A 229,252-nucleotide genomic window follows, 5' to 3' on the forward strand; every position below is an offset into this window, starting at 1 on the left:
CGGGACGTCCCCCTGGGGTGTGTGACGCCACTAGGGGATGAAACGGGATTTGCATGAGTAGCAAGCCGGAAACAGTGGAGCGTGAGCTTCGCGAATTGCGCCGACAATTTCGTGAGCTTGAGCGCGAGCACCAGGTCTTGTCGGAAAAGTACGAACGGACTCGGGCAAGGGAAAAGGCCAAGGAACGTCTTGGTGATATTTCCACCCAGGCCGTGGTTTCGTTTACGTCTTCCGGGAATGTGGCGCGGTGCAACATGGCCTTTGCGACCTTGCTGGGAGCTGTTCCCGAAGCACTGACCGGCAGTGATCTGCGATCCGAGCTTTCCTCTGCGGCCTTGCAGCGTCTGCATACGTTGCTGGACACGATTCAACGGCAGGGCGAGTCCCGAGGGAATCCCTGGAGTGTTGAGCCGCGGGATGGACCTTCTGTTTGGTTATTGCTGGACGGCGTGTTTCTGGGCGGCGATCCCGAACAGGGGACCGTGTATTGCGCGCTTCGCCCGGCGCCAGGGGATGACGCCACGCAGTCCCTACTGGAAGATACCTCGCATTTCCGCACCATGTTTTATGAAGATCCCGCCATCCGGCTGCTTATTGATCCGGAACGGCAAGAGATCGTGGACGCCAACAATGCGGCGGTTGAATTCTACGGGTACAACCGCCAGGAGTTTCAGGGACTTCCGCTCAGTTCCGTCAACCCGCTGATGAAGCGAGGGCTGGATCGCGCCCTGGAGCGGACGCGGGAAAGCAGTCGCAAGCATTTTCGGTTCAAGCACATCCTGAAAAACGGAGAAATCCGGGAAGTTGACGTGTTCAGCGGTCCACTGGAGATGCAGGGACGAAAATTCGTGTATTCCGTGGTGCATGATGCAACGGAGTGGCGGCGCGCAGAACGCCGTTTGCGGGAGTACTCGGCCCTGCTTTCGGGCATCATGCAGAATTCCGCGCCCATGATCTACGCCAAGGATCGGGCCGGTCGTTTTATTTATTGCAACGTGAGCATGTGCAACTACCTGGAGCGGCCGCAGGAAGAGATTCTCGGCCGGACCGACAGGGAGCTTTTTCCCGAGGACCGCGCCAGGGAGCACCGGCGCTGGGACTGGATGACCATGGAAACGGGCGAGGCATCCACTCATGAGGTGTTGGTCTGGCACGAGGATCGCGAATACTATTGGATGGTCACCAAGTTTCCCATGCGGGATGAACGGCAGCGGATTTTTGGAGTTTGCGGCATTTCCACGGACATTACCGAACGCCGGGTTGCCGAGCGCGAAGTGGAGGCCATGAACCAGCAGTTGGCTGCGGTGAATGAGCAGTTGCTCGCCTCTAATGAGGAAATGCAGGGCGAGGTGGAGCGACGGCGGCTCATGGAACAGGAACTGCGCGAACGCGAGGCCCAGGTGCGGGGGATTCTTCGGGCCGCTCCCGTGGGCATCGGCATGCAGCGCAACGGTGTTGTGCGGTGGAGCAATGAACAGCTTGCGCACATGCTGGGACATACCCGCGAGGAACTGGACGGCATGTCTGCGGCAAAGCTGTATCCGTCCGATGCGGAGCACGCCAGGATACAGCGGTTCAAAGAGGAGCAGCTTGGGTCGCATGGCAGCAGCTCCGTGGAAACCAGGCTTCGGCATCGGGATGGATTCGAGCTGGACGTGTTGCTCAGCTTTTCCAGTCTCCGGTCCGGGGAACCGGACGAGGGGGTGATTTTTTCCGCCCTGGACGTGACCGAGCGCAATCGATTCGTCCGGGAATTGGAGCGCACGCGCGATGCCGCCGAGGTTGCCTCGCGTGCCAAGGGGGAATTCGTGGCCAATATGAGTCACGAAATTCGGACCCCGCTCAACGGGATCATGGGCATGCTCCAGCTCATGGGCATCACAGCGCTCACCGAAGAACAGAAAGAGTACGTGGACACGGCACTGGATTCGGCCCGGGGACTGATGAGCGTGCTCAACGACATTCTGGATTTTTCCCTCATCGAGTCGGGCAAGCTGGTTTTGCGGCGGGAGCCGTTTCATCTGCGGGAATACCTCCAGCCCGTGGTGGTCATGTTCCGGGAGCAGGCCGCATCCAAGGGGCTGGATTTCGTGTTGGACATTCATCCGGATGTGCCGGAGGGGCTTTCCGGCGACCCCGGCAGATTGCGCCAGGTGCTGTTCAATATTCTCGGAAACGCCATCAAGTTCACGCATGAAGGAGAGGTGCGCCTCTCCATTTATCCAATGGAACGTCCCTCGGCAATGCGCCGCGCCGGATTGCTCATGGCGGTGGAAGACACGGGCATCGGTGTGCCGGAAGATAAGCTGGAGCGCGTGTTCGACACCTTTACCCAGGCGGACGGATCCCACACCAGGGACTACCAGGGTACGGGATTGGGATTGGCCATTGTGCGGCGGCTGTTGCAAATCATGGGCGGAGAGGTGACCATGACCAGCCGTCTGGGCAAGGGTACCACGGTGTGGTTCTGCGTGCCTTTGGATATTCGTCGGTCCGGTTCGGTTCAGGAACGGGATGCACATCATCTGGAATCGGCGCCCTGGCGGGTGCTCGTGGTGGAGGATAACCGGGTCAACCGTGTCATGCTTCAACGGTTTTTGAAGAAGCTCGGCGCCACGGTCACGGCCGTGGAAAACGGCAAACACGCTTTGGATTCTTTGGCTCTGGACACGTTTGACGTGGTGCTCATGGACGTGCAAATGCCGGTCATGGACGGCATTGCCGCTACCCGGGCCATCCGGGCGGGCAAGGCCGGGCCGCGGAACAGGGACGTTCCCATTGCCGCGCTCACGGCGCACGCCATGAGCGGTGATCGCGATCGGTTCCTGGACTCGGGCATGGACGACTATTTGGCCAAGCCCGTCAGTCTGGAGTCGCTGGCCCGCCTGATCCAGCGTTTGACAGGCAAGGCTTCCGGCCAGGGTGCGCCGAACTGACGCGCTCGATACCGGACCGATATCCTATGATTTCTTTTCATGCGGCAGAGGTGTTCTTGACAAAATGATGGATGGCGGGGAAAGGTTGGATTTCGCCTACCCGCAGCCCCTTGGAGCAAGCATGTCGCGTCGCAGTATCCTGCTGGAGTCCGGTACTAACGAGCTTGAAATCGTTGAGTTTTATATGACCGAGGAACCACGCGTGGAAGGCGGGGCTTCGGTCAGCACCTACTATGGCATCAATGTGGCCAAGGTGCTGGAGATTCTTCGTGTGCCGGAACTGACGGACCTGCCCGAAATTTCCCATCCAGCCGTCCTTGGAGCCTTTACCCTGCGGGATCGGATCATCCCACTGGTGGATCTGGGAAAATGGCTCCGCAAAAAGCTGGTTCCTTCCGAGGCAGCCAAGGTGATTGTCACGGAATTCAATAAGACCAGCACGGCCTTTCTGGTATCCGGGGTAACGCGTATTCACCGGCTCAGTTGGGAGGATGTGGAGTCACCCAACCTGTATGTTTCGAGTCTGGCATCCAATTCCATCACCGGTGTGGTCAAGATCGAGGGCCGGATCATTTATTTGTTGGATATGGAAAAGATCGTGGCGGACCTTTGCCCGGAACGGTGTGATCCGGTTCAGGAGGCCGAGGACGTACGCGAGGCGTTGTCCCGGCGTGGGGCGCGGGTGTTGGTGGTGGATGATTCCCTGCTGGCCCGCGGCATGATGCGTGATCACCTGACCCAGGCCGGGGTGCGCGTCACCCAGGCCAAAAATGGGCGAGAGGCGTTGGAACGATTGCTTTCCTGGGCCAAGGAAGCCGCAAAGCGGGGTGAGCCTTTGTCCCACTATGTGCATGCCGTGGTTTCGGACGTGGAAATGCCGGTCATGGACGGGCATAGCCTGACAAAACAGATCAAAGAGCGTTCGGAGTTGCGGGAACTGCCCGTGCTGCTCTGTTCGTCCATCGTGTCTGAAAACCTGGAGCATAAGGGGCAGGCCGTGGGGGCCGATGCCCAGCTTTCCAAGGCGGACATGGCGCAGCTGCCCGAAGTGCTGCTGGAACTTCTTTCCTGAGGGGCTGCTGATCCAGCCACGATCTTGGTCTTTTTATGCAGTGAAACGACCCCTGCTGGTATGCGGGGGCCGTTTCTTTTGTTTTGCGTTGGTCGGCCACGGATCAGGACGTGACGAAGCTGGAAGGGTAGTAGATGCGGACCCGTTCCAAGGCATGCCTTGCCTGGGTTTTGCTGCCTGCGCGGACGCGGACCAGATGCAACGTTCCTCGGCTGGTGCGTCTGGCTGCGACATGGGCCTGGGAAAAGCCTTTACTGCGCAGATGGCGCAGCACCTTGTCCGCATTGCTTCTGTCCCGAAAGGCGCCCACCTGGATTGCGTACTGTGTTTCCCGGACCTGCGCGGTGGGTTGGGGCGGGGGAGCCGGGTTGCCCCGTTGCGGCACAGTGGCGGTGGGAATGGTGCCGCGCGCTGTGGCCGTACCCACGGCCTGCACGCGAACCCTTGCCAGGCCTTTGCGGTCGCTGCCCAGCGCCTGGGCCGCAGCATAGGACAGGTCGATGATCCGGGTACCCACGAATGGACCCCGATCGTTCACCAGCAGGTTGACCCGCTGTCCGTTTTCCAGATTGGTCACGCGGACCACGGTTCCTAGCGGCAGGGTCTTGTGCGCGGCGGTCATCTTGTGCATATCATAGATGTCACCACTGGCCGTGGGCTTTCCGTGAAAGTCCCGTCCGTACCAGGAGGCTATGCCCACTTCGTCATACCCCGCGGCTGTTCGGAGCGGGTAGTAGCGTTTGCCCATGACGGTGTACGGTTTGGTCTTTGGTGCGTACTGCCGACCTGGTGTAACGTCCGGGGAGCGTGTTGCTGTCCCGTGACGCGAGGGAGCGGGTCGGCTGAGTACCCGGTCCACGGTGGCACAGCCGGAAAGCCCGAGCACCAGCGTAAGAACGAGTAGAACAGCGGATCGTTGCATGCGGTCCTCCAACAAAATCAGTGTTTCCGCCAGGTCCCTCCCTGGCGGTGGGCGGCAAAAACAGCCGTCAGCGTGTCAATTTGCAACAGTCGTGCCTAAACCCTTGCGGGGCGGACGTGGTTCACGTATAGCGCGCAAGGCCGGGCATGTTCCGGCGGAGGAGAACATATATGACGACTAGTGTACGAAATGAAAAATTGCGCAATATTGCGATCATTGCGCACGTCGACCACGGCAAGACCACCCTGGTGGACGCCATGTTCCGGCAGTCCGGCCTGTTTCGCGCGAACCAGGAAGTGCAGGACCGTCTCATGGACAGTATGGATCTGGAGCGGGAGCGCGGCATCACCATTGCCGCCAAAAACTGTTCCGTCCAGTTGGGCGACGTAAAGATCAACATCATCGACACCCCCGGCCACGCCGATTTTGGCGGCGAGGTGGAGCGCTCCCTTTCCATGGCGGATGGAGCCGTGCTGTTGGTGGATGCTTCGGAAGGCCCGTTGCCCCAGACTCGGTTCGTGCTGCAAAAGGCGTTGGGCCGCGGTCTGCCCATCATTGTGGTGATCAATAAGATCGACCGCCCCGACGCCCGGGCCGACGAGGTGCTGGACGAAATTTACGACCTGCTCATCGACCTCGGTGCCAATGAAGAGCAGCTGGAGTTTCCGCTGCTGTATGCCATCGGCCGTGAGGGGGTGGCCATGGCCGATCCCGCGGTCAAGGGAACGGACCTGCGCCCCCTGTTCGATCTGATCATGACCGAAATTCCCGGCCCGGCCCACGATGAGGACGCGCCGTTCCAGATGTTGGTTTCGGATTTGAGCTATTCGGACTACCTCGGCCGTCTGGCCGTGGGCAAGGTCTTCAACGGTAAGGCCCACGCCAACGACACCTTGGTGTGCCTGAAAGAGGACGGCACTGCCGCCCCGTTGCGCGTCACCCGCCTGCAAAGCTACGTGGGTCCGCGTCTGGATCCGGCGGAAAGCGTGGAACCCGGCGACATCATCGTGCTTTCCGGCATTGAGGACGTGAAGATCGGGGACACCATCTGCACCAAGGAAGCGCCCAAGGCATTGCCGCGCATCAGCGTGGACGAGCCTACGGTATCCATGCGGTTTTCCATCAATACGTCTCCGCTGGCCGGACGCGAGGGCAAGCTCGTGCAGGCCAATAAGATTCGGGAACGCCTGGAAAAAGAAGCCCTCATGAACGTGGCCATTCGCGTGGAAGACGGTCCGGACCGCGACAGCTTCATCGTCAAGGGTCGGGGTGAATTCCAAATGGCGATCTTGGTGGAAACCATGCGCCGCGAAGGATTCGAGCTGACCGTGGGGCGTCCTGAGGTCATCCTCCGCAAAGAGGACGGCAAGACCCTGGAACCCATCGAGCGGTTGTTCGTGGACTGCGGCGAGGAATTCACGGGCGTGGTCACGGAAAAACTTTCCGCACGCAAAGGCCGCATGGTGAATATGACCAACAACGGCCTGGGCCGGGTGCGTATGGAGTTTTCCATTCCTTCCCGTTCCCTGATCGGCTACCGGGACGAATTCCTGACCGATACCAAGGGAACCGGCCTGCTGAACTCCTACCTGGAGGGCTACGGCGAACATCGCGGGGATTTCCCGTCCCGCCGTACCGGGTCCATTGTTTGCGACCGGGCAGGCTCTGCCGTGACCTATGCGTTGTTCCACCTGGAACCGCGCGGCCAGTTGTTCGTGCGACCCAACGACGCCGTGTATGACGGCATGATCGTGGGCGAGCGGAACAAGTCCGGCGACATCGAGGTGAACCCCTGCAAGGAAAAAAAGCTCACCAACATGCGCGCCTCTGGTAAGGACGAGTCCCTGATCCTCACCCCGGTGAAGCCCATGAGCCTGGAACGGGCCATCCACTTCATCGGTGAGGACGAGTGCGTGGAAGTCACACCCGAGTCCATCCGTCTGCGCAAGCTGGCGCTCACGGCCCAGGAACGCCGCCGCAACGAAAAGATCAAGAAAGGCGTTGCCTGATCCTGTTGCGGACCGCGTTGTGGTGGTCCCGGTGAAAAGGGCGGTTCCGATGGAGCCGCCTTTTTTGTTGCTGGTGGGGTCGGGCAACACCCCTTGTCCCGTGGTTGCGGGATTTTCCGGCTTTGCTACACTGCGGGACCAACAAGGAGATGCGCGTTCATGCGGATATTGCGGCGATTCATGCGGCCTTCCACACGGGCTTTTTTCGATGCGGCGGACGAGGCAGGAAAAAATTGGTACGAAAAGATCCACGGGTATTGCTATGCCCGCTGGCCTTACCTCTATATCGGCGTGGCCACGGGGTCTCGGAAGCTGGCCGCGCTCCTGACGCTGCCGCTTTCCCTCTGGGTGTGTCGACGCAACCCGCCATTTCCCGGGAAAGGGGACGAGCGTCCTTCGTTCGCGGATTCCTACCACGGCAAACCCATGCCCCTGGAGGACGCCACCCGGCTTGTAACACTGAATCGGTCCGTACACATGCCCGACCTGGAGCACGTGGTCCCCTATGCGCAGGCCCGGGAGATCATTCTGCGTAATCCGGAACGTATCGTTCTCTTGGACTGCCCCTGCCGTGTGGTGCGGAAAAATCCGTGTCTTCCGCTGGACGTCTGTCTGATCATCGGTGACCCGGTGGCTTCGTTCATTCTGGATCATCAACCCGAGCGCGCCCGGGAGATTACGCCAGAGGAAGCCGTGCGTGTGCTCAAGGAAACGGATGAGCGTGGCAACGTCCACCACGCTTTTTTCAAGGAAGCCATGCTCGGACGGTTTTATGCCATTTGCAACTGCTGCTCCTGTTGCTGCGGGGCAATGCAGGCCCAGCGCAATGGGATTCCCATGCTCTGCTCCTCGGGGTATGCGGCGCAGGTGGATGCCGAGCGGTGCGTGGGCTGCGGCAATTGCACCAAGTATTGCCAGTTCGATGCGTTGCGTCTGGAAGACGGACTGGTCCATGTGACCGGGGACTGCATGGGCTGCGGGGTGTGCGTGTCCAAATGCCCCAAGGACGCCCTGTCGTTGGTGCGTGCGCCCGAGCGCGGCACGCCATTGCAGGTGGAGCGCCTGGAAGATCTGGAGAATTCCTCGAAATAACGAGTGGTTGCTTCGGCATTGAAGGGCCGGACCGCAGCAGTGAACGCGTTGTTCTCTCTCCTGGCGGCAGGGTGCTGGCGGTTGCGCTGTGGCCCGGTTCAGTCTCCTTGTTGATGCAACCCGTTTGAACCGGATGTCAGGTGGTCAGCCCCTTCATGCTCAGGCTGATGCGTTTGCGGGAGGCGTCCACCTCCAACACACGGACATGCACCTGTTGTCCGGCTCGTACCACCTCTGCGGGGTCGCGCACAAAGCGGTCCGCCAGCTGGCTGACATGCACCAGTCCGTCCTGGTGCACTCCCACATCCACAAACGCGCCAAAGGCCGTGACGTTTGTCACAATGCCGGGAAGCTGCATGCCCGGTTCCAGGTCGCTCAGTTCATGTACGTCCGCAAAGGAAAACACCTCGAACCTGGCGCGTGGGTCGCGGCCCGGTTTTTCCAGTTCGGCCAGAATGTCGCGCAGGGTGGGCAGACCCACGTCACCGTCCAGGAACTGGTCCAGGTCCAGTTTTTTACGCTGTTCAGCATTGTTCATTAACTGTTCAACAGAAAGGCCCAGGCTTTGGGCCATGCCGCGCACCAATGCGTATCGTTCCGGGTGAACCGCGCTGGCGTCCAGGGGGTCGGTGCCGCCGTGCACGCGCAGGAATCCCGCGCATTGTTCAAAGGCCTTGGGACCGAGTCCCTTGACCTTGAGAAGTTCTCGCCGGGTGGTGAACGGCCCTTGGTGCTGACGGCGTTCCACAATGGCTTCGGCCACTTTGGGACCGATGCCGGGTACGGCCTGGAGCAGCTCCGGACTGGCCGTGTTCAGATCCACGCCCACGGCGCTGACGCAGCTTTGCACCACTTCGTCCAGGGCGCGGCGCAGGGCGGACTGGTCCACGTCGTGTTGGTATTGGCCCACGCCAATGGACTTGGGGTCGATCTTGACCAGCTCGGCCAGCGGATCCATGAGCCGCCGACCAATGGAAACCGCGCCGCGCACGGTGAGATCCAGATCCGGGAATTCTCGGCGTGCGGTGGCTGAAGCAGAATACACCGACGCACCCGCCTCGTTGACCATGATCACATCCACGGGGCGTGGCGTGGCGGCCTGGGCCGCAGGTCGGGCCTGGAGCGCGAGGTCGCGCACAAAGGTTTCGGTCTCGCGGGAGGCTGTGCCGTTCCCGATGGCCACGGCACGGATCGGAAAGCTTTCGGCAAGTGTGCGCAAGGTTTCCGCAGCCCGCTGTGCATCCGCCTTGCCCTTGGTCGGGTAAATGGTGGTGTGTTCCAGCAGTGCGCCCTGGGCATCAAGGACCGCGACTTTGGCCCCGGTACGAAAGCCCGGATCCAACGCCAGCACGGGGTGCGGTCCGAGAGGGGCTGCCAGGAGCAGCTCCCGCAGGTTGGCCGCGAACACGGCAATGGCCTGCTGGTCCGCGCGTTCCTTGAGCTGCTTACGCAATTCGTTTTCCAGGGAGGGGGCAAGCAGCCGCTTCCAGGCGTCGGCCAGCGCGGTTTCCAGTTCGCGGGCCGCGGCGTTACGTTTTTTGACCATGCCCCGCGTGAGCAGGGCCACAGCTTCCTGGTCATCCGGCCGCAGGCTCAGGTTGAGGATGCCTTCGGCCTCGCCGCGCAGGGCGGCCAGGGCGCGGTGGGAAGGAATGCGGGCAAAGGGTTCGTTGTATTCAAAATAGTCTCGGAATTTGGCGTTGTCCGGATCGGCTTCCTTTTTGCCGCGGGCCAGCCCGGTGTGCAAGCGGGCGCGGCGTTCAAACAGCGTTCGCAGGGCTTTGCGTACCCGGGCGTCCTCGCTGACCCATTCAGCCACAATGTCCCGTGCGCCGGCCAGGGCCGCGTCCACGTCCGGGACGCAATGATCTTTGTCTTCGTCCGGGCGAAGATACGCTTCGGCCGTGCGGCGCGGATCAAATTCCTCTTGCAGGTAAATGCGCCGGGCCAAGGGTTCCAATCCCCGTTCCCGGGCCATGGTGGCGCGGGTGCGGCGTTTGGGCCGATGCGGAAGGTACACGTCCTCAAGCGCGGCCAGATCCGGTGCAGCGTTTACGGCTTTGTGCAGTTCGTCCGTGAGCAGGTCGCGTTCTTCCAATGATTTCAGAATGGCGCTTCGCCGTTTGTCTAGCTCCTGATACCGTTCGGCCAGGTCGCGGATGGCCGTAACAGCCACCTCGTCCAGTGAACCGGTGGCCTCCTTTCGATACCGGGCGATAAAGGGAATGGTGGCGCCCTGCTCCAGCAGTTCAAGGACGGAGCGGACGCCGTTGCGGGGCAGGGAAAGTTCCTGGGCCAGACGTTGGGTGTGGTCGGTGCTCATTGTTTTGTTTCAAGGGTTGGGGGTGCGGTGCCGATGGCCTGGGGGCCGGGACGATCTTCAGCCGTGTTGGAGCCGTTGGTCCATGTGTTCGAAAAAGGCGCGTGCGCACGCGGTTTCCGTTTCCTGCAGGAGTTGAAACGGGTGCGCGAAGTCCGTGTCTCCGACCGCGAACACGCCGTGTCCGTGTACAACCGCCACCCCGTATTTGGTCAGAGCGTGGGGCAGGGTTTGGCAAAGGCCCGTGGGACCGGTGCCCACTTCGCCGGGTATGATGGGTACGGCGCAGGGACCGGGGATGTCCAGAAAACGTTCTTTGGGACATCGCAAATGGCATTCCCCGGCGCGGCCCACATCGCAGGTCGGGGCATCCGGTTCGTTGCAGCGCATGGAGAGGATGACGGAAAAGGGGGGATGGCCGTGCAGAATCGTTCGAATTCGCGGGTCCAGAGCGTAGGTGCGTTCATGCGCCAGGCATTCGCTGGACGCGGTCATGCCTTCTGTGGAGGATCCGTCCAGGGGGCAGGCGTCCACACAGTCCTCAAGCTGGTCCAGAAAGCTGCCTGTCTGGGAAATGAGCATGGTTTGTCCGCTGGATTCCGAACAAAGGCAGGACACGTTGCCGAACGATGAGTCCACCAGTCCGTGTTCCACCACGGCACGGCCCGCTTCCGTCATGGCCGCAAGCGCGGCGGCGCGGTCGGCAAATGGTCCGTGTTCCGGCGTGGGGTGGGGCTTGGCCGGTTCGGTATCCGGGTGGGCATGCTTGCGAAGGCGTTGGTACAAGGCCAGGCGCTTCTGGGAGATGTCTGCGGGATCGGATTGCAGCAATTGGGAGGCAAAGAGCACAAACAGCGCAAAGCAGGTGGAACTGATCGAAACCAGCGCCTGTTCCGGCACCATGCTGCCCAAAGCCAGAACGCCCAGGCCCGGAATGACGCAGCTCTTGCGGTCGGCCAAAGCGGTTTTCGCCAGGTTGGGATGAAGCGTCGCGCACACGGGGATGTCATGCAGAAAGGTCCGGGTTTCGCAATCCCTGGGCGTGATCCGGGCGGGATCGGAACCCTGATCGGCCAGAGCTTCCCGTCCGAGCAGGTCCAAAAGGGGGGCATAGGGAAACGCGGGCCGTACCAGGGTCAGGGCCGAGGCGCCGGACGCGGTGAGGATGCTCTCCAGTATTGCGCGTTGTCCGGCTTCGTGCGGTTCCGTTCGATTCCACACCAGCGTGTTGTCCAGCGCGGCCAGCAGGGGCGGTTGTCCGGCATGGACCAGTCCGGTGCGAACAAGCCGGGTTTCGCACCGCATCAGCGCGTCCTGCAATGGTCCGGCGTCCGGGCATGCGGATTGTGGCAATGGGGCATGGGGCGGTGGGGAATGGCGACCATCAAGGGGACGGCCCTGTCGGTCCAATCCACGGATTTGGTAATAGCGTTCCCGGGCCGCGAGAAATGCACGGCGGGAAAGAGGATCCGGGGCGGACGTCTGTCCAGCTGTTTGCTTTCCCTTGTGTTTCGGGGTGAAGAAACGGGACGGCAAATCGTCGTGAACAGCGGTAAACCCGTTGGCCGCGTTGATGCGGCGTTCCTCAAGGACCACCTGTTCCCCGCAGCGGGCCAGAGCCAGGGCCGATGCCTGCTCGGTGTCCAGGCCCGTGACCGCACGCATGGCGCGGGCGTATTCTTCCAGCCCCGGCCCGAAAAACAAGCGGCGGCACACGCCCAGACTTTCCAGGGCCGCAATGTGGTCCTCGGCCAGCTTGACCATGCGCGCCTTGCCCGCAAAGCTGTGGCGGTCCGTGGGGGCTGGTTTGCGCAGTATTTCATGGCTCAAGGGAAGGGCGCCCTCCGCGCATCCCCCGCGGGTGGAAACGGCGCAGGCCAGGGCAAAGCCGTAGGAGCCGCGTGGGTCCAGGCCGGGCAATTCCAGTCCTTTTACCGTCATGGCGATTTCGGGCCGTCCCGCGTGCCGTGCCAATGCTTCGGCGCCGTGACAGAGCGGCGTGGTTCCGAGGGCCATGGCCTGAAGCAGCTCCAGGAGTTCGTCCGGGGCGATGTCCTGGCCGCGCAACTCGGCAAGGCAAGCCAGGGTTGCGCCCGCGGAAACAGGATCCATGCCCCATTCCATGCATTGCCGATGGGCGTGAACCGCTGCGTCCAGGTCGGCATTGCCCAACAGCGCCGTGAAATGGTTCAGGGCGTGGAATCCTGGGAGGGAAAAGCCGGATTGGTCTTCGAGGGCCGGAACCACCCGTGTGCAGCCCACCGGGCAGGAGGCGCAGTCATGCTTATGGGAACGGTACGATCGTCCCAGGGCCGGACCATTGCAGCCGGACCGGCCGGAAAAGCATGTTGCCCGAAAATGTTGCACCGCTGCGGCATGTCGGGCATGCACGGGATCAAACAGGGCGGCCTCGCCGTATCGGTGCAGCCCGTAACGGCCCATGAGCGCGGGAGAGGCCATGATCAGCCTGGTAATGTCCCTCTTCGCCCGTTCCAGGCCTTCGGGGTCGGCGCACGGCACGGCTTGGGTGCCGCGAATTGCGATGTATTGCAGGCGTTTCACGGCAAGGGGGCGGCCCAATCCGGTTCGTTGGGCGGCGTGGTGCCGGTCCACCAGGATCGAGGCAAAGGCGCAGCCGTTGACGGCCGCCTGGCCGATGCAGGCCGTGGAGCCGAATTCCTCCAGCGCTGTGAAGATGTGTGAGGCAGGGGACCGGGCCAGCGTATGAGCCGGAACCAGCCGGGCCTCTTGATCGCGGATTTCCAGGCCGCAGGGATGCGGGCTGTGGCCGGTGATGACCACGGCATCCCATCCGGCCTGCTTCAGCTCCTGCCCGAACCGTCCGCCCGCCGCGGCATGCCCCACGGCTCCCGTGAGCGGGGAACGAGTGGTGATGTGAACGGAGCCAGTGCCGGGGACCGTGGTTCCTGTGAGCGGTCCGGCGCAAAAGCTTATGGGCATGTCGGGATGGTCCCAGGCCAGGGACGCGCAGGGGGAGAGGAAGAACGCGCCCAGCCCTCGCCCGCCCAGCCAGTGGAGCCTTGCGTCCATGGGGAGCGGATATTCGCGGCATTTCTGGCGGTTCAGGTCCACATGGAGGTAACGGCCTGTCCAGCCGCCGAAAGAGGCAAGGGGGCGCATGGCTGTTGGCATCCTTTGGTTCCATAGGCTTCCCCGACCGCACGTATCTCCGGGGAGTGCTTTGTTTCGCGGGGTTATTGACGCACCCGCAGGCTTTTGTCTACATCTTGCCGCACCACCGTCGCATGGAGCATGTCGGATCTCCATGGACTTGGACGTGTTCAATGGTTTCTCAACGGGCCGCACCGGCCCCGGTTTCAGCGGTTCTCCGGGAGGGGATATGGCCAAGAGCAAGGATAGCGAATCCAAAAAAAAGGTGGATTTGTCCCGCCGTAATTTTTTGATGGGCTTTCGTCGCCTGAAAAAGCAAGAACCCGAGGAGGAGGCGGCTCCCCAAGCCTCTTTGGACGAAACCTACGCTCTGCTGCGCGACGCCAACCTCGCCTTTCGGGACGAAGAATACGAAAAGGCCAGGGATCTGTACAAGGAATTCCTCATGGAGGAACCCCGCAATGCGGATGCGCGTCTGCGTCTGGGCCGTTGCCTGTACAAACTGGGCAAGTTCATCCAGGCCAAGGTGGAGTTTGAGCGCGTGCTGCGGGAGCGGCGCGACGACAAGCAGGCCATGTTGCATCTCGGCCTGGCCCTGGCCCGCATGAACAAGCCGGGCAAGGCCGCGGTGATCTGGCAGATGTACTTTGATCCCGAAGCCATTCCTGTGCAGCGGGAAATCAACGTGCAACTGGCCTTTTTGGAGTCGGACGACATGGAAGCCCCGGACGGTGGTACCATGGCCGACGCCGTGGAAGCGGCCATGGAGGAGTGGACCCGGCAGCAGTCCTGACGCGGCCGAAACGAATGATTTTTGCCGCAGGCGAAGAACGTCCGCTCAGCAGGTTTTATTCTTTTTATAGGCTTCGGCCTTGGCCTGGCGTTCCTTGTGCAGGTCTTGGGCAATGCTGTTCATGCGTTCACGGATGAACTGTTCCGACAAGGCACCGGCAGCCTTCTTTTCGTCGTTCTCTCCGGTTCCCTGCTGTCCCGCTCCGGTCAGGCCGTGGGCGGCAAGGTCTTCGGCCACCTGTTTTTCCATGCGTTCGGATTCCAAAAACATGAGATAGGCCAGGGATGCGGCCGCATTGTTTTCCTCACTGCCGTCAGCGATGAGTTCGATTTGTTCCAAAGGCACGGTCTCGAAGAGTCGGTCCAGGAACATGTTCACCCATTTGGCGTAGAGGTCGGGCAGAACCGGCGGCACCAGCTCGGCCACCTGTTCCGCTGCGCCGTCCGCAGCCATGCCCGTAACCAGCAGGTATTCGGTCAGGGCTTCCTTGCGGCGGTCCGCATCGCGGTCCACGCGTTCCATGATCACTCCGAAGAGATGTTCGCGTATGGTCTGGACATCGGGCATAAATGGCTCCCGTGATGGATTGCTGGATGATTTCGTAGGCGGCAGGGTAGCGGAACGAACGCCCGGGTGCAAGGGCTGGCGCACGGGGGGGCGAGGCGTCTGGTTTGGGTCGGGTGGTCCATATTTTCCCCATCCCTTCCCTGCCCGTTGCTGTTCGTTTTCCGCTTTGCCACAGCCGCGTTTGTCCAGGCAGTCGGTGGAACGCCGATGCGTTGTGGAAAATTACCTTCCCGGAATGTAATGCTTTTCATCCGCGGTCTTTTGGCGTACCGCAAAACCATGAACTGGCTGCCACCCTCCTGGATTCCATTGTGCAATGTCGTGCTGTCCTTTGTGATCATGCTCGTTCTGGTTCGCTTTCGTTTCCCTTTGGGCGGAGCGATTTTGGCGGGCAGTCTGGCCCTGGGGCTGCTTTTCGGCATGTCCCTGCCGGATTGGGGCATGGCCGTGTTGTCGGCTCCGTTTGAAGAAAAACCGTTATTTTTGACGGCCATTATCGGATTGATCATGGCCCTGAGCCATCTTTTGGAGAAGAGCGGTCAGACCGGGCGGATCATGCATTCTGTCTCCGGGCTGATTCGCAATCCCCGTTTGCGCATGGCTTTTTTCGCGTCCCTGATCGGGCTGCTGCCCATGCCGGGCGGCGCGATTTTTTCCGCTCCGCTGGTACGCGGGGCCGCGCAGGATCTGGATGTTTCCCCGGACCGGCTGGCTTTGATCAACTATTGGTTCCGCCATGTCTGGGAGCTGGCCTGGCCCTTGTACCCCGGTGTGATTTTGGCCGCGGCCCTGGCCGGATTGCCCATCTCCTCCCTGCTGTCCCTGACCTTTCCCGGCCTGTTGCTGAGCCTGCTGTTGGGATGTTGGTTTTTTCTCCGTCCGGGCGTCTTACCCCTGGAACGGCGCGCCGACGCTCCAGAGGCCACCCCTCCCGGTCCGGTGTCCTGGTCCGCCATTGCCCGAGAGGGTTTGCCGCTGTTGGTGGCCATATTCGGCGCCGTGGGCCTGGAGGTGGTTATCGGCGTGTTGCAATTGCCGATTCCCTTTGAATTGGGCATGTGTGCGGCCTTGGCCCTGGCCATTGCCGTGGGAGTGGTCCAGAATACCGGAGGCGGGCGACTGTTGTTTCAGGCACTTACAGGACGGCCGTTTTTGTCCATGCTGTTCGTTATCGTGGGCATATTCGGCTACCAGGAGGTGCTGCGGGCCGCCGGAGCCGTGGAACGCATCGCCGAGCTGACGGGCGGGGGCGCGGCCCTGGCGTTCACCGCCGGGCTACTGCCGCTGCTCGTGGGAACGGTGACCGGCATTACCCTGGCCTATGTCGGCTCCACCTTTCCGCTGATTTTGGGCATGGCCGCCAATACGGGAACCGATCCCCTGGCCTGCGTGGTGTTGGGCATGTTTGCCGGATATGCGGGAATCATGGCCTCGCCTTTGCACATTTGTCTGGTGTTGACCTGTCAGTATTTCGGTACGGACATCACCCGTGTCTGGCGGCGGCTTCTTCTGCCTTCGGTCCTGTTGCTGGTGGCGGGGTACGTCTACTTCTTCCTGTTGTTGTAGGTGGGTGTTCAAAACCACAGGCTCGTTGTTTTTCCAAAAGAAAACGGCCCGTTCGTCAGGAACAGGCCGTTTTTTTTTTGGGAGTCGGGCCGCATGCGGGGCGACCGTGTTCCTCAATAGATCTTGCGACGGGAAAAGCTCGCACCCAGTACGTTGAAGGTATTTTCCACAATGAACAGGGATTGGTCGTCATGCGTGAAGACCAGTTCTTCCAGTCGCTTGAGCTGGATGTTGTTGATCACGGTCATGAGCAGGTCGCGGTCCGTGCCGGTGTACGCGCCCCGGCCGTGCAGGAAGGTCGCCCCGATGTGCATTTCTTCCAAAATGGTTGCAGCCAGTTTTTGCGGATCCCGGCTGATGATGAATACAATTTTGCGCTGCGAAAACATGGACAGGATGTATTCGGTGCAGACCGAGGAGATGAAAACCAGGATCAGCGAGGCCACAACCGCGTCCGGGGACATGCGGGTGACCATGAGCGCGAAGAGCATGGCGTTGAAGATCAGGTAGGTTTTGCCCACGCCCAGGTTGTATTTTCGGTTCAGCATGACGGCCAGCACGTCCAGGCCGCCTGCCGAGCCGAGGGACCGCAGCATTACGCCGCCCCCGGCGCCGCAAATCACGCCACCGGCCACGGCCGCATAGAGCTGGCTTTGAATGCCGAAGTCCAATTGGATCAGATCGAACGCCAGAATGGTCACCACGGTGGCATACAGCGAGTACCAGAAAAAGCGGTGGCTGACGAAAAACCAGCTGAGCACGAACAAAGGCACACTGAGTAGCGCGAACCAGAGGCTCGTGCTCATCACGCCCGAAAGGTAGTGCATGAACAGGGCGAGACCGAACAGGCCGCCCGTGATGAATTCATGGTGTACGACCGCGCCCTGGGCGCCTATCGCGAAAATGATGCTGCCCAGCGTGAGCAGCAGCAGGTTCCACCACACCGAGTATGTGTATTCCGTATTGGGCATTGTAAGGCCTTTTCAGGTTGCTGAACAAAGGGAAACAGTGCTTTTTTGAAAATACCGAACCGTTGCCGGATTGGGGCGCGGTGCGGGTTTTTCATCGCCGTTCCGGTTTGGGGCAACCTGTGGTTTCGATGGGGTTGCGGGCTGTTCGTTGTCGTAGAGAAAAACGGCTCGGGTCGATGCACGTTGGTACTCCGGCCCTGTACCTATGCCGACCGTGTTTGACAACCCCCGGACCGGGCCAAGACGCAAAAAAAGAATGGCGCCGCGTCTATACCTGCCATGCTGAAACTGCTATGCAAGGAAACGGAAAAAAGCGCCCATGACCGTACAGGCCGGAATATATCGTTTATCCGGCTTCGGTGGAAGTGCTCAGGGTGCATATTGTTTTTTTGCGGGAGGGGACGGCTCGTGAAACAGTGGTATCGGTTTTGTATCGTATTGTTGGCCGCAGTGGCCCTGTTCGGCTTTGCAAACTATGCGGCGTATGCAAAATCGCCCCCGTATGAGGATAATTACGGCGGCATCTGGCGTACGGATTGGGAGGACGTCATGTTCAGCATGGACTATGACGGACTGGTCACCGGAGCGTTCGATGCTGGAAAGGGCGGTCGGCTCGGCGGCGTGGTGCGGGTGGAGACTTTGCACGGGGTCTGGGCTGCGGACCAGGGGCAGACGCCATGCTCTGAAGAGCGCTGGGGAAGCCGCTATTGGGGCGACGTGGTCATGGTGTTCGATTACGGCGGAAATGGTCTTTCCGGCAAATGGGGCGCCTGCGGGGAGCCTCCGTCAACGCCTTTTACCGGCCGACGGCTCAAAATGCTGGAGATGAACGCCACGATCCCTATTCCGAGCGGCAAGCCCGTGCCTTCGCTGGATCCTGATTCCGTGGCGGTGCCCGCCGCACCCGGGTCGGATTATGTAGATGCGACACCCGGCATCGGCGGACCCGAGGGAACAGTGCCGGCAGATCCGGATCAGGCCGTTGCCGCGGATGTGGGACCAGCAGAACCGCCCGCGGATTTTCCCACATTGCCCGACTTTGCGCCCGTGCGGAGCGCCTTGACCGATCCGGCGGAGCTTTTGCCGCCCGATACCGCCTTGGATACGGTGCTGAATGGCGAGGTTTGGGAGATTGACGCGTTGGTGGACAAAGAGCCGGAGCGTTATTTGTCCGTGGGCTGGCCCTACCGCATGGCCTATGCCTCCTACCTGCCGCTGGGCAAGGAGCAGCCCATGCTGGACGTGCGGGTCTACACGGGTAATGACGCTGCCCTGAAGATCATTGAAGGCACTGGCCGGGAGTCCCTGCGGGATGCCAGGGATTGCGGCATCGTTGAAGGTGCCTTCAAGGGGACGGAATACGGCCGGTTCGTGCTTTGGTTCCGCCATAACGGGGCGGCTCTGCGCCTTTCCGGGCCTGACGAACCGTTGGTGCAAAAGCTGGCCCGTATTCTTCTGGATCGTTCGTAGGGGGGGACATGCGCAAGAGCATACTTGTTTGTTGTGTTGTCGCGGTATTGGCGCTGTGCGCTGGTGCTGTTGGGGCTGCCACGGAAAATCCCGCGGATCAGATCGTGGCGGAGCGGCTGCGCAAGGCTTCGGATCAACTCCGCACCGCGCATGACCAGTTGCAGGATATGCGCGAGGAAGTGGAGCGGGTACGCCGCGTGGCCACCGTGAATTTTCAAAACAACGCCTACAAGGTTTTCATGAAAGGCGTGCTGGACGTGTACGGCCGGGTGACCGCTCCGGGAGGTTGGGTGGATGCGGTGAACATGGCCGTGGAAACCGTGCAGAATCTCTGGAGCGATCCGACCTTGTTCGGTTCCATGGTACGCAAACCCGGATCCGAACAGCGTGCCTTGCTTTCGGCGGGCGCTGAGAACGCCTTGCGGTCAAGGGGCCGGGTCCGGCGATATCTGCACGATCTGGCCGTGATCATGCAATCCCCGTTGGCGCGGTTTGATGATGACCAGCCCCCGCTTCGTTCGGCCAAGGGCTGGTGGCGGTATCCCGGGGACGGGGTCACGGACGACGAGATCGAGCTGGTAACCCGGAAGTTGCAGGTGGTCCGCAATTTGAGCGAAAAGCTTGTGTCGGTTATGGACCGGGAATTGGCTTCACTGCGCGAACAGCGAAAGAACATGCTGGCGGTAATTGCCGAACTGGAAGCGGCCAAACCCGCGTCCAAGCAAAGCGGAACAGCGGACCGGGCCTACCTTGAAAGTCTTATGCCTCTGCCTGGGGACATCCCCATGCCGCCGTCCACCGCACCGGACAAGGAGCCGACAAAAGAATGGGGAATTTCGGACGGCAACGCCTTCCCAAATTACGATCCCAAGGACAAATATACCGGATTTGAGGAATTGACCTGGCGGTATTCCACATCGTTGCAATACCCAGCGGACCCGGATGAGCAGTATGATTATGATGTGTACGTCCTGCTCATGCGCGGCGATCCGGCCGCCATTGCCAAGGCGTATGACGAAGGCGTGGCCTTTATCGCGTCTATGGGTGACATGGACAAGGGATACAAGCCTATTCAGGAACTGGACATAGGAGAACGCGGGCATATTCGTGAAGCCACCAGGGACGGTGGATGGAACCATTCCATCATGTTCCGCAAAAAAGGCATCTTGGTGGAGGTTCGGTCTTCTCCCTGGGCAGGCGGGCTGGACGTAGGTAAGCAGGCGGCCCGGGCCGTTGCCGCTCGCATCCGATGAATGTCCGGCCGCTTATGCGGCAGGCGGCCATGAAGTTAAACCGTTGGTGAGCCGGAGGCTCGGCGGGAAAGCCTCGTCACACGCGTCGCCGTAGTATGAAAAAGGGTCGCCCAAAGGCGACCCTTTTTATATGTCGCCCAAGGGCGACTTCCGGCAGAAGCCGAAGGAGGTTTATTTCAGCCAGCCTTCCACCTGCTCGGGGTTCTCGTTGATGAAGCGCACCGCGTTTTCATACGGGGTGCCGCCGTCCTGGTTCCAGGCCATGATGGACTGGAGTTGGTTGGTGTCGGTGTAGGAGAAGTTGTTCAGGAAGTTGTACACCTCGGGCATGTCGTCCTTCAGACCGGTACGCACGATGGTGTGGATGCTTTCCTCGCCGCCCAGGACGCCCTTGGGGTCTTCCAGGTATTTGAGGTCCCACTTGCCGAACATCCAGTGCGGGGACCAACCGGTCACCGCGACCCATTCGTTGTTCTTGATGGCGGACTGCAGCGCGGCGGTCATGGTGGCGCCGGAGCCTTCCATCAGGGTGTAGTCCAGGCCGTACTGTTCGATCACGTCTTCGGAAAGACGCATGATGCCAGCGCCCGGGTCGATGCCGATGATGCGCCCCTGGAACTTGTCCTTAACGCTGTTCAGCTCCTCGATGGAATCGATGGTCACGTAGGTCGGCACGGCCCAGCCGAGGCGAGCGCCGCCGGTGATGGGACCGAGGTCTTCCACCTTGCCTTCCATTTTGGCGAGGTAGTCGGCGTGGGTCACGGGCAGCCAAGCCGTCACGAAGCCGTCCACGTCACCGCTGGCAGTGGCCTGCCACATGGCCGCCGCGGCCACGGGAAGGATTTCCACGTCGTAGCCCATCTTTTCCTGGAGCACGGCGCGAACCACGTTGGTGCTGGCAACGGCGCAGTCCCACTCAACGTAGGCGATGCGTACTTTGCCTTTACCCGCAAAAGCGGGAACCACCAGGGACGCGCACAGGGCCATAGCGGCCAAAAGCGTCAGAATCCGTTTCATACCTTGTCCTCCTCTAGATTATTTACCGTTGTTTCTGGAGCCGACCTTCTGCAGGACACGGTCCAGAATCATGGCTACGATGACGATGCCGATTCCCGCCTCGAAGCCATTACCCATTTCAAGCCGCTGGATGGCCTTCCAAACTTCGCCGCCGAGTCCCTTTGCGCCGATCATAGCCGCGATAACGACCATGGAGAGAGCCAGCATGACGGTCTGGTTCACGCCCGCCATGATGGTGGGAGTGGCCAGAGGCAGCTCAAGCTTGAACAAGCGCTGCCAGCGGTTAGAGCCGAATGCCTCGGCGCATTCCACCAGCTCGCGGGGCACCTGCTTGATGCCCAGGCTGGTCAGCCGGATGGCCGGGGGAACGGCGAAGACCACTGTCGAGAAAATGGCCGCCACCTTGCCCAGACCGAAGAACGGAATGGCCGGAATGAGGTAGACAAAGGCGGGCATGGTCTGCATCACGTCCAGGATGGGCGTGACCACCTTGTCTACGGGTTTATACATTGCCGCCAGGATGCCCACGGGGACGCCGATGAGGATGGCGACCAGCGTGGAGATGATCACCAGCGCGATGGTGCTGGTGGTGGCGGCCCAGAGTTCCATGTTCCAGACCAGGGCCAGCCCCAGCAGGGTGAGCAGGGTCACGCCGCGTTTGCGGGTGAGCCACCAGGTCAGTCCTGCGGCGATGAGGATGAAAAGCCAGGGCGGCATGAACTGGAGAGCGGACTGCAAAGCCGTGAGTCCGGTCTCCATGACTTTGGAGAAGGCTTTTGTGGCAAAGGCGAAGTGGTCCACCAGCCATTCGATGAACATTTCAATGCCTTCGCCGAGAGGAATGCGTGGGATATTGATCATGTTAGTTGACCCCCCTTTCAGCGATGGCGCCCAACAGAGCGCCGCGGTTGATGACGCCCTTGATGCGGTTCATGTCGTCCACCACGGCGAGCGGGTAGGGCAGGTCGTGCAACAGGTTGATGATGTCCATGGCGGGCGTATCGGCCTGGACGGTCTTGAGGTCGGTCTTGAGGATGGACTTGATGTCGCGTTCCCCTCGGGACGCTGCTTCGGAGCAGTCCTCCGCATAGACGATGCCTTGCAGGGTGTGTCCCTTGTCGATGACGAAGAGGCTGGAGATGCCGCCGCTCTTCATCTTGCGCAGGGAGGCGCGGGGTCCGTCCGAATTGATATAGCCCAGTGCCTTGGCCTTTTTCATGACGCTGTCCGCGGTAAGCACCTTGGTGATGTCCACGTTTTCGACGAAGCGTTCCACGTAGTCGTTGGCCGGGTGGGTGAGGATGTCCTCGGCAGTGCCGACCTGCACGATGGCGCCGTCCTTCATGAGCACGATGCGGTCGCCCAGCTTAATGGCTTCGTCCAGATCGTGACTGATGAACAGGATGGTCTTGTGCATCTTTTCCTGCAGGTTGATCAGCTCGTCCTGCATGTCGGAACGGATCAACGGATCAAGCGCCGAGAAGGCTTCGTCCATGAGCAGGATGTCCGCATCCAGGGCCAGGGCGCGGGCCAGGCCCACGCGCTGCTGCATGCCGCCGGAAAGCTGTCCGGGCATGGAGTCTTCCCAGCCGTTCAGCCCCACCAGATCCAGCGCTTCCATGGCCTTTTGGCGACGGGTGGCCGGATCCACGCCTTTGATTTCAAGGCCGTAGGCGGTGTTGTCGGCCACGGTGCGATGCGGGAACAGGGCGAAGTTCTGAAACACCATGGCGAGCTTGGAGAGCCGCAGGTCGCGCAATCCCTTGTCGTCAAGCTTGGTGACTTCTTGTCCGTCGATACGCACGGTGCCGGCGGTGGGTTCGATGAGTCGGTTGATGCAGCGGACCAGAGTGGATTTTCCTGATCCGGAAAGGCCCATGACCACGACGATTTCCCCTTCCTCGACCTGGAAGGAGGCGTCGTTCACGCCGACGCCGTGTTTGAGCTTGTCCATAACTTCGGCCTTGGTGGCGCCTTTTTTGACGGCCTCCATGGCACGCTTCGGGTGCGGCCCGAAGATCTTGTAGAGGTTTTCTACCTCGATTTTCGCCATACTTCCTCCGGGATGTTCCGGTCATTTGGATTATGTTGTTGTATATATTCCCAAAAGACGGTCCTGGTGGGTATTAGGTGTATTCTATCCTATATCCAGTGGACCATGTCCAGCCTGATTTGGGATGGAGGCTGATGAGCGGGGGTCAGAGCAGAATGGGGATGGGGTATCGATCACGCAGCCCACAGGGGCGCATGTGACGATAAATAAACGATATTGTTTGACTATCTCGTAAAGAGAGGGAGGAAAAGCCGGAAGAACTGTAGTAATCTGTAGCGTTGTCTTCTTTCATAGGTGTAATTATGCTGTATTCTACTGTAAGGTGGAAGCTTGCTGGGTATTGCTTTGGCTACTATACAAACTTCATGATTGCTGTGTGTCTTCTTACAGTACAGCTCGGTCGATTCTCCATGGGGTGATTTTGGCTCGTTGCTGGAATGATTATTCTTTTATTGTCCTACATAAACCATTGGGGTTTGTCAACTAGAGTATTCCAGTGGTGTTACAAGATATTGAGATCGTTTTGAGATGTTTTGCGCTGAATATTCCATATTAGGTTGAGTATACTCGTTCAAACGCGTTTTTTTGGCGAAATGCTTAGTATTGATGCGGCAGAGGACCGGGAGGACGGAGATGAGCTGGTTGGTAAATCTAACAGATCAAAAAGAAAGGATAATTTTGTCTGACACGGCTGGGGTCCGGGCATGGAACGGTGTGTGGGAGGCTTTGGAACCATTGGGTTGAGCGTTGCGGGCAATCTGCTCATCGAAAGAGGGCGTCCCTACTCGATGCAGCTTCAACTGTGGGGCCAGCGCCTACGCGAAAGAGCGATGTTTTCTTTGCGTGCGGTCTCCTGTCGTACGCTTACGCCCCACCCAGGGGGACATTATGCTGGGGAGCCATGTCCGTAGGTGCAGCAGGGGGCGGCTATGTCGTGCAGGAGAAGAGGAGAAGCAAGGGGAAAAAGGAGAAAAGGGGAACACGCTAAAAGTGAAGCTGTCAGGAACCAACGATCAACGAGTGAAAACCCGATTCCGGCCTTGCTCCTTGGCTTGGTAGAGAGCCTGATCCGCTTTTTTCAAGGTGGATTCCACGGATTGATCCGAAGCGGTTGCTTGCGCCACCCCCAGACTGACGGTGAATCGAAGTTCTCCTTCGTCCACGGGGATGCGCAGAGCGTCGATGGAACGTCGGATGCGCTCCGCCAGATCCACGGCTCCGTCCAGATCGGTTTCCGGAGCCAGCACGACGAATTCTTCACCACCAAAGCGGGCCAGCAGGTCCGATCGGCGCAATTGTTTTTCCGCCGTGCGGGTCAGTTGGCGCAGAACTTCGTCCCCCACGTCGTGGCCGTAGGTATCGTTCACATTTTTAAAATGATCCGCGTCGATCATGATCACAGACAGGTCCGTACTGTGCCGGTTGGCCCGTTCGAATTCTTCTTCGGCCCGCTGCAGCAGGTGTCGTCTGTTGTAGGCCCGCGTCAGTTCGTCGCGAATGGCCATATCACGCAGTCGGCCCAGGGTTTCCAGCATGTCCAGGTTCAGAGAAACGCGGCTGTAGAGTTCTTCGGGGGTGAATTCCTGGCTGATGGACCCTCCGGCTCCGAACTTAATCAGCCGGGCAACGTTGTGTCCATCTTCGGGACCGGCAAAGACCATGACGGCCAGTTCTTCCTGGGAGTGGACCTGTCGAATTTTGTTGAGCATTCTCGTGGTGGCGTCGTGTTCCAGGGTCGCATCCAAAAGAAGCAGGCGGATGTTGTCGTGCTCCTGCAACTGTTGGAATACTTGGTTTTGATCGCAGGCTTCCAGCACCTGATAGTTCTGGCGTTCCAGAAGGCCGCGGACCCGTTGCCGCAGCAGTTGGCGCTTGTGTGCCACAAGGATGTTGACTTCGGGGTTGTGGTGCAGGCGCCGCACCAGGCTGGTGACGTGTTCAAAGCTCTCCATGCTTTCTTTGGCCACATAGTCCACAATACCCCGGGACCACATGGCTTCCTGGGTGGCGGCGTCCACCCGGGAGGTGAAGATCACTGTGGGGATGTGCTGGACGGCTTGTTCCACAATCGTGTCGGCCGTGGCGTCCGCGAGTACTGTTCCGAAGATGCCGACCAGAAACGGACCTTCCTCCTGAATGGCGAGAAGGGCGTCATTCAGGCTGAGAGAACACACGACCTTGGCACCCAGTCGGTTTTCCAGCATGCCGGAAAGAATCTTCAATACACTTCGTGAATTGTCTGCGATGAGTACGGGGAGCATCCGGCATAATACGGCGGTAGGGTTTTTATGGCAACAGGGAATTAGATCGGTGGGATATGTGGTGGGGGATACGTTTTCGCGGATAATAATTCGTTTGTTTGGGCGTTGCGGGTATGCGAATAATAGGGATTGCTTGGTTGTTTAAAAAGGGGGCTGCATGACGTGGGAAGCGGATGTATTCCGCGATAACGAGGAATGGCTCATGGGCCGGATCCTCAAGTATGCCGAGCGTCAAGGGTACACACGCTATACCTCCACCTTGCAGGAGGCCTGGCGCGTGTCCGTGTCCGGGCTGACGACCGCCCTGGTCGCTGCGTTGGAGCAATGGGGCGGAGAGCTGTTCGAATTCGGTCCGCATGGCCGTCCTCCGGAGTCCGTTGTTTCGTTCGCTGTGACCGAATCCCGGCGGCACCGGGAGCGCGGTGTCAATCTGCTCATGTTCCTGGGACTGCTGAAGTATTATCGGCGTACCTATCTTGATCTTGTGGATGAATTCGTGCCCGACGAGCAGGATCGTCAACACCTGCATCGTTTTGTGGTCGGTTTTTTCGACTGCCTGGAAATGACCATCAGTGTTGATTGGGCAGACTCGGACGAACAGGGGCGGATGGAGGAACTCCAGTCCGCCAACCGGAGTCTGACAAATGAAAAAAATAAATATCTGACATTGTTTGAAAGCTTTACCCAGCCCGTGTTGCTGCTGGATACCCTGGGCGATATCCTGAACATGAATTTCGCCGCTGCCCGTCTTTTGGGGATGGACCGCGCTCCCGGGGGCGTTCACTACAACGCGGCACGCCGGGACGACCCGTTTTCTTCGCAAGATATGAAGCTGATACTGCGTGAAAATCCATGGTTTTTGGACGTACTGCAGTCTTTATTTGCCGCAGAAGGGGAAAATGGAAAGCACTTGAAACTGCGGGTGGCGACCCCGGCCGACAAAGGCGAACGTTGGTTCGATGTGCAGGGAACGCCCATGCCGGACGTCTCCGGGAAATTCGTGGGTACGGTGTTGGTGTTCACCGATGTGACGCGGCGTATCCGTGCTGAATTGGATCTGGAGGAGTCGCGGTGGGATCAGGAGCGGCGGGTGCAGCAACGCACCGTGGAGCTGGAGCGGACACGCCGCCGTTTGCGACAGGGCGAGGAGGAATACCGCTTTCTGGTAGATAACCTGCAAGAGGGCGTTTGGCTGCTGGGGGCCAAAGGGGAGACCCTGTTCGTGAATCCGCGTATGGAACAGCTGGTGGCCAGTCCGCCCGGCGGCATGTATGCCCGGCGGTTTTCCGAGTATTGCGTGCATCCGGAAGATGTGGCTCTGTGCGCTTCAGCTCGTGACTGTCGTGACCACCGCAATGTGGAGTGTGAGTTGAACCGGGAGGATGGGCGGACCATTTATGTGAATATGGCATTGAGTCCGGTGTTGGACGACAACGGAGACTCTCTGGGAACGCTTGCCGCGGTCATGGACATCACGGCCAGGAAACGGACCGAGGAACAGCTTCGTCGGAGCGAGTCCAACCTTGCCGAAGCCCAGCGTATCGCCCAATTGGGCAGTTGGGAGTGGAATGTGGAGGACGGTAGTCTGTCCTGGTCCGACCAGACGTTCCGCATCTTTAAGCTGGCGCCCGAAGAGGGACCGTTGAGTTATCGTGGCTTCTTGGAAATGGTGCATCCGGATGACCGGGGATTGGTTCTGGCGGCTGTGCGCCGTGGGCTACAGACCGGCCATTATACTGTGGAGCACCGGGTGACCTTGGCGGATGGCCGGGAACGCCATGTGGCCGAGCGGGCCGGGCTGGTGCGCACGCGTGACGGCGGTCGGCGGATGGTCGGCACCGTGATGGACATCACCAGCCGAAAAAAGGCTGAGCAGGAATTGCTCGCAGCCAAGGAAGAGGCCGAATCCGCCAATATGGCGAAATCCAAATTTCTTGCCAATATGAGCCATGAATTGCGTACCCCGCTGAACGGCATCATGGGCATGAACCAGTTATTGCTGGAAAATTGCGAGGAAGGCGAGAACCGGGAATTACTGGAACTGTCGCTGGACTGCGCACGGCGTTTGACGCGGCTGATCAGCGACCTGCTGGATCTTTCCGTGATCGAGGCGGGATTGATCGGATTGGAGCGCCGCCCCTTCTTCCTGCGCCGGACCGTGGAAGGCCTGATGCGGGTCATGAGTATGCAGGCCGAAGACAAGGGGCTGAAGCTGCATTGGGAAGTGGATGAATCGGTGCCGGATGAACTGAAGGGAGATGAGGGCCGGTTGCGACAGGTGCTCGTGAATCTGCTGGGCAATGCCTTGAAATTTACGGAAAAGGGTGAAGTAGAGCTGCAAATCACCCGTGTAGACGGAAACGGTGGCAAGGTTTGGCTGGCGTTTCGCATCCGGGACACCGGGGTCGGCATTGGGGAGGAATATCTTTCCACGATTTTCGATAGTTTTTCTCTTGGGGAAGATTATCTGACCAAACGTTATGGCGGGTCCGGACTTGGACTGTCCATTTCCAAGCAGATTGCGGAAAAGATGGGCGGCAATATCAGCGTGGAAAGCGAAAAGGGCGAAGGAAGCGTGTTCAGCCTGGTGCTGCCCATGGATCGGCCCGCGTTGGATTTGCAGGAGGCCCGGCAGGAACGTGACCGACAGTTCATCGACAAGTATTTGGGATTGCGTGTGCTCGTTGTGGAAGATGAGGCTGTGAATTGCCTTATGGCCGTGCGGATGTTGCAACGCCGGGGCGTGGATACGCTTACCGCGTCCAATGGGGAAGAAGCGCTTGGCATACTCGCGCAGGAAGATGTGGACATGGTGCTTATGGATTTGCAAATGCCGAAACTCAATGGCTTGGAAACCATGAAGCGCATTCGATCCGGGCATAATAACGTGCGCGATCCGAACGTGCCGGTGGTGGCTTGCACCGCGTTTGCGCGGAAGAAAGATCAAAAGGCCTGTGAAGAGGCAGGTATGAATGCTTTTTTAAGCAAACCCTTCAACGCAAAGGAACTTTTTACGACTATTCGGGAACATGCCTTGACCCGGAGCAAACCCACCGAACGCCGAGGAGGGGATGCAAAGAAAGAGGAAAAAAACTGAGAGGGATCCGTTTTTTTTTTCGGCGTCCTCTCACTCCATGCCCCGGGCCGCGCACGAGCGGGAGACCAGCAAACGGGAGCCAAAGGGACGCGCGTTTCCGGGGTGTCCAAGGCATGGCTTGGGGCCGGTTTACCGCAAGGAATTGATGTCCACGGGTTGCCCGCAGCAGGGACACCGATGCACGGTGTGGATGCCTGCCTGATTTGCCGCGACGATGTGGGCGCGCAGCAGTCCGGGACCGCCTGGGAGATATGCCACCAAAAAAGCCGCGCCGCATTGACAATACCGCTGTTGCATCGTGCTGCCTCCTGGTTTGGTATTCCGAGCCATCGGAATGGGGTCGGTGTGTAACATGTTGTTATCGTTAGTTGACTTTAGTTGTTCTTTGGTAAACATGTTGATCAAAAAAAAGCCCTGGGTAACGGCCCGGGGGCTTTGTTAAAGTTTAGTGATATTCCCGGGAGATCCAGAGAACTTTACCGATGATGCGGACGTTGAGCAGCTCGTCCCCGGAAAGACGGATGGGGCTGTAGTCGGTGTTGTCGCTATGCAGCACGAGCTGTCCGGGAAGTTTTTCTATGCGTTTGACGAGCACGGTGTCCTCCACGCCGACGGCATAAATGCCTCCTGCGTAGACATCGGTTTTGGACTGGTCGATGAGCACCATGTCGCCGTCCTGTAGCTCCGGTTCCATGCTGTTTCCCACCACTTGCATGAGCACCATGGCCCGGGGATCGCCTTTGCGGCGTACCCAGTCCGCGCGGAAGGCGTAATATCCCTCGACGCGGCCTTCCGTCTCAAAGGATCCGCCCCCGGCGCAGAGCCGGGCACGCACTTTGGGGATTCGGGCAAAGTCGTCCACCATGGGTTCGGGTTCGTGTGTGGTGGTGTGCGGTGTGGGCTTGGCCTGGCCCCGTCCGGTTTCGAGCCACCCCGGATCCACGTTGTATCTCCCGGCGATCTCCAGAATCCACCGTGCCGGAATGGATTCCTTTTTTTTAGCCAGGGATACAGCGGCCCGTCCCACACCCAGTTCCCGAGCAAGATCGGACTGATTGCGCAATTCGGTGACGTGTTGCACGCGTTTGAAAAATTCTGCAAAGGATCGCCCAGTCACATGGCACCTCGACTTTGATGTTTTGATTTTGTATATCTAAGCAATACGAAGTTGTCAACCGATGGGATAAGGTTTCTGTTGCCTCCTTGACCTCGGCAGGCTCCCGGTCCTATGGAGGGGCATGACCAGAAACAATATCCTCCTTGAATCCGGCACCAACGAGCTGGAGCTTGTAGAATTTTATATTGATGAGCGGTTGCCGGAGCACGAAGAGCCGTATCGCGGCTACTACGGTGTAAACGTTGCCAAGGTGCTGGAAATTATCCGGCTTCCCGAGGTTACCCCGCTGCCGGATCGCCCGCATCCAAGTGTGTTGGGGGCTTTTGATCTGCGGGGGCGCATCGTGCCGTTGGTGGATTTGGCGTTGCTCATGGGCATGCAGCGGGTGGAGCACGTTGAACCCAAAGTCATTGTTTCGGAATTCAATTCCATCCAAACCGCGCTCCTGGTTTCTGGGGTGACCCGCATTCACCGGATATCGTGGAAAAATATTGAGCCGCCCGATGAGCAGGTGGCCAGCTTCTGTTCGCGCAACATCACGGGCGTGGTGCGGCTTGCCGAACGTGTGCTGCTCATTTTGGACATGGAGAAGATCATCGGTGACATCAGTCCGTCATCGGCCATGACCTCGGATGAGCAGGAGCTGCAAACCGTGGCTGAGCACAATCCACAATACAAGGCGCTGGTGGCCGATGACTCCGACGCCATTCGCAAGCTGATGATTTCCGTGTTGACCAGGGCCGGGTTTGAGGTCACGGGAGCGTCCAACGGCCGTGAGGCATGGGAGATTCTCCAGGACGCAAAACAGAGCAGCCGTGACGAGGATCGGCCTATTCAGGAATGGTTCGATGCGGTGGTGACGGATATTGAGATGCCGTCCATGGACGGGCATACGCTCTGCCGCCGCATCAAGGAGGATCGGCACCTGCGGGCATTGCCCGTGGTGCTGTTTTCCTCCCTGATTACGGATAGCCTGCGCCACAAGGGGGAAAGCGTGGGGGCTGACGATCAGATCGCCAAGCCCGATATCGGGCGGCTTGCCGAAGTGGTTTTGGAGTTGCTCAGCGGGACAGGGAACGAACCAGCGTAAGATCCGCTTCCAGCTGGTCCAGGCGTACTTCCTCCAGGATAACTTCCACCTCCTGCCCCAGGCGGAACATGCGTCCCGTGCGTTCCCCCACGAGAATTTCCCTGTCGCGCCAATAGGCGTAGTAGTCATCGTTCAGCGAGGAGAGCCGGACGGTTCCCTCGGCCAGACCGCCGAGCAGTTCCACGCGGAATCCATAATCCGTGACCGATGAGATCACACCCCGGAGATGATCGCCTTCGTGCTGGCGTAAAAAGAGCGCGGCCGCACGGCGATGGATTTCCCGCTCCGCATCCGTGGCACGTCGTTCACGGCTGTTGACCTGATCCGCGGCGTTACGCAGCCGTTTGCGGTTGGGGACGGGCTGGCTTCCGTCGCCCAGGGCGGATTTGAGCAGCCGGTGGACCACCAGGTCGGCATAGCGGCGAATCGGCGAGGTGAAGTGGCAGTAGCTTTCCGAAGCGAGGCCATAATGCCCTTCGTTTTCCGGCGAGTATTGGGCCTGCATCATGGAGCGCAGCAGCAGCCGGTTGACCAGGAAGGTCCATTCCGTGGATTCGGCCTTGTGCAGGAGCTTTTGCAGATCCTGGATGTCCGGCCGTTCCGGGAGTGCGAGTTCCGGTGAGGTACGGCGCAGCACCTTGGCCAACCGTTCCAGCTTTTCCGCGTCGGCCTGGGGGTGGATGCGGAACAGACAGCCCGGACCGGCGCTTTCGAGAAAACGGGCCACGGCCTCGTTGGCCGCCACCATGCATTCCTCGATGAGCTGGTGTCCAAAGTGCCGCTCAAGGGGGCGCAGCTCCGCAATGCGGTTGTTTTCGTCCGTGCGGATGTCGGCCTCGGGCAGATCGAAATCCAGACTTCCCCGTTCCGAACGCCGTTGTTTGATCTTGCGGGTCAATTCTTCGGCCAGCTCCAGCATGGGGAGCACCGGGCCGAGTTGTTGGCGTTCCGATTCCTGTTTTTCCAGCAGGGCGCGCTTGATCTGCCCGTAGGTGAGCCGGGCCTTGCTTTGAATCACGGCCGGAAAATATTCGGCCTCCGCAGGCTCGCCCCGATCGGAAAAATCAATGCTCACGGCCATGACCAGCCGCGGCGTGTTCGGATTCAGGGAGCACAGCCCGTTGGAGAGTCTTTCAGGAAACATGGGTTCCACGGACAACGGGAAATAATAGGAGTTGCCCCGTTCATAGGCCTCCTGATCCAGGTCCGAGCCGGGACGCACATAATGGCTCACGTCCGCAATGGCCACCCAGAGGCGGTAGCCCTTTTTGCCCCGACGTTCCACGAAGATGGCGTCATCGAAATCCTTGGCCGTGGCCCCGTCGATGGTCACGAAGTCCATTGTGCGCAGGTCGCGCCGATCCCGAAAGTCGTTTTCATCCGGTTGCGTGGGCAGTGTGGCGGCTTCATCCAGAACGGTCTGGGGAAATTTGGTCGGCACCTGGTGCGTGGCCTTGACCAAGGCTTCCTGTACGGCCAGGTCTTCCTCGTTGCCGAGCAGTTCCTGAAATGCCGCCTCCCAAAGGTGCGGCTCCAGGCGTTCGCCGGGCGTGACCACCACGATTTGTCCAGGCCGCAATTTGCGTTCGATTTCCACCACCATGCCGAAGCCCAGTAGCGGATCCGTGGGACGGGTCAGGTAGGCGCCGCCACCCACGCGGCGAACCACACGCGCCGTGAGGGTCTGGCGACCGCGTTCCAGGATGCGTACGATTCGCCCTTCATTGTTTTTTTTGCGGTGTTCACGCAATACGGCCGCAACAACACGGTCTCCATGCCAGGCCTCGCCCAAGTCCTTTTCGGAAATGAACAGGTCTTTGCGTCGGGAATCCTCGGGAATCACAAACCCCACGCCGGAGCGTTTCACTTCCAGCCGTCCGGTGACGAGGCGCATTTTGTCCACCAGGCCGTAGGCACCCCGGGTGCGGATGAGTTTTCCCTTGTCCACAAGGGTTTTGAGGATTTCACGCAGGGCGGGCCGATCCCGTTTCTTGAGTTGCAAGGCCCGGCCGATGTCTGCCCGTGTGAGCGGACGTGCGCCCTGTCGAAAGGCGGCCAGTACGCCGGCTTCGTTGAGCAGCCCGTTTCCCCGGTGGTTTTTTTTTGTTTTTTTTCGTTTGCCTGCCACGTTATCGACTCTCTTTCGCCCTGTCGGACGTTTTGGGTTTGGTTTCCGGCTTGTTGCGGGGGGAGGGCGTCGCCTTCGGCATCCCGGCTCGAATGGCGTCGAACCGGGCATCGAACCAGGCGTCGAATCGCGCCCCCTCTTGGCCGTTTCCGCGCCAGGCCGGACCGAAATCCACGTCCAGGTCAAAGGTCCAGAAGTTTTCCCGCGCCAGGGGGCCGAGTTTAACCGCGTCCTTGGGTGTGCATACCACATGCGCGCATTGTTGTTTTACCGCGAATTGTTCGATGGCGCGCACATCCTTGCGGGTGAACGGATGATGGTCTGGAAAGATGAGTTGTTCACGGGGAGGCTGGCCCATGGACAGGGCCGCTGTACGCGCCACTTGTTTCGGTTCCCCCACCCCAGTGACCAGCAGGTACGGGCGGGTCAGGGGACCGGGGCGACGTTCACCGTCAATGACCCGGACCAAGCCCTGCACCTTGATTTGGAAATTGAAGACCGGAACGCCGAACTCCGTGAGTCGTTGTTCAAAAAGCGGAAACATGGACTGAAACGCCCGTGTCGGGCATTTGATCAAAAAGGCGCCGGCGCAGCGCAGGGCGGAAGCGCCTTCGCGCCAACTCCCCGAGGGCTGCACCCGGTTCCAGCCGGTATCCAGGTCCGAAGGGCGCAAGAGCACAAGGTCCAGATCGCGCTGCACCGCCAGATGCTGCATGCCGTCGTCCAGAATGATCACTCCCGGGCGTTCGCGTTGTTCCAGCCAGCGTCCGCCGCGCATGCGTACGGGATCCACCACGATGCGGGCCTCGGGATGCCGACGGCAGAGCATGAGCGGTTCGTCCCCGGCTTCCTCGGCCAGATTGCCGGGCTGCACCAGGTGCGGCAGGGTCTGGGGCCGGGCGCGATACCCCCGGGTCAGTACGGCCGAGCGCAGGCCGCGTTGGGCCGCCCAATCCAAAAGCCAGTCCGTAAGCGGTGTTTTCCCGGTGCCGCCCCATCCGATGTTGCCCACGCTCACCGTGGGTGCTGCGGATCGCCACGAACGGAGCACCCGGGACGCATAAAGCCGTCGCCGAAGCCGCATGCCCCCGGCATAGGCCGCACCCAGGGGAGCCAGCAGGGGACGCAGGAGGTGTTGGTACTGTTCTATTTGCATGATCTGGGTCGGTTGTAGCCCGTTGCGGCCATGGGGGGAACCCCTGCAATGTGATTTCCGGCGGTATTTGGGGAAAAAAGAGCGTCGATTCGGAGAGGTGGTTATTACGTTAGAAATGTTGAGGACTTCCGGTTGAGGTGCAAGGTCTTGTGTGGGTATGTAACAGCTCGGAACAGTTCGCTTCCGTGACTCCCCCGTTTTTGGTGTAGACCCCGGCTTCTCAAGTTAGATGACGGCTTACAACCCGTACCCGGTTATGTGTACCCACCAACCAAAAAGGGGTCAGGCATTTGCCTAACCCCTTAAAATTTCTGGTGGAGACGAGGAGACTTGAACTCCCGACTTCTGCCTTGCGAAGGCAGCGCTCTCCCAACTGAGCTACGTCCCCGTGTTCAAGGAGGGAATCACTACCCCTTTTCATAATGAAGCTCAAGTGTTTTTTCAGATGTCCAGAACATTGAGCACACGGCGGACCCGTTGCGTGTAGGTGTGCTCGGCGAGGATCAGCTCGGACCAGGCTTTGCCCAGGGTTGCGCGGGTGGTGTCCGGGCTTATGCGCTCGAAAAGTTCTTGGATTTCCTCAGGGCGGGAAAAAGTGATCTCCCGGACCAATTCGGGGGGGAAGATGTCCAGGCCGGGCGTGGTGTCCGTGAGCAGCAGGCCGCCGACGGCCCAGACGTCGAAATGCCGTTGGGTCATGCCGCGGGGCAGCAGCGGACTGGTCATGTTCAGGCAGGCCCGCGCCCGGGCATACACCGATCCCAACGCGCCGTAATAATCCACAGGCGGGCGCACGTCCACGCCCCGGTCCAGCAGGGTGCGCCAGTTGTCGTCGCCGAACACGGTCAGCCGTTCTCCGGCGTGGCGCAGGCATTCGGCCCGCCAATGCGCCCCGGTTTCCTCCGCCATGAAGCCGGCTTGTCGTATGGCATTGTTCGGCCAAAACGGATCCACTTCCAGGCGTTGTGTCCACCAGGCAAAGTCCGGGCGTTCGCCGCGTCCCAGCATGGCCAGGGCGTCGGGCCAATCGTTTGCAGCAGATTCCACACCCGCGAAAAATTCACGTTTATGCGGGAATTCCGACCGGCCCACAAAAACCAGCCGGTCATCCAAATCGGATGCCACGGGAGCCTGGCGGTCCTTGAACAGTGCCGGTGCCGCGGCCAGGGGCAGATGGTGTACGCTTTGCGCGCCCAACTGTTTGAGCGGTTCAATGAACCAGTCGTCGGTCACGAACAGGTCCGCCTGGGTCCAGTAGCGGGATTTGACGCCCGTGAGCAGGTGAAAGGGGTTGTCCACGCACCAGATGGCCACGCGGGTTCCGGCCCGCCGCAGCAGGTGGAACAGTTCGCCGAAGCGGTCCAGACCCTTGAAGTTGACGGAAAAAAAGACGCGGGGGCGTTCCTTGGTCAAGCGCCACGGGATTTCCATATCCGTGGGCTGCTCCCCGGCCTGGGGACGCAACACGGAGAACCCCTCGGCCCGGAAGGCCAGGTTCAGTTCCTGATCCAGGAGGTCGGATTCATCCCCGGGGAGCCAGAGCACCGGGGCGCTGTCGGTATTCGGTGGTGGGACGTTTTCCAGGTGGGGCAGGGCGCAGGTGGCCCAGAGCGGTCCCCAGAAGGAGGGGAAAAAACGGATGTTGCGCAGGTAGCGGCGCACTGTGCAGGAACGGGCCAGCGCGGGCGTTACGTCCTCAGGGGCGATCCGTTTGAAGTCTGCGGGAATGGAGGCGTGCCACTCCTCGGGCATCTGCCGCTCGAATTCCGGGCATTCCACATAGAGGGTATCCTTGACGGACGGGAAATATTCGGCCAATTTCCCTGGTTCCGGTCCCAGTCCAAGAAACAGTTTTTTTCGACCCCGGCCCAGGCGGTCGAAATTTTGCGGACCCGCGGGCAGGCTTTGGGTCTGCCCGATTTCCGTGACCACCTGGACACGGCGCGGCCGGATTTGCATGGTTCCTCCATGTGCAGTAAAAAGGCGCGAACGCCGTAACAACGAACAAGACGTACCGTTTTCCACGTTTTATGAAAAAATATCAAGACCACTACTTCAAGCGCGCCAAGCAGGAAAACTATCCTGCACGCAGCGTATACAAACTTCAGGAAATCGAGAAGCGTTTCAACATTTTTCGCAGCGGTCAGCGCGTGCTGGACCTGGGCGCGGCCCCGGGATCATGGAGCCTGTTTGCAGCACGCAAGGTGGGCGGCAAGGGCCATGTCCTCGGCGTGGACCTGCAGACCACGGAAACCGAATTTCCCGACAACGTGGAATTCTTTCATGGTGATGCTTTTGAACAGGACGGTCCCTTTGCTGATCGCCGCGCCGAACTCGCGCCCTTTGATCTGGTCATCTCGGACATGGCGCCCAAGACCACGGGCGTGAAGTTCGCGGACCAGGCCCGCAGTCTGGAGCTGTGCGAACTGGCGCGTGATGTGCTGCCCGGCGTGCTTGTGACGGGCGGTCATTTCGTGGCCAAGATTTTTGAGGGACCGGATGTGAAGGCCTATACGGATTCGCTCCGTCCATTGTTTGAAAAGGTTAAGACGTTTAAACCCAAAAGCTCCCGTGCCGAGTCCAAGGAGATGTTTGTCGTGGGGCTTGGCTTTCGGGGGGACGCGTTGTAAAGACGCTTCGCATTCCCGCATTTGACACTTTCGCCATATTCGGAGGTTTTATGGCCGGACACAGTAAATGGGCCAACATTCAACACCGCAAGGGTCGGCAGGACGCCAAAAAAGCAAAGTTTTTCACCAAGGCCGCTAAAGACATCATCCTTGCGGCCAAAGCCGGGGGCGGCAATCCCGAAGACAACTCCGCGCTGCGCCTGGCCATCCAAAAGGCCAAACAGGTCAACCTGCCCAAGGATAAGATTGACAACGCCATCAAAAAAGGCACGGGCGAACTCGCCGGCGGCGACATCTACGAATTTCAGTACGAAGGCTACGCACCCGGCGGCGTGGCTCTGCTCATTGAAGTCGCTACGGACAACAAAAACCGCACCGTGGCCGAAGTCCGCCATGTGCTGACCAAGCAGGGCGGCAACATGGGTGAGGCCGGTTCCGTGGCCTGGATGTTCGACAAAAAAGGCGTGCTCGTGTTCGACGGTGAGCAATACACCGAAGACCAGATCATGGAAATCGGCCTGGAGGCCGGTGCCGAGGACGTGCTTGATGAGGACGGCTCCCTCACGGTGCACACTGAACCGGGCGAGTTTATGGCCGTGCAGAAGGCCTTTGAGGACGCGGGGCTGGTGGCCCAGAGCGCCGAAGTGACCATGGTGCCGCAGAACCTCGTGGAGGTGGACGCGGACACGGCCCGTAAGGTGCTCAAGCTCATGGACGCCCTGGAAGACAACGAGGACGTGCAGAACCTCTACGTCAACGCTGATTTCCCGGACGAAGTCCTGGAAGAGATGGAATAGCATGGTCGTGGTTCTCGGCCTCGATCCCGGTTCCCGTGTCACCGGGTACGGCATCGTGGCCGAGACCTCGGGCTGCCTTTCCCTGGTGGAGGCGGGGACCATCCGCCCACCGGCCAAGCGGGATTTGCCCTACCGCTTGGGAAAAATTTATTCTGGCCTTGCCGAGATTATCTCGCGGCATGCCCCCCAGGAAAGCGCGTTGGAAAACGTGTTCGTGTATAAAAACGTGCAGAGCGCGCTTAAGCTGGGTCAGGCCCGGGGCGCGGCCCTGGCCGCTTGTACGGTGGCAGGACTGCCCGTGGCCGAATACGAACCCACCAAAGTGAAGAAAAGCATTGTCGGCGTGGGCAATGCGCCCAAGGACCAGGTGGCCTTCATGGTGGCGCGGCTTTTGGGCGTCGCCAATCCGGATTGGGCCGAGGACGCCTCGGACGCCCTGGCTGTGGCTATTTGCCATCTCAATCAGCGACGTCTCAATCATCTTGCCGGACTGTAGCGGTCCAATCTTGCCTTGCGGCCTCGCCTGCGGCTACACTGGACACATCCGGCGCGAACCGTGGATGCGCGTGCCGGACGTTTCACGCCCCGGGTGAAGCACTTCCCCTCACTCCAACAGCCAGCCGAGGACATTGTATGATCGCCTATCTTAAAGGCATTTTGGCGGATAAGGACGATACCGGCCTGACCCTGCTCACCCCCGGCGGCGTGGGGTACCGCGTGGCCGCGCCCACGTCCGTGCTTTCGGCCCTGCCCGCGCCCGGTGGCGAGGCCGAGGTGTTCGTGCACACCAATGTCTCGGAAAAAGCCATTGATCTCTATGGGTTTTTGGAAGAAGAGGAGCGGCGGTTGTTCCGCACTCTGATTTCCATCGACAAACTCGGTCCGAAAAAAGCCCTGGCAATTTTATCGCATTTCGATCCCGAACGATTGCGGGAAATTTCCTTTCGCGAGGACGACAAGGCACTGGCCACGGTGCCGGGCATCGGTCCCAAGTCCGCCAAGCAGATTCTCTGGTTCCTCAAAGATAAAATGGCGGGCATGGCGGAATTCAAGGCCCGGATCGCGGTCCCGGACGGCGTTACGGGCTCGGAATTTCTGGACGCGCTTGCGGGGCTTGCCAACCTGGGATACTCCGAAGAGGAATCCCGTCCTTTATTGAAGGAAATTTTTGAGGCCGAACCCGACCTGGACGCGGCGGGTGCCATTCGCCAAACCCTGCGGCGCATTGCCTCGGCCCGCTGATGAGACGCCATGACCCGTTGTTCTGTTGATGAAAATGTCCGCCCCCGCCGTCTGTCGGAGTTTATCGGCCAGGTTGAGCTGCGTGCCAACCTGGAGGTGTTTCTGCGTGCGGCCCGGGAGCGCGAACGCGCCGCCGACCATACGCTGTTTTACGGCAATCCTGGCCTGGGCAAGACCACTCTGGCCAAAATCATCGCCTCGGAGATGGGGGTAAACCTGGTTTCCACATCGGGTCCGGTCATGGAGCGGTCCGGGGATCTGGCGGCGATTCTGACCAATCTACAAGCCCAGGACATATTGTTTATTGACGAAATTCACCGCATGCCCGCCAGCGTGGAGGAAGTGCTTTACCCGGCCATGGAGGATTTCAAACTGGATCTGGTCATCGGCCAGGGACCAGGCGCACGCACGGTGAAAATCGACCTGGAACCCTTCACCCTGGTGGGTGCGACAACACGTCTGGGGCTGCTGACGTCTCCCTTGCGCGACCGTTTCGGTTGCATCTTTCGCATAGATTTTTACAGTCCCGAGGAATTGGCCCGCATCGTTCATCGAGCTTCGGGGATTCTAGGCATGGAGGTTTCGGACGAAGGCGCGTTGGCCATCGGCCGCCGGTCCCGGGGAACCCCACGCATCGCCAACAGGCTGCTGCGCCGGGTGCGCGACTACATGGTGGTGGCGGGGAAGGACTGCGTGGACCAGGAACTTGCGGAAATGGCCCTGCAACGCCTTGACGTGGACCCGCACGGCCTGGACTACATGGACCGCAAGATTCTGGATGTGGTGGTCCACCAGTTCGGGGGCGGGCCGGTCGGAGTCAAAACCCTGGCTGTGGCCTGTGCCGAGGAGGTCCGAACCATTGAGGATATTTATGAGCCGTATTTGATCCAATGCGGCTTTTTGCAACGCACGCCCCGGGGCCGCGTGGCCACGGCCAAGGCTTACCGCCACCTTAAGGCCGATCCCGAGCCGGGCCTGCTGTGATACTTGGCGCGGGCTTCCGCCCCACGCACTTTTCCACCAGTCTGCCAAAGGGGTTTTCCATGTTTCGCCGGACCTCGTGTTGTCTTGCGCTGTTGTTGCTGGCCGGACCCTTTTCCGCCCGTGCCTGAGCCGTGTATACGGGCTGGCCCGAACAACCCGCCCCGGGCGTGACCGAGGTCATCGGCCTGGCCGGAAAAGACGGGACCGAGGCTATCTACATGTCCGAATTCCATGGCTCAAGCGTTGTGGGCATCTCTATCGCCACGTATTCGAAGCGTTTTGAACAGCACTACGCGGACAATTCCACAACGGCATGCCCCGGTTTTTGACTTCCTATGCGCTGTACCGAGCAAATCCCCTGGAGGATGCCTCGGCCCAGGTTCAGGACAATGGCCGTTGGATCGCTTTTTCTTCCATTGGCCCGGAAATAGACCGGGTCGCATATATTGAAAAATTGACGCAGAAACAGGTTTGTTTTCGCACAGAGGGGACGTTGGACTGTTATAGGCGACAATAGTTGAATAAAAAGTCCCTTTGGGACGTTGTTATTATCCTGCGTTTTCAACGGATGGGGGCATGCGTTCAACCCGACTCCGGTAGCGCAGGTGTTTTTTTTGAGCGGGTATCCCACAATATCTTGTATTGTTATCACAAATTGCGAGATAAAAAAGGGCGTTCGTCTGTTCCCCTTGTTTTGTGGTCGGGACGGCAAAACCGTACGAAAAGGCCCATGATTCCTTGGTTGGCGATCCGAGAATTGTTGACAGGATTGGCCAATCCCGTTATTTGGGAGAAAGGCTACAAAAGTTCTAGAATTTGTCGTAAAAGTGCGTCGAGAGAAGCTGATTTTCCAGTATTTTTTTTGGAGGCGCAGGCGCGATTCGCGATTGCCATGACATGTAGCCAGGGGCAAAGTCTTGGTTTTTCGGCCTTGAGGCGGAAGAAGCATGGGTCTGCAGCCGCGTCGCAAGGAGAAGTCTTGTGGGCAAAAGGAACAGAGCGGATTCCACGGAAGCCCTGCTTGACGTCATTCGTGATGACGGTGAGCAGCGGTTGAATTTTCCGCAGTCGGCTTCCAAGGCGCCACGTTCCTCCCGACGGCAGAAGAAAAAAAACAAGCCTTCCAAAACCTCTTCCACTTCTTTGCGCACAGCGCGTCCTTCTTTGTTTTCCCGCAGCCGTAGCGCTGTTCTCGGCGTGGACATCGCCCAGGACACCATTACAGTCGTGAAGATGACCCGGGGTGATTCTCCGAAACTGCTGGATATTCAATCCGTGGCGTTGGAATCCGGGCTGGGTGTGGAGGAGCCGGGTCTTTCCGAGAAATTGCAATCCGTGCTGGGGCGCGTCGGATCTCGCGGGTGTGATATTTGGGTGCTGCACCGTGCGCCGGATGTGGAAATCGGTGTTTCGCGGATTCCCCGCGTCAAGAGAGGGGAGCTGGCCAACACGGTGTACTGGCAGCTGCAAAAGGAGCGGCGGTTCAACAGTGCGGAGTTTGTGTTGGACTTTCGCGTCCAGGACGCCGCGGTCAAGGAAGGGGAGGTACCCAAGATCGAGGTGCTCACCAGCCTTGCTGGTCGTGCGGATGTGGAGCGGCTTCGGCATCGATTTCGGGATGCCGGGTATTCCATTGCCGGGGTCACGGCTATTCCTGCTGCTTTTCAGAACATTTACCGCACCGGTTGGGCGGCTTCACGGTCGGGGCTGACAGCCAACCTGCATGTCGGAGCCACATTTTCCAGCATCACGATCTACGAGGGCGCCGGCATTCGTTTCAGCCGGAGCATCAAATTCGGGCTGGACTCCATGGCCGAGGAATTGCTGGATAGCTACAACCGGGGTGAGCTGACCAAGGGGATGCCCGGGCATGAGCTGGACCAGCACGGGGCGCGGCTGCTGATTCTTGAGAAGCTCCTTGACGGGCCGCGAGCCAAAGGTGGTCCCGGCGGGGAGCTGAATAAGGCCCAGGTTCTCGAGTCCGTGCGGGATTCGTTGGAACGTGTGGCCCGGCAGGCAGAGCGTACGCTGGATTACTATGCACAGAATTTTCATCAGCGTTGCGAAACCCTGCACCTGAGCGGCCGCATTTTCGGCAGCCCGGAGGTGGCGGAGTATGTGTCCGGCCAGTTGGCCTTGGACATGGAGATTTTCGATCCGCTCGGGGATCTGGATCTTTCCAGGCTTTCCGGACGGACCAGCCTGAGCGGACGCATGGCCATGAACGAGGCCGTGGCCGTGGCGCTTTCGGATCAGGGCAAGACCCTGAATTTTAGCCACAACTATCAGGCCCGGCGTCGCGACCGGACACGGGCCATGGTGGGCAATGCGGTATCCGTGTTCGTCATGGTCATGGCCTTGCTGCTGGGCGGATTGTACGTCTGGAGCGGGGAGACCATCGCGGACCTGACCCAGAAGGCCCGGGAGATGGAAGAGCGGATTATGCCGGAGATGGCCCTGGACGAGGCGTCACTGGCCCGGCTTTCCGCCGAAGTCGGAGCCTATCGCGCCCGTATGCGCAACGTGGCCGAACGCTATGAGGCGTTGGCCGTGCTCACGGAATTGCAGCGGATAACTCCGGAGCGGGTGCGGCTTTTGAATATGAATATGGAGCTGCGTGTCGCGCCCGGCAAGGGGACGGCACAGCCCGCCGCCGGGGAGTCGCCCGTGCGCCTGCTGGTGCTGGATATGGTCATTCTCGGCGGCGAGGAAAATTTTGAAACGGATCTGACGCGGTACCTCATCGCGCTCAAGGCGTCGCCGTTGTTCGGCGATGTGGTGGTCCAGCAAGGCGAAGTGCGTGATTTCATCCCGGAAGGGGATGTTTTTCACGTGGTTTTGCATGTGCAAATGGCATAGGGGCGAACATGTCCACTTGGCAGGAAGAATACAAGACCGTGGTGGTCAAGGCGGTGGGGGCGGTGGTCTGCTCCCTGGTGGTCGCCTGGATCTTCCTGGTGCCGCAGTTTCAGGAGTTGGTGTCGTTGCGTGAGCGGATTCACGACGCTGAAGAACGTCTGGAGCGTCAGGCCTTGTTTTTGCCCGAGTACGCACGCCTGCACCGGCAGATGGAGCCGCAGTCCGAGGGCGCGTATGACGTGCCGCCCACCGAACCCGTGGATGTAAATACCATTGAGCGGTTGCCGTCGGAGATGATCCGCCTGGCCGGGGATGCGGGCTTGCAGGTGCTGGATGTGGTGGTCAGCCCCGGGTCGCTGCGCACCGGGCAGGGCCGCATGATGATGCAGTGTGTGGTGCAGGGCGGGCTGGACGGGTTCAAGCAGATGTATCGAGCCTTGGCTGCGTTGCCCTATCTGGACAGGGTGGACCGGGTGGAGATGCGTGCGGCCCCTGGGGGCGCGGAATTTTTCCTGGAGCTGTGGGTTCTTTTGGAGGACCAGCGGACCGCCGGGGGGCAGGGATGAAAAAGAGCGAAAAGATTTTGCTTGGCGTCCTGGCCGTGGTGTTGCTCTGGGCCGGATATATTTTGCTTTTGGATCCGAAGTCGGAATCCTCAATCCCGGAAGGCGGCGCAGGCGCGTATAAGACCCAACTGGAGACCATGCGTCAGGATCTGGAGAAAAGCGCACTCACAGAAAAGGAACGTCGCATTGTGGCGCTCCTGGGCGAACACGCGCAAAACCGGCTGTTTTACGCCGCGGACCGGCAATTTTATTTTACGGACGGCGAGGCGTTCGACACAGGCGACGAGGAAGCCATCGTGTACAGCGGATATTTGCAGGCCGGAAACGCGGCCTTTGCCATCATCAACGGCATTGAATACTCGGTGGGCGACCAGTTGGCGGTTTCCGGCTACCGGGTCAAGCGCATTGCCCCCGGGTTCGTCACCGTGGAGCACCTCGACCCGAATACGGGGCGGGCCTTTGAGCGGCGCATTCCCCTGGCCGAGGATGGTGTGGACGACGTAAGCCTGAAGGCGGTCTACTGACGATGAAGCCCTTTGTCCGATTTTTCATGGCCCTTTTCCTCTTCATCGGGGTGCTGGCCGGTTGTGCCTCCACATCCGAGCCGGATGCGATGGATCCGGAGATGGAAAAGTGGCGCATCATGGCCGAGCAGTCCCAGGGGCATTCCCCGTCGGCGCGCACCGAGGAACTGGACCGTTTCGAGGAAGTGGAAACCAGGGCCGAAACCCTGGAACCCGAGGAAAAGAAGCAACCCAAAAAGCTTCCTGATTTCCGAATCACCCTGCGTATGCACAACGCCGATCTCGTGGCCGTACTTCAGGCGCTCTCCCGCGCCGCCAAGCAGAGCATCGTGGTCAGCCCCAGCGTGCAGGGCATGGTCAACATCAACATTGTCAAGACGCCCTGGGCCGAAGTGTTCAAGGGGGTGCTCAGTGCCAACCGGCTGAGTTACGCCTGGGAGGGCGACATCATCCGGGTGATGACCGCTGAGGACATGAAATACGAGCTGGAGATGGATCAGTTGCGGACGCAGCGGCAGGCCGAGCGGCTGGCCCAGCAACGCGCCGAACCCTTGGTCACCAGCATTATGAAAGTGAAGTTTTCCGACGCCGCGGCGCTGAAGGAAAATCTGGCTCCATTCCTGGCTAAGGACGGGGAGGGCGAACCGATCGGTTCCATCGAGGTGGACGAGCATACCAACGCCCTGATCGTCAGCAGCATCCGTTCCGATGTGGACCGGCTCATGCGCATCGTGACCCGGCTGGACGCGCCGCGTTCCCAGATCAAACTCAAGGCCCATATCGTGGAAACCACACGGGATACGGCCCGCGCTCTAGGCGTGCAATGGGGCGGCTCCTACCAGGGCAACCTTTATGATGGGTCCAATCTGTACGTCAATCCGGGCGGAACGACCGGCAGCACCACCTCCCAGTCCACCGGGGAGAGCCGCATGGGAACCTACGATCCCACACTGGGGACCGGTCCGTCCGGCAAGGGCGTGGGGATCAATTTGACGCCAAGCGGATTCGACGAAGGCGGGACCGGCCTTTCCCTGGGCATGATGTTCGGCAACGTGGGGGAAAACCTCCTGGAAGTGCAGCTCAAGGCGCTGGAGCAGGATAACAAGCTCCGGATCATCTCTTCGCCGTCCATCACCACCATGGATAACCAAAAGGCCTACACCGAATCCGGTGAACGGGTGCCGTACGCTACCACCGAGACCAGCGGCGGCGTGGTCACCACCACCGTGAAGTTCGAGGAGGTGGTGCTCCGCCTGGAGATTACGCCCCACATCATCGATGATCAGTACATCAAGCTCAACGTGCTGATTCAAAAAGACGAAGTGGACGAATCCCGCGAGGTGGACGGAAACTATTTCATCCTCAAGAAAAAGACCGAAACCACGCTTATTGCCCGCGACGGCGAGACCGTGGTCATTTCCGGTCTGAGCAAGCAGCGTTCCTACCGCAACGAGGACGGTGTGCCTTATCTCAAGGATCTGCCCGGCGGCAATCGGTTGTTCGGCAGCGAGAGCAAGCAGGACACCATGGATGAATTCATGATCTTCATCACTCCCACGGTTTTGGCCAAGTGGGTGGCTGGTGAGCGGCAGAAAACGTTGCAGGAGATTGAGGAAGAGTTGGAAATCAAACGGCTTGAAGAACTTGAGGCTAGGCGTAAGGACGCGCGGGGCAAGGCCGGAGAGGGTTCGGAGCAAGCCGGGGGAGCCGGGCAATGAAATACCATGAGCGATTGGGGCTGGAGCGGGAACCGTTTTCCAGTTCCCCGGATCCGGAGTTCCTGTACTACTCCAAGCAGCACATCGCCTGCTTGCAGGAACTGGAGATCGCGGTGCGCCTTAAACGTGGACTCAATCTGGTCATCGGCGATATCGGCACGGGCAAGACCACGCTGTGCCGTCGATTCGTGCGCAATATGAGCCAAAATCGCAATATGGCCGTGAATTTGCTTCTGGACCCGGGCTTTGCCTCGCCCCGGGCGTTTTTGCGCGTGCTTTGCGCGCAGTTTTGCGGCGAACTGCCGGACAGCCGGCTCAGCGTCTGGTCCCTCAAAGAGATGATCAAAAAGGCCTTGCTGCGGCAGGGCATGCGCGAAGAGCGAACCGTGGTGCTGATCATCGACGAGGGGCAAAAAATGCCTCCGGAGTGCCTGGAAATATTGCGGGAATTGCTCAACTACGAGACCAACGATGCCAAGTTGTTGCAGATCATCATTTTTGCCCAGCGCGAACTGGAGCCTGTGGTGGAGTCCATGCCCAACCTGCTGGACCGGGTGAATTTTTATCATCGCCTCAAGCCGCTGGGATTTCAGGAAATGCGCGAGATGGTCCGTTATCGGGTTGCCCAAGCCGCGGCCAGGGACAGCTTTGCTCCCGAACTGTTTACCTGGGGCGCATTTTTGGCCATTCATCGCGCAACGGGCGGGTATCCTCGAAAGGTGGTGCGCCTTTGCCACAAATGCCTGCTGCAGATGCTCATCGCAGGCAAAACCCGTGTGACCCGTGGCATTGTACGCGGCTGCCTTCGCGAGGAGCGCCAGTTGCGTCCGCGTCGTCTTGCGTGGTTTGCGGGGGTGGCGGTCTCCTTGCTGCTGGTGGGCAGTCTTGCCGCCATTCGTTGGGTGCCGGAAGTGCGTTCCTTTGTTCCGGCCTTGGAATCGGCCCTGGCTTCTGTGCCGGGCATGGGGGACTCTTTCGCTTCATCCTCCCCGGAAGGCGGTGCTTGGGACGAAGCGCCCGGACAGGATGTTCCCGACCCGACCGACGCTCAAGGCGGAGGAGCATTGGAGCCGTTCGTACCTAGCGCGGAATTGCCCGAGGTCTTCGGCGCGTTGCATCTGGCCCGGGGAGAGAGTCTTTCCGAGGCGGTGCGTTCCGTGTACGGCACGTTTGACCGCGGTTTGCTGGATGAGGTGCTGCGGTTGAACCCGCATGTGTCGGAACCGGACAGGGTGCCTGCGGCCGCCATGCTGCGTTTTCCCCTGGTATCGCCCCGGGACGGGATGTTGCCCCGCCAGCTGTATTGGGTGCGCCTGGACTCGGCCGCCAGCCTGGAAAAAGCGCATGCACGGCTGCGGCAATACACGTTTTTTGATCTGCGGCTTCGGCTGTTGCCCGAGTACACCCAGGTGGGCGGACTGCGCTTCCAGGTCGTGTTGGAGCGGCCCAGCCTGGAAGAGGACCGCGCTCGGCAGCTGTTTGAAACGTTGCCTCTGGCTTTGCAAAAGGATGCGGATATTTATCGACCAGCCCGGGAAACTGTTTCCCTGGGACAGGTCGATTCCGTGGTGCTCGAAACCCTGGCCCAGTCTCGGGACGGGGAAGGTTAACCGGCTGGGGAGGCGGCGTCCGTGGCAAAACGGCAGCGCAAACGACTGGGAGACCTGCTCATTGAGGCAGGACTCATCACCCAGGAGCAGCTGAAGGAAGCTCTGCAGGGGCAGAAGCAGACCAAGCTTAAGCTGGGCCAGTACATGATTCAGACGGGCATGATCAAGGAAGGGGTCATGCTCTCCACCCTGTCCACGCAACTGCGCATCCCGCAATATCAGCCCGACAAATACCCTTTTGAGGAAGGGGTCGCGGAGCTGGTTTCCGAACAGATCGCCCAGAAGAACCGCGTGGTTCCGCTGCAACGCAAAGGCCCGTTGCTCATTGTGGCCATGCCCGATCCTATGGACATCACGGCCCTTGATACCGTGGAAATCGCCTCCAATATGGAGGTGGAGCCGGTCATTTGTTCGGAAAATGACTATGAGATGCTCTTTTCCACCATCTATGGCCGTGGTTCGTTGCAGGACGACACCTATGAAGGGCTGGTGGATGAGGCTGTCGGGGCCGAGGATCCGGGCGAGGCTGCGGCCGAGAATGAGCTGAATGTCGACGCGCTCACGGACATGGCGGAACAGGCGCCTGTCATCCGCATGGTCAACTCCATCCTCAACCAGGCCGTGCGCGAAAACGCCAGCGATATCCACATCAGTCCGGAGCGGGATTATGTGACGGTACGCTACCGTGTGGATGGCAAGCTGCGGTCCGTGCCTGCGCCGCCCAAATCCATTTTTCTTCCTTTGGTTTCGCGCATGAAAATCATGGCGAATATGGATATCGCCATCAGCAAGATTCCCCAGGACGGCCGCTTTTCCTTTCATACGCAAAATCGTGAATTCAACGTGCGTGTTTCCTCACTGCCCACCATCTATGGCGAAAACCTGGTGCTGCGACTTCTGGACCGCAACGCCCACGGTCTGACCTTGGATGAGCTGGGCTTTTCCCGGTTCGACCGAACCAAGGTGGAGCAGGCCATCCGCCAGCCCTACGGTATGATCCTTGCCGCCGGACCCACGGGCAGCGGCAAGACAACCACGCTGTATTCCTTTTTGCGGGCCATCAAAAATGATGAAATCAATATCATTACCCTGGAGGATCCGGTGGAATACCGGATCGACAAAATTCGTCAGGTGCAGCTCAACACCAAGGCGGGCATGACCTTTGCCTCGGGATTGCGGTCCATCTTGCGGCAGGATCCGGATGTGGTGCTGGTGGGAGAGGTTCGCGACCACGAAACAGCGGAAATTGCCACGCAATCGGCCCTGACCGGACACCGGGTGCTCTCCACGCTGCACACCAACGAGGCTGCGGGGGCGATCACGCGATTGGTGGAAATGGGGCTGGAACCGTTTCTTGTGGCCTCGGTCTTGCTTCTGTCCGTAAGCCAGCGGCTGGTACGGAAGATTTGTCCGTATTGTCAGGAACCATACGATCCGCAGGATTACCTGATCAAGTCGTTCGGGTTATGGAATGTGCGCGACCGGGTCACGTTTATGCGGGGCAAGGGGTGTCCCCAATGCGGGCAGTCCGGATTTCGGGGGCGTTTGGCATTGTTTGAAATTTTGCAGGTGGATGAAATGGTGCAGGATATGATTCTGCATCGGGCTTCGTCGCAGGAGATCACCCGTGCGGCGGTGCGGGGCAAGACCATGCAGACGCTGAAGATGGATGCGGCGCGCAAGGTGGCGGCCGGTCTGATCACCCTGGAGGAAGCGGCTTCCGCCATTATGCTCTAGCCGTGTTCCGAGCCGGCGTTGTCCTGCCCCTTGCGCAGGGTGCGACCGAGCGGTAACGGAATGAAGCGCGCCGCGACGGTTTGTTCGGCGATAATGGAAAACCGTGCGGTTCATCGGCTGGGAAGACGCCTTTGCGGTAGCGTAAACCGCCTGCGGGCGGAGAGAGCATTTTTTGTTGGAGGGATCGGTGCCGGTTTTTACATACAAGGCCATGGGGAACGACGGGGCCAAGGCCTCGGGCACCCTGGAGGCGGAGTCCCTGGAGCAGGCGTATGAAAAGCTCCTGGGCCAGGGATACATTCCGTCCATGGTCAAACCCGGCGGACGGCTCAAGACCCGGACAGAAACCGAAGCGGGCGGTTTTGCCACGCGGTTCACCAAGGTCAAGGCCCGCGATGTGATCCTGTTCACCAAGCAGTTGCGCACCATGCTCAATGCGGGAATCCCCGTGCTCCAGTCCCTTCAGACGTTGCTGGGCCAGATGGAGAACCCCAAGCTCAAGGCCGCCGTGGAACAGATTGCCAAGGACATCGCGGGCGGTGCGTCCATGTATCGGGCCTTTGGCCGCCAGAAGCATATTTTCAGCAATCTGTACAGCAACATGATCCGTGCCGGAGAAATTTCCGGAACACTCATTCAGGTGCTGGACCGGCTGATCTACATTGTGGAACATGAGAACAAGGTCCGCAAAGACATTCAGAGCGCCCTGACCTATCCCATCATCGTGGTGGTGGCCCTGGTGGTGGCCTTTGTGGTGTTGGTTACCTTCGTGCTTCCCAACTTCATCACCATGTTTGAAAGTCAGGGCGTGGAATTGCCCTGGCCCACCCGCGTGTGCATGGGTATTCACGCCTTTTTCGTGGGGTATTGGCAAATCGCGGTGACCGGTTTGATCGCGGGGGCGTTCGGCATCTGGTACTGGGCCAAGACGGATAAGGGGCGGCTGTTTTTCGATACGCTGCTTTTGAGCTTGCCCATTCTTGGTCCCGTGTTCGTTAAGGCGGCCATGTCCCGGTTTGGAAGCATTTTCGCTATTTTGCAGTCCAGCGGCATCACGGTGTTGGAAAGCGTGCAGATTATTTCCGGCACCATTGGCAACGCGGCCGTGGCCAAGCAGTTCGACAACGTGCGCGAGATGTTGGAGCAGGGGCGGGGACTGGCTGCACCGCTCAAGCAGGCAAAATATTTCACCCCAATGTTGGTGACCATGGTGGCCATCGGCGAGGAATCGGGCCAGCTTGAGGAGATGCTCAAGGATGTGGCCCAGCATTACGACTACGAGGTGGAGTATTCGGTGGGGCGCATGAGCGAATTGCTCGGGCCGGTGCTGGTGGCGTGCCTGGCCGGGGTGGTGGGGTTTTTTGCCCTGGCGGTCATGTTGCCCATGATCGATATGATGACGTCGGCTATGGCCGGTATGTGACCGGATTTTGTAGCGAATGCGTGTCGCGGATATATTTTCGCTTGGGCTGGCCCCGGGCGTGTGCTATGTGAAAAGGCAAAGGAAGAGAATGGATACACCCATCAACCAGCAACCATGCGGGACATCGGCCCTGTCGCCGATCCGCAGGGAGGGACGTATGGAACGGACGAAACAACGTCGTAGGCAGGGCGGTTTCACGCTCATCGAACTCATCACCGTGATCATCATCCTCGGCGTACTCGCCGCCGTGGTGACTCCCCGGTATTTCGACATGGTCAGCGAGGCTGAGACCGCCGCTGCGGAAGGTGCCGCTGCCGAAGGTGTGGGACGCTTCAATCTGGCGTATGCCAAGTATGTTATGGACAACAACCAAGCTCCAGCCAACCTCGCGGCGCTCCAGGGCGATACCTACCTGGGTACCGATGCTTCGGATGTTGTCGTGGCTGGTGATTTCCAGTTCACCTACAGCGTTGCCAACGACGTGGTGACCGTGGCCGTGGCCACCGACCCGGACGGGGACGGCACCTACACGGATACGGGCGTCAGCAAGACGTTTGACTGGCCCGACTAAACCGGCGGTCTGAAAACGGCGTCACAGGGTCCGGAGGAGTGCGCTTCTCCGGACCTTTTTGCAAGGAGGACTCCTGATGCCCGGGGGACGCAGACGGGACGGACAAAGCGGATTCACCCTGATTGAGGTCATTGTGGTCCTGGTGATTCTCGGTGTGCTGTCCGGGGTGATTGCTCCAAACTATTTCAGCATGGTACAAGAGTCCGATACCGCCATGGCCCGGGGAGCCGCTTCCGAAGGGCTGGGACGCCTCTATTCCGCTGTGGGGCTGTATTATGTCCATGAAAAATCCCGTCCCACGGGGCTTTCCCAATTACGCGGCGATGCCTACCTGGGGACTGATGAATCCGACCAGCTTGATCTGGGGGAGTATCGGCTCAGCTTTAGCCAAACCAATGGCGGGGAAAGCGTGCGCATTGCAGTGGAAGCGCTGACCGATCAGGGCGGGTACCGGGATACGGGCGTGGTCCTCATCCAAGAGTGGCCCATGGAATAACGGATTCACCTTTTCGCCACTCGGCTTGACGGCGGGCGACCCGACAGGAAGCAACATGGCCAAGATCAACGCGTTTTTCAAAATGCTCCACGAGCACGGCGGCTCGGACCTGCACCTCAGCGCGGGAGCACCGCCCATGTTGCGTCTGCGGGGCGATCTGCAACGGATCAAGTACAAGCCGTTCAGCGACGAGGATCTCAAGAAACTGCTCTTTGAGATAACCCCGCAAGCCAAAATCAAAGAGTTTGAAGAAACCGGGGATGTGGATTTCGCTTATGAAGCCCCGGGACTGGCCCGGTACAGGGTCAATTTTTTTCGTCAGCACCGGGGCGTGGGCGCGGTATTTCGTGAGATTCCCCAGCACGTCCTGACCACCGAACAACTTGGCCTGCCCCCGCAACTGGCGGAAATGGCCATGCTGGAAAAAGGCATCGTGCTGGTCACCGGTCCCACGGGCAGCGGAAAATCCACCACGTTGGCCGCCATGCTTGATCACGCCAACAAGAAGCGGCGGGACCACATCCTGACCATCGAAGATCCCATCGAGTTCGTGCATCCATCCCAGGGATGCCTGATCAACCAGCGCGAGGTGGGGCGGCATACCGGGAGTTTCAAGGCGGCCTTGCGCGGCGCGCTACGGGAGGATCCGGACATCATCCTCGTGGGCGAGATGCGCGACTATGAAACCATTGCCCTGGCATTGGAGGCTGCGGAAACCGGGCATCTGGTGCTCTCCACTCTGCATACCGTGTCCGCGGTCAAAACCATTGACCGGATTATCGAGGTGTTCCCCGAGGACATGCAATCCCAGGTGCGCTCCAGTTTTGCGGATTCATTTAAAGCCGTCATCTCTCAGACCCTGATGAAGCGGGCCGACGGGTCCGGGCGTGTGGCTGCCGTGGAAATCTTGCGCGGCACGCCGGCCGTGCGTAACCTGATCCGCAAGGGCGAGAACCATCAGATCCCTTCGGTCATGCAGACCAACAAGCATCTGGGCATGCAACCCCTGGACGACCACATTCGGGAGTTGCTCGAACAGGGCGCCATTGACCGTGCCACGGCCCGGCATCATGCCCTGGACCGCAGCAAATTTGAAGATCCTCAGGAACCGTGATGCGGGTTTCCGTTTCGGAAACCAAGGAGCCGCTCATGCAACCCGCCCGATTTCGCGCCATGGTCGCGGCCATCCTGCAACGCTGGTCCCAGGCCTCGGACATCCTCTTCACCGTGGGAACCAGCGTCCAGGCCGAGGTAGACGGTCAATTGCGGGCTGTGCGTCTGAAGGACATGCCCGAACTCACGCCCGAGGCCACACGAAGCATCGCGGAGTGTCTGCTGGGCGACCGGCTGGCGTTGCGCCGCAATCTTTCGGAACATGGCTCCTGCGATCTTTCCTGGGCCTTGGGCGGGACGGCTCGGTTCCGGGTCAACGTGTTTCGTCAGCGGGGCCGCTATGCCGTGGTCATGCGCCGTTTGCCTGAGCGTGTGCCGGAAATGGAGGAATTGCAGCTCCCGCCGGTGTTTGCGGAAATGGCGCAGGAGCGGCAGGGGCTGGTGCTGGTCACGGGCGGCACGGGCGCGGGCAAGAGCAATTCTTTGGCTTCGCTCATCCAGACCATCAACCGGACGCGGCCGGTCCACATCGTCACGCTTGAAGATCCCATTGAATTTGTGCATGAGCACGCCAAAGGCGTTGTAAACCAGCGGGAATTGCATACGGATTTTGATTCCTTTGCCTCGGGGTTGCGTGCGGCCCTGCGCCAGGCGCCCAAGGTGATCATGGTCGGGGAAATCCGGGATCGGGCAACCATGGAAATCGTATTGCAGGCGGCCGCTACCGGCCATCTGGTCCTGGCCACGCTGCACACGTCGGATGCCGCAGGAACCGTGCAGCGGGTGCTCGGATTGTTTGAACCGCATGAGGAACGACTGGCGCGTATGCAGCTGGCCGCGCATTTGCGTTGCGTGGTGTCTCAGCAATTGCTGCCTCGCGTGGACGGACCCGGTCGGGTGCCGGTCTTCGAGATTCTTCGCAATACGTTGAGCGTCCGGGAGCTGGTGCTTCAGGGCGAACGCAGCGACAGAACGCTGTATTCCGTTCTGGAGCAGGGTACGGCCCAGGGCATGCAGACCTTTGATCAGCATTTGTTCCAGTTGTACGAACAGGGCGTGATCAGCGAGGAGAATGCATTGTTGGCCGCCGGGGATCGGGCCTTGCTGCTTCAGCGTATTGACTTGTTCAAGTCCGGCCGTGGGGAAGGCACGGACGAACTGCGCCTCGGTGGGTTGGAACCGGATCTGGACGCGGATTTACGCTAGCGGTGTTGCGCAACAGCGTGGTCCGGTCCATGAGGTTTTGATCACACCATAAACGGATGGTGGCCGGGATTCCCCTCCCTGAACCGACATTTTTTGCGTGTGATTGTTTTGGGGACTGGTTTCGTTCGTGTGGAACGCAGAAAAATGCCCCTGGGAACATGGATTCCCGGGGGCATTTTGTTGTTATGAATGCGCCTGAGGGCTACATGTCGATGATTTTGTGCGCGATTTCATCACCGATGCTGGTGATGAACGGAATGCCGGTTTCACGCTCGGTTTCACGGTTGCCCGAGGCAATGTCGCCACGGCTGATGGCGGAAAGCTCGAACTTGCGCACACCGGCCAGGAGCTGCTGCAGAGCGGCGGAGAGCTTGTCCACCAGACACCAGACGCCCACGGCGCCGTAGGGGATGTCCTTCATGGCGTCCTTGCCGACCTTGGCTTCCACATCGTGCCAGCAGGCGAAGATTTCTTCGGCGGAATGGCCGTATTTGGCCACGGAAGCCGGGAGCTTGTCCCAGTTTCCGTTCACGGCTTCGCGGCGATCCGGGCGCAGCACGCCTTCGATGTTGGATCCCACAAAACCGGGAACCATCATGGCGCGGCCCATGCAGATCAGTTTGGAGAAGGGAGCGCCCATGGCCAGTGCTTTGAAGATGTTGCTGCCCTTGGCGAATCCTCCGGCAAAGGAAAGGTCCACCACGTTTTCGCCCTTGGCGGCCAGACGAGTGGCATACTCGTGGGCCTTGGCGTGCAGCAGCACCGAGGGAACGCCCCAGGATTCCATCATGTTCCAGGGGGACATGCCCGTGCCGCCGCCGGAACCGTCGATGGTCAGCAGGTCCAGTTTGGCTTCAGAGGCGAACTTGATGGCCATGGCCAGCGCTTCCATGCCGTAGGAACCGGTCTTGAGGGAAATGCGCTTGAATCCGAGCTTGCGCAGGTATTCAACCGTGCTCATGAAGTCGTCGTGGACCTGGTCAAAGCTGCTCAGGTCCGTGTAGCCCAGGCGGCTGTGGCGGGCAAAGGTGTGGATCGCACCGTTTTTAAAGGCTTCCTGTACGGAGGGCTTTTCAGGATCGGGGTCCACGAGGTAGCCGCGCTGCTTCAGGAACAGGGCGTAATCCAGGCTGGTGACTTCGATTTCGCCGCCGATATTCTTGGCACCCTGGCCCCATTTCAGCTCGATGATGACGTCGTCGCCATACTTTTCAGCCACGTATTCGGCCACGCCGTTGCGGGTGTCCTCCACGTTGAGCTGGACGATAATGGCACCGTACCCATCGTAATATTTACGGTAAATATCAATACGGCGGTCCAGTTCCGGGGCCGAAGATATGCGGCCCTTCTCGATTTTGGAATCGCGGTCCACGCCCACGACGTTTTCACCGATCACGATGGGGGCGCCCACAAGAGCGCAGCCCACGGCAAAAGCGTCCCAGTATTTTGCGGCGATGAAGGTGGAACCGAGGGCGCCGGTCATGAACGGAACGCGGCATTTTGTTTTTTCATCCGCGCCAAAAGAGGTCTCCAGGTTCACGTCGGTGAACAGGAAATCGCCATTTTCACCGGGGGTTCCGAATGCACCGTAGTTGTTGCCCTGGATGCGAACAGAGTTGTAGCTGACGCCTACATGTGTCGTATTGCCGCTGCCAGCGGTGACGAGACCGAAGTCACGCGGGTACAACATTTCTCTTCCGCGAAGGGAAGAGAGCCATGTTTCACATTTGCCCTGACAGTCAGCCCTGCAAAGCGTGCACAGTCCGGATTCAATAGCGTTACCACGGTTCACGGATCCAAGAACATCATTCGATTTAGGCCAGTTATTCATATGTGTCTCCTTCATTCAGAAAGTTGCTCAACCTACGGAAAAAAACGGCGCGCCGTCAAGGAAAACCCGCAAGTTTTGTCATTTTTGGGAACAAAAAAAGGAAAGCAGGGTTCTGAGTGGGAAAATTTGGCAGTGTTTAGTTGCATAATTGTAAAAAGATGGATTGTGAACACTGTTCGAACAGCAACAAAATTGCAGTTGAATTGCAGACAAAGCAGGTCAAGAATAATGGTGGAAAAATAGCCCGCACCGGTGAATATTTATGAGGGTACAGGCCGGATATTTTTGTAAAAAAATAAAGCTGTCGAGTGGGTGTTCCGTGGAGTCTTAAACCGCGTTTTGGTGAGAAAATACGTCAAAAATATCAAATTACGCATGCTCAAGAGGCGCAACGACGCGCAAAAATGGGGGAGCAAGGTCTGCTGCATGGGAAAAAACGTTTTATGTCCCTTGTGCTGCACGTCGGAACCGTGGCTTGTAGCTCGGCGTCCGTCGTTTGGGGGGGGGAGGATGGAACCTGGAGCGGCATCATGCGACCATTCGCAGAGGCCCAGGGGCGCAGGGCCACCAAAAATGGCAGGTACCCGGGAGCGGAATTGTCCCTGGCCGATCCGCTCGTGGGGGAATGGGGACAATGGGGGACCGTTGGCCCGAAGAAACATGGAGTCTCGGGTTGGTGGCGCGGCAGGGAGGCCCGGCGCAAGTGAACGATTGGAGAAAGGCTGTCCCGTTGCAGGCGGTCAGGAGGACTCGGGCGGGCAGGGCTGACCTTCGGCATTGATGATTTGGTCGCGGCCCGCTTTTTTTGCCTTGTAAAGAGCTTTGTCGCTGGCGGCCACCAAGGGAGAAGATTCGGCCCCGGGGAGCGGAACCGTGGCGGCAACACCGATGCTCACCGTAACATGATCGCTGATGGAGGAATCCGGGTGGGGCATGGCCAGGGTTGCAAGCTGATTCTGGATGGCACGGGCCAGGCGGCATCCTCCCTCCATATCGGTATCCGGCAGCAGGGCGATGAACTCCTCACCGCCGAAGCGGGCCAGAAAGTCGGCAGGACGGCGAAATGCGTTTTGGATCGCATGAGCCACGGCTTTCAGACACTTGTCACCTTCCAGGTGTCCCAACGCGTCATTGTAGCGCTTGAAAAAATCAATGTCGATCATGAGCAGGCTGAGGGGAGCCTGATCCCGCGCACACCGCTGCCATTCCTGGGCCAAAGTGGAGTCGAAATGCCGCCGGTTGGCTACGCCGGTAAGCCCGTCCAGACTGGACAGAGCCTCCAGTTCCCGGGTCATGCGTTCGAGTTCCAGTTCGCGGATTTTGCGTTGGTCCATCTCCTGCTTGAGGCGCTGGGCGGAGCCGACCCGGGCGCACAGTTCCACCCGGTGCACCGGTTTGGTGATGTAGTCGTTGGCTCCGGCGGCGAAGGCGCCTTCCAGGTCTTCCAGGCGGTCGCTGGCGGTAACCATGATTACGGGAATATCTGTATATCTGGGTTTGGATTTGAGTTGCCGGGTGGCATCAATGCCGTTGGCATCCGGCATTTCAAGGTCCATCAGTATCACGTCTGGAAGCTCCTGCTCCGGGGTGCGATCAAGCAGGGCCAGGGCTGCGGCAAAGCCCTCGGCGTCCTCGGCCCCGCCGAATCCCTCGGCATGCAGCACCGTTTTCAGCAGCAGCCGGGATGTTTCGGAATCATCAATAATAAGCAGGCGCATGGTTACGGCTCGTCGTGAATGATAATATCGCCGTAGCGAATGGTTGTTTCGGCGGGGGATTCCGCGTTGCGTTCCTGCCGGGGGGATGCCGGTTTTTCCGAGTGCTGGAGGGAGTGCTGCTGTTCTTCCCGTTGCTTTTGTTCTTCGGCAAGGCGCTCCTGGATGATTTTTTGTTGTTGGAGTGCTTCTTCCTCGGTCTTGGGGCGGTCGGGCAGGGACGGGTCGGGCGGGCCGAACCCCAAAGCAGGAGTCCCGACCAGACCGGCCAGCAGGAGCAGCACGGCGGTGGCAGCGAACGGTTTCATATGGCGTCGTATCCTTGCAGGGTGCGGTTGCGGTCAGGGATGCTCCAGTCCGTCATGATACAGTCCCTGGACTTCCTCTTCGGACAGCATTCTATCATAGATGTAGACGCCATCAATGACCCCGTCAATGGGGTATCCGCCATTAATGATCTGGGAGCCGATGTGCAGACCCACATTTCGGCTTCGCGACCCGTCGCATGTGGCCCGGGTGTCGCTGAGTTGCCCGTTGATGTATAACCGCATGTCGTCCCCGGGGGCCGCGGTATCCCAGGTGGCCACAATGTGGTACCAGCGTTGCAGTTCCATCTCGTCATCCGCGAAGAGGCAGTTGCCGTAGGGGGTTCCCCAGGCATCGTCCTGGAAGGTGCAGAACATGGGCTTGCGTTCGCCGCGCCGAATCCGTTCGCCGTCGAACCGTATGTTGTTCTGGGTGAATTGGAGCGTATAGGTTTCGTCCGCCAGAATGCCGTCCGAGGTGACGGTGACCCTGGAATCGCCGTGGTGCACGATGCCGCCCCAGTTTTGGTAGCTGTTGAGGTAGACCCAGGCGGAAACCGCGCCGCGATTGGTAAGGTCCAGGAGTTGCGAATTGGGTGTTGTTTTGAGGATATGGGCCTGGCCTTGGTTGCGGTTGTCCACGAGCAGGCCGGAGCAGGAGGGGCAGCCTGTCCCCGCCACCCAGTAGGCGTTGGAGATGGAGCCGTCCAGATCGTTGTCGCTTATGTCGTGCAGGACGTCGCCGCTGCCTTCGTACATGGGCCAATAGGCCAGGTAGTCGGTGGGGGCTTGTTTCGTGGCGCAATATTCGGGATCCACCTTGAAGTTCAGCGCAAAGTCCGAGAGGGTCAGCAGCATGGTGGTGGCGCCGGTGGCCGTGGTCCAGCCGAAGCGGACATGCTCCATTTGGTCGTGGCGATTTTGGTTGAGCACGACCGAGTTGGTGATCTGCGGCAGCGTGGCCGGATTGTCGGGATCCGCATAATCCTGGGTCAAATCGTCAAACCCGTCGGGCATTGTTTCATCGTCTCGAACGATCCAGCCCTTGAGCGCATAGCAATAAAAGCCTTCGGCATTGGCCTCCAGGGAGCGGTCCAATTCCACGCGCACACGGAATTTTTTGTGTTGGTCGGGCCAGTTGTTGTTATAGTTGCGGATCCAGCTGTTGCTGTTTTCATAATAATAGCCGTCAAAGCCCGCGCCGGAGTTGCTCCAGTCGCTGGGATTGCGCGGTTCTTCATCCGTGAGCAGCCCTGCGCCGTGCTGGTTGTCGTCAAAGCATCCGTCGCAGGAGGGACCGTAATCGTCCTCCCGTCCCCAGTACACCACGGCCACATGGTCATGGCGGACATCGTTGCGGGAGAAAAGCTGGCAGGGCCAGTCCTGTCCGCTGTTGCGGAACAGGTCGAACTCCAGGGCCAGCTTGGGGGGCAAAATGCCCTGGCCTGAGATGCCCGGCCCGGCGTATCCGAGGAGTTCGCCTGGGAATCCGTAGGGACTTGATTGGCCGCCGCAGGCCGTGGCCGGATTTTCTGAGGCGCTCATGACCGTAAAGGTGAAGCCGTCGCCCCGGCTTCCCGGAGCCAATTCGAAATCAAAATAGGCGCGAAAACCGCTGCCGAGAAGGCAATCACCGTCCGTACAGGTTTGCAGGTCGCCCCCGTACCAGATGCAGCCGAACACGCCGCGCTCGCCGCCGCCCAAAATAATGGTTTTGGTCTCCGGATCCACCTGTACGGCATCGTCGGCGCGACCCTGATCCGGGAAAAAGGGCTGGGTGCCTTCGCCGATCTCCTCAAAGCTCTCGAAGTCGTCTTCGAATCCAAGTTGCCCGGGATCGGTAACGGACAGGGAATAGGTGGCGGTCAGGCTGGTCTGCGCCTGGGAGGAGCCGGAACAGGCGGTTCCCTGGCAGGTGACGTTGACGTAATATGCTCCGGTGCCGCCGACCTGGTAGGGGGAGGAAATGGTGGTGAAGGTAAAGGAGTTGCCGTCGGAAAGGGTGTTGGTCCGCTGGGAGCCGGTAAGCGCGGCAATGCGTTGGTTCACGTTGAGCAGGCCCGTGAGTTGGCGGAGTTCCGAGGCCGCGTAGCGCAGGCCGGATTCAGCCATGAACCGGGCCTGGGCCTGACAGTTGGGCCGGGCCGTGGTCATGCGCGAACTGCTGAACAGCGCCACGGACGCGGCGGCCAGAGAACCGAAAATGACCAGCGCCACAATGAGATAGACGATGGTGCTCCCGCGTTGCCGGGCGTTGCCGTTGTCAATGGAGTGGAGTCCGGTGGTTGAGCGCATCGTGACCTCGTTGGTTTCCGCGCCGGGGCGCGGCAGGGTGCCGGCGGAGCATTGCGGCAAGGCGTTCTGTTGTGCTGCCGCGCAACAAGCACGTTCCTGCGTGCTGCCGCTGTGCGTCGGTTTGCTGCTATGTTCCTGCCACATCTCGCATTTGCTGAACGGCCTGGGCTGGATCGTGGGCAGCGGCCAGCTAGAGCCGGATGAATTCGCGCGGCGTGACCCGCAGTTCAAACACAGGGCCGGTGCCGTTGATGCGGAACGTGACGTTGATGGCGGATATTTCCTGATTTGAAGCGTCGCCATCCGTGTTGGCTTGATCCACCCGCAACGTGAAGTCCGTGACATTGTCCAGCAGCAGGTGGCTATCCGTTCCCTTGTCCAGATATAAATCCGTACCCGCGAGTCGGATTTGCCGCACGCCGGACAGCAGAGGCTCCGTGGTTTCATATTGCAGCGACACATCCGGGGTGAGCGTGACGGTGGAGCCGCCGCCCAGGCCCGTGATGAGCCGGAACTCCGAGGAGAGCCGGTTCAGCGTGTTGTGCGCGGCCTGCGCGCTGCGAGACGATTCACTGGTGATCAGATAGCTGTTCATGGCCAGGGAAACGAACATGGCCCCGGCAATGGCGATGATGGAAAAGATCAACACCGAGATGATGAGTTCCACGAGGGTGACGCCGCGTTGCGTCGGGTCCGTGTCGCGGCTTCGGCGCATCAGAAATTCACCGTATCGTTGTTTTGGCCGCTGATGCGGCTGCGGGTCAGCAGGGTGGAGAGCCGGTAATGGGCGTTGCCCTGATCATCCGGCAGGGACACCGTGACCTTGAGAGTGTCCGTTACCCCGCCTCCGGCCTGTTCGGTTCCCGCAGTGCTGAACGTGATGTAGGCCACGTCGGTTTCCACGCCGTCCTGGTCGTAGTTGCCCGCGGCCTCGTTCTGTACGATCACGGCCAGGGCATTGTCAGGCGTAACCCCGTTTATTTGTTCCAGATAGTCGGCCTGGATGGTCTCCAGGGTGCGTTCCACCAGGGCTTCGTTGCGCACCAGCCCCACCACCTCCGGAGTGATGCCCAGGCGCGGACCCACCAGGGAGACGAGAAAGGCGCCCAGCACTCCCACCAAAATGACGGCAAGGATGGTTTCCACAAGGCTGAACCCGTGCAGCGCGGCGGAGGTACGGCGAGTGCTCATTGTACGTATCCTGTTTCCTGGTGCAGGGTGAGGGTGACGGTGGAAGTGAGATCGGCGCGTGACTGCACCGTGATGGGTTGGTCTGCGAAATAGGGGAACACGGCCGAGGCATAGGGTATGCCGAATTGGTTGAAAATGGCGGTAAAGGCGGTGACGTTCACGCCCCGGGCCGTCATGTCCAGCCGCGAGCCTTCTTCCCCGGGCAGAGGACGTTCCGAAGATGCGTCGTCCGGGGAGGTGCCTTCAAAGAGCCAGCAGTCCCCGCCCTGGCATTTCATGCCCCAGGACTGGCCGGAACTCAGCGCCCGGGCCTGGGCGTATTGCAGATGGGAACGCAGCACGGCCGCCTGGGTCTGGGCGCGGGTATCCAGGCCGCCGACCTGTGTGGCCACGATGGCGGAAACGATTCCGAGAATGATGATCACAACGGCCAGTTCCAGCATGGTGAATCCATGCCGGACTTCCCGGTGCGTTATCGGTGCATTCCGCATGTTTTTGGAAAGAAGCATTGTTCCTGAAACATAGCAAATCGGCTCCCTAGCGTAAAGCGCACGTGCGTCATCCAATCGCCGGAAAACCTTGACGCAGTTGCAACATAACGACATCGGCCCGTCACCTGGAAAGCGTACTTCCTTGGGCATCGAAACAACCTGATTTCGTCACCCAGCAAAGGAGAATGGACTTATGCGCAACCGTGCCCGAGCGTTGCCTTGTTTTTTTCTGGCGGCGTTGTTTTTGACCCTGACACTTTGTGCCTGCCAGGAGCAGGAGACGCAGACCCGGACCGAGCAACAGGCCGCGGCCACGCCTGCTGCGGAGACGCCTGCACATGCCAAATACGTTTTTTTCTTCATTGGTGACGGCATGGGGCTGCCCCAGCGCGCTGCCACCGAGCAGTTCCTCGGCCGCAAGCTCGTCATGGACGGGTTCCCGGCCCAGGGCATCACCACGACCACGGCGGCTGACCGTTTCATCACGGGATCCGCGGCCTCGGCCACGGCTTTGTGCACCGGTGCCAAGACCAACATCGGCTACGTGGGGGTGACTCCCGAACTGAAGCCGCTCAAGACTCTGGCGGAGATGGCCAAGGAAAACGGTATGAAGGTGGGCATCGTGTCCAGCGTGTCCATTGACCATGCCACCCCTGCCGCGTTCTATGCCCATGTGAAGAGCCGGAGTATGTATCATGAGATCGACCATGCCCTGGTCGAATCCGGGTTTGATTTTTTTGGCGGCGGGGGATTGAAGGATCCGCGCGGCGAACGCAAACGGCGCAAGGATCCCGAGGCTCAAACCCTGGGTGATGCCCTGAGCAAGGCCCGGGAAAACGGCTACACCTATGTCAACGACAAGGCCGCGTTCCAGGCGCTGACCCCGGCGGACGGCAAGGTCATTGCCGTGAACGAGTGGTTGCAGGACAGCGGAGCCATGCCCTACGTGCTGGACATGACCGAAAAAGACATCACGCTGCCCGAGTTCACGTCCAAGGCCATTGAAATGCTTGATAACGACGACGGATTCTTCCTCATGGTGGAAGGCGGCAAGATCGACTGGGCCTGCCACGCCAATGATGCGGGTGCGGCCGTGACGAACAACGCCTCCTTCGACGACGCCGTTGCCGTTGCCGTGGAATTCGCCAAGGCGCATCCCCGGGAAACGCTGATCGTGGTCACTGGCGACCATGAGTGCGGTGGACTGACCCTGGGATTCGCGGGAACCAAATACGAAAGCTACTTTGATGTGCTCGGCGAGCAGAAAATGTCGTTCCAGAAGTTCACGGATGAAACGCTCCCCGCGTTCGTGAACCGCAATGCGCCCTTTGTGGAGCTGCAGCCCGTCATTGCCGAGAAGTTCGGTCTGCGCTTCCAGGGCAACGCCGATGAGGACCATCTGGTGCTCCAGCCCCATGAAGTGACCATGCTGGAGCAGGCCTATGCGCGTTCCCTGGCCGGGGAAACCGAGGGCGGCGGAGCCGAGGAATATTTGCTCTATGGCGAATACGATCCGTTGGCCGTGACCCTGACCCATCTTTTGAACCGGAAGGCTGGTCTGGCCTGGACGTCCTACAAACACACCGGTGTTCCTGTAAGCACTTCGGCCATGGGTGTCTCCGCCGAATTGTTCAACGGTGCCTACGACAACACGGACGTGGCTCTGAAGATCATGCAGGCCATGGGCATGGAGTCGAACGTTCACTTCCTGGCCCAATCCAACTAAAAGCATCACCTCCACTCCCATCCCTCCGAGGGGGGCGGCTCCCGGGTCGTCCCCCTCCCATTGCAAGGACGTGTCCATGCCGAAGTTCTTTTCCGGTGCTGTTTGCATGTGTTGCGGCCGCTGGGGCGCGGACGCACTGCTAACCGTTGTGTTTTTACTGCTTTGTCTGGGGCTTTGGCTGATTCCCACGGGGTTTGAGCAGCGTTTGGACACGGATGCGGTCAGCTGCCGTGGCCGTGTCGTGGAGACCGATGATTCCGAGGTGCAGCGGTTGGGCATGATCCTGGCCGGAGAACAGGACGTGACCCTGCGCCTTTTGGACGGTCCGTTTCAGGGACGGGTGGTTCGCGGACTCAACCCCCTGCTCGGTCAGATGGACCGGGACAAGATTTTTCGGCCCGGGGACACGGCGTTGGTGGTGCTCACGCTGGACGCAAAAGGGGAAATCCGTACTGTGAATCCTCAAGATCACCACCGGTTGGGTGCGGAGTTGTTGTTGCTCGGCATGTTCGCACTGCTGCTTGTGGTGTTTGGAGGATGGACCGGAGCCAAAGCGTTGCTGTCCTTTGTGTTTGCCGCATTGATGATCTGGAAGGCGTTGGTTCCGCTGCTCCTCAAGGGGGTGCCGCCGTTGCCGCTTTGTCTGGGCGTGACCTCGCTGCTTTGCGGCGCTATTATCTTTCTCGTGGCCGGGGTGGGGCGCAAAGGTGTCACTGCATTTTTGGGTGCGTTGCTCGGGGTGCTGGTCAGTGGAACGCTGGCGCATCTGTTCACCAACACGTTGCATCTTCATGGCGCGATTCTCCCGTTTGCCGAAACGCTGCTTTATTCCGGGTATGCGCATCTGGATCTGACGGAAATTTTTGTGGCCGCCGTATTTCTTGCTTCAAGCGGCGCGGTCATGGATCTGGCCATGGACGTGGCCGCCAGCATGGACGAGGTGGTGAGCAAGAATCCCGGCATGGGACGGGGCGAGGCGTTTTTTTCGGGGCTTCGCGTGGGGCGGGCCGTGGTGGGCACTATGACCACCACGTTGTTGCTCGCCTATTCCGGCGGCTACATCACCTTACTGATGGCGTTTATGGCTCAGGGGGTTCCTCTGACCAATACCTTCAACCTGGTTTATGTGGCCGGAGAGGTGCTCAAAACCCTGGTGGGAAGCTTCGGCCTGGTCTTGGTGGCCCCGTTTACGGCCGGGGCCGGAGCCATGATTCTGGTTCGCGGCGCCACACAGCGCAACCAATCCGGGTAGACGTTTGCCGGAAACGAGCGCGCTTTGGGGCGGGCCTTGGAGCTATTGTTGTTCGGCATTTTCCCAGTTGGGATGGGTGATGTCCTCAAAGGCGGTGATGGCGGCTACGGAGCCTTCTCCTATGGCCGTGACGATTTGCTGGACGCCGCCCGTAATGTCGCCGCAGGCGTACACCATTTTTCGGTTTGTGCGCATCTGCTTGTCCACCTTGATGAATCCGGCGCTGTCCAACTCCAGGTTCAGGGACTGGGCCAGTTCGTTGTGGGGTGTGTAGCCGACGGCGATGAAGACCCCGTCCAGGTCCAGGCTTCGGGTTTCCCCGGTTGTGGTATCGCGTAGGGTCACACTATGGGCGCGTCCGTTGCTGCCGTGGATTTCCTCCACCACGGTATTCCAGAGCACGGGGATGTGTTCGCGCTGTAGGGAGTCCTGAAGATGCTTCTGGGCGCGGAAGCTGTCCCGGCGGTGGATCACGGTCACGTCGATGCCCAGGTTTTTGAGGTGCAGGGCGTCGGTAAGGGCGGTGTTGCCGCCGCCCACCACGGCTACTCTCTTGCTTTTATAGAGATATCCGTCGCAGGAGGCGCAATAGTTGACGCCCGAACCGAGATACTCTTCCTCCCCGGGAATGCCGAGTTTACGATAGGTGGCGCCCGTGGCCAGAATCAGTGCCTTGGTCGAATATTCTCCCCTGGGGGTGCGGCAGAGCAGACGGCCGTCCTGTGACGTCACATCACTCACGCCTTCCCCTTCCTGCACGGTGGCGTATTTTCTGGCGTGGTCGGTCATGATCTCCATGAGTGTCTTGCCCGGCACCGAGGTGAAGCCCGGGTAATTTTCCACCATGGGGGTCAGGGCGACCTGTCCGCCGATGACGCCCTGCTCAAGGACCACGGTATTCAGCCCGCTGCGCACAGCGTAGATGGCCGCGGTAAGACCGGCAGGGCCGGCCCCCGCAATGACCACGTCGTATTCCCCGGGTTCGGCCTCGGGCAGATCCATCTCCGTCCGGGCGTCCAGTTCTTCCGCGTTTTTCAGCCCGAGCAGCTCCAGGGCAAAGCGTTCCTCAGGCAAAAGCCCGAGTTGTTCGTATTCGCCGTCGTTAAACACGGTGTGCGGAACGGAACCTACATTGTATTTGGAAGAAAGTTCGGGATGTTCATCCGCTTCCACGCATTCTGCGGAGACCAGTTCGGGGCGTTCAATGGCGCAGCGAAAGGCGTTGAGCACCTGACCTGGGCAGTATGGACAGGTGGGCGTGACAAAGACCTGGGCTTTGCGCGGCTGGTCCAGGTGGCCAAGAATGGCCCGGGATGTTTCGGAAAGCCCGCTGTCCCCGCGTGAGGCCAGCAGCAGGGCCGTGAGGAACGAGCGGCCTTCTTCTCCCACGGGGGCGCCGGTGAATCGAATGTCGTACCGGTCCGGTGCGATGCGTAGTACCGGGGAGCTGGTGATGTTGTTGTTCTGCGCTTCCTCACTCTCCAGGCCGTGGAATTCGGGCCGGATGCGCTGGTTAATGCGCTGGAGGTCGTGCAGCAGCTTTTCCACGTATTCATTATAGGCATCATTGAGTCCCGGAGCCGTGAAGACCTGTACCAAGACCTCCCGCTCCAGCCCCTTGAATAATTCCTGCAGGCGGTCGCGGGCCTCCTTGGGCAGAAACCAATCCTGGTCGTTGCCTGTTTGGTCTTGGGTGTGGTGATCATGATCGGTCATGGCGTGCTCCCGGGCAGGATGTCTGGACATTTCTGGAGGCGCTTCAGCAATTGACGCGCCGCAAGGCGTTACAATTGGGAGTAGGATACCTTTTTTGTCTGGAAAGGCAACCGGGGGTCGGGGCAGCCATGGGTCGAGCTGTCTGGAATCAGGAGGAAAATAACATCTCCGAGCGGATTCGGAGGCTTTGGATTGATTAGATAAATATAGTTAACAATGTAAACTTGCTCAATATACTGTGTAGCAAGGGTTTACAGGTGAATCATGGCTTGTTAGGAGTAATCTTTACTGACTTTTAAAAATCGTAACAAACGAGAATCATGAAGTTTTCATCCGCATTCCTGTTGGTCGGAGCCTTGATTGCCCTGGGTATGCTTTCCCATCAATGGGGCTTTCGCCTGGGAGGTATGGGGGACTCGCTGGCCAAGGTGTCCATCAAATGGCGTCTGCCCGCAGCCGGACCCGACGGCCGGGGCTTGGACGACAAGGACATGACCCGCACCAGAGCCGCACTGGATAGCCAGGCCCGGCACCTGCGCAGCGCCGAGGTGATGGTGGACCGTAATCCCCTGCGGTCCAGGGACACCATGGACGGCTCCCTGCGCAAGGCGGCCAGGTATCGCATGCGGCTGGAGTTGGCCAACGGCATTTTGCTGGAATCGCGTGAACGGTTGGTGGATTGGGATCATTTGGATGCGTCCATGGCCCGGACCGTGAAGGAGACGTTCGTGGCCTATCGCAAAATGCGCGAGCAGCATGACTTGGACGGGTCGGTGCGGGAGATCAAAAATTTTTAGTCCCGTGTCATGGGGGCGCCTCCTGGCATGTCGGAAGGGAAGTCCCCTCAGTGCGGGTCACGCGGTTCCGGGACGGCTGAACCGTTTGAGTTCCTTTCGTAGCTCCTCCATCTCCACGGGCTTGGCCAGATAGCTGTTCATTCCCGCCTTGAGGAACGTTTCCCGGTCCCCTTCCATGGCATGCGCCGTGAGCGCGAGGATGGGGATTTTTTTGGGATTCACTCCGCTCTTGCCACTACGAATTTGTTTTGTGGCTTCCAGTCCGTCCATGTCGGGCATCTGTACGTCCATGAGAATGCAGTCAAAGCGTTCATCCTTGAGCTTTCGCAGGGCTTCCCGCCCTGTGGACACACTTTGTGTCACATACCCCAGGCGTTGCAGCAGACGCTCCACAGTGATGCGGTTGACCCTGTCGTCCTCGGCCAGCAGTACACGTCCGCAGTGACGGGCATCCGTGTGGCAGAGGGATTGGTCCTCACTTTTTTTCACCTCGCCCCGGGGCGTTTTGGTGGCAATGGAGAACCGCACGGTGGTGCCTTGATCCAGGGCGCTGTGGATGGAAACATCGCCGCCCATGAGCCGAACCAGACGCCGTACAATGGAAAGTCCCAGGCCCGCTCCCTGGTGGAGTCGGGTATGGGAACCGTCCACCTGGGTGAAGCTCTCAAAGATACGGTCGAGCTGGTCTTCGGGAATGCCGATGCCTGTGTCCGTCACAGCAATATGCAAAAAATTGACGCCGTCCTCCCGCGACATGGAGCAATGCAGGGTGATGCCTCCCTGGTCCGTGAATTTGATGGCGTTGCCGAGCAGGTTGAAGAGCACCTGGCGCAGGCGGCCGGGGTCGGTTCGGATCGGCTCTGCTTCCGGCGTTTCAAACCGGCTTTCCAGGCGAAGGCCTTTGGCGTTGGCCTGGGGGCGGAGGGATTCCACCACGAGGTTGACCACTTCCCGCAGGTCGAAGTCTTCTTCATGCAGGCGAAGGTTGCCGGATTCCACCTGGGAGAGGCTGAGGATGTCGTTCAGCAGCGTGAGCAGGCTGCGCCCGGAATTGAGCGCCACGGTGACCATCTCGCTCAGGTCGTCGGGCAGTTCGGCGAGCTGGATGAGTTGCAGCATGCCCAGCACGCCGTTGAGCGGGGTACGGATTTCATGGCTCATGTTGGCCAGAAATTCGGTTTTGGCAAGGTTGGCGGACTCGGCCCGTTCCTTGGCGCGTTCCAGCCGTTGATACATGTCCCGGCGTTCCGTCACATCCGTGATGAATCCTTCGAACACGATTTCGCCGTCGTCCTGCCGGGTGGCGCGCAGGGATTCGCTGACCCAGATGATCTGGCCATCCTTGCGGCGCATCCGCACTTCCTGCTCCGCCATGCCCGAGCGGTTGGCCAGCTCCTGAAATCGTTCCCGTTGCCCCGGATCCACATAGAGCTGGCGGGCTATATCCTGAATGTTTTTGATCAGATTCTTAGGGGAGGAATAGCCCAGGATGCGGGCCAGCGCAGGATTGGCATTCAGGAACCTTCCGTCCGCGGTGCTGCGGAATACGCCCATGACCGCGGCCTCGAATAGTCGCAGATAGCGTTGTTCGGCCTGGACCAGGGCTTGTTGCGTACGCCGAATTTCCGTCACATCCGTGGCCACCTGGATTTTGGCCAGCCGTCCGTCAATCCAGCGAATCAGTGTGTCTTGATTTAAAAAACGTCTTTGATCCAAAGGGTTGTCGTCTTCCCAGGTCCGTTGCGCGGGGATGCCTTTGCGCAACATTTGGGGCAGTGGACATGTGGGGCATGGCTCGGTTTGTTCTCGAAATGCCTGCCAACAGGGTCGTCCTTCCATGTTGCCGCCGAAGCGTTGGCGCATGCGTTTGTTCATGAACAGAATTTCATAGGTCTGCGCGTCGGCGACAAAGACGTCCGCCGGGATGCTGTCCATGACCCTGGCCAGAATTTCATTGGAACGACGCAGGGTTTGTTCCATATCGTGCCGATGGGTCACGTCGCTGAAGAGCACGGCCATACTGCGGGGACCGGTTGGAAAAGCGGCCACGGAATAGACCCCGTGGAGTTTGGGGGAATGATATTCCAGCCGGGGGTATTGCCAGGATCTGCCTTCGCGAAGTACTTCACGAAATTCTTGGGAAACTTGTTCCAGACCGGGGAATGCCTGGTCAAAGGTGCGGCCCAGGAGAGAATTCGTTGGAATGCCGGTAATTTGTTCCGCAGCAGGGTTGCCCGCCGTGAGCACGAGTTCGTTGCCTTGCAGCTCATAAAAGTAAATACCGCTGGGGCTTTGCTCGAAGAAAGAGCGGTAGTTGCGTTCGCTTTCACGCAGGCGTTTTTCCGCGGCCTTGCGTTGGGTGATGTCATGCAGGATGCAGTGGGTCTGCTGGAATCGGCCTTGTTTGTCGTGTCCTACGCGACCTTCAAAGGAGACCAGAACAGGGCTGCCGTCCTTGCGGCGCATGAGAAATTCCACCTCGTGGATTTCACCCTGTTCCTTGAAGCATGGGAAATGTTGTTCAAAATGTTGCAGGAAGTCGGGATCAAGGAACTGACCGAACCACTTGCCGACCACTTCATCCCGTTCGTACCCCAGAGTATCCAGCCAGGCCTGGTTTACATCCAGGATCCGGCCTTCGTCGTCCAGGGACTGGTAGCCCAGGGGAGCGCGTTCAAACAGCAGCCGGAAATAGCCGCGAGACTCTTCTACTTGCGCCCGGAGATGCCGATTTTCCTCCTCAAGTCGGCGCATCCGTTCGGCCGTGTCCATGGAGGACGAAGGCCGGTGGGTGCCGTTTCTCATGCATGCCCCCCTGATCTGCGATGGTTTTCCCAGATAGGAATACCACAGTCGCGGGGTTCTGCAAATCGAAACCCGTTGCAGGCAGGGGCGGGTGGGGGTTTTAGAGCAGGCCGCGCACTAAGTTCCAGGCGTCACGCAGGAGGAACAGGCCGAATAGGCCGAGCAGCAGGGCCAGAATTTTGAGCAGCAGGGCATAGGCCCGGCCGCGGAGAAAAGCGCGGGAACGCGCCGTAAGCAGGGCCACCGTCACCTTGGCTCCCACGATGCAGCAATAAAAAGACGAGAGAAAAAGAATCGGGGCGAGAACGCCGTGCTCTTGGTAATCGCGCAGCAGCATGGGCGCACCCACGCCGAACCAGAACAGGTAGGGATGGGGATTAAGCAGGTTGGTGATCATGCCCTTGCGCAGGGACAGGGAGCGCCGTTCCACTCCGGGGGGCAGGTTCATGGGCGCGGTCCAGGTTTGTCTGGCCATGTGCAGTACCACCACACCGCCCATGGCCGAGAGAATGCCCAATGCCCAGGAGAACCGGGCCAGTTCGGCCAGCAGCAGAACGCTGAGCAGAATGATGGGCGGGTCCGTGAGCAGGGGGGCCATGGCCACACGAATCCCGCCGCGTATTCCCTGTGTCAGGGTCTCGGTGAGTACCAGGGTCAGAAGCGGTCCGGGAGCGGCTCCGGCGGAAAGACCGAGAACGGCTCCGGCCAACAGGCTGGAAAGATACGGATCCGGCATCCCCGGGGTATGCCTCGGAATGGGCCGCAAGGCAACCCCGGCGGAGCGGGCGTTTTATTGTTTGGGGATGGCCTTGAACAGCGCGTAGCAGAGCGCGTCCATGTCCACGGGCTTGGCCAGATAGTCGTCCATGCCCGCGTCCAGAAAGGCCTCCCGGTCCTCCTGCATGACGTGGGCCGTGAGTGCGATGATGTGGGTGTCCCGGTTGTTTTCCCCGGCTTCCCCGTCACGGATCATGCGAGTCAGTTCCAGGCCGTTGAGCAGGGGCATCTGAATGTCCATGAGCACGGCGTCGAACCGTTCGCTCCGAAGCATTTCCAGGGCTTCACGGCCGTTTTCGGCCGTACTGGGCGAATGCCCCAGCCGATGCAAAAACCGGCGCGTGGCCAGGACGCTGACCCTGTCATCCTCGGCCAGGAGAATGCGCAGCGGCTGCTCTTTGATGATTTGGCAGATGTCTGCACCGATTTCACACTCCTGCTGCTCCAGGGCAAAGGGGAGGGAAAGATGGATGCTGGTGCCTGTTCCGGGTTCCGATTCCACGGCGATGGTCCCGTGCATCATCCGCACGATGCGGCTCACGATGCCCAGTCCCAGGCCGGCCCCGCCGTATCGCCGCGTGAAGGAGCCGTCCATTTGGGTGAATTCCTCAAACAGCAGGTCCACTTTTTCAGGGGGAATGCCGATGCCGGTGTCGCGGACCGTGAGCAGCACATTCAGCCCCCCGGGTTGGGTGGAATAGGGCAATGCCGTTGCCGAGACCTCCACCTCGCCCTTGGGGGTGAATTTGATGGCATTACCCACGAGGTTGAAGAGCATTTGGCGCACTCGGGCATCGTCCCCCACCAGGGTGGGCGGCACGCTGCGGTGTACGACGGAATCCAGCCGCAGGTTTTTGTTTTGCGCCTGGACGGAAAAATTGCCCAGCACGGTGCGCAGACAGTCGCGCAGGGCGAACGGTCCGGGATGCAGGCGCATTTTGCCCGCTTCCAGACGGGAAAGGTCCAGCAGGTCGTCCAAAATGGCTTTGAGGTTGCGGGCCGTGGACATGGCCGTTGTCACGTATTCGTCCAGTTCCGGGTCCAGTTCCGCGGTCTGTGCCAGTTGGAGCATGCCGAAGATGCCGTTCAGCGGGGTGCGGATTTCGTGACTCATATTGGAAAGGAATTCATCCTTGGCACGACTTGCGGCCTCCGCGCGTTCCTTGGCGGCCAGGATCTGCTGCTCCTGTTCCTTGCGTTCGGAAATATCCTGTATGTTGGCAACCCGGTAGAGAATATCCCCATCCTGGGCGAGGATGTTGGTCACATCGATCTGGGCCGGGAACTGGCTGCCGTCCTTGCGCTGTCGGGGCATCTCGAACGTATAGCGTTCCCGTTGCTCCAGCAGTTTGATGTGTTCGGTCAGACTGCTGTGATAGCCTTCGGGGAACAGCTCCTGTGCCTGTTTGCCCACTAGTTCTTCGGGGGAGTAGCCGTGCATTCGGGCGTATGCCGGGTTGACCATGGCCAGCTCGTATTGCTGGTCCGTGACGGAAACGCCCATGCCCGTATGTTTGAAGATCTGGCCCCAGCGTTCCAATTCGTTTTCGGACTGCTTGCGCTCCGTGATGTCCGTGGAAAGAGTGATCTGCACTTTACGGCCATCGTCCCAATCCACTTGGCGGGTTTGGTTGTGAAACCAACGTTGGGATTCTTCTGCTTTGGATTCCCAGACCAGAGGCTTGTCCGGTTGCTCGTTGCCCTTTTGTTCCCCCAGGGGACAGTTCGGGCAGGGGGAAGACCGACCCGCCAAGGAGTCCCAGCATTTGCGGCCCACGATGTCCGGTCCCAAGTCGCGCATGGCGCAGTCGTTGGCAAAGAGCACTTCGTTGGTTTCCGCGTCCGTGACATAGAGGTGGCTTTCAATGGCGTTCAGGGTTTCACGCAACCGTTCGTGAGCGAGTACCAAGCCGTTTTCACGGTGTTGCAGGGAGAGGTTGGCGGCTGTTTTGCATGCGGAAAGCTGCATGGCCTGGGCCTCGCGTTCCAGCAGCACCGCAAGCAGATCCACACTGTGGCGCACCAGGGTCAGTTCGTCCTCGGCCACGGCATCATCCAGGGGACCGTCCACCACGACCACGCCGTATTCGTCGGTCACGGTTTGCAATGGAAAGGCCGATTCCTGGGTGGAATCGGATTCCGGCGGCAGATAGCGGAATTCCAGTTCCGGGAAGATTTCCCCCATGGTGGCGCAATATGTGGACACGATGCGTTTTTGATCGTTTAAGCCGGAAAGGGCGGACATGAGAGTGAACAAATCCTGGGAGAGGCCGGCGCTCATTGCCGATTTCCTCCTTTGTCGGCGTCATTCCGTCGCTGTATCACCGGAGGGACCGGATTTGACGGGGATACAATCTGCGTCGAGTGGATACCATACATTCGTATTTATCCTATTTCAGTTTTGCCTTGGGCTGTCAATGCGGGGTCGGATGGGCGGGGTTTGCTTGACAACCTGCCGTGGAGGTCGCATTTTCCCTCAGTCCGTCCCGGGGGGCGGCAAAACAGGATCTGTGGGTGTGACAATGGAAAATGATTTTTTTGTTGCCGGAGTGGACACGGGCGGCACCTTTACTGACGCGGTGGTGCTCGGTCCGGGAGGCAAGGTCTTGGGGCGTGCCAAGCGCCCTACCCGGCACCATGATCTGGGGACCGGAACCCTGGAGGCCTTGGGTGAGGCGCTGCGCCAGGCCGGTGGCGATGCAGACCGTCTGCGTCGGGTGGGCGTTTCCACCACTTTGGCCACCAATAGTGTGGTGGAGGGGCGCGGCGCCCGGGTCGGGCTGTTCCAGATCGGTGTCCGCAAGCCTGTGCGGCTTCCGGTGGTTTCGGTGGAGTTTGTCCAAGGCGGTCACATGGTGGGCGGCCGGGAGGAGGCTCCTCTGGACGTGCAGGCGTTGGTGAACGGCGTGCGCCGGTTTCAGGGGCATGTGGATGCCTACGCCGTGGCCGCGTCGGGCAGTTGCTTTAATCCCAACCACGAGCTGGTGGCGGCCAAGGCCATCTCCATGGTGGATCCCCTGCCGGTTTCCTGTGCCCATGAGGTCAGCGACCTGCCGTCCCATGAAGAGCGTCTGGCAACCGTGGCGCTCAATGCCGGGCTGTTGCCCGTGATGGAACATTTCTTGGAGCGACTGCGTTCCGGGCTGGACGCTCTGGGGGTGCATGCCCCGGTGAGCGTGGTTTGCGGTGATGGAGAAAGCCTGACCCCGGAGCAGGCTTTGCACCGCCCCTTGTCCACGTTTGCGGCCGGGCCGGCGGCTTCGGCGCTGTATGGAGCGCATGCGGCCCTGGAACGCGGGCATGCGGACGCCCTGGTGGTGGATGTGGGCGGCACCACCACGGATCTGGTCACCGTGCGCGGCGGCGAGGTGCCGGTGCGAGACGGCGGCTCCATTATTGGTCCGTGGGAAACGCATGTGCGGGCTGTGGAGTTGCGTACCGTGGGCATCGGTGGAGACAGCCATGTCCGGGTGGAGCATGGCGCGATCCGCGTTGGTCCCCGGCGTATGCGGCCTTTGGCCCTGTTGGACGACGCCGGTTCCGTGTTGGATCGCCTGGCCCAGGCCGAAGTGGACCGCGTGGTGCTGGTTCCCGAAGAGTGCCGGGACCGGGCCGAAAGCTTGGCGGGAAAAAGCCCGCTGTTGCGATATTTATTGGATCATGGTCCCAGCACGGCTTCGGAGTTGACCCGTGTGTTGGGACGCAATCTGGTTGAACTGGAACAGCGTCTTGAGGAGCTGGCCCGGGACCGTGTGCTGGTGGAAACCGGATTTACCCCCTCGGATGCGCTGCACGTGAGCGGGCAGGCCGCGTTCGGCGATTTCGATTCAGCGTCCCGTGGGGCGGCCATCTGGGCGGAGCGGCTGGGCCTTGATCCCAAGGCCTTTGCCGGGCAGGTGGTGGACGTTGCCTCCTGCGGGATCGAGGATGCCCTGGTGGAGCACATGCTGCGTGCCGAATTGGGACACGATCTGGCCGGGCTGGTGCGTCGCCGTCGGGAACTGCGGACCATTGCCCTGGAACTGCGTCCCCGGGTGCCGGTGGTGGCGCTCGGGGCGGCCGGGCGTCCGTTGTTGGAGGAAATGGGCCGTCGGTTGGGTGCGGAATGTATTTTTCCCCGGGAGCATGAAGTGGGCAACGCCGTGGGCGCGGCCCTGGTGGCGGAGCGGATCGCCCGCATGGAGCCGCCGACTCCCGGGCAGTCTGTTCAGGAGGAAAAGCAATGAGCCATCATCAGGATTCCGGACCGCCTTCCAATGGAGAGCATGGACCGGACTGCGGTTGCGGCTGTCATGACCATGACCACGGACATGACCATCATTCACATGACCATGACGGACAGGACGAGGGACACAAGCATTACCGGTCCCAGAGTTTTGAGGCCGTGCTCGAGGTGGTCAGCGAAAATGAAACCGCCGAGGCCGTTCACGGCTGGTTGAACAATGGGGACGAATGGTTTGTGCATGGCTGGGCCGAGGCCGAGGGCTTTGTGTTCGATCTGACCGAATCCCGCCGTCCCATCGAGCGTGCAACGTACTACGAGGCCAACCAGGTCTCGGAAGACCGCGTTCGTCGGTATTCCCGGGTGGAGTTTTTTACGCTTATGGCGGAGCGGGGCGATGTCGGCCCGTTTGACAAGGCCTTTTTTTATACCACAGTGACCCGCACCGATCCTCTCGAAAAATAGACCACGGTTTATGGCTTTCGCGGGGCCGGGCCGCTACGGAAGGCGCACGTCCGCAAAGTGGCGGATGTGCGCTCCGGCTTCCAGGGTGGGGTCGGCGTAGGCCCAGAACGGAACGTTCGCATTGCGTGCGGTACGCTGGTCAACGGCGGAGTCACCGATGTAGACAGCCTGTTCCGGCCGGATGCGGAAATGGCGCAGGATGGTTTCCACGCCGTCCGGCCAGGGCTTGCCCCGCGCCACATCCTCGGTGGTGATCAGCAGGTCGAAAAAGCCGAGCAGTCCATGACGTTCCAGAATGGTGTGCTGCTCCGCGCCTCCGTTGGTGCAGACCGCCAGACCTTTTCCCGCATTTTGCAGTCGTTCCAAGAGGTCCGCTACCCCTTCATGCGGACGGATCAAATCCAGGATTTCATTCAGATCAAAGGACTTCCATGCCTGGTCCGCCTGCTCGCGCCTGTCGGGTGGGATGATCATGTCCAGGCTTTCGGGAATCGTGCGGACAAAGCACGCCGCCTCCTCCTCGGGGGAAAGCGGCCCAAGCCCCACGGCTTGGCGCATGCTGTTGAAAAAAAATTTCCCGGCGTTCCAGGAATCCACGAGCACGCCGTCACAATCGAAGATCACGGCTTGGGTTGATGCGGGGAGGGTGAGGGTGGACATGGGTTGGGTTTCGCTTGATTGAGCGTTGCTGTCAATCAATGGGAAAATTTAGCATCGGCAAGGGAATATTCCATAATGGCGCGGATATAAGCGGGGCGGAATGTTTTGGTGTCAAACCGTGCAAAAGATGAAAAGGGTGTCATACCGTGGGGAATGGGACAAAGTGTCTCCACCGACAGGGAGCGCATCGTTTTTGAATTCCTCCTAGTATGTGGTGCGGCGGTGCATTGGCGAGGGCCGGGGAACCCCGGGGAGGCGTCCAATGCTGCCGCCGCAGTCCACGAAATGGAACGAGAAAATACTGTTTTTTCGTGTTGAATCGCTATGTTGAAACATATACATAGTGTTCATATTTTCACATAATGCTTGCGTTGGAGCGGTTAAGTAAGTAAGCCGCAGGGGTTCCAAAACCTTTGCGCGGGGAAGTCGAACTTCCTTTTTCCGGGCCTGATATGACGCTCCGGTCCCTGGCGGACTCGGCGTTCCCTGACATATTGGTGGAGGAATACGACGACGGCTGAGGTTTGTGCGTTTCGTGTCGGCTGCGGTCTGCCGAAATCGGAACGTACCCTGGCATTCATTCTGAAGCGAGGTGTCCATGTCCAACCTGCTTTTGATCCTCATTCTCCTGCCCGTGCTGTCGGCACTGGCCTGTTTCATCGTGCGTTCCGGCTCGGTGCGGCGGCTGGTGGTCACGGTCACGGGCGGCGTGCTTTCCGCGGCCTCGGTGGCGCTGCTTATGCAGGGCTCCTTTGAGGCGTGGTCTCCGGGCACGCTGTTCGGCCTGAGTTGGGACTTGATCATCGCTGTGCTCGACTTCGCACTGCTCGGTGTCATTCTCTTTTATGGTCTCAAACTCAAAAATCTGCTCATTCAGCTTTTCACGCTGGCGCAGATCGTTCTTCTGGTGATCTTTGAATTCGTCATGGTGGAACACGCCGCGGTTCCCGCATTCCGTGCGGACAACCTTTCCCTGATCATGGTGCTGGTCATTTCCATCATCGGTTCCCTGATCTGCATCTTCGGCTTGCCCTACATGAAGAAGCACGAGGAACACCTGCACCTGAACAAGTCCAAACAGCCCCAGTTTTTCTTTTATCTGGTGCTGTTCCTGGGTGCCATGAACGGGCTGGTGCTGGCCAACAACATCCTTTGGCTCTACTTCTTCTTTGAAGTGACCACGTTCTGTTCCTTTATGCTCATCGGTCATGACGGCACCAAGGTCGCCGTGGCCAACGCCACCCGCGCCTTGTGGATGAACAGTCTGGGCGGTCTGGGTTTCGTGGTGGGCATCATGCTGGCTTACATGGCCTACGGAACGTTGTCCCTGGCGGCGATTTTGGCGGCCGGTCCGCAGGGAGCCTTGGCGCTCACGGGCGTTGCCCTGCTGTGTTTTGCCGGATTCACCAAGGCGGCCCAGGTGCCGTTCCAAAGCTGGCTGCTGGGTGCCATGGTCGCTCCCACGCCGGTTTCGGCCCTGCTGCACTCGTCCACCATGGTCAAGGCCGGTGTGTACGTCGTGCTGCGCATGGCTCCGGCTTACCAGGGAACCTTACTTTCCGAGCTGATCGCCGTCTGCGGCGCGTTTACTTTTGTGGCGTGCGCGGCCCTGGCCATCGGTCAGAGCAACGGCAAGAAGATTCTGGCTTACTCCACCATCTCCAACCTCGGGTTGATCATCGCTTGTGCGGGGCTGAACACGCCGCTGGCCATCACCGCCGCTATCCTGCTGATCATCTTCCATGCCATTTCCAAGTCCCTGTTGTTCCTTTGCGTGGGAACCATTGAACAGGAAATCGGCAGCCGGGACATCGAGGACATGCGCGGTCTGTACGAACGCATGCCCCGGACCAGCTTCATCGCCGTGACCGGCGTGCTGACCATGCTCCTGCCGCCGTTTGGCGTGCTTCTGGGCAAGTGGATGGCCATTGAGGCGGCGGCCGGTTCCATCTGGGTCATCATCATGCTGGCTCTGGGTTCGGCTCTGACCGTGGTCTACTGGGCCAGATGGGGCGGTGGCATGATGGGTTCCCGCAAGCCCGGGCAGCCCTCGGAAACCTTGCCCACGCTCATCAACCTGCCGTTGATGCTGCTTTGCGTCGGCGCGGTGGTGCTTTCCGCACTCACGCCCGTGATCTATGCCGAACTGATTCAGCCCATGCTGGCCTCTGCTGCTCTTGCCGTGGATACGGCTACGGGCAGCCTGGGCGCATTCACGGTGTACGGCCTGTATGCGGCCCTGGGCCTGGGATTGATCGTGGCCTTCCGTGCGGGTCGCCGGGCGCCTTCGCTGCGTCAGGTGGATCCCTACATGGGCGGCGCCAACCTTGGGCAGGACGGCTCCTTCAAGGGTCCGATGAACCAGCCCGTGGAATTCGGCGCGGGCAACCTCTACCTGTCCGAGCTGTTCGGCGAGCAGAAGCTGACCATGTGGGTCAACATCGCGGGCGCGGCGCTCATCGTGCTTATGATCGGAGGGGGGCTGTAAAATGAAAGAACTGATTCTCATCATACTCGGCCTGGTGGTGGCTCCGCTGGTAGGCGGGCTGCTCGCGGGCATCGACCGCCGCATCACGGCCCGGCTCCAGTCCCGGCAGGGACCGCCCATCATGCAGGCCTTCTACGACGTGCTCAAACTGTTCGGCAAGGAAGCCCTGGCCCTGAACAAGTGGCAGATCATCTGCGCCTGGGTCTATGTGATTGCCGCGGCTGTGGCCTGCACGCTGTTCTTCCTGCAATCCGACCTGCTGCTGGTTTTCTTTGTCCAGGCCGTGGGCGCGGTGTTTCTGGTCATGGGCGCCATGGCCGGACGTTCGCCTTACAGTCAGGTGGGGGCGCAACGCGAACTCATCCAGGTGCTCACCTATGAGCCGCTGTTGGTGTTGGTGTTCGTGTGCATCTATCTGGCGACGGGCAGCTTCGACATCAGCGCTGCCTGGGCCGTGGAAAAGCCGCTCATTGCGCAGCTTCCTCTGGCCTATATTGTGCTGACCTATACGCTGACCATCAAATTGCGGAAGTCGCCTTTTGACTTCTCCACCTCGCACCACGGACACCAGGAACTGGTCAAGGGCGTACTCACGGAGTATTCCGGGCCGTATCTGGCGCTCACCGAGGTGGCCCACTGGTACGAAACCGTGCTGCTGCTGGGCGTGTGCGCCTTGTTCTGGACCACCAGCTGGTACTGGATGGCGCTGTTGCTCATCGGCACCTACTTCCTGGAAATTCTCATCGACAACACCATGGCCCGCATGACGTGGCGCTGGATGCTCAAGTACGTCTGGAGCGTTGGACTGGCCATGTCCGTCGTGAACCTCATCTGGCTGTACGCGGGGTAGGGATATGTTCAAATCGATTATCAAGAATTCTCGCGCCAAGTCCCCGTGGATCATGCACTTCGACTGCGGGAGCTGCAACGGCTGCGATATCGAGGTGCTGGCCTGCCTTACACCACTGTACGATGTGGAGCGGTTCGGCGTGGTCAACGTGGGTAACCCCAAGCACGCCGACGTGTTGCTGGTCACCGGAACGGTGAACCACCGCAACAAAAAGGTGCTCAAGAACATCTACGACCAGATGCCCGAACCCAAGGCCGTCATCGCCATTGGCGCGTGCGGCGCCACGGGCGGCGTATTCCGCGACGCCTACAACGTCGTGGGCGGCGTGGACAAGGTCATCCCCGTGGACGTATACGTCCCGGGCTGCCCGGCCAAACCCGAGGCCATCATTGACGGCGTCGTGGAAGGGCTGAAGAAATTCCAGCAAAAGGTGGAGCAGGCCGGGTAAGGCCGCTCCGCAAGGGGAAATCGACGTGAAAGGGAATGAAATCAGCGTGACCCGCGACAATCTCGTCAGCGAGGTCATGAATATGAAGAACGAAGGGTGCCGCTTCGTGACCATTTCCACGGCTCTTACGGCCGAGGACGCGGTAGACGTGCTGTACCACTTTGAAAAGGACTTTGAAGTGACGCACCTGCGGCTTTCGGACCATCCGTTGGCCGAGGCCATGCCCAGCATCTCCGGCGTGTACTTCGGCGCTCTGCTGGCAGAGAACGAGTTGCAGGATCTCTTCGGTATGAAATTCTCGGGCCTGGTGCTCGACTTTAATCGCACCCTGTACTTGGAAGAGGAGGTCACCGTGGTGCCCCTCGTGAACAATTGCAAGGTCGCGGGAACCAACTAAAGGGGGACGAACATGGCACGTACCGTTATTCCCTTCGGCCCCCAGCATCCGGTGTTGCCGGAGCCGATCCACCTCAAGCTGGTGGTCGAGGATGAAATCGTCAAGGAAGCCATTCCGGCTTTGGGATATGTTCACCGTGGTCTGGAAATGCTGGTGGCCAAGCGCGACTACCACCAGATGATCCAGGTTTGTGAACGCGTTTGCGGCATCTGCTCCATGATCCACGCGGTTTGCTACTCGCAGACCATTGAAGAGATGATGGGCATCGAAGTCCCCAAACGTGCGGAAATTCTTCGTGTGATCTGGTCCGAACTGCACCGCATGCACTCCCACCTGCTCTGGCTCGGCCTTTTTGCCGATGCTTTCGGGTTTGAGGCGCTGTTCATGCAGATTTGGAAAATCCGCGAACGCATCATGGACATCAACGAGGCCACCGCGGGCAACCGCGTCATCGTGTCCGTAAACGTCATCGGCGGCGTGCGCGCGGACCTGAGTCAGGAACAGCGCGACTGGATCGAAAGCGAGCTGCGGATCATCGAGAAGGAGCTGAAGGAAATCCAGTCCACCATGCTCAACGACTATACGGTCAAGTCCCGTACTGTGGGCAAGGGCGTATTGACCTACGAGCAGGCCTGGGAACTGGGCGCGGCCGGCCCGACCCTGCGCGGCTCCGGCGTCAAGTCGGACATGCGTATGCTCAAGTACGGCGGGTACAGGCATCTGGATTTCGAACCCGTGGTGGAGACCTCGGGCGACTCCTGGGCGCGTGGGGCCGTGCGGTTCCGCGAGGTGCTCCAGTCCATCGACCTGGTACGCCAGGCCATTGCCAAGGTGCCTCGCGGGGATCGCGATCTGGCCGCCAAGGTCAAGGGCAACCCCGAGGGCGAGGGTTTCATGCGTGTGGAACAACCGCGCGGTGAATGCGTGTACTACATCAAGGCCAGCGGCAAAAAGAACCTGGACCGCATGCGCATCCGCACGCCCACGTTCGCCAACGTGCCGCCGTTGCTGGCCATGGTGCCCAATTGCGAGCTGGCCGACGTGCCGGTCATCGTGTTGTCCATCGACCCGTGCATCTCCTGCACGGAAAGGTAGGGGGACCACCATGCTGTTTCTGACGCCCAGCGTATTGAAGAATGCGGCGAAAAAACCCGCCACCAGGAAATATCCCTTTGTGGTCCGCGAGCCGTTTGACCGCTATCGCGGGGAATTGGTCATCAATGCCGAGGACTGCATTCTTTGCGGTTCCTGCATGCGGAAATGCCCGTCCCTGTGCATCACGGTGGACAAAAAAACCGAGACCTGGGAATGTGACCCCTACGCCTGCATTTATTGCGGCCATTGCGTCACGGTTTGCCCGACCCACGCCCTGAGCATGAAGAGCGTCCACCGTGGCCCGGCACCGCAAAAGGTGACCATGAGCGAAAAAGGGCACCTGCCCAAGAAAAAGAAGAAAAAGGCCGAGGAAGCGGAATAGCGTTTCCGGGCTGAATAGGATGAATCGGCGGGGTCGCGCTCAGGCGTGGCCCCGCTTTTTATCTCTTGCAGACACATGGAGCATGCCGTGGGAAAACAAGCCGTGGACCAAAAAGGGAACGCATTGCATATTCAGGCCGATCCCGAGCTGGAATATCAGTATTACGACATTTTTAATGTCTATGTAGGAGCCGAGGAAGTGGTGCTGGAATTGGGAAATCGTCACCGTTCCGACCCCGCGACCGGGGTGGTGCACCAACGTGTGGTGCTTTCGCCCGGCACGGCGCGACGGTTGGTCCGGACCCTGGGACAAGGGCTGGAGACCATGGAGAAAAAGATCCGCTCCGCCTTGGATGAGGCTGGGAAATACCCGACCAACTGATCCAGCGGGAACGCGGGCAGCGGTCACTCCTGGCCGCGCCCCCCCCCTGGTCAGGTTTCCATACTCCAACCGCGGAGGCGGTAGTAGTCCGCCACCATGCGGTCCATGGCCTCGCGGCTGAGGTGTTTGCCGTCGGGCAGGGCTTCACGGGTCAGACGGGAGGGGAGTCGGTCCATGTCCGTGGTCAGACCTTCGCGCAGATTGAACTCTCGACTGAGCTGCACGGCCCTGGCTCCCAGGCGTTGCAGTGATTTTTTATCTCCGGGCAGGCCCGTGAGCCGTTCCATGAGTCGGCCCAGTTCTTCCCAGGTATACATGTCCCGGTAGAATCGGCAGAGGATCAGGTTGTCGAACAGGGCGAGACGGTCCTCAAAGTCGATGAGCAGTTCGGCCTTGCCCTCCACCTGATCGGGCGGAATCATGCCCGCCAGCTCCGGCTTGTAAAAGGTGGTGCGCAAGTGACACGCACCCCGCGCCGTGGTCGCATAGGTCAGGCCCATGCCCTGGAGGGCACGGGGGTCATAACCCGGCGGTTCCATGCCTTTGACGTGTACGGCCATGTCTTCCATGGCCCATTCCCGGGCCGCGTGGCGGATGCCCTGGGCCAGAATCTCTCCGATTCCCTGGCGGGCGGCCATGTTCCGCAGCAGTTCGGCGCAGCCTTCGGGATCGTTGTATCCCGGTGCCTGGTCGATGCGTCCGCGAAGGCCCGCCTCAATGGTCAGGCCGCAGAGGTTGCCTGCGGTGATGGTATCCAGACCGAGCCGGTCGCAGAGGTCGTTGAGGTGCACGATCTCGGCCATGTCGTCGATCATGCACAGGCCGCCGAAGGCATAGATGGTTTCGTATTCCGGTCCCTCCAGTCGCAGGCCGTTGTGCCGTCCGCCGCGCACCGTGGTCATGCGGCCGCAGGCCATGAAGCATTTGCGGCAGGCGTGGGGCCGGACATCGTGTTCCGCGTGAAAGGTCTCGCCGGAGAGCTGTTCCCAATGGTCGCAGCTGCCTTGGCTCCAATACTTGGCTGGGAACGCGCCCGCGGTATTCATCAAGGCGACCATGGCCGTGGTGCCGAATTTTTTGTATCCCTTGGCTCCGGGCGTATCCTTCCCCGCCGCGAGAAATTGCTTGGCATAGTCGGAAGCGCCTTCCGGATCGGCCAGGGGGCGTTTTCGGTTTCCGGCAAAGACCACGGCCTTGAGTTGTTTGGACCCCATGACCGCTCCGGCGCCGCCCCGTCCGGCACTGCGCCAGTAATCATTTTCCAGCAGGGCAAAGCAGACCTGTTTTTCCCCGGCCGGACCGATGACCACGGCTCCCGGTCGGGAATAGCCCACGGGGGCGAAGCGTTGCACCGCGGCATCCTCGGCCTGGTAGGTCTCCATACCCCAGAGGTCGCGGGCCAAATGAAAGTCGCATCCATTGGGGTGGATTGCCAGGACTGTGGGCCGGTCGGCGCGGCCGGTGATGACCACGGCATCGAAACCCGCCGCGTCCATGGATTCCGGGAGTTTCCCTCCGGCGTAGGACTCCAGATACAGCCCCGTGAGCGGGGATTTGGTATACACGCCGTAGCGGCTGCCTCCCCAGCTGGGACCGTTGCAGGCCGGACCCGTGGTGAAGATGAGGCGGTTGTCCGGGCCGAGGGGTTCGGTGCCGGGCGGGTTCTCGTCCAGCAACAGCCGGGTACCCAGAACCTTGCCTCCGGGGTGTCGGGTCAAAAATTCCTCGGAAAGGGGCACGATGTCATACCAGCGCCGGGTCAGGTCAATGCGCAACATGCGCCCGTAAGCTCCGAACATGTCTCTCCTTTCAGTTGTATGCGCCCCGCGTCCTTAACTGCTGACGGCGCGCAGGCCGTTCTTCAACCGCTGACGGCGTGCAGGCCGTCCTTGAGGATGGACAGGCCGCGGTCCAGTTCCTGATCCGTGATCACCAGCGGCATGAGGGTGCGGATGACGTTGCCGAAATTGCCGCAGGCCAGGATGATCAGCCCCTGCGCCCGGCAGTGGGCCACAAGAGCCTTGGCCTTGTCCGCGGCTGGCGTTTTGGTCTGGCGGTCTTGTACCAGTTCCAGCGCCAGCATGGGACCAAGGCCACGAACATCTCCCACGATTTCAAATTCCTGCTGAAAGCCGTCAAAGACTTTGCGCACGTGCCGGCCCAGTTCTTGGGCGCGATGCAGCAGCCCGTCCTCCAGGAGTATGTCCAGCACGGCCAAGGCCGCGGCGCAGGCTGTGGGACTGCCGCCGTAGGTGCCGCCCAGGCCGCCCACGTGGGGAGCGTCCATGATTTCGGCCCGGCCCACCACGCCGGAAAGCGGCATGCCACCGGCAAGGGATTTGGCCACGGTGATCATATCCGGGGCCACGCCCCAGTGTTCGATGGCGAACAGCGTCCCTGTGCGGCCGAATCCGCTTTGCACTTCATCCACGATGAGCCGGATGCCGTATTTGTCGCAAATACTTCGCAGCCGGGGAAAGTATTCAGGTGGCGGCGTGGCGAATCCGCCCTCGCCCTGGATCGGTTCCACCACCAGGGCCGCGGTGCGTTCGGCAGCCACGTGGGATACGAAAAATTCTTCCAAATAGTCGGCGCAGGCCGCTCCGCAGGCTGGATGCGTCAGCCCCAGCGGGCAGCGGTAGCAGTAGGCGTAGGGGGCGCGGTAAACCTCCGGAGCGAACGGTCCAAACCGATATTTGTACGGCTTGACCTTGCTGGTCAGGCTCATGGTCAACAGACTACGGCCGTGGAATCCGTTTTGAAAGGCAATAACCGCAGGGCGGCCGGTTTCGTAGCGTGCGATCTTCACCGCGTTTTCCACGGCTTCGGCACCGGAATTGAGAAAGAACGATTTCTTGGCAAAGTCTCCAGGAGCCAGGGCGTTGAGACGTTCGGCCAGCTCCACGTATCCTTCATACATAACGACGTGGAAGCAGGTGTGCAGGAATTTTTCCGCCTGTTCCTGCACGGCCCGCACCACCTTGGGGTGGCAGTGGCCCGTGTTGACCACGCCGATGCCTCCGGCAAAGTCGATATACTCCCGCCCTTCCACGTCCGTGATGGTGGCTCCCCGGGCCTGGGCTGCAAATGCGGGCAACATGTTGGCCGGTCCCTGGGGTATGGCCTCTTGGCGGCGCCGGAGTAAATCGTTGTTGCTGACCATAAATATTCCTCCAATGTCGAGGTGTTGTCAATGGTTGTATGACAAGTGCTTCAGATGCGTTCGATGATGGTTGCCACGCCCTGGCCCCCGCCGATGCAGGAGGCGGCGCAGCCGAACCTGCCTTGTTCAGCTTCCAGAATGCGGGCCAGCGTACCCACGAGCCGCACTCCCGTGGCTCCCATGGCATGACCCAGGGCCAGACCTCCGCCTTTGACGTTGATCCGTCCCGCAGGGAGACCGAGTTGCCGCATGGCGTGGAGTACCACGATGGCAAAGGCTTCGTTGATTTCCCAATAGTCCATGTCATCCACGGCGTATCCGGCTTTTTCCAGGGCCATGCGCACGGCAGGCACGGGAGCCGTACCCATGACCGTGGGGTCCACGCCTGCAAACCCAATGGACCGGATTGCACCCAGGGGCTGGATGCCCAGCTCGGCGGCGCGTTCGCGGGTCATGAGCAGCATGGCTGCGGCGCCGGAATTTAGAGGAGAGGCGTTCCCTGCGGTGATGCCGCCGTTTTCCTTGTCGAAAATTGGGGTCAGTCCGGCCATGCCGTCCAGATCCGCATTGTCCCGCACGGCCTGGTCCCGGTCGACGCGCAGGGTGGTTCCATCAGCTTGGGGGGCGTCCAGGGGCAGGATTTCCCCGTCAAAGAAGCCTTGTTCTCTGGCCTTGACCGCCAATTGATGGGAGCGCACGCCGAAGGCATCCATGTCCCGACGTGAAAAGGTACTTTGCTTCCAAAGCTTTTCTGCGGTTCGGCCCATGACCATGGTGGTATTCATGTCCCAATGGTCGTAGCGGTCGTCCGTGAACAGCGCTGGATTCATGCTGATGGTGCCGTTTTCAAACAGGGTTGGTCCCATGGGAACGCGGGTCATGTGCTCCATGCCGCAGGCCAGGACCGTGTCGGCGTACCCGGAAGCGATTTCCAGGTATCCCATGTGGATGGCGGCCATGCCCGAGCCGCATTGCTGGTCGAGAAAACGGGCCGGTACGGTTTCCGGCAGATTGGCCTGGAAAATGGGGGTGCGGCCGCCGAAAGTCCAGTTTTCCGCCACGCCCAGGGCGCAGCCCACGAGAAAGTCGTCCAGGTCCGCGCCGCGCATTCCGGTGCGTTCCAGCAGTTCGGGGAGCAGAGCGCAGAGCAGGTCGTCGGCGCGCAGGGCGTGGAACCAATCCCGCTCCGGATCCTTGGGCCGGGCGCGGGATTGAGCGGTTCGTAAATATCCGGCAATGACCACTTCTCGCATGGACATGGTGGCTCCTTTGGTTGTGTTATTCCACGAGTCCGCACCAGCGGGCCGCGAACAGGGCGTAGGCCCGGGCCGTATGCAGCACGCTTTCCAGGTTCACGCGTTCGTCCGGGCCGTGGATGCGTTCGGCCACCGGCCCATAGCAGCAGCCCCGGGCCGTACCGTGGGAGTAAAAGGCACGCAGGTCCGTGGTGCAGGTGGATATGTATTCCTGCGCATGCTGCCCGGTGAGGTCGCGATGGCACTCATTCAGGGTGGCCAGGGGTGGAGCCTGGCGGGATTCGATATGCCCGTCGGACCGGAATCCGTAAAAATCCACTTCCGGCGGGTTGGCCTCCAGCCAGGGATCCTGTTTGGCGGCCCGGGCCACGGTTTGTACCACACGGGCGCGAATGTCCTCGAAGCCTTGGCCGGGTGGATAAGCCATGCGGCAGTGGAATTCGGCTGAGGCCGGCACTGTGGACGGCCAGTCCCCGCTTTTCAGAACGCCCACGTTGAGATGCAGAGGGTGATCCATGTCGTCGTATGGTGGCGGAAGGGGAGCGTTGTTGCACTCCTGTTCCAGCTCCCGCAGAGCCTGGATCAGTGGGAAACATTTTTCCAGGGCGTTGGCTCCGGTGTCGGCCTCCTGGACGTGTACGGGGCGTCCGCCCACAACAATGCGGAACCAGAGCACGCCCACCTGGGCCGTGAGCAGACGGGGACCAAAGGGTTCGGGGATGAGCACCGCGTCCGCGTCCACTCCGGCGGCGCGGCAGGCCAGCGCACCGTTGCCCGAGCATTCCTCCTCGATGACTGTTTCGATGATCAGGGGGGCGGCCAGACCGAATCCTGCTTTGCGTAGGGCATGGGCCGCATAGGTCATGGCTGCCACGCCCGATTTCATATCGCCGCTGCCCCGGCCGTACATCCAGCCGTCCTCCACTTCGGGCCGGAAGGGATCACGGGTCCAAAGGTCCAGCGGTTCCGGGCTGACCACATCCAAATGACCGTTGAACACGGCGCTTCGGCCGTCCAGACCTTCCGGAGCGGTATGGTCCGGCTCCAGCCGGGCCACAACGTTCCAGCGGTCGTGTTCGGCCCAGGGGACCGGGGCGAATCCGGGGTGTACGCTCAGGGCGGTATAGTCGATGGGGACATGCCGCAAAGGGAGGTCCAACCGGCTGAGTTCATCGGCCATGAGCCGCAGGGCGCCTTTTTCATGCCCCACGGTGCTGGGTTGGGCCACCAGTCGGGCCGTGAAATCAAACAGATCGTCCTCCAGGGACGTCACGGTATCCAGAATTTTTTGTTCCTTGGTGTTCAAGCGCCTTCCTTGGGTTCCGGTGGCAAATTGTCCGCTGGTCGCGGGGCATGGCGGCATGGGGGCATGGATCAGAAACGGGGCGGGTCGTCCTCGGGCAGAATGACCCGGGCCTCAGTCTTGTCCAAAACGTCCTCCGGCCGGACGCCGTGGGCCAGTTCTCGCAGAAGCAGTCCCTGGGGCGTGGGATCCAGCACGGCCAGTTCCGTGATGATCCGGTGCACGCAGGCTTTGGCCGTGACGGGCAGAGTGCAGGAGCGCAGGAGTTTGGGCGCACCGGACCGCGTGGTGTGGGTGGTGGTCACGATGACGCGGCGGGCCTTTTGGGCCAGTTCCATGCCACCGCCAATGCCTGGGGCAAATTTTCCAGGGATGATCCAGTTGGCAAGGTCGCCGTTTTCCGCCACTTCCAGCGCACCGAGCACAGCCACGTCCAGCCGCCCGCCGCGGACCAGTGCAAAGGAGAGCGCGGAATCGAAAAATGCCGCACCGGAGCGGACGGCGATGTAATCCCCTCCCGAATCGATGAGCGCGGGATGAGCCTGACACGCCGGGCAGCGCGGACCCATGCCCAGGACGCCGTTCTCGCTGTGTACGAAGATCTCCAGATCCTCGGGTGTATGGTTCAGCAGCAGGGTGGGCAGTCCGATGCCCAGGTTGACCACCTGGCCGTTTTGCAGTTCCCGGGCGGCGCGTTTGGCGATTTTATGTTTGGGCGACATGATGCTTGAGCACTCCGTAGTCTGACAGGGTGGTGTCCGCCGGTACGACATGGTCCACGAACGCACCCGGGAGGTGAATATGGTCCGGATCCAGTTCGCCGATGTCCACGATTTCCAGCGCCTCCACGATGACGAGGTCGGCTGCCGTGGCCATGAGCGGATTGAAGTTGCGTGCGGTTTTTTCAAATACCAGGTTGCCCCAGCGGTCGGCCCGGGCAGCGTGAATCAGGGCGGCATCCGCCCGCAGGGACGGTTCCACGATGCAGGTTTGCCCCTGAAATTCCATGGTTTGTCGCTTTTCCCGCAGGATGGTGTCCAGGCCGATATCCGTCAGGATTCCGGTCAGCCCGGCACCTGCGGCGCGGATTTTTTCGGCCAGCAGCCCCTGGGGATGCATTTCCACTTCCAGTTCCCCCTGGTTCATCATCTCGATGACCGCGCTGTTAAGCCCCATGTGCGAGACAACGAACCGACGGGCGCAGCCCGCTTCCATGAGCGTGGATACGCCGATGCCCTGTTCGTTGGCGTCGTTTTTAATCACGGTCAGACCGTGCGGAGCGCGTTGCAACAGGGCGGCCAGCAAGGTGAAGGGCGTCCCCGGTGAGCCGAATCCGCCCACCATGACGGAACTGTTGTTCGCGATGCGGGCCAGGGTCGTGGCAGGGTCCGTGGTTTTGTCGATGGCGGGGGGCAATGTGGGGGGCATGGCGCGGCCTCCGTTGCGGTTGTGCGGTTCAGGAGAAAAATCAGCGATAATAGGGCGTGGCGGGCGTAGGGCCGGAGGCGCGTTCCTCGGCCAGGGTCGTTTCCAGGGCGTTCAGATGGTCGGCCGTCCGGGTCAGCGCCTTATCCAGTTTTTCCAGAAGCTCGGCGATTTGCGCCTCCCGCACGATCAGGGGGGGCGCCACGAGCACATGGTCGCCGTAGAGTCCGTTGATGGATCGGCGGGGATAAATCAGCAGGCCGTCGGCAAAGGCGTTGTCCGTGAGCAGCATGGCCGCGTTCCATTCCGGGGGGAAGGGCTCCCGGGTTTGTGGGTCGCGCACCAGTTCCAGGGCCGTGAGCAGTCCCAGGCCGCGCACCTCGCCGATAAAGCGGTGCTTGCGACCGAGCCGATTCAAGCCTTTGAGCAGGATTTTTCCCATGCGGTCCGCGTTTTCCGGGAGCTTGTCCTCCATGATGACGCGAAGCACCTCCTGCCCCACGGCGCAGGCCATGGGGTTACCCGCATAGGTATGGCCGTGGGCGAATCCGCCGCGCCGGACCACGACATCCACGATCTCATCCGTGGTCAGGATGGCCCCGAGGGGATAGTAGCCCGAGGCAATGCCCTTGGACAGGGCCACCACATCGGCTTGCACCCCCCAATGTTCGTAGGCGAAGAGTTTTCCGGTACGGCCGAATCCGGTCATGACTTCGTCCAGCACAAGGAAAATGCCGTATTTACGGCAGATGTGCTGGATGATGCCGAAATATTCGTCCGGCGGCACCAGAGCGCCGGTGCTGGCCCCGCCCACGGGTTCCACCACAAAGGCCGCAATATTATCCGGTCCCTGTTCCAGCACGGTTTTTTCCAACGCCCAGGCGCACTCCAGCTCACAGTCCGGATATTGCTTGTGGTACACGCAGCGGTAGCAGGTGGGGGCCGGAATTTTGGGATTGTCCCGCACCAGGGGTTTGAAGGCCACTTCCAGAGGGGCGTAGGACGTCAGGGACAGGGCGCCCAGGGTGGAGCCGTGGTAGGCGGGCACCCGGCTGACGAACTTGTACCGCGACCCTTCCCCGAGATTGAAGAAATACTGACGGCAGACCTTCATGGCCGATTCCACGGCCTCGGAACCGCCGGAAACGAAAAAGACCCGGTTCAGGTGGGGAGCGGAATGCTCCACGAGCTGCCGGGCCAGCTCCTGCGAGGGGCGGTTTTCGAACTGGGTGCGGTAGGCGAAGAAGGTTTGGCGGGACTGGCGTTCCACCGCGGCAATGACACGGCGGTTGCCATGGCCGATGTTATTCACCACGGCCCCGGAACATCCGTCCAGATACTGCTTGCCCCGCGTGTCCCACATGTAGATGCCTTCGGCTCCGGCAATGATGGGCTGTTCCTTCTTGGTTTGGTAAAAAAGGTATTTTTCCTGGTCCGGATACGCGGCCAATTCCCCTGGATGCCGTTTGAAGAGGTCTGGGTGCGCTTCGTGGAAGCGGGCCAGTTTTTCCACGGGCGTGAGGCGTCCCATGGTCATCAGGGGGATGTGGTTGTTGTAGACGTGGGCGTGGGCCAGCAGTTTTTTTTCGATCTCCTCGGACGAGGCAAAGGAGGAAGGCTGCGAGGCTGTGGTCCCTGCGTGGTCGGGCAGAGGCTGGTGCGATTCCTGGGTGCGGGCCGGATAGGTGACGTGCTCCACGCCAAGCTCCTCGCAGGCCAGGCCAAAGGGATCGGGGTCTTCCTCGGCCGGGCGGAACAGGGGGCGGTCCGCCGTGAGTATCCGGCGCAGATGAAAGGGCGCTCCGTCTGAAAGGTCGCGTAAGAATGCGGCCGCCTCCTCAGGGGATCCGTCTTCCCGAGCTTCCAGGAAGAGCCAGCCCGAGGAGCGGTCCACGGCCATGAACAGATGTTTCCGGAATTCCTCATGCTGCACCCGGGGCAGGGTGCGCTCATGCACCCGCATGAACCCTGGAAGATAGGACTTGTATTCGCGCAGTACGCGGCGGTGTTCCTCAGGATCGGGTACCAGGTCGGCGATGCGGCAGACGCCGTGACGTCGCAGGAGCCGGTCCAGTGACGAACGGGAACAGGATGGCTGAATGAACATGCGCACCACGGCGAGCAGATCGTCCAGGGAGAGGAGCATGGAGCGCCTGATTTCCACGATGAGCGCCTGTTGGTCCGGGGTGAAGGAGGTGCGCGAGGGACGGGCGCGCCGATTTTCCTCGTAGCCTTCGGCGCGTTTTCGCCATTTGCGTACCGTGGACTCGCTGAGGCCCAGCTCCCGCGCCAATTTGGGGACGGATTTTTGCGATTCTCCGATGTATTTCCTGATGGCGGGGGTGGTTCGTTTTTTACGAAGCGTGAAGACCATTCGAAACTCCGGTAGGTGTGCCGATCTCTTTTCGACACGTAATTTCAAAAAAAGCAATTACAGGTCGAAATCCAGACCTGTACTCGTATTCTGTCGATGGTAAACGTGGTTCATTTGACGAAAGCGTTGTAAGGCGATTTTTAGTCAGTCTGCCTTGGGTAACTATTTTTCAAGAATCTAACAGAAAATTCAAAAAAATCAAAATAGTTCTTTTGAACGTATGCAACCGTAGGATTCCTAACGTTTCGCTTAAGTTGTGTTGAAAAGCTGAAAATGATTTTTGTAGTGATAAAATAGGTAAAAATTTTTTTGATTTTTGAAAAAATGAGTTTAAAAAAAGTGCTGAATGGTCCTCCAATAATATGTATGAGACAAAAAAAGGAATATGACCTTGACTTAATTTAAAAATCCACCTAGTAACAAACAACCCATTAACAAAAATGTTAGTTCAGAGTACCTCCGAATCGGGGGTGGAGAGAAGTTGTTCCCATGAATGAAAATCAGCACTCCCGCTGGCGACCCTGGGCGTTGCTGGCTCCCTCGCTTAGCGCCGTCTTCCTGCTGCTCGTGGTCCCCGTTTGTTTTATCGTGGTGTACAGTTTTTGGCTTCGCGCCCCGTCGGGGGCGGATATTGTGGCCTTCCAGTTCGGCAACTATGCAAAGTTCTTCCAGGATTTTTTCTATCCCTCCATTCTGTTGCGTACCATTCGCGTGAGCCTGGAGTGCGTATTCCTCTGCCTGGTCATGGGCTACATCCCGGCCTATTTTTTCTATCGCAGCAAAACGCGATTCAAGTCTTTGCTCATGCTTCTGATCATGCTGCCGTTTTGGATCAGCTTCATCATCCGGACCCTGTCCTGGATCAATATCCTGGGCGACACGGGCCTGATCAACTATCTGCTGGTATCCGCCGGGATCATCCAGGAGCCTTTCGGCATGCTCTACAACGAGGGAGCCGTGCTCATGGGGCTGATCCAGTATCTTTTGCCGTTCATGATCCTGAATATCTACGTGAGTCTGGAAGGCATCGACCGGAGTCTGCTCGAGGCGGCCCGGTCCATGGGCTGCACCGAATGGCAGGCCTTTCGCGAGGTGACGCTGCCTCTGTCCCTGCCCGGGGTGAGCGCAGGCAGTCTGCTGGTTTTCGTGCTGTCCGCGGGAACGTATCTGCCGCCCATGATCCTGGGCGGACCGGGTAACGAGATGATCGCCAACCTGATTTTCAAGCGGGTCATCGGCACGTTGGACTGGCCGTTCGGCTCGGCCATCAGCGTGATTCTGCTGCTCCTGGTGGGCACCATCGTCTGGACCTACAATCGCTATCTGGGCATCAACCAGGTCTTCAAGGCCATGCAATAGGGCGGTATCCGAATGTTCAAAATCACCGGCTGGTCTCTAATCCGGCTCTACACGACCCTGGTCTACGTATTCATGTTCGCCCCCATCGCCGTGGTGGTGATCCTTTCCTTCAATCCGCAGCAGTTCGGATCCTTCCCCATGGACGGGTTCAGCCTGCGCTGGTACGCGGAATTGGCAGGCAATGCCGACATTCTGGAGGCATTCGGCAATTCCCTGGTGTTGGGGGGGCTGACGGCCATCTGCACCACGGCTGTGGCCATTCCCGCAGCAATGGCGTTCGTACGGTACGACTTTCCCGGCAAGAACAGCCTGAATACCCTGCTGTTGGCACCCATCATGGTTCCGGAGGTGATTCTGGGCGTGGCCCTGCTGCTGTTCATGCGCTGGCTCCAGCAGCCCAAGAGCTTCGCCATGCTGCTCATCGGCCACGTGGTCATCACCCTGCCGTACGTGCTGCTGGTGGTGCAGGCCCGGCTCGTGGGCATCCGCACCGACTATGAGGAAGCGGCCAAGTCGCTGGGGGCCAATCCGCTGCAAACGTTCCGCGAGATCACCTTTCCGTTGCTTATGCCCGCCATCCTGGCCGGAATGCTGTTCTCGTTCACCATTTCATTTGACGACATCACGGCCACACTGTTTTGGGCCACTGCCGGCAATCAGACCGTGCCGGTGAAAATTTTCGGCATGCTTCGCAACTCCATCAGTCCCGAGATCAACGCGTTGGGCGCGGTCATGATCGTGCTCACTGTTTCCACGCCGCTTTTGGCCGGGTATCTGGCCCGCCGGTTTGCGCGCGGAGGTTGATGGAGACGGGATCCTGCCCGGAGCGGCAAAGCGCGACGACGTCCCCCCGGGGCGCAACGCATGCCCGGCTGAACCGGGCCAAATTCAGAGGAGGACACATCATGGACGACCACAAAGGCAAGGAGTGGAGCAGGCGGCTAAACGACGTACACGCCCGGTACCAGGCCGGCCACGTCTCTCGACGCGATTTTTTACGGTTCCTGGGTATCGCGGGCGCTGCCGCAGGGTTGTGCGGCGGTCCCTTCGGCTTGTTGCGTTCGGCGCAGGCGGCTCAGTCCATCCGTTTCGACGGCTGGGGAGGCACCACCTCGGAAGCCTTCCGCACGTATGCGTTCGAACCGTTCACCAAGGCCACGGGCATTGACGTCATTGACGGCGAGTTCGGCAACATGGACTCCTACCTCACCCGAGTGAAGGCCTCGTATCCTCCGGGAGGCGAATTCAACCTGGCGCACCTCTCCGGCGTGTTTGACTACGCGCGGTATGTGGGGTTGGGATTCCATTCCGAGTTGGACGAGAGCGGCATCCCCAATCTGGCCAATGTCATGACCGCCATGGTCGAGCCGTACCGGGCCATCACGCCGAAGAGTCTGTCCGCTGTTCCCTACGATCTGGGGCAGACCGGCATCGCCTACAACACCAAATACGTGTCCAAGGAACAGGCCGAGAAACTGGGCGCGGGATTGCTTTTTGACGAACGTCTCAAGGGCAAGCTCGGTTCCTGGACAGACTGGCGCACCAACATTTGGTACGCGGCCCTGGCCACGGGCCAAAGCCCCAACGACATCACCGACCTGGATAAGGTCTGGGCCGCGCTCCGCAAGCAGCGCGACCTGGTCAAGAAGTACTGGGGATCCGGTGCGGAGCTTATGAGTCTTTTGGCCAACGAGGAAATCTATGCCACTCCGGCCTGGTCCGGACGTGTGGCGCACTTGCAGGAGCAGGGGCATCCCATCGGCTATCTGCAGCCCGAGGGAACGTATTCCTGGCAGGAGTGCATCTTTGTGCTCAAGGGGTCGGATACGGATGTGGCGCAGCAGCTGCTCAACTACATGCTGGAGCCGGAAGCGGCCGTGGCCGTGGCAGAGGCCCAGAAATATCCGCCATCCCTGGATCCCACCAAGGTGGAGCTGTCCGACACCGTGCGTGCGCTGCCTGCCTTCGACCCCACGGGCAAGCTGGACGGATATCTGTTTGGTGTTCCCGAATATTGGAATGGGCATCAACTGGAATGGGCCGAGATGTGGGACCGCATCATGGCCGGAGCCTAAGAGCCTTTTGTTCGGAGCCTGGCGGCTTTTCCGGCGGAGCGAATGTTCGGCCGGAGCCTGTCGCCACAGCGGCCTGAATCGCAAACATGACGTGGAGGTCCGCAACGGGCGGGCCTCCCTTTCCCCAACACAACCAAAGGAAAACATTCGTGCAGAACCACAGTCCCGACACTCGGCACAGTTCCCATGCCCCGCACGTTCCGCAAGCGTCCGGTTCTTCCGGGGCCGTACCCGAGGCGGCCGCGTCCCCCTCCCGGGACGCTGTCGGCCATGAGCCAGCCGTGCGGCTCCAGGGGTTGATGAAGCGTTTCGGCAAGACCGTGGCCGTGCAGGAAACCGACCTGACCATTGAAACCGGCGAACTGGTGACCCTGCTCGGTCCTTCCGGATGTGGAAAGACCACCATCCTGCGCATGATTGCCGGGTTGGAGACTCCCACCAAAGGGGACATCTACATCAAGGGCCGCCGCATCAACGATACGCCCATCCATAAACGGAATTTGGGCATGATCTTTCAGAACTACGCCCTGTTTCCCCATAAGACCATTTTCGAGAACGTGGCCTTTGGTCTCAAATATCGCAACGTCTCCCGCGAGGAGATGCGTGAAAAAGTTGCCCAGGCACTGGAAATGGTGCGTTTGCCGGGCGTGGAAAAACGCTACGCCTCCCAGCTTTCCGGAGGCCAGCAGCAGCGTATCGCCCTGGCCAGGGCCATTGTCATCGAGCCGGATGTGCTGCTCATGGATGAACCGCTTTCCGCACTGGATGAGAAGCTTCGTGAGGAAATGCGCATGGAGATCGACAACATCCAGCAGCAGCTCAACCTCACCACCCTGTTCGTGACGCACGACCAGCGCGAGGCCTTGTCCATGTCCAACAAGATCGTGGTGATGAAGGACGGGCGTAAGCAGCAGGAAGGTACGCCCGAGGACGTGTACGATTATCCCGACAACTATTTCGTGGCCGACTTTCTGGGACACGCCAATTTTTTCGATGCCAGGGTGCTGGAAGTGCTGGACAACGACCAGGTACGCGTGCGTATCGCCGAGGGGCTGGAGTTCACGGCAGACCATGTGGGACGCTGGCGCCAGGGGCAGGACGTGCATTTGGTCATGCGCGCGCAAAAGATCAACGTGACCAGCCCGGACCTTGCCGACGAGGAACTGGAGTCCACGGACTTGAATTATTACCCCGGTAAGATTTACGATCGCAGTTACATGGGCGGGGAAACCAGCTATTTTGTCGAACTGGCCAATGGCGTGCGTCTGCACATCATCAGCATGGTCCGCCGTCGGCCCCATCGCATTGGAGATGAAGTGGTCCTGCATGTGCCGGCCAGGCATTGCGGCCTGCTTCCCCGGGAGGCGTAGCTCCGTCCCGGACAAGCCCGAAGTGCCTCGGTCCGACCGGTATCGTACCCAGGCGAGAAGACCACGCAGCCACCTGCAACCGCGCCGCACGGTTCCCGTGGACCGGGCGGCTTTGGCGTGAGGACGCATGGACCTGACACGCATTGAGGCGGCCTTTGCCGGGCGTTGGCCCGGTGAATTGCTGACAGTGGATTCCCACACCGCCGGAGAAGGCACCCGGCTCATCGTGGGCGGCGTGCCGCATCTCGCCGGAATGACCATGGCCCAGAAGCGGACCGCCTTCATGGAACAGCACGACCGCATACGCCTGCTGCTCACCCGTGAACCACGCGGCCATCGCGATTTGTTGGCCGCGGTGGTGACGGAACCCTGCACTCCAGGGGCGGACTTCGGCCTTATCTATATGGATGCCAAGCGGTATCCCCAATTGTGCGGGCATGCCACCATCGGTGCGGTGACGACCCTCATCGAATGCGGGGCATTGCCTGTGTTCGGCGGCGACGAGGTGCGCGTGGTCGTGGACACGCCTTCCGGTCCCATGCCCTGCACCGCGCGGATGCGGGCCGGACGCGTGGAGTCCGTGGCGTTTCGTTCGGTACCAGCGTTTGTTTGGGAGCAGAACGCGCCTTTGGACTTGACCGGGCTGCAACCCCGTGGTTGCCCCCCGCTGGGCATGGTGCACGCGGATACGGTCTGTGTGGGCGGCTTTTTCGTCATGATCGACGAACGCTCCGTGGGCATTGAATTGCGGGCGGACAACGGCCCGCGGTTGGTGGAATTGGGCATGCGCATCATTGAAGAGGCCAACCGGCAATTTACCGTCCGCCACCCGTTGCGCGGGGACGTACACACCGTGGACGTGGTGGAATTTTATGGCTCCCGGGAGACAACCGAGGGCGTGGTGGGTGTGAACGCCGTGGTATACGGGGAAGCCCATCTGGACCGCTCGCCCTGCGGTACCGGAACCACGGCCAAGTTGGCTCTGCTGCACCGGCGGGGAGAGCTGGCCGCGTACCAGCCTTACGTGAACCGCAGTTTCCTCGGCTCCACATTCACTGGCCGGGTGGTGGAAGAGTCCCTGGTGGGCGGAATTCCCGCCGTTGTGGCGGAGATTGAAGGCAGCGCGCAGGTCACGGGCCTGCATCGCTTCGTACTTGACGAAACCGACCCCTTCCCGCAAGGCTTGTTGCTGTGAGCACACCCAATCTAATTCTTTTCAACGGCGTTTTTCGTACACAGGATCCCCTGCAGGAGCGTTCCGGCACCTTGCCCACGGCGTTGGCTGTTGCGGACGGCCGTATTCTGGCCTTGGGCAGTGACGATGACGTGCGGGCGCTGGCCGGACGGCATACCCGGCTTTACGACATGGCCGGGCGGCTCGGCCTGCCCGGGTTCATGGATTCACATTTTCATTTTCACGATTGGAGCCTGTACAGTGATCTCTCGCGGGTGGGCAGTTTTGCCGGGCTTGAGCGAATTTTAGGAGAAACGGCCGCAGACCGCACCCCGGAATCCTGGATTCTCGGACATGGCTTCAATGAAACGGATTGGCCTGACGGCCGTCTGCCCGAACGGCAGGATCTGGACCGGGCCGTCCCTGGTCGTCCGGTGATCATCTGGCGATGCGACCTGCACTTGGCCGTAGCCAGTTCCCGGGCCTTGGAATTGGCCGGAGTGAACGCGGCCACGGTGGACCCGCCGGGTGGAGTGATTGCCCGGGATGCTTCCGGAAATCCCACCGGCGTCTTGCGGGAGACCGCCATCAACCTTGTGCGCGATGCGGTTCCGCCGCCCACGGATCAGGAATTGTCCACGGCCATGCTTGCGGCTCAGGCGCGGCTGCACGCCATGGGCGTTACCGGGTTGCACGATGTGCGTCTTTTTGAGGAAGCGGCCGCGGCCCGCACGGTCCGGTGTCTGCAACGACTGCATTCCGAGGGGCGGCTGCACCTGCGTACCTGGACCAGCCTGCCCGGTGAGCGGCTCGACGCCGTGGCGGACATGGGATTGCTCACAGGGTTTGGGGACGAGGTGTTGCGGCTGGGACACGTGAAATTTTTTACCGACGGCGGCATGGGGGCGCGTACCGCGTACCTGACCGGGTCGTATCTGGATGCGGACAGGGGGCTGTTGCAGATGGAGCCTGGGGAGATCGCCCGGGTGGTGCGTACCGCGGATGCCGCGGGGTTGGCCGTGATGATGCATGCGGTGGGGGATGGGGCTGTGCGCCACGTTATCGAGGCCTTTGAAGCGTTGGAGCATTGGCGGCGTAGCCCCGAGGCCGCGCATCTCCCGGTGCCGCGCCAGATGCACCGCATGGACCATGTGCAGATGATTCGGGCCGAAGACCTGCCCCGGCTGGGACGGCTGAATGTGGCCGTGGGCATGCAGCCCAGCAATATGGTCCTGGATTTCAATCTGATTGACCGTTGCCTGGGACCGGAAGGCCGCCGCACCTACGCGTTCCGTTCCATCCTGGACAGCGGCGTGCTCACGCTTTTCAATTCGGATTGCCCGGTGAGTGATCCTGACCCGCTGCTGGGCATCCATGCTCTGGTTACCCGCCAACGCCCCGATGGAACGCCGGAGCCGGGATGGTACCCACAGGAACGCATCCGTGTGGATGAGGCCGTGCGCGGGTATACCGCTTCCCCGGCCCGGGCATACGGATGCGGCAACGAGTTGGGAACCCTGGCTCCCGGGCTGCGTGCGGACCTTTGCGTACTGGATCGGGATATCTATCGCTGCCCCCCCCGGGAGATTGCCCAGGCACGTGTGGACCTGACGATCTTTGCCGGGCGTTCCGTGTATGAACGTCCTGGGGCTGAATAAACCAAGGTTCCGGTATTTCGGATGGATACGCATCCCGCGCCGTAATTGCGTTGCCGCCAAGGCGGGCGAATTCGCGTGCGGCACTGTTTCTTGAATTTTCCTGCCGCAGCAAGTAGCGTGAACAGACGTCCCGGTTCGGTTTTCCGGTCCGGCGGCGTGCCGGTGCGTTTGGGGCGCTACGGGATCATCTTTTGCCGTTGGGGGGCGTTTGAAGGGGTCAAAATGCCGTCGTACGGGTCTGCGGTACCGATTGTCTCCGCCGGGAGTGGTTTTGCTCGGCATGATGCTGATCGTGCTGGGCATAGTGGGATGCCGAGGCCAGGGGGAATCCCAGGGCAATGTATCCATCCCGCCCGGAGTCACGGACAAGGAAATTGTGCTTGGGTCGTCCCTGGCCCTGACCGGTCATGCCGGGTATCTTGGTACCCAGACACTGCGCGGGGCCGAGGCATACCTGCGACAGGTCAACGAAGAAGGCGGCGTCCACGGACGACGCATCCGCATTCTGGCCCGGGACGACGCCTATGATCCGCCCCGTTGTCTGGCCAACACCCAGCAATTCATCATCAACCGTGAGGTGTTCGGGCTGTTTTGCTACGTTGGCACGCCCACCACGCTGAAAGCCCTGCCCATGGTGGATGAGGCACGTATTCCCTTGTTGGGAGTGTTCACCGGTGCCAATGCCCTGCGAGAGCCGTTCAACCGGTACGTGATCAATATCCGTGCTTCCTATTATGAAGAAACCCTGGCCGCGGTCCATCATCTGGTGGAAGATTTGGGATTTACGCGAATTGCCGTGTTTTACCAGTATGATGCTTATGGATTTGACGGGCTGGTGGGAGCCGAGCTGGCGCTTCAGGATTTCGGTCTGGAACCGGTGGCGCGCGGATCCTACATCCGCGGCACCCAGAATGTGGAAGAAGGTCTGGCCCGCATTCGTGATTCCGAGGCCGAAGCTGTGGTCATGGTGGGAACGTACGGCGCCTGTGCCCGATTCATTCGCAGGGCCGGGGAACTGGGCTTTGATCCGGTGTTTTATAATGTGTCCTTTGTTGGAGCCGAGGCCTTGGCGCGTCGGCTGGGAACCAATCATGCCCAGAAGGTGATCATGTCCCAGGTGGTGCCGCCGGTTCCCCGTGGGCGCCAACCGTTGCAGAGCAGCGGTGTGGATGTGGAGTATGTGCGGGCGCTGCAACGGTTTTTCCCAGGGGAACCTGCCAGCTTTGCCGGGCTGGAAGGGTATCTCAATGCCCGTATTCTGGTGGAGGGGTTGCGCCGGGCCGGACCGCATCTGACCCGGGAGGGGTTTTTGGACGCCATCGAATCCATCCGGGGGATGCGGCTTTCCCCGGACTTGGTCTTTACTTTCGGTCCCCGCGATCACCAGGGCATGGATCAGGTTTACTTCACCCGACTGGTGGAGGGGCGGTTTGAGCTTTTCGAAGACTGGGAAGTGTTGCACCCATGAAATCGAAGAAGCGGTTCATCGAGCGGGTCCACGCCCTGTTTTCCCGTCTGAGTCTGCGGAACAAGCTGCTCGGCTCCATGCTGGTGGCCGTCTTGTTTATCAGTATCGGAATCGCGTTCGTGGCTCGCTGGATTCTGGTTTCCTCCCTGACCAATGAGCTGGAGATGCGCGGCAGCGCCATTGCCCATTCCGTGGCCGAGCGGGGGGCCAGTTATCTTTTGGACAATGACGTGCCGCCGTTGTTGAGCCTGATTTTCGATGAAGTGCGCCTGCATGAGCGGCGCGATCTGATTTCCTACATTTTTATTGAGAACCAGGACGGCATGGTCCTGGCGCACACCTTGACCCGGCGCCTGCCTGACTCGTTGCGCCGCAATCGTCTTCCAGCGGACGCTTCCGAGAGTATTCGTCTTTTACGCGATGACGACCGCTGGATCTACGACATAGCGGTTCCCATCAATGAAGGGTTGTACCGCATCGGCGCGGTTCATGTGGGCCTGAGCAAGGACCACATCGACAACCTGGTGGGCAAGCTGCGCTTGACGTTTTTCGGGTTCATCTCTGGCGTGATCCTCGTTGCCCTGGGCATCAGCAGCGGCATGACCCGGCATATCGCCAGGCCGTTGACCCGGCTAACCGGGTTGGCCGACGAAATCAGCCGGGGCAATTTCGATGTTCCGCTGGCCGTAAACGGGGAATCGGATTGGGATACCAGCGCTTGCCCCGCGTATACCAATACCGACCTTCCCTGCTGGCATCTGGACCAGTCCACGTTTTCCGGGGAAGTGCGGCGGTGCGCGCATTGCGCTTTCTATCACGAAGTCAAAGGCGATGAATTGGTCCAGCTGGGCAATTCGTTTCGCAACATGGTTTGGAGCATCCGGCTCTACCGGCAACGGCTGCGCGAGTCCGAGGAGAAATATCGTTCCTTGTTTGATAGTGGGCCGGAACCGGTGCTTGTGGTGGATTTGGGGTCGGGCAACATCAAGGACGCCAATCCCCGGGCCGAGGAGTTGTACGGTTATGCTCCGGGCGAGATGCTCGGGCGGCCGTTCGTTTCCCTGGGACCGCAGGTCAATGCCGAATGTCTGCAACGCTTCCAGGAGGAGACCGTCTCCGGGTGTCTCTACTATCCCAAACTGGTGCATTATCGCCGTGACGGGGAACCGTTTTTCGTGAACATGCATGCCTGCCCCATTGCGTATCGCGGGCGGGCGGCCATCATTGTGGCGGCCGTGGATATTACGGAAATGATGGAAAAGGATGCCCAGCTCATTCAGGCATCCAAGATGAAGACCCTGGGTGAGATGAGCGCGGGCATGGCGCATGAGCTGAATCAGCCCCTGAACGCCATCCGCATGGGCAGCGAGTTTTTGTCCATGGCCGAGGAAGGGGTGGAGGTCGCCCCGGAGCAGCGGCGCGAGGTCTTGCGTGAAATCGGCGTGCAGGTGGATCGTGCCGCGGAAATCATCAATACGTTGCGGGCCTTCGGACGTAAGGCCGACCTTGTGCGGGAGCGTCTGGACTTGAACAAGCCGGTGCTGGCCGTGCTTTCTATGTTGCGTCGGCAGTTTGAGCTGGAAAACGTCCGGTTTGACCTGGATCTGGCCGAGGGCTTGCCGCCCGTGTATGCTCATAACAACCGGTTGCAACAGGTTTTTTTCAATTTGCTCACCAATGCCCGTGACGCCTTGGACGCCATGCGGAGTGAAGCGGCAAAGCGCGGTGTGACCATTTCGCCGTGCATCCGCATCCGCACGGGAGTTTCCGGGCGGCAGGTCTATGCCGAGGTGGAGGACAACGGTCCCGGCATTCCGGAAATGGTCCGCGCCAAGATATTCGAACCGTTTTTTACCACCAAGGAAACCGGGCAGGGCATGGGCCTGGGGCTTGCCATCACCTATGGAATCGTGAAGGATTATGGCGGTGACATCCACATTGAAGGGGAAGAGGGGAGCGGCACTGTGTTTCGGGTCATGTTCCCTTGTGCTCCGGGAGAGGATCAGGAATAGGGTGTGATTGAACACCTTGGTTTGTCAGGTGAATTTTTCGAGTTGTTGAACGTGGTCCACGGTGTCTGCGCGAAGGGTTGATATTTTTTTACGCCTTGTAAGGCACGAGTGATGAAGAGCCTGTGATGCCGTTGAACATGGCGGGCTGATAAGGAGGAGGCGTGGAAAAACGCATTTTGGTCATAGACGACGAGCAACCCACTCTGCGTATTTTTCGTATGCTGCTTGCCGTGTACGGCTATGAGGTCCATACCGCGGAAAACGGACGCGAGGGACTGGCCGTGTTTGAGGCGCAACGGCCGGATATTGTGCTCACGGACATCAAAATGCCCATCATGGACGGCATTGAGGTGCTCAAAAGTATCAAGGAAACCAACCCCTATGCTGAGGTGGTGGTCATCACCGGTCATGGGGACATTGATTTGGCATTGCAGGCGTTGCAATTCGATGCCACGGACTTCATCAACAAGCCCGTGCGTCGGGAGGTGCTGGAAAAAGCGTTAAAGCGCGCTGAGGAGCGGCTTGCCATTTCCCGCCGTCAGGAGGAGCAGATCGCCCTGGAACGCGGCACGGAGCAGGAGACCGTGGTCCGGGTGCGGGGTAATGTCTCGGCGCTTACGGTGCCGCGCTTGCGCAAGGTGTTTGCCGAGGCGTGCGACCTGGGTGCGGGGCGGCTTCGCGTCTGCTTCGATGACAACGTCTCCATCAATGGGGCGGGAATATCCGCTCTGCACGAATGTCTGCGTTCCTGCGAGGAGCATGGTTTCCGGCCGGTGCTGGAAGGGTTGGCACCCAACTTCCGCACTGTGTTCGAGATGGTGGGCATTACCCGTCTGGCGGATATGTCGTCCTGATCCGGCAGGTTATTTCTTGTCTGCTGGAGAGAGCTTTTCCACCTCCTGCATGATTTTCCCCAGTTCCGGCCGTTTGTTGATGTCGTGGACGTCCACAAAGCGAACCACGCCTTGTTTGTCGATGAGAAACAGGGCGCGCTCGCTCATGCCGTCCGAGCGCAGGATGCCGTAGCGGTTGGCCACGCCCCCGTGAGGATGGAAATCCGACAGAACGGGAAATTCCAGGCCGTGCATGGCATTTGTCCAGGCCGAGAGGCTGGGCAGGTTGTCGACGGAAATGCCGATTACCTCGGTGCCGTGTTTGCGAAACAGCGGTAGCGCCAGATTGTAGCCGGGCCATTGCCCGGAGCAGACCGGGGTCCAGGCCGCGGGAACGAAACTGAGCAGCACGTTTTGCTTTCCCCGGTAGTCCGAAAGCCGCACCATGCCGTGATGCAGGGAGGGCAGGGCGAAGTCCGGGGCCATGTCCCCGGGATGGACCTTGAGTTCGCTGTCCTGCGGTGCCAGCTTGCCAAGGTCGTAATGCCCCGGCTTGGTTGCATGGTCGGCCCGGGCGCTGTTTGCCATGGGCATGCTGGCCAGGAGTGTGAAGAGCAAAAGCAGCAACAGGTTCGTATACGGTTTTCGACTCATTGCAGGCCCGCCTTGCGCAGCATGGTGGCGAACATGGCATCCATATTGTCGGGCGCGCCTTCCACGGAGTGAATCACCTCAAGCTTTCCTGGCCCAGCATTGCGCAGCAGCAAGTAGTAGGGAGTTCCCACGTTGCCCAGCGCCGAGTGCATAGTAAAGTCGTTGTCCGGCAGTAGCGGGAACCGGGTCTGGAATTGTTCGGCGTAGACATCCACCTCATATTGGGTATTGCCGGTGCCGATACCCACAAAACGGAGTTCCTCCCAGAGGTTCGAGGAGCGGACTTCCTCGAATATCCGGTTCACTTCAGGGGCGTCCCGTTGGCAGTACGGGCAGTACATGCTGAAGATCTCCACAAAGAGAAACGGTTTGGGTACGTCCGAAAGCCGGAATGGGGTGCCGGAAATGCCGAGTTGTTCCACCATCTCCGGTTCCAGCTGGCCTTGCAGCGACAGATCCGGAAACAGGGCTGCATCCTCCTGGGCGTCGGCAGCTCCCGGACACAGCAGGCCGAGCAGCAAGGCTCCGGCCAGCAGTGCGGTCCCCAGTTGAAGCGATAACATGGCCGGGTCGGCACTTTTGGGTGATCGTCCGGCACAACGGCGGAAAAATAGGGAAGTCATAAGCCTCTCGGGGTTGAGTGAAAGAGTGTACTGCATCCTATCACGATCCGGTGGAGAAAGACAAAGACGGTCCCGGTCGGCCAATGCCGCATCCGGGACCGCTATACTCCGGACTCCCGGCGGGAACCATTCCCGCCGGAAGTTTCGGAGGTGTTCCTGTGGCGTTACGCCCGGGTCATGCGTCTGGCCGGATCGTTCATCTTGGCCAGGAACTGCTGCTTGTCCATGGGCGTGCGACGCACGGGCGAGGCGTCGGCATAGGCCGAAAGCGTGGCGTAATACTTTTCGGGAGCGAATCCAGCAAGATAGATTACGCGTACGTCTTCCGGGTCCACAAGCTGGGCTTCGGGATACTTTTCCCGGGCCTCGTTGAGGCTCTTTTCCGCCAGCTTGAGCATGTCTTCGCGGTCGCCGAAGTTCATGGTCCCGGTGGGACAGCTTTGGACACAGGCCGGGAGCAGTCCCTCCCGAACCCTGTCGATGCACATGTCGCATTTGTAGATGATCCCGGTTTCCGGATCCTGCCGCGGGATGTTGTAGGGGCAGGCGTCAAGGATGTCCTCGAAGGTTTCCTTGGCCGTGAGTTCCGTGTAGATCACGGCGCCGGTCTCCTCGTCATGGAGGATGGACCCTTCCTCATAGGTGGCCATCTGGCAGGGAGGGATCACGCAGTGCCGGCACTGCTCCGGGAAGAAGAGCCAGTGCAGATTGCCGTCCACCACCTGTTCGGAGAATCGGACCAACCGAATGGTCTTGTCCGAGAGGTCTTCCGGGTTTTGGTGCGACCCGCGGTTCACGGTTTTTTCCGCGGGGAGTTTTTTCCATTGCTTGCAGGCCACCTGGCAACCCCGGCAGGCCGTGCATTTGGTCAGGTCGACAAAGAAGGTCTTTCCGTCCATGTCTGCTCCTTTACGCCTTGCGGACGTTGACCATGAAGGCCTTGGTTTCGGGAATACCCGTGTTCGGGTCGCCTACGGACGGGGTCAGGATGTTGGCGGAGTCGCCGCCATCCTTTGGCCATGTCCAGCCGAAGTGCCAGGGCAGCCCCACCTGATGGACTTCCACACCCTGGATGGCGAAGGGCTTCATACGCCGCGTCACAATGGCCACGGCCCAGATGGAGCCGCGCAGGCTGTCCACCATGACCTTTTCGCCGTTTTCGATGCCGCGCATTTTTGCCAATTCCGGGCTGAGTTCCACAAAAACCTGTGGTTCGGCCTCGGTGAGCCAACCCTGGTTACGTGTCATCACGCCGGTCTGCCAATGTTCGGTAACGCGATAGGTGGTACCCACGAACGGGAAGCGCGGATCACACACGGCCTTTTGCTCGTCGTCGAAGCTAATGGCCGTGGGGTTGTGCAGCCGTCCCGAGAAGGGATGACTTTTGACCGGGCATTCCAGGGGTTCGTAGTATTCGGGCAGCGGACCGTCCGCGCGTCCAGGGCCGAATATCTGGCCATAGCCGTGCTTGCGCATGATGAAGGCGTGCTTGGTGCCGGGCTTCCACCCGCCGTCGGGTACGTCGCCCACCCACTTGGCGCCGTCCCATTGGATGACGGGCTTTTGCGGGGCGTAGGGCTTGCCCTTGAGGTCCACGGAGGCGCGGTTGTAGAGGATGCGCCGGTTCACGGGCCAGCACCAGCTCCAATTGGGGTACAGGCCGATTTTGGCTTGTTCCGGGGTCTGGCTCGGGTCGCGGCGGGCGGCCATGTTGCCTTTTTCCGTGTAGGAGTGGCAGTACAGCCAGTTGCCGGACATGGTGGAGCCGTCTTCCTGGAGGTAGGCGAAACTTGGGACCAGGGTACCCTTCTTGTAGAGCTTGCCCTTGATCTCCACGTCACGGGTGAAGTAGCCGTTGATGAGCTTGGCCACCTTGTGGGCGTCGAACACGCCGTCCGTGGCGATGGCGTCCCAGCTGAGCTTGGTGATGGGTTCGGGGTATACGCCGCCTTTTTCTTTGTAAAGGTGGCGGATCTTTTCCATCAGTTCATACATGATGTCGCCGTCGGGCTTTTGGCCGTTGGGCGCGTCCGGTCCCTTGTAGCGCCACTGCATCCAGCGGCCCGAGTTGGTCACGGAGCCTTCCTTTTCCACGGAAACCGCGCAGGGCAGGAAAAAGACCTCGGTCTTGATCTCCTTGGGATTCATGTCCGGGCCTTCCCAGAACCATCCGGTTTCGTTGGGGAAGATGTTCACGTTCACAAGCCAGTCCAGCTTGCTCAGCGCCTGGCGCGTCTTGTTGGAGTTTGCTCCCGAGCAGGCCGGGTTCATGCCCCAGGAGAACAGCCCCTTGAACTGCCCTTCGTCCATTTTGTCGAACAGGGTCAGCCACGCGTATTCCGAGGCCTTGCGGTTGTCCAGCTTGGGCAGCCAGGTGTAGGCCTCATCGGGATCAGCGTCCTGCCACATGGATTTGAGCAGGCTGTTCATGTACTTGGGATAGTTCTGCCACCAGTTGGCCGATTCGGGATCGTTGGAGACCGGCGTGTACTTGGTGTTGTGCTTTTCCAGGCTCTGTTCGTCCACAAGGGGCGTCTTCAGGTAGCCCGGCAGGATGTGGTAGAGTAGGCAGTGGTCCGTGGACCCCTGCACGTTGGATTCTCCGCGCAGTGCATTCACCCCGCCGCCGGAAACGCCGATGTTGCCGAGCAGCAGCTGGATCATGGCCATGCTGCGGATGTTCTGCACGCCCACGGTGTGCTGGGTCCAGCCCATGGCGTACATGATGGTGCCGGACTTGTCGGGGGCGCCGGTGGCCGCATAGGTCTTGTAGAGTTGTTCCAGTTCGGCTTTGCTCAGGCCCGAGATGGCCGAGACCTTATCCAGCTCGTAGCGCTCATAATGCTTTTTGAGCAGCTGATACACGCACCGGGGGTTCTTGAGGGACGGATCCTGCACGGGAACGCCCTGATCGTCGGTCTCAAACGCCCACTGCTTCTTGTCGTAGGAGCGGGTTTTGGGATCGTAGCCGGAGAACAGTCCGTCCTCAAAGGAATACCCTTTGCCCACCACAAAGGCGGCATTGGTATAGTTGACCACGTATTCCTTGAAGACGAGGTCGTTGTCCAGGATGTACTTGATCATCCCGCCGAGCACGGCGATATCCGAGCCGGAGCGCAGACCCATGTAGATGTCCGCTTTGGCCGAGGTGCGGGTGAACCGCGGATCCACGTGGATCAACGTAGCACCCCGTTCCTGGGCACGCGTCACCCATTTGAAGGAGATGGGATGGTTTTCGGCAGCGTTGCTGCCCATGATCAACACACAATCACTGTTCTGGATGTCGATCCAGTGATTGGTCATCGCGCCGCGTCCGAACGACTCTGCCAGAGCCGCAACAGTGGCGCTGTGTCAAATCCGCGCCTGGTGCTCGATGTAGACCAGGCCGAGGGATCGGAGCATGGTTTGGTAGGCCCAGCACTCCTCGTTGTCCAGGGCCGCGGAACCGAGGGACGCGATGGCGTCGGTCCGGTTGATTACCTGTCCTTTGGGATTCATCTGGTGGAAGGACTTGTCGCGCGTGGTCTTGACCCGCTCGGCAATCTGTTCCAACGCCCATTCCCAGGAAACTTCCTTGAATTTGTCGGACCCGGGCGCGCGGTACAGCGGCGACGCGGGGCGGCGGTCGTTTTCCGCCAGCTGCCAGATGCTGGCACCCTTGGCGCAGAGTGCGCCTTCGTTCACGGGGTGGTCCGGGTCGCCTTCGATGTTCACGGCCTTATTGTTTTCAAGGGACGTGTTCACGATAAGCCCGCAACCCACGGCGCAGTAACAGCAAACCGTCGTGGTCTGCTTGCTCCATTTGGGCTTGAGCATGGCGGCGCGGTCCATGGCTTGCGCCGTGTTTTGGATCCCTAGCCCCCCAAAGGCCGTCACCGCGGCGGCGGTGGCGGAAAGCTTCAGGAAGTGCCTTCGATTCATGTTCATGCAAATCCTCCTTCTACCGATCATGTGTGTGCGGGTCAGCGTCCTCGAATCTCGCGGCCCAGAGCCACGAGCCGTTCATAGCCCGGTACCGACGGGACGCGTTTCGGTCGCGGCGGCCAACGCCGGGGCTGTTTGCCGGGGGAAGCCGGACAAAGCCGCAGGCAGGACGCCGGACCACGCAGCGCGTTTAGATCGTGCCCAAGCCCGGAAAAGGGCAGGCCCGCATTGCGCATGGTCGGTCGCGTGGGGTTGGATGATTGATGCATAGACGCTCCTTTTCCTTTTCTGAGTATCTCAATTAGCAGAATCGATATCGAAGACAACTCCGAGGATCAGTACATGACTATCACACTGCTCAGACGGACATAATAAAAAGCCGCGCCATTCCTATCATACGGAACGGCGCGGCGTGTCCTGCGCGAGAAGTGATTGAAAAAGGCCACGTCCCGGACCGTTCGGAAGGGGAATGCGGGGGCGCGCGTCTTGTCCGCTTCGTTGGAACCGGAGAGGCAACAACACGGGTCGTGGTTTGGGGCGGCCCGTTAATCCAGGGTCTGGCGGAAGCGCTTCAGCCCCACGGCAACGATTATGGCCCAGAACAGCAGGATGGGCCAGGTATGGTGCAGGGAATCCACAGCGCCGTTTCCCTTGAGCAGAATGCCGCGCACCAGCCGCAGGTAATGGGTCAGCGGCAGTACAGAGCCAAGGTATTGCGCCCATTGGGGCATGCCCCGAAAGGGGAACATGAAGCCCGAAAGCAGCAGGGAGGGCAGGAAAAAGAAGATGGACATCTGCACGGCCTGCAACTGGTTGCGTGCCATGGTGGAAATGGTCACGCCCACGCTCAGGTTCGCGCCGATGAAGATCAGAGTCAGGGTCAGGAGCAGCAGTACGGAACCGTGCATGGGGACATGGAAAAGAAGCGCGGCGGCCGTGAGGATCAGCAGTACCTGGATGTAGCCCACCATGACATAGGGCAGGATCTTCCCCACGGTCACTTCCAGGGGCCGCACCGGTGTGGTGAGCAGGTTTTCCATGGTGCCGCGTTCCTGTTCTCTGGTGATGGCCAGGGATGTGATCATGGTCAGGGTCAGGGTCAGGATTACGCCCATGAGTCCGGGGACGATGTTGTACTGGGTTTCGGCTTCGGGATTGAAGTCCGCATGGGCGCGCAGAGTTACCGGGGACGGACCCGCCCGCAAATGCTCCAGAGGACCGCGGAGCAGGGGATCCAGGCCTTGGTCCACGATGGCCGGAAGATTTTTCAACGCCCCGCCTGTGGCCACGGGATCGGTGGCGTCGGCTTCCATGAGCAGGACGGGCCGCTGCCCCCGTATCAGGTCGCGGCCGAAATCCGGGGGGATGGTCAGCGCGAATTGTACTTCGCCCCGGCGCAGCAGATCGCGCACCTGTTCCCGCGAATCCGCATGGACCCGGATAGTGAAGTAGTCGCTGTTCTGCATGGCCGCTACCACGGCCCGGGAGTAGGGGGAATTGTCCGCCGAGAGCACGGCCGTGGGCAGGTGGCGCGGGTCCGCGTTGATGGCGTAGCCAAAGAGCACCAACTGCACCAGGGGGATGCCGATGAGCATGGCAAAAGTGAGGCGGTCGCGCCGCATTTGCACGAATTCCTTCCGTACCACGGCCTTGAAGCGGCTCCAGGAGAAGTTGCGCATTTCAGTTTACCTCGGCGTTGCGCATCAGGTCGATGAAAACCATTTCCAGACTGGTTTCCGACGCGTTCCAGGAAAATTCCGTTGCATATTCGTCGGCCAGACTTTGCAATGTACGGCTGTCGCGCCCGCAGACGCTCAGACTAACGCCGACGGGAACCACTTGATCCACGCCGGGGCGGTGCTCCAACTCCCTGGAGAGCTGGAACACGGCTTCGTCGTCGCCGTTTTTGGAGCGCACGGTCCAGGTGATCAACCCAGAGCCGCGGACCAGTTCTTCGGTGGTTCCCCGGGCCAGGAGCTTGCCGTAGGCAATGTAGGCCAGGCGGTGGCAGCGTTCCGCCTCATCCATATAATGCGTGGAAATCAGGGCGGTGAGTCCCTGCCCGGCCAGCTTGTGCACCTCGTCCCAAAAGTCGCGGCGTGCTCCGGGGTCCACACCGGCCGTGGGTTCGTCCAGGAGCAACAGTCGGGGGTTGTGCTGGGTGCAGGCACCAAGGGCCAGACGCTGCTTCCAGCCACCGGAGAGCGACCCAGCCAGATTGCGGGCATAGCGTTCCAGACCCATGCGTTGGATGGTGGCGTCCACGGTGTCCCGGATGTGCTCCAGGCCATAGACCCGGGCCATGAATTCCAGATTTTCCTTTACGGTGAGGTCTTCGTAAAGGCTGAAGCGCTGGGCCATGTATCCAACCTGGGGCTTGATGCTCGCAGCCTGGGTGCGAATATCCAGGCCCAGGCAGGTGCCTTCGCCGCTGTCGGGCCGCAGCAATCCGCAGAGCATGCGGATGAACGTGGTTTTGCCCGAACCGTTGGGACCGAGAAAACCGAAAATCTCCCCTGCGCCCACCTGCATATCCAGGCCGTCCACCACCACGCGGTCGCCGAATTGTTTGGTCAGCCCGTGAACACTGATGACCGGATTGTCCGGGGCGTGTGTTTCGGCAAGAAGCGGCTCGGCAGTCATGCGTCCTCCCCGGTCCCGGCTGGAGCTTGCGGTTGCAGGGTAACGTCCACGGGTTGCCCGGGACGCAGCAGCGCGGCGTCTTCTGGATCGGGCCGGGCTTCCACCCGGAAGACCAGCTTGGCGCGGTTTTGGCTCGAATAGATCACGGGCGGGGTGTATTCGGCCTGGTCCGCAATGTGGGTGATTGTCACGTCCACCGGGTTCGGGGAACCGTCAAAACTGACCAGGGCGGCGTGTCCGGGTTGAATGGTTCCGGCCATGGTTTCCGGCAGGAAGAAGATCACCTTCACGTTGTCCGAGGGCAGCAGGGAAATCACGGGCCGCCCCATGGCCACCCATTCTCCTGGTTCGTAATAGGTGTCGAAGATAGTTCCCGAAGCTGGGGCCGACTGGCTTTTTTGGTCCAGATTCCAGCGCGCCTGTTCCAGCTTGGCCCGGGCCGCGTCCAGTTCGGCTTGTGCCGCGGCCAGTTCATCGCTTCGCCCTCCCAGCCGGGCCGTACCCAGTTCCGCTTCAATGCGGCGCACGGATTGGCTTGCGGTTTCGTATTCGGTGCGGGCGCGATCCAATTCCTGGGCAGAGATGGTCTCCTCGGCAAAGAGGCGCTTTTTCCGTTCGTAGTCGGTGCGGGCAAAGGACAGGCTGGAGCGGGCCTCATGCAGCCGGGCCTGAATGGCAGCGATTTCCGTGGGACGTTGGCCCTTGCCCAGGTCCGCAAGGGAATTATCCGCACGCAGCACGTTTTGACGCGCTTCATCCACGGCGGCCTGTTCGAAGTTGTTTTCCAGCTCGAACAGCGGCTCGTGCGCCTGGACGGTCCGGCCTTTGCGGACATGCAGGCGTGTGAGCTGTCCGGCCAGCGGAGCGGCCACCTCCACGTATTCCCCTTCCACGTATCCCTGCAGGGGCGCGGTGTCGCCGCAGCCATGCAGCAAAAAGAGTCCGGTGAACAAAAGAAGGCGGAATCCGAAAGCGTTGCGTGTGGATGTCATGCGGTCTCCTCCTCGGGACGCTTGGCGCGCAGCATATCACGAACAACCTTCCAGTTGCGTTGCACCTGGGCTTGCAGGTCGAATTCCCCCTGACGGATGAAGTGCATGTGGACCGGCAGAAGCATTTGCCCCAGAAACAGGATGGCCAGATCCTTGGCGTATGCATCCGAACGGATTGTTCCGGCTTCCTGCCCCCGGGCAATGATGGCGGCGATACCGGCAACGAGGTTGTCCTGCCCGGCGATGAGCATATCGCGAAACGGGCTGCCCGATCCGGCTACATCTTCGGAGAACAGAATGCGCGGAACCGCCCCCTGGCTGAGGATCAGGCCGATATGTCGTTGCCAGAAGCGTTCGAGTGCGATCAGGGTATCCGGTTCCATGGAGGAGGCCCGGACGTTTTCTTCCAGCATGGAACGCAGGTGCATGAACGCGGCCCGCAACATCTCGTTGCGGTTTTTATAGTGACGATACAAGGCCGAGGGGACCACGCCCACGGCCTCGGCCACGGCCGATACCGTGACAGCACGGATGCCGTTGGCGGCCAGCTCCAGAGCGGCTTGTGCAATTTGGGCCTTGCGTTCCTGGGTATGCAGTCGGGGTGTATGTTCTTCGTTCATGATGGTCGGCTCCTTTTGTGAATGTGAATTCACCTTCACAAAACGTCCAACGGATGTCAACAGGTGACCGGATATTTTCTTGCCGCAGGACCAGAGGGGAGGAAAGGCGGTGTTCCGGCTTGCGATTCCCCGCTTGAGCGGGCAGGATTCGGGCCATGGATAGACAGGTGCCTTTGATCCGTTTGCGGGATGTCGTGGTGCGTCGGGGCGAATCCCTCTTGTTGCGGGGGCTGGATCTGGAAGTATGCGCCGGGGAGCATGTGGCGGTGTTGGGGAGCAACGGGGCGGGAAAGTCCACGTTGCTGGCCCTGCTGCGGGGAGATCTGCCTCCCACGTCCGGGCTTCGCGAGTATGACTTTGGCTCTGGTGCGCAGTCTTCGCCCATTGGCCTGCGACAACGAATGGGTCTGGTGTCTCCTGCGTTGCAGGATCGTTTCGTCGGTGCGGATTGGTCCCTGAGCGCCCGACAAGCGGTTTGTGCCGGATTCCATGATTCCTGGCTTTGCCATGTACGTCCCACGGAAAAGGAGTGGGAACAGGCCGGGCAATGGTTGGAGCAAATCGGCGCGGCAGAGTTGGCGGATCGGCCCGTGTGCCGCCTTTCCACCGGGCAATTGCGCCTGGTGCTCCTGGCCAGGGCATTGGTCACGGAACCCGTGCTGCTGTTTTTGGATGAGTATCTTGACGGGCTGGACATGCAGGCCCGGGCGCGTCTGTTGGAGGCCATGTCCCGTGCCGGGCGATCCTGTACGCTGGTTTGCGCGGTGCATGACGAGGCGGACCTGCCTGCTTGTGTGCACCGGGGCGTCCTGTTGCGCGAGGGGCGCGTCGCGGCCCGGGAATCCGTGTCCGGTCTTTCGGCCCGGCGTCGAAAACCCGTTGCAGGTCTTCAACCGGATCCGCCGACCCCGGAGCCGGTGCGGGCCTCCTGGCTGTTTCGGCTCACGAATGTTTCTGTGCTGTTTGAGGGCAGAGCGGCCTTGGACGGTGTGAATTGGACTGTGCGCCCCGGAGAGCACTGGGCCGTGTTGGGCGGTAACGGCGCGGGCAAGTCCACGTTGTTGCGTGTGCTGCTTGGGCTGGAGGATGTTTATCCCGGAGGACGGATGGGCTGGTTCGGCGTGGACAGGCTGCCGGATTTAACCGAGGTTCGGCGGCGCGTGGGATATGTGTCCGGGCATTTGCAAGGCACCTATTCCTATGATCTGAGCGTGCGCGAAATCGTGTGGTCCGGTTTTTTCGGCAGTGTGGGGCTGTACGATCTTCCCGATGAAGCGCAGCGGGACCGCGCGGAACGAATGCTTGCCTTTTTCGGTCTGACGAAGCTGGCGGATCGGCGCATTCGCTCGTTGTCCTATGGGCAGTTGCGCCGGGCGCTCCTTGCGCGGGCCACGGTGGGTGGGGCGCCGGTTTTGTTGCTGGATGAGCCGTTGACTGGACTGGACAAGCAGGCGCGGCCCATGGTTTTGGCCTCGTTGGAGCGGTTGGCGGATGCTGGAACGCACCTGGTATACGTGACCCACCATGTGGGGGAGTTGATTCCCGCACTTAGTCATGTGCTGTGTCTGGATCAGGGGCATGTTACGTATTGCGGCACTCGGGCCGGAGCAGGGTTGTAATGCCCGCTGCTCGCGGTCGATATGGCCGGATTGCTCCTTGTCGCCATCTCCCGCGGCTTGCATCGCGCTCGGGGCGAGACGTCTGGCCTCGGGTTTTTAACGGTGAGATGGATGATTACGAAGAATTCGGGACCATGAGCGCATTTTCCTGTGCTTGCCGTCTTGACCACCCCTTACGGTCGGAGTTCTCGGTTTCCCGTACGGCCTTCCCCTTTCTTTTGCATTGTTTCAATAGAAGGAATGTCATTGGGTTCGCGCCCGATGCGGATCAACGGATTTCCATATTTTGTTGTTTATTGTTGATCAAACAAAGTAAGCTGACCCAATATATCTAGATATTTATGATTTGATCAACGATGATCAGCAGTGAACAATTGACTTGCTCCCCCAGCGCAGGCCAGGGAGGACTTGCGCGTTTTTTGACGCCCTGATTTGCGGGAGGCTGCCCAGTTGAGCGGAGGGAAGCATTGCCTGGCCGGGATCAGCTTCGCGTGTGGAGGGAAGCGTTGTCTGGCCGGGATCAGCTTCAGGTGCTGACGAACGCGTTGCCTGCTCGGGATCAGCTTCGCGTGTGGTCGTGGAATTTGGCTTTGATGGCCTGGATGGTGTCGTAAATCTCGAAAAACGCATCCACGACCTGGGGATCAAAATGTTCGCCCCGTTCGGAGCGGATCAGTTCCAGTATTTTTCCTTCGGGCCAGGCTTCCTTGTAGGAGCGTGAGGAACCCAGGGCGTCATACACGTCGGCCAGAGCGCAGATGCGTGCCGCCAGGGGGATTTCTTCCCCGGCCAGGGGGCGTTGGCAGATGGTGTCCGCCTGGGAGAGGTCTTCCGGCAGCTTGCCGGGATATCCTCGGCCGTTCCACCGTTCATGATGGTGCAGGGCAATGTCCCGGGAGAGGACGTCCAGTTCGGATGTGGTATTGGCGAACAGGGCGGCTCCATACACGGTGTGCCATTGGATGGTGTCGAATTCCTCACGGGTGAGTTTGCCCGGTTTTTTTAAGATGGAATCGGGAATCCCCACCTTGCCCACGTCGTGCAGCATGGCGGCCAGTCTGATGATGTCCTTGGTCCGGCGGGCCTCGGTTTCATCCTGTCCTTTTGTTATGGCTATTTTATGAAAAATCTCTGCACTGTATGATCCAACACGCATGACGTGAGCGCCGGTTTCCGCCGGGTCGCGCATTTCCGCCATCTTCATCATGCGCAAAATCAGTTCCCGGGTCATGACCCCGCGTTCAATGGCTACGGAAGCGTGGTTGGCAAAGAATGGGGCGTAATTGACGTCCTCCTCGGAAAAGGGACGCACTTGCCCTTGTTCATCCATGGCGTTGATCAACTGGAGCACGCCAACGCGGTTTCCCCGAAGCGTCTTCAGCGGAATGGTCAGTATGGAGTGGGTGGCGTAGCCGGATTCGCGGTCAAAGGAGCTGTTGAAGTGGTACGGCAGGTCCGGGTCCAACGTGTAGGCGTCGTCGATGACGAGGGTTTCCCCGGTGAGGGCCGCATATCCCACGATGGACTTGTCGTTCACAGGCAGGCTGAAGTCCGTATAGATGTGCTTGGTTGCGCCTTGCTTGCCAAACAGCGTGTCATTGTGGACATAGCTGAAGTGCAGGTGGCCATCCTGAAGCAGGAAGATGGATCCGGCGTCCGCGTTGGTCAGTTGCCGGGCCTGGTACAAAACCCTGTCGAGAATGGTATCCACGTCTTTGAGGTGATTGAGTTCTTCGATCACCCGCATTATGTCTTTCACGATGTCTCTGGGGCGTTTTCCCGCTTCCGGCACAGGGAACCTCCGGCACTCTAGATCTTGTACCCACTCTTTACACTGCCCGGGAGGGAAAATAAAGGATGTTCAGGAACCATATAACGAGAACTTTTCCCATTGTTCAAATTGCCGGTATTCGCGACCTGGAGGAAGCTCGGCTGTTGGCGGCGCATGGTTGCACGCACCTGGGGTTTCCCATGGGACCGGGCGTGGTGGAGGAGGACTTGCCTCCGTTCCGGGCGGAGCGCGTGGTACAGGCGTTGCACCGGGAGTTCGGCTCGCATGCTCCTTGCTGCGTGACCATCACCTATTTGAGCGAACCAAAGGACATATTGCGATTGCTGGATGCGGCCGGAATGCGGGCCGTGCAACTGCATGGGCGGATTGCCGTTACCCAGGCGGCCCGCTTGCGAAGGGAACGGCCGGAGCTGCTGATATTTAAAAGTCTCGTGGTGGGGCGCGACCAGGATGTGCTGGCGCAGGCCCGGGCATTTGCACCCCACGTGGATGCCTTTTTAACGGATACGCACAACCCGGAAACAGGGGCGGATGGGGCCACAGGACTGGTTCACGACTGGGACGTGAGCCGCGCCTTGGTTCGTTCGGGTCTGCGCCCTGTGATCCTGGCCGGAGGACTCGGCCCGGAGAACGTGGTCCAGGCCGTGCGGACGGTTCGGCCCGCCGGGGTGGATGCCCATACCGGACTGGAGGGTGCCGAGGGAAAAAAGGACGCCCAAAAGGTGCGGACCTTTTGCCGTCGTGCTCTCCGGCTATTGCCTAACGCTGCGGAGTAGGATAAGGAATGGCAACCTTTTCTGACGTAAGCGAGGGGGATGTATGGCGAAAGAAGAAGCCATCGAGGTGGAGGGTACTATTCAGGAAGCCCTTCCCAACGCCATGTTTCGTGTTGAGTTGGAGAATGGCCATATGATTTTGGGCCATATTTCCGGAAAAATGAGAAAGCATTACATCCGCATTCTGCCCGGCGACAAGGTCAAGATCGAACTCTCGCCGTACGACCTGACCCGTGGCCGCATTACTTATCGCATGCGTTGATTTTCCGCCTCGGGCGCTCTGCCCTTCATGACCCGTTTTGTCCGCGCGCCGGGAATTTTTTTCTTCGGCACAAAGGTGTTGTTCGTTCGGTTGCAACGGATACGGAACCGGGATATCCTCTGGACGTATCCCCGGGATTCGGCAACCAACGGAGGCGGCTGTGGGCAGACAAAGCGGCACTGTTACGTTTTTTAACGAGATCAAGGGGTTTGGTTTTATCCGTTCCGAGAACGGACGGGACGTGTTCGTGAGCTATCAGGAGATCGTGCGAGACGGCTTTCAGACCCTGGCAGTGGGCGAGGCCGTTCATTTTGATTTGGAAGGAGAGGATCACGCGCCCCGAGCCGTACGCGTGGTGCCTGAGTCCGCCTGATTTTCGGTATAACGTTGTTGTTTGCGGAGCATCAGGACATGCCCCGCATTTCCGGCGTGCCAATGGAATTGAAGTCCTGGTGCTTGGCGGTCCAGCCCTGCGGCGTGACGCGGTAGCGGATCAGCTCCTGCCCCAGGTGGTCCAGAAAATCCACTTCTCCCCAGCCGTCCGGCTCCAGCAGAGGAGCCAGTTCATCCAAAAAACTCTCCACATCGATGTATTGGCCTTCGTGGTCCAGATGCAGCTTGCCCTCGGCGAAGCGCACTTCGGAAAACGGAATACCGCCCTTCAGCTTCTGGAAGGCGTCTTCGGACAGTCCAAAAATATCGCCATAGCAGCGTACATCGTCACGCATGGGGAGGCTCCGTAGCCAACGTTCGCAGATCGTTGAGAATAATGTCGGCCGCCCGCTGCGGTGCGCCTGGCTCCCCCACCATGGTTCGCAGGGCCGCAAGGTCGGCCAGGGCCGCGTGGCGTTTGGGACCGTCGAGCAATAATTCCAGTGCGGTGCGGGCCATGCCTTCGGGTTCGGCTTTTTCCTGGATTAATTCGGGAAAGACCTCCCGCTTGTGGATCAGGTTCGGCAGTCCCGCGAATTCCACATTTACCAACCAGTTGGTCAGCTTGAATTCAAAGGGAGAGAGCTTGTAGGCCAGCAGGCCGGGCGTGCCGATGAGCGCGGCCTCCAGGGTCACGGTGCCGGAGGCGGCCAGGAGCACGCGGCTGCGGCGCATGGCGGCGTAGCGGGCTTCCGGCTCAACCATCTCGCAGGGGAGGTCGTCGGGCCAGAGACTGCGGAGCAGCGATTCATCCGCTCCAGGGGCGCGAACCAGTCGTACGTGACGGATGGGATGCTCCCGCGACATGCGGCGCACGGCCTCGGCGAACACGGGCAGCAGCGTGGCGATTTCCCGCCGCCGGCTTCCAGGCAGGATGCCCACGCTGTCCGGGTCCACGGGCAGGGCGTCCAGCTCGGCAAGGGGGAGCCTGTCCATGAGCGGGTGGCCCACGTACTGGGCGCGCATGCCCCGTTGCTCATAAAAACTCTTTTCAAACGGCAGGATGCAGAGCACCTCACGTACGTGTTTTTTTAGGAAGTTAACCCGTCCGGAACGCCAGGCCCAGATTTGGGGGCTGATGTAGTAGTAGACCGGAATACCGAGTTTGTGGGCGATTTTGGCCACGCGGAAGTTGAATTCCGGGCAATCCACCAGGATGACGGCCTTGGGCCGTAATCGTTTTAAATCGTGCTTGATGCGTCGCAGCAGGGCCAGGATTCCGGGCAAGCCGCGTAGAATGCCCCCCAGTCCCACCAGGGAGACCAACTCCATGCCGTGGCGAACGTGGCAGCCTGCATCGGCCACGGCCATGCCGCCCATGCCGGTGAACGCAAGGCTCGGATCGCGTTGTTTCAGGGCGGAAAGCAAAAGGGCCGCGTGCATGTCGCCCGAAGGCTCGCCCGCGCTGATCCATATGGTAGCATTGGAGGAAACGCCGGTTTGGGGGGAAGGATGCTTCGCTTGCATGGCGGCAAATTAGCCGGAAACGCCCCTGTGGGCAAGCAAGGGGATCGGATTGCCATGCTTCCGTGGGGAACCGCTGGGGCGTATGGCGGCCATGCCCCGCGCTCCCGGCAGCACCGCATGTCCGTTGGTCACGGCGGTGAACCGTTCCAGGCCGGGAATGGTGACCTGGACACAGGCAGTGTGCCGGAATGGAGCGGAAATGTCGGCATGAAAGAACTGATAACCGCATTGTCTGGAATAATGCGTATTTTATGTATAATGAAATATTTATCCCCGCGATGGTGGAGCAGCCTTGCCAAGGACGCAAGGAGCGGGTACCTTCCGGCGCATCTTTTGGACCGCCAACACAAGACAGGAAAATACCATGCTGAAAGTGGGCGTTATCGGATTGGGCTGGATGGGCCGCATTCATCTGCGGAATTATACGGAAATGCCGGACGTGGAAGTGGTCGGTGTAGTGGACCCGGATGAGGGGGCGCGTCAGGCGGCCACCGAGTCTTTCGGGGTCGCCGCCTATGCGGACCTGGAGGAATTGTTGCGGCACAAGCCGGACGCGGTGAGCGTCTGTGTTCCTACCGTGCTGCACCGCGAAGTGGCGCTCAAGGTCATTGCTGCGGGCAGCAATCTGCTGGTGGAAAAGCCGCTGGCAGCCACGGCCGAGGAAGGTCACGAAGTGGTCGAGGCGGCCCGGGCCGCCGGGCTGACCCTGATGGTGGGCCATGTGGAGCGCTACAATCCTGCGGTGCAGCGGGTCAAGGAGCTGCTTTCCGAGGAAGCGGACGACACCATTTCCATCACCATTGAGCGGGTGGGACCGTATCCGCCGCGCATTCAGGATGTGGGCGTTATCAAGGATCTGGCCTCCCATGATCTGGATTTGCTCCGCTTTCTGACGGGATCGGAATTCAAGAGCATTTACGCGGTCACCTCCACCAGTCTGGGCAAGCATGAGGACACGGCTCTGATCACTGCCCAGATGGAGAACGGGGTGCTGGCCAATATCTCCACGAACTGGGTCACGCCCTATAAATCGCGCAAGATTCAGGCCGCGTGCAAAAGCAAGTACGTGGAAGCCAACCTGATCACCCAGGAAGTGAAGGAATATTCCAGTTTTTCGTCCTACGACAAGAGCTATTCGGTTCGGGAGTGGCCTTTGGTATACCGCGAGCCGGTCAAGGAAGAACTGAAGGACTTTCTTGGTGCGGTGCGCGCCGCAAGTCAGGCGCCCATTCGGGGCGAAGACGGGCTGGCCGTGTTGCGGGCCTTTGATCGTATCTTTGAGTGCGCCTGCTGATACGATTTTTCTGTCAAAGAGCAAAAGCGACATGATTCTCGGTGTGCCGGGAAGCTGTCGAAAAAACACCCGGGACAACGCCGATCGGCCTGTTCCGGGTGTTTGCTTTGAATTGGGAGATTAGCCGCGGACTGCGAGGTAGGAACGGATTTCTCCGATCCCATGGACTGTTCGGAGCATGGATTCCAGTTTTCGTTTTTGTCCGGGATCGGCCACCCGGCCCATGAGCACGGCGTTGCGTTGCAGGATGCCCACACGGATGCGAGCGCTTTGCAGGGTTTGGTCGGTTTCCAGCCGTTGGGCGATGCGTCGGGCCAGTTCGTGATCAGCAGTTGAGGAGGCGTTGCCGGGAGCGGGGCGGAAAAATGAGCAGGTCAGCCGCCGTACGCCGGGAACATTTCGGGCAATGCGCCGGGCGCGTTCCGCCTGATCCGGGTGGTCGAAAACGCCCAGCAGGAAGAGATGCCCGTCCAGGGCAAAGGGAGCGGCACTCACGTAGCGGACATGCTGTTCCCGCAGACGTTTGACCACCTCATGTTCAATGTTTTTGTCCTCCACGCTTACGCCGAGGAAATCCACCCGGGAACGGGGCATGATCACGTCGCTGTAGTCGTAGGCGGTCTTGGCCATTCCTGCGGCCTGGATGACGGGCATGGCCGGCGTACCGCACGCGGCAAGCATCGCCAGCCACAACAGCAAAGCGAGGAACACAAAGCGCATAGATTCTCCCTTGCGAAACCGTGGGTCGTGTGAAATCCGTGTCAACGCACAGATCTATGCAAGAAGCGGTGCAGGGAAGAATTGTTTTTATATTTAAAGTCCTTGTCTATTCCAAAGAGGCATTTTTTTCCGGTCCGTCACTGACGGCCAAGACATAGGGCTGGTCCGCGATGAACTGTTCCAGCACCGGGCGCAGCTCTGCGGGCCGATCCGGCCAGCGGTCCCAATGTTTTTTCTTCATCACCAGCACGGTCTTGGGCTGTTCACGGAGCACGTCTTCCAGCCTGTCATAGTTTTTGGGCAGCTCCAGGATGTTTTCCCCTGCGTACCAGGTGAAGATGCCGGAATAAATGTCGCAGGCAACGGGCGTGTATCCCTGGTCGATGTATTCGCCCATGCGCTCCCCGGTGAGCCGGGGACTCATGATCGAATCCAGCGAGGGAACCGTTACGCGGGCCGCGGTTTGGATCCAGGCCGTCACGCCCAGCAGCAGGCAGAGCAAGAGAATGCGTGCGTCGCGTTTGCGCATGGCCAGGAGCAGGGCCGCGGTAACGAGAAACACGCCGCCCGTGAGAGGCAGGCCCGTGAGTTCCACGGGCAGGGGCAGCAGGCGGTTGCCCAGGAGCACTCCCGCGCCGAGCAGACCGAAGAAGACGGCAAAGGCCCAGGCGAGGCGGACTCGACGGGCGCGGTCCCATTGGAACAGGCTGTCCGCCGTGAGGATGGCCATGGGTGCGAAGAGCGGCAACACGTATATGACCACCTTGCCGCTCAGACAGGAAAGCAGCACGAACGCGGCCAGGGCGTGAAGCCAGAGCCAGGTGCGGCCAACGGCGCGGTCGCTTTGTTCGTGTCGTTCCGCCCGGACCTGCTTCCAAAAATCGCGTTGCCACAGCCGGGCCACGGGCGCGGCAAAGAGCGCCAGGGTCCAGGGCAGCCAGGTGGCGGGAAGCACTGCAAAGTAATAGAACGGTCCTTCTTTATGGTGAAAGGTGTTTGTCGCGCGTTGGAATATTTGTTCCACAAACACGGTTCGGACGAAGTCACTTCCTTCCACGGCCAGAGCCGCCGCAATCCAGGCCGCGGCCACAATGCAGAAGCAGCCCAGCCCGGCCAGGGTGCGAAGGCTGAGGAAGCGCTTCCATTCCCCCCGCCATCCCAGATAGGCCGCCAGGCCCACCAAGGGGAAAAGGATGCCGAGCGGTCCCTTGACCAACACGGCCAGTCCGGCCACGGAGAACCCGGCCAGGGTCCAGCCCACACCCGAACCGTCCCGGGTTTCCGGGTCCGCATAGCCCTTGAACAGGCAGGCTTCGGCAAAGATGATCAGGGCCGCGAACAGCAGATCCATGCGGGAATAATGCAGGATGCCCGCCACGAATAAGCTGGTGCCGCAGACCAGGGCCGAGGCCAGGGCCACTTCTTTGGTCAGGCGCATGCTGCGGGCCAGGGCATAGGTGGCGAAGAGCAGCAGCAGGCCGGACAGGGCCGCGCCCAGGAAAAACACTGACGGTGGATCCAGGGGCGTAATCTCGTCCAGCAAGGCCAAAAACCAAAAATAGATCGGCGGCTTGTCCGGGTAGGGCATGCCGTTGAGGGAGAGCACCACCCAGGTTCCGGCGCGGTGCATATTTTCATAGGCGTTGGCGTAGCGTACCTCGTCGGAAAACCAGAGGGCGCGTTCGTTGAGCAGGAAAGCGGTCTGCATGAACACGGCGGCGCTCATGGCCAGCCAGGGGTGGGCGCTGAGGCGGTCCCAGATTCGTTCCCAGAGGGTGCGGGGCATGGGTTCAGTCCTTTGCGGAAAAGAGATGGACGCCGAATCCGGCTACGCCGCCCAAGGCCCAGCCGAAGAATACGTCGGAAGGATGGTGCCAGCCGAGATAGATGCGTGAGAAACCGAGCAGGGCCAGCATGCAGCCGAAGCCCAGCGAGGGGATCCACCGTCCCACCCGGGCGGCCAGGGCCGTGCAGGTGGTGGCGGCTTCCGTGGTGTGGCCCGAGGGCAGGGAATGGTGCGAACCATGATTGGTCATGGACTGGAACAGTCCATCCGCGTCGGGCCGGGGGCGGCCGATGATGCTTTTGGTCACCCGTACCAGGAGCAGGGAAACCAGCAGTTGCATGGCGATCCAGGCCAGCACGAACCGGCGCAGCCCCGGGCGGCGTTCACGCCATGCCTTGATCAGCAGCCAGAGAAACACGCCGTAAAAGAGCGGATTGAACAGATCCGTGATGAGTTCCAGGCCGTGGCGAAGCCAGGGGTGGGCCTGCCGGTGCGCTTTAAAGTACGGAATCAGCGCGGTTTCATCACCGCAAAATCCCACGGCCAGGATGGCCAATACCAGCAGCAACGGCGCGGAAACCGGCAGCCAGGACCGAAAGAACGCTCGGGCCGAATGGCGCGGAAATGCGGATGGAGAGAGCGGAAGGCGCATGGGGGCGTTATAGGGGGAAACGCGAAACCTGGCAACCGGCGCGCAGCAGTGCCGTTATTCCCCGTCTTCGGCCGGCTCGGGCATCCGGGGCAGGTAGCGCAGCAGCACGTCTTCCGGGGCGTGCAGTTCCTGGAGCAGTTCGCTCATGCTTTTGCCTTCGGGCTTCCAATATTTGTCCGCGTTGTCCGGGCAGGCAAAGGGGATGACCAGGTCGCCGTTTTCATTCAGATAGGGTTTGTCGTTGGGCATGGGCAATGCTCTACAGCGAAACCCGCGCCGGGGCAACTCGCGGTTCGGGTCCGGGGGTTGCGGCCCGTGGGAACACCAAGTCCGGTGTCCTGAAGGGCGTTCCCACGGATGTTTTGCGCATGACCGCAATGTGTGAAGGCTATGCGGCGTTGCGATCCGTTTTATGGTCTCCTTCCTCTCCCGCAAGGGAGCGGTCCACTTCCTTGACCTTGCGCAGCACGCTTCGCATGATGCGCCGGAATTCTCCCAGATCGCGTGGTTCATAGCGCGCCTTGGCCTGGGTCAGGCCCGCCAGTTCCAATGTCTCGTTATAGAGATAAGGCAGGTACAGGGGATCCTGCTTGATGAACAGGGTCACCTGATGCATGAGCTTGTGGATTGCCTCCTGGTTTTTGTTCACGCGGCGGAACAACTTACCCATGCGTTTTCCGGCTCTGTGCAGGTTGGCGCTCCAGGTGTGGCTTTGCGGCTCAAAGGTGAACTCCCGGCAAAAACTTTTGCAGGAGCCGAGCCGGTCCAAAAAATGTTGCAGACTGCCCGGGACCGAGGCCAGGGCGCCTTGCATGGTGGCTTCCCGAAGGGTCAGGGGCGTGGCTCCCTGGATGGGGGCCAGCCCGCCGTAGAGGTAGCTGATGGGAAACGGCGCTTCGCGGATGTCGTTTTCAAGGTCGCGTTTGGCCGCGAGATACTGACGGGAGGAAATCACGGTTTCCCCTTCCAGGTTGGCGATCCGTTCGTGAATCTTGGGATTAAAGGCATGGTTGGGGTTGTGGGCGTGGTGGCCCTTGACATGGGTGGCCCCTTCCTTCCAGGCAAAATCCTGCCCCACCAGCGTGATTCCCTGGATTCCGGCCCAGCGCAGCAGGCGGATCAGGGCGATGCTCACGTTGCCGCCTGCGTCCAGCACCAGTTCCTTTTCCTGCAACACGAAGGTAGCCATGCCGCCCAGGGTCCAGAGCGGAATGGTGGGACCGGGGTAGGCTTCCACCACGCGGGGATCCACCTTGGTGGAATAGATCAGGGGTACGTCTCGTGCGGCGCGCATGTCCAGCCGGGAATACAGCTTGAGCATGTGGTCGTTGAAGTCCAGAGCCAGGCAGAAATGGGGAGTGAGTCCGAACCGCTGAAGAGCGGGCAGGGTCTGGAGCGATGTGGCGTAGAGTACGTTGCCCGGGTTTTTTACCAATTCCGGGGCGAATTGTTCCAGGGATGGTCCTGCGCCCAGAATGACGGCATTGAGTCCCTTGGCGGCGTCCCGTAGCGGGCTGAGGCTGCCTTCGGCCATGGCCCGGCGGAAGTTTTTCAACTCGTTGCCGACCATCACATCCTGCCGGTAGCGCAAGGTGTTCAGCTCCACGGAAAAGTTTTCCAAGCGTCCGCGCACCTTTTGCACCCACTGGGAATAAAGGCTGGAAATTTGGCTGGAGGGCAGGTCTTGCCGCAGGTGGATGCGGCCATACAAGAACTGGAGATCCAAATTTTGGACCACTCCCGCGATGTAGGTGTCGTCCGGCGGCAGGAAGTGGAGCTTTTTGGCATCAAAGGCCGGTTCGTAATCGGTTTGGCCGAGGCAGCAATAGAGCTGCACCGGGTCCGGTTCCAGAACGATCACCTTGTGTGAAAGGGGCGTGTTGGTGCAGAGGTGGTTGATCCCGTAGCCCAGGTTGCAGCCCACGACGATGCTGGCACCGGTGGCGGCCTTGTCCTGGGGGATCCAGTCCTTATATAAGGGGGCCGGGGGCATGGACTCGAACATGCCCTTGCCGTCCGGGAGGCGCAGGTCCAACAGCTCCCAGCGGTTGGTAAAGATGCGCTCTTCAGCGGCGCGAACCAGCCCATCGTGGGCCTGGGGCTGTGCGTCCAGCCAGCGGGCCAGTTCAGGCATGCGTTGGCGAATGGCCGTGAGATTTTTGTCAAGATGGGGAAGCAGCGTCATGATATCGTCCTTGTTCCGGGTTCTGGCAACCCACTTTGCAAGGATCGTGCAAGCTTCTTGCGGGCCATGCGGATTTACCGTACATCTCAACCCGGCGATCAACACAAAAGCATTGGAACAACGAGTGGCGCAATGATTTATAAGGACGTTCTCTCACGCATCGGCAACACCCCTCTTGTGGAAATCAACCGGCTGAATCCGTATCGGTCCGACGTCAAAATTCTGGCCAAGACCGAATGCGTGAACCCGGGCGGCTCCATCAAGGACCGCGTGGCCCTGACCATGATCGAGGCCGCGGAGCGCTCGGGAGAACTGACCCCGGAAAAGACCATCATTGAGGCGACCAGCGGGAATACCGGCATTGGCCTGGCCATGGTGGCCGCGGTCAAGGGGTACAAGCTGACCCTGCTCATGAGCGAGCGCGCTTCCGAGGAACGCAAGATGATTGTGCGGGCCTACGGTGCGAACATTCTGCTCACGCCCGGGCATCTCTCAACGGATGGCGCCATTGAAAAAGCCTACCGCATGGCCCGCGAAGAGCCTGAAAAATATTTGCTCATGGATCAGTTCAACAACCCCGCCTCCATTGAGGCCCACTACCTGGGTACGGGGCTGGAAATCTGGGAGCAGACCAAGGGCGAGGTCACCCATGTGGTGGTGGCCCTGGGGACCACCGGAACCTGCATGGGCATCACCAAACGGATGCGGGAAATGAATCCGAGCGTCCAGGTTGTGGGCGTGGAGCCGCATGCCGGGCATAAGATTCAGGGACTCAAGAATATGCATGAGTCCTACCCTCCGGGCATCTGGGACAAGCATGTGCCGGACCGGGTCGTTCGCGTGGATGACGACGCTGCCTTTGAGTACTGCCTGCGTCTGGCCCGGGAAGAGGGCATTTTCGCGGGCATGAGTTCGGGCGCGGCCCTGGCCGCCAGCGTGGAGCTGGCCCGGGAGCTGTCCGAAAAAGGCGAATCAGGCCACATCGTGACCATTTTTCCGGATTCCGGGGAGCGCTATCTCTCCACTCCGCTGTTTTCCGCCGGCGCAGTTAAAGGATTGGCCCTTCGCAACGCGGCCACGGCCAAGGATGTGGATGTCACGGCATCGGGCAAACGCGGCCTGTATGTGGTGGGACCGAGTCTGGACGAGCCGGAGGAGCTGGGAGCCTGGCGGCGGGTGGTGCTGTTGGACGTGCTGGCGCGGGCGTTGGAAGAACGCGGTGCAGACGTACATGCCGCCGTGGGCCTGATGGACCTGGACGATCGCGCCATGCGCGCAGCCCGCGAAGCGGGCCGCAGCCGGGCCGGACACGCCAAGGCCGTGCGTGCGGGCATCCAGGAACGGGCCGCCCTGTTCGGGGTCCGTCCGCAGACGGCTTTTCCGTTGGCTTCCGAGTTCTCGGAGCAGAGCGTGGCCCTGACGCGCAAGCTCACGGAAAAGGGCTTGGCTTATGAAAAACTTCGCAGCGTGTATTTCGACGTGTTGCGCGATGATCGCTACGGCGCCATGGCCTTGCAGGATGTGGACAAGATTTCCGCAGGCAAGACCGTGGACCTGGACGATTATGTGAAGGCCAACCCTCTGGACTTCACCCTGCTCAAGCGCGCCAGCCTCCAGGATCTCAAGGAGGGCGAGGTACTGGAAACCTCCTGGGGCAACGTGCGTCCCACGTGGTTCCTTCAGGTGGCTGCGGCCGGTTTTGCGGCGTTGCCTTCCGTGGACGTGTTCTTGGCGGATGAATCCCAGAGTTTTCCGCATCTGGAAAATTTGCGCGCCATCTGGTCCGTGGCCGGACGCGAGGTCCAGGCCTGGATGCTGGGGCAGCAGACCGTGGTGGAAGACGGACTGCGGTTTGAGGATTTGCTCCAGGAGGCCGGGCATCCCCTGGCCCTGCGTATGTGGCTGCTTTCCGGATCCTACCACAAAACCCAGACCGCCACATTGCAGGCTGTGGGCATGTGGGCGCGCAACTGGCGGCGCGTGCAGGATGCGGCCGCGACCCTGGCGCTGGCTCAGGCCGCGGCGGGGGACGATGTTCCCCAACCCGCGCAACAGGCCGTGTTCGACCTCAAGACCGGGCTTTCCGAAGCTGTGGACAATGATTTGTCCCTGCACCGCTTCTGGCCTGCCCTGTTCAAGTTTGTGAAGGACGTTCACCAGCTCGAATCTTCGGGACGGCTCACAGGAGCCGCGGCCAAGGTCTGCCTGCGGCAATTGCGCGCCGTGGACCGGGTGCTCGGCATTTTGGATGCGGAGGCACTGCCCGTCTCACCCCAGGATTTGCCCGAGTCGGTACGTGCCTTGGTGGGCAAACGGCAGGTGGCCCGTGAAGCCAAGGATTTTGCGGCTTCGGACGCCTTGCGTGAGGAACTGGCGGCGCAGGGGTACCGGGTGGAGGATTCTCCCAAGGGACCGCGTATCTATAAAATGTAGACCGGATTCGGTCGTGGCGAGAAGAAAGGGGCGATGCCGCATGGCACCGCCCCTTTGTTGTGTTTGACGGTTGGGATGGCCGCTACTCGTTACAGTCCTTGCAGGGCAGTACGAGATTCAGGAGCACGCCGACGATTCCGGCCAGGCCGATGCCGCCCATCTGGAGCTTGCTGATACTGATCTCCATGCCCATGATGTCGCCCAGGGCGTTGATGGGAGCACTCAGGGGGACGGTGAGTCCGCCGATGCCCACCACCAGGATGATGCCCACCACGGCCATGTTGCGGGGCAGCATGAGGTCGTGGCCGGCCTTGACCAGGGTGTTGATGCCGATGGTGGTAATGGCGCCGAAGAGCAGCACCATGATGCCGCCCATGACCGGGGTGGGAACGCTCTGCAGCAGCCCGCCCAGTTTGCCAACAAAGGCCAGCAGGATGGCGGCGATGGAGGCCCAGGTCATGACCGCGGGGTTGAAGGCGCGGGTCAGAGCCACAGCACCGGAAACCTCGGAGTAGGTGGTGTTCGGCGGACCGCCAAACAGGGCGGCCAGGGAGGTGGCCACGCCGTCGCCGAGCATGGTGTTCTTGATGCCGGGATCCTTGACGTAGTTCTTTCCGGTGATGCCGCTGATGGCAATGACATCGCCGAAGTGCTCGATGGCCGGAGCAATGGCCACGGGAACGATGTAGAACACGGCCGCCCAGTTCCAGTTGCCCCAGGAGGGGAACGAGAAGTTGGGAACGCCGAACCAGGAGGCCTCACGCACGATTTGGAAGTTGATGAGGTGGTCCGAGGCCAGCGTGGGTAGCAGCACCGCTCCGGCGGCTTCCTTGGCGGCGCGTTCGGTCATGAATTCGTTGAACGCCGAGGCCGTGAAACCGGAGGCGTCGAGAATGTATGCGGTCAGGTAACCGGCCAGAATGCCGCAGAGGATGGGAATGAGCCGGAACCAGCCTTTGCCCAGCAGGGAGACCAGTACCGTGGTGGTCAGCGCCACCAGCGCGGCGATGGCCGCGGCCTTGGGCGGGGCAAGCACCACGGAGGCGTCGCCGCCGAGTCCCATGGACATGTTTACGGCCACGGGCGCGAGGAACAGGCCGATGACCATGATCACCGGGCCGGTGACCACTGGCGGCAGCACGCGGGCCAGAGCCTCGTTGCCGCGCCAGCGGATGATCAGGCTCAGCAGGATATACAGCACGCCTGCCGCGAACAGGCCGCACATGGTTCCCTCAATGCCCCATTCCTTGACCCCGAAGGTGATGGGCGCGATGAACGCAAAAGACGAGGCCAGAAAAATGGGAACGCGTCCCCGGGTGATCAGTTGAAAGGCCAGGGTACCCAAACCGGCCGTGAACAGGGCCACGTTGGGGTCCAGACCGGACAGCAGCGGGACGAGGACCAGCGCGCCGAATGCCACAAACAGCATTTGCGCGCCGAGCACTCCGTCCTTGAACCGAAAATTGTACTCCGTCGATTCCAAGTTGCTCATTACTCCTCCTCAGGATCAGTGATGGTGCGAAGCGCCCAAAAAAAACGGGCCGAAGCCCGTGGAAATTATTTGGTGCCGAAGATTTTATCCCCGGCGTCGCCGAGGCCGGGAAGAATGTAGCCCACGTCGTTGAGCCGGTCGTCAACAGACGCCACATAAATATCCACGTCCGGGTGTTCTTTTTCGAGCCGGGCGATGCCTTCGGGCGCAGCCACGAGGAACAGGCCGCGGATTTTGGGGCAACCGGCTTCCTTGAGCAGCTTGATGGTGGCCATGAGCGTGCCGCCGGTGGCCAGCATGGGGTCGAGGATAAAGGCCATGCGCTGTTCGATGTTTTTGGCCAGCTTCACGTAGTACTGCACCGGCTCGAGGGTCTCCTCGTTGCGATAAAAGCCCACCACGCTGATTTTTGTTCCGGGGATCATGTCGATGACGCCGTCCATCATGCCCAGACCGGCGCGCAGGATAGGCACGACAGTGATCATCTTTCCGGAAATGGTATCGACCTGGATGTCTCCGGCCCAACTGGTGATGCCCAGGGGTTCGGTTTCCAGATCCTTGGTGGCCTCGTAGGTCAGCAGACGGGTGATCTCAATGGACAAGGCCCGAAACTTACTCGTGCTGATGTCGTGGGTACGCAGCAGGCCGAGCTTGTGCCGGATCAGTGGATGATCCACAACGGTTACTGACACTGTAATCCTCCGAAAATGTTGAATGAATCGAAAATATGCGGACAAACTTTTTATCTTTACTCGGAAAACGGGGAAAAGGTCAAGTCTTGTTTGGTCCGGGCAATACATACGGAAAAAGGTGTTTTGCCATGGGGCACATCCAGGTATATTAGAGGGTATGCATACTGAGCGTGAAACCACAATGCCCGGGGAAACGTCCGCGTCCGTCCGGGCCGAACAGGTCTGGCGGCGCGAAGTGGAGCCGGAAAATAGCGGCCTGCGTCTGGATCGGTATTGGGCCGGAGTGCTTGAACTCGAGGGCGTCTCCCGGGGTAAGGTGCAGGAATGGATCAAGGCGGGGCGCGCCATGGTGGACGGCCGTGCCGTGCGGAAGCCGCGTCTGGCCGTGCTTGCCGGGCAGATGTTGGAATTGCGCGGCAAACGGCCCGATGCAGGAGCCGTAGCCCAACCCGGTCCTCTGGACGTGGTCTATGAAGACCGAGAGTTGGTGGTCATTTGCAAGCCGGCGGGGTTGACCACGCATCCCGCGCCAGGGGAGCCGGACGGCACCCTGGTGAACCGGCTGCTGGCCCGATGGCCGGACATGGCGGCCGAACGTTCGGGCATGGACCCGCAACGACCCGGCATCGTGCATCGGCTGGACAAGGACACATCCGGCCTGATGGCAGCGGTGCGCACCGAGGCGGCGCGATTGCGGCTGGCCGAGGATTTTGCTGAACGCCGTGTGGCCAAGCTTTATTTAGCCTTGGTGCATGGACAGCCCGACCCAAAGCAGGGCGAGATCAATCGTCCCATCGGGCGTGACCCACGTCACAAGACCCGCATGGCCGTCCTGCCCAAGGGGGGACGCGAGGCCCGCACCAGCTACCGCACCCTCTGGAGTGCGCCCAATGACCCGGCCTCTTTGGTGGCGGTACGGATTCATACCGGCCGGACCCATCAGGTACGCGTCCACATGGCGGATGTGGGGTGCCCCTTGCTGGGGGACGCGGTATACGGTTCCCGCGCCGAGGCGCACTGGCGCGAGCAGGGGCGCTGTACCGTGGAGCGGCAGATGCTGCATGCCTATGCTTTGCGCCTGACCCATCCTTCCACGGGTGAACGGCTTGGATTTGTGCGGGAGCCGATCGAGGACTTTTCCGCAGTGCTGGGCGAGCTGGCCCGCACCGGTCTCCGTGTGGGGCTGGTCGGTCCTCCGGGGGGAGGGAAGTCCACGTTGCTGCGGGTGTTGGGCGAGGCTGGAATACCGACATTCAGCGCGGACGCGGTGGTGGCGGAGTTGTACCGGCCCGGAGGCGACGGAGCCGCGTTGCTGGCCCGACGCTTCGGGGATGCCTACGTGGATGCTTCCGGCGGGGTGGATAAGTTGTCCTTGTTCCGAGGTATGCGGGAGTCCGATCGGGTGCGTCGGGAGGTCGGCGAATTGGTACACCCCCTGGTGCGGCATGCGGCCGAGGAATTTTTTCGCGTCCACGCACGGCAGGTGGCCGTGGCCGAAGTGCCATTGCTTCTCGAGGGAGGCTGGCACGAGCGGGACGTGGTGGATGTGGTGGCCGGGGTGTTTTGTCCCCGGGAGCGCCGGTACGGACCGTTTCGCGAAGCCCGGGGCTTACGCCCCGAGACGCTGGCGTTATTGGATTCCTGGCAGTGGCCCGAGGAGCAAAAGCGGTCAGCCTGTGCTTATCAAGTGGAGAATGACGGGGATTTGGATGCGTTGCGGCGCCGGGGGCTGGCCTTGGTCGAGCAGTGGGAGGTGGAGCGCAACGCCCGGGAGAACGCGGAGTTGGAACGCGTTTACGCGGCCATGCGTGAGGCGGCAGGGCAACTGGAGGATGCGCAGTGATTCCTCTGTACGATAATGTACCGCGGGTGCATCCACCCTATGCCGTGCTGGGTATTTTGGTATGCAACGTGCTGGCGTTTTTGTATGAATTGCAGCTCTCCCCTCAGGATCAGATGTTTTTCTTTCATCTGTTCGGAGTGGTTCCGGCGCGGTTCAGCCATCCGGGTTGGGCGTTCATGGCCGGGTATCCCGATGCCACGGTGTGGCCGTTTCTTACTTATATGTTCCTGCATGCGGATTGGCTGCACCTGATTCTGAACATGTGGATGCTTTGGATTTTTGCGGACAACATCGAGGATGTGACCGGACATTGGCGTTTTTTGGGGTTCTACATCTGTTGCGGCCTGGCCGCTGTGTTGCTGCATCTGCTGTTCAATCCGACATCGCCCCTGCCCATAATCGGCGCTTCCGGCGCCGTGGCCGGAACCCTGGGAGCGTATATGGTGCTCTACCCGCACGGCCGGGTTACCACCCTGGTGTTGATTTTTATTTTCCAGTTCCGGGCCGCGCTGTTTCTGAGTGTCTGGTTTGGCGTGCAGATTCTTTCCGGCATTCAGGAAACCAGCCAGGACATGGTGGCGGGCGTGGCGTGGTGGGCGCATGTGGGCGGATTTCTGGCAGGCATGGTGCTGATCCGGTTCTTTCGCCGTAAGGACCGCTGTTACTATTGCTACAATTCGGAACGGAAGTATTATGATTTGTTGGATTGAGTGGACCCGGGATCCGTGGGCCGGATCGGGCGGGAAGGTCGCCGACCCCGGGTTGACTGTGCGCTGAATCGGCTTATTGTACTTTATTGCCGGAGCGTTCCGGACGAGAAAATAGGAGTCGATAGCCCATGGCCGTTGAATACAAGGATTACTACCAGACCCTCGGGGTTTCCAAGAGCGCCGGAAAAGAGGAGCTTTCCAAGGCGTTTAAGAAGCTTGCCCGCAAATATCATCCGGACCTGAACCCCAACGACAAGGACGCCGAGACCAAATTTAAGGAGATCAACGAGGCCTACGAGGTGCTCAAGGATCCTGAAAAGCGTAAAATGTACGATCAGCTCGGTCCCAATTGGGAGCAGTACCAGCAGGGCGGCTTCCAGCGGCCTCCGGGGTATGAAAACGTGCAGTTCGATTTTGGGTCTGGCGGCGCCGGGGGCTTCAGCGATTTTTTCGAGACCATCTTCGGCGGCGGATTCGGTGGCGGTGGATTCCAGCGTGAGGGATTCGGCGGACGGCAGAACTATCAGCGGCGTCCGCGTCGCGGATCCGATTCCGAAGCCACGTATGAAATCACGTTGGAAGAGGCCTACCGCGGCGGGGAAAAAACCATCACCCTCCAGGAGCAGGGCGCGCCTGGAACAGGCCAGAGCAAGACCCTGGAGGTCAAATTGCCGCCGGGCGTCAAGGATGGGCAGCGCATCCGCCTGACTGGACAGGGCAACCCCGGATTCGGGGGCGGGCCTGCCGGTGATTTGTATTTGAAGATCCGCATCATGCCGCACCACCTCTATAAAGTGTCGGACAACAACCTGGTGCTCGATTTGCCGTTGGCTCCCTGGGAAGCTGCTTTGGGATCCAAAGTGCGGGTCCCCACCCTGGACGGGGCCGTGGAAATGAACATCCCGGCTGGCATTCGTTCCGGAAAGAAGTTGCGGGTGCGCGGGCGCGGTTTGGGCAGTGGAGGCAAAAAGGGTGACCAGCTGGTACGGATTGTCATCGCCACCCCTTCCGATTTGACGGATCGGGAGCGTGAGTTGTGGCAGCAGCTGGCCGAGGAATCCAGCTTCGAGCCGCGGCCCTATTGAACAGGAGCGGAAATAAAATGTTTCCGACTGCCCAACGGCACGTTTGGAAAACAACCCACCATTTTCAACCGGAAAGGCGGAATCCATGACTACCAAACGCCTCAAGGAAATATTGTGCAAGGTCGAGCGGCCCAACCTGCCCGAACGATCGGAGCTGGTGGCCTGGGCGCAGCTTGTGGAGATAACCCGGGTGGAGCCGGCGCACGTGTCCGAATTGTTGGAGCTGGGCTGGATCAGCCCGGTGAAGACCCGGGCCGAGGAATATTTGTTCCGGCTCCGCGACGTGTACCGTATCCAAAAGCTCATGCGCCTGTGCCGCGATCTGGACATTTCAGTGATGGGCGCGAGCATCGTGGTGGATTTGCTGGAACGCATCGAGCAGTTGGAGGACGAGCTGGAACGCACCAAGCGTTTGATTTGAATCCGACATTTGATCCTGGTCCGTGTGTTGCCCCGGCGGGTTTCGCAGCCGGGGCGTTGCTGCGGCCGATTGTTCCCAACCCATCCCGCCTTTTTCGACCGTTACCACTGTTTTGAACATTTTCCACAGGCTCCCCTTGCCAGCGGGGAAAGCGTGTTTATCTCTTGCTTGACGAAGTCTGAATGAGAAATGACATTGTCTTTCAACAACTTTACTTGTGGAAAACTTTTAGGACGGACCCGGGTGAATCGGTCGTCCACAGAGACAAGGAGGCGAAATGGACCTCAATAAACTGACGCAAAAAACCCAGGAGGCCGTGTCCCAGGCCCAGGCGCTGGCCGTAAAGCGGGGGCATCAGCAGATTGATGTGGAGCACCTGCTTTCTGCTTTGGTGAGCCAGGAAAAGGGGTTGGTTGCCCGCATTCTCAAAAAGGTGGATGTGGATGCCCACGCCTATGCTCAGGCCGTGGACGAGGAAATCGGCAAATTGCCCAAAGTGTCCGGCCCGGGTGCCAGGCCCGACCAGATCGTGGTTACCCATCGGCTCAATTCCGTACTCGTGCGGGCCGACGAATCCCGCCAGCGCATGCAGGATGAGTTCGTGAGCGTGGAGCATGTCTTCATGGCGATCTTGGATGAGCCGCCCAGCACGGGTGCCGGTCGGGTGAACAAACGTTTCAACATCAACCGGGACGCAGTGTACGCGGCTCTCACCAAGCTGCGTGGGAATCAGCGTGTGACCTCGGATAACCCCGAGGCCTCCTATGAGGCGCTGACCAAATATGGTCGCGACCTTGTAGAGGAGGCGCGTCAGGGCAAGCTGGATCCGGTCATTGGCCGCGATGCGGAAATCCGCCGGGCCATCCGTATTCTCTCCCGCCGTACCAAGAACAACCCCGTGCTCATCGGCGACGCGGGCGTGGGCAAAACCGCCATCGTGGAGGGATTGGCCCAGCGCATCGTCAAGCAGGATGTTCCCGAGGGACTCAAGGACAAGACCATTTTTGCCCTGGACATGGGCGCGTTGGTGGCGGGCGCAAAATATCGCGGCGAATTCGAGGAGCGGCTCAAGGCCGTGCTCAAGGAGGTCCAGAATTCCGAAGGCCGCGTGATCATGTTCATCGACGAGATTCATACCATCGTGGGCGCGGGCAAGACCGAAGGGTCCATGGACGCGGGCAACCTGCTCAAACCCATGTTGGCGCGCGGGGAGCTGCACTGCATTGGTGCCACCACCACGGATGAATATCGGAAATATATCGAGAAGGATCCCGCTCTGGAGCGCCGTTTTCAGACTGTTATGGTGGATCAGCCTAGCGTGGAGGACACCATCTCCATCCTGCGCGGACTGCGGGAACGCTTTGAGGTGCACCACGGCGTGCGCATTTCCGATGGGGCCGTAGTGGAAGCGGCCGTGCTTTCGGATCGTTATATCTCGGACCGGCAGCTTCCGGATAAGGCCATTGACCTCATTGACGAGGCCGCGGCCTTGATCCGCACGGAGATCGACTCCCAGCCCGAAGACCTGGACCGCATTAACCGGCAGGTGTTGCAGCTGGAAATCGAACGTGAGGCCTTAAAGCGGGAAATGGACCAGTCTTCCCGCGATCGGCTGGAGAAGCTGGAGGCCGAACTTGGGGAACTGCGGTCCCGCCAGGGTGAGCTGCAATCCCAGTGGGAGCGGGAAAAAAGCTCCATCGAAGGGTTGCGGCGCGTCAAGGAGGAAATCGAGCAGGTCCGGCACCAGATCGAAGAGGCCGAGCGCGTGTTGGATTACAACCGGGCTGCGGAACTGCGCTACGGCAAGCTCAATAGTCTTGAAAAGCAGTTGGAGCAGGCCGACGCCTCCATGAGCGAGGAAGGCGGACCGCGTCTGGTCAAGGAGGAGGTGGGACCGGACGACGTGGCCGAGATCATCGCGCGTTGGACCGGTATCCCCGTATCCCGCCTGCTGGAAGGGGAGCGGGAAAAGCTGCTCCGGCTGGGCGATGTGCTGCACGAGCGTGTGGTGGGGCAGGATCAGGCCGTGACCGCGGTTTCCGAGGCCGTGCTTCGTGCCAGGGCCGGGTTGAAGGATCCGCGCCGCCCCATTGGGTCGTTCATTTTCCTCGGTCCCACGGGCGTGGGCAAGACCGAGCTTTGCAAGACCCTGGCCGAGGCGCTCTTTGACACGGAAGAGAACATGATCCGGATCGACATGTCCGAATATATGGAAAAACACACCGTGGCCCGGCTCATTGGCGCGCCTCCGGGCTATGTGGGCTACGATGAAGGCGGCCAGCTCACCGAGGCCGTGCGGCGTAAACCGTATTCCGTGATCCTTTTTGATGAGATAGAGAAGGCCCACAACGACGTGTTCAACGTGTTGCTCCAGGTGCTGGATGATGGGCGGCTCACGGATTCCCACGGCCGGACCGTGGATTTCAAAAACACCATTGTGATCATGACCTCGAATATCGGCGCCCCCACCCTGCTGGAAGGGATCGACGCTGGAAGCGGCGGATTCAAACCCGGCGTGGAGGAAGAGGTCATGGGCGAGTTGCGACGGCATTTCCGGCCCGAATTCCTCAACCGTGTGGACGAAACCGTGATCTTTACGCCGTTGTCCACGCAACAACTCGGGACCATTGTGGAACTGTTGCTCAAGGGGCTGTCGCGGCGGCTGGAGGATCGTAAGATTACGCTGGATCTGACGGGCGAGGCCCGGCGGTTCATTGCCGAGTCTGCATACGATCCGATCTATGGAGCCAGACCGCTCAAACGGTACATCCAGGCGCATGTGGAAACGCCCCTGGCCAAGCTGCTCATCGGCGGGGAGTTGGCGGACGGCCAGACCGTGACCGTGGACGAACGCGATGGGGAATTGGTTTTTACTTCCTGATCCATCGGACCATGCACAACAATGAATACAGGGCCGGGAAACGCTTCCCGGCCTTTTTCGTACCCTGCCCGATCAAGGCTGGTTTTTTGGGCGTTGGCCCGGTATGTTTCGTGGACGCGTGAAACGATACGCAAGGGGGATGCATGTCACAGGAATCGGTTGGCGAGACAAATCCGGAGATTGCGGGGCAGCGTTCCGACGAAGAACACCCGTCCATGCACAGGGAATGTTTGAGCGCGATGGCAAGCGAGGACGCGCCGGAAGTTCTGGAAGCGCTCTACCGTTCGGATCGGTCCGGCTTTGTTTCGGTTTTGCCGCAGTTGCTGGCCGAGCGGCCCGGCGACGTGCTCTTGCGTGCCTGGAACGCCCGGCTCACGCCTGAGGCGGGGATCACCATGGGCCACGTGGCCCTGGTCACGATCCTGGGGGTGCTGGCCGGGCTGTTCATCAAACTGCCGGGGCTGTTCGGCGGTGCGGAAACGGGCTTTTTTGCCGAAAGCTGGTTTTATCCCCGCAACCTCTCTCTGGGGCCGCTGGGCGCGGTGTTGCTCTACTTCTGGTTGCGTGGCGAGTGGAGGCGTCCCGCGTCCTGGATCGCGCCGGCATTATTGCTGGTGGTGGGGATTTTCTTGAATATGCTGCCCGATACGGAAGCCGATAGCTCCACGCTGGCTTTTTTGCACGGCCCGTTGCTGCTTTGGTGCGCGGCCGGCCTGGCCTTTGCCCAGGGCCGCTTCACCGTGTCCAGGCGGAAGGAATACATCCGTATCTTCGGGGAAATGGTGGTATTTTCCGGCCTGCTTTTTTTGGGCGGCGGAGTGCTTGTGCTGCTTACCTACGGGTTGTTCGAGCTGCTCAATGTTCCGGCCGAGTGGGTGTATGAATGGATGGCTCCCATGGGATGGAGCGCCATTCCCGTAGTAGCGGCCGCGGCCGTGCTGAATCGGGACAGGGACAGTCGGATTATGCCGATTTTGGCGCGTATCTTTGTTCCGCTGTTTCTTGTGGTTCTTATGGCCTATCTTGTGCGTATGGTCGCGCATCTCTCTGCGTTGTTTCAGGATCGCGAAGCCCTGTTGATCTACAACGTCCTGTTGATCACGGTGTTGGGGTTGGCCGTGTTTTCCATTGCCGGGCGGCAGGAAAAATCGGGACATGCCGGTTTTTTGGAATGGTTGCTGGCCGGGTTGATTGGGCTGACCGTGCTGCTGGATCTGGTGGGGCTGGCCGCCATCGGGCAACGTCTTTGGGATATGGGGATCACGCCCAACCGTATGGCCGTGCTCGGAGCCAACCTGTTGATGTTCGGCAATTTGGCGTGGCTGCTGTCCGGCTATCTCCGGCTGCTGCGCGGACGATCGGATCATGCCGCCCTGGAACGTATTACGGCTCGCTGCCTGCCCCTGTATGCGGGCTGGACCGCTTTGGTGGCCTTCCTGTTTCCCCTGATTTGGTAGCGAACAGGCCGTCCGAACGGCAACCCGTTGTTTGGGTTGCCCTTTGTTGGGGTTCCCCTTGACATGTATGCGTTTGGCCCGGCGTTGCAGTCTGCCGGACCAAACAAAACGGTCATCCCTCTGATGCGCGGGTCGGATCCAGCCCAGGAGAAGAAAGTATGAGCGTCATAACAACTACGGACCTGGAGAATTACGCCGAGGTGTTGACCTGGGCGCTGCGCACATCCCGGGAGGAGAAGATTCGCAACGGCGACGCCGTGGTGATCCGTTTCGACTATCCGGCCATCCGCCTGGCTGAGGCGTTGTATTCCCGATTGGTGGACGAGCACCTCAATCCGGTTTTGCGCTTGTTGCCGACGCCGCTCATGGAAGGCGAACATTACCTGAACACCAGTTTCGGGCAGCTTGTCTATCAGGAACCGGGCGAACCGGAACTCTATTCGGCCTGTGCCGGAGTTATCAATATTTACGCTCCGTTGGAATTGACCCACTTGGCGGGTATTGATCCACGCACCATTCAGGAGGGGCGTCGTGCCCGGTCCGGCGTGTTCGAAGTCATGGAGCGTCGTCGGCGCTCCGGTCGCCTGGGCTGGACTTCCTGCGTCTGGCCCAGTGAGGCGCTGTCCGTGGCTTCCGGGCTGGATATGGACGAATACGAACGGCAGTGGATGCGGGCCTGTTGGCTGAATATGCCCAGTCCTGCGGCGGAATGGCGCCGGTTGCGGCGTGAACTCGGCGAGATCGCGGCCTGGCTGGATTCCCTTGATATCCGCTCCCTGCATGTCGCGTCCGAAAGCGTGGATCTGCGCCTTTCCCCCGGGGATAATCGCCGCTTTTTGGCTGTGACCGGCGCCAACGTACCGAGCAACGAGATTTTTGTTTCGCCGGATTGCCGGAGTGTGGAAGGAGAATATTGGTCGGATCTGCCGTCCGTGGAAATGGGCCGCGTGGTGCTTGGAGCGCGCTTGTTTTTTGATGGGGGTGTGGCAGCTCGGGCCGAGGCGCGAACCAATATGCAGTTCTTGCAGCAGCGGCTCTACGCGGATGCAGGCGCCCGGATGGTGGGGGAGTTTTCCCTTACGGACAAACGATTTTCTCGGGTGGATCATTTTATGGCCCATACCATTCTGGATGAGAACCATGCCGGGGAGCAGGGCAGTTGCCACATTGCCCTTGGAGCCTCCATTCCTTCCACCTTTACCGGTCCGCAGGAGTTCTTGACACCGGAAATGCAGCGGATGCTCGGATTCAATATGTCCGGCATTCATTGGGATTTGGTGAATACCGAGTCCAAGTGCGTTACCGCTGTTCTTGCGGACGGAAGCGAAAAAATCATCTACGAAGACGGGCAATTCGTCCGCTGACAGATTGCCCGTAAAGGACGATACGCCCTGCCTCAAAGGGATGATTCCTAGCGTTGTGCCGTTGTGGTTGGAGCTGCGATTCTTTGCTCCCAGCCGTGCGGCCCAGGGGGCAGTCGGTTTTGTGATTCGTTCAATGCACTGTCGGAATTGTGCGGAGCAAAGGAAAAAGCGACGGAGGATGGTGCCTCCGCCGCTTTTGTTGTTTTGCGCGTTATTCCTGCACCAGGGCGTTGCCGTCGCAGTCGCGGTGAACGTTTAGGATCGCCAGGACCACATCAAGCAGAACCCAGGCAAAGAAGCCGCCCAGGGTGAACAGCTTGAGGATGCCCAGCACACGGTGGCCGAGATAGAAACGGTCCAGGCCGAAGAAGCCGCTGAACATGGCCAGCAGCAGGCAGATGCTCTGGTAGCGGCGTTCCGGAGCGGTGAGCGGGGTGCCGTGAATGTCTGTGCGGATTTTGCCAGTGATGGCTAGGTACAGGTCGAGGATTCCCCAGATGGTCACAACGAGGAACAGGGGCCAGAACAGAATTTCCGCCACTGCCGGCGGATTCCAGGGGTTGGAGTTGTACCATACGAAGACGAGGATATAGGCGACGAAGACGCCGATACGTGTAAAACAAAGGCGCTTGAATCCGATGTACAGGTAATGCAGGCCCAGTCCGGAAGCAAAGATGGTCAGGAAAAGAAAGGAGAAACGATCGCGCTTGTCGCTGTCACGCAATGCCGCGCCGTTGACGTCTTTGGGAGATCCGCCCACCAGCAGGAAAATGTCGATGAGCCACCATATCCCCAGCCCTCCAAAAGTGATTGCCTTAAGAATACCTGTTCCGATTTTGCCGAGGTAGAATCGATCCAGCCCGGTCCAGCCAAGCAGTGTGCTGAGTACAATAGCAACGCTGTGAGAGCGTTTGGCGTTGCTGTCCTCTGATTCCTGTGCCGGTTTTTTGAAAGCTGAGAAGAGCCAGCTCCATTCATCGCCATAGCCCAATGGTGTCGTGCTGGATTTGTGTTCCGTGCTTTCCGTGGAGACCGCTTCTTGCATGATTCCCTCCAGTTTGTAATTAAAAAACAAGATATGATAAAATTATGTCACGAGGGAATCAATAGTATATTCACCATTGGTTCATTTTTTTACAGTGTGTTTTTGCTGGAATTGTGAGGTTTTTCCCTCCCGCCCGTTGACATCGCCAAGCCGGTGCTTATCCCTAGATGCTGACGGGGCGCGACCCTGAATTTCATACGACCAAGGATAAAACAACAATGAGCGACGAGAAGATCAAGCAAGCCGCCGAGCAAGAGGCTCCTGAGGCCCAGGAAGCTCCCCAGGAGATCGACCTTTCCGAAGAGGAGCTGGAGGCGCTTTGCCGTGAACGGGTTTGCCCTGGGTGTAACGTCATGCAGGAGGCCGATGACCTCCGGCTGCGCGCCCTGGCCGACACGGAAAACGTCAAGAAGCGGCTCGCGCGGGAAACCGAAGAGTTGCGGAAGTACGCCGGGGAAAGTGTCCTGGCGGATCTTTTGCCCGTTCTCGACAACCTGGATCTGGCCTTGGAGCATGCCAAGGGCTTGGAAGCCTGCGCGGATTTCGTCACCGGCGTGGAAATGACCCGCAAGATTTTTCTGGACACGCTGGAACGGCATGGGCTTGCCCCGGTGCGCGGTGAGCAGGGCGGGGAGTTTGACCCGAACCTGCATGAGGCCGTGGGAATGGCCTGCCAGGAAGGGGTGCCCGACGGCTGCATCGCCCAGCAGGTGCAGCGGGGCTACTCGCTCAAGGGTCGGCTTCTGCGTCCCGCCAAGGTTATGGTCAACAAAACGGAAAGCTAGTCGCCGGAGAAAAGGGGCGGAATCCGTCGGAGAATGGCGGCAGACCCTTTACAAAGTCGGTGGCGGACTTATTTGTGAATTGCCGTATTGAGCAAGATCAATGTATCTCCAGATTTTTTGCAATGAGGAGGACGTATAATGGGTAAAATTATCGGGATCGACCTCGGAACCACCAACTCCTGCGTCTACGTGATGGAGGGGAAGGATCCGAAGTGCATCAGCAACCCCGAAGGCGGCCGTACCACGCCGTCCATTGTGGCGTTTACGGACAAGGAACGGCTTGTGGGCGAGATCGCCAAGCGCCAGTCCGTAACCAACCCCGAAAAAACCGTGTTCGCCATCAAGCGTCTCATGGGCCGGGAATACTCCGCCCCCGAGGTGACCAAATGGCTGGAACATTGTCCCTATACCATTGCCAAGGGCAAGGGCGGCGACGCCTGGGTGGAAGTGGACGGAAAGAAATACTCTCCGCCGGAGATTTCCGCCATGATTCTGCAAAAGCTCAAGAGCGACGCCGAGACCTACCTGGGCGAGGAAGTGACGGAAGCCGTCATCACGGTTCCCGCCTACTTCAACGACTCCCAGCGTCAGGCCACCAAGGACGCGGGAAAGATCGCGGGACTGGAAGTCAAGCGCATCATCAACGAACCCACGGCCGCTTCCCTGGCGTACGGGTTCGACAAAAAGACCAATGAAAAGATCGCCGTGTTCGACCTGGGCGGCGGCACCTTTGATATCTCCATCCTCGAAGTGGGTGACAATGTCGTGGAAGTCCGCGCCACCAACGGCGACACCTTCCTCGGCGGCGAAGACTTCGACCACCGTATCATCGAATACCTCGTGGAGGAGTTCAAGCGCGAGAACGGCATTGACCTTTCCAAGGACCGTATGGCCTTGCAGCGTCTCAAGGAGGCCGGGGAAAAGGCCAAGAAGGAGCTGTCCTCTTCCATGGAGACCGAGGTCAACCTGCCGTTCATCACGGCCGACCAGTCCGGTCCCAAGCACATGATGATCAAAATCTCCCGCGGCAAGCTGGAGCGTTTGGTGGAAGACCTCGTGGACCGTACCGCCGGGCCGTGCCAGAAGGCGCTTTCCGACGCCGGCCTCTCCGCTTCGGAAATCGATGAGGTTATCCTGGTGGGTGGCATGACGCGTATGCCGCTGGTGCAACAGAAGGTCAAGGAACTGTTCGATCGTGAGCCGAACCGTTCGGTGAACCCGGACGAGGTCGTGGCCATGGGTGCGGCCATTCAGGGCGGTATTCTGACCGGTGACGTGAAGGATGTGCTCCTTCTGGATGTGACGCCGCTTTCCCTGGGCATTGAGACCATGGGCGGCGTGATGACCAAGCTCATCGAGCGCAATACCACCATCCCGACCCGCAAGTCCCAGGTCTTTACCACGGCCACGGACAACCAGCCCAGCGTGTCCATCCGCGTGTTCCAGGGAGAGCGTCCCATGAGCGCGGACAACATGCTGCTCGGCAACTTTGAGCTGACCGGTATTCCGCCGGCACCGCGGGGCGTGCCGCAGGTCGAGGTCACCTTCGACATCGACGCCAACGGCATCGTGAACGTTTCCGCCAAGGATCTGGGAACGGGCCGTGAGCAGTCCATCCGCATCACCGCTTCCTCGGGATTGTCCGAGGATGAGATTGACCGTATGGTCAAGGATGCCGAGTCGCACGCTGCGGACGACAAGAAAAAGCAGGAACTCATCGAGGCGCGTAACCAGGCCGACAACCTGGCCTATACCACCGAGAAATCCCTGCGCGACCTGGGAGACAACGTGGATCCCGTGCTTAAGGGCGAGATCGACACCAAGTTGGAAGCCCTCAAGGCCGTGCAGGAAAGCGACGACGTGGAAGCCATCAAAAAGGCCACGGAAGATCTGGCCCAGGCATCCCACAAGTTGGCCGAGCAGCTCTACGCCCAGAAGAGCCAGGCTGCCGGAGGGGAACAGCCCGCTGGCGAGGCCGGTGGCGACGCGGCCTCGGGTGGGGCCAAGTCCGGCGCATCCGACGATGATGACGTGGTGGACGCCGACTACACTGAAGTGAAATAACTTCGGTTACGAATTGAGACCAAAGGCCGTCGGGATAGTCCGGCGGCCTTTTTCGTGCCTGCCGGAAAGCGCGGAACACGGTGGGCCGTGTGTCCCGGGCTTGCCTTGCGCGGCCAAGCAGTATAGCCTGTCCACGCCCGTTTTTCAGGGTTATGCAATCCAACCGGAAGGACTCATGAGCCAGATACGTACCTCCTTTTCCCTGTTGCCCGCCTTGCTGCTGTTGTGCAGCTTTCTGGCGTTGGCCACCGGCTGCCAGACTGGAATGCAGCTCGGCGGTCGTTCCTTTGAGAGTGCGGAACAACTGCCCACGCCGCAACTTCAGGCCGAAGCAGACACCGCCTTTGCCGAGCAGCGATGGGCCAGAAGCGAGTTTTATTATCAACGGCTGGCCGAGCGGAACGATCTGCCAGGAACCCAGCGTCCTGTGGTGCTCCGCAAGTTGGCGGACAGCGCCCTGCGTGCCGATCATCCCATGCAGGCCCGTTTTGCGCTGGAACAGTGGGCCGCCGCATCTCCGGATGCCGTGAATGATTGGCAATACAACGCCCTGCTTTTGGATGCCTACCGTGCCCTGGGCCAGGAAGAGCCGCTGGCCCAGCTCAAGGACCGCTTGCTGCACGATGAGAAGCTGCCCTGGGCCGTGCGCTATCGGGCCGGTGTGCGTCTGGGGTTGGGCTATGCCGCCGACGGACACGAAACCCGTGGGTTGGACATTCTTGCAGAGTTTTATGACCGTGCGCCCGGGCCGGACCAGCGTGCTTCCATGGAGCAGGCCACGTTTGAAGGGTTGCAAAGGCTGGCTGATATCGACCGCGCTTCCCGGGCCGTTGCACCGGCCAAGCGACTGGCCTACCCCGGGGCGCTGGTGTTGTTTGAGCAGGCCCGGCGTTCCGCCCGGCAAAATGCCGAGCAATGGGAACAATCCTGGAAGATTATGCGGGGCATTCTGGCCAATGCGAACTTGGCGGACAAGTTGTTCCTTGGCGACATCCTGCTGGCGCTGGAGCGCACCAATGGTCAACCTCGGACGGGCGTTGTTCTGCTTCTGCCCGTGACCGGCAAGTACCAGGCCGTGGGGCGAAAGATCGTGCGCGGCGCAGGGGCTGCGCAATGGATGCTGGCCAACCAGGGTGTGGAATTGGATATCAAGGTCATCAACACGGATGCGCCCGATTGGTTGAAACGTCTTTCCGCGTTGCCGCCGCAGTACGCCGTGGTGGGAGGGCCGCTTCGGGTCTCCAGCTTTAAGACATTGGAGCAGAGCGGGGAGTTGAGCCGCCGGGCGGTGTTTGGCTTTCTGCCTTCCCTGGGGGATGTTGGAGAAGGCCAGCAGGCTTGGCGTTTTTTCCCTTCCCGCGAGGACGAGGTCCGCACCCTCGTGCGGCTGGCTTCGGAGCGTTTAGGGGTGAGCCGGTTCGGGGTGCTGTACCCGGAAGAGCCGTTCGGCACGGACATGGCCTCGATTTTCCGTCAGGTGACCTTGCAAACCGGAGGAACTATAGCTTCCCAGCGTTCCTACCCGCCGAAAACATCGCCAGACTGGGGAGAACGCATAGCGGAATTGTTGAAGGTTCCCGACAGCTTCGACAAGGAAGCTCCGCTGCCGCCGACGGATTTTCAGGCCGTGTTTCTCCCGGACGGCTGGTCCCAGGCACAGCTTTTGGTGCCGAATTTCTTTTTTTATGATGCCACGGACATGCTCTTTCTGGGCCCAAGTCTTTGGAGCAGCGCCCTGGAGCGCGTCAGCGACGTGGAAGAGACCTATTTCAAGCTGGCGGTTTGCCCTGGCGCCTGGAATCCGCAAAGCCCGGGGGCCGTCAAACTTCAGCAACTGCTTGATTCCGAGGGGCTTGGACCTGCGGATATGTGGGTGGCCCTGGGGTACGACTGGCTCCGCATGTCTGCCGGACTGGGCGGGCTGCCGCAAGGCTGGACCCCGGCTCAGGTCACGGCGCGGTTGCAGCGTCTGAATATGGAATACAGCATGGCTCCCATGGGATGGGATGCGGACGGCATGGCCTTTCAGCAGCTCTATTTGTTCCGGCCCGGCGCTGACGGTGGCGCGGTGCTGGTGGATCCCGAGCAGTTGGCCCAGCGTCTGGAGGCGGCCCGCGCCAAGCGCAAGCATCGCCAGATCCTTTGGGAGGAGAATCAGTCCGAACAATAATCGAATAGTAATGGTCCCGATGGTTTGCACATTGTGCAAGGCAATGACCGACCCTGAATCGCCCGGCGTGGGCAAGGAGATTGCTCGATGCGGATCAGCCCGGAAGAAGTGGCTCGAGTGGCCCGTCTGGCCCGACTGGATTTGAGTGAGGAAAAGGTGGAATTGTTCGCCGGACAGCTCGGCGATATTCTTGATCATATGGATAAGCTCAGTGAAGTGGACACCGGGGATGTGGAGCCGCTCTATAGTCCGGTGGAGCACGTCAGCGTGCTCCGGCCCGATGTGGCGGCCAAGGAACATTCCCGCGAGGAAATTTTGTCCAATGCGCCGGAAACCGACGGCAATCACTTCATCGTGCCGCGTATCGTCTGATTCCGCTTTCTCCTCCCAGCACCTGCACCCTAATGGATTACGGAAAAACAATGTCCGCACTGCATCAAAAGACTCTCAGCGAACTTCGCACCTTGTTGTTGGATCGGGAAGTCTCGGTCCGGGAACTTATGTCCGATTGCCTGAAACGGCTGGACGAGACGGAACCGGCTGTCCGCGCCCTTTTGGAGGTGCGGCGGGAAGAGGTTCTGGCCGAGGCCGAGGAAATGGACCGGCAGGGACCAAACCCCGCACAGCCGCTTTGGGGAATTCCCGTGGTGCTCAAGGATTTGCTCTGCGCGCGTGGGACCAAGACAACATGCGGTTCCCGCATGTTGGAGGAGTTCGCCCCCGTATACGACGCCACAGCTGTGGAGCATCTGCGTCAGGCCGGTGCCGTGCTCCTGGCCAAGGCTAATATGGACGAATTCGCCATGGGATCGTCCACGGAAAATTCCGCGTTTCAGCGTACGCGAAATCCCTGGAACACGGATTGTGTCCCGGGCGGTTCCTCGGGTGGTTCCGCAGCCACGGTCGCGGCCCGGCAATGTCCGGTTTCCCTGGGGACGGACACGGGTGGTTCCATCCGTTTGCCGGCTTCGTTTTGCGGGGTGGTGGGATTGAAACCCACGTATGGCCGGGTTTCCCGGTTCGGCATGGTGGCGTATGGATCCTCGTTGGATCAGATCGGGCCGTTGACACGTAGCGTGGAGGATGCGGCGCGGGTGCTGGGCGTCATTGCCGGGCATGATCGCCGTGATTCCACTTCCGTGGATTGTCCGGTGCCGGATTATGTGGCGGCCCTGCAACAGCGGACGGATTTGAAGGGATTGCGTATTGGTCTGCCCGAAGAGTATTGGCGCGAGGGGCTTTCCCCGGAAGTGGAGACGGCCTGTCGCGCTGCCGTGGAAACGCTGCGTGGGCTTGGTGCCGAAACTGTTCCGGTGCGTCTGTCCATGACGGAATATGCCATTGCCACCTATTATATTGTGGCCATGGCCGAGGCCAGTTCCAACTTGGCGCGGTTCGACGGCGTGCGCTACGGCCACCGCACTCGCGAGGCTTCGGAATTGATCGACATGTATACCCGGAGTCGTACCGAAGGGTTTGGCGATGAAGTGCAGCGCCGCATCATCATGGGTACGTATGTGCTTTCTTCCGGATATTATGATGCCTACTACCGCAAGGCCGCCCAGGTGCGCCGCCTGTTACGCGACGACTTCCGGAAGGCGTTTGCTTCCTGTGATCTGCTGGCCGGACCGGTCTGTCCGAGCACGGCGTTTCGTGTGGGGGACAAGGCGGATCCGCTGCAAATGTACCTGATGGACATCTTTACCATTTCCGCCAACCTTGCCGGGCTTCCGGGCATGAGTCTGCCCGTTGGACTGGGGGAGACATCGAATTTGCCCGTGGGTTTGCAACTCATGGGACCGGCCTTTAGCGAGGAAACCATGCTGGGCGCGGCCCATTGCCTGGAACAGGCCTTGCCGCCGCTGCCCGAACCGAATTGCTGAACCAATGGGGAACGGGATTGACCGGAGTGCCACCGAATACGACGAATTTCCACGTGGATGTTCTTGGCTGGAGGCGCTCCGGTTTGTCGCGTCAAGCGTCGGACCTTTGGATGCCTTCGTCGCATCGTTGTTTCAAGGTTGGAATTATTCTGGTTCTGTTTTGTCTTTGCCTGCCGCGTGTCCTCCACGCCGACGCCGGAGGGCCGCTGCTTACCGCCGTGTTCCTGGATCTCACGGTGTTTATCCTCGGGCAATGTTGGGCCGTGATTACGGAGTGGGGGTATCTGGCGGCCTGGCTAAGGAAGCGGAGCGGGCGGGATGGTGTCTCCATTGGTCGGGCCTTATGGTGGTCCCTGCTTCTGAATTGGACTTCGGCTCTCTTGGGCGCGCTGGTGCTTGGAGCTATGCTGCCGCTTTTCCCCGATATGCTTATGGATCGACCGGACATGCCCGAAACGAGTCTGCATTGCTGGCTGACAGTGGGGTTTTTGGTGTCCTTTGTTGCAACCGTGGCGGCGGAGCGCTATCTGCTCGGCCTGTTGGCCCGCAGGCTCGGGCTGGCATTGGAACGCGTCTGGCGGCATGTGGTGTGTTTTAACTTGATCAGTTACGCCGGGTTGGTCGGGCTGACGGTCTGGCTTTTATATTATTTGTAACCTGTTGCGGCACGTAATGTTGATCAGCCCCAAATCAGAAGTGCCGTGCGGGATGTGAAATCAATTTCATCGGCAAGAACCCGGGGGAGATATGCGCGTGGCAGTGGCCGTGAGCGGCGGGATGGACAGCTTATTGGCCATGGCCTTGCTTCGGGAGCAGGGGCATGCGGTCATGGCTGTGCATGGACTGTTTTTGCCCGATGCTTCCGAGGATGCTCCCGGGGTGCGGGCGTTGCGCAAAACCTGTCAGGATCTTGGCATTCCTCTGCATGTGCTGGACCTGCGCGAGTCGTTTCGAGCCTGCGTCACGGACGTTTTTCTCTCCGAATACCGGGCCGGGCGAACGCCCAACCCCTGTGCGCTGTGTAATCCGCATATAAAATTCGGATCGTTGTGGGATGGCGCCGCACGGCTTGGCGCCGAAGCTTTGGCTACGGGACATTATGTCCGGTTGGATGAAAGCGGAGTGTACGGCGTCGGGCGGCTGCTGTTGCGTGGTGTGGATCCGGCCAAGGACCAAAGTTATTTTCTCGCACTGGTGGAGCCGGCGCGGTTGGAACGGGCCGTGTTCCCCCTCGGCGAAATGCGTAAGGCCGATGTCCCCGGTGAACTGGAACGTCGGGGACTGCGTCCGGTCCACTCCGGGGAGAGCCAGGAAATTTGTTTTATCCCGGACGATGACTACCGGGCCTGGCTAGCGGCCCGGGATGCTGATTTGCCCGGTCCCGGTCCCATGCTGGTTCTGGATTCCGGCAAAGAGCAGGAGGTGGGGCGGCACGGCGGCTTGTGGCGCTACACCCAGGGGCAACGCCGGGGCTTGGGCGTGGCCTGGAGTGAGCCGCTGTACGTTGTGCGCAAGGATTCAGTACGCAACGCCTTGATTTTAGGAACGCGCGAGCAGTTGTTGTGCCGTGGCTGTGTAACCGGACCTGCTACGATGGCAGTGCCGATTGCCCAGTGGCCGGAAACGGTCTGGGTGCAGATGCGATATCGGCAGCGAGCCGAGGCCGCCCGGGTGACTGCCTTGCACACGGGCTTGCGTATCGAGTTGTTCCGGTCCGGCGAACGCCCGGCTCCCGGGCAGGTGGCCGTAGTGTATGATGCAGCCGGGCGCGTGCTGGGTGCGGGCAATATCCTCCGCAGTCTTGAGAATGCGGAACCGGCGGCGTGAGGGCGAGCATCAGTCGTCAAGATCGAAAAAGGATGTGTCGTCCTCGTGTCGTTGCGCGAGCCGCCCCTCGCGGTAAGCCGTTTCCATGCGTGTCAGCGTTTCCTCGACCGTCAGCCCGCGAACCGATGCTCGTGTCGCGGCCAAGCGTATGGTTTGGCCCAACTTTTCCGCTCCGGGAGGGCGAAAATCCATGAGTCGCGCCAACACAAGTTGTGGATCGTCCTTGCCAAGGCCCGTGAGCAACAGATAAAAGCGGGCCTCCGCGTTGTCCGGAACGCTGTCGGGCAGGGCGGCCAGGGCTTCCTGCAGGCGGGTTGACGCCTTGCCGTATTCCCCGGCGTGGAGTAGAGCCTTGCCCAATTGCAGGCGAATGCGGGCCGAATCCGGGTCATTTTGCAACGCTTGGCGATACAGTGCCACGGCTTCCTGCGCATTGCCGCGAGACAGGGCCATGGACCCCCGAACTTGCGGTGTGCAGGCCGTGACAACGATGAGACAGAAGAAAAAGGGAAGCAATGGAAGCCGAAGCATGGCAGTCTCCAGAATGCAGGGTTACCAAAAAGCCGACCCTATGCTATCATGCATGGAATACAAAGCAAATCCTGATCGGGAAGCGCCCGGCGGAAGACTGGGCCGGTGGCCGGTCGGACTGCGGGCGGCAGATCGGAATGATACGAATTTGGACAATATAATATGAAGCGATCATTGGATATTGATTTCAACTGTGCCGGTGAAGACGTTCCCTTGTCGCAGTGTGGGGAGGGCCGGTTATATACGACCACGCTGGGCTGCAAGATCAATCAGTACGAAACCCAGGCCATTGTGGAGGCATGGGAGGCGGAAGGCTGGAGCCGGGCCGAAACACCCGGGGAGGCGGACGCCGTACTGGTGAACTCCTGCGCCGTCACAGCCAAGGCCGTGGCGGATTTGCGGAAGGCCGTCCGACGGCTGCATCGGGAGAACCCGGAGGCCCGCATTGTGATCACCGGCTGCGCCGCCCAGGTCATGGCCAAGGAGTTGTCGGAGCTGCCCGGGGTGGCCCGGGTGGTACCTCAGGAGCGCAAGGCTGAATTGCTTCGGCCGCATACGGATCGTTTTTCCGTGACGGACTATCCACGTGCCAGACCGGTGGTCATGGTACAGGATGGCTGTTCTCATGGCTGCACGTATTGCATTGTGCCGCTCACACGCGGACCTTCGCGAAGTCGGCCCGTGGAGTGGATTTTGGACGAGGCCGAAGCCCTGCTGGAGCGCGGGTTTCAGGAGTTGATCCTCAGCGGCGTGAATTTGCGCCAATTCGGGCGGGATTTGCCTCCGGATTCGTCCGGCCGGACTCCGGACTTCTGGGATTTGCTGCAACTATTGGAGCAACGTCTGGAGCGGTTTGCAGGCCGGGCCAGATTGCGCCTCTCCTCGGTGGAGCCAGGGCAGCTTGGCGAGAAGGCTTTGGACGTTTTGGGCGGATCACGGCTCATTGCCCCGCATTTGCACCTTTCGTTGCAGGCGGGCGATCCCGAGGTGTTGCGCCGCATGGGGCGGGGCCACTACCGTCCCGAACAGGCCGAAGCGTTTTTGCAGCGTTTAAAGCAGTACTGGCCGCTCTTTGGCCTTGGGGCGGATTTGCTTACCGGGTTTCCAGGGGAGACGAGGGAGCAATTCGAAAATACGCTGGCTTTTTGTGAGCGGCTGCCGCTGACCTACGCTCACGTTTTTCCATACTCCCCGCGTCCCGGAACCGCGGCCGCTTCTATGGAGGACAAGGTACCCTCGTCGGAGAAAAAGGAACGGGCCGCGCTGCTGCGTGAATTGGCGGAACGCAAGCGTGCCGAATTTCTGGAGCGGATTTGTCTGCTGGATCGGGTCGACGTTCTTGTGCAGGATGATCAGGGCCACGGGGTCTGCCAGTATTATGCGTCTTGTCGTGTGCAGGGCGAAGCCTGCGACGAGGGTGGCGCGGAGCGGACTCGTCGTCTGGTTGCCGGCCGTCCCGTGGGGCTGGAGCGGAACATCGTGCTGGTCCGACCGACATAGGATTTGTTTTTTTATATTATATTTCGATCTATTAAAAGTTGCTGTTTAGAATGAAACGATGGACGCCCCAAGGCGTCGAGGAGTGGATATGCCCGTAAGCATGACCGGATACGGCCGTAGTGAAGGCGATGGGGAAGGATTCCGATTCGTCTGGGAACTTCGCAGTGTGAATGGACGTTTTTTGGACGTGAAATGGCGGTTGCCGCCGGCCATGCGCTGCATGGAGCAGGAGTGGGAAAAAACACTGCGCTCCGTGGGTTCCCGTGGCCGTGTCGAAGCCATGCTGAACCTGGAGGTGGCTTCGCCGGAATTGTTGGGCATGCGCCTGAACACGGCCCAGGCCCGGGCCATGATCGAGCAGGTGCAGACGCTGGCCGAGGGGTATGGCGAAACCTTTGCTCCCGATTTTAATCGTTTTTTGAGTATTCAATCCCTGTGGCGTGAAAACAGCGCTGAACCGGATCCCGCCCTGGTGGAGCAGGTGGGGCGCGGTCTTGCCGCCTGCGTGGACGACTGGCAGCGCAGCCGCCGGGCCGAGGGTGAGGCCATGGTGGTGGACCTTCGGGAACGGTTGACCACGTTGCAATCCCTCGCCGAAGGCATAGCTGCGCGTGTTCCCGTGGTGCTGGCGGATAAGCGCGAGGCGCTGCTCAAGCGGGTGCGGGAGATGTTGGAGGCTGCGGAGGCCAGTTTCAACGAGGATCGCATGCTGCAGGAAACCGTGATCCTCACGGACCGTTTGGACGTATCCGAAGAATTGACCCGGCTTGCGGAGCATTTGCGCCGCATGGACGAAGTGCTCGGCCGTGACGGTGATGTGGGCAAACGCATGGACTTTTTGGTCCAGGAGACGTTTCGCGAGATCAATACGTGCGGCAACAAGGCGCAGGACAGCGAGGTCAGCCGCATGACCGTTGATTTTAAGGCAGAACTGGAAAAATGCCGTGAACAGGTGCAAAACATCGAGTAGGTTGAATTTTCATGCAGCAAAGAGCGCCCAAACCGAGATTGTTGAACATCGGGTTCGGAAACTATGTGGTTTCCAGCCGCGTGATCAGCATTCTGACGCCGACATCATCGCCCATGCGTCGCCTGCGGGAGGACGCACGACAGGAGGGGCGGCTCATTGACGCCACCCAGGGACGCAAAACGCGGTCCATTGTGGTTACGGATTCGAACCATGTGATCCTTTCCGCTATTCAGGCCGATACCATCAGTCAACGATTCACCGCAGAGGAAGCAGGCAATGAGTGAGCAACCAACAAGCGGAGGGCATACCGCCGCAGGGAAGGAGGAACGGACCGCTGCGTCCAGCAGGAGACAGGGCGTCGTATTGGTTCTCTGCGCCCCGTCCGGCACGGGGAAAAGCACCTTGGTTCAGCGCCTGGTCCGGGACTTTCCGAGTTTTTCCTTTTCCATTTCCTGCACCACCAGGGAACCGCGTGGACAGGAACGGGACGGGGTGGATTACTATTTTTTGACCAAGGAGCAGTTCCTGGAACGCCGGGAGCGTGGCGAGTTCGCGGAGTGGGCCGAGGTGCACGGCAACTATTACGGAACCCCACTGGCGCCCGTGCGGGAAATAGTGGACCGGGGCGGGGACGTGCTTTTTGACATCGACGTGCAAGGGGCTATGCAGCTGCGCGAAAGCTTTCCGGACGGGCGGTACGTGTTTCTCTTTCCGCCGTCGCGGGACGAGCTGCAAAAGCGCCTGCGCGGACGGGGAACCGATTCCGAAGAGGCCATGGCGCGTCGGCTCGCCAATGCGGTGCGCGAAATGGAAGCCGCACCGCAATTTGATCACTGGATCGTGAACCGTGATCTGGACCGCGCCTATGACGAGTTGCGGGCTGTTTATTTGGCCGGGTGCAGCCGTCCTGGGCAACAACCGGGCCTGTTGCGCGAGGTGTTGGATACGTTCGCAGGGGAGGATGCATGAGCCTGCTGGTGGTGGCGCTTGACGCGCCGGATCGTGAAGCGGCCCTGGAATTGGCCCGCCCGCTGTGCGGTGTTGTCCCCTGGGTCAAGGTGGGCTTGGAGCTGTTTTCGGCTCAGGGACCGGACGTGGTGTCCGACCTGAAAAAAATGGGATTTAAGGTTTTTCTGGACCTCAAGTTTTTCGACATCCCCAATACCGTGCGCGGCGCAGTGCGGAGTGCGGGGTATTGCGGCGCGGACATGTGCAACATCCATGTGCTCGGCGGGGAGCGCATGGCCGAGGCAGCCGTGCTCGGTCGGGACGAGTCCGCCGGTGACATGCTTCTCTTCGGCGTCACCTTGCTCACCAGTATGACCGAGGCGGATTTCCCCGTGGATGCACAGGGAATTTCAGCACCGGAAATGGCGCTTCGTCTTGCAGTAAAGGCCAAAGCGTACTATCTCAATGGTGTGGTCTGTTCCGGACTGGAAGTCGCGAACATCAAGGCCGCCACGGCAGGGGAGCTGCTCTGCCTCACCCCGGGCATTCGTCCCGACGGTGCGGCGCATGGGGACCAGCGGCGCGTGGTTACGCCTGCGGAGGCGGTGCGGGCCGGATCGGATTATCTTGTGGTGGGCCGGCCGATCACCGGATCGGAGCATCCCGCACTGGCGGCTCAGGCCATACAGAATGAAATGAACCGGGCCATGGAGGAACGACGAGGAGTCAAATGAGCGAACATGAGTCCCGCTCTCCGGAGCAGCCAACTGATCGCGACAAGGTGGAAGGTCTTGGGCGCGACAGGATCAAGGGGGTCTTTTCCACACAGACCGTGGAAAAGGTCGGCACGGGAACCACGCAGCGCAAATCCATTCAAAAGACCTATTGGTACTGTGAGGAAGCCCAAAAAGGCGTGGTGCAGGTTCAGCCGCTGAATAAAAATTATGTTCCTTCCGGTCCCAAGCGGGATGTACCCGTTGACGAAATTATCGCCAAGTTTAATCCCGAGCCGGAATTTTATGTCCAGACCGTGTATCCGAAGATGCAGGAACTGGAAAAGACCATTCAGCGCGGCGAGGATCATCGTGAAGCCGGGCGTGCGTATTCCGCTGAACTGGAGTTCAAGGAAGCCACCAATGTGGATGAGGAGAACGTGCGGGCCAACTTTGGTCTTGGTCTGACCTATTTGGATCGTGGCGACGCGGTCAAGGCCAATGATATCTTTGAGCGGCTTGTGAACCTGGATGCTGCCTTTTCACAGGAGCATAAGCACCTTTTCAATGATTTCGGCATAAATCTGCGCAAGAATAAGATGCTGGATCAGGCCTTGGAATATTATCGCCGGGCCGAGCAGTTGGAGACCCGCGACGAGAACCTGATGCACAACATGGCGAGGGTTTTCTTTGAAATGGGCGAACTGGAGCGTTGTGTGGAATATCTCAAACGCGCCCTGGAGTTGCAGCCCGATATGGAAGAGGCGACCAAGTTCCTTGAGTATTTGAAAAAACACGGCTACCTTACCGTGGCCGAAGACGGTACGGAAACGTTGAACGACAATCCTGACGGGATCGCCTCCGGCCAGGGCAAGGCATCCGGCGCAACAGTTGATGTGGATGGGGGGGTACAGTTCTGATGCACAGTGAGCACGCCCAGCGGTTTTTGGTGGAGCTGCCCGATATTCGGCATGATTTGCCGTTTTCCCCCGGGCTGATGCATAAGCTTTTTGCCCAGACAGGGGAAAATTCCCTGGCGTCCCTGGATGAGGTGGGACAGACCATCTCCAAGGACCAGGGACTCACCGCCAAGATCCTGGCCGTGGCCAACTCCGCGTTTTACGGGTTGCAGGCCCGCGTGAGCACGGTGCAGCGCGCCGCATCCATGCTCGGTATGGCTGAGATCCGCAATATCGTGGTGGCCTTTGGTGTGCGCGCCTTGACGCGAAAATTCCCGCTGCCCAAAGAGTTCGACCTGCTGGACTATTGGAAGCATCAGTTCTGTGTGGCGTCCATTGCCAAGGAATTGGGACGGCGAGCCGGAACCACCAGCACGGATAATCTCTTTACGGCCGGACTGCTGCACGATTTAGGCAAGCTCATCACAGCCCTTTATCGTCGTGACGATTGGACGGCCATTTTGGCGCTGGCCCGGGAAAAGGAGATGCCTTTTTATAAGGCCGAAGAAGAGCATTGGGGGCTGGATCACGGCGTCATCGGTTCCTTGGTGCTCAAGTCCTGGGATTTCCCGGCGGAATTGTTTGAACCCGTGAACTGGCATCACTCACCGCGTTTGGCCGGGGTGTTCAGCGGCGACGCCGCCATGATCGGCATGGCCGATGCCATTGCCCACCGCATCTTTGACGGCGTGGCCACGGATCCCGAGGCTGAAGAGCACATCACCAAGACCTGCGAACGCTTTGGTCTGGATCCGCAGGAGATTCTCTCCCAGGCTGGGGAGCTGCTGTCCGAAGAGTCCATTGATCGCGTGGTCCATCTGCTGACCTGATCTGGAGTTATCTTGCCACATATCTGGAAGTTTCGTGACCAGAGCGAAACCCCGGCTTCCGCGGAGCATTGGGCTGCGGAGTTGGGCGTTTCCCCATTGATTGTAGAGATTCTGGCCAGCCGGGGGCTTTCCTCCCTTGCGGACATGGATCGTTTCCTGAGTCCGGGATTGCGGCATTTGGCCGCGCCCGGGAGCATTCCCGGTCTGGACGAGGCCGCACGCATCCTGGCGGAAGGCTTGGCCCAGGGGCGGCCTTTTGCGGTTTGGGGGGATTATGACGTGGACGGCGTTACCTCCACGGCCTTGGTGCGGACGTTCATGCAGGCTCACGGTGTGGACGTAACCCATGTTTTGCCCAATCGGCTGGAGCATGGCTACGGCCTGAATGTTTCCGGCGTGGAAGACCTGGCCCAACGCGGTATCCGGCTGCTGCTGACTGTGGATTGCGGCATAACCGATCATGCGGCCATTGCCCGGGCCAGGGAACTGGGCATGACCGTGGTGGTATCCGACCATCATTTGCCCGGGGAGACGCTGCCCCCGGCCCATGCGGTGTGCGATCCTCGTCTGGCCGAAGAAGGCGCGGATTGCCCGTGCGCGGATCTGGCCGGTGTGGGCGTGGCCTTCATGCTCATGGCCGCTTTGAACAAATTGTTGCCCGATACCGTGGACATTCGTCCATTGTTGGATTTCGTGGCCCTGGGGACTGTGGCGGACGTGGTGCCGCTGCGTGGGCAAAACCGTGTGTTGGTCAAGAATGGATTGCTTTTGATCAAGGAAGCCCGGCGGCCCGGTATTGCGGCTCTCAAGGAAGTGAGCGGGTATGACCGTTTTGCGGAGCTTGGTGCCGGACAGATCGGGTTTGGGCTGGCCCCGCGCATCAATGCGGCCGGTCGGCTGGGTGATCCGGAAACCGCCTTGGCCTTGTTGCTTGCGCCGGACGTGGCCACGGCCCGTCCTTTGGCGGAAAAGCTGGATGGTATGAACGCGGAACGTCGTGCCGAGGAGGAAAGGATTCTGGCCGAGGCCTTGGATCAGGCTCGGGAGCAAAGGGAACGCCATCCTCATCGTCGGGGACTGGTGCTCATGGCGCCCCATTGGCATCCCGGCGTGATCGGTATCGTGGCTTCCCGAGTGGTGGAACGGCATTATTGCCCTACCTTGCTGCTTTGCCAGGAAGATGCGTTGCTCAAGGGATCGGGCCGGAGTATTTCCGAATTTGATCTGCATCAGGGGCTGACCCGATGTGCGGACTTGTTGGCTGGTTACGGCGGGCACCGTCAGGCCGCCGGGTTGTCCATGGACCCGGATCAGCTGGAAACGCTTCGGGAACGTTTTCACGAGGCCGTGGTTGAGCAGGTGGGACCGGATCCCTTGACGCCCACGCTTCGGGTGGACAGTGAGATTCCCCTTGCGGGTGTGGATTTTAATCTGCTTAAGAATCTGGAGTTGCTTCAGCCGTTCGGTATGGGCAACCCCGAGCCGGTATTCGCCACCCCGCCGGTGCAGGTGCGTGAGCACCGGGTTTTCGGCAAAAAGCATTTGCGGTTGACCCTGGCGGACACCACGAGCCGGGCTGTGCTTCCGGCCAAGGCATGGCGTATGGCCGATCAATTTGTCCACGATCTGCGCGGTCATACCATGCGGTTTGCGTTTACGCCCAAAATCGACCGCTATAGCGGAGTTCCCAAAATTGAATTGAATATCAAGGATTGGCAGCAGGATTGATGCTGGCCCTGAAACGGTCCCTATTTGTGCGCATGGCAAACAAAACGCCCGGCATCGTGATGTCGGGCGTTTTGGGTATATTGCCGGGATGATCAGCTCTTTCTTTTTTTCCCGGGATGCTCGCTGTTGCGCGCTGACGGGCGTGATCCGCCGTGGCCTTTTTTCCGGTATTGTTCCCCGGAACCGGGGCGAGAGTCCGGCTTGCTGTTCCCGGATCGTTGGCCGGGACCGCCTTTCTTTTGTGTCCGGTCTGGAGAACCGGAAGAGGAACGCGCTTTATTCCCGTCTTTTGCCTTGTTGCCCCGGGGAGGGGGCGTAGCGGACCCCGAGAATTGCACGGGAAGAATCAATGCACCGGATTTTTCATCCCGCTGCGGTTCGTTCGGCCAGGTGGGGCGCAGCAGATCGCCGGGCCACCCGCAACGGCTTTGCTGTGCGGCCTGAAGAAGAACCAATCCGCGTTCCGAGCAGGCGTATTGCCCTGCCCCATTTTCCAACGGGAATGTGCCGGAAATGGCCCGCACCAAGTGTTCGTGGGCGGCGGATTCACGAGTGAACAGGAGAAAGCTGAGGCTGGTGTCGCTTTTGGGCAGCCGGGCGCGGCGGGAAAGGTTGTGCAGCCATTCTGGGGCCGAGTCCGCAGGCAGACGAAAATGGCACCAGGGGGCATTGCCCGTGCCCGGCATGGGGCAGTCTTCCACATGCGGGCAGGGGGCCAGTGGGGCCATGCCCTGGTTCAGACACTCCGAACGCAGATGGTGGAGAATGGTGCCCGAGCGCCGGGTTCCCGGCTCCACGATCAGCAGTCGTCCAGATTCCTTCATATTTTTACGCAGCATGTTTACGGCATTTTCCGCCTGGGCAGGCATATTGCCGCCCGGTCCCCATGTCAGCTCGTTCAAGGTATTGGCGGCCACGAGCAGGTCGGCCCGGCCGCGTACATTGGTGTGCAGCGGACCTTTGACCAGGTCCAGGTGCCAGGCCAGTTTGTCCTGAGCCATGGCCGTGAGCAGAGCCAAGCCGTCGCGCATGATGCCGGGGGTGCGGTCGATGCAGACAAAGCGTAGCTTTCGTTCCCGCAGCTCCGGGAGCGCGATCCACATGGCCAGGGGGACGGTGAGCGGTCCTGCGCCAAGGTCCGCCACGGTGCTTCCCTGGGCGGGGTCCAGACCTTGTCCTGCGCCGCGCAGTCCCTGAAACAGCCGGACCAGCCTGTACAGGTTCCAGGGGAGAAAATAGCGGAGATAGGCCGCTCGTGTGGCCGGATGGCCCATGTAGTCCTTGCTCATATCGGCTCGTTCGTCCGTGAGCATGCGGGAAAGATCGCGAATGCCGTATATTAAGGAGTCCCGATGTTTGCCGCGCAGGGGATGGGTCTTGTTCAGCAGACGGGCGAAGACATCGAGCAGGGACGCGGCTTGCTGGTCCGGTGTCGGAAAAAGGGTGGAAAGATGCTCAACGGACATGGTCGAAAACCATCCTTTGCATGAATTGTTGTCCAAGTTCGGGATCAGCGGCCAGATCCACCAGTGTGGGGTGGGGCAGGGCTTCCAGCGCGGAACGAGTTTCCGGGGACTGGAGCAGGAGCCGCGCCCCGCGCAACGATGTGTTGCCCTGGGAGCGGATTTTTTCAGCCGCCCCGGTGGGGACGAATCCCAGGGTTTCCAAGTCGCCCGGCGCCACATGTTCGCCCATGGCGCCCGCCAGATGAATTGCCTTGAGTCGGCTTGATTGTAGCCCGGCCTCCTTGAGCAGGCGGGAAAAGGCCAGGTTGAAGGCGGCCTTGACTTTGAGCATTTCCTCAATGTCCGAACCGGGCAGGTGAAGGCCGTCCGGGAGTTGGAATACGGGTTCCCCCTGGAGGGTGTCCAGGCTTTTTCGCAGAATGTGTTGCAACGGTGGAGCTGCCGGATCGGCCTGGGGCGTGAACAGGCCTTCGGTCGTGAGCAGTCCGTTGCGTCGGAGCAGGGCGGCCAGGGAAAGGTGTCCTGTGCCGGTGATGCCTGGAATGCCTTGTCTGCGGGATTCGAAATACGTTGGCGTTACGCCTCGTGGCGTGAGTGTAAAGCCGGTGACCGCACCCGGACCGGCGGTGCGGCCGTGGCGAAGTCCGACCCCTTCAAGGGCTGGTCCCATGGGAACGCTGGCACAGAGCGCCTCCCTGGGGGAAAGGGCGAGGATGAATTCACCGTTGGTACCCAGGTCGGCCAGCAGGAACGGATAGTCGGGTTGGGCATTGGGAGCGAGGACCAGGGCGGCCAGCCCGGCGGAAAGGTCGGCCCCCACGAATGGGGCGTATACCGGTGGGATATAGGCGGGGGGCAGGGCAGGATCCAATTCTTCCCACATTCCTCCGGAAAGCGGGGAGCGGTACGGGGCGGCCATCAGCCCGGAAGGGTCGCGGCCCAGCAGCAGGGCCAGCATGGCAGGGTTTGCGGCCACGCAAAGTTCTTCCAGCGGGGTATTCAGAAGCGCGGCCAAATGTTTCAGCTGCCCGAGCGCCAGTTCCCGCAGTTCCCGTCCGCCGTCAGGGGTCTGGGTGAAGGCCAAGCGGGCCATGATTTCGCCGCCGAGACCGATCTGGGCATTGAGTTCGGATCCGGATGCGGTTTCCTCACCGTTTTGCAGTGCGGACCAGTGCAGGCTGGTGGTGCCGAAATCAACGGCCAGACGGATCGGGACGTTAGGTCGCGGTTGCCCCTGCATGCGTGGGGCTGCGCCACGGGGAGATGGCGGTAGCTCGATGCGTGCGGGCGCCGCGGGATGCAGGCAAGCCAGCCGCCAGCCGTTGTCCACGTCTTTTTTCCCCAACCGCTGCTTTTCTTCGCGTCGCGGGGGTGGCGCATCCGCAAGAAAACGCACCCGGCACAGGCCGCACTTGCCCAGTCCGGAGCAGAGCGGGGTGTCGTTCCACAAGCCCAGGAGAAAGATGGCCTGGGCCAGGGTCTGCCCCTGGGAAGGCCGGGCTGTGCGTATGGTGCCGTCCGGCAGGCGGATGCTGATGGCGTCCATGGGGTTCCTTGGCGGTGAGAGGTCGGAGTGTTGCGCGGTCCACAGGATTTGTTCCTTCTGTAGCGCGTGGGCAAGGGCGTGTAAACGGAGATTGGCAAAACCGCTGCGCCGGGAGGAGATAATCAGTGGTGGAGCAGTCGCTGCACCGCATCGTCCAGATGACGCAACCAGATGTTGGAAAGTTGCGGATGCTCGGCGGCTCCTTTGAGCACGACGTTACATTCCACCCCAGCAGCCTGGAGCAGGCTTTCCCAGGATTCCGGCCGATCCCCGGCCAGGTCGCGGTTGGCGTGCCAGCCCGCGCCGAAGAGCAGGGGCAACAGCGTGGCGTTGGTCACCTGCTTGCTGGTCAGGGTGTCGCGGATGCCCGAGATTTCCGGTCCGTCGATGGGAGCGACGAAAACCAATGGATCACGCAATTGAACCTGATCGTTCAAGGCGGTGTAGTATTCACTGCCGGCGTGCCGACTGCCGTGTCCCATGAACAGGGTTGCGGCGTTTTTGGGGGTGTGCTCCCGGGCGATGTTCAGCAAGGCCTCGGCAACACGGACGACGCCGTGTTCTCCGGCAAGCAGGGGAAACCCCACTTCAATGCGGTGAAAGTCTTCGCTGTGAACACTGCGTTCATTGGCCAGGGCGAGCAGATCGTGAAATTCCCGGCCAGGGATGATGTGCAAGGATTGGGCGGCCACATCGCGGATGCCTTGCTCTGCCAGCATGTCCAAGCATTGGGCAGGGCTGGGAGCCGGTTCGCCCTTGGCGGCCAGTTTCTCGCGGACATGCTGGGAGGTGTAGGCCACATGGCAGGGAACATCGGGATATTTTTCACGCACCATGGTCTGGAGGTGTGCGACGGCATCTTGGGCCTCGGGCTTGCGCGAACCGTAGGCGGCGAGGAGGATGGCGTAGTTCATGCGGGACAGCTCCCAGAGTCTGAGGTTGAGCGGGACCGGTTCCACGGACCGTACCTGCGCGGTCGTAAACGCAGCGCGGCGGCGGTGGCTTTGACCTACCGCTGTCGGTCAAGGCTGGACAGGGGGGGCGACATTCCAAAGGGCCGTCGGGGATGGCCGGATTTCTCCGGTGTCTGGTCAGGCGGTAGGCTCTTCCGCGCAAAAGGAACGGACCAGGGCTTCCACATCCACGACCAGAGCATCGGATTCGCCCATCATGCCGTACCCGAGGATGGGCAGGGAAAAGATTTCGCCCACGGGCAGGGTGAACTTGGTGATGACCACCTGCTGCTGACGCAACACTTCGTCCACGAGAATGGCGGTCCGTAGTTCGCCCACGCGAACAACCACGGCCTGTGCCCGGCTCATGTCACTGATATCCGTTTCGATGTCAAGATAATCACCCAGGCGGAGCAGGGTGTGGACATGGCCTCGCACGTCCACGGTTTGCCGTCCGTCCGGCAGGTCCACCACTTCTTGCGGTCGGGGAACGTAGATTTCCACGACGTCCTGGCTCGGAATGATGAACTGATCCTGGCCGAGGCGACAGACCAGCGCCTCCACGATGCCTTCGTTGGCGGATCGGGAGAGCGGAATTTCCAGGGTAAAGGTTGATCCATGGCCCGGAGTGCTGTGGATGTCGATTTCACCGTCCAGGGTGTTGCGGATTACGTTGATGACCGCATCCATGCCCACGCCGCGCCCGGATACGTCCGTGACTTCGGCGGCGGTGCTGAATCCCGATTCCAGAATCAGGCGGAAGATATCACGTTCTTCCAGCTCCGCATCCGGTTCCACGATGCCCTTTTCCACGGCTTTGGTCAGAATGCGATCCGGGTCCAGGCCGTGGCCGTCGTCCTTGATTTCGATGTAGGCGTTTTCCCCCCGCCGCGAGGCGGAAAGGCGGACGGAACCGGCGGCAGGTTTGCCTGCGGCTTTTCGCTCTTCGGGCATTTCCAGCCCGTGGTCCACGGCATTTCGCAGCAGGTGGACCAGAGGTTCGTTGAGGCTTTCCACAATGGTCTTGTCCAGCGCCAGGGAGTCCCCCTGAATATCGAAGCTGAGTTTTTTCCCCATCTTTTGCGCCAAGCTGTTCACGAGGCGGTGCATGGGGACGAAAATCTGTTTGAGCGGCACCAAGCGTACCGCGTTGACCTCGGTCTGCAGGTTGGTGATGATCAGGTCCAGCTCGCGCAGACTGCTTGCGGCCTGCTGGGTGCCGGCACCGCCCGCCTGGGAAATGACCGCGTAGGTGACCATGAGTTTGCCTACCAGCTCGATGATGTTGTCCAGCCGTTCCGTATCCACACGGATGGAGGAAATACTCGAGGCCTTGATGGCCTGGTTCGTTTGCTGCTGGGCGTGTTCGGATTCGTCGTTGGGCGGCGTAGGGGCTTTGGTTCCGGAGGAGGCCGAAGCCTGTTTGTCGTCTTCGGAGGCATCGGAGGGGGGGGAATCATCCCTATCCGGCTCCTGCGGGGCTGTTTCCTGTCTGGGCGGCGTGTCCACCGGGGCGGGGGCGTTCATGACGCCTTCTTCCAAAAGACCAGCCATGGCAAAGAGCAGTTTCTTGTACCCTTCACAAATGGTCAGCATGGCTGTGACGATGTCCGGGCTTACCGGAGTGATGCCGTCGGTAAGCATATCCATGAGCGCGATGACCTGCGAGGAGGGCAGTTTTACATGGCTTAACCCCATGGTGTTGAGCACGTCCCTGATGCCCTGCCCCTTGGCCTGCTCCATGGTCAGGATTTCCCGCTCGAATCCTTCAATGCAATTACGGATGCTGTTGATCATTTTGACTCCGCCTCGGCCCGGCGTTCCTGGTACATTTCCAAATTGGGACAACTGTCGAAGTAGCGGTCAAATCCCCAGGAGTGGAACGTGGATCGGCAGGAACCGCGCATGCCCACCACGGTGAGCTGCAATCGCGCCGCGTGTGCCGTCATGTCATGCCAGACCGAAGAGCCGATGGTCCGAACGTCCGTAACATCAAGCACGGCTTCGTCGCCGTCCGCTATCTCGCGCAACTGTTCATCCAGGGCCGCCCGGTGTTCTTCCAGGTGCAGCCGAGGACAGGTGATGCGCACGACCTGGAAGCCATCGAGCCTGACAAGGGAAATGCAGTCGGCCATGGGCGTCAGCGTTTCTTTTTCCCCGGCCGTGGCACTGGAGAGCAACTGGAGAATTTCGTCGGCTTCGGATTGGTTCAGCTCCCCATCGGTCTGAATTTGTTCCAAAACCTGAAAAATGGCGGTGACCCCTCGGCCTGCCAGGCCCAGATTCTTTTCACTGGAGGGGATGTCCCCGGCTTGAAGCGCCTTGAGAAAATCCTCAACTTTGTGGGTGAAGGTGGAAGCGGGTTCGAATCCGGCCATGAAGCCGGTAACGCCTTTGATGGTGTGAATGGGGCGCGCGAGAATTTCCAGAGCCTGGGACATGTCGCCCGATTCGAGCATTTCCAGGCCTTCAATCACCTGCGGATAGTATTTGTCGTTTACTTCCGCGAAAAATTCTTCGACCATGGGATCAATGGACATGGGAAGGCTCCGCTATTTTGCCAATAGTCCGAGTTTCTCCAGCTCGCCGAACAGCTTGTCCTTGTCCACGGGTTTCACGATGTAGCCCGATGCCTCGCCGTCATGGAAGGAGCGGATAACTGTTTTGGGGTCGTCCAGGGCCGTGGTCATGATGACCTTGACCGGCCTTTGCACACCCAAATCCCGTTCCAGATCGCGGATTTGTTCCAGGGCTTCCATGCCGTCCACTTCCGGCATCATGATATCCATGAGAATCAGTTCATAGGGTTTGCCTTCCTTGTGTGCCAGCCGAAAGGCATCCAAGGCCTCCTGCCCGTTGACCACGACCTCGACATCAAAGGCGGTGGTTAAGAAGGATCGGAGAACCTTGCGACTCAGAAATTCATCTTCGACGATAAGCGCTCGCATGCCGTCCTCACATTCAAGTTGAAAAAGTAGGATTGACCCATCGTTTTTCAGAATAGCAGAACCACTGGAAAACACAAAGGGGAAAATGGGTTCGGGCATCTGCTTGCGCCCGGGGGCAGAATCGGGTAGCTAGCCGCCATGCCCAAAGAGATTACCCCGCGTCGACGGGAGCGGATTCGCTCCATTCTTCGCCGTCGGCAAAAAGACCTGACCCTGGTTATGGATAACATTTGGGATCCCCACAATGTTTCCGCTGTGTTGCGGAGTTGCGACGCTTTCGGATTGTTGGGGGTGCATTTGTATTACACCACGGCCCAATGGCCGGATCTGGGGAAGAAGTCCTCGGCCTCGGCGCTCAAGTGGGTGGACCGCACCCGGCATGAGGACGGGCCGGCCATGATCCGGGGCTTGCGCGAGCAGGGATACCAGATTGTCCGGACTGGGTTTTCCGAAACAGCTCGCGAGCCTTCCGAGTACGATCTGACGCGGCCCACCGCCATCATTTTGTCCAATGAACATCGCGGAACAGCCCCGGAACTGGTGGAGCTTGTTCCCGATGAAATTTATATTCCCATGCAGGGGATGATCCAGAGCTTTAACGTGTCCGTTGCCGCGGCCTTGATGCTTTACGAGGCCTACACCCAACGTGAGGCCCAGGGCATGTACGACGTGCCGAGCCTGACCGAAGCGGAACTGGCGGAATATGAGGAGCGTTGGGCAACGCGCTGAGTATCGGAACGGAACTGATGCGATATCCCCGTCACAAATCAATGTGGCGGGGATTTTTTGCGTGCAACGGCGCGGAGCATGGCTGACGTAAGCCGCGCCAATATTCTGGGCTAGACCGTTATTTTTTTTGATGCACGAAAGCCAGGGCCGCCAGAGGAGGCAGCGTCAGGCGCAGACAGGGACCGCCGTTGTCGGTGCGCGCCGCGGCGTGGCCCCCGTTGCCCAGGTTGGAACCGCCGTAATGTGATGAATCCGTGTTTAGTGCTTCGTACCAGCGGCCCTCCAGAGGGCAGGGAACCGCATACGCGTGCCGCGGAACGGGCGTGAAGTTGAAGACCCAGAGTACGGGCGGCGCGTCCGGTGCCTTGCGTAAAAAGCTGATCACCGAGGCGTTGTGATCCGTGAGATCCAGCCATTGGAACCCGGCCCATTCATTGTCCCGGATGTACATGGCGGGCTGCGTGCGCAAGAGGTTATTCAGGTCGCCCACCAACCGCGAAATGCCCCGGTGCCGGGGAAAGTCCAGCAGTCCCCAGTCCAGTTCCCGTCCGGAACACCATTCGGACCATTGCCCGAATTCCCCTCCCATAAAAAGCAGCTTTTTACCTGGGTGCGCCCATTGATAAGCCAACAAAAGACGCAAATTGGCGAATTTTTGCCAGTCGTCGCCGGGCATCTTCGCGAGCAGCGCGCCTTTGCCGTGGACCACCTCGTCGTGGGAGAGGGGCAGCAAAAAGTTTTCGCTAAAGGCGTAGAGCATGGAGAACGTGAGGTTTTGATGATGGTGTGAGCGGTGGATGGGTTCTTTTTGAAAATAGTTGAGTGTATCGTTCATCCAGCCCATGTTCCACTTGAACGTGAAGCCCAGGCCGCCGGTGTAAACCGGGCGCGACACGCCGGGCCAGGAAGTGGATTCCTCGGCAATGACGCAGGCTCCGGGATAATGGGCGTGAACCACGGTGTTCAGGCGGCGCAAAAAGGCGATGGCTTCAAGATTTTCGTTGCCGCCGTATTGGTTCGGCACCCATTCCCCGTCTTTCCGGGAGTAGTCCCGGTAGAGCATGGAGGCCACGGCATCAATACGCAGTCCGTCGATATGAAATTCTTTAAGCCAGTAGAGGGCGTTGGCCAACAGGAAATTGGCTGTTTCGTAGCGGCCCAGGTTGAAGATGTAGGTACCCCAGTCTGGGTGTTCCCCCAGGCGCGGGTCTTGGTGCTCATAGAGGGCTGTGCCGTCAAAACGTCCCAAGCTCCATTCATCTTTTGGGAAATGTGCCGGAACCCAATCCAGGATGACGCCCAGGCCAGCCTGGTGGCAGCGGTCGATAAGTGTGCGGAACTGGTCGGGCGAGCCGAACCGCGAAGAGGGCGCAAAATAGTGCGAGGTCTGGTACCCCCAGGATTCGTCCAGGGGGTGCTCGGCCAGGGGCAAAAATTCTAGATGCGTGAAGCCGAGATCCCGGGCATAGGGAATCAGTTCGTCGGCCAGTTCGTCATAAGTGGGGAAACGGCCGTCCGGGCGACGCCAGGATCCGGCGTGCACCTCATAGATGGAAACCGGCTGCTCCAGCGGTAGGCCGAGCTGACGGCGTGACTCCATCCATTCCTCGTCGTTCCACTGGTAGCCGCACAGGGAGCTGGTGACGGCGGCGTTGCCCGGTCGGGATTCCGCGGCCAGGGCACAGGGGTCGGTCTTGAACACGGTCTTGCCGTTTTGTTGGCGAACCGCGAATTTGTAGGAGCGGTCGCGTTCCATTTCAGGTAGGAATGCAGCCCAGATTCCCGAGGAGCCGACCGGAAACAGCGGGTGCTGCTCCGGTGTCCAGTCGTTGAACGCGCCGATGACGCTGACGGCTTGGGCGTTGGGAGCCCAGACAGCGAAACGGTATCCGGGCGTGCCGTCTTCATGGGTATGCGGATGCGCACCCAGGATGCGGTAGAGATCCCAGTGTTCCCCCCTGGCGAAGAGATCAAGGTCAAAGGGGGCGATGAAGACCGGTCTGGTAGTGTCCTGGGGCATTGTACCTCGTTGAAAATTTGGGTTTCCACGGCGCTGTGGCGGCCGGATGACAGAAAACAACGTGTTTGGTCGGCGTATGTCGTGCGGTGGGCGGTCAGGTGCTCACCACGCAGTTGTCCCCGCCAGCAAAGGCGCTATATTCGTATCGGTCGGCCTTGGTGTCGTTGAGCCAGACCCCGCTGTCCGTGAGGTAGCGGTAGTGATAGTCCCGGCCCACGTCCAGATCCACGGTGATGGAAAAGGAGCCATCCTTGAGTTGCTTCATGGGCAGATTCTGGGTGTTCCACTTGTTGAATTCACCCACAAGAAAGAGATGTTTGGCTCCCTGGGTGGCGGATTTGGGCACCTTGAAGCCCACTTTGCACACGGGCTTGCTCTTAAGATATTTTTTGGTCAGAGGCATTGGTGGTTTCCTCCTTGGGGTTAGGGCGCTGCCGTATATTTATTTTTTCCTCGCGGTGTCGGGGCTTGGGGGCAGGCGCGGCTCCCGCGGGATGCAGTAGTTCGTTGTAGAGCGCCAGATACTGCCGCGCCGCGTGTTTCCAGGTGAACGCCTGTCGCATACCGCGATCCACGATTTGATGCCAGGCCTTCTTGTCCCGCCAGAGCGTGGTGGCCGTGTTAACGGCCTGGAGGAGAAGCTCCGCCTTGGGCTGGGCAAAGGTGAATCCCGTGGCGGCCGCGTCCGGGTACGGGGTAATCGTGTCGATCAATCCGCCCACGGCCGTGGCCACGGGCGGCGTACCGAAGCGCAGGGCGTACATTTGCGTCAGACCGCATGGTTCGTAGCGCGAGGGCATGAGAAAAATATCGGAACCGGCGTGGATGCGGTGGGCGAGATCTTCGGAATAGCCGATGGCTCCGCCGAGACGGCCCGGATACTGTTCCACCATCTCCTGAAGCCGGGCCTCGTATTCGAGGTTGCCTTCACCGAGCACGATGACTCCCACTTCCTGTTCCATGAGCTGTGGCAGGATGTCGAAGAGCAGGTCGATTCCCTTTTGTTTGCGCAACCGGCCGATGAAGCTGAGTACGGGCCGGTCCTCCAGTTGATCGGCCATGTAGAATTCACGTAGCAGCATGCGCTTGCAGGTTTTTTTCCCTTCAACACATTTTTTGTCGTACACGCAGGGCAGGTACTGGTCGTTGCCGGGATCCCAAACTCCGTAGTCCGCACCGTTGAGGATGCCGTGAATGCGTTCTTTTCTGGCCTGGAGAATACCCTCCAGTCCGCAGCCAAAGGTCGGGGAGAGGATTTCACGCGCATAGGCCGGGCTGACGGTGGTGATGGCGTCGGCATAGGCGATGCCGCCTTTGAGAAGATTCAGGTCACCGTAGAATTCCACGCCGTCCATGTGCCATGCTTGCTGCGGCAGGCCGCAATTTTTGAATAGCCGAGAAGAAAAACGGCCCTGGAAGGCCAGGTTGTGAATGGTCATGACCGTGCGCGTGTTTTTCCAAAACGGATCAACAGGACGCAGAAAGTGCAGGAAAACCGGGGCCAGGGCGCTTTGCCAGTCATGGGCGTGTATGATGTCGGGCGCGTGGTCGAACTGACGGCACCAGGAGAGAGCCGCCCGTACGAAGAAGGTAAAGCGTTCGCAATTATCGAAATAATCGCCTTCGTAGGTATTGTAGTAGGCCCGGCGATCGAAATATTCGCCCCGGGAAACGAAGTAGATCTTCACTCCCTGGTATTCGGTGCGGTAAATCTCCGCAGTGACCGGCTCCCAGGGATACCCCACCGGGCAGTCGGACTTCACCAGTCGGATTTCATGCCCGGCGCTGCTTAATCGGCCATAGAATGGCGTGATTACGGAGATGTCGGCGTGCTCCCGTCGCAGGGCCGGGGGCAAGGCTCCCATAACGTCGCCCAATCCTCCGCTTTTGGAAAAGGGATAGATTTCCGAGGTCAGTAAAACAACTCGTGGGCGGCGGGAACTCTTGTCAGTCATGGAAAGGCTCCGGGCTGCGAATGGGACCGGGGAGCTGGCGGCGGAGGTCCGCCAGGATGCGGGCATGGTCGAAGGCGAGTTCCGGCAGGTCGTGCAGCGGCCAGGCGCGGGCCTGGGCAGCGTCGTCACCCGCCTGGAGTCGCTCGGGAGCTTCGGCCAGGGCGGTGTAGACCACGCTCATGGTGTGGTGCCGCGGGTCGCGGTCCGGGTCGGAGTACACCCCCACCAGTCCGAGGAGTGTCACATCCAATCCTGTTTCCTCGCGGGCCTCGCGCACGGCCGCGTGTTCGGCACTTTCGCCATAGTCCACAAATCCGCCGGGCAAGGCCCATCCATGGGGCGGGTTGGCCCGCTCCACAAGTACAACCTGATTCTCAGGCAGCAGGATAACCACGTCAACCGTGGGGAAAGGATTGCGGTAGGTGGTCACGTCCCCTCCGCAGTGGGGGCAGGAAAGCGTTCGAATCATGGGAACTCCCGCGATGGGCCTGTCTTCGAATATGGGCCAAGTGGGTTTGCCGTGTCGCGAGTCCTTCATAGCATATTGCCGTGGTCTGACAACCGATTGATTTGGTATTTTTATTCATTGCGGGAGGTGTTCAGGCACGAAAAAGGCTCCTCAGGAGGTTCCCGGGAGCCTGTTTCGGACGTTTGTGTCTACAAAGAAGGAAGAAGGATACTTTCTATCTAGCATGTGGCGTGCCAAATGTTGCGGGTATGGAAAAGTTTTTTATGTTGTTTTATTTCAGCATGTTGCTGCTTGTCTGGCGTACGGGACTGCAAGAGGGAGGCAGCAGGCGAAGCAAAATTTTTGAACCCAGGCTTTGGTGCTGGGGATCATAATGCCGGTCATTTTCAATTTATCTACTCGATATCACGGAAGAAACAAATTGTTGAACCCGGTGTGGTGGCTGAGTATAAAAAATTGTATCCTGGAAGCGTGGTGTGCTGAACAAAGGGTGCGGAAGACCAAAAACCAACATGTCGTGGCCATTACGTGAAATTGCCTCCCGGTTTTCCGGGTGCGCCATTGTCCAGGCGGCACCGTTCATGCCTGCGGGATCCGTTGAAGAAAAAGGGGCGGTGGCGTGATGCCCTGACGGGGTGGCAGAGCGAAATGGATTACAGCTCCGCGCCGTGCAAAGGGCGGGGATGTGGTCAGCAGTTCGGTTCCACGGGAAGGCAGACCGTAAAACAGGCTCCCTGGCCGGGTTCGCTTTGCACCTGGACCTTGCCTCGATGCGCTTCCACGATTTTCTTTACAATGGCCAGGCCCAGCCCTGTGCTGACTTCGCCTGCGGTGGGGCGGTTGCTGAGTTTTTGGAAAGAGAGGAACAGTTTGTCCTTTTCTTTCGGCGGGATGCCTGGACCCTGGTCTTGCACGGAGAAGCAGATGCCGCTGTCGAGTCCCCAAAGGCGGACCGTGACCGTGGAGTTGCCGGACGAAAATTTGATGGCGTTGGTAAGCAGGTTGTCGATGACCTGGCCGATGCGCCGCCGATCCACCATGGCCTCTACGGATTCGTCCAGGTCGGTCTCAATGCGGATGTTTTTTTCATCTGCCACGAGTCTGGCGATATCCACACGTTCCTCCGCCAGGGTGGCCAGGTCTTCGGGGCGGCAGATCAATTCCAGCCGACCGCTTTCAATCACGGAAATGTCCAGCAGATCACTGACCAGGGCATTCATTTGCCATCCGGATATCTGGATGTATTCCAGCATCTTTCGTTGGTTTTCGTCCAAGGCTTTCTGGGCTGTCTGCAAGAGGATGGTGGCGAAGCCGTTGACCGCGTTGATGGGATTGCGCAGGTCGTGAGCCGCCATGCCGAGGAGGCGGTTTTTGAGTTCGTCCAGTTCGCGCAGTCGGCGTTGGCGTTCCATGGAGTCCACCAGCTGAAACATGCGGGCCTGGAGTTCTTCTCGTTCAAAGGGCTTGCGGAGAAAGTCATTGGCGCCGTTTTTGATGAAACGGACGGACAAGGGTTCCTTGTCAAAGGAGGATACGCCGATGACCCCAAGATCCTTGAGTTCCTGGCGGGCACGGATTTTGACGGTCAGTTCCACGCCGTCCATGCCTTCCAGTTCGTAATCAACCAACGCCAAAAGGTAATCAGGATCTTTTTCAAGGATTTCCAGCGCCTCTTCTCCCGATTCCGCCTCCGTGACGTCCAGCAGATGCAGGGAAAGAAGATTACCGAGGTAGCGGCGCATGGAGCGGGAATCGTCCACGACAAGCGCCTTGTGTCCTTGAATGCGGTGCAATCTGCCGATGGCGGCCACAAGGTTGTCCACGGCGTGGCGGTTTTTCACCACATAGTCGGTGACGTTTTTGGCCAGGATTCGCTTGCGTGTTTCCGGGGAGACATCCGAGGTGAAGACGAGGCAGGGCAGATCATGTTCCAATACAGCGTCCACCACGGAGCCGTCCGGCGAGTCGGGCAGACCCAGATCCGCCACGGCAAGAAACCAGCCGCCGCGGGCCAGGGCTTCGCGTCCCTCGGCCAACGTTCCCACGGCGTGGGCGTTGAAGCAAAGATCACGCTCAATACGGCGCACCAATTCCGCCTGGGCGGAGCGACTGTCCTCAATGATCAAAATGTTTGGAACCGACATGATCCTCACCAGTCCTCAAGGGAAAAAGATGAGGTAGCTTGCCAGATAGCCCAGGGGCAGTAAAGCAATTTATCCCGGTTCCAAAGAGTGACTTTATTCAGAAATTACTGAAAAGCCAAGCTTTTTAATCTCACCAATGGAAATGGCTCCGGGCCGTACTATCTGAACACGTCCTTTGCCCAGGGGGTGAACCAGGGTGGAGGGAGCGCCGCCCGGAGGAAACGGCGCTTCAAGCAGGGCCGCGTCGGTCTTGGCCAGCAGGTCTGGATCCAGGTCGCGAGGATTGCCCACGGGACTCTCCCCGCTGAAATTGGCGCTGGTGGCCACCAGGGGGGCGTCCAGATCTCGACAGATTTGCGCGGCCAAGGGGTGCGGCGTGGAACGGACCGACACCAGTCCCCGGTCGTCACGAATCGGACGCGGAACCGCGGGCAGGGCCGGGACCAGGATGGAGAGCGGGCCGGGCCAGAACGCTTCTGCCAAGGCGCGGACGGTTCCGGAAATCGTTTCCGTTACCAGTTCGAGCATGGAAGTATCGCCGACAATGAGCGGCAACGGCTTGGACTCCGGGCGTCCTTTGATGGCGGCCACGCGGAGCGCCGCGTCGCGCAAAAAGCCGTGACACCCGAGGGCGTAGAGGGTTTCCGTTGGATAAACCACTACGCCGCCTTCAGAAAGTATTTGTTGGATGGTCTGCATGTGCGCCTTGTAGCAAAAAACAGCGGCGGGGTCAGCGACTTTTCAAGGAAAAGGAAATGGCGTAGGAATCCAGGCAGGAGGGACCATGGTCGCCATGTTTTCGTCACATGATCCGGCGTTTGGGCAAGATGCGTTGCGCCTGTTGCGCAGTGCGGCCCCCACATGGCCGTTGGGCATTGAGGAGGATCGGACCGCTCTTTCGCTGGGCAGCGGCATGGCGCGCATGGCCCGCGATAACGCCCCAGCCCTTTGGGATCCGGCTCGGAGACTCTTGTTTTGGAATTGGCAGCGGCGGCCTTTGCATCGTGACGCGCTGGACGATCTGCTCCAGGCCGGTGGGGACGGTTCCCTTCCCATGCCCCGGCTGTTGCGACGGCTTCAGACCGCACTGCATCGTCCGCTGGATCCGGCTCCCCTGCTTGAGGCCATGGAGCTGGGAGAACAAGCCCTGGTGCTCAAACATCTGCTGCGTTTTGTACGCTGTCCGGGCGACGGATTGTTCTGGCTGGCGCAATGTTGGGATTGGCTGCTGCGGCTTGGGCGTGAGGATCTGCCGCCCTCCCTACTGGACGCCGTGGCCGTGGAGGAGGATTCGGCTCCTGTGCTCCAGGGGCTGCGTGCTCAATGGGCCGTGCTGTATCGGCCTGCGGAAGAAGCCCTGGCCCATGTGCAAAAAATGGATCCGGCCTTGTGGTCGCCCTGGCGGGAGTATCTTGAAGCCGAGCTGTATTCGCGCCTGGGCCGTCAGGTCGAGGCGGTGCGCACTTTGGGCCGGGTCTGGCGGGCCATGCCCTGGCATCCCAATATCATCCTGAAGCTGTCGGGCTGGGTGCAGCCTGTGGAGAACCCGGAACCAGCTGATCTGGTGGATGCCTGTGTGCTGGTCTACTCCTGGAACAAAGCGGACTTGTTGGAGCAGACCTTGCGAAGCGTGGCCGCGTCCCAGTTGCAGGGTGCCCGGGTTGTGGTGCTGGACAATGGGTCCAACGACCGGACCCCCGAGGTGGTGGCGCGTTGTTCTGCTCTGTTCCCGCCCGGGCGGTTCACGGATGTGCGGCTGCCTGTGAACGTGGGCGCTCCGGCCGCCCGCAATTGGATGCTTTCCTTGCCCGAGGTGCGGGAATCCCGGATGGCGGCGTTCCTGGATGACGACGTTATTTTGCCTTCGGATTGGTTGGTCCGGCTGACAGCGGCCATGGAGCGGCATGACGCGGATGTGGTTGGGTGCCGCATTGTTTCCGCCTCACCCCCCCCGGCCGTTCAGTCCGCGGATTACCATTTGCTGGAACCCGGGCGCGGAGGGCGGACTTTTCAAGAATGCGAGGACAATGTCGTGGTGTTTGAAAACAGCGGCAACGCCCTTGACTTCGGGCTGTACGACTATTGCCGTCCTGCGGTGTCCGTTTCGGGCTGCTGTCATTTGCTCCGGCTGCGTGGGGTGGAGCAGGTCGGTGATTTCGACATCCGCTTTTCCCCCACACAATTTGATGATCTGGAGCGCGACCTGCGCGTCAATCTTGCGGGCTTGCGGGTCGTGTATGACGGGGGGCTGGTGGTGCGCCATGTGCAGCATTCCAGCCTGGCCAAGGCGCAAAGCCTTTCCTCGGCCGCTCATATTTTCGGCAACCGTATGAAGCTGGAAGGCAAATACAGGCGAGCCGAAATAATGGAATTGGCTCAAAAGCATACCGCACTCCTGTGGGACGATCTTCTGGCCCGGCGTGCGGCCCTGGTGCGGGGACTGCCCTGAACCACCCCTCTCTTTTCGGTACGGCATTTTCTTGAACCGAGTGGTACCCCACTCCTGCCAATCCTCAACTTCGCATTTGCGTAAAGGCATTCCACCATGCAGACCATACTCGTTACGTTGGGCGATCCGGGCGGACTCGGCCCGGAACTGTTGGCCCGTATTGTTTCGGAACGACAGGATTTCGACGATGCGTTCCGATATCTCTTTTTCGGTCCGGAAGCCGCGCTGAAGGCACATTGGTCCGGCAGACAACCGTTTTGGTCCAGGTTGGACGACCCGGAACAGATACGCCATGCCCCTGCGGGAATATATTTATTTGAGCCGCCGGAGTTGACGGATGCGGCCTGCCCTTTGGGACAGCCGTCGGTGTCGGGCGGGTATTGCGCCGGGGTGAGCCTGGAATGGGCCGTGCGGCTGTTGGACGATGCCGTGGGGCAGGGACTGTGCACCTGCCCATTGAACAAGGCCATGCTTCAGGAGGCAGGGTTCGATTTTCCGGGGCATACGGAATTTTTGGCGGAGCGTTTGGGCGTAGGGCGCGACAATGTTTGCATGCATCTGGGCGGACCGGCATTGCGGGTGAGCCTGGTGACCACTCATCCCCCGTTGCGGCGTGTGGCTGATTTGATCACCCCGGAGCGGGTGTTGCGTTGTCTGGAACTCACGCGGGAACACTTGCAGCGACTGGGCGTGGATGGTCCCATTGCCGTGTGCGGTCTGAATCCTCATGCCGGAGAGTCCGGCAAGATCGGCAGTGAAGAGACGGACATTCTGGAACCGACCCTGGTAGCGGCACGGGAGCGAGGATTTGATGTCGCCGGACCGTTGCCCGCAGACACGGTGTTTCATTTCGCGGTGCAGGGGCAGTATGCCGCGGTACTGGCCATGTATCACGACCAGGGGTTGGCTCCGCTTAAGTTGTGGCATTTTTCGGATGCGGTGAACGTGACCCTTGGGCTGCCGTATCCGCGCACCTCGCCGGACCACGGCACCGGGTATGACATCACGGGAACTGGCCGGGCCGGGTTGGAAAGCATGGCTGCGGCCCTGGACATGGTCAAGCGTCTGGTGCGGGCGAGTCGTCCCAAGGCATAGGACGCTGCCGGGGGAGTGGTGTCACGCGCCGAGCGCGAATCGGGCGGCGGCGTTTCCGGCCCGGCGGCCAAAGACCTGGGTGGCCGTGACCATGGCCCCGCCCAGGCGGTTGGCGCCGTGCATGCCTGTGGTGCATTCCCCGCACGCAAACAGTCCGGGCAGGGGCGCATTGTTCAGGTCATGGACTTCACCGTGCGAACCGATCACGGCCCCGCCGTTGCCCGAGTGAACAAATAGGGCGACCTGCTCCCACGGATTGCGGTCCACCTTGACTCGAACCACGCCTTTTTCATTCGCCTGGGCCTGGAGCCATTGGTCCATGCCGTAGTCGTGAACCAATTCGCCTTGATGTGGAACCGGTCCCCAGGCGGCGGGGCAGTGTCCTGACCGGGCGTCCGCCAGGGAGAGCACTTTGGCCGACGGGGCGACTTCGCGTCCGTCCGGCGTCATGGCCACAGCAAGGGGACCGGCGATTTCCGCAGGGGATCGGAATTGTCGTGTTTCCACATTGAGCCAGAAATATTGCAGGAAATCCGTGTTGTTGAGTTGCGCTCCAGCAGCTTGCAGCAGTTCCCAACCCTGTCCGGTACTGCCCGGTCCGGCCATGTGGCGCGGGTGTCGGGCCGCAGGACCACCCAAAGCCACTACCACGGCGCGCGCCCGATATTCCATGGAAGCATCCTGCATGGCATGAGCTTTGGTGCCTACGCCTGCCTTGCGCAACACGGCGCCGCGTGCCACCCCGTTGTCCATCAGCAGGGATACGGTCTCCAGTCCGGTGAGCAGATCCACGCCAAGGGTGGATACAGTCTCGCAAAGCCGTTGGTAGGCGTGGGGCAGATCGTAGAGGATCGCGGCCCGGGCGTGGGGGCTGAAGCAGGCGGTGCGACGAAGCAGCTTGCCCGTTGCCTCACGCTGAAAACGAAGCCCCAGGGAATCCAGGTCCAGAAAGCGGGATTCAGCTTCCTGAACCAGGATTTCCGCCAAAGGGCGGGAGATATGTCCAGGTTCAGCCAAGGAGAGGATCTCCTGGAAAAATTGATCGCGTTCCCGATCCGTTTGGGGGAGCTGCATGCCCAATTGTCCGTTGGCGTTGGCAAAGGAGGATCCGGAGGGAACGGGACGCAGAGTCGCCAGGCTGACGCGAAGCTTGGGAGCGCTTTGGGCTGCGGCCCAGGCTGCGCGAAGACCGGCCAGCCCGCCGCCGAGAATCAGAATATCCGTGTTGTGTGGCATGGCCGCACGGTACGGGAAAAGCCGGGCGTGGAAAAGGGGCGCAAGCGGGGAAAAAAAGGACGAGGCGAAAGATCTCGTCGGAAAGGTGATCCAGCTGGAATATCTAAGAAAGGTTCCATTCGTTGCACTGGTTTTCGCGGTACATCGAATGGAACCTGTTGTGGCTGATTGTCGGGGCGGCCGTCTTTGTTTTTAGGGAGAGACGGTCTGTCTTTCGGCTGACGCATGCCCGGCTTGTGGTCGGGATTCAGGTCAGATTTTTTTCATGGCGTAGGCGCGCATTTTTTCCGCTTCTTTGAAATCCGGGTTGATTTCCAGGGCTTTTCCCGCGGCGTCGCGCATGCGGTCCCACTTTTTCCAGTCGAAATAGAGGCGTCCGAGATTGAAGTAGAGATACTCGTCGTCGTGGGTGTGCTCCAGAGCCTTGAGAAAGTATTGTTCCGACGTGTCGAACTGCTTCAGCTTACGCAGCACAATGGCGATGCGGTTGTAGAGGTACACTGCCTGGGGGTCGGTTTCCAGTGCGTGTTCCAGCATGCTCAGGGCGTCGTCGTACTGCGATGCCTTGAGATAGCGGTCCGCAATGTCAGCCTTGAGTTCCGTGTCGGTTTTGTGGGTGCGCACCAGCTTGCCGAAGGTGTCGCGCGCCTGGTCAAAGGCTTTTTGGTCCAGTTGGACCTGCCCTTTGGCCAATTCGGTTTTTTTGTGTTCTTCCTGGCTGGCCAGCTCGTTTTGCACGGTTTCCGTGACGTGGTTCTGCAATTCGGCAAGCAGATCCTGCATGGCCTTGTACAGCTCTTTTTCCTGGCCCGGTTTATACGGGATCACCAGTGGATAGAGTTGCCGGAGCTGTTTATCCTGATTCAGGGAATAGACAGCCTGGTCGATGAGCTTGGCGAATTCGTCCCGTTCGTTCTTCATCAGGGGGTTGCGCAGGATGGTGGCGAGAGCCTGCGTCAAGGCATTGGCAGCCGCCATGGGCTTTCCTTGCTTGAGCAGACTGTTCACTTCCGAGAGTCGCTTGCGGGCTTTGATGAGTTCGACGGACATGGTGCTCCTGTTGTTGGGGAAAATTACTTGCCGCTTTCCCGCCGGACCATCTCGCGGAAACGTGCGAAAAAGTAGCCGCTGTCATGCGGTCCCGGGGCCGCCTCCGGATGGAACTGGATGGCGATGACGGGCTTGTCCCGGTGTGCAAAACCTTCCAGGGTATCGTCGTTCAGATTCCGGTGGGTCATTTTAAGATGATTCAGGCCGGAGATGTCAACGCAAAAGCCGTGGTTCTGGGAAGAAATCTCGATTTTTTCCGTTTCCAGGTCCATGACCGGGTGGTTGCAGCCGTGGTGGCCGAAGGGCAGTTTGAAGGTGGTGCCGCCTAAAGCCAGGCCCAGAATCTGGTGGCCCAGGCAGATGCCGCCCACCGGGGTATCTTCGCAGAGGTCGCGGGTGGCCTCCACTGCGCCGGTGACCACGGCCGGGTCGCCGGGACCGTTGGAGAGGAATACGGCGTCGGGCTTCAGGGCGCGAACGTCGTCCGCAGCAAAGCCGGAAGGAACCGTGAGCTGCACAAACCCTTGATCGGCCAGCAGGCGGTGGATGTTCCATTTGATGCCGAAATCGTAGACCACCAGCCGGGGACCGCCATCAGGCCATTGAAAGTCGTTCAGGTTGACGGTCTCGGGACCATTTTCGGTCCAGAGGTAGGGCTGGTCCGTGGAAACGCGGTCCGCGAGGTTTTGTCCCTGCATGAGGGGAATATTCCGGGCCTGTTCCACCAGGGCGGCGGTGTCGTCCACCTGCGTGGAAATGACCCCGCGCATGGCGCCGTGCAGCCGCAGATGCCGGGTCAGGGCGCGGGTGTCCACGCCTTCGATGCCGGCCACGCCCGCTTCGGCGAGGTATTCGGGCAAGGGACGCGTCGAACGCCAGTTGCTGGGCAGCTTGCAGCACTCCTTGACGATAAATCCGGCCACCTGAATACGGTCGGATTCCACGTCTTCGGGGTTCACGCCGTAGTTGCCGATGAGCGGGTAGGTCATGCAGACCATTTGCCCGGCGTAGGAGGGGTCGGTCAGCACCTCCTGGTATCCGGTCATGCCGGTGTTGAAGATCACTTCGCCGTTGGCCTTGATGGGGCCGGTGAAGGATTCACCCGGGAAGAGAGTGCCGTCTTCGAGGGCCAGAATTGCTTTCATGCTTGCTCCCTGAGGATGTTCGTCACTTCGGTCAGATCCGCCTCGCGGTCCACGCCGTGACAGCGGTGTTGCGTCAGGCTGACCCTGATGGGGATGCCGTTTTCCAGAAACCGGAGTTGTTCGAGGCGTTCGCGTCGTTCCAGACGCCCTTGGGGCAGGGCGGCGAAGGTCCGCAGCGCCTCCATACGGAATCCATAAAGGCCGATGTGCAACAGGTGGTCTTCACCCGTCCCGTTGCGGTCGAAGGGAATGACCGCTCTTGAAAAATAAAGCGCGTTGCCGCTGGAGGCAAGGGCCACCTTGACCCTGTCCGGAGAGGCGGCCTGTTCCGGGGATATTCGTGCGGCCAGCGTGGTCACCCGAACATGCGGGTCATGGAACGGGGCCAGCAGTTCCGAAAGCATGGCGGGTTCCAGACAGGGTTCGTCACCCTGGATGTTCACCACGACGGAATCTGGTTCGGCCTGGAGTTGTTCCGCGGCCTCCAAAACACGATCCGTGCCGCTGGCGTGGTCCGCTCGGGTCATGATTACGGGGACGCCGGCTTCGCGGGCCGCGCGGCGGATGCGTTCGTCATCCGTGGCCAGGACGACCCGGGCCATCTCCGGGCAGGCTCGCGCGCGTTCAAAAACGTGTTGAAACATGGGCTTGCCCAGGATTTCCACCAGGGGTTTGCCCGGAAAACGGGAAGACGCGTACCGCGCCGGAATGATGCCGTAGCATTTGGGAAAATCGTTCATGGTTCGGCTCGGGCTTCCTATCCTCTTTTCAGGGAATGGGCAATACAGCGGCAGGCGGTTTCGCAGCCGCCGCGTCGTTTCGATATATACTCCTGGAAGCGTGCGCCGACCACGTCTTTATCCTGCGGGGCTGCCAGATGTTCCAGCAGCAGGGCCAGCACACCCGCGGCGTCCTGGGCTGTGCGCAACAGGCCGCTGTCCACGATGCCCTGTCCCACCCACTGGAAATTGTCCCAATGCGGACCCATAACGGGAATGACGCCGCAGGCCAGAGGTTCCAGAAAATTTTGTCCTCCAAGGGGGGCCAGACTGCCGCCCACAAACGCCGCAGTAGCCGGTACAAAGGCCGCTCCCAGTTCACCCATGCGGTCGGCCAGCAGAACCGTACCCGGGGAAATTGGGCCGGAGCCGGTCTTGGAGCGGAGCACCCAGGGGATTTTTGCATCCGTAAGCCGTTTGGTCCAGGGTTCCACGCGGTGCAGGTGGCGGGGGAACAGGCCGATGACCACGTCTGGCCGTGCCGAACGCAGACCGCGAATCAGGGTTTCCACCGCGGATTCTTCCTGCTCGCGCACCGAAGCCAGCACCACGAAGGGCGCTTCGGCTGGAAGCAGAGGCACCAGGGGATTGTCGGCAGTTTGTGCGCCTGTTGCGTGGCCGGGGATGCGGTCGAATTTGATGTTCTGCATGCAGTCCACATGCCCGTGTCCATAGAGCGCGGAAAACCGCGCTGCGTCCGCTTGGGACATGGCCAGGATCCGTTTGGGCGCCAGGGACCGGAACAGGGATGGCCACTTCATGTAACCGCGCAGGCTCTTTTCGCTCATGCGGCCGTTCACCATCAGCAGTTCCGAGCCGCAGTCCCTGCATGCCGCCATGAATCCGGGCCACATTTCCGATTCCAGGAGCACCACGGTGCGGGGGCGCACCCGCTGCAGCGCCTTGCGTACGATGCGCGGCCGGTCCATGGGGAAATAGGCCGTGGCAAGTTGCAGATCGGGCCGTTGCGAACGCCGTCGCGTGGTCAGTGCGTCCAGCTGTTCCATTCCTTCTTTGGTGTTGGTGGTCAGCAGCACGCTGAGGGGCCGTTCCCACGGGGAGCGCAGATGCCGGAGCAGTTCGGCGGCAAGAAAGACTTCTCCGACGCTGGCTGCCTGAATCCAGAGGTCGCACGGGCCGGGGTAGGCAGCCTGAAGGATACGCTGCTCCCAGCCGTGGCGCAGTCGCCGATTGCGACGCAGCAGCGGCAGGGCGGCCCCCCAGGCCAGATCGTACAGCCGCAGCAGGCTGGTCTGAAGCATGGCCATATTCAGTTGTGCTCCATGCCCAGCCGGATGAGTTCCGCGATCAGGGCGTTGAAATCCAGCCCCGTGACCTTGGCGGATCGGGGGAGCAGGCTGGTGGAGGTCATGCCGGGCAGGGTGTTGACCTCCAGAAGATAGGGAACGCCCTCCTGCACCATGAAGTCGGCCCGGGAGTAGCCCCGGCAACCGAGAATCCGGTGGGCCTCCAGGGAGATGTGCTGGACCTCGCGAACCAGTTCCTCGTCCACGGGCGCGGGGCAGATTTCATCCGCGCCGTCCTGGTCATATTTGTTTTGGTAGTCAAAGTAGGCGGAACCGTGCTTTGGCCGGATGAGGATGAGGGGCTGGGGTGTTTCACCGAGGATGCCGCAAGTGACCTCCACGCCGGGAACCGCAGCTTCCACAAGCGCTTCTTCGCCCAGGGCGTGGACTTTTTCCAAAGCCGGGGGCAGGTCCACTTCGCGTTCCACCAGGGACATGCCCAGGCTGGAGCCGCCCATATTGGGTTTGACGAAAACAGGATAGCGCAGTTGCAGCGGTGTGCCGGTTCCGGGCCGGGGAATCAGCTCCCAATCCGGGGTGCGGAGATCCGCCTCCCGGAAGAGCGCCTTGGACGCGGCCTTATTCAGCGCCAGAAAGGAGGCCGCCGGGCCGGAGCCTTGATAAGGACATCCCGCGCTTTCCAACACGGCCTGCACCAATCCGTCCTCGCCCGGGGCGCCGTGCAGGGCGAGGAAGGCGAAATCGTTTTCTCTGGCCAGCCGCACCAACGTGCCGAAGCCGTCCAGAAGATCCAGGAAGGTTACGTCATGGCCCAATTCGTCCAGGGCCGTGCCGATATTGCGGGCCGAAGCCAGGGAGACGTCACGCTCCGTGGACCAGCCGCCCGCTATCAAAAGTACTTTCACGAATGTTCACCTTGAGGGTTGTGCCGAAAAGTTGCTCCATCTCCATGGCCTGCTGATGGGTGTGGGCGATCCTGTCCCGAATGATCTGGGTTTTTCCGTAGCGGGTGATCAGGTCGTCAAAGCGGGCGTCCAGGGAGACGATCCGGTCGTGGGCCACCCGTTTATCGCCGTAGATTACAGCCAGGGGCAACAGGTCGCGGGGGAGCTGCATGCTGAACGGCCAGAATACATGGTGCATGACGCCCTGGGCAAGACTCGGGTTGCCGGTAGCGTCCATGACCCAGGACGCTCCCAGTTGGCTGTGGTTGCCGCCGTGATGGATGGTGTAGACCTTGGCGATATCGTGCAGCAGGGCCGAGGCGCGCACAGCGTCCACATCGACGTTCAGTCCCACGTCGCGGGCGAGCAGGGCCAGGTGTTCGGCGATGCGGGCCACCTGGGTGCAGTGGGCGCGGATGTGGTCCGGCATGGCGTGCCGGTCCCAGATGCGGACGCATTCTTCCCTGGAGGGAACCCGGCCGGTCAGACCTTTCGGCGGTCTGGGCGGATTTTTCAGGGGGGGCAGATACGATTGGAGCGGATTCTTCATGGCGTTTCGCTGCGAAGTTGGATTGGACGATATGTCCGTATCCCAAAAGAGTATCAGCAGGCGGGGGAAAAGGCAAAGCCGGAGTTGGAGGGATATTCCCAGTAGGAGAGTTCCCGGCTTGGGCCATTTTTTCCTTGATCAAATCTCCCCCGGGATTTAATAGTCGGCAACTGACCGTGGGCGGAAGGCCCACGACCCGCCCCGGGAAGGGCGGAAGTGAGAATCTGATTTCCCACAACTCATTGAGGAGGTACAAGGAATGGCTACTGTTGAGTTCAACGGCAAATCCTTTGAAGTGGATGAGGACGGTTTCCTGCTGAGCTTTGACGGCTGGAATCCCGAATGGGTCGAGTTCGTCAAGGAGCAGGAAGGCATCGCCGAGATCACCGACGACCACCAGAAGGTCATCGAGTTCCTGCAGGACTACTACAAGAAGAACGGCATCGCCCCGATGGTCCGCATTCTTTCCAAGGTCACCGGCTTCAAGCTGAAGCAGATCTACGAACTGTTCCCGTCCGGACCCGGCAAGGGAGCCTGTAAGATGGCTGGCCTGCCCAAGCCCACCGGCTGCGTGTAATCACGCTTTTTATCGGGTATTAGGGCGGAAGCTGCGGCTTCCGCCCTTTTTTTGCGTCGCCGGACCATGTCCCGGCGTGGATAGGGTTTGCCTCGCACGGCTCAAAGGGGTATGAAGGTCCGCACTTTCCTTATCGCGGTCTTTCAACGTGGAGTATTGCCTTGAGCCTCAAACTGCTTGACGAATTTCACGATCCGAAACTGTGCCGCGGCCTGCTCGACAGGCTGCATTCCCTTGTGGACCGGGAGTTCCGTTTCATGGAGGTGTGCGGGACGCACACCGTGGCTATTTTCCAAAGCGGGTTGCGTTCGCTCCTGCCGGAGCAGGTGGTCCACCTCTCCGGGCCGGGATGCCCGGTTTGCGTGACGCACGAGTCCGAAGTCAACGCGTTCATCGACCTGGCCGAGCGGGATGACGTGGTGGTGGCCACTTTTGGCGACCTCATGCGTGTTCCGGGCAGCCGGGGGCGAAGCCTGAAGAAAGCCCAGGCCGACGGCGCCAGGGTGGAGGTGGTCTACTCGCCGCCCGATGCCCTGAAGCTTGCCGCAGACAATCCGGACAAAACCGTGGTCTTTCTTGGAGTCGGTTTCGAGACCACGGCCCCCACCGTTGCCGGAACCCTGCTCATGGCCCGGGAACAGGGCTTGACCAACTTCAGGGTTCTTTCCTTCCACAAACTGGTTCCCCCGGCACTGGGGGCGCTTATGGCCGACCCCGAAGTGCGCATCGACGCCTTCATCATGCCCGGCCACGTTTCCGCCATCATCGGCGTGGAACCGTATCGTGCGGTGGCCGATCAGTTTGGCAAGTCCTCGGCCGTTACCGGGTTCGAGCCGGCGGACATCCTCGGTTCGCTGGTCTATTTGGTGGAGCGTTGGAAAGAAGGAAAACCCGCGGCCGCCAACCTTTATCCCCGCGTCGTCCGGGATGGGGGCAATGCCAAGGCCCGGGCCGTCATGGATCAGGTTTTTCAAACAACGGACGCGCTCTGGCGCGGTCTGGGCATGATTCCGAATTCCGGCCTGGAACTGCGGCCCGAATTCGAACAGTTCGATGCCAAAAAATGGTTCGGTCTGGAGATTGAGGAATGTCCGGCCCTGCCCGGCTGTCGCTGCGGCGACGTGCTCAAGGGCAAATTGCGTCCTGATCAGTGTCCCCTGTTCAAAAAAGCCTGCACACCGGCCAACCCTGTCGGTCCCTGCATGGTTTCCACCGAAGGCTCCTGCGCCGCCTACTTCAAATACAGCATGGATTAAGCACGATGAGTGACAAGGTTCTTCTTGATTACGGCAGTGGCGGACGCGCCTCGCAGCGTCTGGTTTCGGAACTTTTTCTCAAGCACTTCGACAATCCCGAGTTGGATCGCCTCAATGACGCGGCCTGCCTGAACCTTCAGGGTCCGGTGGCCATGAGCACGGATTCCTTTACCGTGGATCCCATTTTCTTCCCCGGCGGAGATATCGGGCAGCTCGCCGTCCATGGCACGGTCAACGATGTGGCCATGCTCGGCGCGGAACCGCAGTATCTCACCTGCGGGTATATTATTGAAGAAGGTCTGCCCATGGCCGACCTGGAACGGGTGGTGGCCTCCATGGGCCAGGCCGCCCGGCATGCCGGAGTCTACATCGTCACGGGCGACACCAAGGTGGTACCCCGCGGCACCGTGGACAAGATTTTCATCAACACCACAGGGGTTGGGCGTATCGTGGCCGACCCCATGCCCAGTGGCGAACGGGCCGCTCCCGGCGATGCGGTTCTGCTCTCCGGCACCATGGGCGACCACGGATTGACCATTCTCGGCACCCGGGAAGGGCTGTCGTTCGAGGCAAAGGTACAAAGCGACTGCGCCTCCCTCAACCATTTGTTGCTCAAACTGGTGCGCGAACTGCCCGATGTGCATGTCTTGCGCGATCCGACCCGGGGCGGACTGGCCACGACCCTGAACGAAATTGCGATCAGCTCCAAGGCCGGGATGGAAATCGAAGAGACGGCCATTCCAGTGCGGCCGGAAGTGGCGGGCGGATGTTCGGTTCTGGGACTTGATCCGCTGTATCTGGCCAACGAGGGCAAGTTCATCTGTATCGTGCCTGAGAAAGACGCGGAAAAAGCGTTGGAAATTATGCGCGCGGATGCGCTTGGCCACGACGCCTGCCGCATTGGTTCCGTTACCGCCGAGAACCCCGGGAAGGTGTCCCTGGTGACGCCCCTGGGAGGCAAGCGGTTGCTGAACATGCTCGAAGGAGAGCAATTGCCGCGGATCTGTTGACCGATACGGGCGAGTCCCAACTCGGCCTGGCGCATGCAAAAACGCCCGCACCGGAAGAACCGATGCGGGCGTTTGGCGTTGGATGGTGGCGCGGTTACCAGTTGATATGCTGAGCGAACTGCTGCAGCACGATCTTCCAGGTGCTGGCCAGGTTGCGAATGTGCTGTTCCGTGACGCCGCCGGTGACCAGGGCGTCCATCTCAACGCGGCTGTCGCCGTTGTTGTTGCGGTAGGCGCGGCCAAAGCGCTTGGTGGTGTTCCATTCGTTGATGGACTCGGCGCTGGGATTGTTGGTCTGGGTGAAGCCGCTGTAGAACTGGATGGCTTCGCAAACGTCGTTGGTGCAGTTATAGAAATAGACCTGGAAGTTGAGACCGTCTTCACTGGAATTGATCAGGGGATCCCCTGCGTCATCCCGGGTCAGTTCCGTGGAAAAGCCCATGTTGTTCAGGATGCGCTGCATCTCAGGACCGGAGATGCCGTCGTACATGGACTGCGCAAAGCAGTTGCCGGAAAACAGGCCCAGGCACAAGGCGAGAGCAAGCATGATGGTGAAGTGGGTTTTGACCTGTCGCATTTGTTCCTCCTCAAAAATAAAACAGTATTCCAGTGTTGCTTCTACCAGTTCGCGCACGGTAAGCGAGGGATCGGCATTGGTCAAGATGCGACTGGGAGAACAGGCATGGTGCGGTAAACATTATTGTACTTTTGTTCCGTAATTCTATCCCGTTCGGCATGCTTTTTCTCGGCGCAAAAAAGTGGCTTGACGGCGTGTCGGAAGGGATGTAAACAGTGTTCATGTCAGACTACATCCTTGGCCTTGGTGCCTTTTTCTTTTTCTTCTTTTTCTTTTTTATCCTCGCTCGCGGCAAGGAGGGGACGGTCTGACGCACTGACAACGACAATGACTGAAACCGGGGCCGCGGGCGCAAGCTGGCGGTCCCGGTTTTTTTATGGCCGCACAGCTGGTTCAGGCTCCTCAACAGAGGGGGAAAGCGGATGATGCTGGGACTCGGAAGCGTGGAAATAGCACTGGCCTTCTGGCTGGTAATTCTCTGCGCGGCAGTGTGTGTGGTGTATGGGGCGTTGCATTGGAATCATGGAGACGAATGCGATGCCGTGGATCCGGAGCGGAAAGCACAGAGCGGGGCAGACCAGGAGGCGTTGTCGGCGGGGCATGCCGTGGATGCTTCTTCCGCCGCTGGTTGCTGTGAGGAGGCTGCCTCATGATTACCAAGATTCTCGTCTGCGTCGTATATTTTTCCGTGGTGTTTTATCTGGGATACAAAGGCTGGAAAACAACCCGCGAGGCCTCGGACTATATGCTGGCCGGGCGGCGGATGCATCCGTTCGTCATGGCCATGAGTTACGGTGCCACCTTTATTTCCACATCCGCTATCATCGGATTCGGCGGGGCCGCCGGGCTGTTTGGATTTTCCCTGCTCTGGCTTACCGTGGCCAACGTCTTCATCGGCGTGTTTCTGGCCATGACGGTGTTTGGCAAGCGCACCCGCCGCATGGGGCTTTGTTTGAACTGCCACACCTTCCCGGAATTGTTGGGCCGACGGTATGATTCCTCCTTCATTCAGGGATTTTCCGGGCTGATCATCTTTTTGTTTATCCCTGTGTATGCCGCGGCAGTGCTTATCGGCATTTCCCGTATGCTCGAGGTCTCGTTGAATATCCCCTATGATTGGGCCTTGGTGGGCATGACGCTTATCCTGGCGCTTTACGTCGTCACGGGCGGGCTTAAAGCCGTCATGTACACGGATGCGTTTCAGGGAACCATCATGCTGGTCATGATGGCGGTGCTTTTGATCTTTACCTATACAGCTCTGGGAGGCGTCACCCAGGCGCACCAAACCCTGACGGACATGGCCGCCATGATGCCGGAAAAGCTCCAAAAGGGTGGCATGATCGGCTGGACCCAGGGAGCGCAGTTCGGCTCTCCGCTTTGGCTGGTCATCTATACCACGATCATTTACGGAGTCGGCATCGGTGTGCTTGCCCAGCCGCAACTGGCCGTGCGGTTCATGACCGTTCGCAGCGACAAGCAGCTCAACCGGGCCGTGCTCTTCGGCGGAATTTTCATCCCAATGATGACCGGGGTGGCCTTTATCGTGGGCGCGTTGTCCAATGCCGTGTTCACGGCGCGGGGCGGGGAGCTGTCCATCGTGGAGGCGGGCGGCAACATGGACAAGATCATCCCTGCCTATATTGAGCAGGTCATGCCGGATTGGTTTGCGGGGTTATTCCTGCTCGGCATGTTCGCGGCGGCCATGTCCACGCTGAGTTCCCAATACCATGTGGGGGGGACATCCTTGGGACGTGACGTCATCGAACACGGCTTGTTCCGGCGCAATGTGGGTACGGCCCGGGCCTCGCGCATCGGGGTGAGCGTGACCATTCTCGCCACGCTGGTCTGGGCCTGGGTGCTGCCCGGGTCCGTCATTGCCAGGGCCACAGCCTTTTTCTTCGGTCTGTGTGCGGCGTCGTTCCTGCCGATCTATTTGTTGGGGCTGTATTGGAAGGGCATGACAAAGGCCGGAGCCAAGGTCGCTATGCTGGGCGGATTCGGTGTTTCCATGCTCTGGCTTTTGTTCGTGCATGAAAAGGAAGCCGCGGCCATCGGGTTGTGTCGGTGGCTGACGGGGCAGTCCACCCTGGCGGCCTGGGCTGAACCCGGTTCCTGGGTCTGGCTGTTGCAGTGGGTGGATCCGAATGTCGTGGCCCTGCCGGTCGGTTTCTTGCTGGCCGTGGCAGTGAGCCTGGGAACGCAACCGTTGCGAACGGAACATTTGCAACGGTGCTGGGCAAACTTCTGATTCGTTGGTCCCATTCGGCGTGTGACGGCTTGCGGGCCGTCACGCGTCAGTCGGGAATCACATCGGCCGGATCAAAACCCAATGGGTCGGCGGGCTGCATTTCCCGGATGCGGGAAGCGGCGGACTCCAGCGCCTCCCAGGTCTCGCAGCTGATCAGTTCGTTGCGCAGGGAGCGGATATCACGCAGCCCTTTGGCATAGCGGGGAATGAACGAGCGAAGTTTGCGGAAGGAGCGGTCCGACCCGTCGAATTCTCGGGTATATTGAATGTGCATCCGGACGATGCGGGCCAGGTGTTCGCCGTCCCGTGGGGGCGATTCCTCCCCGCGCATGAGGGCATGGAAGCGTTCAAAAATAGCGGGGTCGAACATGGCTCCGCGGGCAAACATGACCGCGTCGATGCCGGTCTCCCGCAGGCAGCGCACTCCGGCCTCGGCGGTGTAGAGGTCGCCGGAGCCTACGATGGGGATGGAGACCGCCTGTTTCACTTCGGCTAGACGGGACCAGTCCGCCTGGCCGGAAAAGAGCTGCTTGCCATAGCGCGGATGCAGAGTGAGCCAGGCCACTCCGATATCTTCCAGTCGTTTGGCCACATCCAGAAAGGTGTCCACACCTTTTTCCCAGCCGAGTCGGGTTTTCACGCCGACAGCTCCAGGTCCGGCCTTGTTGACCATGATCTCCGCGATGGCGTAGAGTCGGTCCGGATTCTCCAGCAACCTGGATCCGGAACCGGATTTGGTAACTTTTCGGACGGGGCATCCTGCGTTGAGGTCAAAAAAACGAAAGCCCATCTCCAGCGTTTTGTCCATGGCTTGGTGGTAGGAATCCGGATCCGCTCCAAAAAGTTGCACCACCAAGGGAGCATCCTCGGGGTGGGTGTTCAGCAAACTGGATGTGCCGCGATTGAAATAACAAAGGCCTTTGGCGGAGACCATCTCCGTATTGGTCACACCGGCGCCGTGAGCGCGGCAGAGCATGCGGAAGGGCAGGTCGCTGTAACCTGCAAGCGGCGCGAGCCAGGGGATTTCCGGGCGAATGGGCAGGGTGTTCATAGTGGAAATGCAAATAGGCACCTGGTGTCTTGGTGTCAATAAAAAGAAGTTTTTTTGCGGAAAAGGCCAAAAAATGCTGGACAAAGGTTTTTGAAGCTGGCAATAGCCTGGGCCGCAACCAAATGCACCGCATTTTTGGGCCGCAAAAAGGGGCAAAAAAGTGCTTGCATAATTGCCGAGGGGCGAGTAAGTTCCCTCGTTCACGCTGGCTGGCGTAGCTCAATTGGTAGAGCAGCTGATTTGTAATCAGCAGGTTGCGGGTTCAAGTCCCATCGCCAGCTCCAGTCAGCAATGGTGGGGTTCCCGAGTGGCCAAAGGGAACAGACTGTAAATCTGTCGGCAATCGCCTTCGGAGGTTCAAATCCTCCCCCCACCACCACTTTGAATAAACGCTGTAGGAGGCGGGATTCCGCCGGTGACTACGGATGACAAGCGGGAATAGCTCAATTGGCTAGAGCATCAGCCTTCCAAGCTGAGGGTTGCGGGTTCGAGTCCCGTTTCCCGCTCCAGTCAACACACCCGCCGTTCCACCTTCCACAGCATGGCATATGCCCACGTAGCTCAGCAGGTAGAGCACATCCTTGGTAAGGATGAGGTCACCGGTTCAAGTCCGGTCGTGGGCTCCATGTCTTATTATATCGCATTCAACCAAAAAATGCTGACCAGAACTTTATAGGGGGATTTGAAATGGGTAAGGCCAAGTTTGAGCGGAGCAAGCCGCACGTCAACGTTGGTACCATCGGTCACATCGACCACGGAAAAACCACTCTGACCGCCGCCATCACCAAGTTGGCGAACATGGCCGGCCAGGGCGAATACGTCGCCTTCGACGAGATCGATAAGGCTCCCGAAGAGAAAGAGCGCGGCATCACCATCGCCACCGCCCACGTCGAGTATGAGACGGAAAATCGTCACTACGCTCACGTGGACTGCCCCGGTCACGCCGACTACATCAAGAATATGATCACTGGTGCCGCCCAGATGGACGGAGCTATCCTCGTCTGCGCCGCCACCGACGGTCCCATGCCCCAGACTCGTGAGCACATCCTGCTCGGTCGTCAGGTTGGCGTGCCCGCCATGGTCGTGTTCCTGAACAAGTGCGACATGGTGGACGACGAAGAGCTGCTGGAGCTGGTCGAGTTGGAAGTGCGCGAGCTGCTTTCCAAGTACGAGTTCCCCGGCGACGACATTCCTGTCATCAAGGGTTCCGCCCTGAAGGCTCTTGAGGCCGACAGCGTGGACGATGAAGCCGCCAAGCCCATCTTTGAGCTGCTGGCCGCTTGCGACAGCTACATCCCTGAGCCTGAGCGCGACATCGACAAGCCCTTCCTGATGCCCATCGAGGACGTGTTCTCCATCTCCGGTCGCGGTACCGTTGTTACCGGTCGTGTGGAGCGCGGCATCATCACCGTTGGTGACGAAGTCGAAATTATCGGCATCAAGGATACCGCCAAGACCACCTGCACGGGCGTGGAAATGTTCCGCAAGGTGCTGGACCAGGGTCAGGCTGGCGACAACGTCGGTGTGCTGGTTCGCGGTGTGAAGCGCGACGATGTCGAGCGCGGTCAGGTTCTGGCCAAGCCCGGTTCCATCACCCCGCACACCAAGTTCAAGGCCCAGGTCTACGTCCTGTCCAAGGATGAAGGCGGCCGTCATACCCCGTTCTTCTCCGGCTACCGTCCGCAGTTCTACTTCCGCACCACGGACGTCACCGGCGTCGTGACCCTGGAAGAGGGTGTCGAGATGGTTATGCCTGGCGACAACGCTGTGTTCAACGTCGAGCTGATCGCCCCCATCGCCATGGAGACCGGTCTTCGCTTCGCCATCCGTGAAGGCGGCCGCACTGTCGGCGCCGGCGCGGTGAGCGAAATCGTGGAGTAAGACAATGCGCGTCAACATTCAGTTGCAGTGCACGGAGTGCAAGCGTAAGAACTACGCTACCTCCAAGAACAAGAAGAATACTACTGGACGTCTGGAAGTGAAGAAGTATTGTCCCTGGGACAAGAAACACACTGTCCACAAGGAATCCAAGTAGTTTCGAACGCAGGGGTGTAACTCTAACGGCTAGAGTGCCGGTCTCCAAAACCGGAAGTTGGGGGTTCGAATCCCTCCACCCCTGCCATTTTTTATAGGACGGTCCGAATGGCCAGAAGGAAAAGTAAGGACTCCGGCGGCCAGCAGGCCCAGAAGGCCTCCCCGGCAAGCCTGGGAGCCAAGATCTCACAGCTGAAGGAATTCTTCGAAGAATCCAAAGTCGAGATCAAAAAAGTCGTCTGGCCCAGCCGGAAGGAAACTGTTGCCACCAGCATCGCCGTCGTGGTTTTCACGGTGGTGGTCGCCCTGTTTCTGGGGGTTGTCGACTTTGGGCTGTCTCAGCTCATCAGCGTCATCCTGTCCTAACCGCAACGCGTAAGGACACCGGACTATGAGTCAACTAGAGCTTACAGGCGGCAGCTCTCACAAGGCCCGTTGGTACATTCTGCACACCTACTCGGGATTCGAGCAGCGGGTTGAGCAGACCATCAAGGAAATGATGCGTACCGGCCAGGATGACGGCCTCATCGAGGAAGTCATCATGCCCACGGAAAAAGTCGTGGAAATGGTCAAGGGCGAGAAGCGGACCACTACGCGCAAGTTTTATCCCGGTTATGTCATGATCAAGATGGTCATGACGGATGATTCCTGGCACCTCATCCAGGACATTCCCAAGGTGACCGGGTTTGTCGGCGGCAAAAATCGCCCCACGCCCATGCGCGACAGTGAGGCGCAGCATATTCTGAATATGATGGAGAGCCGCCAGGAAAAGCCGCGTCCAAAATTCAACTTTGGCCGTGGAGACGAAGTCCGCGTCATCGACGGACCCTTCTCCGGGTTCAACGGAGTGGTGGAAGACGTCAACTACGACAAGGGCAAGCTCCGGGTCAATGTCTCCATCTTCGGTCGCCAGACCCCCGTCGAGCTGGATTTTGTCCAGGTGGACAAAGGCTGAGCAGGCCGGACCCTACGTCTAAAAGGCACCGCAAGGATTGAAAAATGGCCAAGAAAGTCATCGGTAAAATCAAGCTGCAGATCGCCGCAGGCGCTGCCAATCCGTCGCCGCCCGTCGGCCCGGCTCTTGGTCAGCACGGCGTGAACATCATGGAGTTCTGCAAGGCCTTCAACGCCAAAACGCAGGACCAGAAGGGGATGATCATTCCCGTGATCATCGAGGTCTACGCGGACCGGTCGTTCTCCTTCATCACCAAGACCCCGCCCGCTTCGGTGTTGTTGCTCAAGGCCGCCAAACTGGACGGCGGCAGCGGCGAGCCCAACAAGGTGAAGGTCGGCAAGGTGACCCGCGCCCAGGTGCGGGAAATCGCCGAACTGAAAATGCCCGACCTGACCGCCGCGGACATCGACGCAGCCATGCGCAGTGTCGAGGGAACCGCCCGCAGCATGGGCATCGAAGTCAAAGGTTAGTTGGAGAATCGAACCATGCCGAAACACGGAAAGAAATACAGAAACGCCGTCGAAGGCCGCGACAATGTCGAGCGCGTCTCGGTGGAAGAAGGTGTCAAGCTGGCTATTGAAGCCTCCTACGCCTCTTTCGACGAAACCGTGGACGTGGCCATTAACCTCGGTGTCGACCCCAAGTATTCCGACCAGATGGTGCGCGGAGCCGTCACCCTGCCCAATGGGCTGGGCAAGGACGTGCGCGTGGCCGCCTTCTGTAAGGGGGATAAGGAGTCTGAAGCCAAGGAAGCGGGTGCCGATGTGGTCGGTGGCGAAGACTTGGTGGAAAAGATCCAGGGTGGATGGCTCGAATTCGATAAGGCTGTCGCTACCCCGGATATGATGGCTCAGGTCGGTAAGATTGGTCGCATCCTCGGTCCCCGTGGCCTGATGCCCAACGCCAAGACCGGTACCGTCACCTTTGACATCGGCAACGCCGTCAAGGAACTCAAGGCCGGTAAGGTCGAGTTCAAGGTGGACAAGGCCGGTGTGCTGCACGCTCCCATCGGAAAGGTTTCCTTTGGCGCGGAAAAGCTTTGCGAAAACCTCAAAGCCCTGCTGGATACCGTTAATCGGCTCAAGCCCTCTTCCAGCAAGGGAACCTATATGCGGAACCTCGCTGTGGCCACCACCATGGGGCCGGGCGTGAAGGTGGACGTGTCCACTGTCCGCAAGTTCCTTGGAGCCTAACCCTCTCCATCTATGGGACAACCCCGCCTGGATTGCTTCCGGGCGGGTTTAGATATACAACAAGGAAGGCGAGTCAAAGACAGCAGGTGGAGCAAAGCTCCTTAATCATCCTGCCGAGACGAGATCTAGACTTGCTTTCCGGGCCAACCGACGAGGAGTATCGATGAACAGGCAAGAAAAAGCCCAAGTTATTGAGCAGCTTTCTGGGAAGGCTTCTCGGGCGAGCATTGCCGTCGTCACCGGTTTCGCCGGCATTTCTGTTGAGCAGAGCACCGCTCTGCGTAAGCAGCTGCGCGAATCCGGGGTCGATTTCCAGGTCGTCAAGAACACCCTGGCCCGGTTAGCTCTCAAGGATACCGAACACGGGGTCCTCTGTGAGCATTTCAAGGATAACTGCGCCGTTGCCCTCGGGTACGAAGATCCCGTTCCCCTGGCTAAGGCGCTGGCTGAGTTTGCCAAGACGAACAAAAAGTTCGAGGTAAAATTCGGCTCCCTTGAAGGGCGCTTTCTTGACGAGAACGACTTGAAGGAACTCGCCAAGCTGCCTGGCAAGCCTGAACTGCTTGCCTCGGCTCTCGGCACCATGAACGCTGTGCCGACCAACTTTGTGGGTCTGTTCGCGAACCTGCTTCGCAACACCCTCTACGCCTTGAATGCCATCAAGGAACAGAAAGAAGCGGCCTAGCACAGGTCCATGCTCACAACCACATAAGGTTACCCCCTAGGAGGACAACGAAAATGGCTGATATCACCAAAGACCAGGTTGTCGATTTCATCGCCAACATGACCGTTCTGGAGCTTTCCGAGTTCATCAAAGAGCTGGAAGAGAAGTTCGGCGTTTCCGCCGCCGCCCCCGTGGCCGCTGTTGCTGCCGCCCCCGCTGCCGGTGACGGTGGCGCTGCTGAAGAAGAGAAGACCGAGTTCGACGTCATTCTCACCGGCGCTGGCGACAACAAGATCGGCACCATCAAGGCTGTGCGCGCCATCACCGGTCTGGGCCTGAAAGAGGCCAAGGCTCTCGTTGATGAGGCTCCGAAGCCCATCAAGGAAGGCGTGTCCAAGGACGAGGCCGAAGAGGCCAAGAAGCAGCTCGAGGAAGCGGGCGCCGGCGTTGAAGTCAAGTAACTAGCATTTTATAACAGCCGAAGAGCGCAATCCCCAAAGGGGAGTTGCGCTCTTTGCGCTGTATCAGTATAGAATATTTTAGCGTTCCAATTTTTACCATCCGCATTTCCCGTAAACGCCGGCTCCCCGCCGGCTTTGGCCCCACTGGGGGCGCTGGAGCTGCGCAAGGCAGTCCGTACCTAAACGCCAAACGTATCGCACGAGGGTACAATGGTTCAGCTTACAAAACAGTTCGGAGAAATCGTCAACGCCCTGCCCATCCCCCACCTGCTGGAACTTCAGGTGGATTCCTACAAGCGGTTTCTTCAGGAGGATGTGCCTCCGGCCAGCAGGGAGGACATCGGCCTCGAAGGGGTGTTCCGCTCGGTTTTCCCCATCGAGGATTTCAACAAAACGGCCAGCCTTGAGTACGTCAGTTATGAGATTGGTGAGCCGAAATACGATCAGGCGGAATGCATTTCCAAAGGCCTGACCTACGAAACCACTATCCGCATCAAGGTGCGGCTCGTGGTCTATGATGTTGATGAGGAGTCCGAAGCCCGGACCATTCGCGACATCAAAGAGCAGGACATCTATTTCGGCACCATCCCGTTGATGACCGAGAAGGGAACCTTCATCATCAACGGCACCGAACGTGTCATCGTCAACCAGTTGCAGCGCTCGCCCGGCATCATTTTCGAACACGACTCCGGCAAGACCCATTCCAGCCGCACCGTGCTCTACTCCTGTCGTGTGATCCCCATGCGCGGTTCCTGGCTGGATTTCGACTTTGATCACAAGGATATCCTGTACGTCCGCATCGACCGCCGTCGGAAAATGCCCGCCACCATCCTGCTCAAGGCTATGGGCATGACCCGGCAGGACATCCTCGACTACTTCTACGAGTCCGAACGGTACGTTATTGAGGACGGCAAGATGTTCCGGGAGATCGTACCCGACCACTTCCGCAAGGAAGAGGCGTTTGTGGATCTCGAGTTGCCGGACGGTAAGGTGGTTGCCAAGGCCAATTCCGCCGTCACCAAAGGTGCCTGGCGACGTCTTGCACGCGCCGGGGTGGAGCGCATCGAGGTTTCCCCGGATTCCGTGGCCGGACTGTTCCTGGCTCGCGATCTGGTGGACGCCAACGGTGAGGTGCTCGCCGAGGCTGCTGAAGAGGTTACCGGCGCTTTGCTGGAGCAGATTTTGGAAAGCGGCGACGTCAAGGAGCTGCCCATCCTCTGGACCAGCGGTATGGATGTCTCTTCGTCCATGCGCGAGACCCTCATGTTGGACAAAACCACCGACATGGAGACCGCGCAGATCGAGATTTACCGCCGTCTGCGCCCCAGTTCCCCTCCCACGGCCGAGATCGCGTCCACGTTCTTCGAGAACCTGTTCCGCAATCCCGACTACTACGACCTTTCCAGCGTGGGCCGATACAAGCTTAATGCCCGGCTTGGCCTGGATCAGGCCTTGGACAAGCGGACTCTCACCAACGAGGATATTCTGACCGCGGTGAAGGTGCTCTGCAAGCTCAAGGACTCCCATGGTCCCGCCGACGACATCGACCACTTGGGCAACCGTCGCGTACGCCCGGTGGGTGAGCTGGTGGAAAACCAGTACCGCATCGGACTGGTGCGCATGGAACGGGCCATCAAGGAGCGCATGAGCCTCCAGGAAGTGGCCACGCTCATGCCGCACGATCTGATCAACCCCAAGCCCGTGGCCGCGGTGCTCAAGGAGTTCTACGGAACCTCCCAGCTTTCGCAGTTTATGGATCAGACCAACCCGCTCTCGGAAGTGACGCATAAGCGCCGCCTTTCCGCGCTCGGTCCTGGCGGTCTGACCCGTGAGCGCGCCGGGTTTGAAGTCCGCGACGTGCACACCTCGCATTATGGCCGGATTTGTCCCATTGAAACGCCGGAAGGACCAAACATCGGTCTGATCGTGTCGTTGACCACGTATGCCAAGGTCAACGATTACGGTTTCATCGAAACTCCGTTCCGCGTGGTTAAGGACAACCGGATCACGGACGACATCATGTATGTGGACGCCACGCAGGAAGCGGGCGAGGTGGTGGCTCAGGCCAACGCTCCCATGCAGGATGGTTCGTTCATCAATGATATGGTCACCTCCCGTATCCATGGAGACGTTACCATGGTGCCGCGTGAGGAAGTGACCCTCATGGACATCAGCCCGAGCCAGATCGTTTCCATCTCGGCCGCGCTGATTCCGTTCCTGGAGCACGATGACGCCAACCGCGCTCTCATGGGATCCAACATGCAGCGCCAGGCCGTACCGCTGCTCCGTGCGGAAAAGCCCCTGGTGGGTACGGGCATGGAGGCCGCTGTTGCGCAGGATTCCGGGGCGTGTCTGCTGGCCGAGGAAGACGGCATCGTCCACTATGTGGATGCCGAACGGATCGTCATGTCCTATGAGAATGGCATCTCTCCGCAGACCGGCGGCGTAAAAAGCTATGAATTGCTCAAGTGGCACAAGTCCAACCAGAACTCCTGCTTTGGCCAGCGCGCCCGCGTGAACGTGGGGCAACGGGTCAAGAAGGGACATGTTCTTGCGGACGGTCCGGCCATTCGCGACGGCGAACTGGCTCTGGGCAAAAACCTGCTTGTGGCATTCATGCCCTGGTGCGGTTACAACTTTGAGGACTCCATCCTCATCTCCGAACGGATGGTCAAAGAGGATGTCTTTACCTCGGTCCATGTGGAGGAATTTGAGGTGGTGGCCCGGGATACCAAGCTTGGACCCGAGGAAATCACCCGTGACATCTCCAACGTGTCCGAAGACATGCTCCGCAACCTGGACGAGTGCGGCATCATCCGCCTTGGCGCCCGGGTTCAGGCCGACGATATCCTGGTGGGTAAAATTACGCCCAAGGGCGAGACCCAGCTTACCCCGGAAGAAAAGTTGCTTCGGGCCATCTTTGGCGACAAGGCCCGGGATGTGAAAAACACCTCTCTCAAGGTTCCGCCGGGAATCGAGGGAACGGTGGTGGATGTGAAGGTCTTCAATCGTCGTTCCGGCGAAAAGGACGAGCGCACCCACAACATCGAACAGTTCGAGCTGAACAAGACCGATCTCAAAGAGATGAAGCACATTGCGGCCTTGACCGACGCCCTGCGGGAAAAAATTGTCCCCTTGGTGGAAGGAAAGCCCGTGGCCAAGGATGTGCCGGGCAAGAAAAAGGGCAGCTTCTATGCCGAGAGCGGCAACGCTCTGGATGGCGAAGCCCTGGCCGAGATTCCGTTGAAGAAGCTCTCCGGTGTCTTTGAGGATGCCGAGTTGAATGCCCAGGTCAAGGAGATGCTGGCCGACTACGAACGCCAGATCAAGTTCATCAAGAACATCTATGACCTGAAGCGTGAAAAGGCCACTGAGGGCGATGATCTGCCTCCGGGCGTGATCAAGATGGTCAAGGTCTACGTCGCGGTGAAGCGTAAGCTCAGCGTGGGTGACAAGATGGCCGGTCGCCACGGTAACAAGGGTGTTGTTTCCTGCATCCTGCCGGAAGAGGATATGCCCTTCTTTGCCAACGGCACCCCCATGGATATCGTGCTCAACCCGCTCGGCGTGCCTTCGCGTATGAACATCGGGCAGATCATGGAGACCCACCTTGGCTGGGCGGCCAAGGAGATCGGCAACCGCCTCTACGCCATGTATGAGGAAAGTGTTCAGGATCTTCGCGCCCGCATCAAGGAGGCCTTCGGCGACGGGGTCAACGACCTCATCGACGACCTGTCCGACGAGGAGCTGGTGGAGGCCATCAAGGCCAGCGAAAAAGGCATCATTACGAAAACGCCCGTGTTTGACGGCGCGCGCGAGGAACAAATCTGGACCATGCTGGAAAAGACCGGCTTGCCCGACGACGGCAAGGTGGTGCTCTACGACGGCCGGACCGGTGAACCGTTCCACAACCGTGTCACCGTGGGTGTCATGTATATTCTCAAACTGCACCATCTCGTCGACGAGAAGATCCACGCCCGTTCCACGGGACCGTACTCCCTGGTCACGCAGCAGCCGCTGGGTGGTAAGGCGCAGTTCGGTGGTCAGCGTCTGGGTGAGATGGAGGTCTGGGCTTTGGAGGCCTATGGCGCCGCGTACATGCTGCAGGAGTTCCTCACTGTCAAATCCGACGATGTGCAGGGCCGCGTGAAGATGTACGAGAAGATCGTCAAGGGTGATAACTTCCTTGAAGCGGGTCTGCCCGAGTCCTTCAACGTTTTGGTCAAGGAGCTGATGTCTCTGGGCCTGGACGTTCATCTGGACCAGGACGAGAGCGCTCGCAAGGCTCTGCCGCAACAACGCCCGGTGCCTCAGCAATAGCATCGGCGTGCCATTGACTGTTACCGGCCCGGCCGAAAGGCCGGGCCTGGACAATAATCACAACCCCAAGAGGCAGCCATGACTTTGGACGATCTGTTCACCCTGCGTGGCACTCCCAGCGTCGGCGGCGCTGGTCGTGGACTGAAATCCATCCAGATTTCCATCGCTTCTCCGGAAAAGATCCGGGAATGGTCCTTCGGTGAGGTCAAAAAGCCGGAGACCATCAACTATCGTACCTTCAAGCCGGAGCGCGACGGCCTGTTCTGCGCCAAGATCTTCGGTCCGGTGAAGGACTACGAGTGCAACTGCGGTAAGTATAAGCGCATGAAACACCGCGGCATCGTGTGCGAAAAGTGCGGTGTCGAGGTTATCGCCTCCAAGGTGCGGCGCGAGCGCATGGGCCACATTGAGCTGGCCGCGCCTGTGGCGCATATTTGGTTCCTGAAGACGTTGCCTTCCAAGATCGGTACCCTGCTGGACATCACCATGGCCGATCTGGAAAAGGTGCTTTACTTCGATTCCTATATCGTGCTGGATCCGGGTGATACGCCGCTCAAGCGGTTGCAGATCATTTCCGAGGACCAGTACCTCCAGGTGCTCGACCATTTCGGTGAGGATGCCTGCGAGGTGGGCATGGGCGCGGAAACCGTGCGCAAGCTCCTGGAAGCTCTGAACCTTGAAGAGCTGCGCGTATCCCTGCGAGAGGAATCCCAGTCTACCAAATCGCAGACCCGTAAAAAGAAAATCACCAAGCGGTTGAAGATCGTGGAGGCTTTCCTGGAGTCCGGCAACCGCCCCGAGTGGATGATCATGGAAGTTGTTCCCGTGATTCCGCCCGAGCTGCGTCCGCTGGTTCCTCTGGATGGCGGCCGGTTCGCCACCTCGGACCTCAACGACCTGTACCGCAGGGTCATCAACCGCAACAACCGCCTGAAGCGGCTGCTGGAGCTGGGCGCGCCGGATATCATTATCCGTAACGAAAAGCGCATGCTCCAGGAATCCGTGGACGCCCTGTTTGACAACGGCCGTCGTGGCCGGGCCATTACCGGCACCAACGGACGTCCCCTGAAATCCTTGTCCGACATGATCAAGGGCAAGCAGGGCCGCTTCCGTCAGAACCTGCTCGGTAAGCGCGTGGACTACTCCGGTCGTTCCGTCATCGTCGTTGGGCCGAGCCTGAAGCTGCACCAGTGCGGCCTGCCCAAAAAGATGGCTCTGGAGTTGTTCAAGCCCTTCATTTATTCCGAATTGGAACGGCGGGAACTGGCCACGACCATCAAGAGCGCCAAGAAAATGGTGGAACGCGAGGATCTCGTGGTCTGGGACATCCTGGAAGACGTGGTCCGCGAATACCCCATCATGCTCAACCGCGCGCCCACGCTGCACCGCCTGGGTATTCAGGCGTTTGAGCCGCTGCTTGTTGAGGGCAAGGCCATTCAGCTGCATCCGCTTGTCTGCGCCGCGTACAACGCGGACTTTGACGGCGACCAGATGGCCGTGCACGTGCCGCTTTCCGTGGAGGCCCAGATCGAGGCCCGCGTGCTGATGATGTCTTCCAACAACATCCTCAGCCCGTCCAACGGAACGCCCATCATCAACCCTTCGCAGGATATTGTTCTCGGCCTGTACTACCTGACCACGCCCCGTAGTTTTGAATTGGGCGAGGGCAAGGTCTTTGCCGGTCCCTGGGAAGTGATCGCCGCATACGACGGTGGGGCGCTGAGCCTGCATGCCCGCATCAAGGTCCGCATCAACGGCGAGTTGGTGGAAACCACCACGGGCCGCGTTTTGGTCAGCGAATTGCTGCCCGAGGGCGTGGGCTTCCATGCCGTGAACCTGGTGCTGAACAAAAAGAATATCGCCCGACTGGTGGCGCAGACGTATCGTGACGCAGGCACCAAGGCCACTGTCATTCTCTGCGACCGCATCAAGGGGCTGGGCTACGAATTCGCCACCCGCGCCGGTGTGACGGTGGGCGTGAAGGATCTCAAGATTCCTGATCGCAAGCCCAAACTGATTGATGCCGCCTACAACGAAGTCTCGGATATCGAATCCCAGTATCGTGACGGTATCATCACCCGTACTGAGAAATACAACAAGGTGGTCGATGTCTGGACCAAGACCACCAACGACGTTTCCAACGAGATGATGAAGGAAATGTCCCTGGACGATGTCGAGGATCCCAAGACCGGAAAGGTGGAGCAAAACTCCAGCTTCAACCCCATTTATATGATGGCCACTTCCGGTGCTCGAGGCAACCAGGACCAGATGCGTCAGTTGGCGGGTATGCGTGGTTTGATGGCCAAGCCTTCCGGTGAAATCATCGAGTCGCCCATCACCGCGAGCTTCCGCGAAGGTCTCTCGGTCCTGCAGTACTTCATCTCGACACACGGCGCTCGAAAAGGTCTTGCGGATACCGCGCTGAAGACGGCCAACTCCGGTTACCTGACCCGCCGCCTGGTGGACGTGGTGCAGGATGTGACCGTGAATGAGCTGGATTGCGGCACCGTGGACGGCCTGGAACTGACCCACCTGATCAAGGGCGGTGAAGTGAAAGAGCGTCTGTCCGAGCGTGTGCTCGGCCGCACCACCTTGTTTGACGTCTATGACGAGACCACCGGGGAACTGATCATTCCGGGCGATACGCTCATTGACGAGCAATATGCCGCCAAGTTGGACCAGGCCGGTGTGAACAGCGTGATCATCCGCTCGGCTCTGACCTGCCGCTCCAAGCGCGGTGTCTGCGCCAAGTGCTACGGACGCGATCTGGCCCGAGGACATCTGGTCAACGTGGGCGAGACCGTAGGCATCATCGCGGCGCAGTCCATTGGTGAGCCGGGGACACAGCTGACCATGCGTACCTTCCATATTGGCGGTACGGCCTCCAAGGAAATCGAGCAGTCTTCCATCGACTCGCAGCATTCCGGCAGCGTGACCTTCTACCGCATGCGCACCGTCAAGAACAGCGAAGGCCAGCACATGGTGCTTGGTAAGAGCTGTCAGGTGGGTGTCGTGGATGAACAAGGACGCGAACGGGAAAAATATGTCCTCCCCTCCGGTGCCAAGCTCCTTGTGGAGGAGGGCCAGGATATCAAGAAGGGCCAGACCCTGGCTGAATGGGATCCGTTCAACGAACCGTTCATTGCCGATGTCAGCGGTCGGATCGTGTTTACGGATATCATCGAAGGCAAGACCATCCAGGAACGGGTGGACGAGATGACCCAGAAGGCCACCTTCACCATCATGGAATACCGGTCCACGAACCTGCGGCCCGCCATTTCCATTGTTGACGAGAATGGTGAGGCGGTCATGCGGCCCGGCACTTCCAGCCCGGCCGTGTTCCCCATGCCTGTGGGCGCGATTTTGATGGTTCGTGACGGCGAAATGCTCCAGGCCGGTGACGTCATTGCCCGTAAGCCTCGCGAAACTTCCAAGACCAAGGACATCGTGGGTGGTCTTCCCCGCGTTGCCGAGCTGTTCGAGGTTCGCAAGCCCAAGGATCTGGGCGTGGTTTCGGAAATCGACGGTATCGTTTCCTACGGTCAGGAGACCAAAGGCAAGCGCAAGATCGTGGTCACGCCGGAAGTGGGCGACGCCAAGGAATACCTTATTCCCAAAGGCCGTCATATCACGGTGCAGGAAGCCGACTTTGTGGAAGCGGGCGACCTGCTTACCGAAGGCTATCCCGAGCTGCACGACATCCTGAAGATCAAGGGCGAAAAGCACCTGGCCCGCTACCTCGTGGAGGAGATCCAGGATGTGTACCGCTTCCAGGGTGTTAATATCAACGATAAGCACATTGAGATCATTGTGCGCCAGATGCTGAAGAAAGTAAGCATCCTGGATCCGGGCGGCACCACCTTCCTCATCGGGGAGCAGGTGGACAAAACCCGGTTCATGGAGGAAAACCAGAAGGCCGTGGTGGAAGGGCTGCAGCCCGCCACCGCAGAACCCCTGGTGCTGGGTATCACCCAGGCCTCCCTGTCCACGGATTCCTTTATCTCCGCGGCTTCCTTCCAGGAAACCACCAAGGTGCTTACCGAGGCCTCGCTCATGGGCAAGGCCGACAGTCTGCGCGGACTCAAGGAGAACGTGATTGTGGGACGGCTGATTCCCGCGGGTACGGGCTTCCGCGAATATGCGGAAACCGGCATCGATGTACCCGAGCAGCCGGAACGTCCGGACAAGTTCCTCGAAGATCTGGAGGAGAACCCTCTTCTCGTGGATTAGGGCGGAAACCACCTTCGCATAATAAAAAAAAGGGGGAGCCGATGCTCCTCCTTTTTTTGAGTAAAGTCGGGCCGAGGTCGGCCACGCAGTATAAAGTGCGTGCGGAACCTTGACAAGAGCGGTCGGATTGACGTACATCCCCGTCTCTTTGCCCTGGATTACGAAACACTCGTATTGGAGGAGAAATGCCGACTATTAACCAGCTGATCCGCAACCGTCGCTCTGTGACGGGAAAGCGGAAAAAGACTCCGGCTCTCCAGGAATGCCCCCAGCGTCGTGGCGTATGCACCCGTGTGTACACCACCACGCCGAAAAAGCCGAACTCCGCCTTGCGTAAGGTCGCCCGTGTGCGCCTGACCAACGGCATCGAAGTGACGGCCTACATTCCCGGTGAGGGCCACAACCTGCAGGAACACTCCGTGGTGCTGATCCGCGGCGGTCGTGTGAAAGACCTTCCCGGTGTGCGTTATCACATCGTTCGTGGAAGCCTCGACACCGCCGGCGTTGCTGATCGCCGCCAGGGACGTTCCAAGTACGGCGCCAAGCGGCCCAAATAGCCCTGCGCCCATATCGGCCCGATTGCTGTAATGCCCGGGGAGTGATGCCCGAAGTAGGGTTTTATCGGCGTTCCTGAAATAACGTCCCCCCGGCCAGAACCAAGGAGAAAAAAATGCCGCGTAAAGGACCAGCGCCCAAGAGGCAGGTCATTCCCGACCCGATTTACGGGAGTCGCTTGGCGTCCCGTTTTATCAACCGCCTGATGCTCGACGGAAAGAAGAGCACAGCGGAACGAATTTTTTACCAGTCCCTGGAGAATCTCGGCGGATCCACTTCCGAGGATCCTCTGAAGGCTTTTGAAAAGGCGCTGGAAAACGTCAAGCCCCACGTGGAGGTTAAATCCCGCCGCGTTGGTGGCGCCACGTACCAGGTGCCTATGGAGGTCCGGCCCGAGCGCCAATCCGCTTTGGCCATCCGCTGGCTCATCACCTACGCCCGCAATCGCGGGGAAAAAGGCATGGTCGCCCGCCTCTCCGGCGAGCTGCTCGACGCCTACAACAACCGTGGTGGTGCCGTTAAAAAGCGCGAAGACGTGCACAAAATGGCCGAAGCCAACAAGGCCTTCGCCCATTACCGCTGGTAGCGGAGGAGAGAAAGCGTGGCCAGACAGGTTCCCAGGGAAAAGCAGCGCAATATCGGCATCATGGCGCACATTGATGCCGGTAAGACCACGACCACTGAGCGCATTCTGTTCTATACCGGCGTTTCCCACAAAATCGGTGAGACGCACGACGGTTCCGCCACCATGGACTGGATGGAGCAGGAGCAGGAGCGCGGCATTACCATTACTAGTGCCGCCACCACGTGTTTTTGGCGCGAGCATCGGGTGAACATCATTGATACACCCGGACACGTGGACTTTACCATGGAAGTGGAGCGTGCCTTGCGCGTGCTTGATGGTGCCATCGCGGTTTTCGATGCCGTTGCCGGTGTCGAGCCCCAGTCCGAAACGGTCTGGCGGCAAGCGGACCGGTACAAGGTTCCCCGCGTGGCTTTTGTGAATAAGATGGACCGTGTCGGTGCCAACTTTTCCCGTTGCGTCGACATGATCAAAGAACGACTTGGCGCTAAGCCGGTGGTTCTGCAGATTCCCATCGGCGCTGAGGACGAGTTTGAAGGCGTCGTGGATCTTATCGAGGGCAAAGCCATTCTCTTCGACAAGCCGGAAACGTTCGGGATGGAATTCACTGTCACCGACGTGCCCGCCGAACTCCAGGAGACGTTTGACGCGTTGCGTCTCGAGTTGGTCGAGAGCATTGCCGAAGAAGACGAAGCCCTGATGGAAAAATACCTTGGCGGTGAGGAGCTGACTCCTGAAGAGCTGCGTGAGGGCGTGCGGAAGGCTACCGTTAGCCTGACCATCTGCCCCGTGCTCTGCGGCACCGCCTTTAAGAACAAGGGCGTGCAGCAGCTGCTCGACGCCATCATCGACTACTTGCCTTCTCCGCTGGACATCGCCGCCATCAAGGGCGCGCATGTGGACACTGGGGAAGATGTCGAGTGCCCGTGTGATGACGACAAGCCGCTTGCCGCTCTGGCATTCAAATTGATGACCGATCCCTTTGTTGGACATCTGACCTTCCTGCGCATCTACTCCGGACACATCGAGTCCGGGCAGTCCTTCGTGAACACCCGTTCCGGAAAGAAGGAGCGCATCGGTCGTCTGCTGAAGATGCATGCCAACAAACGTGATGAAGTCAAGGAAGCCTGGGCCGGTGACATTGTCGCGGCCGTGGGTCTGAAGACCGTATCGACCGGTGACACCCTGGCCGAGGCCAAGTTGCCGGTGATTCTGGAGTCCCTGGACGTTCCCGATCCGGTCATCGAAGTTGCCATTGAGCCGAAAACCAAGGCCGACCGTGACGTGCTTTCCGACAGTCTGGCCAAGCTCGCCAAAGAGGATCCCAGTTTCCGCGTCAAGACCGACGAAGAAACCGGCCAGACCCTTATCGCGGGTATGGGTGAACTGCACCTGGAAATCATTGTTGACCGCCTGTTGCGCGAATTCAACGTCAATGCCAATGTCGGCGCCCCGCGTGTGGCCTATCGTGAGACCATCACCCAGTCGGTGAAGGTGGACGTCAAACATGCCAAGCAGTCGGGCGGTCGCGGCCAGTACGGCCACGTCGTGCTCGAAGTCGAGCCGAATCCGGAAGAAGGCTACGCCTTCTCGGATGAGATTAAGGGCGGCGTGATCCCCAAGGAATACATCCCGCCCGTTGATCGCGGTATTCAGGATGCCTTGAAGAACGGCGTCATGGCTGGCTATCCGGTGGTGGACGTCAAGGTCAAGCTGGTCTTTGGTTCCTACCATGAGGTGGACTCCTCGGAACAGGCCTTTTACGTGGCCGGTTCCATGGCCATCAAGGACGCCTGCAAAAAGGCGGCCCCGGCCTTGCTGGAACCGATCATGAGTGTTGAAGTGGTGACCCCCGAGGAATACCTCGGTGATGTCATGGGCGACCTGAACGGTCGTCGCGGCCGCGTTGCCGGCATGGATTCTCGCGGTGGAGCCCAGGTCATCAGTGCCATGGTCCCCCTGTCCATGATGTTCGGTTACGCCACGGACCTGCGGTCCAAGACCCAGGGCCGGGCCACCTTCACCATGCAGTTTGACCACTACGAGCAGGTTCCTGCCTCGTTGGCCGAGGAGTTGGTCAAGAAAAGCGCGTGACCATCGGTCCGCCGCATACTTGACAGAACTGTTATATAGAGAGTAAGCCTTCGAACCGTTTTTCGGATTCGAAGGATTCCGCGCCCGCATCGAAACGGGTGGGCGCGTTGCGACGAAACGTTTCAGGAGTACGCTTATGGCGACCATGACCAGTGATCGGATCAGGATCAAACTGAAAGCATATGATTATCGCATCCTGGACAAGGCGGTCACCGAGATCGTAGACACCGCCCGGAACACCGGGGCGGCCATCGCCGGGCCCGTTCCTTTGCCCACCGATATTCACCGGACCACGGTCCAGAAGTCCGTTCACGTGGACAAGAAGTCCCGCGAACAGTTCGAGCAGCGCGTACACAAGCGCCTTTTGGACATTCTGGAACCCACTCAGCAGACTGTGGACTCGCTCGGAAAGCTGTCCCTGCCCGCTGGTGTTGACGTGGAAATCAAGCTTTAATTGAGAGGATACCATGCCCAAAACGCTTGGATTGCTCGGAAAGAAGGTCGGGATGACCCGGATCTTCAGCGACGACGGCAGCGTGTGCCCTGTGACCGTTATTGCCGCCGGGCCGTGTCCGATCATGCAGATCAAGTCCGTTGACAAGGAAGGATATAACGCCTTGCAGTTGGCCTTCGAGGAAGTGCCGGAGCGCAAAGTCAATCGTCCGGAGCGCGGCCATCAGGCCAAGGCCGGAAAAGGCTTTTTCCGCCACACCCTTGAGTTCCGCGTTGATGAAACCGCGGAATACGAAGTGGGTCAAGAACTGACTGTGGACATGTTCAAGGCCGGAGACACCGTCAAGGTGTCCGGAACCAGTAAGGGAAAAGGCTTCCAGGGCGTTATGAAGCGCTGGAACTTCGGTGGCCAGCGGGCCTCCCACGGTGCCGAAAAAGTGCACCGCGCCCCGGGTTCCGTCGGTAACGCCACCTTCCCGGGTCGTGTCTGGAAGAACAAGAAAATGCCCGGCCACATGGGCGCGCGTAATGTGACTCTTCCCACCGTGGAAGTGCTCGACGTTCGCCCCGACGAAAACATCATCGTGGTCAAGGGCCAGATTCCGGGTCCGAATAATGGCCTGGTGATGATCCGCAAGAAGAATTAGGGGAGTCCGACATGGCCAAATTGAACGTGTTCGACCAAAATAATAAGGAAGTGGGCAGCATTGAGCTGGCCCCTGAAGTCTTTGAGGTGGAAGTGAAACCCGAGATCATGCATCTTGTGGTTCGCTCCTACCGTGCCGCCGGCCGCGCCGGGACGCATGCGACTCGCAATCGTGTCCTCAAGCGTGGTGGCGGACGCAAACCCTGGCGCCAGAAGGGAACCGGCCGTGCCCGTGCGGGCAGCGTTCGTTCCCCCCTGTGGCGCGGCGGTGCCGTTGTCTTCGGACCGCAACCCCGTTCCTATGACTTTAAGGTCAATAAAAAGGTGCGGAGCTTGGCGCTGAAGATGGCACTTTCTTCCAGGCTTTCCGAGGAAAGTCTCAAGGTCGTCAATTCCATTGACCTTCCTGAGATCAAAACCAAGGGTTTCGTTGATGTCGCGAAATCCCTGGGACTCGAAAAAGCCTTGATTGTTGCGAAGGATGCTGATACTAATCTCGTCCTTTCTGCCCGGAACTTGCCGGGAATTAAGGTGGTTGAGGCCGATAAGCTCAATGTTTACGATGTACTCCGGTACCCCTCTCTCATCATGCTTGAGAAGGCTGCCGAGTGCGTCCAGGAAAGGCTGAAATAATCATGGATTACACCCAGGTTTTGCTCAAGCCGCTGATCTCCGAAAAGGCCACTACGGCCAAGGAGGAATGCAACAGCGTAGCTTTCTACGTGCATCCCTCCGCAAATAAAATCGAGATCAAAAAAGCGGTCGAGAAGGTCTTCGACGTTTCCGTCGAGGCCGTCAACATCGTCAACCGGAAATCCCGGGATCGGAAGCGCTTCGGTCGTCTTGTGGGTCGCATCGCCGGCCACAAGAAGGCCTATGTGCGTTTGGCGCCCGGCAGCAAGATCGATCTGTTCGAAGGAGTGTAAAGAATGGCTACCCGCTCTGTTAAACCAACTTCTCCGGGCCGCCGTTTCCAGACCATCTCCACCTTCGAGGAGATCACAACGAATCGGCCGGAAAAGTCCCTGACCAAGGGGCTGACAAAAAAAGCCGGGCGCAACAACAATGGCCGAGTGACCTCCCGCCGTCGCGGTGGTGGACACAAGCGGCTCTACCGGGTCATCGACTTCAAGCGCGACAAGCGGGACATCCCTGCCAAGGTCGCCACGATTGAGTACGATCCGAACCGTTCCGCCCGCATCGCCCTGCTGCATTATGCCGACGGCGAAAAGCGTTACATTCTGGCTCCGGTGAATCTGAACCCCGGTGACACGGTGCTGTCCGGAGATACTGCCGACATTAAGCCCGGCAATGCTCTGAACATCAGCAGAATTCCCGTGGGCACCATCCTCCACAACGTGGAGTTGCACCCCGGCAAGGGCGGCCAATTCTGCCGCGCTGCCGGAACCTACGCCCAGCTCGTTGCCAAGGAAGGCAAATACGCGCTCCTGCGCATGCCCTCCGGTGAAATCCGCAAGGTGCTCGTCACCTGCATGGCGACTGTGGGTCAGGTTGGCAACATCCAACATGAGAACATCTCCCTGGGCAAGGCGGGCCGCAATCGCTGGCTCGGTCGTCGTCCCCAGGTGCGCGGCGTGGCCATGAACCCCATCGACCACCCGCTCGGCGGCGGCGAAGGCCGCAGCTCGGGCGGACGCCATCCCTGCTCTCCGTGGGGCTGGCCCACCAAGGGGTATCGGACCAGAAACAAGAAGAAGGCTTCCAGCAAGCTTATCGTCAAGCGTCGCGGACAGAAGTAGGAGACAGTCATGCCCAGATCGCTTAAAAAAGGTCCGTTTGTTGACGGACACCTGCTCAATAAAGTCGAGCGGGCCAACGAGAACCAGGACCGTCGTGTCATTCAGACTTGGTCCCGCCGTTCTACCATCATTCCCGAGATGGTGGGCCTGACCTTCGCCGTGCATAACGGCAAGAAATTCATCCCGGTGTTCGTGACGGAGAATATGGTCGGTCATAAGCTGGGCGAGTTTTCGCCCACCCGTACCTTCTTTGGACACGCCGCCGATAAGAAAGGCAAGAAGTAGGGGGTAGAGAAACATGGAAGCTAAAGCTGTCAGCAAGTTTCTCCGGGTGTCCCCTCGCAAGGTCCGCCTTGTTGCCAAAAATATCAACGGCAAGCCGGTCGAGGACGCGTTGAACCTGCTTCGGTTCACACCGAACAAGTCCGCGGCCATCCTGAGGAAAGTGCTCTACTCCGCGGTCGCGAACGCGGAGCAGAAGCCCGGTGTGGATGTGGATTCGCTCAAAGTCTCCCAGGTCATCGTCAATGAAGGACCGACCTGGAAGCGTATTCAGCCGCGGGCCATGGGCCGCGCCTACCGCATCCGTAAGCGCACCAGCCACATCACCGTCGTCGTGAAGGAAATGTAAGGTACCGTCATGGGTCAGAAAGTTCATCCGTACGGCTTCAGGCTGGGGTACAACAAGAACTGGCTTTCGCGCTGGTTCAGCAAGAAAGATTACCCCGCGTTCGTTTTTGAAGACGATCGCCTGCGCAAGTACGTCAAGAAAAAGCTGTACCAGGCCGGCATCTCACGCATCGAGATTGAGCGCGCCGGTGGTAAGGTTCGGTTGATCATCCACACTGCCCGCCCGGGCATCGTTATCGGGCGCAAGGGTGTCGAGATCGAGAAACTGCGCGAAGATTTGAGGAAAAAGTTCCAGACCGAGTTCACCATTGAGGTGAACGAGATCCGTCGCCCTGAGACGGATGCCCAGCTCGTGGCTGAGAACATCGCGCTCCAATTGGAACGCCGCGTGGCCTTCCGCCGCGCCATGAAGCGCACAGTGGGTCTTGCCCGCCGCTTCGGCGCCGAGGGAATCAAGGTCTTTTGCGCTGGTCGTCTGGCCGGTGCGGAAATCGCCCGCTCCGAGTGGTATCGCGATGGTCGTGTGCCTCTGCACACCCTGCGTGCCGATATTGATTACGGCTATGCTGTGGCTCGCACCACCTACGGCGTCATCGGCGTGAAGGTCTGGATTTTCAAAGGTGAAATTCTCGACCACGAGGTGGAACAATAATGCTGGCTCCGAAAAAAGTTAAATACCGCAAGCGGCAAAAAGGTCGCGTGAGGGGCAAGGCCCAGCGCGGCAGCACGGTGTCCTTCGGCGATATCGCGCTGAAGACCCTGGACCACGGCAAGCTGACGAGTCAGCAGATCGAGTCCGCCCGTGTCGCCATTATGCGTCACATCAAGCGTGGTGGTCAGGTGTGGATCCGCGTCTTTCCGGACGTGCCCGTCACCAAGAAGCCTGCTGAAGTCCGCATGGGTAAGGGTAAAGGCTCTCCCGAGGGCTGGTGCGCTCCGGTGAAGCCGGGCCGCATCCTGTATGAAGTGAAGGGCGTCAGCCTGGAACTGGCCAAGGAAGCCCTCAAGCGCGCTTCCTACAAGCTGCCCGTTCGTACCACCATCGTGGTCAAAGAGGGGGTGGAATAATGCAGAGTGTCAAGGAACTTCGCGAGATGGATGATAAGACCCTCGCCGAAACCCTGGCCGAAACGCGTAAGGAGCTGTTCTCCAAGCGGTTCCAGCATGCTACCGCGCAGCTGGAAGACACGCAGCAGCTTCCTGAATTGAAGAAAACCATCGCCCGCATTCTCACTATTCAGCGGGAACGCGCCGTGGGAGCGTAAAATATGGCCGAGCTGAAATTCAAAGGCAACCGGCGTATGCTGACTGGACTGGTCGTCAGCGACAAGGCCGACAAGACCATTGTCGTCCGCGTTGAGACCCTGGTGAAGCACCCGTTGCTCAAAAAATATGTGCGTCGCCGCAACAAGTTCATGGCCCACGACCCGGCCAATGAATGCGGTGTCGGTGACAAGGTGCAGATCGTGGAATACCGCCCTCTCTCCAAGCAGAAGCGGTGGCATCTGGTCAAGATTCTTGAAAAGGCAGTGTAGGTGTAGCCATGATCCAGGTGGAATCCAATCTCGACGTGGCTGACAACTCCGGCGCCAAGCGACTGTCGTGCATCAAGGTGCTCGGCGGATCCCGTCGTCGGTATGCCACGGTCGGTGACATCATTAAGGTTTCGGTCAAAGAGGCCATGCCGCACTCCAAGGTGAAGAAGGGCGATGTCCTCAACGCCGTTATCGTGCGGACCAAGAAAGAGGTGGGCCGTCCGGACGGTTCCTACATAAAGTTCGACAACAATTCTGCCGTGCTGCTGAACAACACCATGGAGCCTGTCGGTACCCGTATCTTCGGTCCTGTGGCCCGTGAGTTGCGACAGAAGAACTTTATGAAGATCGTCTCTCTTGCCCCCGAGGTCCTGTAAGGAGGGCCTTAACTATGAAGTGCAAGATCAAAAAAGACGACAAGGTGATGGTCATCGCCGGCAAGGATAAAGGCAAAATCGGAAAGGTGCTCCGCGTGCAACGCAAAAAGGACACCATCCTGGTCGAAAAGGTGAATATGGTCCAGCGCCACACCAAGGCCAATCCGTATGCCAACCAGCCGGGCGGTATCATCGAGAAAGAGGCCCCCATCCATGTCTCGAACGTGATGGTTGTTTGCGACGCCTGCGCTAAGGCTGCCCGCATCGGCTACACCGAGACCAAGGACGGGAAAAAGGTCCGCTATTGCAAAAAATGCAACGAACAGTTCGACTAGGGGCTTGATACATGACTCGTCTTGAGAAAATCTACCGCGAGAAGGTGGTACCCGCCCTGCAGAAGGAGTTCGGGTACAAGAGCCCCATGGAGCTGCCTCGTCTGGAAAAGGTGTCGCTGAACATCGGTCTCGGCGAAGCCAGCCAGAACAACAAGCTCATTGAGGATGCGACGGAAGAGTTGACCCGTATCGCTGGCCAGCGCGCCGTGATCACCCGGGCCAAAAAATCCATCGCACAGTTCAAGCTCCGTGAGGGGATGCCCATCGGTTGCCGCGTTACGCTTCGTGAGGAGCGGATGTGGGACTTCTTCGATAAACTGGTGAGCTTTGCGCTGCCCCGTGTTCGCGACTTCCGGGGTGTCCCGGATCGCGGGTTCGATGGCCGTGGCAACTTCACCATGGGCATCAAGGAACACACGATATTCCCCGAGATCGACATCGATCGCGTCGAACGGGTGAAGGGCATGAACATTACTGTCACCACGACTGCCAAAACGGACAAAGAAGGCAAGATGCTTCTGGACCTGCTTGGCATGCCCTTCAAAAAGTAGGAGGATACCGGTTTGGCCAGGACATCTCTTCGGGTCAAGGCTCAACGCAAGCCGAAGTTCAAGGTTCGCGCCTATAATCGTTGCCCCATTTGTGGGCGTTCGCGTGCGTTTCTGCGCCGGTACGGCATCTGCCGCATCTGTTTCCGCAACAAGGCGCTTGCCGGTGAATTGCCCGGCGTTCGCAAAGCGAGCTGGTAAGGAGATCACGCAATGAGCGTCATTGATCCCATTTCCGATATGCTGAGCCGTGTAAGGAATGCTTACGGCGCGTACCACAAGAATGTGGACATCCCTGCTTCGAAAATGAAGCAGGCCATCGCCGGCATCCTGAAGGATCAGGGATATGTCACCGATTATTCGGTTGAGGAACGGAACATCAACATCCAGTTGAAGTACTCTGACGGCAAACCGCTTGTCACTGGACTGCGCAAGGTGAGCAAACCCGGTCGTCGCGTCTACGTCGGCGCCGGTGAGATTCCCTCCGTGCAGAACGGTATCGGCATCTGCATCCTTTCCACCTCCCGCGGGGTGATGGAGGGGGCGCAGGCCCGCGCCGAGAACGTTGGCGGCGAGCTGCTGTGCGAGATCTGGTAGCGAGGATTGTGAAATGTCCAGAATAGGAAAACAACCCATCGCCATCCCGTCCGGTGTGGAGGTCTCCCTTGGAGACGAAATCAAGGTGAAAGGCCCGAAAGGCTCCTTGACCACTCCCGCGGATGCCAGCGTCGATTACAAAATCGAGGACGGCCAGGTCATCATCACCCGCAAGGACGAATCCCGCACGGCTCGTGCCCAGCACGGCCTTCGCCGCACGCTGCTGGCGAACTGCGTGGAAGGCGTCAGCAAGGGCTTTGAAAAGAGCCTCGAAGTCGTGGGCGTTGGGTACAAGGTGCAGGTTGCCGGTAAGAGCGTGGTGCTCACGGTTGGGTATTCCCACCCGGTTGAGTTTCCGCTTCCCGCCGGCATCGAAGCCAAGGTCGAGGGCAGCAAGCTGACCATCAGCGGCATTGACAAGCAGATGGTTGGCGAAGTTGCCGCGAAGATTCGCAAGGTGCGTCCGCCCGAGCCGTACAAGGGCAAGGGCATCAAGTACCTTGACGAACAGATCAGACGTAAGGCCGGCAAGTCCGGCAGTAAATAACGGGGGAAAGCTATGAAGCTTACCAAGGAACAAGCCCGGCGGCGCAGAAAGGTTCGTATCCGGAAAAAGATCTCCGGCACGGCCGAGCGGCCCCGCATGGTGGTTTTCCGTTCCAACTCCCATCTTTATGTCCAGTTGGTGGATGACGTCATGGGTGTGACCCTGGCCAGTGCATCTACCCTCACCATGGGCAAGGACAAGGGAGCCATGAACCCGAACCGTGAGTCCGCCGCTGAAGTCGGTAAGGACATTGCGGGGAAGGCCAAGGAGCGGAACATCGAGCAGGTGGTCTTCGACCGCAATGGGTATATCTACCACGGACGAGTGAAAGCCCTTGCTGACGGCGCCCGAGAGGGCGGCCTGAAATTCTAGGGCCAATCGAAGGATACGGACGATGGAACAGAACGAATCCGGGCTGATTGAAAAGATCGTGTACCTGAACCGTGTGGCCAAAGTGGTCAAGGGCGGTAGAAGGTTCTCCTTCAGCTGCCTGGCGGTTGTCGGCGACGGCGAAGGGAGCGTGGGGTATGGTCTTGGCAAAGCCAATGAAGTCCCCGAGGCCATCCGCAAAGCCACTGAGCGTGCCAAGAAGGATATGATCAGGGTTCCCCTGCTGGACGGTACGCTCCCGTATGAAACGCTGGGCCGTTACGGTGCCGGTCGCGTCATGCTCAAGCCCGCCAGCCGCGGTACCGGCATCATTGCCGGCGGTCCCGTGCGCGCCATCATGGAAGCGGTGGGAGTGCATGACATCCTGACCAAGGCCATCGGCACGAACAATCCGCATAATGTGCTCCGGGCGACCATGGCGGGTCTGGCTTCCCTGCGCAGTGCCGAGGAAGTTTCCGAACTGCGTGGTTTGAAGGTTGAGACCCCCCGGAAGTAACTCGTCCGGATGTTAAGCAGGTAAGGAGACGGCCATGGCACAGGTTACTGTAAGGCTTGTAAAAAGCAAAATTGGTTGCTCGCCCAAACAGCGTGCGACTCTTGAGGCTCTCGGGCTGCGGAAGATTCGGCAGGAAAACTCCTTCGAAGATTCCCCGGTCGTGCAGGGCATGATCAATAAAGTGAAGCACCTTGTGGAGGTTGTTGCATCATGAAGCTCCACGAACTGTACCCTTTCCCGGAGCAAACCAAGGACCGCAAGCGTGTGGGCCGTGGTTCCGGCTCCGGCTGGGGCAAAACCAGCGGCAAAGGTCATAAGGGCCAAAAGAGCCGCTCGGGCGCTTCCATTCCGGCATGGTTCGAGGGCGGTCAAATGCCGCTCATGCGCCGCCTTCCCAAGCGCGGTTTCAAGAACCCTTTCCGTGTGGAATACGCCGCCATCAACCTCGGGCAGCTGCTTGAGGCCTTTGAAGGCAAGAGCGAAATCACCCTTTTGGATATCTATGAACGCGGCCTGTGCAAGGTCGGCTCCCCGGTGAAGATCCTGGGCGGTGGCGAGGTCTCTACGGCCGTTACCATTGAAGCCCATCGGTTCAGCGCCTCTGCGGCTGACAAAATTGCCAAGGCTGGCGGCACCGCCAAGTCCATCGAAGTTCAGGAAGGATAGCACGTGGCACTCTCTGGCGTTGAGAATCTTGCGCGACTGCCCGAATTGAAGAAGCGGCTCCTGTGGACGCTGCTTCTTCTTTTCGTCTATCGCATCGGCATCCACATCCCTGTCCCGGGTGTGAACGGACCGGCTCTGGCTTCCATTTTTGAGGAGGCCGCCGGAACCCTGTTGGGACTGTTCAACATGTTCTCGGGCGGCGGATTGCAGAATCTGTCCATCTTCGCGCTGGGCATCATGCCCTACATCTCGGCCTCTATCATTCTGCAGCTGCTCACCGTGGTCAGCCCTGAGCTGAAGCGGTTGCAAAAAGAGGAAGGGCAGGCCGGGCGCAAGAAGATCACCCAGTACACCCGTTACGGCACCGTGCTCATCTCCCTGGTGCAGGGCTTCGGCATCGCCGTTGGCCTGGAGAGCATGGTCAGCCCCATTGGCCCGGTGGTTTCGCCCGAAACCGCTGGTTGGGCCTTCCGGCTTGTTACCGTGATTACCATGGTCACCGGCACCGTCTTCCTGATGTGGCTCGGTGAAAAGCTCACGGAAAAAGGCATCGGCAACGGTATTTCGCTGATTATTTTCGGCGGTATTGTGGCCGGACTGCCAAGCGCCGTAGCACGGACGCTCTCGTTTATGAGCGAGGGTGTCATGAGTCCCCTGTTCGTGTTGGTCCTCGTGGCCGGCATGGTGGGCATTCTGGCTCTGATTGTCTTTGTGGAACGCGGCCAGCGTCGTATCCCCATTCATTATGCCAAGCGGCAGATGGGGCGACGCATGTATGGTGGTCAGACGACGCACCTGCCTCTCCGGGTGAATACGGCGGGAGTTATCCCTCCCATTTTTGCCTCGAGTTTGCTCCTGTTCCCAGGGACCATTGCCCAGTTCTCAGACATGGCTTGGTTGAACGCCATTTCCGACTACATGCAGCCGACATCCATTTTGTATAACCTGCTGTATGTGGCGGTAGTGATTTTCTTCTGCTATTTTTACACCGCCATTGTCTTCGATCCCAAGGGGATCGCCGAGAACATCCAGAAGCAGGGCGGATTCATTCCGGGCATTCGTCCGGGGGTTAAAACTCGTGAATACATTGATCGGGTTTTGGCACGCATCACCCTCTGGGGATCGCTGTATGTCTCCGCTATCTGCGTCCTGCCCATGTTCCTCATCGCCCAGTTCAACGTTCCGTTCTACTTTGGTGGAACATCGCTGTTGATTATTGTGGGCGTTGCCATGGACTTCATGGGCCAGGTTGAATCCTACATGATTTCTCGCCAGTACGAAGGCCTTATGGGCAAGTCCGGCCGAGTTAAAGGTAGGCGTTAGACGTTGAAGAAGTTCCGAGGCGTGTTCCTCAAGAACGATAGAGAGATTGGTCTCATGCGTGAGGCCAATCGTATGGTCTCGAAGATTTTGGATGAGTTGGGACGCGCGGTTGAGCCGGGTGTCCCGACCATGCTCTTCGAGGAGATTGCCCAGGCGCGGTGCAAGGACTTTGGTGTCCGGCCCGCTTTTCAAGGGTATGGCGGCTTTCCTTATGCGCTTTGCTGCTCGGTGAACGAAGAAATCGTGCATGGTTTCCCTTCGGACACTAGAGTGCTTAAGGAAGGAGACATTGTCAGTTTCGACATGGGCGTTATTTATGAAGGGTTCAACGGCGATTCCGCCAGAACCTTCGGTGTTGGTAACGTCAGCGACACAGCCCAGCGGCTGATGACTGTCACTCGCGAATCCTTGATGAAGGGTATTGCCATGGCCAAGCCCGGCCACAACCTCTTTGAGGTCTCCCGGGCTGTGCAAGAGCATGCGGAAGCCGCTGGCTTTGGCGTTGTCCGGCGATTTGTCGGTCACGGAATCGGAACCAAGTTGCATGAAAAGCCTGAAATTCCGAATTTTGTGCCCAAAGGTTTGCCGGGTCTGGTGCTCAAGCCGGGGATGACCCTGGCCATTGAGCCGATGATCACCGAGGGAACCCACGATGTGGAAGTACTGTCGGATAAATGGACCGCGGTCACCAAGGACAGAAAACTGTCCGCTCATTTTGAGCATACCATCGCGGTCACATCGGACGGCCCTGTTATTTTAAGCCGCTCCGATTAGGGAAGGGTACCGGTTAACCCTTGCGGTTTGCTGGAAACTGCTGTAAAAGACACCTTCCCTTTTTCCCGACGGTGTCCGTTGGGTGCTGTAAAAGGCATACGATTTTAAGGGGTTATTCCCGTACAATAGAGCTGCAAGGCATTGGAGACGGTCATGAAAGTCAGACCCTCTGTCAAAAAAATGTGTTCGAAGTGCAAAATCATCAGACGCAAGGGCGTGCTGCGGGTCATCTGCGACAATCCGCGGCACAAGCAGCGTCAAGGATAAGAAGGGGTATAGAAAGTGGCACGCATTGCTGGTGTTGATCTGCCCAAAAGCAAGCGGATGGATATCGCCCTGACCTATATCTATGGTATTGGTCAGACGACTGCTCGTGAAATTCTCGATAAGACCGGTGTCGATTGGATGAAAAGCTCCGATGAGCTGACTTCCGACGAAGTCAACACCATCCGTGTCGAGATCGAGCACAACCATAAGGTGGAGGGTGACCTTCGCCGTGAACTGACCGCGAACATCAAGCGCTTGATGGACATTGGCTGCTACCGCGGCCTGCGGCATCGCAAAGGCCTTCCGGTCCGTGGGCAGAAGACCCACACCAATGCCCGTACCCGCAAGGGTCCGCGTCGTTCGGTTGTCGGCCGCAAGAAGAAGAAGTAGCGGCACGTCCGTCTTTCTATATTCCCGTTAGATCATGCTCTGAGGAGATCAGGTTATGGCGAAACCCAGGCGTTCCGCAAAGAAAAGAGAAAAGAAGAACGTACCTGTGGGCCTGGCCCACATTAAGGCTACGTTCAATAATACGATCATCACCTTCACCGACATGAAGGGCAACGTGGTCAGTTGGGCCAGTGCTGGAGCTTCCTTCAAGGGTTCCCGCAAAAGCACCCCCTTTGCCGCCCAGATTGCCGCTGAAAACGCCGCTAAGGTCGCTCGCGACAACGGCATGCGCACTGTGGGCGTGTTTGTGAAGGGTCCGGGGTCCGGCCGTGAAGCCGCCATGCGCGCCATCGGCGCCGCCGGTTTCAAGGTCAACTTCATCCGTGACATCACCCCGATCCCCCACAATGGCTGCCGGCCGCCCAAGCGCCGCCGCGTCTGATTTAGGAGGTTACCTTGGCTCGCTACACTGAAGCTAAATGCCGCATTTGCCGCCGCGAGGGACAAAAACTGTTTCTCAAAGGCGATCGTTGCTATACGGACAAGTGCGCTTACGAGCGCCGTCCCTACGCTCCCGGTGCTGCCGGGCGCAATATGCGCCGCAAGATGAGCGACTACGCCATCCAGCTGCGTGAAAAACAAAAGGTCCGCCGGATGTACGGCATCCTCGAAGGCCAGTTCCATCGTTATTTCGAGCGCGCCGACGCCATGAAAGGCGTCACCGGCACCAACCTGTTGGTCATGCTGGAACGCCGTCTCGACAACGTGGTCTATCGCCTCGGATTTGCCAACTCCCGCACCCAGGCCCGTCAGCTGGTTCGCCACGGCGCTTTTGCCGTGAACGGCCGTCGTGTGGATGTGCCTTCCTTCCTGGTTCGCGCCGAAGATATTATCGAGGTTCGCGAAAAGTCCCGGAAGATCCCTGTGATCGCCGAGGCCCAGGATGTGATCGCCCGCCGCGGCTGCCCCGATTGGCTGGAAAGCGACGGAGCCGCCTTCAAGGGAACCGTGAAGGCCATGCCCAAGCGCGAGGACATTCAGTTCCCGATCAACGAGCAGCTCATTGTCGAGCTGTACTCCAAGTAATACGGGTGATTCATGCTTGTTCAAGACGGTGACAGACTTATCAACACGCGGAACTGGTCCGAGCTGGTAAAGCCGGAACAGCTTGTGCGCGATCCCAAGTCCACCGAGACGTACGGCAAATTCGTCTGTGAGCCGTTGGAGCGTGGCTTTGCCACCACCATCGGCAATGCCCTCAGACGGGTGCTGCTCTCCTCTTTGCAGGGGGCAGGCATTGTCGCCGCTCGGATCGAAGGGGTGCAGCACGAGTTCACCACCATCGAGGGCGTGATGGAGGATGTGACGGAAGTCGTCCTCAACCTCAAGTCCGTCCGTCTGGCCATGCGTACCGACGAGCCGCAAATTCTGGTGCTTGAGGCCGACAAAAAAGGCCCGGTAACCGCATCCATGATCGCGGAAAACCAGAATGTGCAGGTTCTCAGCAAAGATCAGCTCATTGCCACCCTCTCCGAGGACAAGTCCTTGAAGATGGAACTGGAAGTGCGCATGGGCAAAGGATATGTCCCGGCTGAACTGCACGAAGGACTCACCGAGGACATCGGGCTGATCACCATGGACGCCAGCTACTCCCCCGTGCGTAAAGTCGCGTACACTGTGGAGCAGGCTCGCGTCGGCCAGATGACCAACTACGATAAGCTCATTCTTGAGGTGTGGACGGATGGTTCCGTGTCCCCTGAGGATGCCGTGGCCTACAGCGCGAAGATCCTCAAGGACCAGCTTTCCGTTTTCATCAACTTTGACGAAATGTCCTCGGCCCAGCAGCCTGACGACGAAGATACCGTCAACCTGAACCCCAACCTGTTCAAAAGCATCGACGAGCTGGAACTTTCGGTCCGGGCGACCAACTGCCTCAAGGCCGCCAATATCCAGCTGGTCGGCGAATTGGTGCAGCGCAGTGAGCAGCAGATGCTCAAGACCAAGAACTTTGGTCGCAAGTCGCTGGACGAAATTCGTCGCGTGCTCGACAGCATGGGACTCAAGTTCGGCATGGTCATCGAGGACTTCGATAAGAAACAGCAGGAATGGCTGAAGAGGAAAGAGAAAAATGAGGCATAAAAAGTCCGGAAGAAAACTGAACCGCACCAATGCCCATCGTAAGGCCTTGATGCGGAACATGGCTCGGGCGCTGCTTACCCACGAGCGCATCCGTACCACTGAGGCCAAGGCCAAGGAACTGCGCAAGGTCGTGGATGGCCTTGTGACCCTGGCCCTCCGTGATGACCTCCATTCCCGTCGCCAGGCGTACAAGACCCTGAATAACCATCAGCTGGTCCAGCGTCTGTTTGACGAGATCGCCCCTCGCTTCAAAGAAGCCAAGGGCGGATATACGCGTATCCTTAAGCTTGCCATGCCGCGTCGTGGCGATTGCGCGCCCATGTGCGTGATCGAACTCGCTCGCGAAGGCGAAGCTGTCGAGGAAAAGGCTGCCGAGGCCTAGCCCCGCTCCTTCTCGTACGCGAATAAGGCGACTCCTTTGGGGGTCGCCTTTTTTTTTATCTTGTTTTATTGAAGATTTCGATATACTGGATCAAAATTATGGATTTTAGAAAATTAGAAGCTTTTTGTCGGGTCTATGAAGCGCACAGCTTTTCCAAAGCAGGCGAACTGATGCACCTTTCGCAACCGACCATCAGCGCGCACATTGCTGCCTTGGAGGAGTATCTTGGCCTCCCGCTTTTCGACAGGCTGGGGCGAAGCGTGTTGCCCACGCATGCTGGTGATGTGTTGTACCGGGAGAGTGGCGGCGTTTTTTCTCTTCTGGAGCGGGCTGAGGCTGAATTAGCTCTGCTGCGCAACGAGGTAGCGGGTGCCTTGGCTATCGGTGGAAGCACCATTCCGGCCAACTATATTTTACCCGAGCTGGTGGCGCGTTTCTTAGCGAAACACGCGGCTGTTCGCCTGGAGCTGCGTACGGGGGATACGGACCAGATTCTGGGACTTGTGCTTGATGGCACGCTTGATATGGCGGTGGTTGGTGACGCTCCTGGGCAGCGTGGGCTTATTGGGGAACCGTTGGTCTCGGATGACCTGGTTGTTGTCGCTTCCCCCGAGTTTTGCCTCCAGGGCGAAGACGTTCTCCAATGGCCGTGGATTTTGCGGGAGCAAGGTTCGGGAACACTGCGTGCCTTTGAACGCGCACTGGTACGCAATGGTCTTGACCCATCCTCTCTGTGTTCACGTTGCAGTGTCTACGGGACCGAAGCTGCCGTCCGTATGGCGGTTGCCGGAGCCGGTGTGACGGTTGTGTCGGCCCGTGCGTGCGCCCAAGAATTGGTCCAGGGCCAGTTGCGGATTGTCCCTACAACGTTGCAACACATGCGACGCCATTTTTATTTGGTCTGGCACGAGGCAAGGCGGGCGTTTCCGGCGGCCACGGCCATGAAACGCTTCCTGCGCGAGGCAGGCGGTGATGCTTCGGTGCCGGAGCCACCCTGTTGAGTGAACGCATGCATGGTTTGTTGCGGCATATCATGCATGCGCATTGCGTCTTTTTTTTGTTCGTCAATTCAGGGAAGCGAAATTGAGGTCCGGAACCTTTTGGATCTGGCCGGAATGCTCCAGCATGCCGAAGAATCGGTGCAATCCCTGGAGTTCCCGTTCCCGGAGATTATAGGAGAGTCCGTTGAAATAGGAGCACATTTCCAGGGTGTCCAAGCTGGAATCCTGGGCTGCCAGTCCACAAAGATCCGAAAGATGCTCCTGCCCCCACTGCTTTGCGGAGAGGAGTTGCCGCATGGCCCGCTGCAAGGAGACGCGGTGTTCCTGCCAGGCGCTTCGCAGCACGATCCACACACCGAAAATAAACGGAAGCCCGGTCCATTCCAACCATTCCTGCCCCAGGTCGTAGACATGGGGATACGCCTGATGGCGGCGTAATTCCAATGCTTCATCTCCGATGGCAAGGATGCCGGGAGGCCGGATGCCTTGGGAGAGTTGGAGGGTCGCGTCACCCGTCTGAAACCGGGCGTCCACTTTGTATCGTTGGTCCAGAAGGATGCGTAACAGGGCGGCCGAGGTGTGCGTCTGTGCGCTGACCAGCACCTTTTGCCCATCAAGGGTTGTGACCGGCTCACGCGTGAGCAGCAGCACGCTCTGCACCGGGCCATGGCAGCCGATGGCCAGGTCCGGCACCAGAAGGTAGCGTTCCGGCCTACGGGCATATTCAATGCTGGAATTGGCGGAAAGGTGCAGTTCGCCCTGGCGCATCATCTCATTGAGTTCTGCCGGGACACCGGAAACGATTTCCAGGTCGTGTTTTACCATGCCCTGTTCCAGGGGGTGGTAGATGGGCAACACGTTGCGATACCCGATTTTGCCAAGTCGGAGCAGGGAGCGGGCAGCGCTCATGCGGGTTGCTCCACAGGTTGGTAGACCATGTTTCGTTGCACAGGGCGGAATCCGGCCCGTTTAATGAGCCGGTTGATTTCCTGCCGAGTAAGCCGGAAAGACACGCCTGCGGCTTTGACCACGTTTTCTTCGATCATGAGTGACCCAAAGTCGTTTCCACCGAAATACAGGGCAAGCTGGGCGATTTTTGGCCCCATGGTGACCCAGGAGACCTGGAGGTTCTCCACATTGTCCAACACGATGCGGGACAGAGCCAGCAAGCGCAGGTATTCTGGAGCCGTAGCCGGACGTGCGGCAATGTTCGTGTTTTCGGGTTGGAACGTCCAGGGGATAAAGGCGGTGAATCCTCGGGTCCGGTCCTGCAGGTCGCGAATGGCCAAGAGGTGGTCGATACGGTCCTCCACGGACTCCTCATGCCCGAACATCATGGTTGCCGTGGTCCGGAGTCCTTGATTGTGCGCCTCCTCCATGACGGCCAGCCATTCATCGGCAGTGCATTTGTTGGGGGAGACCTGTTCCCGCACCGAGTTGACCAGGATTTCCGCTCCGCCACCGGGAATGGAGTGGAGTCCGGCACGACGGAGCCGTTCAATGATCGTGGCAACGTTCATGTTGTATAGTTTGGAAAAGTAGAATATTTCCGGCGGGGAAAAGGCATGCACATGAATGGACGGATAGTTTGATCCAATGAATTGGAGCAGCTCCTCATAAAAGGAAAAGGGCAGCTCGGGATGGTGGCCACCCTGCATCAGAATTTGCGTTCCGCCCAATGCCAGGGTTTCTTCTATTTTTTCTGCAAGTTCGTCATGTTCAATAACATAGCCGCCCGCTTGTCCCGGGGCTTTGAAAAATGCGCAAAAGCGGCAGCCGCAGGAACAAATGTTGGAATAGTTGATGTTTCTGTCGGCCACATACGTGACCACCGGTTCGGGGTGCTTGGCCAGCCGAATGTCATGGGCCAGTTCTCCCAGGTCGTGCAAGTCGGCATGGCGATAGAGGTGCAGCGCTTGATCCCGGTCAAGCCGTTTACCCTCGCGGATGGTGTTCAAAAGTGTCTGCATGATGTGGCTCCCGGTTAGTCGCGTGGGGCTACGGGGTTGAAAAAGGAGTCGCGTTCGAGCGGCGAAAGGCCACAGCCGCGCAACATGGCGTTCAATTCGGACCGGGTCAGCCCCTGTTGGGAGGTGGCACCGGCTTCGTGACCTATCTTTTCTTCCACCACGGTTCCGTCGAAGTCGTCCGCTCCCCAGAACAACGCGGTTTGCGCCTGCTTCACCGTAAGCATTACCCAGTAGGCCTTGATGTGGGGGATGTTGTCCAGCATCAGCCTGCTGACGGCAATGGTTCGCAATTCATCCAGCCCGGTGAGCGGTTGAGGCACATGGAGTTTGCTGTTTTCGGTGAGGAAGGGCAGTGGGATGAAACAGACGAATCCGCCGGTGCGGTCCTGAAGTTGTCGGAGTTGATCAAGATGGTCCAGCCGGTGAGCAATGGACTCGATGTGGCCGAAGAGCATGGTGCAATTGGTCTTGATGCCCAGGTCGTGCGCTTCTCCGTGAATGCGCAGCCATTCTTCCGCATCACTTTTGCGCGGGCAGATTTGTTCCCGGATCTCGGGTGCGAAGATTTCCGCTCCGCCGCCAGGGAGCATGTTCAACCCGACCCCCTTGAGTCGGGCCAGAGTCTCGCGAGTGGAAATACCTTCCAGTTTGGCGAAGTGCGCTATTTCCACGGCCGTGAAGCACTTGAGCACGGCTTCGGGCCACCGTGCCTGCAGTGCCGCCAGGAGCGATTCGAAATATGTCAGGGACAGGGTCGGATGGCATCCGCCAACCACATGGATTTCCCTGGGAGCGGAAGGCGCGGCGTCCAGCTTGTCGAGTACATCCTGAATGCTCAAGCGGAATGCGCCCTGTTGCCCTTCGGTTTCCCGTTGATAAGCGCAAAAAGTACAGCCGTTAACACACACATTGGTGTGGTTCACATGGCGGTTGGCCACGTAAAAGGCCGTGTCCCCATGCATGCGGGTGCGGACGTGATGCGCCAGCTTGCCCACGGCCAAAGGGTCGGGGCAGGCGAATAGCATTTCTCCGTCTTCCCGGCTCAGCCGTTCTCCGGCCATGACTTTGTCGCGGATGGTCGCGAGGCCCAGATTTTGAAATCGTTTACAGTCAGGCATTGGTGTCTCCAGTGTGGGCCGCGAGTGCACGGCGGATGAAATCCATGAGTTGATCCATGCGCTGTTGTGCATTCTGGTCGGGAATATCGTACAGCGTCGGATGCATTTCGGGTACGGTCAGGGATTGCAGGAGGCGGTCAAAAAGACCGTCAATGAGGAAGATGGCCATGTCCAGATCCAGGTCCGCCCGCAATTCGCCCTTGGCAACGCCGTCTTCCAGCAGGGGGCGCAGAAATTTGGCGGAATAGCCGCGAACCTGGCGAAGAAACGGTTCGCGAAAGGGAATATTTTCCTGAAAGAGCACTTTCAGGTAGATTCGATACAATCGGGGGTGGGCGCGAACAAAATCCAGTCCGGCCGCAAGACTGAGGCGAAGCCGGTCAAAGGTATCCCCTTCGGCACTTCGTGCGGTCTTAAGCGGGCCTTTGAGCATGTTGACGGCGTGTTCAAACACCTGCTGAAACAAGCCTTCCTTGGAGCCGAAGTATTTAAAGAGAGAGCCTTTGGCGATGCCGAGCCTGCCGACCATACGGTTTACGCTGGCTTGGTGGAAGCCGTGATTGGCGAATTCATCCACGGCGGCATCCAGGATGCGGTCCTGCTTATCGGGAGCGAGATTGTCGAAGGTTTTGCTGCGCATGCGCTTGCCTTTCCCTGAAGCGTTTTTTAGAGTGACCAGGTGGTCACCTTAGGAGCGGCCGGATTTCTTGTCAACGAAAAGGACGTATTCATGCAACGCAGGCTTGATTTTGGTATTTCTCCCTGCCCCAATGACACATTTATCTTCGGCGGATTGGCTTTGGAGCGGGTTCCGTGTGCCGCCGGAGAGCCGGTTTTCCACCTGGCCGACGTGGAAGAGTTGAACCGGTGGGCTGCGACTGGTGAGCCTGCGGTGTGCAAGGTTTCCGTGGCAGCGGCCGCGGATTTGCTGGACCGGTACGTTATTTTACGGGCCGGAGGGGCGTTGGGCTGGGGTGTTGGGCCGCTCTTGGTGGCGTCCAAGCCGGCGCAGGCTTCACTGAACAAGCTGTGCGGCTCCGTGGCCGTGCCGGGGATGCGGACAACGGCTACCTTGCTGTTTTGCATGCTTGCACGGGAAAAAGCGCTGGATGTGACGCTGCAGGAGATGATTTATCATCAGGTCATGCCCGTGGTGGCCTCGGGGGAATGCTCGGCCGGACTCGTTATTCACGAAGGCCGGTTCGTACTACAGCAGCACGGATTGGTGGCCCTTCAGGATATGGGGGAATGGTGGGAGCAGCGCACCGGGCTGCCACTGCCGCTGGGTTGTATCGTGGCCCGGCGTGACTTGGGGAACGAGCGGCTGCATGCACTGAACACGGCCATTCAGCGCAGTCTCGCCTATGCCGATGGGGCGGAAGATGTTTGGTCGTATATCCGCGAACATGCACAGGAAATGGACGAAAGCGTGATCAAGCAGCACGTCCGGACGTTTGTGACGGATTATTCGCGGGACTTGGGCACTGAGGGCGAAGAGGCTTTGGGGACGCTGCTGCGGGAAGCCGTCCGTCTTCGCGGATGTTCCCTGCACACGCTTCCGTGGATATTACCTGCGTAGCATGAGGTGCTACGGGGCTTCCACCGTAAGCTCGGTGCGTATTTTTTTGCCCTTCCCTTGACTGAGAACCACGCCGCAAAGCACCAGCACCGAAGCCAGATATTGATCTGTGGTCAAGGTTTCCCCAAGGATCAGCCAGGCCATGAACAGGGTCAGCACGGGAATGGTGTTGGTGAAGGCCGATGCCTGGTGTGCCGGGATTTTACTGGCACCGTAGTTATAGAGTCCGTATGCCCCCAGGGTGATGAATGCGCCGAGGTACACAATGGCCAGTACGCCTTCCAGGGAAAAGCTGGCAGGTGGTGCCGTGCTGGGCAGAAAGAGCAGCGGGAAGTAGAATACAGTGGCCAAAACCGCCTGCACCGCCGTAAGGAACAAGGGCGGGTAGCGAACGCACATGCGTTTAAGCATGATCATGTAGATGGCGGCGCAAACCATGGCCAGGAATTCCAATGTGTTGCCTAAGACAGGGTCGGGCGCGGAGACATCGGCTTCCGCCCCGGCCGAGAGCCATACCGTTCCCAGCACGGCGAGAACAAAGCCAGCCAGAGTGCGTCTGGTGATGTGTTCCTTGAGCACGAAATGGGCGCCTACGGCCACGATCAACGGCAGCAGGGATACGATCATGCCCGCCTGGGAAGCATGGGTGTATTGCAGGGCCAGTGCTTCGAAAATGAAGTAGAGGCAGGGTTCGCACAGGGCCATGAAGACCAGCGGCTTCCAGTCGCCTTTTTGGTATTTGATGGAGCGGAAGTTTTTCCACAATGCCAAAAAGCAGATCGTGGCCACGAGCATACGGCCAAAAATCACGACCATTGGATCATAGTGACGAAACGCCACCTTGAGCGCGATAAAGGAGCTGGCCCAGAGCACCGAGGCGATGAGCAGGGCCGACACGGACAGCGTCCGCGAAGAGAGGTGCATGGTGCTACTCCTGAGCGGCGTCGGCAGGCAGGGTCGGTATCTGGTTGACGTACAGCGGGGGATTGATCTGCTGTTTGCCGGAGCGGAGCACGATGATGGTCTGGGTGGCGCGTACTGGTGGAATATCGTTGATATTCGTCAGGACGTGTTCCAGGCTGGCCGTGTCCGGGCAGCGGAGCTTGAGCAGGAAACAGGCTTCCCCCACGGTATAGTGGACTTCCACCACTTCCGGGATGCGGGCAAACGCGGCGGCCGCCTCTTCGGAACGGCGCATTTCCTGGAGAAACACCTGCGCAAAGGCGAGAACCTGCATGTGCAGGGCGTCCGGATCCAGCTCCACAGTGAATCGGCGGATTATCCCCCGTTTTTCCAGACGCTTGATGCGTCCGTGGACAGCTGCTGCGGAAAGGCCCACGGCTTCGCCGATGGCGGCGTTGGTGGCGCGGGTGTCCTTTTGAAGGATGTTCAGAATTCTTTTATCAAGATCGTCCAGCATTCATTGCTCCTCCGGTACGGCAGGAGATAAATCAGTTTGACCCGGAAGGCAATGATGCTCAATCAAAAAAAAGCGGCCTTTCGGCCGCTCGGGTAGGTCGTTGGAGGCCTGGTTAAAAACACATGGCCACAAGGTTGAAGGGTTTATACCCATTGTCCGGGTTAAGGGCGTAACGGCACCCCAGGGTGCAGTCGTCACGCTTGTTGACAATGTCCTTGTCCGAGTCTTTGTAATGGGGGCACTCGTTGTTGTAGCAGACGAGAACCACCCCCCAACCGCTGTCCGGCGGTGCCAGCCAGGCTTCCATGGGTTTGCCGCAATGGGGGCAATCGTGGTCCTCGAGTTCGGTTTCGATTCCCGCGTATTTGAAGATCATTCCACTCTCCTTGTTGTTGTGAGCTGTTATTGCAAAGCTAAGGTCTCGAGGCGAAACGTCAACCCATGAGCGCGGAATGGTGCCGTTTGGGCCGTGATCAATCTTGGTTTTGCATGGTCTCGCGCAGGGCGCGAAACAGGGCGCGGCTGTTTTTGGGCGGTTTGCCCTTGGCAAGCTCCAGGCGTGCGTTGCGAACCAGTTGGCGCAGATGTTGCCGATCAGCTTGGGGATGGGCATCGAAAAAAGCATCCAATGGGGCGTCTTCGCCTTGCAGCAGTTTCTCCCGCAGTCGTTCCACCTCATGAAATGCGCTGTCCGCTTCAGCCTTGGCCTGGCCACGGCTGCTCAGAAAATCGCGGATCGGTTCCGGATCAATTCCGCGCATGAGTTTGCCCACGAATTGGGCTTGCCGCCGTTTGGCCTCATGTTTTGAAAGCGTCCGCAGCTCGTCCAGGGCAGTGAGTAGGTCGACCGGAAGATCCAAAGGGCGCAATTCTTCACGCGTCAGGGCGGCCAGCTGTTCGCCCATGGCTTGCAGTTCCTTGGAGTCCCGTTTTTTTTGGGATCGACTTTTGGAAAAGAGGGTATCGTCCATAGCCGCATGTCTAGCCGAGGAGGGCGGGTCTGTCCAGCTTGGAAAACGGGGAACATATCGGGGCGTGCGCTCACCAGCAGCGCGTGCCTCCCTGGTATGTTTTGCCCAGGCCGTTTTGGATGAGCATTCCGGCAAGGCTTTGCCCGTTAACGTAGACTTCGGCCACCAAGCGGAAGTATTTGCCACGCCGGATATTGCGCAATTCTACCGTGGCATTGTTCCCCAGTGTGCGACACACATGCTCTTTGGCCAATCGGGCCAGGCGGCGTATTTCGGGCCGTTTGTCCCGCAATTCCGGGGTATCGCACCCGGCGAGGCGGACGGGGATGTCCTGCCCCACAATGGCGGGATAGTC

General features: G+C 59.7%; 211 protein-coding genes, 6 tRNA genes and 1 pseudogene (1 of these 218 running past the window's edge). 133 read left to right on the plus strand and 85 right to left on the minus strand.

The window, feature by feature from the left end; translation table 11 throughout:
• Positions 1–53: 53 nt before the first annotated feature.
• Positions 54–2,936 (plus strand): PAS domain-containing hybrid sensor histidine kinase/response regulator, encoded by a 2,883-nt coding sequence (locus B5D49_RS02820; RefSeq protein ID WP_078716145.1) that lies wholly within the window; start codon positions 54–56, stop codon positions 2,934–2,936.
• 121 nt (positions 2,937–3,057) lie between these two features.
• Positions 3,058–4,008 carry a chemotaxis protein gene (locus B5D49_RS02825; RefSeq protein ID WP_078716409.1) on the plus strand — a complete coding sequence of 317 codons (951 nt, stop codon included), beginning with the start codon at positions 3,058–3,060 and terminating at the stop codon, positions 4,006–4,008.
• A gap of 103 nt (positions 4,009–4,111) precedes the next feature.
• On the opposite strand, the gene B5D49_RS15095 is transcribed toward B5D49_RS02825, so the two are convergent.
• Positions 4,112–4,930 (minus strand): septal ring lytic transglycosylase RlpA family protein, encoded by an 819-nt coding sequence (locus B5D49_RS15095; RefSeq protein ID WP_078716410.1) that lies wholly within the window; start codon positions 4,928–4,930, stop codon positions 4,112–4,114.
• Between the two features lie 170 nt (positions 4,931–5,100).
• On the opposite strand from B5D49_RS15095, the gene typA reads away from it, so the two are divergent.
• Complete coding sequence (gene typA, locus B5D49_RS02835) at positions 5,101–6,939, plus strand: translational GTPase TypA (protein ID WP_078716146.1); 1,839 nt, start codon at positions 5,101–5,103, stop codon at positions 6,937–6,939.
• A 159-nt stretch (positions 6,940–7,098) separates the two neighbouring features.
• Positions 7,099–8,031: a 4Fe-4S binding protein gene (locus B5D49_RS02840; RefSeq protein ID WP_078716147.1), complete on the plus strand. Its 933-nt coding sequence runs from the start codon at positions 7,099–7,101 to the stop codon at positions 8,029–8,031.
• A 136-nt stretch (positions 8,032–8,167) separates the two neighbouring features.
• On the opposite strand, the gene B5D49_RS02845 is transcribed toward B5D49_RS02840, so the two are convergent.
• Both B5D49_RS02845 and B5D49_RS02850 read right to left on the minus strand, forming a co-directional pair.
• The gene (locus B5D49_RS02845; RefSeq protein ID WP_078716148.1) at positions 8,168–10,354 is read right to left on the minus strand and encodes a Tex family protein; all 2,187 of its coding nucleotides are present in this window, start codon (positions 10,352–10,354) and stop codon (positions 8,168–8,170) included.
• Positions 10,355–10,411: 57 nt separating this feature from the next.
• Positions 10,412–13,492 (minus strand): aldehyde ferredoxin oxidoreductase C-terminal domain-containing protein, encoded by a 3,081-nt coding sequence (locus B5D49_RS02850; RefSeq protein ID WP_159447114.1) that lies wholly within the window; start codon positions 13,490–13,492, stop codon positions 10,412–10,414.
• 220 nt (positions 13,493–13,712) lie between these two features.
• Between B5D49_RS02850 and B5D49_RS02855 the strand changes: the two genes are divergently transcribed.
• On the plus strand, positions 13,713–14,276 hold the full coding sequence (locus B5D49_RS02855; protein WP_159447115.1) for a tetratricopeptide repeat protein: 564 nt from the start codon (positions 13,713–13,715) through the stop codon (positions 14,274–14,276).
• 45 nt (positions 14,277–14,321) lie between these two features.
• On the opposite strand, the gene B5D49_RS02860 is transcribed toward B5D49_RS02855, so the two are convergent.
• Positions 14,322–14,843 (minus strand): hypothetical protein, encoded by a 522-nt coding sequence (locus B5D49_RS02860; protein ID WP_078716150.1) that lies wholly within the window; start codon positions 14,841–14,843, stop codon positions 14,322–14,324.
• 240 nt (positions 14,844–15,083) lie between these two features.
• On the opposite strand from B5D49_RS02860, the gene B5D49_RS02865 reads away from it, so the two are divergent.
• Positions 15,084–16,409, plus strand: a complete 1,326-nt coding sequence (locus tag B5D49_RS02865) for a DUF401 family protein (RefSeq protein ID WP_234990610.1) — start codon at positions 15,084–15,086, stop codon at positions 16,407–16,409.
• A gap of 113 nt (positions 16,410–16,522) precedes the next feature.
• Here the strand turns inward: B5D49_RS02865 and B5D49_RS02870 are convergent, their stop codons facing one another.
• Positions 16,523–17,380, minus strand: a complete 858-nt coding sequence (locus B5D49_RS02870) for a YitT family protein (RefSeq protein ID WP_078716152.1) — start codon at positions 17,378–17,380, stop codon at positions 16,523–16,525.
• A 408-nt stretch (positions 17,381–17,788) separates the two neighbouring features.
• On the opposite strand from B5D49_RS02870, the gene B5D49_RS02875 reads away from it, so the two are divergent.
• The gene (locus tag B5D49_RS02875; protein WP_078716153.1) at positions 17,789–18,850 is read left to right on the plus strand and encodes a hypothetical protein; all 1,062 of its coding nucleotides are present in this window, start codon (positions 17,789–17,791) and stop codon (positions 18,848–18,850) included.
• Between the two features lie 8 nt (positions 18,851–18,858).
• Positions 18,859–20,103, plus strand: a complete 1,245-nt coding sequence (locus B5D49_RS02880; protein ID WP_078716154.1) for a hypothetical protein — start codon at positions 18,859–18,861, stop codon at positions 20,101–20,103.
• 171 nt (positions 20,104–20,274) lie between these two features.
• Here the strand turns inward: B5D49_RS02880 and B5D49_RS02885 are convergent, their stop codons facing one another.
• From B5D49_RS02885 to B5D49_RS02900, 4 genes are all read right to left on the minus strand, one after another.
• Positions 20,275–21,120 (minus strand): glycine betaine ABC transporter substrate-binding protein, encoded by an 846-nt coding sequence (locus tag B5D49_RS02885; protein WP_078716155.1) that lies wholly within the window; start codon positions 21,118–21,120, stop codon positions 20,275–20,277.
• An 18-nt stretch (positions 21,121–21,138) separates the two neighbouring features.
• Positions 21,139–21,981, minus strand: a complete 843-nt coding sequence (locus B5D49_RS02890; protein ID WP_078716156.1) for an ABC transporter permease — start codon at positions 21,979–21,981, stop codon at positions 21,139–21,141.
• Between the two features lies 1 nt (position 21,982).
• Positions 21,983–23,173 (minus strand): quaternary amine ABC transporter ATP-binding protein, encoded by a 1,191-nt coding sequence (locus B5D49_RS02895; RefSeq protein WP_078716157.1) that lies wholly within the window; start codon positions 23,171–23,173, stop codon positions 21,983–21,985.
• A 1,013-nt stretch (positions 23,174–24,186) separates the two neighbouring features.
• A complete protein-coding gene (locus B5D49_RS02900) occupies positions 24,187–25,395 on the minus strand; it encodes a sensor domain-containing diguanylate cyclase (protein ID WP_159447116.1) in 1,209 nt (402 codons plus the stop codon).
• A gap of 196 nt (positions 25,396–25,591) precedes the next feature.
• On the opposite strand from B5D49_RS02900, the gene B5D49_RS02905 reads away from it, so the two are divergent.
• Positions 25,592–28,531 (plus strand): PAS domain-containing hybrid sensor histidine kinase/response regulator, encoded by a 2,940-nt coding sequence (locus tag B5D49_RS02905; RefSeq protein ID WP_078716159.1) that lies wholly within the window; start codon positions 25,592–25,594, stop codon positions 28,529–28,531.
• Positions 28,532–28,660: 129 nt separating this feature from the next.
• Here the strand turns inward: B5D49_RS02905 and B5D49_RS14930 are convergent, their stop codons facing one another.
• Together B5D49_RS14930 and B5D49_RS02910 are read right to left on the minus strand one after the other, a co-directional pair.
• The gene (locus B5D49_RS14930) at positions 28,661–28,828 is read right to left on the minus strand and encodes a hypothetical protein (protein ID WP_200806761.1); all 168 of its coding nucleotides are present in this window, start codon (positions 28,826–28,828) and stop codon (positions 28,661–28,663) included.
• A 148-nt stretch (positions 28,829–28,976) separates the two neighbouring features.
• Positions 28,977–29,648, minus strand: a complete 672-nt coding sequence (locus B5D49_RS02910) for a LexA family transcriptional regulator (protein ID WP_078716160.1) — start codon at positions 29,646–29,648, stop codon at positions 28,977–28,979.
• Positions 29,649–29,769: 121 nt separating this feature from the next.
• Between B5D49_RS02910 and B5D49_RS02915 the strand changes: the two genes are divergently transcribed.
• Positions 29,770–30,738, plus strand: a complete 969-nt coding sequence (locus B5D49_RS02915; protein WP_078716161.1) for a chemotaxis protein — start codon at positions 29,770–29,772, stop codon at positions 30,736–30,738.
• Here B5D49_RS02915 and rnr read toward each other — a convergent pair.
• The 4 genes from rnr to B5D49_RS02935 all read right to left on the minus strand — a co-directional run bounded on the left by rnr (position 30,710) and on the right by B5D49_RS02935 (position 35,981).
• Positions 30,710–32,866, minus strand: a complete 2,157-nt coding sequence (rnr, locus tag B5D49_RS02920) for a ribonuclease R (protein WP_234990611.1) — start codon at positions 32,864–32,866, stop codon at positions 30,710–30,712. The two genes, B5D49_RS02915 and rnr, sit on opposite strands and share 29 nt — an antisense overlap.
• 1 nt (position 32,867) lies before the next feature.
• Positions 32,868–34,022: a tetraacyldisaccharide 4'-kinase gene (lpxK, locus tag B5D49_RS02925; RefSeq protein ID WP_078716163.1), complete on the minus strand. Its 1,155-nt coding sequence runs from the start codon at positions 34,020–34,022 to the stop codon at positions 32,868–32,870.
• A gap of 312 nt (positions 34,023–34,334) precedes the next feature.
• Positions 34,335–34,410, minus strand: a tRNA-Ala gene (locus tag B5D49_RS02930).
• A 53-nt stretch (positions 34,411–34,463) separates the two neighbouring features.
• Positions 34,464–35,981 (minus strand): glycosyltransferase family protein, encoded by a 1,518-nt coding sequence (locus B5D49_RS02935; RefSeq protein WP_078716164.1) that lies wholly within the window; start codon positions 35,979–35,981, stop codon positions 34,464–34,466.
• 71 nt (positions 35,982–36,052) lie between these two features.
• On the opposite strand from B5D49_RS02935, the gene B5D49_RS02940 reads away from it, so the two are divergent.
• From B5D49_RS02940 to B5D49_RS03020, 17 genes are all read left to right on the plus strand, one after another.
• Positions 36,053–36,652, plus strand: coding sequence for an RlmE family RNA methyltransferase (locus tag B5D49_RS02940; protein ID WP_078716165.1), 600 nt, complete (start codon positions 36,053–36,055; stop codon positions 36,650–36,652).
• A gap of 50 nt (positions 36,653–36,702) precedes the next feature.
• The gene (locus B5D49_RS02945; protein WP_078716166.1) at positions 36,703–37,449 is read left to right on the plus strand and encodes a YebC/PmpR family DNA-binding transcriptional regulator; all 747 of its coding nucleotides are present in this window, start codon (positions 36,703–36,705) and stop codon (positions 37,447–37,449) included.
• A 1-nt stretch (position 37,450) separates the two neighbouring features.
• Positions 37,451–37,945, plus strand: coding sequence for a crossover junction endodeoxyribonuclease RuvC (gene ruvC, locus B5D49_RS02950; protein ID WP_078716167.1), 495 nt, complete (start codon positions 37,451–37,453; stop codon positions 37,943–37,945).
• A 137-nt stretch (positions 37,946–38,082) separates the two neighbouring features.
• Positions 38,083–38,691: a Holliday junction branch migration protein RuvA gene (gene ruvA / locus B5D49_RS02955; RefSeq protein ID WP_078716168.1), complete on the plus strand. Its 609-nt coding sequence runs from the start codon at positions 38,083–38,085 to the stop codon at positions 38,689–38,691.
• A 9-nt stretch (positions 38,692–38,700) separates the two neighbouring features.
• The gene (gene ruvB, locus B5D49_RS02960) at positions 38,701–39,675 is read left to right on the plus strand and encodes a Holliday junction branch migration DNA helicase RuvB (protein ID WP_078716169.1); all 975 of its coding nucleotides are present in this window, start codon (positions 38,701–38,703) and stop codon (positions 39,673–39,675) included.
• 131 nt (positions 39,676–39,806) lie between these two features.
• Positions 39,807–40,004, plus strand: a complete 198-nt coding sequence (locus tag B5D49_RS02965; protein WP_078716170.1) for a hypothetical protein — start codon at positions 39,807–39,809, stop codon at positions 40,002–40,004.
• A gap of 652 nt (positions 40,005–40,656) precedes the next feature.
• Entirely contained in the window at positions 40,657–42,534 is a 1,878-nt protein-coding gene (locus tag B5D49_RS02970; protein WP_078716171.1) for a type IV pilus biogenesis protein PilM, read from the plus strand.
• Between the two features lie 8 nt (positions 42,535–42,542).
• Positions 42,543–43,100 carry a hypothetical protein gene (locus B5D49_RS02975; protein ID WP_078716172.1) on the plus strand — a complete coding sequence of 186 codons (558 nt, stop codon included), beginning with the start codon at positions 42,543–42,545 and terminating at the stop codon, positions 43,098–43,100.
• Entirely contained in the window at positions 43,097–43,624 is a 528-nt protein-coding gene (locus B5D49_RS02980) for a hypothetical protein (protein WP_078716173.1), read from the plus strand. Before B5D49_RS02975 ends, B5D49_RS02980 begins: the two co-directional genes overlap by 4 nt.
• Positions 43,625–43,650: 26 nt before the next feature.
• Positions 43,651–45,342 (plus strand): type IV pilus secretin PilQ, encoded by a 1,692-nt coding sequence (pilQ, locus tag B5D49_RS02985; protein ID WP_159447117.1) that lies wholly within the window; start codon positions 43,651–43,653, stop codon positions 45,340–45,342.
• The gene (locus B5D49_RS02990) at positions 45,339–46,952 is read left to right on the plus strand and encodes an ExeA family protein (RefSeq protein WP_078716175.1); all 1,614 of its coding nucleotides are present in this window, start codon (positions 45,339–45,341) and stop codon (positions 46,950–46,952) included. Before pilQ ends, B5D49_RS02990 begins: the two co-directional genes overlap by 4 nt.
• Before the next feature lie 21 nt (positions 46,953–46,973).
• Complete coding sequence (locus tag B5D49_RS02995) at positions 46,974–48,689, plus strand: GspE/PulE family protein (protein ID WP_078716176.1); 1,716 nt, start codon at positions 46,974–46,976, stop codon at positions 48,687–48,689.
• 187 nt (positions 48,690–48,876) lie between these two features.
• Positions 48,877–50,112 carry a type II secretion system F family protein gene (locus tag B5D49_RS03000; RefSeq protein WP_078716412.1) on the plus strand — a complete coding sequence of 412 codons (1,236 nt, stop codon included), beginning with the start codon at positions 48,877–48,879 and terminating at the stop codon, positions 50,110–50,112.
• A gap of 157 nt (positions 50,113–50,269) precedes the next feature.
• Positions 50,270–50,683, plus strand: coding sequence for a type II secretion system protein (locus B5D49_RS03005; RefSeq protein ID WP_078716177.1), 414 nt, complete (start codon positions 50,270–50,272; stop codon positions 50,681–50,683).
• Between the two features lie 76 nt (positions 50,684–50,759).
• A complete protein-coding gene (locus B5D49_RS03010) occupies positions 50,760–51,179 on the plus strand; it encodes a type II secretion system protein (RefSeq protein WP_078716178.1) in 420 nt (139 codons plus the stop codon).
• Positions 51,180–51,234: 55 nt separating this feature from the next.
• Positions 51,235–52,293: a type IV pilus twitching motility protein PilT gene (locus B5D49_RS03015; RefSeq protein WP_078716179.1), complete on the plus strand. Its 1,059-nt coding sequence runs from the start codon at positions 51,235–51,237 to the stop codon at positions 52,291–52,293.
• 35 nt (positions 52,294–52,328) lie between these two features.
• Positions 52,329–53,498: a type IV pilus twitching motility protein PilT gene (locus tag B5D49_RS03020; protein ID WP_078716413.1), complete on the plus strand. Its 1,170-nt coding sequence runs from the start codon at positions 52,329–52,331 to the stop codon at positions 53,496–53,498.
• Positions 53,499–53,700: 202 nt separating this feature from the next.
• Here B5D49_RS03020 and B5D49_RS03025 read toward each other — a convergent pair whose 3' ends face one another.
• The 7 genes from B5D49_RS03025 to B5D49_RS03060 all read right to left on the minus strand — a co-directional run bounded on the left by B5D49_RS03025 (position 53,701) and on the right by B5D49_RS03060 (position 61,344).
• A complete protein-coding gene (locus B5D49_RS03025) occupies positions 53,701–55,329 on the minus strand; it encodes a glutamate synthase-related protein (RefSeq protein ID WP_078716180.1) in 1,629 nt (542 codons plus the stop codon).
• 740 nt (positions 55,330–56,069) lie between these two features.
• Complete coding sequence (locus tag B5D49_RS03035) at positions 56,070–57,047, minus strand: diguanylate cyclase domain-containing protein (RefSeq protein ID WP_078716182.1); 978 nt, start codon at positions 57,045–57,047, stop codon at positions 56,070–56,072.
• Between the two features lie 2 nt (positions 57,048–57,049).
• Positions 57,050–57,352, minus strand: coding sequence for a hypothetical protein (locus B5D49_RS03040; RefSeq protein ID WP_078716183.1), 303 nt, complete (start codon positions 57,350–57,352; stop codon positions 57,050–57,052).
• A 33-nt stretch (positions 57,353–57,385) separates the two neighbouring features.
• On the minus strand, positions 57,386–59,644 hold the full coding sequence (locus B5D49_RS03045; protein WP_144019086.1) for a LamG-like jellyroll fold domain-containing protein: 2,259 nt from the start codon (positions 59,642–59,644) through the stop codon (positions 57,386–57,388).
• A 190-nt stretch (positions 59,645–59,834) separates the two neighbouring features.
• The gene (locus B5D49_RS03050; protein WP_078716185.1) at positions 59,835–60,359 is read right to left on the minus strand and encodes a prepilin-type N-terminal cleavage/methylation domain-containing protein; all 525 of its coding nucleotides are present in this window, start codon (positions 60,357–60,359) and stop codon (positions 59,835–59,837) included.
• On the minus strand, positions 60,359–60,835 hold the full coding sequence (locus B5D49_RS03055) for a type II secretion system protein (RefSeq protein WP_078716186.1): 477 nt from the start codon (positions 60,833–60,835) through the stop codon (positions 60,359–60,361). Before B5D49_RS03055 ends, B5D49_RS03050 begins: the two co-directional genes overlap by 1 nt.
• Positions 60,832–61,344 (minus strand): pilus assembly FimT family protein, encoded by a 513-nt coding sequence (locus B5D49_RS03060; protein WP_159447118.1) that lies wholly within the window; start codon positions 61,342–61,344, stop codon positions 60,832–60,834. Before B5D49_RS03060 ends, B5D49_RS03055 begins: the two co-directional genes overlap by 4 nt.
• 175 nt (positions 61,345–61,519) lie before the next feature.
• Between B5D49_RS03060 and B5D49_RS03065 the strand changes: the two genes are divergently transcribed.
• Complete coding sequence (locus B5D49_RS03065; protein WP_078716188.1) at positions 61,520–63,052, plus strand: alkaline phosphatase; 1,533 nt, start codon at positions 61,520–61,522, stop codon at positions 63,050–63,052.
• 76 nt (positions 63,053–63,128) lie between these two features.
• Positions 63,129–64,304, plus strand: coding sequence for a YibE/F family protein (locus tag B5D49_RS03070; RefSeq protein ID WP_234990612.1), 1,176 nt, complete (start codon positions 63,129–63,131; stop codon positions 64,302–64,304).
• 42 nt (positions 64,305–64,346) lie between these two features.
• Here the strand turns inward: B5D49_RS03070 and B5D49_RS03075 are convergent, their stop codons facing one another.
• Complete coding sequence (locus tag B5D49_RS03075; protein ID WP_078716189.1) at positions 64,347–66,020, minus strand: FAD-dependent oxidoreductase; 1,674 nt, start codon at positions 66,018–66,020, stop codon at positions 64,347–64,349.
• A 320-nt stretch (positions 66,021–66,340) separates the two neighbouring features.
• Between B5D49_RS03075 and B5D49_RS03080 the strand changes: the two genes are divergently transcribed.
• The gene (locus B5D49_RS03080) at positions 66,341–66,817 is read left to right on the plus strand and encodes a hypothetical protein (RefSeq protein WP_078716190.1); all 477 of its coding nucleotides are present in this window, start codon (positions 66,341–66,343) and stop codon (positions 66,815–66,817) included.
• A 57-nt stretch (positions 66,818–66,874) separates the two neighbouring features.
• Here B5D49_RS03080 and B5D49_RS03085 read toward each other — a convergent pair whose 3' ends face one another.
• The 3 genes from B5D49_RS03085 to B5D49_RS03095 all read right to left on the minus strand — a co-directional run bounded on the left by B5D49_RS03085 (position 66,875) and on the right by B5D49_RS03095 (position 72,680).
• The gene (locus B5D49_RS03085; RefSeq protein WP_078716191.1) at positions 66,875–69,622 is read right to left on the minus strand and encodes a PAS domain-containing hybrid sensor histidine kinase/response regulator; all 2,748 of its coding nucleotides are present in this window, start codon (positions 69,620–69,622) and stop codon (positions 66,875–66,877) included.
• A gap of 100 nt (positions 69,623–69,722) precedes the next feature.
• Positions 69,723–70,358 carry a LysE family transporter gene (locus B5D49_RS03090; RefSeq protein ID WP_078716192.1) on the minus strand — a complete coding sequence of 212 codons (636 nt, stop codon included), beginning with the start codon at positions 70,356–70,358 and terminating at the stop codon, positions 69,723–69,725.
• 54 nt (positions 70,359–70,412) lie between these two features.
• Complete coding sequence (locus tag B5D49_RS03095) at positions 70,413–72,680, minus strand: PAS domain-containing hybrid sensor histidine kinase/response regulator (protein ID WP_078716193.1); 2,268 nt, start codon at positions 72,678–72,680, stop codon at positions 70,413–70,415.
• Between the two features lie 241 nt (positions 72,681–72,921).
• On the opposite strand from B5D49_RS03095, the gene B5D49_RS03100 reads away from it, so the two are divergent.
• Positions 72,922–74,625 carry a hydantoinase/oxoprolinase N-terminal domain-containing protein gene (locus tag B5D49_RS03100; RefSeq protein WP_159447119.1) on the plus strand — a complete coding sequence of 568 codons (1,704 nt, stop codon included), beginning with the start codon at positions 72,922–72,924 and terminating at the stop codon, positions 74,623–74,625.
• Positions 74,622–75,086: a hypothetical protein gene (locus B5D49_RS03105; RefSeq protein WP_234990613.1), complete on the plus strand. Its 465-nt coding sequence runs from the start codon at positions 74,622–74,624 to the stop codon at positions 75,084–75,086. Before B5D49_RS03100 ends, B5D49_RS03105 begins: the two co-directional genes overlap by 4 nt.
• A 33-nt stretch (positions 75,087–75,119) precedes the next feature.
• Here B5D49_RS03105 and B5D49_RS03110 read toward each other — a convergent pair whose 3' ends face one another.
• Positions 75,120–75,746, minus strand: a complete 627-nt coding sequence (locus B5D49_RS03110) for an HAD family hydrolase (protein ID WP_144019088.1) — start codon at positions 75,744–75,746, stop codon at positions 75,120–75,122.
• Positions 75,747–76,344: 598 nt separating this feature from the next.
• Here B5D49_RS03110 and B5D49_RS03115 point away from each other — a divergent pair.
• From B5D49_RS03115 to B5D49_RS03145, 7 genes are all read left to right on the plus strand, one after another.
• Positions 76,345–78,234: an NADH-quinone oxidoreductase subunit 5 family protein gene (locus tag B5D49_RS03115; protein WP_078716196.1), complete on the plus strand. Its 1,890-nt coding sequence runs from the start codon at positions 76,345–76,347 to the stop codon at positions 78,232–78,234.
• 1 nt (position 78,235) lies between these two features.
• Complete coding sequence (locus tag B5D49_RS03120) at positions 78,236–79,084, plus strand: respiratory chain complex I subunit 1 family protein (RefSeq protein WP_078716197.1); 849 nt, start codon at positions 78,236–78,238, stop codon at positions 79,082–79,084.
• A gap of 4 nt (positions 79,085–79,088) precedes the next feature.
• The gene (locus B5D49_RS03125) at positions 79,089–79,532 is read left to right on the plus strand and encodes an NADH-quinone oxidoreductase subunit B family protein (RefSeq protein WP_078716198.1); all 444 of its coding nucleotides are present in this window, start codon (positions 79,089–79,091) and stop codon (positions 79,530–79,532) included.
• 25 nt (positions 79,533–79,557) lie between these two features.
• Positions 79,558–79,929 carry an NADH-quinone oxidoreductase subunit C gene (locus B5D49_RS03130; protein WP_078716199.1) on the plus strand — a complete coding sequence of 124 codons (372 nt, stop codon included), beginning with the start codon at positions 79,558–79,560 and terminating at the stop codon, positions 79,927–79,929.
• 12 nt (positions 79,930–79,941) lie between these two features.
• Positions 79,942–81,024, plus strand: a complete 1,083-nt coding sequence (locus B5D49_RS03135) for a hydrogenase large subunit (RefSeq protein WP_078716200.1) — start codon at positions 79,942–79,944, stop codon at positions 81,022–81,024.
• Between the two features lie 10 nt (positions 81,025–81,034).
• Positions 81,035–81,406 (plus strand): 4Fe-4S dicluster domain-containing protein, encoded by a 372-nt coding sequence (locus tag B5D49_RS03140; protein ID WP_144019091.1) that lies wholly within the window; start codon positions 81,035–81,037, stop codon positions 81,404–81,406.
• 87 nt (positions 81,407–81,493) lie between these two features.
• Positions 81,494–81,787, plus strand: a complete 294-nt coding sequence (locus B5D49_RS03145) for a hypothetical protein (protein WP_144019093.1) — start codon at positions 81,494–81,496, stop codon at positions 81,785–81,787.
• A gap of 50 nt (positions 81,788–81,837) precedes the next feature.
• On the opposite strand, the gene B5D49_RS03150 is transcribed toward B5D49_RS03145, so the two are convergent.
• From B5D49_RS03150 to B5D49_RS14700, 7 genes are all read right to left on the minus strand, one after another.
• On the minus strand, positions 81,838–83,586 hold the full coding sequence (locus B5D49_RS03150; protein WP_078716202.1) for an aldehyde ferredoxin oxidoreductase family protein: 1,749 nt from the start codon (positions 83,584–83,586) through the stop codon (positions 81,838–81,840).
• Between the two features lie 62 nt (positions 83,587–83,648).
• Entirely contained in the window at positions 83,649–84,950 is a 1,302-nt protein-coding gene (gene gabT, locus B5D49_RS03155; protein WP_078716203.1) for a 4-aminobutyrate--2-oxoglutarate transaminase, read from the minus strand.
• Positions 84,951–85,000: 50 nt separating this feature from the next.
• Entirely contained in the window at positions 85,001–86,209 is a 1,209-nt protein-coding gene (locus B5D49_RS03160) for an acetyl-CoA C-acetyltransferase (RefSeq protein WP_200806762.1), read from the minus strand.
• Between the two features lie 19 nt (positions 86,210–86,228).
• A complete protein-coding gene (locus B5D49_RS03165; protein WP_159447120.1) occupies positions 86,229–87,512 on the minus strand; it encodes an ArgE/DapE family deacylase in 1,284 nt (427 codons plus the stop codon).
• Positions 87,513–87,580: 68 nt separating this feature from the next.
• Positions 87,581–88,231, minus strand: coding sequence for a 3-oxoacid CoA-transferase subunit B (locus tag B5D49_RS03170; RefSeq protein WP_078716205.1), 651 nt, complete (start codon positions 88,229–88,231; stop codon positions 87,581–87,583).
• Complete coding sequence (locus B5D49_RS03175) at positions 88,215–88,937, minus strand: CoA transferase subunit A (protein ID WP_078716206.1); 723 nt, start codon at positions 88,935–88,937, stop codon at positions 88,215–88,217. The genes B5D49_RS03170 and B5D49_RS03175 overlap by 17 nt, the downstream gene beginning before the upstream one ends.
• Before the next feature lie 40 nt (positions 88,938–88,977).
• Positions 88,978–91,308 carry an aminotransferase class III-fold pyridoxal phosphate-dependent enzyme gene (locus B5D49_RS14700; RefSeq protein WP_144019096.1) on the minus strand — a complete coding sequence of 777 codons (2,331 nt, stop codon included), beginning with the start codon at positions 91,306–91,308 and terminating at the stop codon, positions 88,978–88,980.
• A 489-nt stretch (positions 91,309–91,797) separates the two neighbouring features.
• Here B5D49_RS14700 and B5D49_RS03185 point away from each other — a divergent pair, with 489 nt between their 5' ends.
• The 9 genes from B5D49_RS03185 (at position 91,798) to B5D49_RS03225 (ending at position 103,278) form a co-directional block, all read left to right on the plus strand.
• The gene (locus tag B5D49_RS03185; protein WP_078716207.1) at positions 91,798–92,667 is read left to right on the plus strand and encodes an ABC transporter permease; all 870 of its coding nucleotides are present in this window, start codon (positions 91,798–91,800) and stop codon (positions 92,665–92,667) included.
• A 12-nt stretch (positions 92,668–92,679) separates the two neighbouring features.
• Positions 92,680–93,471: an ABC transporter permease gene (locus B5D49_RS03190; protein ID WP_078716208.1), complete on the plus strand. Its 792-nt coding sequence runs from the start codon at positions 92,680–92,682 to the stop codon at positions 93,469–93,471.
• A 101-nt stretch (positions 93,472–93,572) separates the two neighbouring features.
• Positions 93,573–94,742, plus strand: a complete 1,170-nt coding sequence (locus B5D49_RS03195; RefSeq protein ID WP_078716419.1) for an extracellular solute-binding protein — start codon at positions 93,573–93,575, stop codon at positions 94,740–94,742.
• A gap of 149 nt (positions 94,743–94,891) precedes the next feature.
• Entirely contained in the window at positions 94,892–96,112 is a 1,221-nt protein-coding gene (locus tag B5D49_RS03200) for an ABC transporter ATP-binding protein (RefSeq protein WP_200806763.1), read from the plus strand.
• A gap of 127 nt (positions 96,113–96,239) precedes the next feature.
• Positions 96,240–97,307, plus strand: coding sequence for a proline racemase family protein (locus B5D49_RS03205; protein WP_078716210.1), 1,068 nt, complete (start codon positions 96,240–96,242; stop codon positions 97,305–97,307).
• A complete protein-coding gene (locus B5D49_RS03210) occupies positions 97,304–98,944 on the plus strand; it encodes an amidohydrolase (protein WP_078716211.1) in 1,641 nt (546 codons plus the stop codon). Before B5D49_RS03205 ends, B5D49_RS03210 begins: the two co-directional genes overlap by 4 nt.
• 280 nt (positions 98,945–99,224) lie before the next feature.
• Entirely contained in the window at positions 99,225–100,412 is a 1,188-nt protein-coding gene (locus B5D49_RS03215) for an ABC transporter substrate-binding protein (RefSeq protein ID WP_144019098.1), read from the plus strand.
• Positions 100,409–102,424 (plus strand): ATP-binding protein, encoded by a 2,016-nt coding sequence (locus B5D49_RS03220; RefSeq protein WP_078716212.1) that lies wholly within the window; start codon positions 100,409–100,411, stop codon positions 102,422–102,424. The genes B5D49_RS03215 and B5D49_RS03220 overlap by 4 nt, the downstream gene beginning before the upstream one ends.
• Positions 102,425–102,585: 161 nt before the next feature.
• Positions 102,586–103,278: a response regulator gene (locus B5D49_RS03225; protein ID WP_078716213.1), complete on the plus strand. Its 693-nt coding sequence runs from the start codon at positions 102,586–102,588 to the stop codon at positions 103,276–103,278.
• 9 nt (positions 103,279–103,287) lie between these two features.
• On the opposite strand, the gene B5D49_RS03230 is transcribed toward B5D49_RS03225, so the two are convergent.
• From B5D49_RS03230 to B5D49_RS03270, 9 genes are all read right to left on the minus strand, one after another.
• A complete protein-coding gene (locus B5D49_RS03230) occupies positions 103,288–103,911 on the minus strand; it encodes a peroxiredoxin (RefSeq protein ID WP_078716214.1) in 624 nt (207 codons plus the stop codon).
• Positions 103,908–104,474 carry a TlpA family protein disulfide reductase gene (locus B5D49_RS03235; protein ID WP_159447121.1) on the minus strand — a complete coding sequence of 189 codons (567 nt, stop codon included), beginning with the start codon at positions 104,472–104,474 and terminating at the stop codon, positions 103,908–103,910. Before B5D49_RS03235 ends, B5D49_RS03230 begins: the two co-directional genes overlap by 4 nt.
• 224 nt (positions 104,475–104,698) lie before the next feature.
• The gene (locus tag B5D49_RS03240) at positions 104,699–105,433 is read right to left on the minus strand and encodes a 4Fe-4S dicluster domain-containing protein (RefSeq protein WP_078716216.1); all 735 of its coding nucleotides are present in this window, start codon (positions 105,431–105,433) and stop codon (positions 104,699–104,701) included.
• 10 nt (positions 105,434–105,443) lie between these two features.
• On the minus strand, positions 105,444–108,461 hold the full coding sequence (fdnG, locus tag B5D49_RS03245; protein ID WP_078716217.1) for a formate dehydrogenase-N subunit alpha: 3,018 nt from the start codon (positions 108,459–108,461) through the stop codon (positions 105,444–105,446).
• A gap of 35 nt (positions 108,462–108,496) precedes the next feature.
• The gene (locus B5D49_RS03250; protein ID WP_078716218.1) at positions 108,497–108,727 is read right to left on the minus strand and encodes a hypothetical protein; all 231 of its coding nucleotides are present in this window, start codon (positions 108,725–108,727) and stop codon (positions 108,497–108,499) included.
• 276 nt (positions 108,728–109,003) lie between these two features.
• Positions 109,004–110,137 carry an ABC transporter permease gene (locus B5D49_RS03255; RefSeq protein ID WP_078716219.1) on the minus strand — a complete coding sequence of 378 codons (1,134 nt, stop codon included), beginning with the start codon at positions 110,135–110,137 and terminating at the stop codon, positions 109,004–109,006.
• A 1-nt stretch (position 110,138) separates the two neighbouring features.
• Positions 110,139–111,101 (minus strand): ABC transporter ATP-binding protein, encoded by a 963-nt coding sequence (locus B5D49_RS03260; protein WP_078716220.1) that lies wholly within the window; start codon positions 111,099–111,101, stop codon positions 110,139–110,141.
• A complete protein-coding gene (locus B5D49_RS03265; protein WP_078716221.1) occupies positions 111,098–112,093 on the minus strand; it encodes an HlyD family secretion protein in 996 nt (331 codons plus the stop codon). The genes B5D49_RS03260 and B5D49_RS03265 overlap by 4 nt, the downstream gene beginning before the upstream one ends.
• Entirely contained in the window at positions 112,090–112,713 is a 624-nt protein-coding gene (locus B5D49_RS03270) for a TetR/AcrR family transcriptional regulator (RefSeq protein WP_078716222.1), read from the minus strand. Before B5D49_RS03270 ends, B5D49_RS03265 begins: the two co-directional genes overlap by 4 nt.
• A 155-nt stretch (positions 112,714–112,868) precedes the next feature.
• Here B5D49_RS03270 and B5D49_RS03275 point away from each other — a divergent pair, with 155 nt between their 5' ends.
• Complete coding sequence (locus B5D49_RS03275; RefSeq protein WP_078716223.1) at positions 112,869–114,332, plus strand: ATP-binding cassette domain-containing protein; 1,464 nt, start codon at positions 112,869–112,871, stop codon at positions 114,330–114,332.
• Positions 114,333–114,891: 559 nt separating this feature from the next.
• On the opposite strand, the gene B5D49_RS03280 is transcribed toward B5D49_RS03275, so the two are convergent.
• Positions 114,892–116,091 carry an HD domain-containing phosphohydrolase gene (locus B5D49_RS03280; protein WP_234990614.1) on the minus strand — a complete coding sequence of 400 codons (1,200 nt, stop codon included), beginning with the start codon at positions 116,089–116,091 and terminating at the stop codon, positions 114,892–114,894.
• A 98-nt stretch (positions 116,092–116,189) separates the two neighbouring features.
• Here B5D49_RS03280 and B5D49_RS03285 point away from each other — a divergent pair, with 98 nt between their 5' ends.
• The 3 genes from B5D49_RS03285 (at position 116,190) to B5D49_RS03295 (ending at position 117,535) form a co-directional block, all read left to right on the plus strand.
• Positions 116,190–116,900, plus strand: a complete 711-nt coding sequence (locus B5D49_RS03285; RefSeq protein ID WP_078716224.1) for a phosphoribosylanthranilate isomerase — start codon at positions 116,190–116,192, stop codon at positions 116,898–116,900.
• 43 nt (positions 116,901–116,943) lie between these two features.
• Positions 116,944–117,162 carry a translation initiation factor IF-1 gene (infA, locus tag B5D49_RS03290; protein WP_078716225.1) on the plus strand — a complete coding sequence of 73 codons (219 nt, stop codon included), beginning with the start codon at positions 116,944–116,946 and terminating at the stop codon, positions 117,160–117,162.
• A gap of 160 nt (positions 117,163–117,322) precedes the next feature.
• On the plus strand, positions 117,323–117,535 hold the full coding sequence (locus B5D49_RS03295; RefSeq protein ID WP_078716226.1) for a cold-shock protein: 213 nt from the start codon (positions 117,323–117,325) through the stop codon (positions 117,533–117,535).
• Between the two features lie 31 nt (positions 117,536–117,566).
• On the opposite strand, the gene B5D49_RS03300 is transcribed toward B5D49_RS03295, so the two are convergent.
• Together B5D49_RS03300 and lpxB are read right to left on the minus strand one after the other, a co-directional pair.
• Positions 117,567–117,890, minus strand: a complete 324-nt coding sequence (locus tag B5D49_RS03300; RefSeq protein WP_078716227.1) for a hypothetical protein — start codon at positions 117,888–117,890, stop codon at positions 117,567–117,569.
• A complete protein-coding gene (gene lpxB / locus B5D49_RS03305) occupies positions 117,883–119,061 on the minus strand; it encodes a lipid-A-disaccharide synthase (protein WP_078716228.1) in 1,179 nt (392 codons plus the stop codon). The genes B5D49_RS03300 and lpxB overlap by 8 nt, the downstream gene beginning before the upstream one ends.
• 364 nt (positions 119,062–119,425) lie before the next feature.
• On the opposite strand from lpxB, the gene B5D49_RS03310 reads away from it, so the two are divergent.
• On the plus strand, positions 119,426–120,355 hold the full coding sequence (locus B5D49_RS03310) for a Gfo/Idh/MocA family protein (protein ID WP_200806764.1): 930 nt from the start codon (positions 119,426–119,428) through the stop codon (positions 120,353–120,355).
• 120 nt (positions 120,356–120,475) lie between these two features.
• On the opposite strand, the gene B5D49_RS03315 is transcribed toward B5D49_RS03310, so the two are convergent.
• From B5D49_RS03315 to B5D49_RS03335, 5 genes are all read right to left on the minus strand, one after another.
• Positions 120,476–121,075: a BON domain-containing protein gene (locus tag B5D49_RS03315; RefSeq protein ID WP_078716229.1), complete on the minus strand. Its 600-nt coding sequence runs from the start codon at positions 121,073–121,075 to the stop codon at positions 120,476–120,478.
• A 106-nt stretch (positions 121,076–121,181) separates the two neighbouring features.
• Positions 121,182–122,861: an ArnT family glycosyltransferase gene (locus tag B5D49_RS03320; protein ID WP_078716230.1), complete on the minus strand. Its 1,680-nt coding sequence runs from the start codon at positions 122,859–122,861 to the stop codon at positions 121,182–121,184.
• A gap of 4 nt (positions 122,862–122,865) precedes the next feature.
• The gene (locus tag B5D49_RS03325) at positions 122,866–123,513 is read right to left on the minus strand and encodes a phosphatase PAP2 family protein (RefSeq protein ID WP_078716231.1); all 648 of its coding nucleotides are present in this window, start codon (positions 123,511–123,513) and stop codon (positions 122,866–122,868) included.
• Between the two features lie 54 nt (positions 123,514–123,567).
• Positions 123,568–123,762, minus strand: a complete 195-nt coding sequence (locus B5D49_RS03330; RefSeq protein WP_078716232.1) for a hypothetical protein — start codon at positions 123,760–123,762, stop codon at positions 123,568–123,570.
• Positions 123,763–123,901: 139 nt separating this feature from the next.
• Positions 123,902–125,698 (minus strand): motility associated factor glycosyltransferase family protein, encoded by a 1,797-nt coding sequence (locus B5D49_RS03335; protein WP_078716233.1) that lies wholly within the window; start codon positions 125,696–125,698, stop codon positions 123,902–123,904.
• A 132-nt stretch (positions 125,699–125,830) separates the two neighbouring features.
• Between B5D49_RS03335 and B5D49_RS03340 the strand changes: the two genes are divergently transcribed.
• Complete coding sequence (locus tag B5D49_RS03340) at positions 125,831–128,131, plus strand: cysteine synthase (RefSeq protein ID WP_078716234.1); 2,301 nt, start codon at positions 125,831–125,833, stop codon at positions 128,129–128,131.
• 82 nt (positions 128,132–128,213) lie between these two features.
• Here the strand turns inward: B5D49_RS03340 and B5D49_RS03345 are convergent, their stop codons facing one another.
• Positions 128,214–129,623, minus strand: a complete 1,410-nt coding sequence (locus B5D49_RS03345; protein WP_078716235.1) for a uracil-xanthine permease family protein — start codon at positions 129,621–129,623, stop codon at positions 128,214–128,216.
• 65 nt (positions 129,624–129,688) lie between these two features.
• Positions 129,689–130,315, minus strand: a complete 627-nt coding sequence (gene upp / locus B5D49_RS03350) for a uracil phosphoribosyltransferase (protein ID WP_078716236.1) — start codon at positions 130,313–130,315, stop codon at positions 129,689–129,691.
• 157 nt (positions 130,316–130,472) lie between these two features.
• On the opposite strand from upp, the gene B5D49_RS03355 reads away from it, so the two are divergent.
• The 7 genes from B5D49_RS03355 to B5D49_RS03385 all read left to right on the plus strand — a co-directional run bounded on the left by B5D49_RS03355 (position 130,473) and on the right by B5D49_RS03385 (position 140,076).
• Positions 130,473–132,158, plus strand: coding sequence for a dephospho-CoA kinase (locus B5D49_RS03355; RefSeq protein WP_234990615.1), 1,686 nt, complete (start codon positions 130,473–130,475; stop codon positions 132,156–132,158).
• Entirely contained in the window at positions 132,155–132,868 is a 714-nt protein-coding gene (locus B5D49_RS03360) for a rhomboid family intramembrane serine protease (protein ID WP_078716237.1), read from the plus strand. The genes B5D49_RS03355 and B5D49_RS03360 overlap by 4 nt, the downstream gene beginning before the upstream one ends.
• A gap of 128 nt (positions 132,869–132,996) precedes the next feature.
• Positions 132,997–133,953, plus strand: a complete 957-nt coding sequence (locus tag B5D49_RS03365; RefSeq protein WP_078716238.1) for a DnaJ C-terminal domain-containing protein — start codon at positions 132,997–132,999, stop codon at positions 133,951–133,953.
• An 85-nt stretch (positions 133,954–134,038) separates the two neighbouring features.
• Complete coding sequence (locus tag B5D49_RS03370) at positions 134,039–134,374, plus strand: chaperone modulator CbpM (RefSeq protein ID WP_078716239.1); 336 nt, start codon at positions 134,039–134,041, stop codon at positions 134,372–134,374.
• Between the two features lie 277 nt (positions 134,375–134,651).
• Positions 134,652–137,255 carry an ATP-dependent chaperone ClpB gene (gene clpB, locus B5D49_RS03375; RefSeq protein WP_078716240.1) on the plus strand — a complete coding sequence of 868 codons (2,604 nt, stop codon included), beginning with the start codon at positions 134,652–134,654 and terminating at the stop codon, positions 137,253–137,255.
• Positions 137,256–137,398: 143 nt separating this feature from the next.
• Complete coding sequence (locus B5D49_RS03380) at positions 137,399–138,712, plus strand: hypothetical protein (RefSeq protein ID WP_078716241.1); 1,314 nt, start codon at positions 137,399–137,401, stop codon at positions 138,710–138,712.
• Between the two features lie 158 nt (positions 138,713–138,870).
• A complete protein-coding gene (locus B5D49_RS03385) occupies positions 138,871–140,076 on the plus strand; it encodes an aminopeptidase (RefSeq protein ID WP_078716242.1) in 1,206 nt (401 codons plus the stop codon).
• A 211-nt stretch (positions 140,077–140,287) separates the two neighbouring features.
• Here B5D49_RS03385 and B5D49_RS14935 read toward each other — a convergent pair whose 3' ends face one another.
• Entirely contained in the window at positions 140,288–141,121 is an 834-nt protein-coding gene (locus B5D49_RS14935; protein WP_078716243.1) for a TM2 domain-containing protein, read from the minus strand.
• Positions 141,122–141,339: 218 nt separating this feature from the next.
• On the opposite strand from B5D49_RS14935, the gene B5D49_RS03395 reads away from it, so the two are divergent.
• From B5D49_RS03395 to mnmA, 7 genes are all read left to right on the plus strand, one after another.
• The gene (locus B5D49_RS03395; protein ID WP_144019103.1) at positions 141,340–141,906 is read left to right on the plus strand and encodes a nucleotide exchange factor GrpE; all 567 of its coding nucleotides are present in this window, start codon (positions 141,340–141,342) and stop codon (positions 141,904–141,906) included.
• 138 nt (positions 141,907–142,044) lie between these two features.
• On the plus strand, positions 142,045–143,970 hold the full coding sequence (dnaK, locus tag B5D49_RS03400; protein ID WP_078716245.1) for a molecular chaperone DnaK: 1,926 nt from the start codon (positions 142,045–142,047) through the stop codon (positions 143,968–143,970).
• A gap of 175 nt (positions 143,971–144,145) precedes the next feature.
• Entirely contained in the window at positions 144,146–146,140 is a 1,995-nt protein-coding gene (locus B5D49_RS03405) for a penicillin-binding protein activator (protein ID WP_078716246.1), read from the plus strand.
• 87 nt (positions 146,141–146,227) lie between these two features.
• Positions 146,228–146,512, plus strand: a complete 285-nt coding sequence (gatC, locus tag B5D49_RS03410) for an Asp-tRNA(Asn)/Glu-tRNA(Gln) amidotransferase subunit GatC (protein ID WP_078716247.1) — start codon at positions 146,228–146,230, stop codon at positions 146,510–146,512.
• Between the two features lie 50 nt (positions 146,513–146,562).
• Positions 146,563–148,023, plus strand: coding sequence for an Asp-tRNA(Asn)/Glu-tRNA(Gln) amidotransferase subunit GatA (gene gatA / locus B5D49_RS03415; protein WP_078716248.1), 1,461 nt, complete (start codon positions 146,563–146,565; stop codon positions 148,021–148,023).
• Between the two features lie 110 nt (positions 148,024–148,133).
• Positions 148,134–148,679 carry a hypothetical protein gene (locus B5D49_RS03420; RefSeq protein ID WP_078716249.1) on the plus strand — a complete coding sequence of 182 codons (546 nt, stop codon included), beginning with the start codon at positions 148,134–148,136 and terminating at the stop codon, positions 148,677–148,679.
• Between the two features lie 91 nt (positions 148,680–148,770).
• Complete coding sequence (gene mnmA / locus B5D49_RS03425) at positions 148,771–149,850, plus strand: tRNA 2-thiouridine(34) synthase MnmA (RefSeq protein ID WP_078716250.1); 1,080 nt, start codon at positions 148,771–148,773, stop codon at positions 149,848–149,850.
• A 9-nt stretch (positions 149,851–149,859) separates the two neighbouring features.
• On the opposite strand, the gene B5D49_RS03430 is transcribed toward mnmA, so the two are convergent.
• Positions 149,860–150,381 carry a tetratricopeptide repeat protein gene (locus B5D49_RS03430; RefSeq protein ID WP_078716251.1) on the minus strand — a complete coding sequence of 174 codons (522 nt, stop codon included), beginning with the start codon at positions 150,379–150,381 and terminating at the stop codon, positions 149,860–149,862.
• Positions 150,382–150,543: 162 nt separating this feature from the next.
• Here B5D49_RS03430 and B5D49_RS03435 point away from each other — a divergent pair, with 162 nt between their 5' ends.
• From B5D49_RS03435 to recJ, 8 genes are all read left to right on the plus strand, one after another.
• On the plus strand, positions 150,544–151,881 hold the full coding sequence (locus tag B5D49_RS03435; RefSeq protein ID WP_078716252.1) for a MiaB/RimO family radical SAM methylthiotransferase: 1,338 nt from the start codon (positions 150,544–150,546) through the stop codon (positions 151,879–151,881).
• An 88-nt stretch (positions 151,882–151,969) separates the two neighbouring features.
• Positions 151,970–152,851, plus strand: a complete 882-nt coding sequence (locus tag B5D49_RS03440) for a YicC/YloC family endoribonuclease (RefSeq protein ID WP_078716253.1) — start codon at positions 151,970–151,972, stop codon at positions 152,849–152,851.
• An 11-nt stretch (positions 152,852–152,862) separates the two neighbouring features.
• Positions 152,863–153,135, plus strand: coding sequence for a DUF370 domain-containing protein (locus B5D49_RS03445; RefSeq protein ID WP_078716254.1), 273 nt, complete (start codon positions 152,863–152,865; stop codon positions 153,133–153,135).
• On the plus strand, positions 153,128–153,820 hold the full coding sequence (gene gmk / locus B5D49_RS03450; protein ID WP_078716255.1) for a guanylate kinase: 693 nt from the start codon (positions 153,128–153,130) through the stop codon (positions 153,818–153,820). Before B5D49_RS03445 ends, gmk begins: the two co-directional genes overlap by 8 nt.
• On the plus strand, positions 153,817–154,533 hold the full coding sequence (pyrF, locus tag B5D49_RS03455) for an orotidine-5'-phosphate decarboxylase (protein ID WP_078716256.1): 717 nt from the start codon (positions 153,817–153,819) through the stop codon (positions 154,531–154,533). The genes gmk and pyrF overlap by 4 nt, the downstream gene beginning before the upstream one ends.
• Complete coding sequence (locus B5D49_RS03460) at positions 154,530–155,432, plus strand: tetratricopeptide repeat protein (protein ID WP_078716257.1); 903 nt, start codon at positions 154,530–154,532, stop codon at positions 155,430–155,432. Before pyrF ends, B5D49_RS03460 begins: the two co-directional genes overlap by 4 nt.
• The gene (locus B5D49_RS03465; RefSeq protein ID WP_078716258.1) at positions 155,432–156,301 is read left to right on the plus strand and encodes an HDOD domain-containing protein; all 870 of its coding nucleotides are present in this window, start codon (positions 155,432–155,434) and stop codon (positions 156,299–156,301) included. Before B5D49_RS03460 ends, B5D49_RS03465 begins: the two co-directional genes overlap by 1 nt.
• Before the next feature lie 12 nt (positions 156,302–156,313).
• Positions 156,314–158,029: a single-stranded-DNA-specific exonuclease RecJ gene (recJ, locus tag B5D49_RS03470; RefSeq protein WP_078716259.1), complete on the plus strand. Its 1,716-nt coding sequence runs from the start codon at positions 156,314–156,316 to the stop codon at positions 158,027–158,029.
• Between the two features lie 92 nt (positions 158,030–158,121).
• On the opposite strand, the gene B5D49_RS03475 is transcribed toward recJ, so the two are convergent.
• The 6 genes from B5D49_RS03475 to B5D49_RS03500 all read right to left on the minus strand — a co-directional run bounded on the left by B5D49_RS03475 (position 158,122) and on the right by B5D49_RS03500 (position 164,942).
• Positions 158,122–159,495 carry a small ribosomal subunit Rsm22 family protein gene (locus tag B5D49_RS03475; RefSeq protein ID WP_078716260.1) on the minus strand — a complete coding sequence of 458 codons (1,374 nt, stop codon included), beginning with the start codon at positions 159,493–159,495 and terminating at the stop codon, positions 158,122–158,124.
• Positions 159,485–161,041 (minus strand): ASKHA domain-containing protein, encoded by a 1,557-nt coding sequence (locus B5D49_RS03480; protein WP_078716261.1) that lies wholly within the window; start codon positions 161,039–161,041, stop codon positions 159,485–159,487. The genes B5D49_RS03475 and B5D49_RS03480 overlap by 11 nt, the downstream gene beginning before the upstream one ends.
• A 122-nt stretch (positions 161,042–161,163) precedes the next feature.
• The gene (locus B5D49_RS03485) at positions 161,164–161,955 is read right to left on the minus strand and encodes a sirohydrochlorin cobaltochelatase (RefSeq protein WP_144019106.1); all 792 of its coding nucleotides are present in this window, start codon (positions 161,953–161,955) and stop codon (positions 161,164–161,166) included.
• Positions 161,956–162,132: 177 nt separating this feature from the next.
• The gene (locus B5D49_RS03490) at positions 162,133–163,791 is read right to left on the minus strand and encodes a chemotaxis protein CheA (protein ID WP_078716263.1); all 1,659 of its coding nucleotides are present in this window, start codon (positions 163,789–163,791) and stop codon (positions 162,133–162,135) included.
• Positions 163,788–164,534 carry an Hpt domain-containing protein gene (locus tag B5D49_RS03495; protein ID WP_078716264.1) on the minus strand — a complete coding sequence of 249 codons (747 nt, stop codon included), beginning with the start codon at positions 164,532–164,534 and terminating at the stop codon, positions 163,788–163,790. The genes B5D49_RS03490 and B5D49_RS03495 overlap by 4 nt, the downstream gene beginning before the upstream one ends.
• A gap of 12 nt (positions 164,535–164,546) precedes the next feature.
• Positions 164,547–164,942, minus strand: coding sequence for a response regulator (locus B5D49_RS03500; protein ID WP_078716424.1), 396 nt, complete (start codon positions 164,940–164,942; stop codon positions 164,547–164,549).
• A 138-nt stretch (positions 164,943–165,080) separates the two neighbouring features.
• Between B5D49_RS03500 and B5D49_RS03505 the strand changes: the two genes are divergently transcribed.
• A complete protein-coding gene (locus B5D49_RS03505) occupies positions 165,081–165,671 on the plus strand; it encodes a TrmH family RNA methyltransferase (protein ID WP_078716265.1) in 591 nt (196 codons plus the stop codon).
• Positions 165,672–165,789: 118 nt separating this feature from the next.
• Here the strand turns inward: B5D49_RS03505 and glgB are convergent, their stop codons facing one another.
• The 6 genes and pseudogenes from glgB to B5D49_RS03535 all read right to left on the minus strand — a co-directional run bounded on the left by glgB (position 165,790) and on the right by B5D49_RS03535 (position 172,958).
• The gene (gene glgB / locus B5D49_RS03510) at positions 165,790–167,691 is read right to left on the minus strand and encodes a 1,4-alpha-glucan branching protein GlgB (protein ID WP_078716266.1); all 1,902 of its coding nucleotides are present in this window, start codon (positions 167,689–167,691) and stop codon (positions 165,790–165,792) included.
• Positions 167,692–167,785: 94 nt separating this feature from the next.
• Complete coding sequence (locus tag B5D49_RS03515; RefSeq protein WP_078716267.1) at positions 167,786–168,094, minus strand: isoamylase early set domain-containing protein; 309 nt, start codon at positions 168,092–168,094, stop codon at positions 167,786–167,788.
• 97 nt (positions 168,095–168,191) lie between these two features.
• Positions 168,192–169,646, minus strand: a pseudogene (gene glgA / locus B5D49_RS03520) (glycogen synthase GlgA); the annotation flags it as partial.
• Positions 169,639–170,115, minus strand: a complete 477-nt coding sequence (locus B5D49_RS03525) for an NUDIX domain-containing protein (RefSeq protein WP_078716269.1) — start codon at positions 170,113–170,115, stop codon at positions 169,639–169,641. The pseudogene glgA and the gene B5D49_RS03525, both read right to left, overlap by 8 nt.
• 689 nt (positions 170,116–170,804) lie before the next feature.
• Positions 170,805–172,259, minus strand: a complete 1,455-nt coding sequence (locus B5D49_RS03530) for a sensor histidine kinase (RefSeq protein ID WP_078716270.1) — start codon at positions 172,257–172,259, stop codon at positions 170,805–170,807.
• A gap of 93 nt (positions 172,260–172,352) precedes the next feature.
• Positions 172,353–172,958 carry an L-threonylcarbamoyladenylate synthase gene (locus tag B5D49_RS03535; protein WP_078716271.1) on the minus strand — a complete coding sequence of 202 codons (606 nt, stop codon included), beginning with the start codon at positions 172,956–172,958 and terminating at the stop codon, positions 172,353–172,355.
• Positions 172,959–173,043: 85 nt separating this feature from the next.
• Here B5D49_RS03535 and B5D49_RS03540 point away from each other — a divergent pair, with 85 nt between their 5' ends.
• Positions 173,044–174,708, plus strand: coding sequence for a glycosyltransferase family 2 protein (locus B5D49_RS03540; RefSeq protein ID WP_078716272.1), 1,665 nt, complete (start codon positions 173,044–173,046; stop codon positions 174,706–174,708).
• A 96-nt stretch (positions 174,709–174,804) separates the two neighbouring features.
• Positions 174,805–175,803 (plus strand): 4-hydroxythreonine-4-phosphate dehydrogenase PdxA, encoded by a 999-nt coding sequence (pdxA, locus tag B5D49_RS03545; RefSeq protein WP_078716273.1) that lies wholly within the window; start codon positions 174,805–174,807, stop codon positions 175,801–175,803.
• 21 nt (positions 175,804–175,824) lie between these two features.
• Here pdxA and B5D49_RS03550 read toward each other — a convergent pair whose 3' ends face one another.
• The 7 genes from B5D49_RS03550 to B5D49_RS03580 all read right to left on the minus strand — a co-directional run bounded on the left by B5D49_RS03550 (position 175,825) and on the right by B5D49_RS03580 (position 182,775).
• Positions 175,825–177,039, minus strand: a complete 1,215-nt coding sequence (locus B5D49_RS03550) for an FAD-dependent oxidoreductase (protein WP_078716274.1) — start codon at positions 177,037–177,039, stop codon at positions 175,825–175,827.
• A 252-nt stretch (positions 177,040–177,291) separates the two neighbouring features.
• Positions 177,292–178,089 (minus strand): tetratricopeptide repeat protein, encoded by a 798-nt coding sequence (locus tag B5D49_RS03555; RefSeq protein WP_078716275.1) that lies wholly within the window; start codon positions 178,087–178,089, stop codon positions 177,292–177,294.
• A gap of 23 nt (positions 178,090–178,112) precedes the next feature.
• On the minus strand, positions 178,113–179,234 hold the full coding sequence (gene carA, locus B5D49_RS03560) for a glutamine-hydrolyzing carbamoyl-phosphate synthase small subunit (protein WP_078716276.1): 1,122 nt from the start codon (positions 179,232–179,234) through the stop codon (positions 178,113–178,115).
• Complete coding sequence (gene kdsB / locus B5D49_RS03565) at positions 179,231–179,974, minus strand: 3-deoxy-manno-octulosonate cytidylyltransferase (RefSeq protein ID WP_078716277.1); 744 nt, start codon at positions 179,972–179,974, stop codon at positions 179,231–179,233. The genes carA and kdsB overlap by 4 nt, the downstream gene beginning before the upstream one ends.
• 17 nt (positions 179,975–179,991) lie before the next feature.
• Positions 179,992–181,281: a 3-deoxy-D-manno-octulosonic acid transferase gene (locus tag B5D49_RS03570; RefSeq protein WP_144019109.1), complete on the minus strand. Its 1,290-nt coding sequence runs from the start codon at positions 181,279–181,281 to the stop codon at positions 179,992–179,994.
• Between the two features lie 2 nt (positions 181,282–181,283).
• Positions 181,284–182,186, minus strand: coding sequence for a D-alanine--D-alanine ligase family protein (locus B5D49_RS03575; protein WP_078716278.1), 903 nt, complete (start codon positions 182,184–182,186; stop codon positions 181,284–181,286).
• The gene (locus B5D49_RS03580; RefSeq protein ID WP_078716279.1) at positions 182,143–182,775 is read right to left on the minus strand and encodes an HDIG domain-containing metalloprotein; all 633 of its coding nucleotides are present in this window, start codon (positions 182,773–182,775) and stop codon (positions 182,143–182,145) included. The genes B5D49_RS03575 and B5D49_RS03580 overlap by 44 nt, the downstream gene beginning before the upstream one ends.
• Positions 182,776–183,034: 259 nt before the next feature.
• Between B5D49_RS03580 and B5D49_RS03585 the strand changes: the two genes are divergently transcribed.
• The 3 genes from B5D49_RS03585 to hypE all read left to right on the plus strand — a co-directional run bounded on the left by B5D49_RS03585 (position 183,035) and on the right by hypE (position 185,618).
• The gene (locus B5D49_RS03585) at positions 183,035–183,352 is read left to right on the plus strand and encodes a TusE/DsrC/DsvC family sulfur relay protein (RefSeq protein ID WP_078716280.1); all 318 of its coding nucleotides are present in this window, start codon (positions 183,035–183,037) and stop codon (positions 183,350–183,352) included.
• Between the two features lie 161 nt (positions 183,353–183,513).
• A complete protein-coding gene (hypD, locus tag B5D49_RS03590) occupies positions 183,514–184,608 on the plus strand; it encodes a hydrogenase formation protein HypD (protein ID WP_078716281.1) in 1,095 nt (364 codons plus the stop codon).
• A gap of 5 nt (positions 184,609–184,613) precedes the next feature.
• On the plus strand, positions 184,614–185,618 hold the full coding sequence (gene hypE / locus B5D49_RS03595; protein ID WP_078716282.1) for a hydrogenase expression/formation protein HypE: 1,005 nt from the start codon (positions 184,614–184,616) through the stop codon (positions 185,616–185,618).
• Between the two features lie 94 nt (positions 185,619–185,712).
• On the opposite strand, the gene B5D49_RS03600 is transcribed toward hypE, so the two are convergent.
• A complete protein-coding gene (locus tag B5D49_RS03600; protein ID WP_078716283.1) occupies positions 185,713–186,195 on the minus strand; it encodes a YbjN domain-containing protein in 483 nt (160 codons plus the stop codon).
• A 422-nt stretch (positions 186,196–186,617) separates the two neighbouring features.
• On the opposite strand from B5D49_RS03600, the gene B5D49_RS03605 reads away from it, so the two are divergent.
• Positions 186,618–186,848: a symporter small accessory protein gene (locus B5D49_RS03605; RefSeq protein ID WP_078716284.1), complete on the plus strand. Its 231-nt coding sequence runs from the start codon at positions 186,618–186,620 to the stop codon at positions 186,846–186,848.
• Positions 186,845–188,443 (plus strand): sodium:solute symporter family protein, encoded by a 1,599-nt coding sequence (locus tag B5D49_RS03610; RefSeq protein WP_078716285.1) that lies wholly within the window; start codon positions 186,845–186,847, stop codon positions 188,441–188,443. Before B5D49_RS03605 ends, B5D49_RS03610 begins: the two co-directional genes overlap by 4 nt.
• Before the next feature lie 46 nt (positions 188,444–188,489).
• Here B5D49_RS03610 and B5D49_RS03615 read toward each other — a convergent pair whose 3' ends face one another.
• Positions 188,490–189,515: a tRNA dihydrouridine synthase gene (locus B5D49_RS03615; RefSeq protein ID WP_327083003.1), complete on the minus strand. Its 1,026-nt coding sequence runs from the start codon at positions 189,513–189,515 to the stop codon at positions 188,490–188,492.
• A 187-nt stretch (positions 189,516–189,702) separates the two neighbouring features.
• Between B5D49_RS03615 and B5D49_RS03620 the strand changes: the two genes are divergently transcribed.
• The 48 genes from B5D49_RS03620 (at position 189,703) to B5D49_RS03855 (ending at position 221,839) form a co-directional block, all read left to right on the plus strand.
• Positions 189,703–189,778: transfer RNA gene (locus B5D49_RS03620), tRNA-Thr, on the plus strand.
• A gap of 9 nt (positions 189,779–189,787) precedes the next feature.
• Positions 189,788–189,873, plus strand: a tRNA-Tyr gene (locus B5D49_RS03625).
• Between the two features lie 53 nt (positions 189,874–189,926).
• Positions 189,927–190,003 (plus strand) — tRNA-Gly (locus B5D49_RS03630).
• Between the two features lie 41 nt (positions 190,004–190,044).
• Positions 190,045–190,120, plus strand: a tRNA-Thr gene (locus tag B5D49_RS03635).
• Between the two features lie 61 nt (positions 190,121–190,181).
• A complete protein-coding gene (gene tuf / locus B5D49_RS03640) occupies positions 190,182–191,375 on the plus strand; it encodes an elongation factor Tu (protein WP_078716287.1) in 1,194 nt (397 codons plus the stop codon).
• A gap of 4 nt (positions 191,376–191,379) precedes the next feature.
• Positions 191,380–191,529, plus strand: a complete 150-nt coding sequence (gene rpmG, locus B5D49_RS03645) for a 50S ribosomal protein L33 (RefSeq protein WP_022660799.1) — start codon at positions 191,380–191,382, stop codon at positions 191,527–191,529.
• 10 nt (positions 191,530–191,539) lie between these two features.
• A tRNA-Trp gene (locus B5D49_RS03650) sits at positions 191,540–191,616 on the plus strand.
• A 20-nt stretch (positions 191,617–191,636) separates the two neighbouring features.
• Entirely contained in the window at positions 191,637–191,894 is a 258-nt protein-coding gene (gene secE / locus B5D49_RS03655) for a preprotein translocase subunit SecE (protein ID WP_078716288.1), read from the plus strand.
• 25 nt (positions 191,895–191,919) lie between these two features.
• Positions 191,920–192,483 carry a transcription termination/antitermination protein NusG gene (gene nusG / locus B5D49_RS03660; RefSeq protein WP_078716289.1) on the plus strand — a complete coding sequence of 188 codons (564 nt, stop codon included), beginning with the start codon at positions 191,920–191,922 and terminating at the stop codon, positions 192,481–192,483.
• A 44-nt stretch (positions 192,484–192,527) separates the two neighbouring features.
• Entirely contained in the window at positions 192,528–192,953 is a 426-nt protein-coding gene (gene rplK / locus B5D49_RS03665) for a 50S ribosomal protein L11 (RefSeq protein ID WP_078716290.1), read from the plus strand.
• Between the two features lie 15 nt (positions 192,954–192,968).
• Entirely contained in the window at positions 192,969–193,676 is a 708-nt protein-coding gene (rplA, locus tag B5D49_RS03670; RefSeq protein WP_078716291.1) for a 50S ribosomal protein L1, read from the plus strand.
• 163 nt (positions 193,677–193,839) lie between these two features.
• A complete protein-coding gene (gene rplJ / locus B5D49_RS03675; RefSeq protein ID WP_078716292.1) occupies positions 193,840–194,361 on the plus strand; it encodes a 50S ribosomal protein L10 in 522 nt (173 codons plus the stop codon).
• Between the two features lie 53 nt (positions 194,362–194,414).
• Entirely contained in the window at positions 194,415–194,801 is a 387-nt protein-coding gene (gene rplL, locus B5D49_RS03680) for a 50S ribosomal protein L7/L12 (RefSeq protein WP_078716293.1), read from the plus strand.
• Positions 194,802–195,011: 210 nt separating this feature from the next.
• Positions 195,012–199,121 (plus strand): DNA-directed RNA polymerase subunit beta, encoded by a 4,110-nt coding sequence (gene rpoB, locus B5D49_RS03685; RefSeq protein ID WP_078716294.1) that lies wholly within the window; start codon positions 195,012–195,014, stop codon positions 199,119–199,121.
• A gap of 78 nt (positions 199,122–199,199) precedes the next feature.
• Complete coding sequence (rpoC, locus tag B5D49_RS03690) at positions 199,200–203,351, plus strand: DNA-directed RNA polymerase subunit beta' (protein ID WP_078716295.1); 4,152 nt, start codon at positions 199,200–199,202, stop codon at positions 203,349–203,351.
• 185 nt (positions 203,352–203,536) lie between these two features.
• Entirely contained in the window at positions 203,537–203,908 is a 372-nt protein-coding gene (gene rpsL / locus B5D49_RS03695; RefSeq protein WP_078716296.1) for a 30S ribosomal protein S12, read from the plus strand.
• 113 nt (positions 203,909–204,021) lie between these two features.
• The gene (gene rpsG / locus B5D49_RS03700; protein WP_078716297.1) at positions 204,022–204,492 is read left to right on the plus strand and encodes a 30S ribosomal protein S7; all 471 of its coding nucleotides are present in this window, start codon (positions 204,022–204,024) and stop codon (positions 204,490–204,492) included.
• A 15-nt stretch (positions 204,493–204,507) separates the two neighbouring features.
• Positions 204,508–206,583, plus strand: coding sequence for an elongation factor G (gene fusA / locus B5D49_RS03705; protein ID WP_078716298.1), 2,076 nt, complete (start codon positions 204,508–204,510; stop codon positions 206,581–206,583).
• A 136-nt stretch (positions 206,584–206,719) separates the two neighbouring features.
• Complete coding sequence (gene rpsJ / locus B5D49_RS03710) at positions 206,720–207,037, plus strand: 30S ribosomal protein S10 (protein ID WP_078716299.1); 318 nt, start codon at positions 206,720–206,722, stop codon at positions 207,035–207,037.
• Between the two features lie 13 nt (positions 207,038–207,050).
• Positions 207,051–207,683: a 50S ribosomal protein L3 gene (gene rplC / locus B5D49_RS03715; RefSeq protein WP_078716300.1), complete on the plus strand. Its 633-nt coding sequence runs from the start codon at positions 207,051–207,053 to the stop codon at positions 207,681–207,683.
• 11 nt (positions 207,684–207,694) lie between these two features.
• A complete protein-coding gene (rplD, locus tag B5D49_RS03720; RefSeq protein WP_078716301.1) occupies positions 207,695–208,315 on the plus strand; it encodes a 50S ribosomal protein L4 in 621 nt (206 codons plus the stop codon).
• Positions 208,316–208,317: 2 nt separating this feature from the next.
• Positions 208,318–208,608, plus strand: coding sequence for a 50S ribosomal protein L23 (gene rplW, locus B5D49_RS03725; protein ID WP_078716302.1), 291 nt, complete (start codon positions 208,318–208,320; stop codon positions 208,606–208,608).
• A gap of 3 nt (positions 208,609–208,611) precedes the next feature.
• Entirely contained in the window at positions 208,612–209,442 is an 831-nt protein-coding gene (gene rplB, locus B5D49_RS03730; protein ID WP_078716303.1) for a 50S ribosomal protein L2, read from the plus strand.
• Between the two features lie 9 nt (positions 209,443–209,451).
• Positions 209,452–209,727 carry a 30S ribosomal protein S19 gene (rpsS, locus tag B5D49_RS03735; protein WP_078716304.1) on the plus strand — a complete coding sequence of 92 codons (276 nt, stop codon included), beginning with the start codon at positions 209,452–209,454 and terminating at the stop codon, positions 209,725–209,727.
• A 13-nt stretch (positions 209,728–209,740) separates the two neighbouring features.
• Positions 209,741–210,073, plus strand: a complete 333-nt coding sequence (gene rplV / locus B5D49_RS03740) for a 50S ribosomal protein L22 (RefSeq protein ID WP_078716305.1) — start codon at positions 209,741–209,743, stop codon at positions 210,071–210,073.
• 9 nt (positions 210,074–210,082) lie between these two features.
• On the plus strand, positions 210,083–210,724 hold the full coding sequence (rpsC, locus tag B5D49_RS03745) for a 30S ribosomal protein S3 (RefSeq protein ID WP_078716306.1): 642 nt from the start codon (positions 210,083–210,085) through the stop codon (positions 210,722–210,724).
• Positions 210,724–211,140 carry a 50S ribosomal protein L16 gene (gene rplP / locus B5D49_RS03750; protein ID WP_078716307.1) on the plus strand — a complete coding sequence of 139 codons (417 nt, stop codon included), beginning with the start codon at positions 210,724–210,726 and terminating at the stop codon, positions 211,138–211,140. The genes rpsC and rplP overlap by 1 nt, the downstream gene beginning before the upstream one ends.
• Positions 211,140–211,337, plus strand: a complete 198-nt coding sequence (rpmC, locus tag B5D49_RS03755; RefSeq protein WP_078716308.1) for a 50S ribosomal protein L29 — start codon at positions 211,140–211,142, stop codon at positions 211,335–211,337. Before rplP ends, rpmC begins: the two co-directional genes overlap by 1 nt.
• A gap of 3 nt (positions 211,338–211,340) precedes the next feature.
• Positions 211,341–211,607 carry a 30S ribosomal protein S17 gene (gene rpsQ, locus B5D49_RS03760; RefSeq protein ID WP_078716309.1) on the plus strand — a complete coding sequence of 89 codons (267 nt, stop codon included), beginning with the start codon at positions 211,341–211,343 and terminating at the stop codon, positions 211,605–211,607.
• Between the two features lie 8 nt (positions 211,608–211,615).
• The gene (gene rplN, locus B5D49_RS03765) at positions 211,616–211,984 is read left to right on the plus strand and encodes a 50S ribosomal protein L14 (protein WP_078716310.1); all 369 of its coding nucleotides are present in this window, start codon (positions 211,616–211,618) and stop codon (positions 211,982–211,984) included.
• Between the two features lie 14 nt (positions 211,985–211,998).
• On the plus strand, positions 211,999–212,319 hold the full coding sequence (gene rplX, locus B5D49_RS03770; RefSeq protein WP_078716311.1) for a 50S ribosomal protein L24: 321 nt from the start codon (positions 211,999–212,001) through the stop codon (positions 212,317–212,319).
• 11 nt (positions 212,320–212,330) lie between these two features.
• A complete protein-coding gene (gene rplE, locus B5D49_RS03775) occupies positions 212,331–212,870 on the plus strand; it encodes a 50S ribosomal protein L5 (protein ID WP_078716312.1) in 540 nt (179 codons plus the stop codon).
• Positions 212,871–212,882: 12 nt separating this feature from the next.
• Entirely contained in the window at positions 212,883–213,068 is a 186-nt protein-coding gene (locus B5D49_RS03780; RefSeq protein ID WP_078716313.1) for a type Z 30S ribosomal protein S14, read from the plus strand.
• A gap of 12 nt (positions 213,069–213,080) precedes the next feature.
• Positions 213,081–213,464, plus strand: a complete 384-nt coding sequence (gene rpsH / locus B5D49_RS03785; RefSeq protein ID WP_078716314.1) for a 30S ribosomal protein S8 — start codon at positions 213,081–213,083, stop codon at positions 213,462–213,464.
• 13 nt (positions 213,465–213,477) lie between these two features.
• Entirely contained in the window at positions 213,478–214,011 is a 534-nt protein-coding gene (gene rplF, locus B5D49_RS03790; protein WP_078716315.1) for a 50S ribosomal protein L6, read from the plus strand.
• A gap of 12 nt (positions 214,012–214,023) precedes the next feature.
• Positions 214,024–214,383, plus strand: coding sequence for a 50S ribosomal protein L18 (gene rplR, locus B5D49_RS03795; RefSeq protein WP_078716316.1), 360 nt, complete (start codon positions 214,024–214,026; stop codon positions 214,381–214,383).
• 22 nt (positions 214,384–214,405) lie between these two features.
• Positions 214,406–214,897, plus strand: a complete 492-nt coding sequence (gene rpsE / locus B5D49_RS03800) for a 30S ribosomal protein S5 (protein ID WP_078716317.1) — start codon at positions 214,406–214,408, stop codon at positions 214,895–214,897.
• A gap of 34 nt (positions 214,898–214,931) precedes the next feature.
• Positions 214,932–215,111, plus strand: a complete 180-nt coding sequence (gene rpmD / locus B5D49_RS03805; protein ID WP_078716318.1) for a 50S ribosomal protein L30 — start codon at positions 214,932–214,934, stop codon at positions 215,109–215,111.
• A complete protein-coding gene (gene rplO, locus B5D49_RS03810) occupies positions 215,108–215,563 on the plus strand; it encodes a 50S ribosomal protein L15 (protein WP_078716319.1) in 456 nt (151 codons plus the stop codon). The genes rpmD and rplO overlap by 4 nt, the downstream gene beginning before the upstream one ends.
• Positions 215,564–215,566: 3 nt before the next feature.
• Positions 215,567–216,886 (plus strand): preprotein translocase subunit SecY, encoded by a 1,320-nt coding sequence (gene secY, locus B5D49_RS03815; RefSeq protein WP_078716320.1) that lies wholly within the window; start codon positions 215,567–215,569, stop codon positions 216,884–216,886.
• A gap of 3 nt (positions 216,887–216,889) precedes the next feature.
• Positions 216,890–217,660 (plus strand): type I methionyl aminopeptidase, encoded by a 771-nt coding sequence (gene map, locus B5D49_RS03820; RefSeq protein ID WP_078716321.1) that lies wholly within the window; start codon positions 216,890–216,892, stop codon positions 217,658–217,660.
• Between the two features lie 153 nt (positions 217,661–217,813).
• Positions 217,814–217,927: a 50S ribosomal protein L36 gene (gene rpmJ / locus B5D49_RS03825; protein ID WP_078716322.1), complete on the plus strand. Its 114-nt coding sequence runs from the start codon at positions 217,814–217,816 to the stop codon at positions 217,925–217,927.
• A 15-nt stretch (positions 217,928–217,942) separates the two neighbouring features.
• Positions 217,943–218,317: a 30S ribosomal protein S13 gene (gene rpsM, locus B5D49_RS03830; RefSeq protein WP_078716323.1), complete on the plus strand. Its 375-nt coding sequence runs from the start codon at positions 217,943–217,945 to the stop codon at positions 218,315–218,317.
• Between the two features lie 55 nt (positions 218,318–218,372).
• Positions 218,373–218,759 carry a 30S ribosomal protein S11 gene (rpsK, locus tag B5D49_RS03835; protein WP_078716324.1) on the plus strand — a complete coding sequence of 129 codons (387 nt, stop codon included), beginning with the start codon at positions 218,373–218,375 and terminating at the stop codon, positions 218,757–218,759.
• Between the two features lie 14 nt (positions 218,760–218,773).
• The gene (gene rpsD / locus B5D49_RS03840) at positions 218,774–219,403 is read left to right on the plus strand and encodes a 30S ribosomal protein S4 (protein WP_078716325.1); all 630 of its coding nucleotides are present in this window, start codon (positions 218,774–218,776) and stop codon (positions 219,401–219,403) included.
• A gap of 12 nt (positions 219,404–219,415) precedes the next feature.
• Entirely contained in the window at positions 219,416–220,456 is a 1,041-nt protein-coding gene (locus tag B5D49_RS03845; protein WP_078716326.1) for a DNA-directed RNA polymerase subunit alpha, read from the plus strand.
• The gene (gene rplQ / locus B5D49_RS03850) at positions 220,446–220,838 is read left to right on the plus strand and encodes a 50S ribosomal protein L17 (RefSeq protein ID WP_078716327.1); all 393 of its coding nucleotides are present in this window, start codon (positions 220,446–220,448) and stop codon (positions 220,836–220,838) included. The genes B5D49_RS03845 and rplQ overlap by 11 nt, the downstream gene beginning before the upstream one ends.
• A 98-nt stretch (positions 220,839–220,936) precedes the next feature.
• Positions 220,937–221,839 carry a LysR substrate-binding domain-containing protein gene (locus tag B5D49_RS03855; RefSeq protein WP_078716328.1) on the plus strand — a complete coding sequence of 301 codons (903 nt, stop codon included), beginning with the start codon at positions 220,937–220,939 and terminating at the stop codon, positions 221,837–221,839.
• A 63-nt stretch (positions 221,840–221,902) separates the two neighbouring features.
• Here the strand turns inward: B5D49_RS03855 and B5D49_RS03860 are convergent, their stop codons facing one another.
• Genes B5D49_RS03860 through B5D49_RS03875 form a run of 4 tightly spaced genes read right to left on the minus strand, consistent with a single transcriptional unit; the run spans position 221,903 to position 225,567 of the window.
• Positions 221,903–222,748: a menaquinone biosynthetic enzyme MqnA/MqnD family protein gene (locus tag B5D49_RS03860; protein WP_078716329.1), complete on the minus strand. Its 846-nt coding sequence runs from the start codon at positions 222,746–222,748 to the stop codon at positions 221,903–221,905.
• Positions 222,745–223,809, minus strand: a complete 1,065-nt coding sequence (mqnC, locus tag B5D49_RS03865) for a cyclic dehypoxanthinyl futalosine synthase (RefSeq protein ID WP_078716330.1) — start codon at positions 223,807–223,809, stop codon at positions 222,745–222,747. Before mqnC ends, B5D49_RS03860 begins: the two co-directional genes overlap by 4 nt.
• Positions 223,810–223,823: 14 nt before the next feature.
• Entirely contained in the window at positions 223,824–224,927 is a 1,104-nt protein-coding gene (gene mqnE / locus B5D49_RS03870; RefSeq protein ID WP_078716331.1) for an aminofutalosine synthase MqnE, read from the minus strand.
• On the minus strand, positions 224,920–225,567 hold the full coding sequence (locus B5D49_RS03875; protein WP_078716332.1) for a TetR/AcrR family transcriptional regulator: 648 nt from the start codon (positions 225,565–225,567) through the stop codon (positions 224,920–224,922). The genes mqnE and B5D49_RS03875 overlap by 8 nt, the downstream gene beginning before the upstream one ends.
• 90 nt (positions 225,568–225,657) lie before the next feature.
• Here B5D49_RS03875 and B5D49_RS03880 point away from each other — a divergent pair, with 90 nt between their 5' ends.
• On the plus strand, positions 225,658–226,506 hold the full coding sequence (locus B5D49_RS03880; RefSeq protein WP_078716426.1) for a 1,4-dihydroxy-6-naphthoate synthase: 849 nt from the start codon (positions 225,658–225,660) through the stop codon (positions 226,504–226,506).
• Between the two features lie 9 nt (positions 226,507–226,515).
• Here the strand turns inward: B5D49_RS03880 and B5D49_RS03885 are convergent, their stop codons facing one another.
• The 5 genes from B5D49_RS03885 to B5D49_RS03905 all read right to left on the minus strand — a co-directional run.
• Positions 226,516–227,430: a DMT family transporter gene (locus B5D49_RS03885; protein ID WP_078716333.1), complete on the minus strand. Its 915-nt coding sequence runs from the start codon at positions 227,428–227,430 to the stop codon at positions 226,516–226,518.
• Positions 227,431–227,434: 4 nt separating this feature from the next.
• The gene (locus tag B5D49_RS03890) at positions 227,435–227,926 is read right to left on the minus strand and encodes an Lrp/AsnC family transcriptional regulator (protein WP_078716334.1); all 492 of its coding nucleotides are present in this window, start codon (positions 227,924–227,926) and stop codon (positions 227,435–227,437) included.
• A gap of 112 nt (positions 227,927–228,038) precedes the next feature.
• Positions 228,039–228,302, minus strand: a complete 264-nt coding sequence (locus B5D49_RS03895; protein WP_078716335.1) for a hypothetical protein — start codon at positions 228,300–228,302, stop codon at positions 228,039–228,041.
• A gap of 97 nt (positions 228,303–228,399) precedes the next feature.
• A complete protein-coding gene (yjgA, locus tag B5D49_RS03900; RefSeq protein ID WP_078716336.1) occupies positions 228,400–228,897 on the minus strand; it encodes a ribosome biogenesis factor YjgA in 498 nt (165 codons plus the stop codon).
• A 70-nt stretch (positions 228,898–228,967) separates the two neighbouring features.
• Positions 228,968–229,252 carry the 3' portion of a thermonuclease family protein gene (locus B5D49_RS03905; protein WP_078716337.1) on the minus strand. It continues 141 nt past the right edge of the window, so only the last 285 of its 426 coding nucleotides appear in the window; its start codon lies beyond the right edge, outside the window — the gene reads right to left on this strand; the stop codon is at positions 228,968–228,970.

The sequence above is a fragment of the Paucidesulfovibrio gracilis DSM 16080 genome (assembly GCF_900167125.1).
GTDB lineage: Bacteria > Desulfobacterota > Desulfovibrionia > Desulfovibrionales > Desulfovibrionaceae > Paucidesulfovibrio > Paucidesulfovibrio gracilis.

Bases quoted from the DNA above. Each gene is read 5' to 3' on its own strand.
- B5D49_RS03895 (WP_078716335.1), bottom strand. From the start codon at position 228,302: ATGATCTTCAAATACGCGGGAATCGAAACCGAACTCGAGGACCACGAT.
- B5D49_RS03475 (WP_078716260.1), bottom strand. From the start codon at position 159,495: ATGTCCGTTGAGCATCTTTCCACCCTTTTTCCGACACCGGACCAGCAA.
- B5D49_RS03535 (WP_078716271.1), bottom strand. From the start codon at position 172,958: ATGCAGACCATCCAACAAATACTTTCTGAAGGCGGCGTAGTGGTTTAT.
- B5D49_RS03355 (WP_234990615.1), top strand. From the start codon at position 130,473: ATGCATACTGAGCGTGAAACCACAATGCCCGGGGAAACGTCCGCGTCC.
- rplO (WP_078716319.1), top strand. From the start codon at position 215,108: ATGAAGCTCCACGAACTGTACCCTTTCCCGGAGCAAACCAAGGACCGC.
- rplQ (WP_078716327.1), top strand. From the start codon at position 220,446: ATGAGGCATAAAAAGTCCGGAAGAAAACTGAACCGCACCAATGCCCAT.
- B5D49_RS02885 (WP_078716155.1), bottom strand. From the start codon at position 21,120: ATGAAACGGATTCTGACGCTTTTGGCCGCTATGGCCCTGTGCGCGTCC.
- B5D49_RS03035 (WP_078716182.1), bottom strand. From the start codon at position 57,047: ATGCGCCTGCTTATTATTGATGATTCCGAAACATCCCGGCTGCTGCTG.
- kdsB (WP_078716277.1), bottom strand. From the start codon at position 179,974: ATGAACGATTTTCCCAAATGCTACGGCATCATTCCGGCGCGGTACGCG.
- B5D49_RS02840 (WP_078716147.1), top strand. From the start codon at position 7,099: ATGCGGATATTGCGGCGATTCATGCGGCCTTCCACACGGGCTTTTTTC.
- rpmD (WP_078716318.1), top strand. From the start codon at position 214,932: ATGGCACAGGTTACTGTAAGGCTTGTAAAAAGCAAAATTGGTTGCTCG.
- infA (WP_078716225.1), top strand. From the start codon at position 116,944: ATGGCGAAAGAAGAAGCCATCGAGGTGGAGGGTACTATTCAGGAAGCC.
- rplP (WP_078716307.1), top strand. From the start codon at position 210,724: ATGCTGGCTCCGAAAAAAGTTAAATACCGCAAGCGGCAAAAAGGTCGC.
- B5D49_RS03040 (WP_078716183.1), bottom strand. From the start codon at position 57,352: ATGAAACCGTTCGCTGCCACCGCCGTGCTGCTCCTGCTGGCCGGTCTG.
- B5D49_RS03610 (WP_078716285.1), top strand. From the start codon at position 186,845: ATGATTACCAAGATTCTCGTCTGCGTCGTATATTTTTCCGTGGTGTTT.
- rpsL (WP_078716296.1), top strand. From the start codon at position 203,537: ATGCCGACTATTAACCAGCTGATCCGCAACCGTCGCTCTGTGACGGGA.
- rplB (WP_078716303.1), top strand. From the start codon at position 208,612: ATGGCTACCCGCTCTGTTAAACCAACTTCTCCGGGCCGCCGTTTCCAG.
- B5D49_RS03005 (WP_078716177.1), top strand. From the start codon at position 50,270: ATGGAACGGACGAAACAACGTCGTAGGCAGGGCGGTTTCACGCTCATC.
- rplA (WP_078716291.1), top strand. From the start codon at position 192,969: ATGCCGAAACACGGAAAGAAATACAGAAACGCCGTCGAAGGCCGCGAC.
- rpsQ (WP_078716309.1), top strand. From the start codon at position 211,341: ATGGCCGAGCTGAAATTCAAAGGCAACCGGCGTATGCTGACTGGACTG.
- B5D49_RS03120 (WP_078716197.1), top strand. From the start codon at position 78,236: ATGAAAGAACTGATTCTCATCATACTCGGCCTGGTGGTGGCTCCGCTG.
- B5D49_RS03395 (WP_144019103.1), top strand. From the start codon at position 141,340: ATGAGCGACGAGAAGATCAAGCAAGCCGCCGAGCAAGAGGCTCCTGAG.
- B5D49_RS02905 (WP_078716159.1), top strand. From the start codon at position 25,592: ATGACGTGGGAAGCGGATGTATTCCGCGATAACGAGGAATGGCTCATG.
- gabT (WP_078716203.1), bottom strand. From the start codon at position 84,950: ATGGTCAGCAACAACGATTTACTCCGGCGCCGCCAAGAGGCCATACCC.
- B5D49_RS03095 (WP_078716193.1), bottom strand. From the start codon at position 72,680: ATGAGCGCCGGCCTCTCCCAGGATTTGTTCACTCTCATGTCCGCCCTT.
- rpsC (WP_078716306.1), top strand. From the start codon at position 210,083: ATGGGTCAGAAAGTTCATCCGTACGGCTTCAGGCTGGGGTACAACAAG.
- rplR (WP_078716316.1), top strand. From the start codon at position 214,024: ATGAAGCTTACCAAGGAACAAGCCCGGCGGCGCAGAAAGGTTCGTATC.
- B5D49_RS03445 (WP_078716254.1), top strand. From the start codon at position 152,863: ATGCAGCAAAGAGCGCCCAAACCGAGATTGTTGAACATCGGGTTCGGA.
- mnmA (WP_078716250.1), top strand. From the start codon at position 148,771: ATGCGCGTGGCAGTGGCCGTGAGCGGCGGGATGGACAGCTTATTGGCC.
- B5D49_RS03325 (WP_078716231.1), bottom strand. From the start codon at position 123,513: ATGCGCCTTCCGCTCTCTCCATCCGCATTTCCGCGCCATTCGGCCCGA.
- rpoB (WP_078716294.1), top strand. From the start codon at position 195,012: ATGGTTCAGCTTACAAAACAGTTCGGAGAAATCGTCAACGCCCTGCCC.
- lpxK (WP_078716163.1), bottom strand. From the start codon at position 34,022: ATGCAAATAGAACAGTACCAACACCTCCTGCGTCCCCTGCTGGCTCCC.
- B5D49_RS03055 (WP_078716186.1), bottom strand. From the start codon at position 60,835: ATGAGCACTCGCCGTACCTCCGCCGCGCTGCACGGGTTCAGCCTTGTG.
- rpsK (WP_078716324.1), top strand. From the start codon at position 218,373: ATGGCGAAACCCAGGCGTTCCGCAAAGAAAAGAGAAAAGAAGAACGTA.
- B5D49_RS02820 (WP_078716145.1), top strand. From the start codon at position 54: ATGAGTAGCAAGCCGGAAACAGTGGAGCGTGAGCTTCGCGAATTGCGC.
- B5D49_RS03185 (WP_078716207.1), top strand. From the start codon at position 91,798: ATGAATGAAAATCAGCACTCCCGCTGGCGACCCTGGGCGTTGCTGGCT.
- B5D49_RS03885 (WP_078716333.1), bottom strand. From the start codon at position 227,430: ATGCACCTCTCTTCGCGGACGCTGTCCGTGTCGGCCCTGCTCATCGCC.
- B5D49_RS02940 (WP_078716165.1), top strand. From the start codon at position 36,053: ATGAAAAAATATCAAGACCACTACTTCAAGCGCGCCAAGCAGGAAAAC.
- B5D49_RS03570 (WP_144019109.1), bottom strand. From the start codon at position 181,281: ATGGCCATGCTTCAGACCAGCCTGCTGCGGCTGTACGATCTGGCCTGG.
- B5D49_RS02855 (WP_159447115.1), top strand. From the start codon at position 13,713: ATGGCCAAGAGCAAGGATAGCGAATCCAAAAAAAAGGTGGATTTGTCC.
- B5D49_RS03495 (WP_078716264.1), bottom strand. From the start codon at position 164,534: ATGTCCATTGATCCCATGGTCGAAGAATTTTTCGCGGAAGTAAACGAC.
- B5D49_RS03555 (WP_078716275.1), bottom strand. From the start codon at position 178,089: ATGTCCGTCGAACTCATCAAAGCCCGCAAGCGACTCTCGGAAGTGAAC.
- B5D49_RS02890 (WP_078716156.1), bottom strand. From the start codon at position 21,981: ATGATCAATATCCCACGCATTCCTCTCGGCGAAGGCATTGAAATGTTC.
- B5D49_RS03160 (WP_200806762.1), bottom strand. From the start codon at position 86,209: ATGTCCATGCGAGAAGTGGTCATTGCCGGATATTTACGAACCGCTCAA.
- rpmJ (WP_078716322.1), top strand. From the start codon at position 217,814: ATGAAAGTCAGACCCTCTGTCAAAAAAATGTGTTCGAAGTGCAAAATC.
- B5D49_RS03010 (WP_078716178.1), top strand. From the start codon at position 50,760: ATGCCCGGGGGACGCAGACGGGACGGACAAAGCGGATTCACCCTGATT.
- B5D49_RS03080 (WP_078716190.1), top strand. From the start codon at position 66,341: ATGAAGTTTTCATCCGCATTCCTGTTGGTCGGAGCCTTGATTGCCCTG.
- B5D49_RS02870 (WP_078716152.1), bottom strand. From the start codon at position 17,380: ATGCCCAATACGGAATACACATACTCGGTGTGGTGGAACCTGCTGCTG.
- B5D49_RS03465 (WP_078716258.1), top strand. From the start codon at position 155,432: ATGCACAGTGAGCACGCCCAGCGGTTTTTGGTGGAGCTGCCCGATATT.
- B5D49_RS03310 (WP_200806764.1), top strand. From the start codon at position 119,426: ATGCTGAAAGTGGGCGTTATCGGATTGGGCTGGATGGGCCGCATTCAT.
- rplD (WP_078716301.1), top strand. From the start codon at position 207,695: ATGGCCAAATTGAACGTGTTCGACCAAAATAATAAGGAAGTGGGCAGC.
- rplJ (WP_078716292.1), top strand. From the start codon at position 193,840: ATGAACAGGCAAGAAAAAGCCCAAGTTATTGAGCAGCTTTCTGGGAAG.
- B5D49_RS03600 (WP_078716283.1), bottom strand. From the start codon at position 186,195: ATGCGACAGGTCAAAACCCACTTCACCATCATGCTTGCTCTCGCCTTG.
- rplE (WP_078716312.1), top strand. From the start codon at position 212,331: ATGACTCGTCTTGAGAAAATCTACCGCGAGAAGGTGGTACCCGCCCTG.
- rplN (WP_078716310.1), top strand. From the start codon at position 211,616: ATGATCCAGGTGGAATCCAATCTCGACGTGGCTGACAACTCCGGCGCC.
- B5D49_RS03065 (WP_078716188.1), top strand. From the start codon at position 61,520: ATGCGCAACCGTGCCCGAGCGTTGCCTTGTTTTTTTCTGGCGGCGTTG.
- B5D49_RS03195 (WP_078716419.1), top strand. From the start codon at position 93,573: ATGGACGACCACAAAGGCAAGGAGTGGAGCAGGCGGCTAAACGACGTA.
- B5D49_RS03585 (WP_078716280.1), top strand. From the start codon at position 183,035: ATGGCTACTGTTGAGTTCAACGGCAAATCCTTTGAAGTGGATGAGGAC.
- B5D49_RS03215 (WP_144019098.1), top strand. From the start codon at position 99,225: ATGATGCTGATCGTGCTGGGCATAGTGGGATGCCGAGGCCAGGGGGAA.
- B5D49_RS03045 (WP_144019086.1), bottom strand. From the start codon at position 59,644: ATGCGCTCAACCACCGGACTCCACTCCATTGACAACGGCAACGCCCGG.
- ruvA (WP_078716168.1), top strand. From the start codon at position 38,083: ATGATCGCCTATCTTAAAGGCATTTTGGCGGATAAGGACGATACCGGC.
- B5D49_RS14935 (WP_078716243.1), bottom strand. From the start codon at position 141,121: ATGCAAGAAGCGGTCTCCACGGAAAGCACGGAACACAAATCCAGCACG.
- B5D49_RS03315 (WP_078716229.1), bottom strand. From the start codon at position 121,075: ATGCGCTTTGTGTTCCTCGCTTTGCTGTTGTGGCTGGCGATGCTTGCC.
- B5D49_RS03275 (WP_078716223.1), top strand. From the start codon at position 112,869: ATGGATAGACAGGTGCCTTTGATCCGTTTGCGGGATGTCGTGGTGCGT.
- B5D49_RS03875 (WP_078716332.1), bottom strand. From the start codon at position 225,567: ATGCGCAGCAAAACCTTCGACAATCTCGCTCCCGATAAGCAGGACCGC.
- B5D49_RS03050 (WP_078716185.1), bottom strand. From the start codon at position 60,359: ATGCGCCGAAGCCGCGACACGGACCCGACGCAACGCGGCGTCACCCTC.
- B5D49_RS02845 (WP_078716148.1), bottom strand. From the start codon at position 10,354: ATGAGCACCGACCACACCCAACGTCTGGCCCAGGAACTTTCCCTGCCC.
- B5D49_RS02865 (WP_234990610.1), top strand. From the start codon at position 15,084: ATGCTTTTCATCCGCGGTCTTTTGGCGTACCGCAAAACCATGAACTGG.
- B5D49_RS03435 (WP_078716252.1), top strand. From the start codon at position 150,544: ATGAAGCGATCATTGGATATTGATTTCAACTGTGCCGGTGAAGACGTT.
- B5D49_RS03420 (WP_078716249.1), top strand. From the start codon at position 148,134: ATGCCTTCGTCGCATCGTTGTTTCAAGGTTGGAATTATTCTGGTTCTG.
- rpmG (WP_022660799.1), top strand. From the start codon at position 191,380: ATGCGCGTCAACATTCAGTTGCAGTGCACGGAGTGCAAGCGTAAGAAC.
- B5D49_RS03170 (WP_078716205.1), bottom strand. From the start codon at position 88,231: ATGTCGCCCAAACATAAAATCGCCAAACGCGCCGCCCGGGAACTGCAA.
- rpsE (WP_078716317.1), top strand. From the start codon at position 214,406: ATGGAACAGAACGAATCCGGGCTGATTGAAAAGATCGTGTACCTGAAC.
- B5D49_RS03190 (WP_078716208.1), top strand. From the start codon at position 92,680: ATGTTCAAAATCACCGGCTGGTCTCTAATCCGGCTCTACACGACCCTG.
- pilQ (WP_159447117.1), top strand. From the start codon at position 43,651: ATGGCCCTTTTCCTCTTCATCGGGGTGCTGGCCGGTTGTGCCTCCACA.
- B5D49_RS03175 (WP_078716206.1), bottom strand. From the start codon at position 88,937: ATGCCCCCCACATTGCCCCCCGCCATCGACAAAACCACGGACCCTGCC.
- B5D49_RS03150 (WP_078716202.1), bottom strand. From the start codon at position 83,586: ATGTTCGGAGCTTACGGGCGCATGTTGCGCATTGACCTGACCCGGCGC.
- secE (WP_078716288.1), top strand. From the start codon at position 191,637: ATGGCCAGAAGGAAAAGTAAGGACTCCGGCGGCCAGCAGGCCCAGAAG.
- B5D49_RS03890 (WP_078716334.1), bottom strand. From the start codon at position 227,926: ATGCTGGACGATCTTGATAAAAGAATTCTGAACATCCTTCAAAAGGAC.
- rplL (WP_078716293.1), top strand. From the start codon at position 194,415: ATGGCTGATATCACCAAAGACCAGGTTGTCGATTTCATCGCCAACATG.
- B5D49_RS03090 (WP_078716192.1), bottom strand. From the start codon at position 70,358: ATGCCGGATCCGTATCTTTCCAGCCTGTTGGCCGGAGCCGTTCTCGGT.
- B5D49_RS03430 (WP_078716251.1), bottom strand. From the start codon at position 150,381: ATGCTTCGGCTTCCATTGCTTCCCTTTTTCTTCTGTCTCATCGTTGTC.
- rpmC (WP_078716308.1), top strand. From the start codon at position 211,140: ATGCAGAGTGTCAAGGAACTTCGCGAGATGGATGATAAGACCCTCGCC.
- pyrF (WP_078716256.1), top strand. From the start codon at position 153,817: ATGAGCCTGCTGGTGGTGGCGCTTGACGCGCCGGATCGTGAAGCGGCC.
- rpoC (WP_078716295.1), top strand. From the start codon at position 199,200: ATGACTTTGGACGATCTGTTCACCCTGCGTGGCACTCCCAGCGTCGGC.
- B5D49_RS03540 (WP_078716272.1), top strand. From the start codon at position 173,044: ATGGTCGCCATGTTTTCGTCACATGATCCGGCGTTTGGGCAAGATGCG.
- B5D49_RS03440 (WP_078716253.1), top strand. From the start codon at position 151,970: ATGCCCGTAAGCATGACCGGATACGGCCGTAGTGAAGGCGATGGGGAA.
- B5D49_RS03255 (WP_078716219.1), bottom strand. From the start codon at position 110,137: ATGCGCAACTTCTCCTGGAGCCGCTTCAAGGCCGTGGTACGGAAGGAA.
- rplW (WP_078716302.1), top strand. From the start codon at position 208,318: ATGGATTACACCCAGGTTTTGCTCAAGCCGCTGATCTCCGAAAAGGCC.
- rplC (WP_078716300.1), top strand. From the start codon at position 207,051: ATGCCCAAAACGCTTGGATTGCTCGGAAAGAAGGTCGGGATGACCCGG.
- B5D49_RS03075 (WP_078716189.1), bottom strand. From the start codon at position 66,020: ATGACCGATCATGATCACCACACCCAAGACCAAACAGGCAACGACCAG.
- lpxB (WP_078716228.1), bottom strand. From the start codon at position 119,061: ATGCAAGCGAAGCATCCTTCCCCCCAAACCGGCGTTTCCTCCAATGCT.
- B5D49_RS03845 (WP_078716326.1), top strand. From the start codon at position 219,416: ATGCTTGTTCAAGACGGTGACAGACTTATCAACACGCGGAACTGGTCC.
- nusG (WP_078716289.1), top strand. From the start codon at position 191,920: ATGAGTCAACTAGAGCTTACAGGCGGCAGCTCTCACAAGGCCCGTTGG.
- B5D49_RS03320 (WP_078716230.1), bottom strand. From the start codon at position 122,861: ATGCCCCGCACCCTCTGGGAACGAATCTGGGACCGCCTCAGCGCCCAC.
- ruvB (WP_078716169.1), top strand. From the start codon at position 38,701: ATGACCCGTTGTTCTGTTGATGAAAATGTCCGCCCCCGCCGTCTGTCG.
- rpsG (WP_078716297.1), top strand. From the start codon at position 204,022: ATGCCGCGTAAAGGACCAGCGCCCAAGAGGCAGGTCATTCCCGACCCG.
- B5D49_RS03135 (WP_078716200.1), top strand. From the start codon at position 79,942: ATGGCACGTACCGTTATTCCCTTCGGCCCCCAGCATCCGGTGTTGCCG.
- carA (WP_078716276.1), bottom strand. From the start codon at position 179,234: ATGAAAGCAATTCTGGCCCTCGAAGACGGCACTCTCTTCCCGGGTGAA.
- B5D49_RS03105 (WP_234990613.1), top strand. From the start codon at position 74,622: ATGAGCCATCATCAGGATTCCGGACCGCCTTCCAATGGAGAGCATGGA.
- B5D49_RS02850 (WP_159447114.1), bottom strand. From the start codon at position 13,492: ATGCGCCCCCTTGCCTCTTTCGGCGGCTGGACAGGCCGTTACCTCCAT.
- B5D49_RS03205 (WP_078716210.1), top strand. From the start codon at position 96,240: ATGGACCTGACACGCATTGAGGCGGCCTTTGCCGGGCGTTGGCCCGGT.
- B5D49_RS03060 (WP_159447118.1), bottom strand. From the start codon at position 61,344: ATGCTTCTTTCCAAAAACATGCGGAATGCACCGATAACGCACCGGGAA.
- B5D49_RS02990 (WP_078716175.1), top strand. From the start codon at position 45,339: ATGAAATACCATGAGCGATTGGGGCTGGAGCGGGAACCGTTTTCCAGT.
- B5D49_RS02895 (WP_078716157.1), bottom strand. From the start codon at position 23,173: ATGGCGAAAATCGAGGTAGAAAACCTCTACAAGATCTTCGGGCCGCAC.
- B5D49_RS03250 (WP_078716218.1), bottom strand. From the start codon at position 108,727: ATGCATCAATCATCCAACCCCACGCGACCGACCATGCGCAATGCGGGC.
- B5D49_RS03380 (WP_078716241.1), top strand. From the start codon at position 137,399: ATGTCACAGGAATCGGTTGGCGAGACAAATCCGGAGATTGCGGGGCAG.
- B5D49_RS03020 (WP_078716413.1), top strand. From the start codon at position 52,329: ATGCAACCCGCCCGATTTCGCGCCATGGTCGCGGCCATCCTGCAACGC.
- B5D49_RS03480 (WP_078716261.1), bottom strand. From the start codon at position 161,041: ATGGACGCCATCAGCATCCGCCTGCCGGACGGCACCATACGCACAGCC.
- B5D49_RS03285 (WP_078716224.1), top strand. From the start codon at position 116,190: ATGTTCAGGAACCATATAACGAGAACTTTTCCCATTGTTCAAATTGCC.
- B5D49_RS03500 (WP_078716424.1), bottom strand. From the start codon at position 164,942: ATGCGAGCGCTTATCGTCGAAGATGAATTTCTGAGTCGCAAGGTTCTC.
- B5D49_RS03085 (WP_078716191.1), bottom strand. From the start codon at position 69,622: ATGAGAAACGGCACCCACCGGCCTTCGTCCTCCATGGACACGGCCGAA.
- B5D49_RS03115 (WP_078716196.1), top strand. From the start codon at position 76,345: ATGTCCAACCTGCTTTTGATCCTCATTCTCCTGCCCGTGCTGTCGGCA.
- B5D49_RS03530 (WP_078716270.1), bottom strand. From the start codon at position 172,259: ATGTCGGTTCCAAACATTTTGATCATTGAGGACAGTCGCTCCGCCCAG.
- B5D49_RS03855 (WP_078716328.1), top strand. From the start codon at position 220,937: ATGGATTTTAGAAAATTAGAAGCTTTTTGTCGGGTCTATGAAGCGCAC.
- B5D49_RS03070 (WP_234990612.1), top strand. From the start codon at position 63,129: ATGCCGAAGTTCTTTTCCGGTGCTGTTTGCATGTGTTGCGGCCGCTGG.
- tuf (WP_078716287.1), top strand. From the start codon at position 190,182: ATGGGTAAGGCCAAGTTTGAGCGGAGCAAGCCGCACGTCAACGTTGGT.
- B5D49_RS03330 (WP_078716232.1), bottom strand. From the start codon at position 123,762: ATGCCCAACGACAAACCCTATCTGAATGAAAACGGCGACCTGGTCATC.
- typA (WP_078716146.1), top strand. From the start codon at position 5,101: ATGACGACTAGTGTACGAAATGAAAAATTGCGCAATATTGCGATCATT.
- B5D49_RS03230 (WP_078716214.1), bottom strand. From the start codon at position 103,911: ATGAGTCGAAAACCGTATACGAACCTGTTGCTGCTTTTGCTCTTCACA.
- rplF (WP_078716315.1), top strand. From the start codon at position 213,478: ATGTCCAGAATAGGAAAACAACCCATCGCCATCCCGTCCGGTGTGGAG.
- B5D49_RS03880 (WP_078716426.1), top strand. From the start codon at position 225,658: ATGCAACGCAGGCTTGATTTTGGTATTTCTCCCTGCCCCAATGACACA.
- B5D49_RS03490 (WP_078716263.1), bottom strand. From the start codon at position 163,791: ATGATCAACAGCATCCGTAATTGCATTGAAGGATTCGAGCGGGAAATC.
- hypE (WP_078716282.1), top strand. From the start codon at position 184,614: ATGAGTGACAAGGTTCTTCTTGATTACGGCAGTGGCGGACGCGCCTCG.
- B5D49_RS02825 (WP_078716409.1), top strand. From the start codon at position 3,058: ATGTCGCGTCGCAGTATCCTGCTGGAGTCCGGTACTAACGAGCTTGAA.
- ruvC (WP_078716167.1), top strand. From the start codon at position 37,451: ATGGTCGTGGTTCTCGGCCTCGATCCCGGTTCCCGTGTCACCGGGTAC.
- B5D49_RS14700 (WP_144019096.1), bottom strand. From the start codon at position 91,308: ATGGTCTTCACGCTTCGTAAAAAACGAACCACCCCCGCCATCAGGAAA.
- B5D49_RS03100 (WP_159447119.1), top strand. From the start codon at position 72,922: ATGGAAAATGATTTTTTTGTTGCCGGAGTGGACACGGGCGGCACCTTT.
- glgB (WP_078716266.1), bottom strand. From the start codon at position 167,691: ATGCCCCAGGACACTACCAGACCGGTCTTCATCGCCCCCTTTGACCTT.
- B5D49_RS03345 (WP_078716235.1), bottom strand. From the start codon at position 129,623: ATGAGCAACTTGGAATCGACGGAGTACAATTTTCGGTTCAAGGACGGA.
- B5D49_RS03370 (WP_078716239.1), top strand. From the start codon at position 134,039: ATGACTACCAAACGCCTCAAGGAAATATTGTGCAAGGTCGAGCGGCCC.
- rplK (WP_078716290.1), top strand. From the start codon at position 192,528: ATGGCCAAGAAAGTCATCGGTAAAATCAAGCTGCAGATCGCCGCAGGC.
- B5D49_RS03340 (WP_078716234.1), top strand. From the start codon at position 125,831: ATGATTTATAAGGACGTTCTCTCACGCATCGGCAACACCCCTCTTGTG.
- rplX (WP_078716311.1), top strand. From the start codon at position 211,999: ATGAAGTGCAAGATCAAAAAAGACGACAAGGTGATGGTCATCGCCGGC.
- B5D49_RS02915 (WP_078716161.1), top strand. From the start codon at position 29,770: ATGACCAGAAACAATATCCTCCTTGAATCCGGCACCAACGAGCTGGAG.
- B5D49_RS02880 (WP_078716154.1), top strand. From the start codon at position 18,859: ATGCGCAAGAGCATACTTGTTTGTTGTGTTGTCGCGGTATTGGCGCTG.
- yjgA (WP_078716336.1), bottom strand. From the start codon at position 228,897: ATGGACGATACCCTCTTTTCCAAAAGTCGATCCCAAAAAAAACGGGAC.
- B5D49_RS03140 (WP_144019091.1), top strand. From the start codon at position 81,035: ATGCTGTTTCTGACGCCCAGCGTATTGAAGAATGCGGCGAAAAAACCC.
- rplV (WP_078716305.1), top strand. From the start codon at position 209,741: ATGGAAGCTAAAGCTGTCAGCAAGTTTCTCCGGGTGTCCCCTCGCAAG.
- B5D49_RS03485 (WP_144019106.1), bottom strand. From the start codon at position 161,955: ATGAACTACGCCATCCTCCTCGCCGCCTACGGTTCGCGCAAGCCCGAG.
- B5D49_RS03335 (WP_078716233.1), bottom strand. From the start codon at position 125,698: ATGACGCTGCTTCCCCATCTTGACAAAAATCTCACGGCCATTCGCCAA.
- B5D49_RS03405 (WP_078716246.1), top strand. From the start codon at position 144,146: ATGAGCCAGATACGTACCTCCTTTTCCCTGTTGCCCGCCTTGCTGCTG.
- B5D49_RS03860 (WP_078716329.1), bottom strand. From the start codon at position 222,748: ATGAGCGCTGCCCGCTCCCTGCTCCGACTTGGCAAAATCGGGTATCGC.
- B5D49_RS03025 (WP_078716180.1), bottom strand. From the start codon at position 55,329: ATGAATAACTGGCCTAAATCGAATGATGTTCTTGGATCCGTGAACCGT.
- B5D49_RS03260 (WP_078716220.1), bottom strand. From the start codon at position 111,101: ATGACTGCCGAGCCGCTTCTTGCCGAAACACACGCCCCGGACAATCCG.
- B5D49_RS02860 (WP_078716150.1), bottom strand. From the start codon at position 14,843: ATGCCCGATGTCCAGACCATACGCGAACATCTCTTCGGAGTGATCATG.
- B5D49_RS02980 (WP_078716173.1), top strand. From the start codon at position 43,097: ATGAAAAAGAGCGAAAAGATTTTGCTTGGCGTCCTGGCCGTGGTGTTG.
- B5D49_RS03365 (WP_078716238.1), top strand. From the start codon at position 132,997: ATGGCCGTTGAATACAAGGATTACTACCAGACCCTCGGGGTTTCCAAG.
- B5D49_RS03605 (WP_078716284.1), top strand. From the start codon at position 186,618: ATGATGCTGGGACTCGGAAGCGTGGAAATAGCACTGGCCTTCTGGCTG.
- B5D49_RS03525 (WP_078716269.1), bottom strand. From the start codon at position 170,115: ATGATTCGAACGCTTTCCTGCCCCCACTGCGGAGGGGACGTGACCACC.
- rpsS (WP_078716304.1), top strand. From the start codon at position 209,452: ATGCCCAGATCGCTTAAAAAAGGTCCGTTTGTTGACGGACACCTGCTC.
- gatC (WP_078716247.1), top strand. From the start codon at position 146,228: ATGCGGATCAGCCCGGAAGAAGTGGCTCGAGTGGCCCGTCTGGCCCGA.
- rpsJ (WP_078716299.1), top strand. From the start codon at position 206,720: ATGGCGACCATGACCAGTGATCGGATCAGGATCAAACTGAAAGCATAT.
- B5D49_RS03550 (WP_078716274.1), bottom strand. From the start codon at position 177,039: ATGCCACACAACACGGATATTCTGATTCTCGGCGGCGGGCTGGCCGGT.
- mqnC (WP_078716330.1), bottom strand. From the start codon at position 223,809: ATGCAGACACTTTTGAACACCATCCGCGAGGGTAAACGGCTTGACCGG.
- B5D49_RS03515 (WP_078716267.1), bottom strand. From the start codon at position 168,094: ATGCCTCTGACCAAAAAATATCTTAAGAGCAAGCCCGTGTGCAAAGTG.
- B5D49_RS03240 (WP_078716216.1), bottom strand. From the start codon at position 105,433: ATGGACGGAAAGACCTTCTTTGTCGACCTGACCAAATGCACGGCCTGC.
- B5D49_RS03125 (WP_078716198.1), top strand. From the start codon at position 79,089: ATGTTCAAATCGATTATCAAGAATTCTCGCGCCAAGTCCCCGTGGATC.
- B5D49_RS03220 (WP_078716212.1), top strand. From the start codon at position 100,409: ATGAAATCGAAGAAGCGGTTCATCGAGCGGGTCCACGCCCTGTTTTCC.
- B5D49_RS03505 (WP_078716265.1), top strand. From the start codon at position 165,081: ATGCCCAAAGAGATTACCCCGCGTCGACGGGAGCGGATTCGCTCCATT.
- B5D49_RS03270 (WP_078716222.1), bottom strand. From the start codon at position 112,713: ATGAACGAAGAACATACACCCCGACTGCATACCCAGGAACGCAAGGCC.
- gatA (WP_078716248.1), top strand. From the start codon at position 146,563: ATGTCCGCACTGCATCAAAAGACTCTCAGCGAACTTCGCACCTTGTTG.
- B5D49_RS03580 (WP_078716279.1), bottom strand. From the start codon at position 182,775: ATGAAGAATCCGCTCCAATCGTATCTGCCCCCCCTGAAAAATCCGCCC.
- B5D49_RS02975 (WP_078716172.1), top strand. From the start codon at position 42,543: ATGTCCACTTGGCAGGAAGAATACAAGACCGTGGTGGTCAAGGCGGTG.
- B5D49_RS03300 (WP_078716227.1), bottom strand. From the start codon at position 117,890: ATGCGTGACGATGTACGCTGCTATGGCGATATTTTTGGACTGTCCGAA.
- gmk (WP_078716255.1), top strand. From the start codon at position 153,128: ATGAGTGAGCAACCAACAAGCGGAGGGCATACCGCCGCAGGGAAGGAG.
- B5D49_RS03015 (WP_078716179.1), top strand. From the start codon at position 51,235: ATGGCCAAGATCAACGCGTTTTTCAAAATGCTCCACGAGCACGGCGGC.
- B5D49_RS14930 (WP_200806761.1), bottom strand. From the start codon at position 28,828: ATGCAACAGCGGTATTGTCAATGCGGCGCGGCTTTTTTGGTGGCATAT.
- rpsH (WP_078716314.1), top strand. From the start codon at position 213,081: ATGAGCGTCATTGATCCCATTTCCGATATGCTGAGCCGTGTAAGGAAT.
- clpB (WP_078716240.1), top strand. From the start codon at position 134,652: ATGGACCTCAATAAACTGACGCAAAAAACCCAGGAGGCCGTGTCCCAG.
- mqnE (WP_078716331.1), bottom strand. From the start codon at position 224,927: ATGCCTGACTGTAAACGATTTCAAAATCTGGGCCTCGCGACCATCCGC.
- B5D49_RS03385 (WP_078716242.1), top strand. From the start codon at position 138,871: ATGAGCGTCATAACAACTACGGACCTGGAGAATTACGCCGAGGTGTTG.
- B5D49_RS02945 (WP_078716166.1), top strand. From the start codon at position 36,703: ATGGCCGGACACAGTAAATGGGCCAACATTCAACACCGCAAGGGTCGG.
- dnaK (WP_078716245.1), top strand. From the start codon at position 142,045: ATGGGTAAAATTATCGGGATCGACCTCGGAACCACCAACTCCTGCGTC.
- B5D49_RS03110 (WP_144019088.1), bottom strand. From the start codon at position 75,746: ATGTCCACCCTCACCCTCCCCGCATCAACCCAAGCCGTGATCTTCGAT.
- B5D49_RS03460 (WP_078716257.1), top strand. From the start codon at position 154,530: ATGAGCGAACATGAGTCCCGCTCTCCGGAGCAGCCAACTGATCGCGAC.
- pdxA (WP_078716273.1), top strand. From the start codon at position 174,805: ATGCAGACCATACTCGTTACGTTGGGCGATCCGGGCGGACTCGGCCCG.
- B5D49_RS03235 (WP_159447121.1), bottom strand. From the start codon at position 104,474: ATGTTATCGCTTCAACTGGGGACCGCACTGCTGGCCGGAGCCTTGCTG.
- B5D49_RS02935 (WP_078716164.1), bottom strand. From the start codon at position 35,981: ATGCAAATCCGGCCGCGCCGTGTCCAGGTGGTCACGGAAATCGGGCAG.
- B5D49_RS15095 (WP_078716410.1), bottom strand. From the start codon at position 4,930: ATGCAACGATCCGCTGTTCTACTCGTTCTTACGCTGGTGCTCGGGCTT.
- B5D49_RS03265 (WP_078716221.1), bottom strand. From the start codon at position 112,093: ATGACATCCACACGCAACGCTTTCGGATTCCGCCTTCTTTTGTTCACC.